Origin of the sequence: Actinoalloteichus fjordicus, from assembly GCF_001941625.1 — a bacterium.
GTDB classification, from domain to species: Bacteria; Actinomycetota; Actinomycetes; order Mycobacteriales; family Pseudonocardiaceae; genus Actinoalloteichus_A; species Actinoalloteichus_A fjordicus.
Genome location: NZ_CP016076.1, coordinates 2132359 through 2363044, shown reverse-complemented (window position 1 = coordinate 2363044; position 230686 = coordinate 2132359). Strand labels below are relative to the sequence as shown.

The following is a 230686-nucleotide window of genomic DNA, read 5'->3' as shown; positions in this document are numbered from 1 at the left end:
CCGGATCAGCGCCTCGTCCTCCGCGACGACCACCCGACGGGGCGCGGGCGGAGTGGCGTTGCTGGGCTGGGCCGTCGGTCGGGCCTCGGCAGCCGGCTCGGTCACCGGGGTCCTCCAGGGGTGTGGCAGCGGATGGGCGGACCATCGTGATGGGCATGGCTCGACGTCCGAGCTTAGCGCCCGGCGCACCCCTCCGGTGTATCACGCTCACCACATGTCGGCGGCGCGCCGCAGTGATCGTCCTGCCTGCTGGGCACAGTGTGGCGAGGAGCAGTCTCGACTCGGTCCGAAAGACGACCGGAGGCCACCCCCCGACCGGAGCAGAGCGGAGGCCTGGGCGAGCCGGAGTCGCGAGTCCCCGACGGCGTCGACCGCACCCTGAGCAGGGACGGGGTTCACCGACGAGCCTGCCCCACCCGGCGGGAGCAGTCCGCGCCCGAGGCGTGTCGTTGCGACGACAGGCCCGACCTGCCGCGTTACCGAGACCGGTTGCGCAGAAGTAGATCGCATTGGCTAGAGTCTCTGACCAGCGCACGCCCCCGTAGCCCAATCGGCAGAGGCAGCGGACTCAAAATCCGTCCAGTGTCAGTTCGAGTCTGACCGGGGGCACCACCGCCGACCGGGAAAAAGCTGCCCCTGACCAGGAGTTTCTCGCCAGGGGTCATCGCTCTCGTGTCCGACGCCGTCCGGACGTCTCCGGCGGTCCGCGCCGAGTGCGCGCCGAGGTCCGTCGCAGATCATTTCACCGTGTGCGCCTCAGCGACCCGCCTGCGGGACCGCTCTCCCTACCCCACGACGACCTCGGCATAGATCGCGAACAGGACGTCGAACGAGTGCCCCGCCCGCTCCGCCACCTGCGTCGGCGACACGCCTGCAGCAAGCCACGTCGAGACGGCGGCATGGCACAGGTCGTACGCACATGAAGCCGACGGCGACGCGAACTCCTCGTCCGTCAGAGTACGTGCGTCAGAAGTGGGGACTACAGCCAAGACGCAGTGATCCTCCTGCCAGCCCGACGACCTTCAGCCGCGCTCGACGACAACGCCTGAAACGTCCCCGAACCCAGCAGGCTGCGTTCCGTGCAAGCTTGGTCGCGCGCTTCAGCGGGGCCCGGATCCCAGCAGGCAGGCTTCTGATGATCTTCTAGCGAGTTCGAAAGATCCCGCGAGAGGCGATATTCAGGCACCCCAGGGCAGCAGACAACGAGGAGACCATGCCTCGACGGGGACGATTTCCCATCGAAGTCGATCATCTCTCAGCGCTGCACCGAGCAGTAGCGAGACACCAGCACCGTATTCAGATGCCCCTGTGCCCGCCATCGTCCTCCTTGTGCCAGCCCGACGCCGCGAAGGAATGTCCTGCGCCTCGTATGTGGTCGAAGGTCTGAATCGTCGGGCAGACGATCGTCCCTCAGGACTGCCCTGGTGTCCCTTCGCCGCCCACGAACACCCTCGTAAGAAGGTGGCAAGAGGACAAGACCTAGGACTGAGTGGGTCACCATGCATGAGAAGAAGGAGCAGCCGGAGAAGTCCGCTGATCACCACCGTCGCGCGCTGAGCCCGTCCCGACGACCCGACACAAGAGCACCGCGCGCAGCCGGATCCGTCTCACCACAGACGATCACGGTCCTCCAGCGGACCATCGGCAACGCGGCCGTGGCTCGGATGATCGAACAGCGGCGGGAGGCTGCCAGCCCGGACGGACAGCCCGTGCCAGGGTCGCTGGTGCCCGAGGTGCTGCACTCAGCAGGCCTGCCGTTGGCGGAACCGGTACGCGCTGAGATGGAGGAGCGGCTCGGTGCGGACTTCTCCGACGTACGGGTGCACGACGACCGCACTGCCCAGCGGTCCGCCACGGAGATCGGAGCACGTGCTTACACATCCGGACACCATGTGGTGCTCAGGGACGGCGTCGGTGACCGGCACACGCTCGCGCACGAGCTGGTGCACGTGATGCAGCAGCGCCTGGGTCCGGTGTCGGGCACGGACAACGGGTCAGGGCTGAGCGTGTCGGACCCGTCGGACCGGTTCGAGCGCGAGGCGGAGCAGACTGCGCGGCGTGTGACGCCGGGGCGGGCACCCGCACCCGCGCCGGCACCGGCTCAGCCCGCGATGACGGGACAGACAGGCTCGGTTCAGCGGGCGCCGGGGACGGCCGTACAGCGGGTGGCGGGCGAGGACGCCGCACCATCGCAGCAAGGAACGGCCCCGGTCGACCCGCTGAGCGCCTACGAAGCCGCCACGTACCGGCCTGGCGATGCCGGGGCCGTCGGAACCGTCACGCCCGGTGTCCGCTCGGCGGCACTCCAGAAGATCGTGTGGGAGCAGCACTGGGCGCCCATCTCGGCGGTGTGCAAGAAATACCACTACACGATTGCCGTACGTGAGACCGGCGAGTATTCCATCAATCGAATCATGGAAGGGGCCAAGCCCAAGCCGCACACCATCTTGGAGAAGTCCATCAAGGACTCCTCCGTCGAGAAGGAGTACGGTCCCGGGACCGGGAGACCGCAGACCGACCCGGCAATGGTGCTGCGCTGGCTCCATGCCGAGGAGCTGGACGGCTTCGTCGGCCATTGGAGTGGGGCGGGGCTGATCGGGGTGCGCATCGACAATCCGTCAGAGGAGGTCCTGAGCTTAGGGATCGTGCAGCGCGGGGCAGGCGATGCGGAGTACGTGCCGATCTCGGTGCTGGAGCCGGGCGGCGGCAGGGCGTTGACCACCCTGAAAAGGGAGGTTCCGGCCTGGAAGCAGCAGTTGTACACCGGGGACTACGACCTGCACGAGGCATATTCCACGCTGGGCGCCATGGGCGGCGGCGGCCAGATTGCCGAGGCCTCGACCGAGAAGGTCAATCTGCTCAACCGGCTCAACGCCGGGATCGCAGGAAATTCGAGCGAGGCGGTGCGGCGCGGGGGCACGGCCGCCCTGGGGACGCACGGGTTGCACATGGAGAACTCCCCGTACGCCATGTTCCAGCACGGCGACCAGGCCACCTACTGGACGAACCAGATCCTGGAGGCACAGGCGCAACCAGAAGCGTTGCGCCCGGTGGTGGCGAGTCTGGTGCGAGCGGTGGCGACGGAGAGCAACGAACCCATGGGATGGTGCCGCTGGGGCGAGTGGTACGTCACCGACAACCGCGATGAACACGCGGCTCTGCGGGAGAGGTGGGGGCTGGTCCCCCCCAACACCTGGAGCCGCGAAGCGGTGCGACGCGTGGACGCGGACCAGTACAGGACGGCCCGGTACACGACCTGACCTGTCTCGGCAGCGGGTCGTCCCAGGACCATCCCGAGCGTGATCGGGCGGCAGAGCTCCTCTCAATCGCAGCGCGGGAGACGGCTCTGACCTGGTCCGCTGCGTGTTGCCCGGTGCAGGCGACGGGCCGGGCCAGCAGGGACCGATGGTCTTCGTCTGTCGGTGTCGAGGCCGCCGGCTTCGCCAGTCGAGGCGACGGCACCCGCCGCCGCCTCCCCGGAAGCTCGGGCGAGCCGGGCCGACCTCCGCGTCCAGCGGACGGTTCCGGACCCGTCGCGGGTCGTGCGTGCTGAACCCCCGCCGGGTTCGGAAACGGCGGGCGTCCGCCTACGTACGGTCGCGAGCAGGTGGACGCCGAGAGGGGCACGGTGGGGCGGTGGCCGCGGGTGCCCGGGCAGGCTGGGCGGTGGGTCGTCCGCTCGTGCGGCGCAGCAGGCGCGCCTGTTGTGTTGATCGATCCGGCGCGCGCCCTCGGGCCGGCCCCGCCGACCCGTCTCGCGCGCCGGAGGCCCCAGACCGTCGGATCAGGTCAACGCGGCGCGGGCGGCCAGGCCGAGGACGGTGAAGATGAGGCCCCAGGCAATGACGGCGATGACCTGCCAGATCAGGACCTTCTTCCGGTTGAGTCCTGCGCCGATCATGATGAAGGTGGACAGGGCGGTGGCCAGTACGAAGGGACCGAGGAGGCTGGCCACGGGGACGCCGAACTGGTTGACCTTGGCCATCACCTTGTCCCGGCCCCTGCTCTTGGCGGGATCGCGCCGGACCGCGACCTTTCGGGCGGCGGCGCTGCCCAGCTTGGCCGCGATGGCGAGGGCGAGGAGGTTTCCGGCGATCGCGGCGAGTACGGCGAGTACGATCGGCACTCCGGTGAACACCCCGATGAACGAGCCGATCTGTGATTCGAGAAAGGGGACGATACCGATGGCGAACACGGCAACGAATTGCACCAGCGGGTGCAGTCCGCTCACGAACTCGGTCAGGAATGTGGTCACGTTGTCCATGTCGGTCCTTTATTCCAGAGGTAAATCAAGGCAGAGCAGAGTGATCGAATAATCACGCAGCGAGCACGCACAGGTGCACCGGAAGACGGGATTCACCAGCGGTGCTCCAGCGATCGGAGCTGATCTGTTCGAGTCGGCGGCGCGAGTTCGCCCGGTGCGGTTGCCTGTAGGCGCCTCGCCGTCGCCGCAGGCGACACAGCTGGCGCGTGCCAACGGCTTGAACTGCGGCTCACCTACCGGGAGGACGGCGTTGTCGCCGTCGCGGCCGTAGTTCGGCCGGTCGGGCTTCGGTGAGCTGACTGTTGCGCCACGACATGACGTGCTCCTCTCGGATTCGGGTGAGCAGGCACGAGCTGCGCTGACAATGGCCATGGAAAACCGTGACGCTGCGGCACGGTCAAGCGCCGCCACCCGCACCCGGACGTGGCGTATGTCATAGTCGCTCCCGTCGACGGCCCCGCCGAACCGCACCGGCCGGTGAAATCGTGGTGCTCGACCATTTCCAGCAGCCCGTTGAACGGATATCGCGCGGGGCGCCTTTCGGGTTCGACGACGGCATTCGACACACGCCGAACGATGCATCACGAACGGCGGCGTCGCGATTCTGGAATGACACGATCTCGGATCCTTCTGCTGCCCGACGTCGCCGGCCGGAGCGTGGGCGGCGGACGAGTCGTCGGGACCGAGCACCGCGCCGGTGACCGGCGCGGACCGGATCAGCCTGCGGTGCGCACCATCCCGCCTGCTCGCGTCCCCGAGGGTGGGCGCCAGTCGGTCCCGCCCGAACCCGCGATCAGTGTGCCGACAACCACACCAGTTGTTTATTAGGCAAGCCTGTCTTTAGTGTGTGGCCGTGTCCGCAACCCCAGCAGCCTCCCCGGTCGGCGTGTCGGCGCGCGACCTCGACGTCGCCTACGGTCGCGACGTCGTCGTGCACGCCGCGTCGATCTCCCTCGACGCGGGCACCGTCACCGCGTTGATCGGGCCGAACGGCAGCGGCAAGTCCACCCTGCTGCGCGCGCTCGCCCGGCTGCACCCGCCGGTCGCAGGCGACGTCACGTTCGCCGACGGAGCCGAGCTGCGTGCGCTGTCGGGCAAGGACCTCGCCCGGCGGATCACCCTGCTCTCGCAGCACCGGACGGCGCCCGGCGGGCTGTGCGTGCGCGAGTTGGTCGACTTCGGGCGCCATCCGCATCGGTCTCGCTGGGGCGGGCGGGACGACGCGGGCCCGGCGGCGGTCGAGCGGGCGATGGCGCTGACCGGGCTCACCTCGATCGCCGACCGCCCGGTGCAGGCGCTGTCCGGCGGGCAGGCCCAGCGGGTGTGGCTGGCCAGCTGCCTCGCCCAGGACACCGCCCTGCTGCTCCTCGACGAGCCGACGACCTTCCTCGACCTGCGTTATCAGGTGGAGATCCTCGACGTGGTCCGCGACCTCGCCGACGAGCACGGCGTCGGAGTCGGCGTCGTGCTGCACGACCTCGATCAGGCGGGCGCCATCGCAGATCGGCTCGTCCTGCTCGAAGAAGGCCGGATCACGGCCGACGGCACCCCTGGCGACGTGCTCACCACCACGAATCTCACCCGCGCATACGGAATCCGGGTCGACGTCGACGTCGACCCGATCGACGGGCGCATTCACACCAGAGCGGTCGGCCGCTTCAACTGCGCGCACGCCCGTGCCGCCTCGGTCTGACCGCGCCTCACAGCAAGTAGGAGAGAGATGCGCACCACCCGTGTGATCATCGGCCTGTCCCTGGCCGCCGCGTTGTTCGCGGCGGGCTGCGGCACCACCGAGGAGGTCGGTGCCGACCCGGCACCCAGCAGCGGCGATCCGGTCACGGTGGTCGACTCGCGTGGCCAGGAGGTGACGCTCGACGGCCCCGCCGAGCGGGTCGCCGCCACCGAGTGGAACGGCGTCGAACACCTCGTGTCGCTCGGCGTCATGCCGGTCGCGGTGTCCGACGTCGAGGGCTACGGCCAGTGGGTGAGCGCGGCGCCGCTGGACGACACCCCGACCGACATCGGCACCCGTGGCGAGCCGAGCATCGACACGCTCGGGACGCTGAATCTGGACCTCGTGGTCGTCACCGACAGCCTCAACGAAGGCGCTATCGCGCAGATCGAGGCGACGACCCCGGTGATCGTGATCGCGGGCAGCACGGCGGCGGACCCCATCGGATCCATGTTCGAGAGCCTGGACATGGTCGCGGCGGCCACCGGCACCGAATACGAGGCCGCGCAGCTGCGGGCCGGCTTCGACGAGAAGATCGCCGAGGGCACGGCCGCGGTGGCGGAGCTGGGCGCCGCAGGTGACCAGTTCGCCTTCTCCGACGCCTACGTGGACTCCGGCACGGTCAGCATCCGCCCGTTCACCGACGGTGCCCTCGTGCCGGAGGTGCTCGAACAGATCGGGCTGGAGAACGCGTGGCCGATGGAGGGCGATCCGGCGTTCGGCCTCGGACAGGCCGACGTCGAGGGCCTGACCGAGCTGCCGGACGTGCACTTCTGGTACATGGCGAACGACACGCTCGGCGACCCGTACGAGGAGCTTGCGGACAACGCGATCTGGCAGAGCCTCCCGTTCGTCACCAGCGGCAAGGTGCAGCGCTTCCCCGACTCGCTGTGGATGTTCGGCGGTCCCCTGTCCATGGCGCAGTACGTCGACGCGGCCGTCGACGCGATCGAGGAATAACGCCCCAGTGAGCACCTCCGCATCCGGCGCCGCGACGCTCGCTCGTCCGCCTGCGCCGCCGAGGGCCCCGAACCGACGGCGCGGCAGGCTCGCGCTGCTGATCGGCGGCCTCGGCGCGATCATCGTGCTGGGTTCGGCGGTGCACCTCACGCAGGGCACGTCGAGCCTGGACACGCTCGACGTGCTGCGATTGATGTTCGGCGGCGGCAGCGACGACGCCGCCGCGGTCATCGTCGAGTCGCGGCTCCCCCGGCTGCTCGCGGCGATCGTCGTGGGCGTCGCCCTGGGTGTGGCGGGGGCGGTGCTCCAGTCGGTGGCGCGCAACATCATGGCGTCGCCGGACACGCTGGCCGTCAACGCGGGCGCGCATCTCGCGCTCGTCGCCGTCTCGGCGTTCGGCCTCTCGGTGCCGCTGCTCGGCGCGGCGGGCATCGCGTTCGCGGGCGGCCTCGCCGCTGCGGCGCTCGTGCTCGCCCTGTCCGGAACCGGCGGCACCGGGATCGTGCGGCTGGTCCTGGCGGGTACCGCCGCCGCACTCGCGATGGCCGCCGTGACCCGCATTCTTCTGCTGTTGTTCGCACAGGAGACGCGCGGCCTGTTCGCCTGGGGGGCGGGATCACTGGGGCAGAACGGGCTCGGCGGCGTCCAGACGCTCGGGCCGGTGGTCGGCGGGACGCTGCTGCTGCTCCTCGCGATGTCCCGACGGCTGGACCTGGTGCACCTCGGCGACGACCACGCGCGCAGCCTGGGCGTGAACGTGGGGCGGATCCGCTTCGCGGCGATCACGCTGGCGGTGGTGCTGTCGGCCTCGGCGGTGACGCTGACGGGCCCGATCGGCTTCGTCGGGCTGGCCGCCCCCGCGCTGGTCCGACTCCTGGTGAACGTGGTGCCCGGCCTGCATCGGCATGCGGCGCTGATCCCGGTCTCCGCCGCGATGGGCGTCGTGCTGCTGTTGGGCGCCGATGTGCTGCTGCGCGCGGTGATCGGTTCCCAGAGCGCGCTCGAGGTGCCGACGGGCGTGGTGACGACGGTGCTCGGCGGGATCTTCCTGGTGATCCTGGCCCGAGGCGTCCGGATCACGGGCAGGGCGACCGAACCGCCTGCGGCCGGTGCCCGAGGAGGGGTGCAGGCAGGTCGCTTCCGGCTGATCCTCGGGGCGTTGGTGGTCGGGGGCATCGGCGTGCTGGCGGGGTCGGTCCTGTTGGGCGACACAAATCTGCTGCTCGGTGACGTGGTCAACTGGGTGACCGGCCAGGCGGGTCCGATCGTCACGAACGTGATGGAGAACCGGGCGCCGAGGGTGGCGGCCGCGTTCCTGGCGGGCGCGTCGCTGGCGCTGGCGGGAGCGGTCATCCAGGCGGTGGCCCGAAATCCGCTGGCGGAGCCCGGCATCATCGGCGTCGCGGGCGGCGCGGGGCTCGGCGCGATCACCATGATCACGCTCGTGCCCGCCGTCGGATTCTGGGCCCAGGCGGGCGCCGCGGGCGCGGGCGCCGCCCTGGCGACGACCGTGGTGTTCGTGATGGCGGCGAAGGGCGGCTTCGCCAGCGAACGTCTCGTGTTGATCGGCTTCGGCGTGCAGGCGGTCACCCAGGCGCTGATCACCCTGCTGATCACCCTGACCGACCCGTGGAACGAGACCAAGGCGCTGACGTGGCTGGCAGGCTCGACCTACGGCCGGTCGTTCGAGCACCTCGTGCCGATGGTGCTGGCCGTGCTGCTGGTGGTCCCGCTGCTGATCCGGGCCCGAGGCGAACTGGACCTGCTGTCTCTCGACGACGAGACCCCTCGGGTGCTGGGCGTGCCCGTCTCCCGCTCCCGGCTGCTGCTGATGGTGGGCGGGGTGCTGCTCACCGGTGCGGCGGTCGCGGGCGTGGGCGTGATCGCCTTCGTCGGACTGGTCGCGCCGCACGCGACCCGCGCCATCGTGGGTCGTCGACATGCCAGAGCGCTCCCGGTGGCGGCACTGCTCGGCGGCATCCTGGTGTGCGCGGCCGACACCATCGGGCGCACCGTCATCGCTCCGGGGCAGCTCCCGGCTGGCCTGATGACGGCGATCATCGGCGCGCCCTATTTCATCTGGCTGCTGTATCGAAGCCGGGTGCGGGCGGGGTAGGCCGGGAATTCGGCTTCCTCTGGCGGCTTCCGCACGGTCGCCTTCGCCGGACCGCGGCGGGAGACAGGGTTGATCACGCTGACTCCTGCCGCTCGCCCGCGTGACTGAAACGGATGAGCACCCGGTGCCGTCGGCGGCGGCGTACACCCGATCACACCTTCTCGACCGTCCGGAACAGTACGAGATCGCCTGCGCGGACACCGACCGCCGATCAACCCGTGTGCGGACGACCGGTCCCGAGCAGTCTCGATGGTCACGTCCGTCCGGACGTCACTCCGGCACCCTCGCCACCAGTTCGCGGAGCCGGGCGAAGCCGGTGGGCTCCGCCGAGGCCGCCCCGTATCGCACGATGCCGGGGCGGGCGAACCGTTGCGCGATCCTGGCGAGCAGCACGGGATCGGCGTCGACCGCGATCTGGTTGAGCACCACGCGGCCGAGGGTGAAGCCGCCCTCGTCGAGCGCGTCGGCGGCCCGCTCCGTCTCCGCGAGCACCATGCGTCGCGGGACCAGTACCAGTCTGACCTCGGCATCGTCGCGCAGTCGGTCGGCGGCCTCCGTCAGGCGACGACGCCGCCGGTGCAGGCGCTCCAGCAACGGGTCCGGCTCGGACTCCGGCCCGCCGACGACGGCCTCCGCGAAGCGATCGGCGGCCACCACCCGCTCTCGTCGGCGCGTCAGGCCGTGAATCCACGGTGCCAGCAGCGACGGCAGGGCGATCATCCGGAGCAGGTGTCCGGTGGGGGCGCTGTCCACGATCAGCCGATCCCACTTCGCGGGCACCTCCGCCAGATACCCGGTCAGCAGGTCGATCAGTGCCGATTCGGTCATCCCCGGCCCCGCCGAGGCATGGTCGAGGTGCCGCCGCACGGCGGGCATGATCGCGCGCGGCAGCGCCGCCGCCGCGTCGTCCTCGACCTGACGCACGCGGCGACGCACCGCCGCGTCCGCGTCGGGTTCGGCGGCCCAGAGGCCCTCGGCGATCCGTCGTGGCCGGTCGGCGAGGCGCGTCTCGAAGGCGTCGCCCAACGAGTGGGCGGGGTCGGTGGACACGACGAGGGTGCGGTGCCCCGCGTCGGCGGCGGCCAGCGCGTGCGCGGCGGCCATCGTCGTCTTGCCCACTCCCCCCTTCCCCGCGAAGAAGGTGATCGGGCGGGTCAACAGCATCCTCCCGGTCCGTCGTACTCGTCCCGTCCCATCCGACGGTGCCACTCATGCAGATCCGCCAGCACGAACGGCACCAGCTCGAGCGTCTCGTAGGCGACCGGGCTGTCCACGCCGAGCGTGTCGAGCAGCATCAGGGCCCGCAGCGTGTCCTGCTGGTCCCGCGCCTCCCGCCGCAACGTCGACCGCCACCGGGCGGTGAACCAGGCCTCGTGGAACTCGGCCGCCGCCCGGAGCCCCGCCCTGATCCGGCCGACCGGCTTGGGCACCGGTCGGCTCGGATCTGGCGACGCGGCATCCGTCACGGTTCGTCGGTCTCCCCTGCGACGCGCCGGGTCGATCCGGTCTCGGTCGCTCCACCGGTGGCAGTGGGCGCGGTCCCGTCTCCGAGTCCCTCGGCAGCATCGGTGTCGGTGTCGGTGTCGGTGTCGGGAAGGTCGCGCTCGGCCCAGGCCGCCCGCAGGGCCAGGGTGGCCTCCACGATCAACCAGAGCGCCAGCACGAAGATGATCGCGTCGAGCGGCGCGAGCAGCCACTCCCCGGCGCGGACGAACTCGATGAGGTTGATGATCAACGCCCAGGACGTCATGACCAGCAGGAACACCAGCGGTATGAGGACGGCCACCGGGTTGCGTCGTCGTTTGGTGACCCAGACGGCGATGACGGCGAGCGCGAGTCCGGCGGTGAGCTGGTTGGTGGTGCCGAACAGCTGCCACAGCGTGCCGAAGGCGAGGTCGCCGGGCGCCAGCGCCAGGGTCAGCGGCACCACGACGGCGATCATCGAGGACCAGGTGAGGCTGCGGGCCAGCGGACGGAACCGGACGACCTCGGCGATCTCCTGCACGATGTAGCGCTGGAGACGGACCCCGGTGTCCATGGTGGTCGCGGCGAAGCTGATCACCACGACGGCAGCGAAGACGACGCCGACCTCCAGCGGGATGCCGAGGTTGGCGGCGAAGTTGGCGACGCCGTTGACGAAGTTGCCGGTGGCACCGCCGGAGGCGGTCGAGAAGTCGGAGAACAGCACGTTCCAGTCCGCCGTCGTGGCGGCGATCCCGGCGGTGCAGGCCAGGATCGAACAGACCGCGAGGCCGCCCTCGCCGAGTGCCGAGGTGTATCCGACGAACCGGGCGTCGGTCTCCTTGTCAATCTGTTTCGCCGTCGTGCCGGACGCGACGAGACTGTGGAATCCGGAGATCGCGCCGCAGGCGATCGTCACGAACAGCAGCGGGAACCACGACGGCGAGTCGGCGGGCACGTCGTTGACCACCGGGGCGACGATGCGGTTCAGGCCGACGCCCATGCCCACCAGGATGACCGCCAGGGCCAGCAGCATCTGGTGCTGGTTGATGTAGTCACGAGGTTGAAGCAGCATCCACACCGGGAGCCGGGACGCGGCGAAGGCGTACAGGAAGATCAGAATGATCCACAGGGTGCGCGGGTCCGTGCCCAGTGCCGAGGCCAGCGGGTCGAGAGAGATCGGAACCAGCAGCCCGAGCGGGATGGTCGCATAGAGCACCACCAACGCGATGATCGAGGGCACGAGCGCGGCGGTCCTGGTCCGGTAGATGTACTGGCCGACCCCGATCGCCAACGGGATCTGCACCAGGACCGGCAGCACCGAGGCAGGGTTGGCGATGAACAGATTCGCCATGACCACGGAGAAGACCGCGTTCACCAGGGTGAGCAGGAAGAAGATGATCAGCAGGAACAGCCCTCTGGCGCGTTTGCTGATCACCTCCCCTGCGAGCGCCCCGATACTGCGGGCGCGGTGTCGCACGGAGATCACCAGCGCGCCGAAGTCGTGCACACCTGCGGCGAAGACGGAACCGACCACGACCCAGATCAGCGCGGGTCCCCAGCCCCAGTAGACGGCGACGGCGGGGCCGACGATCGGGGCGGCGCCTGCCACCGAGATGAAGTGATGACTGAAGACGATGTGCCGGTTGGTGGGGACGAAGTCGATTCCGTCGTTGAAGCGGTGGGCCGGTGTCACGTACAGGGGATCGAGCACGTAGACGCGGCGGGCGAGATACGCCGAGTAATAGCGGTAGGCCACCACGAATATCGCGATGACGGCGAGCATGACCACGATCGCGGGCATCCGCAGCGACCCCCTTCTCCGTACCGTCGCCGGGAGAACTCCGTTGCCCGCCCGACAGGCGTACCAGAAGCTACCTAACGATCGGCCGCTTGATAAGGAGCAAACGGCAGGATCGTTGACACCGGACACGCTCGCCGTGGACGGTGGGACACTGGGAGGCGTGGCATGAAGGATTTCGCTCGGCGATGGGAACGCGCGGCGACCGGCGAACTCTGCTGGCTCGGAGCGGACGGTCCCACGGGTGTCCCGGTGGTGCCGTTGACGCGGGAGGGCCGGCCCTGCGTCGCGTTCCCGCTCTCTCGACTATCCGAAGTGGACGACGTCGAAGGCCGGTTCGCCGCGTTCTGCGTTCCCGGCCGACCCGACCAGGACGGCCGAGCAGGGCCGGGGATGGTCGCGGTCGGGCGAGTGCGCGTCGACCATGATCTGGCAGGCTCCGTCTATCAGGAACAGCTGTTGCACCAGGAGCTGGTCAAATACCCGCCGACGCGGCTGCGGGCGGACAGCATGCTCTCCCGCCGGGAGAACTGGTGGTGGGTGGCGCGGGCGATCGTCGGCCTCGACGGCGACGTCGAGGTGCGCGAGCTGCCGCCCCGGCTCACCCCGGACGACGCCGTGCTGGTGCGCGAGGCCGATGCCGAGGGGCGGGCGCCCAGGGTGGACGTCGTGTCCGCGCGAGACTGGTCGACAAGGGCGGGCGACGGCGTCGCACTGCTGCTGCCCGAGAACTGCCCGCCGGGATCGGGCGAACAGGCGTACGCATTCGGCCACCGGCACAGCCCCGACTACGAACGGTGGGAGCGCTGGCATCGGTCCGGGCCGTTGACCGGCCGCCGGCTGCGGGTGGAGCACGCGGCGGGCGCGCCCGCCGAGACGGTGCGCCCCCACGGCATCCTGGGCCGCTTCCAGAGTCACCGCGCGCTGGCGCGGGACTGCCGGGCGGGCGTGGCGGAATTGGAGAGCAGACTCGGCGTGTCGGGTTGAGGGTCCTCGATGCGGCCGTCCGCCGCCGGCCGGGCTCGGCCCCGCTCGCTCGGAACCGGCCCGCCTCGGCGGTGGCTCAGCGGAACTCGTCGGCGTGCGCTCGGGCCCACTGCATGAAGGTGGTCGCCGAGCCGACGACGTCGATGACGGTGGAGGCGGCCTCCTGCGGTGCGTCGACGCCGTCGGCGAGGATGTCCAGGTACCACTCGGCGGAATCGCCCATCGACGGCGTGAGCTGCTCGACGGCCTCGGCGCGGGTCACGGTGCGGTAGGGGATGTCGCGGCCGAGGGCTGTGGCGAGTCGTGCCGCCGCGTCCGCTCGGGTGAGGGTCTCCGGTCCGGTCAAGCTGAGCGCGGACCCCACGAGGTCGTCCTGGTCAGGGCGGCTGCCGCGACCGGGCCACGTCCGCCATCGCGATCGGCGAACTGGCGGCGGACGGATACGCGTCGCGGATCTCCCCGGTGAGACGGATCTGGTCGACCCACATGGTGAAGTTCTCCATGAAGTCGGCGGGCCACAGGTGCGTCCACTCGACCTGATCCCCGCTCACGACTCCAGGGGGATCACAGACAGGCTCTCCGGCCGTTCACCGAGCGTCCCCGGCCTTCTCGGTCCCCGATAGGATCCCCCGATGGCTTCCCCGGTGACGACCGATCCTGAGGTGAGCGAGGCGCTGCAGGTGCTGCGCCGGGTCTTCGGCTACGACTCCTTCCGAGGCGACCAGGCGGAGATCATCGATCACGTCGTGGGCGGCGGCGACGCCCTCGTGCTGATGCCTACCGGCGGCGGCAAGTCGCTCTGCTATCAGATCCCGGCGCTGGTCCGCGAGGGTGTGGGCATCGTCGTCTCCCCCCTCATCGCGCTGATGCAGGACCAGGTCGACGCGCTGCGGGCGCTCGGGGTGCGCGCGGGCTTCCTCAACTCCAGCCAGGACTTCGACGAGCGACGCGAGGTCGAGTCGGCCTTCCTCGCGGGTGAACTGGACCTGCTGTATCTGGCGCCGGAGCGGCTCACCGTCGAGTCGACGCTGCGGCTGCTCGACCGGGGCACGATCTCGCTGTTCGCCATCGACGAGGCGCACTGCGTCGCGCAGTGGGGGCACGACTTCCGCCCGCACTACCTCGAACTGTCGATGCTGCACGAGCGCTGGCCGGACGTGCCCAGGATCGCGTTGACCGCGACGGCGACGGAGGCCACGCACACCGAGATCGCCGCGCGACTGAACCTCGGCGAGGCCCGGCACTTCGTCGCCAGCTTCGACCGCCCCAACATCCAGTACCGCATCGGGTTGAAGAACCGGGCCCAGCAGCAGCTGCTCGAACTGCTGCGCACCGAACACGCCGATGATGCGGGCATCGTCTACTGCCTGTCGCGCAACTCCGTCGAGAAGACGGCCCAGTTCCTGGTGGACAACGGGTTTTCGGCCGTGCCCTATCACGCGAAGCTCGATCCGGCGGTCCGCGCGGCGAACCAGGCGCGGTTCCTGCGGGAGGACGGGGTGATCGTGGTCGCCACCATCGCCTTCGGCATGGGCATCGACAAGCCGGACGTGCGGTTCGTCGCCCACCTCGATCTGCCGAAGTCCGTCGAGGGCTACTACCAGGAGACCGGCCGGGCCGGGCGGGACGGGCTGCCGTCCACGGCGTGGATGGCCTATGGACTCCAGGACGTCATGCAGCAGCGCAGCATGATCGACTCCTCGGAGGGCGACGCGGCCCATCGCCGCAAGCTCGCCACCCACCTGGACGCGATGCTGGCGCTCTGCGAGACGGTGGCCTGTCGCCGGGTCCAACTGCTCGCCTACTTCGGCCAGCAGAGCGCGCCCTGCGGCAACTGCGACACCTGCCTGACGCCGCCGGAGTCCTGGGACGGCACGATCCCCGCGCAGAAGGTCCTCTCCACGGTGTACCGGCTGGACCGCGAACGTGATCAGCGCTTCGGCGCGGGCCACGTCATCGACATCCTGCTGGGCAGGCGGACGCCCAAGGTCGAACAGCACGGCCACGACTCGCTGAAGGTCTTCGGCGTCGGCACCGAACTGCGGGACACCGAGTGGAGCGGCGTGGTGCGCCAACTCCTGGCCCAGGGACTGCTGACGGTGACCGGCGACTATCACGTGCTGGTGCTCACCGAGGCCAGCGACGCGGTGCTGGCCCGGCAGCGCGAGGTCCGGCTCCGCCGCGAGCCGGAGCGGGCCGCGCGCGCCGCCAAGCCGGCCAGGAGTCGCAAGGGGGCGCCCGCGGCCGACCTCGCCGCCGAGGCGGTCCCGGTCTTCGAGCGGCTGCGGGCCTGGCGGTCGGCCGCTGCGAAGGAACAGGGTGTACCGGCCTATGTGATCTTCCACGACGCGACGCTCCGCGAGATCGCCTCCCGCGAGCCGTCGACCCTGGGCGAGCTGGGCACGGTCAGCGGCGTCGGCGAGAACAAGCTGGCGAAGTACGGCCAGCAGATCCTGGACACGCTCACATCGTGAGCCGCAGGCGGCCGTGCCGCCGAAGTCCGAGCCACGGGTCCGACGTCGCGGCGGTCGCACGCGAGCACGACCGCCGCGACTCGTCCGGCCCGACGGCGGGCCGGGTCACGGCCGACGGTCGGGGAGCACGTGCGCCGGAGTCTCGCCGAGGATGCGCAGGCCGACCCCGGCCAGCACGGCCGCGCGACGATCCTGCTCCGCCTGCGTCGTGGCACGGGAGGCGAACAGCCGGTAACAGCTCTTCTCAATCAACCAGATCAACGACTCGGCCAGTTCGGCCGATGTCTCCTCGGTCGTCACGAGCAGCCCTGCTGAGCGCCGACGATCGATCCACTCCGCGATGAAACCGATGAGTCCGCTCATCGTCTGCTGCCACTGCCGTTGGACGTCGAGATCCTCCGCCGCCTCGAAGCCCCGACGCAGGACGACCGTGTTCTCCTGCCAAGACCGGACCGTCTGGTCCACGATCGATCGCACCTCCGCGGTGATCGCCGAGGCCTCCACGCTCGCGAGAAGCGGGAAGTCGTCCGGACAGTGGTATCGAGTCCGCGCCAACAACGCGCAGAAGATCTGTGCCTTGGAATCGAAGTAGAAATACAGGCTCGGCCGCGAGATCCCCGCACCTTTCGCGATGTCGCCGATGCTGATCGAACGCAGCGAGGCATTGACCAGCAATCCGGTGAGGCTGGCCAGGATCGCACGTTCTCGACGGTCGCCTCGCTCGAATGGAGCAGCGGTCGCCCGGCTCGACCGACGGGATGATCGCTCAAGAGGCATTCGGCCATGGTATCTGCCTGCAGGGCCGTCCGACCAGCACGGTCATCCGCCATGTCAGGGTCCGGGGCGCCGCGTCGGGGGCTCGACGAGACCCGGTCGATTCGGCAGTCCCGCCGATTCTTCCGAGCCGCAGGGCGAATGTTGAGGAAGTAGTCATTCACTTATTCGACATTCACTCCAATCCCACTGGCAATGAATTCGTCGACAGCCTTCACGACCAGGCAGATTCAGCCCGATCACCGCACCTGGTCGTCGACCTGATCGTCTACCGGGCGGACGGGGAGACCCGCGAGGACGTCGGTCCGTGTCGCCTGCACCAGACCCGCCCGCCGATCTGCTTGGGCGGGCGGGCTCGTCAGGTCAGGCATGCCCCCGGCGCAGGGAGTACCAGTGTCGTCTGACGGGTCGCTCCACCGGCATGGCATGCGCCCGTCGCGCACGCCGCGACCGCAATCCGCTGTCGACGCCTGCTCCCGCATCCATTCCGGCGGACTGCCCGGCGGCATGCGGTTCCGCCGGACGTTCTGCGGCCGAGCTCGCCTGCGTCGAGGCCGCTCGTGCGGGCCCCGCCTTCTGCTGTCCGCGTTGCTCGGTCGCCTCCTTCGCCCCTGCGGCCTCGGCTGCCTTCCGCCGGTCCCGGCCCGCGAGCAGAATGCTCTCGCGAATCCGCTGCTCGGCGAGGTACGCCCCCGGGTCGTAGTGCCTGCCCGGCCGGGTCGCCTCCCGACGGGCCTCGAGTGAGGCCCTGAAGTCGTCGAGTTCACTCATGATGTGATCCCCCGTCTGTCGAACCCGCGCCGTGACACGGGGTGGTGATCGCGCTGGATCGGCTCTCGCCAGGCGGCGCGCCGCCGTCCTTGATCAGAGTGCGTCCGATCTCGATCAGCCGGACAGGGCCGAAAGCCCTTGCTCAGGCGCCGGAAGACCCTGATCGTTCCGACGCCGGGCCGGAGATCGCCGATCGTCAGTCCCAGGGCGCTGATCGGCCGGGTACGAAGCCGGGCGGGTCGGCGTCGATCACCGGTTCGCCTCCGCCACGAGCTGCGAGCCGGTCGTGTCCTCCGCCATGCCGGGCGGGATGACGATCACCGGGCAGTGCGCATGCCGGATGCACGCCGCACTCACCGACCCGACGAGCGACGCATAGGCTCGGCCGTGGCCGTGGCTGCCCAGGACCAGCACCGCCGCGTCGCGGGCCGCCTCCAGCAGGACGGTGGCGGGCGGGCCCTCGATGACCTCCTGCCGGATGTCGACGTCGTCGAGTGCGACGGCCGAGCCCGGCGACGGGCCCGCAGCCGAGGAGCCCGAGCCCCCAGCGCTCGTCACGGTCTCCGTCGCCTCGGCCACCACCTGACGCAGTCGCTCGACGTGGTCCTGTCGGACGTCGCCGGGGTCCACCAGCACCGTCGCCGGGCCCGCGGCCATCGGCACGAAGTGCCAGGCGCTGACGGCGTGGATCGGCCGACGGTGCGCCTCGTTCTGGGCCAGCACCCAGGCGAGGGCGGCGACGCTGGTCGGCGAGCCGTCCACGCCGACGACGATCGGCCTGTTCCCTTCGAACCGGTCAGACGCCTGTTCACTCATCGTCGGCTCCTTCCTCGGAGGTCTCGACTCGACGATCGAGACCGCTCCGGCGCCGTCCGCTCCCGTCTCATCGGCTGGTCCGATCCTGCGGACGTGTGCGCTGTCTCCCTCTCCACCCTCGCGCCGCCGAGTGCCCGCGACCACGGGCGCCCGCCCCGTCATCGCCGAGTCTTTCGACCCTGCTCTCCGGTCCGACCCGGCTTCCCGGTCCGACCCGGCTCGACAAGCACGTCCGGCCAGGCGCACGCCGAGGACGATCGACGAAGGACAGGTTCGGCGTGACACGAGCTCCGAGCCACACCCACCACTCCCAGCACACCCGGCACAGGCGTCACGTCGGTCGGCAGGGCGGACCGCAGGCGGCCAAGACCGCAGTCGACGGAGTCACGGAACCGACGCTGCGGGGCAGCTAGGACCGGGCTGGCTCGCCGATGCCACAGCAGGCAGTCCGCCGCCTGGCGGCTCACGACCCGGGGCGTGCTCCTACATCGTGTTCGGCTCCGTCTGCGGGCCTCGCTCGGGCGGCGGGATCACCACCACCGGCGTGTGGGCGTGTCGCACGCAGGCCGCACTGCAGGAGCCCAGCAGCATCTCCCGGAGGAATCCGCCACGGTGGGAGCCGACCACGAGCAGCTCGCCGTCGGCGACCGCGCCGAGCAGAGCCGCGGCGGGCGTGCCGGGCACGACGCGCGGCAGCACCTCGACGTCGTCGCCCTCCCGTGCTCTGGCCTTGGCGATCTGTCTGTCCAGCAGAGCGGTGCTCTCCCTGGCCGCCTCCTCCGGCTCGGTGAACGCGAACTCGGCAAGAGGCTCGTGTCGCCAGGCATGCAGCGCGTGGACTCGACTGCCTCTGATCCGCGCCTCCCGGATCGCCCAGATCACGGCCGCGACGCTCGCCTCGGAGTCGTCGACGCCGACGACGATGTCCGTTCGCATCTCGCTCATGTCGCTGCACTCCCTCCCGTCACGGTGCGTCGCAGCGGGACGCACCCGACGCCCGCCGTGTCCGTCCGCAGGCGGGTGCTCTCGCCTGCGGCTGCGCGCCCGCCGGACCCGGCCGAGGCACCGTCGCCTGCCAGCCTCCCCCGGTACGCGGCGGGCCGCACAGGGGACAAGGACCCCGGGACCGCGCCGACGTCGGAGAGGCAGGCCGGGGCAGAGCGGACAAAGGGGGCACGGACCTGCACTGATGCGCTTCTCGTCGATAGAATCGTGGTCCGATGCACGCCATCGCTCGCCGCCAGCGGAGTCCGTCGATGCCAGCCACACCGCCCACACCGCCCACGGAGTCCGCCGAGACCACGTCGCCCGCACCGGCAGGCCGAGCAGGAGGGCCTGCCGACCGGGCCCTGGTGGAAGCCGTGCTGGCCGTCGCGGCGGGCGCCGACCTCGAATCGACGCTGCGGCGGATTCTGCGCTCGGCCCTGGAGCTGGTCGACGCGGACTGCGGGGCGTTCACGGCGGCGGAGGCGGGCCGACCCGGTGACTCGGTCTACGTCGGGGTCGACGAGCCGAGGTGGCACCGGCTGACCAGCTCCGACCTGCCTGCTGCCGACGGCACCGTGTCACGCCGCTCCGGCGGCGAGGACCACCAGGGCGGCGGAGCGCCGACGGCTGCGGTGCTCGTCGTCCCGGTCGGCGTGCGTGCCGAGGTCTACGGAAGTCTGGGGCTCGCCGGAAAGCGCGGCGGGTTCACCAAGAGCGATGAGGAGGTGCTGACCGGACTGGCCTCGGCGGCCGGGATCGCGGTGGCCGACGCACGGCTGGTGGAGGAGGAACGCGATCAGCGCCGCTGGTCGGCCATCGAGGGAGAGATCACCACCGAACTGATCGCGGGCGCCTGCACCGAGGACGCGTTCGACCTGCTGGCACGGCGCAGTCTCGAATCGGCCGAGGCCGACCTCGCGCTGGTGCTGCTGACGGAACGAGACTCCTCGATGCTGACGGTGGCCGGGGCGGCCGGGGCGGCGGCGGGCACCCCCGCCGAACGCGTCGACCGGACGGCCCTGCTCTCGGCGGACCCGACGTCCGGCGGGGCGACCGTACTGGACGCGGCAGACCTGGCCGCGACGCCCGTCCTGGGCCGGATCGCGGCCGGGCTGCGCCTCGGCTCCGCGGTCGTCGTGCCGCTGGGCGGCGTGGTCGAGCCCACCGGGGCGCTGTTGGTGGCCAGGGCGGCGCATCGGGCGCCGCTGCCCGTCGGCCGGATTCCGGCCATGGCCGCCTTCGCCGACCAGGTGTCGTTGACACTGCAACTTGTCGAGCGGCAACGCACCCGCAGGCAGCTCGATCTGCTGGCCGATCGGGAGCGGATCGCCCGCGAGCTACACGATCAGGTGATCCAACGGCTCTTCGCCATCGGGCTCGCACTACAGCGCACCGTGGCCCGCAACGCCGATCCGCTGGTCGCCGAGCGGATTCACGAGGTACTCGACGCGCTCGACGAGACGGTTCGGGAGATCCGCACCTCCATCTTCGACCTGCACGCCGAAGCGGGCGACGAGGCAGGTCTGCGGCGACGACTCTTCGATGCGGTCTCCGAGTTGACCAGGGACACGGCGGTGTCCTCAGTGGTCCGGATGTCGGGTGCGGTGGACGCCCTGGTGCCCGCCGAGCTGGCCGGGCAGGCCGAGGCGGTCCTGCGCGAGGCCGTCACCAACGTGGTGCGGCACGCGGAGGCCCGACGGGTGACGGTCACCGTCGAGGTCACCGATCACCTGTTGATCGACGTGCTCGACGACGGTGTGGGACTGCCCGACACGGTGGCCCGCAGCGGCCTGCGCAACCTCGCCGAACGCGCGACCGAGACGGGTGGCTCGCTCATCGTCGGCGCCGCACGACCGCACGGCACTCGGCTGTCCTGGCGGGCGCCCCTGCGGACGCGGTCGGCCCGGCGCCACGACTGAGGCACCCGCACCCCGGCGATGTCCTGCCGGGGCGGGCCTGCGGTCACTGCGGCTGATCCGGCTCCTGATCAGGTGGTGACGCGCGATGGAGCCGGGTGGCCAGGACGGCGGCCTGGGTCCGACGTTGCATGCCGAGCTTCGCCAACAGATGCGAGACGTAGTTCTTCGCGGTCTTCTCCGCAAGAAACATGCGCTGGGCGATCTCCCGGTTGGTCAGCCCCTCGCCGATGAGCTCCAGCACCGTGCGCTCCTGGTGGCTCAGCGCATGCAGCGGGTCGGTCTCCTCCCGCTCCCGGCGCAGCCGGTTGAGCAGTGCCGTCGTGGTGTGCGGGTCGAGCAGCGAACCGCCCGCCCCGACCACGCGGACGGCGGTGACCAGGTCACTGCCTCGGACCTCCTTGAGGACGAAGCCTGCCGCACCCGCCATGACCGCGTCGAACAGCGCCTCGTCGTCGGAGTAGGAGGTGAGCATGAGGCAGTTCAGCTCGGGCATCGTCGAACGCAGCTCCCGACACAGCTCGACGCCGTTGCCGTCCCCGAGACGGACGTCCAGGACCGCGACGTCCGGCCTGGCCGCCGGGATGCGGACCAGCGCCTCAGCGACCGAGGAGGCCTCGCCGACCACCTCCAGATCGTCCTGATCCTCCAAGAGGCGAGCCAGGCCGAGCCGGACGACATCGTGGTCGTCGACCAGGAACACGCTCGTTCGCACCGGTGGTCACCGTCCGTTCTCCTCGGTCCCCGTCTCCTGGTGTCCTCTGCCACCGTGCCCCAGGCGGAGCGGTGATGCCACCGCCGAACTCGCGATTCCGGTGCGCCCGCAGCCGCAGGCCCGACCAGACCGGAGAAACCAGAACGAACCGGGCGCGTGCCTGCACAGACTCCGCTCCGCCACCACTCGACACGCTGCGCCTGCTTCTGGTGAACGACCGTCGAGATACTTCTTTTGGGGGTACCCCCGGGCCGCCGAACGAATAACGTCTGCATCACGAGGAATGGGGTTCTTCCGCAATCGAACAGGATGTCTCGCGGCGCATTCCTCGGGTCTTCCCCTGCCCTGAACAGCCCTCTTCGGACCACACTCCGAGGAGAGACAAAGCTGCCCCGTCACCGAACGACCCGATCGACGACACACCGCGTCCCCCTGCATGACGAGAAGGAGTCGACCGATATGAGCTACCGGAATCTCGCGAGAATGAGCGCGGTGGTGCTGCTGGCCGCAGGCACCACCGCAGGCCTGGGCACCGCCGCAGCAGCAGACTCCACCACCGACGACGCGGCCCTGTCTCCCGGACTGGTGACGGCCATGGCCGCCGAGTTCGGCATCGACGAGCAGCAGGCCGAGGTGCGCCTCGCTCAGGAGGCCGCCGCGATGACGGCCGCCCCGGTGGTGGAGGAGGCGGCGGGCGCCGCGTTCGGCGGTTCGTGGTTCGATCCGGCCTCCGGTGATCTGATCGTCGGACTGAGCGATCCGAGTCAGGCCGCCGAGGTCCGGACGGCGGGAGTCCGCACCGTGCCGGTCGAGCACAGCCTGGCGACGCTCGACGCGGCCAAGAACGAGATCGACGCGCTGTCGCGCACCGAGGCCGCGCCGCTGGGAATCGCGGGCTGGCGGGTCGACCTCGAATCCAACCGTGTCGTGGTCGACGTCGTCGCGGGCGCCGAGGGCCCCGAGGTCGACGCGTTCCTCGAGGCCGCGACCGCGACCGGCCCCGTGACGATCGCCGAGGTCGCCGAGGGCCCGGAGACGTTCGCGGCGGGCACCGTCGGCGGCGACCCGTACATCATCAACGGCAACACCCGCTGCTCGATCGGCTTCTCCGTGCAGGGCGGCTTCGTCACCGCAGGCCACTGTGGCACCACCGGCAGCTCGGTCCGGGGCTGGGACGGCACGGCGATGGGCTCCTTCGCGGGCTCGTCGTTCCCCGGCAACGACTACGGCTGGGTGCGGATCGGCAACGGCTGGTGGACCGAACCGGTCGTCCTCGGCTGGGGCACCGTCAGCGACGTGCTCGTCCGAGGCTCCAACGTCGCCCCGGTCGGCTCCTCGATCTGCCGGTCCGGTTCGACCACCGGCTGGCACTGCGGCACCGTCCAGGCGTTCAACGTCACGGTGAACTACAGCCAGGGCGCCGTACACCAGATGACGCAGACCAGCGTCTGCGCCGAGCCGGGCGACTCGGGCGGTTCGTACATCACCGGCGACCAGGCGCAGGGCGTCACCTCCGGCGGTTCCGGCAACTGCTCCACCGGCGGTCGGACCTTCTTCCAGCCGCTGAACGAGATCCTGTCCGTCTACGGGTTACGCCTGGTCACGGCCTGACCTGATCTGTCCCGCACCGAGGCTCGACCGCAGGCGGGAACGAACCAGCACGAGACCGGGGCGTCGCCGAGCACCATGGCGACGCCCCGGTCTCGTCGTGGCGGGACGCCGCCGCCGGGTGCCGGGCGCGGCGGGGCGGTCGTGGCCGATCACGGGTCCCGCACCAAGGCCGGGTCTGTGGCACAGCTGCGGTGGGAGACCTCGCGGCGAACGGCTTGGCGGTGGACCGTGGCGACGACGAGGACCCTCTGCACCGCAGCCCCCGATCGAGTGAAGACCGACAATGATCACGCACGGCGATCGCCTGATCTTCTGACGTGATCATCGGGGTCGGGATGTCTTCACTTCAGCAGGTGGCACAGCAGGTCTTACTCGCCTCGGATCGCACCGCGCAGGCGCGACACGCGCTGTCGGTGGCGGCCGCACACCTCGACGAGGCACTGGCCGTCGCGACCGCCGCACTCGCCGGAGCCCGGGCCGCGAGCGCCGAACACGGACTCGCGCTGCTTCGGCACACGCGCGAGACGATCGCCGAGGAACTGCACCGCATCGAACAGGCTGAACGCATCGTCCTCGGCTTCCACGCCGCGCTCGTCGTGGGCGACTCCGCGATCACGGAGCCACCGGGCGGAGCTCGGGAGGCGGTGGCGCAGGAATCTTCATCGAGGACACCCGCGAACACTCGGCGTAGCCAACCGGGTGGGGACGACGCTTCTCCTCTCGGCCGGTGGCGAGATCGCACTGCCACCGAGCACGTCCTCGATGAGGGCAATGCCATCGGTCGAGCCCCCGCGCGACGAAAGAAGGACCTGATCAGAGAAGTACGCTCGGTCGAAGAGCTCGACGAACTGTTCACCGCGCTGGCGGCCGGCGGCCGAGACGCGCCGATGCCCTCCTACATCGGACGGCTGCTCCGGCGCCCGGACGGCACGACGATCGGCTACCGCACCAAGTCCAAGACCACCGTCGAGCCCACGGTCGATATGAAGATCCCCGGTGGTCGATCACTGAAGATTCAGGTGAACACGCAGAAGTGGAGCACCTGATGCTGGACGAACTGCGCGCCAGACTGCTCGACGCCGCGGAGGACGACTGGGTCTACTTCGCCGAGATCGAGAGCATGATCCTCGAGATCGACGGTGCCTCCGACGACCTGCTCCGGCAGGCAGGAGAAGCCGCCGTCCAGTTCGTCCGCGAAGGCGTGATCATCCCCGGAACCCTCACCGAGGCCGAAGGATTCGTGCCCTGGTTCACCTCCCCCGCCGAATCGGCCGACCGGGTCAGACAAGAGGTCGACGTCCTGCTCCGGGACCGCATCGACCCACGGCCCGGCCAGATCTGCTGGTTCGACGTCCCCACCGAATCCCCGGCCTGATTCACGCAGGCTGCGGTCCCGACCCGGGCGTCTCGGGGTCTGCCACACGGTGGCGGATCAGGAGCCGGTGGACGCGTGGCGAGATCGAGCCGCGCCGGGCGAACGAGGTCCCGGCCCGGTGCACCAGGCAGTCGGCCGCGACCTGCCGAAGTGCGCACGGCCCGACGCACACCGCTTCGATCGGCCTGCGCAGGCGGCTATGGTCGCGCGCATGGAGCAGCGGGTTCTGGGCAGGACGGGTCGGCCGGTGTCGGTCGTGGGGTTGGGCACCTGGCAGTTGGGCGCGGACTGGGGGCAGGTGGAGGACGACGCGGCGCTGGCCGTGCTGGCGGCCGCGGTGGAGTCGGGCGTCACGATGTTCGACACGGCCGACGTCTACGGCGACGGCCGCAGCGAGCGGCTGATCGGCCGCTTCCTCGCCGACAATCCCGGTGTCGACCTGGTCGTGGCCACCAAGGCGGGGCGTCGGGCGCCGCTAGACCCCGCGCAGTACACCGTGGACAATCTGCGTTCCTGGGTGGACCGTTCTCGGTCGAACCTGGGCGTCGACCGGCTCGACCTAGTGCAGTTGCACTGCCCGCCCACGGCCGTCTACCACTCGGACGGCGTCTTCGACGCGCTGGACACCCTGGTGACCGAGGAGCGGATCGCCGCCTACGGCATGAGTGTGGAGACGTGCGCGGAGGCGTTGACCGCCATCGCCAGGCCCGGCGTGGCCAGCGTGCAGATCATTCTCAACGCCTTCCGCCGCAAGCCGTTGGAGGAGGTCCTGCCCGCCGCGCAGGCGGCCGGGGTCGGCATCATCGCGCGCGTTCCGCTGGCCTCCGGACTGCTCTCCGGTCGGTACACCGTGGACACCGCATTCGGGCCGGACGACCATCGCGCCTTCAACCGGGACGGCTCGGCGTTCGACGTCGGCGAGACGTTCTCCGGCGTCGACTTCGCCACGGGGGTGGCGGCGGCACAGGAGTTCGCCGCCCTGCTGCCCGAGGGCCGCACGCCTGCCGAGGCCGCGCTGCGGTGGGTGATCGACCAGCCTGGCGTGACGACCGTGATCCCCGGCGCACGCACCCCGGAACATGCCCGGTCCAACGCCTCGGCGGCCGGGCGACCCCCACTGTCCGCGACGGTGTCGGACGGCATGCGGACGATCTACGACACTCGCATCCGATCGTCGGTGCACACCCGCTGGTGACGCCCTGCTCGACGAGGCTCGCCGACCTGCGGGCTCGCCGAGGAAGCCACGTCAGGCGCAAGCAATGACTTGCACGAGAGTCACCCTTGTGCAAGTCTGCTCTTGCACGTCAATCGGCGTGCGCACTGAGCCGACGAACCGGAGGCCACGAATGACTCCCGACCTGATCCGCCGTGAGATCCACATCGCCGCGTCGCAGGACCGTGTGTGGACGGTGCTGACCGAGGCCGACCAGCTCGCCGCCTGGTTCGCCTTCGACGGCGCCGAGATCGATCTGCGGCCGGGCGGCGCGCTGGTACTGCGATGGAAGGAGCACGGCGCGTTCCACGGGATCGTCGAGGTGGTCGAGCCGCCGCGCAGACTGGCCTTCCGCTGGGCCCTGCTGCCGGACGTGCCCCCCGCCGAGGGCAACGCCACCCTCGTCGAGTTCACCCTCTCCCCTGACGGCGAGGGCACGCTCGTGCAGGTCGCCGAGCGGGGGTTTCGCGAGCTCGCGGGCTCTGACGACGAGCGTTCCCAGCACGTCCGGGACAACGAACAGGGGTGGGAGGGCGGGTTGACGAGCCTGCGCGACCACGTCGACTCGTTGACGGCATGACGGAGGAGGAGACCCTCGCGGCGCTGGCCGACCCGACCCGTCGTCGCATCCTCGACGAACTCGCCGCGCTCGGCGAGGCCAGCGCCACCGCGCTGGCCGCCCCGCTGCCGGTGAGCAGGCAGGCCGTCGTGCAACACCTGGCCGTCCTGGAACGGGCGGGCCTGGTCAGCGGGCGCCGTCAGGGCCGCGAGGTCCGGTTCAGCGTGCGGTCTGAGGCGCTGACCAGCACCGCGAGCTGGCTCACCCGGCTCGCCGAGCGGTGGGACGGCAGGCTTGCCGCGATCAAGCGGCTCGCCGAGGGCGGGGCAGAGGCGTCGGCAGAGGCCGCTGCCCCGACGGCCGACGAGGTGTCAGAGAAGAAGGACGTCGACGACGAGGCAGACGTCGAAAACATGAGCTGATCAAGCAGTCGATCTACCAATCGCCCGGGCAGGGCCGGGCGGACAGACTGTCGGTTCGTTCGGTTCTACCCGACGGAGTCAACAGCCTGCCGCCCGGCAGGGCAGGACCGGTTCGCTCCGGGGACGCGACCTGCGTCTCCGGCAGCAGTGGCCTCGTCCGCCCCCGGTCAGTGGCTTGCGCTGAGCTCGCCCGTGAGTCTGCGGTGGAGGCGGGCGCTGGGCGGGTTGAGCCCGATGATCTCGACGGTCTTGCCGCGCTGCGCGTACTTCGTCTCGATCGCGTCGAGCGCGGCGACAGAGGAGGCGTCCCAGACGTGCGCCGCGGTGAGGTCGATGACGACGTTCGTCGGGTCGCCCCCGTAGTCGAAACGACCGATCAGGTCATTGGAGGAAGCGAAGAACAGCTCGCCGGTGACCCGGTAGACCACGATCGTGCCGTCCGGATCGACCACGGCGGTGACGTCGGCGAGGTGCGCGACGCGCTTCGCGAAGATGACCACCGCGGTGATCGAACCGACGACGACGCCGATCGCGAGATTGTGGGTGATCACCACGCAGGCGATGGTCGTCAGCATGACGGTGATCTCCCCTGGCGGCATCCTGCGCAGAGTCCTCGGGCTGACCGAGCGCCAGTCGAACGTCGCGAACGACACCATGATCATGACGGCGACCAGCGCGGCCATCGGGATATCGGAGACGACGGGTCCGAACACGATGCACAGCACCATGAGGAACGACCCCGCGAGGAACGTCGACAGTCGGGTGCGAGCACCGGACACCTTCACGTTGATCATCGTCTGGCCGATCATCGCGCAGCCGCCCATGCCGCCGAAGAATCCGGTGACGATGTTGGCGATGCCCTGACCGATCGACTCGCGGGTCTTGGAGGAATGACTGTCGGTGATGTCGTCGACCAGCTTGGCGGTCATCAGCGACTCCATCAGCCCGACGAGCGCCATCGCGAAGGCGTAGGGCGCGATGACGGCGAGGGTGTCCAGGGTGAAGGGGATGTCCGGCAGACCCGGTGTCGGCAGAGCAGACGGCAGCTCACCCTTGTCACCGACAGTCGGCACTGCGATGCCCGCCCCGATCGTGACGACGGTGAGCACCACGATCGAGACCAGTGGTGCAGGGACCACAGTGGTGATCTTCGGGAGGAACACCATCAGGGCGAGGCCGCCGAGGAGCAGCGGGTAGACGGCCCAGGGGACGTCACGCAGCTCCGGCACCTGGGCCAGGAAGATGAGGATGGCGAGCGAGTTGACGAAGCCGACCATCACCGACCGAGGGATGAAGCGCATCAGCCTGGCCACGCCGAGCGCGCCCAGCACGATCTGGAACACGCCCGCGAGGATGACCGCGGCGATCAGGTAGCCCAACCCGTAGACGTGGTTCAACGGAGCGATGACGAGGGCGACGGCGCCGGTGGCGGCGGAGATCATGGCCCGACGACCACCGACCACGGAGATCACCACGGCCATGGTGAACGAGGCGAACAGCCCCACTGCGGGGTCGACGCCTGCGATGATCGAGAACGAGATCGCCTCGGGGATCAACGCCAAGGCGACGACGAGACCGGCCAGGATCTCGGTGCGCCAGACGCTGGGATCACGCAGCCAGTCGGGTGCGAGGGCGCGCAGCCGTCCGGACGGGGGCAGGGTGGTATCGGGAGAAGCCACAGAAAGAGACACCTGTCGTGTTCGGGCACGCCTCACGTGGCGTGCAGGCGGGACTTGGCGATGCCCGGCAGGCACCGCGCGGCAACCGGCGAGACGAGGAGAACCGCCTACGGGAAGCCGGGCGGGCAGGCGCGAATGGCGCCGGGGCTCACCACTGCGGGCGAGATGTCACGGCGGACAGGCCGCAGCGCAGGCTGTCGCGGACTCGCTCACACTCGTCTCCTGCCGGGACTCGACTGCTCAACGGAGGCGGCATCGACCCCGACACGACGGCGCGGCGGCGGACGATCTCGCTCGCGCTGACGCAACTCTACCTTGACGTTAGGGTAGTTTCATCGGGGTGATCCGAATATCCCCTCGGCGGATGAGGACACAGGTGGACGACGAGCACATGCAGATCGGTGAGGTCGCCGCGCGCACCGAGTTGTCTCTGCGCACGATCCGGCACTATGACGAGACCGGTCTGGTCGTCCCGTCGGCCCGCTCCCCAGGGGGTTTCCGTCTCTATACCGAGGCGGACGTCGACCGTCTGATGGTGATCCGCCGGATGAAACCGCTGGGCTTCACTCTTGATCAGATGCGCGACCTGCTGGACGCCACCGACCGCCTCGACGCCGACGGCGAGCTGAACGCCGAGGGCCACGAAGCCCTGCTGGAGCGCATCCGGGGATACGAACGCGACGCAGCCGAGCAGATCGACAGACTGCGAGTCCAGTTGGGTCGCGCCGAAGACTTCGCCGCCACTCTGCGCACCCGACTCACCCCCGGCACCACCCGGTCGTGAGCCTGCCCCCACTCTTCGAGTTCGGGGCGTGCTGCCGCTCTCACCGGTACGACGTCCCTGTCTGCTGCCCGCCCTCGCACTCGCAGGCTCAGCCCGTGCTGACACCGCCGATGCGGTACCGCAGCAGTGCGCAGTCGCCGACCATGCGGGTCTCGATCAGGGTCATCCGATGCGCCGCATCCTGGGGGAACGCGGCCGGGCCGACGAAGCGTGGCGCGGCGGGGTCACCGATGAGGAAGGGCGCGACGACCAGGTGCAGCTCGTCGACGAGCCCGGCGGCCAGGAACCGGGTGTGCACGCGGCCACCGCCCTCCACCATCAGCCGCGCCACCCCGCGCCCCGCGAGGTCGGTGAGCAGGACGTCCAGGTCCAGCGGATCGCCCGCGCCGATCACCGAGGCCGCCGCCCCCAACCCGGCGGTGACCGCTTCGACTCCGCTGGTCGGGACGTACACGAGCCGCTGCGCGTCACCGCTGGTGAAGAAACGGGCACTCGGGTCCAGCTCGCCCGAGGCGGTCATGGTCACGCGCAGCGGGCTCGGCGACAACCCACGCCGCACCCGTTCGGCGCGCCGGTGGTCGGAACGCACCAACAGACGGGGATCGTCCCGACGGATCGTGTTGGCCCCCACCAGGATCGCGTCCACCCCGGCCCGCACCTCGTCCACCCGATCGAAGTCGGCCGCGCCGGACAGCAGCAGGCGTTCCTCGCTCGCGTCGTCGAGATAGCCGTCGACCGAGCAGGCCGCCGAGGCCAGCACATAGGGGCGAGATGGCACTGGTCACTCCTTCACCGGGTACGGATGCTGCCTCGAACACTGCACGAGCGCCTGGTGTGATCGGGGGCTCCCGCTGCACGGGCGGCGGGAGCCGCACCGCAGGCGGCGGCGCTGTGCGGGCACGACGGTCCTCGCCTTCGTGCAACAGGCTGCTCCATCGCCGCCTGCGCCGCACGTCCGGGCAGCAGCCGGACAGGGAAAGTCGACGGAAGGCCACGACGCCGCCCGGTAGACTGCCCGACCATGGCATCGCCCGCGAAGAAGGTATCGCTGACCGGCATCAAGCCCACCGGCGAGCCGCATCTCGGCAACTACATCGGTGCGATCCGCCCGGCCCTGGAGCTGGCCGCCGACTACGAGTCGATGTACTTCATCGCCGACTACCACGCCCTCACCACGCTGCGCGATCCGGAACTGCTGCGGCGGTACACGCGGTCGGTGGCGGCCACCTGGATCGCGGCGGGACTCGACCCCGAGCGCACACTGCTCTACCGGCAGTCCGACGTGCCGGAGATCTTCGAGCTGAACTGGGTCATGTCCTGCCTGACGGGCAAGGGCCTGATGAACCGCGCACACGCCTACAAGGCCGTGCGGGATCGCAACGAGGAGGCGGGCCGCAGCGACCTCGATGCCGGGGTCAACATGGGCCTGTTCAACTACCCCGTGCTGATGGCCGTCGACATCCTGATCATGAACGCCGACGTGGTGCCGGTCGGCAAGGATCAGGCGCAGCACGTCGAGATCGCCGCCGACATCGCGGGCTCGTTCAACCACGCCTACGGATCGGGCTATCGGTTCACCGTGCCCCGCGTGCTGATCCCGGAGGCCGACAACGGCCGGACGCTGCCCGGCATCGACGGCCGCAAGATGAGCAAGTCCTACGACAACACCATTCCGCTGTTCCTGCCGGCGGGGAAGCTGAAGAAGCTGGTCCGCCGGATGCCGACCGACAGCACACCGGTCGAGGCGCCGAAGAACGCCGACGAGTCCTCGGTGTTCCAGATCCTTCAGCAGTTCGCGAGCGAGGACGTCGTGAACGACACCCGCGCGCGACTCGCGGCGGGCGGGGTCGGCTGGGGCGAGCTGAAGAACCAGCTCTTCGAGGTGCTCGACGAGCAGCTTGCGCCGATGCGAGAGCGCTATGAGGCGTTGACGGCGCCGGACAGCGAGCTGGACGCGATCCTGGCGGCGGGTGCCGAGAAGGCACGGGCCAAGGCGGTGCCGGTCCTGCGCCAGGTTCGTGCGGCCGTCGGGATCTAAGGCAGGCGACGGCGACCCGACCCGGCCGCACGATGACGGGCCCGCCGCCGTGTCTGATGGGCGGCCCGCCGCCGTGTCTGATGGGCGGCCCGCCGCCGTGTCTGATGGGCGGCCCGCCGCCGTGACCGGATCGCCGAGCCCCCCGCCTGCGGTCCCGCGTCCCTCGACATCGCCGTCGCCGGAGCTGGTCTGGTACGTCAGTTACGGCAGCAACATGTGTGCCGAACGCCTGCGTCTCTATCTGGCGGGCGGCACCCCGCCGGGGACGACGCACGCCTATCCGGGCTGCCGGGACCCCCGCCCACTACACCGCAGCGTGGGTTGTCTGCTGACGGGCGGCGTGTACTTCGCCACCGAGTCCTCGGTGTGGGGCGGCGGGCGGGCGTTCTACGATCCCGAGCTGCCGGGACCCGCCGCCGCATGCGCCCACCTGATCAGTGCGGGCCAGTTCGCCGACCTGACCGCGCAGGAGATGTACCGCGAGCCCGGCGCCGACCTGGATCTGCGCCCCGTGCTGGCCGCCGGGCGACACGAACTCGGGCCCGGCCGCTACGAGACCCTGCTGCACGTCGGCGACCGCGAGGGATCGCCGATGCTGACCTTCACTGCCCCGTGGCAGGCCGCGCAGGTCGACTGGGTGGCGCCCTCGGCAGGCTACCTGCGGGTGCTCCGGGCCGGTCTCGGCGAGGCACACGGCTGGGACGCCGGCCGAGCAGGCCGTTATCTGGCCACGCTGCCCGGCGCGCAGGGCCGCTGGACGGCAGCCGCGATCAGCAGCCTCTGAGGGGCGGGCAAACCGACTCGGCGAACCCGGCACGGGACGCCGCACGCGGTCTGCCGGACCGCACGGCCGCTTCGCCTCGTCCACACCGACCCTGCGGGTACGACACCCTCGTCGAACAGATCGTCAGCAGGCACGTGCCGTCGCTGCGGCGGAGCCGACACCGTCGGTGCAAGAGGCCGCCGAACCGGCACGGGCCTCGACCGCCGACGGGTCACCGCGTCCGCCCGGACGTCGACCCGCCCGCAGTGCCCCACAGGCAGGCTTCGGCAGGGAAGAGCTGCTCAAAAGGTGTCCGTCTGCCTGCCGGCGGCGAACCGGGTGACGTAGCGGCGCTGCCAGGGAGTCTCCACGGCGTGGCGATCGTAGTGGCGCCGCACGAAACCGACGGCCTCGGCGGGCGGCACTCCGTCGAGCACCGCGAGGCAGGCCAGGGCGGTGCCGGTCCGCCCTCGGCCGCCGCCGCAGGCGATCTCCACCCGCTCGGTCGCGGCTCGCCGCCAGGCCTCGTGCAGGACCTCGCGGGCCAGGGTTCGATCGCGGGGCAGGAGGAAGTCGGGCCACGGCAGCAGGCGGCTCTCCCACGGAACGGACGGCGGCGTCCCGCCCAGCAGGTGGACGGCGAAGGTCGGCGTCGGTCCCGGCGGCAGCGGCCTGCGCAGCCCGCGCCCCCGGACGAGCCGTCCGGAAGGCAGCCGAAGCACACCCGGAGCATCCGACGGCCAGCAGTCGACCATGCGAACACTCTAAAAGCCTGTTTTTGATCCCCACTTTCCTGTTGCGCGGGGCAGGCGCGGCGATCTGCGGCGTTGTCGTCAGTCGACATGACTCCGGTTATGTCTCTTTCCTCCGCCTGGCAGCTCAGCCGCGCTGATCCCCGCTCACGGCTCCAGGGGGATCAAAAACAGGCTCTAAGGACGGCACGACTCGACGGCGCACGAAGGCCCGGCAGGACCACGCCCGCCGGGCCGCCCCCGGGGCAGCGGCGGGGCCGTCATCCCTCGGGTCGGCCGCCGCCGGTTCCGATTCCGATATGTCGGAAGCCCGCCTGGGCGAGGATCTCCTGGTCGAGCAGGTTGCGCGTGTCCACGACGACGAGCTGTTCAGCGGCGGCGGCCAGCATTCGCCAGTCCAGGTCCCGGAACTCCGGCCACTCGGTGAGCACGACCAGCGCCATCGCCTTCTCGGCGACCCGGTACGGGTCGTCCACCACCCGCACGCCTGCCCCGATACCGACGCGGTCGTCTGCGCTGACGCCGGGATCGTGCGCGGAGATCAGTGCGCCCTGTCTGGCGAGCGCCTCGACGACGGCGACGGCGGGAGAAGCCCGCAGGTCACCGGTTCCCGCCTTGAAGGCCAGGCCGAGCACCCCGATCCGAACCCCGACGAGCGATCCCGCCGCCGAACCGGTGACCGCGCAGCGCACCTTCCGCACGACCATCGAATGCTGGCGGGTGTTGGTCTTGACCGCGTCCCGCACCAGGGCGAAGTCCACACCGGCCGCCTCCGCCGCCCACAGCAGCGCCCCCGCGTCCTTCGGCAGGCAGGAGCCGCCCCAGCCCGGTCCGGCCGCGAGGAAGTCGGGCCCGATCCGGTCGTCGAAGCCCATGGCTCGGGTGACCTGCGTGACGTCGGCGCCGACCCGCTCGCACAGATCCGCGAGGACGTTGGCGTAGGAGGCCTTCACCGCCAGGAAGGCGTTGCTGGCGTACTTGGTCACTTCGGCGGTCGCGGGATCGGTGTGCAGCACCGGTGCTCCCGTGGCCGCGTAGAGGGCGGCCACTCGATCGGCGGCGGCGCGCTGTCCCGCGTCGGCGCCGATCACGATGCGGTCGGGACGCAGGAAGTCCGCGACGGCGTGGCCCTCGCGCAGGAACTCGGGATTGCCCACCACCGGCAGGTCCGATCGGCCGAGCAGGCCGGGAATCCGCCGCGCCGTGCCCATCGGAACGGTGGACTTCGTGACGACGACGCAGCCGGGCCGCAGCACCCGGCCGAGATCGGCGAGGACCGTCTCGAAGGCGCCGAGATCGGCGACGCCGCCCGGCCCCATCGGGGTCGGCAGGCAGAGCAGGGCCACCTCGACGTCGGCGAGCGCGGCGAGATCGGTGGTGAACCGGAGTCGTCGCCCGGCGATGCCCTCGGCGACCAGCTCCGACAGTCCCGGCTCGACGAGCGTCACCTCGCCGTCGTGCAACCGGTCGATCTTGTGCCGGTCGTTGTCCACACAGGTCACGTGCCGACCGAGCCGGGCGAGGCAGGCCGCGCTGGTCAGCCCGACGTAGCCTGCTCCGACGACACCGACCCGGCTAGCCATGGTCGACCTGTTCGCGCAGCAGCCCGTGGACGGCGGCCAGCACCCGGTCGGGCAGCAGCATCAGCAGTCCGGCGTCGGGATGGTCGGCGTGCGGATCGCCGAGGTCGCCGACCCAGAGGGCGACGTGCTGCGCGGCGCCGGGCGGCGGCCCCCACAGCTTCGGCGGCGTCGGGCCGAACAACAGCACGGACGGGGTGGCGAACGCCGTGGCCAGATGACCGACTCCGGTGTCCCCGCAGATCACCAGCCTCGCCTCGGCGACGACGGCCGCCAGCTCGGCGAGCCCGGTGCTGCCTGCGAGGACCGTCGAGGCGGGCAGTCCTGCCTCCTCGGCGACCCGGGCCGCCAAGTCCCGCTCGGCCGGGGTGCCGGTGACCACGAGGTGATGGCCGTCGGCGCGCAGCGCGCGAGCCACCTCGGCGTAGCGGCCCGGCGGCCACCGTCGGGCCGCTGAAGCGGCGCCGGGATGAACCACGATCGCGTGCGGGTGCGGGCTGGGCACCGGCGGGGCGGGCAGGCCGAGATCGTCCCGCCGCGCGTCGATGCCCGCGAAGTCCAGCAGCCTGCACCAGCGGTCCACCTCGTGCACGTCGTCCCGCCACTCCAGGCCCGGCTGGCCGCCGACGTCGGGGTGGCGGTGGGTGAGCAGGTCGTGCGGCCGCTGGGCACGTAGATCACGGATGCTCTGCGGTCCCCTGCCGTGCAGGTTGACCGCGAGACTCGGCGGTGCACCCGGCCAGCTCAAGGCACCCAGTCCCTCGGTCGGCAACAGCTCGTCGACCGCGTCGACGAGATCGACGACGGCGCGCAGCCCGCCCGGCGCCGCGAGCACGAGACGTGCCTCGGGGCGCGCACGGTGCAGGGACCGCAGCGTCGGGACTCCCGTCAGCAGATCGCCGAGACCCAGCGCACGCAGGACCAGGATCGACTCGGTCAGGGCCACGATCCCTCTTCCGACGAGCAGACGACGAGTTCCCTGATCTCGCAGCCGGGGGGCTGACTCAGCACGAACGCGACCGTCCTGGCCACGTCCTCCGGTTGGTTCAGCCGGGCGTCCGGCGGCGGCTTGTACTGCTCGGCGCGGTCGTCGAAGAAGGCGGTGTGCATCCCGCCGGGGATCAACAGAGTCACACCGACCGACCCGGCGGTCTCGGCGGCCAGCGCCCTGGTGAACCCGACGACGCCGAACTTGGCGGCGCAGTAGGCGGTCGCGTCGCCGACGGCCTTGATGCCGAGAGTGGAGCCGCAGGTCACCACCGTGCCTCGGCTCTCCTTCAAGAAGGGCAGCGCCGCCCGGACGACGGCGACCGTGCCGAGCAGATTGACGTGCACGACGCGCTCCCAGTCCCGCACGGAGACCGCGTCCAGCGCGCCGCAGGCATCGGTCCCGGCGGCGGTGAAGACACCGTCGAGCCTGCCGCCCGCCCGTCCGACGAGTTCCCGCACCGCCGCTTCGGCCGAGGCGGTGTCAGCGAGGTCGGCCTCGACGAACTCGATGCCTGCAGCGGGTCTCGTCCGGTCGATCACGAAGGGGGTGCCGCCGTTCTCCTGGACGACGGCTGCCGTCGCCGCGCCGAGACCGGACGCGCCGCCGGTGATCAGGATGTTGCCGAGGCCTGCCATGGAAGCTCCTCCGCTGTCGGTTTTCAGCTCCTGCCTTGTGCGGCGGCCACCAGCTGCGATGTCGAGTAGCCGTGGACCGTCGGGATCAGCACGGTCTCGCCGCCGTGCCGCTGCACGATCTCGCTCTCCGGCAGCTGGGTCCCGGTGTAGTCGCCGCCCTTGACCCAGACGTCCGGGCAGAGCCGCTCCAGCAGCGCGGCGGGCGACGGCTCGTCGAAGATCGCGACCGCGTCCACCGAGGCCAGCTCGGTGAGCAGCCTGGCCCGGTCGCGGGCCTGGAGGATGGGACGACCGAGACCTTTCAGCCGTCGGACCGAGTCGTCGGAGTTCAGACAGACGATCAAGGCGTCGCCCAGAGCCCGCGACTGCTGCAACAGGCTCAGATGGCCGGGATGCAGCAGGTCGAAGCAGCCGCCGGTGGCGACGAGGCGACCACCTGCGGCTCGGACCCTGGCCGCGACGTCGAACGCCGAGCCGAGGTTCGGGGGCAGCGGCGGCTGTGCCGGGGTCGAGGGTTCGACGCGGACGGACAGTGCGCAGGCCCCGCCCGCTCCGATGAACCGCGCCGCCGCCTCGACCGCGCCCGACACGGCCTCGGCCATGGTGGCTCCGGCGAGCAGGCTCGCCGCGGCGGTGGAGGCGAAGCAGTCGCCCGCGCCGCAGGCGTCGGGTTCCGCCGAGGCCGTGACCCGAGCGTCGGCGGGCACCGGCACCGTGCGGACCCGTCGCCCGTCGGCCAGTGCCGCGCCTGCCGCACCGGTCGTCACGGCGACCGCGTGCGCGGCCCAGTCGTCCCGCAGGATCATTGCCAGTTCGGCGGGTTCGAGCCCGGACTGGTGAAACCGGCGTGCCTCGCTGAGGTTCGGCGAGATCAGCCGGGCGCCCGGTGTCGGCGCCGGCCCACGCGGATGCGGGTCCCACACGATCGGCACGGTCGGCGCGAGTGCGGCGAGCAGCCGTCTGATGTCGGGATGTCCGGCGACCCCGCCGCCGTAGTCGGCGACCAGGATCGCGCCCGCACTCCGCAACGCCCGTTCGATCTCGGCGGCCAAGGGCCCCTGGTCCGCCGTGCCGTCTCCGGTGTCCAGCCGCAGCAGGGACTGGCCCGCGACCCGCACGCGGGCCTTGCGGACCGTCGTGCCGCGCAGCGGAACGGACAGCACCGTGAGTTCCTCGTCGAGCAGCCCGCGCAGCGCCCGCCCCGCCTCGTCGTCGGCCACGGCGGTGATCAGCAGCACCGAGTCGGTGGACCGCGCGGCCAGCAGCGCGGCCAGGCCGGCGCCGCCGGGCCTGCGCAGCTCTCGACACACGTCGACGACGGCGGCCGGAGTGCCGGGGCACAACCGGTCGACGGTGCCCTCGACGTCCACGTCGAGCATCGCGTCACCGAGCACCACCAGCGGCCTCACACCGGCACCCCCAAGGCCTCGTCCAGCGCGAGACACAGGGCGTGCACGAGCACGAGGTGCACCTCCTGCACCGTGGCGACGTCGGGTGCGTCGATGATGATCGCGTCGTCGCACAGCGCGGCCAGCGGATTCGGGGAGGCCCCCGTCATCGCCCAGGTGGTGACGCCGATGTCCTGAGCCGCCTTCGCGGCGGCGACGACGTTCTCGCTGCTTCCGCTGGTGGACAGCAGGATCAGGACGTCACCGGTTCTGCCGTGGGCGCGCACCTGGCGGGCGTACACCTCGGCGGCGCCGTAGTCGTTGACGATCGCGGTGCACGAGGAGGCGTCGGCGTGCAGCGGAATGGCCGCCAGGGGCCGTCGCTCGTTCCGGAAGCGGCCGACCAGCTCCCCGGTCAGATGCTGCGCCTCGGCGGCGCTGCCGCCGTTACCGCACACGAGCAGTCGGCCGCCGTCGACGAGGACTCGAGACAACTCGAGGCCCCACTGTCGTAGGGTCGGCGCGGCAGAACCGATCCGTCCCAGCGCCTGGCTCAAGGCCGTGAAATGTTCTTCGATCACGACACACCTCCGGTCGTTAGGCGGCGCTGCGGCCGATCAGCGGTCACGGCGGCGAGTCGCTCGGTCGCGGCGACGACCTCGTCGGGATCGATCGACTCCAGACAGGGATGCCCGTCGACGGGGCACTTCCGCGCACGACTGCCCCGACACGGCGCGTCCTGATCGCCCAGCACGGCGGTCGGCACCCCGTAGGGGGCCCACCGTGCGGCGGGCACGACCGGGGCGAACAGGGAGACGACCGGCGTTCCCACCGCGGCCGCCAGATGCGCCGGACCGGTGTTGGGCGCCACCACGACGCTCGCGTGTGCGAGCACGGCGGCGAGTTCCGGCAGCGTCGTCCTGCCGCCGAGGTCGAGGCCGCCGAGGTCGGGACCACCGCCCCGCGCCACCGTCGCGGTGAGCGCCCGATCGACGGGTGCTCCCGTGACGACCACCCGGCGTCCGGCGGCGGCGAGCGCCGCGACGACGGCGGCCGAACGGGACGCGGACATCTGACGGGCCGGGGTGGAGGCGCCGGGATGCACCACGACATAGCCCGGCGGTCCCGTCGCCGTGCGCAGGTCGGGCAGCGGTCCTCGGACGGCGAGGGTGCCGTCATCGCCGGGAGGCAGCCGGAACCCGGCCGACTCGGCCAGCGACAGCGCCCGTTCGCTCTCCGGAGGATCGCCGTCGACGCGGTGCCGCAGGTCCAGCAGCGAGCCCGGATAGTCGTCCGAGATCGCCCCGATCCAGGGCACCCCGGCCATCCGCAGCAGCAGGGCGAGCGGCAACGGCGACTGGTGGAATGACGTGAGGACGAGGGCACGGTCGACACCGTGCTCCCGGATCTGCTCGACGAGGGCGAGCACCTCGGCCGAGACCAGCGCGGGCGGTTCCGGGTCGATCCACGGTGCGCACCACGTCAGCACCTCGGCCACGCCGGGCAGCAGCTCGCCTGCGGCGGCGCCTCTCGGCCCGGCCAACAGGGTGACGGAGTCCGCGCAGGCGGCCACGGCCCGGATGCACGGGCCCGCCAACAGGACGTCGCCTGCGCTGTCCATCCGCGCGACGAGTACCCGGCCGGTCACCGCACACCCGCCAGGGCCAGTGCGACGGCCGCCACGATGTCCTCGGCCACCGCCGCCTCCGCGCGCGCCTTGGCGATCTCCGCCCGCCGAGTCCTGGCCGTGGGGACCAGGATTCCGCGTGCGCCCGCCGCAGCCGCAGCGGCGACGTCCGCGCCCGTGTCGCCGATGACCACACAGCTCTCGACGTCCACGCCCAGTGCCGCCGCCGCGCGATACACCATGCCGGGCGCGGGCTTCCGGCAGTCGCAGCCGTCCTGCGGACCGTGGACGCAGACCTGCCAGGTCTGGAACGGCCCGAGCAGGGCCTCGACTCGCGAGTTCACCTCGGCGAGCTGGTCGGCGCTGATCAGTCCGCCCGCGACCCCGGCCTGGTTGCTCACCACCCCGACTCGGATGCCCGCCTCCCGCGACATCCGCAGCGCCTCCACGGCCCCCGGCATCGGGTGCACGCCAGCCGGGTCGGTCAGACCGGGGACATCACCGATGAGCGTGTCGTCCCGGTCGAACAGCAGGGCCTGCGGCGGGCGGGACCTGCCTCGATGTGCCTCGCGGGGTCCGCCGCTGTGGCCATGCGGCGGCCTGCCGCTGTATGCATTGAGCGGCCCGCCGCCGGAGCCATGCAGCGGCCCGCCGCCGGAGCCGTCTAGCGGCCCGCCGCTGTATGCATCGAGCGGCCCGCCGCCGGAGCCATGCAGCGGCCCGCCGCTGTGCCGCCGCCGATGTCGGATCTCCCCACGCAGCCGGTGCAGACAGGCAGCTGGCGGGATCAGCACGCTGGTGACCAGCATCCGACCGACCTCCGCCGCCGTGCGCGGACCCGGCCCGATTCGTCGCGCGGCGAACTCGCCGGTCAGCGCGGCCCAGATCGCCGCGCAGCCCGCCGCCGCCCTTCGTCGCCCGGTCACCGCGAACAGCCCGCCCAGCGCCGCGGCGCCGATGGTCAGCACATGCAGGCGCAGCCTGCCGGGTCCCTCTCCGATCCGCTCCCGCCATCGGGCTCCGTGCGTGCGTCGCATCAGCACGTCGTCGGCGTTGCCGCGCTGGGCGCGGACACTGGCCAGCAGGCTCGCCCGGCGCACCGGATGCGTGGTCGCCCGATCACCTCGGACGATCTCGTAACCGGCCAGGCGGACGCGCATCGCGAGGTCCGCATCCTCCCGATAGGCGCGGGGGAACCGCTCGTCGAAGCCGCCGACGGCCGCCAGCGCAGACCGTCGATAGGCCATGTCGGCGGTGATCCAGCGCGCGCGGGCCAGTCCTGCGGTGCCGCGCTCGTCGTCGGTGGGCCGTCGGTCGGCAGGCAGCGGAACCACGATCTCGGCCTCCGATGCCCCCACCAGATCGTCGAGTCCCGTCAGGTCCCCCGCCAGCCGCGCGGGCCAGTCCGCGTCGGTGATCACGTCGTCGTCCAGGAAGGCGATCCACTCCCCGCCCGCCTGCCGCCAGCCGGTGTTGCGGGCCGCCGCCGGTCCCCGCCCGCCGGAGCGCAGCAGTCGGATCGACGGCGGCAGGCGCAGCTCCTCGCCCCCTGGCCGGTCATCGACGACCAGGATCTCCCTGGGCGGCGGGCCGACGGCGGCGTCCAGGGCGGCCAGCAGCCGCCAGAGACTGTCGCGTCCCGTAGTCGGGATCACCACGCTGTAGTCGATCATGATCGCCGCACCAGGAACGGGCCGATCGCAAGCAGGTCGACCGGTGCGGAACCGAAGCACTCCAGGGCATCCCTCGGCGAGTCGACCATCGGCCGGCCCGCCGTGTTGAGGCTCGTGTTGACCACCACCGGCAGCCCGGTGCGAGCTTCGAACTCCGCCAGCATGCGAGCCGTCAGCGGTGCATGCGCCGGGTCGACCGTCTGCACCCGCGCCGTGCCGTCGACATGGGTCACCGCGCCGAGGCGCTCCCGCCACGATTCGGCGACGTCGTGGACGAACAACATGTACGGGCTGGGCAGCGGACCTCGCCCGAACAACTCGGCCGCGCGGTCGGCGAGGACCATCGGGGCGACCGGCCGGAACTGCTCCCGACCCTTCACCTCGTTGAGCCGTTCCAGGTTGCGCTGCGGTCCCGGATGCGCGAGCAGGGACCGATGCCCGAGCGCCCGAGGGCCGAACTCGGCTCTGCCTTGGAACCAGGCCACCACCTGATCGGCGGCCAGCGCATCGGCCACCGCTGCGGCGACGTCCGCAGGCCGGTCGTACCGGAGGTTCGCCGTGCGCAGCACCGTCGCCAGCTCGTCCTCCGTCCAGTCGCGGCCGAGGTCGGCACCGGTCATCGGCGCGGCCCGCTCGCCCAGCTCGGCGGAGAGCTGCAGGGCCGCCCCCAGCGCGGTCCCCGCGTCACCCGCCGCGGGCTGCACCCAGATCCGGTCGAACGGACCCTCGGCGTACAGGCGTGTGTTGGCCACGCAGTTCAAGGCGATGCCGCCCGCCATCGCCAGGTCGGACTGTCCGGTCTGCGCGTGCAGGCGGCGGACCAGCTCCAACAGCACGTCCTCCACGCGTCGTTGCACACTGGCCGCGAGATCGGCGTGCGTCGAGTCCAGTGCGACCCCGTCCCCGGCCCGAGGAGCGAAGTCGTTCCAGGGCACCGGTTCGGTGCGGAACCCGCCGTCGGCGGTGGTGTGGACGAGTTCCGTCAGTGCGCCCAGGAACCTCGGTTCCCCGTAGGAGGCGAGCGCCATGACCTTGTACTCGTCGCTGGACCGGGCGAAGCCGAGGTGTTCGGTGAGGTCCTCGTACAGCAGGCCGAGCGAGTGCGGCAGCCGTTGGGCGTCGAACTCGATGAACTTGCCGTCGCGGTACTCACCTGCCAGGTAGGAGGTGCTCTCGCCGCGTCCGTCCGCGACCAGCACGGCGCAGTCGTCGAAGGGCGCCGCCAGCGCGGCCGAGGCGGCGTGCGCCACGTGGTGTCGGACGAACCGGACCACCGAGGGGTCCAGGCCCGGCAGTGCGGTGCGCAGGAAGGCAGGCGCCCGTCGTGCGTAGTCGGTGCGCACTTCCTCGCTGCCCGCGTCCAGCCCGCCGAGCGAGTGGTCTACCAGCTCCGGGTCGTAGGAGTAGCCGACGGCGTCGAGCTGATCGGCCCGGATGCCCGCCCGGCGCAGGCACCAGGCGGCGGCCTGTTCCGGCAGTTCCCAGGCGGAGAACGGCACCGGGCGCTTCCCGTGCTTGCGTCGGCTGAACCGCTCCTCCTCGGCGGCGGCGACGATCTCGCCGTCCACGACGAACGCGGCAGCCGGATCGTGGAAGATCGCATTGATGCCGAGAACGCGCATCGAGCCACTCCTCCGCTCGGGGGCATGTGCCGCCCGCCCCGCCGTGTCGGTCCTGTCGTGTCGACTCTTCCGTGTCGCCCTGCTCGCATCGGCCCGCTCGGTAGCGCCGCATCGTGGCCTCGCCGGTGTCGTGTCACCCGACCGGCCGTCGCCCAGCCGGGGCCGGGTCAGCCCTATAGCGATGCCCGACGACGACGGCGGTAAACCGTTCGGGCGCGCCCCGGCACGTCGTGACTCACCAGAACGTCGGCTCACCAGAAGACCGACGACGGCTCCGGCGTCGGCTCCCGGCGGGGCTCGAACCACCGAATCGTCCGAGCCAGTCCCTCGGCCAGGCTCACCCGAGGCCACCAGCCCAGCTCACGCCGAGCCAGGGTGATGTCCGGACAGCGTCGCCTCGGGTCGTCCTCGGCGGCGTCGACGAAGGTCAGGCCCGCGCTGCCGCCTGCGGCCGCGCGGATCTCCTCGGCCAGCTCACGCACCGTGAGCTCCTCGGGGTTGCCCAGATTCACCGGGCCGGGCAGATCCGCCTTGGCCAGGGCGAGCAGGCCGCGCACGGTGTCGTCGACGTAGCAGAGCGACCGGGTCTGCGTGCCGGAACCGGCCACGGTCAACGGTTCCCCGGCCAGCGCCTGCCGAATGAACGTCGGCACCGCCCGACCGTCGTGTGCCCGCATCCGAGGGCCGTAGGTGTTGAAGAGCCGAGCGATGCCGGTGTTCGCGCCGCACTCGCGCCGGTAGGCGGCGGTCAGCGCCTCGGCATACCGCTTCGCCTCGTCGTACACGCTGCGCGGGCCGACCGGGTTCACGCGACCTCGATAGCTCTCCGGCTGCGGATGCACCTCCGGGTCGCCGTAGACCTCGCTGGTCGAGGCCAGTACGAAGCGGGCGTCGGCACGCACGGCCACGTCGAGCGCGTGCGCGGTGCCCAGCGACCCCGCCCGGAGCGTCTCGATCGGCAGTCGCAGGTAGTCCGGCGGTGAGGCGGGTGAGGCCAGGTGGAAGACGACGTCGACGCGGCCGGGCACGGTGATCGGTCGAGTGACGTCGTGTCGGACCAACTCGACTCCGGGACGTTCCCGCAGCTCGGCGACCGTGTCGGCCGCAGCAGTCGAGAAGTCGTCGAGCACGAGGACCTCGCTGCCCTCGGCCAGCAGCAGTTCGGCGAGGTGCGATCCGACGAAACCCGCACCCCCGGTCACCAGCGCACGTTCGATGCGTCGCGTCACGTCTTCGGCTACCCGGCCGTCCGCGCCTCACACGTGCGGTCCGGGCCGCAGGTCCCCGGCGCCCTGTTCTCCCGCGCCGGGTTGGGCCGGGACGCCTGCGGGTATGCGGCCTGCATGCGAGTACTTCGCAGGTGCCTCGGCCCCCGTCGCAGGGGGAACGGGGCAGCCGGGTGAGCACGCCGCAGACCACGGTGGTCATCGCCACGCGCGATCGGGCCGCCGAGCTGCACCGCACCCTGACGAGGCTGCGGGCGCTGCGTCCGGCTCCGCCGATCATCGTGGTGGACAACGCCTCCTCCGACGACACGGCGGCGGGCGCCGCGCGGATCGCGGGGGTGCAGGTGATCCGGCTCCGCCGCAACCTCGGGGCTGCGGCCCGCAATCTGGGCGTGACCAGGGCCGCGACCCCGTTCGTCGCGTTCTCCGACGACGACTCGTGGTGGGCCCACGACGCCCTCCCCTCGGCGGAGCGCATCCTGACCGCCCACCCGAGGGTCGCGCTGCTGGCGGCGCGGACCCTGGTCGGCCCGACGGACTCCGACGACCCCCTCAATCAGCGGATGGCGGCCAGCCCGCTGGGACACCCGACCGGTCTGCCGGGCCCGTCGGTCCTCGGCTTCCTCGCGTGCGCGGCGATCGTCCGGCGGACGGCGTTCCTGGAGGTCGGCGGCTTCTCCCGGCTGCTGCACTTCGGTGCGGAGGAGCGGCTCCTCGCGCTCGACCTCGCGGCGCACGGCTGGGCGCTGTGCTACGCCGACCGGGTCCTGGCCCACCACCATCCCTCCAGCGCCCGACCGCCCGCGTCCTGGCGGCTGCGGGCCGAGCGGCGGAACAACGCCCTCATCACCTGGATGCGACGTCCATGGCACCGATGCGCCGTCGAGACGGCCGACCTGCTGCACGCCGTGCCACGGGACCGCGAGACCCGGCGGGTCGTGGCGGGACTGCTGCGCCGACTGCCTGCCGCGCTCGTCCGACGGAGCCGACTGCCGAGCGAGGTCGAACGGCGCGTCCGGATTCTGGAGCACGCCGACGAGGGGGAGTCGAGCCCATGACGGTGCATCGCATCACCGTGGTGATCATCACCCGCGATCGGCGTGATCAACTCCTGGAGACGCTCGCGAAGATGACCGCGCTGCCCGACGCGGCACCGATCATCCTGGTGGACAACGCCTCCACGGACGGCACGGCGGACGCGGTCGCGGCGGAGTATCCCGAAGTGGAGCTGATCCGGTCGACGCGCAACCTCGGTGCGATCGGACGCAACCTCGCGGTGCGCCGGGCGCGCACCCCGTATGTGGCGTTCTGCGACGACGACACCCGCTGGCAGCCGGGCGTGCTGACCCGTGCTGTCACACTGCTCGACCGGTGGCCGGGTCTGGCCTCGGTCACCGGCAGGTGCCTGGTCGAGCCGGACCTCGCGGAGGACCCGATCACGCCGGAGCTGCGGGACTCCCCCGTGACAGGCCCCGGCTGGCTGCCGGGCCCGGCACTGCTCGGAGTGATGGCAGGCCTGTCCGCCTTCCGCGTCTCGGCGTTCACCCAGGTCGGCGGCTTCTCCTCGCGGATGTGGCTCGGCGGTGAGGAGGAGCTGCTCGCCCTGGACCTCGCCGCGCTGGGCTGGTGGATGTGCTGGGTCGAGGACATGGTGATTCACCATGCCCCGTCCCGGACGCGTGATGCGCGGCGTCGGCGACAGCTCGGCATCCGCAACACCCTGTGGACGCTGTGGCTGCGCCGTCCGCTGCGCAGCGCGCTCCGTCGGAGCGCGGCCGTGCTGCGCTCGGCACCCGCCGATCTGGCGACGGCGGGGGCGGTGGCGGCCGCCCTGCGCGGGCTGCCCTGGGTCCTGCGGGAGAGACGGGTGGTGCCGACGCGCGTCGAGGCGGGGCTGCTGCTGCTCGAGGAGTCGCAGCGACGGTCGACGGCTCGCCGCTACGTCGGTTGACCCGCCGGACACCGGCAGGCTCACAACACCGCCCTGCCCCCGCTCGCGTCCTCGGTGGACAGCTCCGTCGGTGAGCACGCGCGTTGGTAGACCCGCAGCGTGTCCACGGCGATCCGGTCCCAGGAGTAGCGCAGCTGCATCCGCCTTCTGCCCGCCAGGCCGTAGCGCCGCCGAGTCCCCGGCCGCGCCAGCAGGGCGCGCACCGCGGCGGCGAGGGCAGCGGGATCGTTCGGAGCCACCAGTGTTCCGGTCGATCCGTCGACGACCGTGTCGATCAGTCCGCCCACCGCGGCCGACACCACCGGGACTCCGCACGCCATCGCCTCCAGCGGTGTGATGCCGAAGGGCTCGTACCACGGGGTGCACACGACGACGTCGGCCGACCGCAGCAGCGCGGGCATCTCCGCAGTGGGCACCTGTCCGAGCAGGACGAGTCGGTCTCGCACGCCGAGCTGCTCCGCGAGTCGCAGCAGGCGTTGCGCCTCAGGGTCCTCGTCGAGCCTGCCGTCCTCGGGCCCGCCCGCGAGGAGCAGCTCGGTCTCCGGTAGGGCGGTCAGTGCCGTGACGGCGACGTCGAACCCCTTGCGGGGCACCAGCCTGCCGACGCTGAGAATCCGATGTCGCCCCGAGGGCGGCGCGGGCGGGCCAGCAGGTTGGAAGCGCTCCAGGTCTACGCCGCAGGGCACGACCGAGGCCTTCGCCCGCGTCATGCGCATCCTGGCCAGCTCGAACACCTCGTCGGAGCAGGTGGCGATGACCCGGTCGGCCCGTCTGGCGATCTCCTCCTCCAGCCGGATCCGCTCCGGCGGGCTGGTGTCCGCCGCGCCCTGGTGCCGACGCTTGACCGCGCCGAGGGCGTGGAAGGTCTGCACCACCGGGATGCCCGTCCCCTCGACGGCCAGCATGGCGGCGAGACCGGACATCCAGAAGTGCGCGTGCACCACGTCGGGACGCTCTGCGGCCCAGCGTCGGCGCAGGAACGCGCCGAACTCCCCCATGTGCGCCAGGAGCCGGTCCTTCGGCAGCGGGACCGGCGGACCCGCGGGCACGTGCACGACGCGAAGGCCGCCGTCGGTGATGATCGTCTCGGGCACGACGAGACTCTCACGCCGCGTGTACACGGTCACCTGGTGGCCCTGCCGACACAGCGCGGAGGACAGCTCGGCGACGTGGACGTTCTGGCCGCCTGCATCGACACCGCCCAGCGCGGCCAGCGGACTGGCGTGCTCGGACACCATCGCGATTCTCATCGGGCCTCCTCTCGGAGCCGCTGCGCGGCGGTTCACCGAGTGACCTCGGCGAGCAGGGCGGTCCAGTCGCGATGAAAGCGATCGAGTCCGTATCTCGTCACCGCGTAGTCCCGGCCTGCCCGGCCCGCGAGCACCGCGAGATCGGGTTCGTGCAGCAGTTCGCGGAAGGCCCGCACCAGTACCGACACGTCGGTGGAGACCGCGCCCGCCTCCGAGGGGACCGCCATCGTCGTCTCGGTGGCGGCGAGCACGACGACGGGCATCCCGAGCTGCATCGCCTCCAGGAGCGACAGGCCGAGCGAGGTCCAGCGGGCGGTGTGCAGATACACCCGTCGACGGGCCATCTCGGGGTGCAGCGCGGCATGGTCGAGATCGTCGATGCCGCGCACCGGATGGGCGGTCGAGGAGGCCGGGACGAAGTCGGCCGCTCCGATGCCGAAGAGATCGACCGGGCCCGCGTCGGCGAAGACCGCCAGCAGGTCGCTCCCCGTGACGCGGGCTCGGCGGGACGGCTCGTTGATGAGCGCGACGCCGTGCGGCAGCTCGCCGGTGTACTGCTCGCCGGGGTCGACGATGCCGTGCTGGATGACGTGGGTGGGCGCCCGGCCGTTGTCCCACATCAGGTCGTTGAAGTGGGTGACGTGCACGATCGGGATGTCCGTGCGATCCGCCAGCGGATGCCGTGCCGACGCCGGGTCCGATCGCGGCACGTTGTGTTCGAGATAGACGGCGGGGATGTCCCGGCCCGGCCGCCTGCCGAGCCACTGCTCGACGAGGTCGATCTCCTCCGGGCGTTGCAGGATCACCACGTCGACCTCGGCGTCCCGGAGTTCGGCCAGCGGCACCTCCGTCGCCGACTCCCAGGCGCGGCCGCAGCGGCCGCGTCCCCAGGGGCCGCCCTCGGCCAGCGTGGGCAGCACACAGTGGTGCGGGCCCCGGACGAAGGAGTCCGTCCACGACCCGTGCACGTGCCACAGAAGCACGTTCCGCCCGCCGGCCTGCGCCGTCACGCCCTAGCAGTTCCCCGTTCGCCGGGCCCGCGAAACTCCCGGCGGGGCTGCGGCGTGCCACTTCCACTTCCCGAGGCTGCGCCCCCGCGCCAGGTACGGCGTGGGCGGCAGGCCCTCGGCCGCTCGGCGGGCCCGCCGCTTCTCGTCGACGGACCGACCTCATGACACGGTGAGCCCGCCTGCCGTCTCGCGTCTCAGGGGACCCGTTCGCCGCTGCCGAACCTCCTGAACCAGCAGTCGACATCGACCGGGCAAGGCGGGCGTACCCCGGCGCGTCGGGCCGGGCCCGGTGCTGGTCCGGCCCGGTGGGGCCTGGTCCCGCGTTGCGGGCGGTTCCTCGATCCGTCTGCTCGGCCCCGCAGAATCGAGGTCTGATGCACGCAGGCAGCGGTCCCGGGCGGCGATCCACGGCGCAGGCGGACACCGCTGCGCGAACGACGCGACCGTCCACGCACCCGTGCGCCGTGGCACCGCTAGCGCAGCACGCGCCCGAGGAAGCCGCGCAGGTAACCCGCGACGACGTCCAGGTGGCTCTCCAGCAGGAAGTGCCCGCTGTTGATCAAGCGCACCTCCGCGTCCTCGGCGTCGCAAGCGAAGGCCTGTGCGCCTTCCGGGCCGAAGATCTCGTCGTTGCGCCCCCACACGGCGAGCACCGGAACCCCGCTGGTGCGGAGGAATTCGTGCAGCAACGGGTAGAGCGGGCGATTGTTCTGGTAGTCGCGGAACAGCGCCAACTGGACCTCGTCGTTGCCTTCGCGGGAGATGGGCCCGTCGGTCGGGCCGCCGAGCGTCGGGACGCCGAAGGACGGCACGGGCACGCGTCCCGCCCGGCGACGGGCGAATCCGGTCCTCGACGGTCACCGGCGACGCCGGGCGGTCGTCGACGCGGCGGAATGATCAGTATGCCCGCCCGGCGCGGCGGCCGAGCGGCGCGACCCGACCCGCCGGACGCGGACCGAGCGGGCGGGCGGGCAGGACGTCGACCGGCCCGCACCGCACGGACTACGGTCGATCTCGTGCCCGCCGAGACGATCGAGTCCGTGTCGCTGTCGGACGGCGCCGTGCTCTGGACCCGATCCCTCCGACGCACAGGCACGCCCGCCGTCGTCTTCGTGCACGGCGGGCCGGGAATGTGGGACTACCTCGCCGCTCCGGCCGAGGCGGTGGCCGACCGGTTCAGCACCCATCGCTTCGACCAACGCGGCTGCGGCCGTTCGGCACCGAACGGTGATCACCGCCTGGACCGCCTCGTCGCCGACCTCGACGAGTTGCGCACGCACTTCGGCCACGAGCGGTGGTTCGTCGTCGGTCACTCCTTCGGCGCGACGCTCGGGCTGAGATACGCGAGCGTCTTCCGCGACCGCGTGATCGGTCTCGTGTACTGCGACGGGGTCGGCCTCGACTGGCCCCGGCACCGGGCCGCCTACCGTTCCCGCGCGGCGGCGCGGCTCACCACCGCACAGCTCCGCCGCCGAGACGAACTGGCCCGGCAGACTCGTTCCCACGCGGAGGAGGTGGAGTGGCGCACGCTGTGCTGGCAGCCCGACTTCGCCGATCCCACGCGCGCGGCGGCGATGGCCGGAGCCGACGCCGTCACCCCGCTGCCGCTGAACTCGGCCGCCAACACCGCGCTCAACGCCGAGTGCGACCGCTGGGCGGGCGAGGCCGAGCGCGCGGCGTGCGCGCGGGTGAGAGCGCCGGTCCTGGTCGTCCACGGCGCCGAGGATCCCCGTCCCCGCGAGGGCGTCGACGCACTGGTCTCGGCGCTGCCGGACGCCGAGTCCTCGGTGGTCGCGGGTGCCGGACACCAGCCATGGCGCGAGCGGCCCGCCGAGTTCCGGGCGCTGCTGCGGGAGTTCCTGTCCGGCACCTGATCGGTTCGCACACCCCGGTCTCGTGACACCCGCGCACGCCATCCGGCCGAACGGTGAAGCTGTCCGGCACCACTCTGCCTGGTTCCGCCGCTCCGCAGGCCCGGCGTGCATCGGGAAATCCGCTTGCCCGGCGGCCGTCGGAGGAGTCATCCTCGACCGGGCGCGGGCCGAACCCGCCCCGGCTGTCTCACGCGGTGGCCGCCCGTCGCGCCTGCGGCGGCTCGCACGGAATCGGAGGCGTCGTGTCCGAGAAGCCGTGGTGATGCACGACACCCCACGTCTCCCCGGCATCGGCCTCGAACACACTTCACGACCGGGTTCGGCGACCATCACCCGATGTGGTGAGCGCCTGCGCAGGGCAGGCCGCCGTCCGCCGCAGCCGCCGGGCCGAACGGGCGGGAGTCCTCGCGTCGGCCGGGCGACTCCGGCGGGGAACTCCGCACCCGCCTCCGTCCGTTGCCATCAGGCCGGTCCGACTGGTCCGCGCGTTCCGCGTTCCCGGTCCCACCCGCCACGATCAGGCGCGATACCCGCGCTCGATTTGACCTCAAGTATTGTTCAGGTACCAGGATGAGAGCATGACTGCGCCCACCACGCCGCAATTCACCACTCGGCAGCCCACGCCGCCGCCCGATCACGCGGCCCCACGTCCGACGCGCCTGTCCCTCGGCGGTCCAGGCCGACGGTCTCCATCGTGACCGTCCTCCCCGTCGATTCTCGCTCGACAGGTGGTATTGAAGGCTCAGTCCCGTGGCGTCTCACGACACCCGCGCTCGGCGGTCTTCGCCACTCCCCGTCCCACGAGAGCGGAGATCTCCGATGACCTCGACCGACTCGGCCACCTCCGAGGCGGGTCCGCGAGCCGGTCGCCGGACGCCGGGCTCGCTGCGCAGGCTGCTGCGCGTGCACCTGCGTCCGCATCGCCGTTCTGTCGCGCTGGTGATCCTCTTCCAGTTCGGCCAGATGCTCGCGATGCTCTGGCTGCCCGCCCTCAACGCCGACATCATCGACAACGGCGTCATCCGTGGTGACACCGCCTACATCCTGCGCAGCGGCGCCGTGATGCTCGGCGTGACGCTCCTGCAGATCGCCTGCGCCGCGGCGGGGGTGTTCTTCGCCGCCCGCACCGCGATGGCGGTGGGCCGGGACATCCGGGCGGCCGTCTTCAGCCGAGTCCAGGAGTTCTCCGTCCGCGAGGTCGGCCGGTTCGGGGCGCCCTCGCTCATCACCCGCACCACGAACGACGTCGAGCAGGTGCAGATGCTGGTGCTCATGGGGTTCGTCCTCATGGTGCCCGCGCCGATCATGGGCATCGGCGGCGCGCTGATGGCCCTGAACCAGGATGTGCCGCTGTCCGGGCTGCTGCTGTTCATCCTGCCCGCGTTGATCATCGTGATGTTGGCGATCGTGGGGCGGATGGGTCCGCTGGCCCGCCAGATGCAGGAGCGCATCGACGACGTCAACCGGGTGGCTCGCGAGCAGATCACCGGAATCCGCGTCATCCGCGCCTTCGTCCGCGACGAGCATGAACGTCAGCGGTTCGCAGGCGCGAACACCGAGCTGATGAGCGTCTCCCTGCGCTTCGGCAGGCTGATGGCCGTGATGATGCCTGCGGTGATGCTGATCATGGAGTTCTCCAGCGTGGCCGTCATGTGGTTCGGCAGCCACCGCATCGCAGGCGGGTCGATGCAGTTCGGTGCGCTGATCGCCTTCCTCAGCTACCTCATGCAGATCCTGATGGCGGTCATGATGGCGACCTTCGCCTTCATGATGACGCCCAGGGCGCGGGTCTGCGCCGAACGCGTCCAGGAGGTGCTCGACACCACCACCAGCCTCACCCGCCCGCCGAGCCCGAGGACCGCGGACGCCGGTCACGGCCTGCTCGAACTCCGGGGCGTCGACTTCGGCTATCCCGGCGCCGAGGAACAGGTCCTGCGGGACGTGAACCTGATCGCACGTCCAGGCCAGACCACGGCCGTCATCGGCTCCACCGGGAGCGGGAAGACGACGCTGCTGAACCTGATCCCCCGACTGGCCGACACGACCGGCGGAGCCGTCGTCATCAACGGCGTCGACGTCCGGGAGCTGGACCGGGCGACGCTGCCGGGCATCGTCGGGCTGGTGCCGCAGAAGCCCTATCTGTTCTCCGGCACCATCGCGACCAACCTGCGATACGGCAGACCCGACGCCACCGACGCCGACCTGTGGCACGCGTTAGAGGTGGCACAGGCAGCCGAGTTCGTCGCCGCGCTCCCGGAGGGACTCGACGGTCCGATCGGACAGGGCGGCAACAACGTCTCCGGCGGACAGCGGCAACGACTGGCCATCGCCAGGGTCCTGGTGGCGCGGCCGGAGATCTACCTCTTCGACGACTCGTTCTCGGCTCTCGACTACGCCACCGACGCGGCGTTGCGCGCCGCACTCGCCAGAGAGATCCAGGACGCCACCCTCGTGATCGTCGCCCAACGGGTCTCGACCATCCGCGACGCCGATCGCATCGTCGTCCTGGACGAGGGCCGCGTCGTCGGCACCGGCACCCACACCGAGCTGATGGCGGGCAATCAGACCTACCGGGAGATCGTGCTCTCCCAGCTCACCGAGCAGGAGGCGTCATGAGTACGGCTGCCGCGGATCGGAACACGGCGGCGAGCAAGAAGCCGATGGACTTCGCGGGCTCCGCCCGCAGGCTGATCGGCTCGATGCGCCCCGATCTCGTGCTGATCATCGTCATCCTGGTACTCGCCGCCGTCAGCGTCGCACTGTCGGTGGTGGTCCCCGCCCTGCTCGGCCGAGTCACCGATTTGGTCGTGACCGGCCTGGCCGGCTCCGGCGTCGACTTCACCGCGATCGGCCGGGTGCTGCTCGTCGCGATCGCGATCGTCGTGGCCTCGGCGGGCTTCACCCTCATCCGAGGACGGTTGACGGCCCGCATCGCGCTGTCCACCGCGTACCGCATGCGGGAACAGGCCGCCACGAAGCTCACCCGGCTGCCCCTCGGCTACTTCGATCAGCAGCCGCGCGGCGAGGTCCTGTCCCGCATCACCAATGACGTCGACAACATCTCCCAGACGCTCCAGCAGGCGCTCAACCGCATCGTGACCTCGGTGCTCACGCTGATCGGCGTGCTGGTGATGATGTTCTGGATCTCACCGGTGCTCACTCTGGTGGCGCTGATCAGCGTGCCGCTGTCGATCCTGGTCACGATGGCCATCGGCAAGCGGGCCCAGCCGCAGTTCGTCCGGCAGTGGACCGCCACCGGGAAGCTCAACGGCCACATCGAGGAGATGTACACGGGTCACGCCCTCGTCCAGGCGTTCGGCAGGCAGCAGCAGGCGGCGGACACCTTCGAGAAGCACAATCAGGCGCTGTTCGCCTCCAGCTTCCGCGCGCAGTTCGTCTCCGGCGTCATCGAGCCCGCCCTGCGCTTCATCGGGAACCTCGGCTACGTGCTGATCGCGGTCATCGGCGGCCTGCGGATCATCTCCGGCTCGATGACCATCGGCGACGTCCAGGCGTTCATCCAGTACTCCCAGCAGTTCAATCAGCCGATCAGCCAGATCGCGTCGATGGCGAACCTGCTCCAGTCCGGCGTGGCCTCCGCCGAGCGGGTCTTCGCACTGCTCGACGCCGAGGAGCAGGAGCGCGATCCCGCGACGGCGCCTCGGGCCGATCGGGTCACGGGACGGGTGGCGTTCGAGGAGGTCTCCTTCCGCTACCAGGAGGACACGCCGCTGATCGAGGACCTGTCGCTGGCCGTCGAGCCCGGTCAGACGGTCGCGATCGTGGGCCCGACCGGGGCGGGCAAGACCACCCTGATCAACCTGCTGATGCGCTTCTACGAGGTCACCGGCGGCCGGATCACCGTGGACGGCGTGGACATCGCGACGATGTCGCGCGCCGAGCTGCGCCGCCCGATCGGCATGGTCCTACAGGACACCTGGCTGGTCGGCGGGACGATCGCCGAGAACATCGCCTACGGGGTCGACGGCGCGACGCGGGAGAAGGTCGTCGAGGCGGCGATGGCCACCCACGTCGACCGCTTCGTCCGCACCCTGCCCGAGGGCTACGACACGGTGATGGACCACGAGGGCGAGGGCGTCAGCGCGGGCGAGAAGCAGCTCATCACGATCGCGCGGGCCTTCCTCACCGAACCGGCGATCCTCATCCTCGACGAGGCGACCAGCTCGGTGGACACCCGCACCGAGGTGCTCATCCAGCACGCCATGGCCTCGCTGCGGGAGGGCCGCACCAGCTTCGTCATCGCCCATCGGCTGTCGACGATCCGTGACGCCGACGTGATCCTGGTGATGGAGTCCGGCCGGATCGTCGAGCAGGGCGACCACGATGCGCTACTGGCCTCGGGCGGGGCCTACGCCAGGCTGTACGCCGCCCAGTTCACCGACGCGACGGTGGAGACGGCCTGATCCGATCGGCTGACTCCTGCCGGGGCCGCAGGGGAGGTCGCCGCAGGCCGGGTGGGCCGATCCGGGGCGCGGACCGGGCCCCGGCGGCCTCGTCTGCTCGGCTGCTCTCGAGTGGCCGAACGACCGAGAGCAGCCGAGCATCCGAGTCATGAGTGACGATCGAAACGGCGCGACGGCACAGGGCGAGACGAGACGGAGGGCCGTCGAGGGGCTGGGGCGGGCACGGTGGGAAGCGTGGCGGCGACTCGCCCTGCTGCCCACTCCGATCACCCCCGGACTCGCCGCCGCCGTGCTCGCCGCCGAGGTCGACGACGCACGACGGCTGCTCGAGGACCTCGTGGACCGGGCGCTGCTGGTCCGTGAGCAGGAGCGATACGACTACGACGACACGCAGCGGGCGCTGGCCGAGGAACTCGGGGAGGTCGAGGACGTGGAGCGGGCGCTGCTGGCCCGGCGCGCGACTGACTGGTTCGTGCACTCGGCCGTCAACGCGAATGAGGCCGTCACGCACGTGAGCGGCCCCGCAGTGACCCCCGGTGCCCCGGCCGACGGCGTGACACCGGAGGTCTTCGACTCCGCCGAGGCGGGGCGCGCCTGGTGCGAGACCTGGTCTCGCGACCTGGTGTCCTGGGTCCGCTTCGCGACGGCCGCGGGCCTGACCAGGCGGGCCTGGGAACTGCCCGTCGTCTGGTGGGAGTACCTCTCCCTGACCAAGCCGTGGGTGATCTGGCGGACGGCGTCCAAGGCAGCGCTGCGGACGGCGCGGGCAGCGGAGGACCTGCTGGGCCAGGGCTGGATGCTCCATGCGCTCGGCGTCATCGCCATCGAGGAAACCGACTGGGACCGGGCGGCGGCCTATCTCGACGAGGCCTTGCGCATCCGCACCGAGCTGGGCCAGGAGCGCGAGCTGGGCTGGACGCTGACGGCGCTGTCCAGGGCGGCCCTGGATCGCAACAGCATCGAGGATGCGCCGCTCGACGCGAGTCGGGTGCTCGACCGGGTCGCCGAGGCGGAGCGGGCGTTCACCTCGGTGGACTGCATCGACGGCCTGTCCAACGTGTGGTCCTATCGGGCCCAGGCCCTGCATCACCTCGGCCGAGAAGACGACGCGGTGAGCGCCCAACTACGGGCCGCCGAGCTGGCCGACCAGGTCGACTCCCCCGTCCTGTCCGCGTTCACCCTGGCCAGGCTGGCGGAGATGCGCCTCGCCCTCGGCGACTGGGACGACGCGGTCACCATGGCGGACGCCGCAGCCGATCTGGCCCGGCGGATCGGCTGGCTGTGGTGTGTGGTCAACGCCCGCACGACCGAGGGCACCGCCCACCACGCCGCCGGTCGAGATGCCGAGGCTCGTCGTGCGTGGGAGACGGCGCTGACCGTGGCCCTGCGGCTCAGTGACGTGCGTGCCGAGGCACTGGAGCGGCGGCTCGCGGAGTTGTGATCGACAGCGCGTCGTCGCTGGTCGGCGGCGGTGTCCGGCAGGCCAACGAGACCGGTGCGGCGGGAGCGGCGGGGTGGGCAGGCGTTCTCGTCGTCGTTCGGCCGCGCCCGCAGGCGGGGGAGCCGGAATGCGCAGGCCGATTCGGCGCTACGGCGTCAGTCCTCGGCCGGGGCGTCGCCTGCGGCATCGCGGTCCAGTTCGTCGTGGATCCACCTGGCGACCTCGTCGGCGGTGTCCGACGTGGGCACCCCGGTGGTGTCCAGCAGGCGGACCGGCGGCGACATCGAGGCGGCGTTGGCCACCAGCCAGTCGGTGAACTCCAGCGTCTCGGTGATCCTCGGCTCCGACCACTGCCGCCACGCCGGACGGGCGCGAAGCCGCTCGGCGAGCGTCTCGCGGTCGGTGACCAGCCCGAGGTAGCGGATCTCGCTGAACAGGGCGCGTTCCGGCAGGTGTTCGAACTCGATCGGCACCACGGTTCCGCAGAGCACGGCGGGACGACCACTCTGGTGGATCATCGCCGCGAGCCGCAGCCAGGTAGACCGGAAGAGCCGGTGGTCCTCGGCGGGATCGCGCAGTCCGGCGAGCCAGAGGACGTCCTGTTCCAACACGACGGCACGGTCCTGCAGCCGCTCGGCGAGCAGCCTGGCGACCGTCGACTTGCCGGTGCCGCTGGGCCCGACGAGGGCGAACAACGGACGGCGGGCGAATCGTCGCTCATGGCCGCAGGTCGTACAGGTGAGCACCGGCTGGGCGGGCGCGACGACGGGAGTGTCGGTGCGATCGCCGCAGCCGGGGCAGACGAGCAGATTCATCTTCGCGACTAGTCGAACAGGTTCCGAAGAAACCCGCCGGGGCCGCGATCCCGCCGCTGGCCGTAGGGCCGAGGCGAGTCCTCGTAGTGTCCGCCGCCGTGGCCACCCCGGTAGGGGCCGGGCGAGTCGGGACGGTGGCCCTGATACGGACGAGGCGAGTCCGAGTGGCCGCCGTGATGCCGATGGCCGCCGTCAGGCTGGAAGGGGGGTGCCGAGCCGTAGAAGCTCTGCTCCGCGTTGGTCATCTGCTCCAGCTCGCCTCTGTCGAGGAAGATTCCGCGACAGCCTTCGCACTGTTCCAGATGGACGCCGTTGCGCTCATAGGTGCGCATCAAGTTCTGACACTTGGGACAAACCACTATGCAAGCATACGCATACGACGGCACATGTCGATCTTTCTCGAAAAAGGTGTCTTCGCAGCTCACAGGCGCTTCACGGCGCCCTTACCGGAACCTCACGCACCCGGGGCGGGAGCAGATCGCAAGCCGATCCGATCGACGAGGTCAGCGCGGGCGAGGCCCGCATCCGTCGTGGTCCCGTCGTCCGACCGGTCCGGCGGAGAGCGTCGACCGCGCCGCCGATCAGTCGAGGGCGTCGTCAGGCAGGCGGTGGACGGCGCAGCCGCGACGATCGCCCGACGGCGCACGGTCGATGCGGCGGGCGGCCGATGCCGCCGCACGGCAGACGCCGCGAACGCCGGAGCCCGCACCTCCGACGTCATGCAGACTCGGGGTGACGACCCTTGACAGCGCGTCACCGCCCTGCTTTTCTGTAATCGGCATCACACTCGGGTCGAATTTCGCCGCAGTCGATCAGCACCGCCCCGGCGGCGAGCGACGACGGATCGTCCACAGCGGACACCGCGTCATCGAATTCCTCCTCGATATCGTTGATGCTCAAGCCACGGAAGCACCGCTTTCTCCCCACCACGCCAAGCCAGCCGACCGGCCCACCGTCGTTCGTGCCGGGATGCCGTCGTCGAAGCCGACTGATCGCCGACGACCGTATGCGGCACCCGAGGCGGAATGCCGATCGAAGGACAATTCGGACGACGGCGACCGATCGCTGATCGAAGAAATCGGCCGTCGGCGTCGTGACCCGCCCGCCGGAACGAGGCCGTGATCATGAAGAAATGGCAGGAAGAAGGCTACCCCGCCCGGCTGCAGGACGACCTCGGCGACGGCGTGGTCCAATGCAGGCTGAGCCCGAGGAACTGCCGAATAAGGCCAGGTCAACACGGATTCTGCATGGTCAGGGCTAATCGAGGCGGCACGCTGGTGAGCCTCAATTACGGCCGATCGGTGCACGCCACGGAGGAGACGATCGAGACCGAGGCCGTCTTCCATTTCGAACCCGGCGCCCGCATCCTCTCCATGGGGAACATCGGCTGCATGCTGAACTGCGACTACTGCCACAACTGGAAGACGTCACAGGCCCGTTTCGTCGCCGACTCCGACGTCTTCTACTACACGCCGCAGGAAGTCGTCGACATCGCGGTCCGGCACGGAATCAAGGTCATCTCCTGGACGTACAACGATCCGGTCGTCTGGCACGAGTTCGTCACCGAGACGGCGACCCTCGCTCGCCAGAAAGGCATCCTGAACCTCTACAAGTCGGCGTTCTTCATCTCCGAGAAGGCCGTCGAGGAACTGATTCCGGTGATCGACATCTTCTCCGTCTCGATCAAGTCCATGGACCCGAAGTACTACCGGAAGATCACCAAGGGCTGGATCGAGCCGGTCCTGGCCGCGACCGAGCAGGTGTACCGGTCCGGCAGGCACCTGGAGGTCTCCACGCTGATGGTCACCGACCTCAGCGACAGTGAGGACAACGCGCGCGACATGGCGCGCTTCGTCGGGGAGCGGCTCGGGCCGGAGGTGCCGACGCACTTCGTCCGCTTCCACCCCGACTACAAGATGACGAACACCATCCGCACGCCGGTGGACCGGCTGGAACGCGCCAGGCAGGTGGCCCTGGACATGGGGCTGGACCACGTCTACCTGGGCAACGTGTACGACACCGAGGCCGCCAACACCTGGTGCCGCAGCTGCGGGGCGCTCCAGATCACCCGCTACGGGCTGAACGCCCGGCTGCTCGGTCTGACCGCCGAGGGGAACTGCACCCGATGCGGCACCCACGCCCGAATCCGGCGGATTCCCGATCAGGTGCCCGCCCTGCCCACCGTCCCCGATCTGCCCACGAGCGAACCCCACGACGTCGCGGGCTTCGACTGGGAGGGCGACGTCCGCGCCGTGCACATCCGGGTGCGCAACGACGTCGACGAGCCGAGGAGCGTCTACCACCGACGGCTGCGCTCCGGCGGGACGCCCACCGAGTGGACCCGCGTCGACCTGCGGGGCGGCGAGAGCTATCGGTTCATCGCCGCGCAGTCGCTTACGGACGAGACCGGCGTCGTCGTCGCCGTTCCCCCTGGCTGCGTCTCCAGCCTGCATCAGGTCTTCGACCGGGCGCACTTCCCCACCACCGAGGCCGAGGCGGGGACCGTGAACGCCGACGTCACCCCGCTGCCGCTTTACGTCCGTCCGACCAGGTGAAGGCGAGGAACGCCGTGCCGAGCGACTCCCAGCCCGCGAGCCCCGGAACCCGACCGGCGGCGGACGGGACCGACGCGTCCCGACTCGACCGCGACGTCGTCATCGTGCCCGCCGCCACGGTGGACGGTGCCGACGCCTATCCAGGGCTGCTGCGCCGGGTCCTGGCCTACAACGACCGGCTCATGCTCGTCGAGCACGTGATGGAGAAGGGTTCGGTGTTCCCCCGTCACAGCCATCCGCATGAGCAGCTCGCCTATCTCGTCTCCGGTCGGGTGCGGGTCCAGGCCGGGGACGAGACCTTCGAGGCGGGGCCGGGCGACAGCTTCGTGGTACGCGGCGGGATCGAGCACCAGGTGTGGGCATTGGAGCGCTCGGTCGCGCTCGACGTGTTCACCCCGCACCGCGAGGACTACGTCGAGTGGGCCGACGGCCGATGACCACGCGAGGCGGCGACGGCGCCGGGACGACCGAGGAGCGCGCATCCCGGCCCGCGCCGCTGGCGATGGTGGTCGGCCCGACCAGGCTGGCGCCCTCGGTGCGCGGCAGGCTCGCCGACCAGGCGCCACCGATCACCGACCACCGGTTCCTTGCCGAGGTCCGGGAGACGATGCAGCTGCTGCGACCGGTGCTCGGCACGGCCGAGGGCGAGGTGTTCATCGTGCCGGGGTCGGGGACGGCGGGCATGGAGAGCCTCGCGGTGAGCCTGCTCGACCCCGGACGGCCCGCGCTCGTGCTCTCCACCGGGATGTGGGGCGAGCGCTGGCAGGAGCTGTGCTCGAGCCTCGGCCTGTCGAGCCGAGTGCTGCGGGCCGAGCCGGGTCGCGGTCTCGATCTCGACGAGGTGGCGTCGCGGCTGCGAGACGAGTCGTATCAGGCGGTGCTGCTCACCGACGTCGACTCCAGCAGCGGCGTTCGCGCCGACGTCGCGGCCTTGACCGCGCTCGCCCGCAGGCACGGCGCGCTCAGCCTGGTCGACGGCATCGCCGCAGCGGGCGCGGAGGAGGTCCGGCAGGACGACTGGGATGTGGACGCCTACCTCACCTCGCCGCCCAAGGCGCTGAGCGGACCCGGCGGCCTGTTCCTCGTCTCACTCCGGACCAGGGCGTTGCGGGTCCTGATCGAACGAACGTGGTCGCCGCGCGGTTACAGCCTCGATCTGGGGCGCTGGCTGCCGGTGATGCGCGCGCTGGCGGCGGGCGGCTTCGCCTATTTCCAGACTCCGCCGGGCAGTCTGGTGAGTGCGCTGGCCGAGAGCCTGCGACTGATCGTCGCCGAAGGCGGGGAGCGGACCCGCCGCCATACGGCGTTGGCGGCCCGACTGCGGAACGGACTCGCCACGACGGGCCTGCGGCTGTTCACCGCGGCCGCCGACCGCGCCCACGGCGTCACCGTGTTCCGCACCCCGACGGGCATCGGCGCGGCGGAGCTGGTGGCCGCCGTCGAACGACACGGCGTCGTGCTTCAGGCGGGCACCCATCCGACTGCCGCGAAGCACACCGTGCGCATCGGCCATCTCGGCAATCACACGGCTGACGACGTGGACCGGACGCTGGCCGCGCTCGGGGCTGCGTTGGCCGAGTTCGACGTGCCCGACGGCTGAGCCTCGCCCGGCCGCTCCGCCGGGGCCGTCTGGTTCGCGCCGCACGTCCGGTTCGCCGCGCAGCACGGACGTCCGAGACGCCTCCCCGGCGAGCCCCGCCCGGCGGGGCGTCGTGAGAACCCCCGACGTGCCGCCCGACGCCGAGGCGGCTTCGGCTGCCGCGCAGTCCTCGCCGGACCCGCGTTGCCTGCCGGTGCCGTCTCAGGCCAGAATCCGCCAGGCCAGCACCACGGCGAACACCAGCAGACCGCAGGCCGCAACCAGGTCGATCGTTCGGCGCAGCCGGGGCCCGAGGAAGCGGCCCAGCCCGGCCACCAGGACCGAGAGCAGCGCGAACCAGCAGAAGGTCCCGATGCCGACGCCCACCAGCAGGATCGGCGAGCTGCCAGAGCCGTCGGCGGTGCCTGCCGCAGAGACGGCGGCGAAGACCGCCGCCCAGGACAGGATGGTCAGCGGATTGGCCGCCGTGGCCGCGAGCCCGGTCAGGAAGGCGGGCCGCACTCCGGACACGCCGTCCACGGCCGGGTCCGCCGGGCCGTCCCGCAGGGCGGAGCGCAGGGCGCGGATGCCGAGGACGAGCAGCACGGCGACGCCGAGTGCGCCGAAGACGATTCGGACGCCCCCCAACTGGAGGACCGTCGCGACTCCCGCGACGCCCAACGCCGCGTACGCCACGTCCACGATGGCCGCGCCCAGCCCGAGGGCCAGGCCGATCGCCACCCCGCCGTGCAGCACGCCGCGCACGCAGAGCAGCCAGATCGGTCCCACCTGAGCGGCCACCAACAGCCCGAAGCCGAATCCGCTCGCCAACGCCGTCACCATCTCCGCCGTCCCCCTGTGATCCCCCGTTCGGCGGAACATCGCCGCCGAAGGGGGAGTATCGACCGCCGGAATCATCGAATGCAGGTCGAACCCGGCGATCTGGCGAGACCATGGCGGTATGGACGAGATCAACAGGGCAATCCTCCGTGAAATGCAGCGAGATCCTCGGATCTCCTACAGCAGCCTCGGCGCGGCCGTGGGCCTGAGCGCCAATGCGGCGGCCGAGCGGCTGCGCAGACTCACCACCCGGGGAGTCGTCCGGCTCAAGGTCCTCATCGATCCCGTCGCGACCGGGCGCGAGGCCCTCCAGGTGCTCATCGACCTCCGGCTGCGGCCCGGGCAGGACAATGCGGGATTCGAGGCGACGGTGGCCTCGTTCGCCGACATCGTGGAGGTTCATCACGTGACCGGCGAGTTCGACTACGTGGTGCGGGCCGAGCCGCCGGACGTCGCGGCGCTGGACGCCCTGCTGCGCGATCTCAAGGAGCGGGCGGGCGTCGCCGCCACCGCGACTCGGCTGATCCTGCGCCCGATGTCGGTCGTGCCGGGTCCGCGCGGGCGCGGGCTCGACGCAGGCGTGGCGCGGCGTCGAACGGGGACCTAGCAGGCTGCGGCGGGCGGCGGCATCGGCAGGCACACCGATCCCGAGTTCGGCCGACACGCCGTCGTCGAATCGATTCGACGACGGCCGGAGATTGCGATTCAGTGTGATTGCAGAATGCTGGTGGATCCGGCAGGCATGCTGGACTAGTCTGGCGAACTCAGTGTCGCGATCTTCACCCATTCGAGTCGAACGAACGTCGACCGGCGCCGAAATCCCGACGTCGAACTGTCGGGCCGCTGCGGGATGATTATCGCGGTGCGTCGGAGAACGACTCCTCCGATAAGGAGCGGAGGCAGCTGACGGCGACCATTCGCCGGTGCCACGACGCAGAACCGTGGTGATTCGGGGACAGGGGGAATCAACTGTGACGACCACCGATCGAATTCATCCGACCGGGCGGCCGGGCACCGCCATGCCCGCGTTCGAGGGCGCTCCGCAGGTGCTCAAGCTGCTGCGGAAGCTGGTGACCCGGCCGCTGCTCGGCGAAGTGCCGGTCGACCAGCGCGGCAGACGCGGTATTCCGATGCTGTGCCTGTCCCGGGGGGAGGAACAGGCCGAGCTGCTCACCGCGCTCGCTGATCAACTCAAGAACGCCACGCCGCGACGGGTGCCGCATGCCCGACACTCGTTCACCGCCGAAGCAGACGATTCCGCCGACCAGACCGAACTCATTCTCGTGGCACTGCGCGACCTGGCCGTGCAACTGTCCACCGGCGCGAACACCAAGTACGGAAGGATGCGGTTCAGTCGTTTTCATCTGGTCGACTGGCTGCTCCGACAGGAATTCTCCGAGGCCGACGACGTCGATCTTCGCGCCCGGCTCTCGCTGCGCTCTCGGCGACGCGACCGACTCAGCCGCGACGGCGAGCCCGCCGCCGAGGCCTTCGACTCCCGCTGGGCCGTGCTGCTGCGTGCCGTGGGCGCGATCCGGTTCGCCGTCCGGTTACGCGGTCGCATTCCCGGCGTCGGGAACGAGTACCGCTGGCTGCTCCGGCAGCCGTACCTGGCACCGCAGGACCCCGGCACCTTCATCGGGTTCGCCGAACGCCTGACCAGGAACCTCAACGTCTACGAGGATCAGGGCCAGCTCCAACGGCTGATCGTCAACGCCTTCCTGGAGGACGTGCGCGCGGCCCATCGACCGTTTCCCCGCTTCCTACGGGCCTTCCGCCGCACCACCTACACCGTGCTGCTGCTGGACAGGATCACCCCGGCCAACGGGGGCAACCGACTGTTACGGCTGATCAACGACGTCCGCAACGACATCGGCGCCTTCGACCCGCTGGTCGTGGTCAGCGGCAGCACCGTGATTCCGCCCGACCCGGCCGAGCTGGGGGCAGCGGACGACGAAGGACAGACCAGAGCGCTCGAGACCCGGCCCGCCGTCGAGGCCGAGGACGCCTACGAACACTGGCTGACCCTCTTCGCCCACTACAGCCGGACCCGCCACCACACCGCCTGGTACCTGCCGCTGGAGATTCCGCCGCCGCCCGCCGAGCCGCAGCGCCACCGCCGTCAGCTCGACGGGATCAGGCGGTTCGCCTTCCGATCGCCGCCGTGGTGGGCCCGCAGACGCTACACCCGCACCGTCGCGGTTCTGCTCGCCGCCGCCGTCGCCGCGGGCACCGGCCAGTTGACCATCGGCTCCGTACAGACCTATCAGGCGTGCGGAATCCTGCCGTGGGATCGGGACGCGGCCACCATCGCCCTGCGGGATGACGGCGAGTGCGTCGGGGTGAGCGGTGACTCGCACGTGTTCCTGGACGGCGGGTCGCCCGCGATCAGCGCGATCGAGAGGCAGATCCTGACGACGAATCGCGACGTGGAGGCGGCGCACCGGCAGGAGGAGAACGCGAACCGGCCGTACGCGACCATCGTCTACCTGGTCGCGATGGACACCGGCGAGACCACGGAGCTGAACTCGACGCACGAGGGCCTGATGGGCATCGCCGCCGCGCAGCGGAGGCTGCTCGACGGCGGACCCGAGTCGCCACTGATCAGGGTGCACGTCGCCAATGCCGGATCTCGCATGCAGCACGGCGAATGGGTCGCGCAGCAGGTGGGGCGGCTGGCGGACGAGGACGACACGCTCGTCGGCGTGGTCGGACTGGACCAGAGTCGCGAGGCCACCCGTCGCACGATCCGCGCGCTGAGCAACGAGGGGCTGCCGATGGTCGCCGCCACGCTCTCCGCCGCGCAGATGCCCGCCGCATCCCCGCTGTACCGGCAGGTCTCCCCCGACAACGCCAGGGAGGCCGAGGTGGCCGCCGCCTTCGCCTCGAACGTCCTGGCCGCCGCCGATGCGGGGCCCGCCGAGATCACCCGCGAGATCCGGATCCTCTCCCCCGCCGACGAGAACGACCTCTACGCCACCGACCTGACGTCGAAGGTCGGCGACGCCTTCGCGGCCCAGGGCTTCCATGTCGAGGGCGCCGCCGTCGGGGACGACGCCGGGAGCAATCGGTTTCGCTACCTGCCGAGGGAGGACTCCGACACCGCGCCGCCGGACGCGCTGCGCGCCAACGAACTCGGTAGGCAGTCCTGCGACTATCCCGGCCTGATCTTCTTCGCAGGGCGGCCCGACGAGTTCAACTCGTTTCTCAGCGGGGTCAGCGGCCGGTGTCAGGACGATCCGCCGACCATCCTGGGCGGCGACGACATCTCCCGGTTCGCCGCCGACCGCGAGGATCGGGGCCGATGGCCGACGGTGCCGTTCCACTACCTCTCCTTCGCGGTGGGCTCACCGTCCTGCAACTCCCCGAGCAACCTCTACACCACGATGCGGGAGCTCTTCGAGGACGTCTGCAACGCCACGATCGACCCCTCGTTGGACGGTCACGCCGCCCTTGCCTACGACGCATTCGACGTCTTCGCCACGGCGATCACCAACCTGCAGCGCAACAACCTGCAGATCCCGGTCCGGCCCGGCATGGTGCAGCACGAGCTGAGTCGAATCCACGGTGAGGGCTCGCTCAGCGGCGAGACGGGCCGGATCAACTTCGGCGGCAGCGTGGACCAGCAGGTGCCGGAGGACAAGGTGGTCGCGGTGCTGGTGTCCCAGGGCTCGGGTGTGCCGGAGCTCCAGGGACTCTGCGGCGCGCATCAGAACCGGGACCCCGAGGGATGGTGCGAGACGCCGTGAGTCCTCGGCGGAGGTCCGGCAGGTGAAGTGCGGGTCGGTGCTCGGTCGTCGCTCCGTCGCCGAATCGTGCGGCTTCTCGGCGCGCACGGTGATCGGAGGCTGTGGGAGCCGCCGGGCACCGACCTGCCCCCGATGATCGTCGCGGCTGCGCCACGCGGCGGAGGTCGAGGGACCGGTGAGGAACCGTCCACGATGCTCGGTGGACGGTCGGGCCCGACGAGGCGTCAGATCGACGGGGACTTCCGCCCGCGGCGGGCCTGGCCTGCGGTGCGGCTCACCGAGAGGCCGGCCGCCGAAGGGCGACGACCGAGGCTCCGCCGGAGAAGAGAAATCCGTCCGCTATGGACTGTCGAGGCGCTTGCTCGGTCTCCCAGTCGGTCGCACGACCCCTGTCGCCCGCCCCCGCGCACCGGTAGAAGTGAAACATCACGGCAAACCGGGTGCAGTTCAGCCGAAACCGGAGACCGCTACGGTCCGAGGCTCCGGCGAGAGGTGGATGGCGATGCTCGGATCAGACCGACCGTCAACCCGTCGAGGTCGACGGTGGCGGGCTGCGACGGCGATCGCCCTGGCCGTCGGCATGACGGTCCCGGCCGCCGCCCAGGCCGAGACGCATCCGCCCGGGCCGCCGCGGAACCCGGCGCCCGAGGTCGTCGGCGTCGGTGTGCACGAGTTGTCCACGATGCTCGCGGAGCGACAGACCACCTCGGCCGCGCTGGTCGAGGCGTACCTGCGCCGGATCGACGCCTACGAAGAGGCCTACGACGACCAGCCCGGCCTGCACGCGGTGATCACCGTCAATCCGAGGGCGACGGCGCAGGCCCGCAGGCTGGACGCCGAGCGACGCAGCGGCCGGGTTCGCGGTCCCTTGCACGGCATCCCGATTGTGATCAAGGACAACCACGACACGGGCGACCTGCCGACCTCCAACGGCTCGCTCGCGCTGCGCGAGCTGCGACCGCCCGACGACGCCACCCAGGTGCGCCTGCTGCGCGAGGCAGGGGCGATCATCCTGGCCAAGACGAACCTGCACGAGTTCGCCATGAACATCACCACCGTCAGCTCGCTGGGCGGTCAGACCCGCAATCCCTATGACCAGCAACGGCATCCCGGCGGTTCCAGCGGGGGGACCGGCGCGGCGGTGGCGGCGGCGTTCGCCCCGGTGGGCATGGGTTCGGACACCTGCGGGTCGATTCGCATCCCCGCCGCGCACAACGCGCTGGTCGGGCTGCGGCCGACGCTGGGCCTGTCCAGCCGCGCGGGAGTGGCCCCGCTGTCGAGCACCCAGGACACCGTCGGGCCGCTCGGTCTGTCGGTGCGCGACGTCGCACTGGTGCTGGACGCGACGGCAGGCCACGATCCGGACGACCCGGTGACCGAGGCCGCCGTCGGCCGCGTGCCGGACACGTATCTGTCCACCTTGAACGACCGCGCGCTCGCGGGCGCCAGGATCGGCCTGTTCACCGACTACTTCGGCGTCACCCCGGAGGAACAGCCCACGACCGATCTCGTCCGCGCGGCGGCACGGGACATGGCCGCGCGAGGCGCCGAGACGGTGGAACTGGGGCCGCAGCCGGAGATCCTGGCGGCGGCGGGCGCGGCGAACGTGGTCCGCGACGAGTTCGAGCGGGACCTCGACGCCTATCTCGCCGCACCGGGGACACGTGCGCCCCGCAGCCTCGCACGACTCGAGCCGCCGAGGAATCTCGTGACCCTGGCCGACATCGCGACCTCGGGTCTGGTGACGCCCAGTGTCCTGTCGACCCTGCGGAACTGGGTGGACAGCCCGGAACTGCCGCATCCGGAGTACGAGGAGCGGCTGCGGCAGCGCGAGGTGCTGCACGCACGGATCACCGCGTTGATGACGGCGCACGACCTGGACGTGATCCTCTATCCGACGATCACCGCCCCCGCGACCCCGGTGGGCACCAGCCAGTCCTACGCGAACTGTCGGCTGGCCGCGTACAGCGGACTGCCCGCGTTGACCGTCCCGGCGGGTCTGACCGCCGACGGACTGCCGGTGGGCGTGGAGTTGCTGGGGCGGGCCTTCGACGAGCCGACGCTGCTGGGCATCGGGCACGCCTACGAACAGGCGACCCGACACCGGATTCCGCCCGCGAGCACACCGGAGCTGACACCGGCCTGAGTCCTTCGACGCCCAGACGGAGACCGGCTGAAAACGATGTCGCACGGTCTGCGGGGTATTCCGCAGTGCAGACGTCGATGACTCGTCCGCGCCGTCATCGGGTATCGAGATCGACACGTTCGCATACCCGGTCGGGCAGATTACCGGGCGGATCATCGACTCGACAAGACGCGCCGAACAATAACGAGGACGACGGGAATCTTTCACCGAAAGATTCCCCGGACGCATTCCCCTTGATCGGATCGTGTGGTCAGATCAGCTGGTTCGTGCTACCGGCGGCGGGCCGATCGGCCGCCGCTCCAGTGCATGGAGGACAGCGTATGACGTTCACGAGACGATTAGGCGCAGTGACGACGGCCTTCGCCATCTCCCTGCTCGGCCTGGTGGCCGGCCAGGGAACGGCGCTGGCCGCGCCGAACTACCAGGTGCCGTTCGAATGCAATGAGACGGTCAACGCCAACACGCGATCGAATCACAGCCCCGCGCAGGGCGTCGACTTCCAGCGCTCGAACATCAACAATCTTCCGGTCGTCGCCTCTGCCGCGGGTCGGGTCGCCCGCGTCGAGAACACCGGAAGCACCAGCTACGGCCGATGGATCGAGATCGACCACGGCTCCGGCTTCACGACCCGCTACGCGCATCTGTCGAGCCAGGCCGTCACGGTCGGCACGCAGGTGCGGCTGGGGCAGCGGATCGGCAATGTCGGATCGACCGGCGGTTCCACCGGACCGCATCTGCACTACGAGCAGCGTTCTGGGGGTTCGCCGGTGCGAGCCACGCTGGACGGAGTCGCAGTCCCTTACTACGGCAACACGAGCTTCACCAGCAACAACCGCTGCTCCGACAACGGCAATCCCTATTCCCCCGGCCAGGTCTGCGGCAGCGGTTACCAGGTCATCAATCAGCGGGCGCTCGGCAATGCGGGCACCGTGTACCTGACGTACAACTCCGCCAACCGAAACAACTGCGTCGTGACCCTCAAGTCCGCCTCGCTGGGCACCCCGACCGCGACCACGGCGTTTCTCGAGGTGCAGGGACAGACTCGGGTCACCGACTCCGGGTCCTTCTCCTATTACGCGGGTCCGGTGCGCCGGGCGGCGGGAGCCACCTGCGTGAAGTGGGGCGGTTCGGCGGGCGGACAGTCCTATACCAGCCCGTTCGAACACTGCGGTTGATCAGTTGATCCACCATCCGACGCCGCCGGGTCGGGCGGCTCGCGTCGCACGAGTCAAGGGCGCCGGATGCAGAAGGCCTCGCTCCGTTCGGAGCGAGGCCTTCTGGCGCTCGGCGGTCTTCTCCTGCGGACGGGCCAGGGCCGCCGGGACCGCAGCGACGGGCCGTCGCCGGGCCGTGGCGCGGTTCGCGACGAGGGCCGCCGGGGCGCACTACGGTGTGCTGGTGAACATCGATGAGGTCGCCGAGCCGATCGGCGTGATCTCCGCCGAGACCGCGGCCTTCGCGCTCGACCGGTTCGCCGATCGCAACGCGCGGGTTCCCGGTTCGTCCGTCGTGCACGCCATGCGCCCGGCCCGGTTCCTCGGGCGGAGTGTGCCCGGCCTCGGCTGTGGCACCGCCGTGGGCGGCTGGGACTGGTCTCGACTGCTGCCCACCGCCGAACCGATCACCTGCTCCCGCTGTCGCCGTGATCCGGCCTCGCGGCAGGACGAGGACCGGCTCGACCACGCGGCACAACTCGCACTCGACCTCGGCCCGGTGGACTGAGGTCCGATCACGACGCCGCGACCGGTCACCACCCGGGCGGGTAGGCGACCGGGTGTCGCGCTTCCCGGCTGATTCGGCCGCGCAGTGGTCGATGCGATTCCGATGCGAAGTGCTGAGCAGTCCGGGCCGCTGGTGATTGGTTTCGATTCACCCTGAAGTAATAGAGTTTTCAATCAAGAAGGCTACCAGGACGATACCGCGCCGACGCCCGACGCAGTCGCCGTGCTCGGCGACCAGCAGGCGGACATCGCCGAGCCGAGCGTCACGGCCCGGCTGCGAGCGGGTTGGTCGGCGTCACACGACGTCGCCCCGGGCAGGGTGCGCCCCGCAGGCACGGCTGCGCGGTGCCAGACGTGATCTGCGGCCATCGAGCTGCGGTCCCCTGGACACGACACAGGTGTCCCCCAGACCGGCGATCCCCGAACGGCGGATTCACCGAGGGCGCAGGGCCTCCGATGGGAAGGACCAGAGACCGGCCGTCGGAGCAGGATCTTCGCCGAGTCTGCTCACGCCGCCGAGAACACTCTCTCGACCGACGGCATCCGAGGTGGCGATCAACCTGACCAGGGTGCCAGACGTCTGGAGGACAGGCGTCGCAGTGGCCGGAATGTCAGACTCCATACACTCCTGGTTCATGATCGACAAAGCTATGGAGGTGCCGTGTTCCGCTGGCTGACACCGACCGGCCCGTGGCAGGCCGAGGTCGGGGCCGTCGCGCGCTTCCCCGCCGGACGCCCGACCACGGTCGAGGTCGAGGGCATTCCAGGCATGAGCGCGACCTGGTACCGGGACCTCGTCGACTTCGCCCACGGCACCCCCGGCTGGGTGCACTGGTTAGCAGAGATCGGCACCGAGGCGCTGCCGATCCTGCTGGTCGTGGTGCTGGCGGTGAACTGGTGGCGGTCGCGAGGGCTGGACGCCGCGACGACGGCGCAGGCCTTCCTGGCCCCGTTCGCCACGGCGACGTCGTACCTCATCAGCAACGTCGCCAAGTCGATCATCCGCCAGGACCGGCCGTGCCAGGCGATCGAGGTGCTGCCGATCTCGCCATGCCCGCCGATGGGCGACTGGTCGTTCCCGAGCAACCACACGACCTTCGCGGCGGCCGCCGCCGTCGGGCTGGCGATCGCCTGGCGTCGCACCGCGCTCTGGGTACTGGTCGCGGCAGTGCTCACCGCCTTCTCCCGAGTCTTCGTCGGCGCGCACTACCCGCACGACGTCGCCGTCGGGCTGCTCCTCGGTGCGGCCGTCGCCGCCGTGATCCTGATCGCAGGCCTGCGGCCGACGACCAGGCTGGTGGAGTGGGCGGAGGGCGTGCCCGCGCTGCGCTGGGCGGTGGCCGAGGGGCCGCTGATCCCCAGCGGCCGGGACTCCGACGAGGACGAACGCTCCGAGGACCACGCATCGCCGCCGATGCGGCGGGGCCCGGCCGTGGTGACCTCGCCTGCCGACTCGGCGACCGTACGGCTGCCCGTGCCCGCCCGAGGCCCGGCACCGGGCGGCCCCGGTGATCGCAGCCCGGCGATGTCCGGTGCCCGACCCGGGCCTGCCTCGACGGGTGCCGAGGCCCCGACGACCGTGCACCCCAGGGCTGGGACGGCGGCGGTCGGCAGCGATCCGCAGGCGACGGCGGTCCTCGGCGCGACACAGCACCGCAGACGGCCCCCCGGCTCGGCGAGCCGACGGCCGGCATCGCACCGCTCCGGACCTGCCGAGGCCGACGTCGCCGGAGCCGGGGCGGCGCCCAGGGCCGGCGCGGTCCCCGAACCGGCCACGATTCAGGCGGCCGTCGGGCAGGCGCAGACCGGGCGGCCGACGACCGACCGAGGCCCGACCGAGCGGGCGCAGGCTGGTCAGGGAACGACCGAGCTGGGGGCGACCGAGCAGCTGCCCGCGCCCCAGCCGACGGGACGTCTCACGCCGCAGGCCCCCGGCCGAGCGGCTCCCCCAGGCGCGGCGCCGAGGCGACCCGCCTCCCGGCCGCCGTCCGCCCAGCCCCACGCCGCCGGGCAGCCCGCCAAGCGGGGACCCGACGGCCGTCCGCCGACCAGGCCCGAGCCGAGGCCGGAGGCCGAGGGCGGCGAGCACATCACCCCGGTGCGTCGACCCCGCTGAGTCTCCTCGAACCGTCGGACACGTCGATCATTCGAGCCCGGTCGCCGGACCGGCCCGTCGTTCCGGGCCGGTCCGACCTGGTGCGGGGCGCGTCGCGGGCGTCGAGGCCCGCCGCTGGCCCGCGGAACGGGCCGGTGGAGACCGGGTCTGCCGGACGCCGCCGAGGGCCGGCTCGCCCAGCCCGGCGGGCAGGCCGGGAGGACGAGCCCTTCCGGTGAGCGCGGCCTCCTGCCGACTGTCCGGCCAGGACAGCGGCCGATCTGCTCCGCAACACCTGGACGATCGTGGTGCTGCACGCGCTGCGCGACGGGCCGCGCAGGCCCGTCGAGTTGCGGGCGACGATCGGCGGGGTCAGCACCAAGGTGCTCCTGGAGACGCTGCAACGTCTGAACCGGGACGCGCTGCTCCGCCGGGAGGCCCACGACCGGCCACCCGGTGTCGACTATGCACTCACCGAGCTCGGCCGAAGCCTGCTGCCTGCCCTGGACGCCCTCTCCGGGTGGGCGGACGAACACGGCGCCGAGATCGCCACGGCTCAGGAGGCGGCGGACGGGAGGGATCGGCGATCGTGACATGAGGCTGCCGGGGAGGTCCGCACGCCGTGGAGGGCGGGCGTGCTGCGGTCTCGCCACGAGGCTCGCTTCATCGGGCTGTGCCGACACGCCACCGCCGAGTCGCACGAACGACGTCGTTCCCCGAGCATGAGCGCCCCGGCCCGGCCGGGCGGTGTGCCCGCAGCCTCGCTCGCGGGCGGAGCCGTGCACCGCAGGCTCGTCGCGGCGAGCCGCCCGCAGCGCCGTGCTCCGCCGGGCCGCCCGGCAGCCGGGTACCCGATCGCAGGCACCCGCCCCGGGCGGGCCGTCACAGTGTCAGGCCGGTGCCGCTGACGATCAGCATCACCTGGAGCTGGATGCTCGCGGCGTAATACCGCTGCGGGTCGACGTCGGTGGCCAGGATCTTCGCCCACAGGGCGTCCAGCCATTCCTGGCTGTCCGGGTCGCTCAGGGCGGCGACCGCGAAGGGCGCGAAGAACGCGGCATCGGAGCCGGTGCCGTACCGGGTGCCGTCGAGCCGGTAACCGGTGCCGATCTGGTCGGGATCGCCCCCGGTGGACTCCTGGATCCAGTCGTCGAGCCGCTGGGCGGCGGCCACCGAGCGCGGGTCGCCGGAGTTCAGCGCGTCCACGCCGATCCGCCACGGCGTGCGGCAGGCATTCCAGCTGAAGTAGCCGTCGGTCTCGCTCTCCAGGAACTGTCCCTGGGCGGGCCTGGGGTTGGTACCGGTGTCCTGGACGAAGTCGGGCAGCAGCCCGGTGTCGGGCGCGTAGTCGTCCTGCAGCGTCTCGATCAGGTCCTGATGGGCGAGGCGGATCGTGTCCCAGTCCGCGTCACCGGTGGCCGCTCCGAACACCCGAAAATGATCTAACATCCAGTCTGACGTGCGACTTCCCCAGTAGAGCTGCGGAGTCCACTCCGGGTGAGCCCAGTCCCCCAGCTCCATCAGGTTCGTCTCGGGATGCACCTCGCTGCGCTTGATGGCGTTGATCCGCGTCACGGCCAGCGCGTGGTAGTCGACCGCGCCTGCACTGCCCCAGGCCGCGTCGGCGAGCAGCAGCCCGTAGGCGATGTCCATGTCCCCGTCGGTGGCGGAGTCCTGTCCGCCCGTGGTGTTGCAGGACAGATCCTGCGCGCCCGCCATCAGATCGGGGTCCAGCGCGGACGGGTGGTCGAGCACGTAACGCAGGATGCCGTCGAAGATCTCCTGGGCGTCCGGGTCGACGTCGGCCATCTGGGCGGTGATCACCAGGCCGTAACCCTGGCCCTCGGCGACGTAGGGCTCGTACGCGTCCGGCGAGTACACCTGGTACCAGTCGTCCCGACAGTCGTCCCGAACGAAGGCCGCCTTCCACGCCGCGTAGACCTCGGCCACGGCCGCCTCCTGCTCGGCGCGGGCGGCGGACGGGGCGATCACCGCTCCCGGCCGTACCGGCTCCGCCTGCGAGTTCGACGGCGGAGCAGGTGAACCCGCGTCGGCGGCCACAGGCGAGGCGGGCTGGCCCGAATGGGCGATCCCCGTCGTCACGACCAGGGTCAGGACGGCGGCGACGGCCACCGGTAACGCCGTTGCTGCTCGAACACCGCGCATCACGCCGCACCTCGAAGTTCCTCGTCGGGTCCCCAGTGACCGATTGAGACGGTGGCAGGCAGGTCACGACCCGGTCAAGGCCGGCGGCCGTGATTGGTGCGTCCGTGCCAACCGATGCCGTCGGGCGGTGGAATCGGGGACGTCGATTCGGCCTGCTGCCGCCGAGCCGCCTGCCTCACCTCCGGGACCGGCAGACGCGTTGCCGAGGGCCGGTCCGGCGGGTCCGGCGGCGGCAGTCGCCTTCGGCTGCGCCCGCGCGGGCCGGTTCGAGCGCCTGACACCGGCACCACCAGGATGGTCGGATCGCCGTCTCCCGACCTGAGCGGGCGCGGCACACTCTCTGCTCCGCCAGTCAGAACCAGCCCGCAGGAGGCACCTTTCATGTCCTCTCCCTCCCCCCTGCTCGACGCCCGAGTGCACCGGCTGCGGGAGGTCGCCCACGCCGATCCCCGACTGGACGGTGTCGTGCTGTACGGGTCGTGGACGCTCGGCGAGGCCGACGCCCACTCCGACATCGAGGCCTACGTCTTCGTCCTGGACGAGCATCTCGACGAGTTCGACGGCGCGGAGTTCGTCTCCCGCCTGGCCCCGCTCCTGCTCGCCTACACCAACATGTTCGGCATCCTCGCCGTGGTCTTCGACGACCTGATGCGGGGCGAGTTCCATGTCGAGCCTGCAAGCGGCAGCGCCGAACAGCTCGCTGGCTGGCGGGGCCTGGTGCGGCTGCCGAAACCGGACCGCGCCGTCCTGCTGGATCGCCGTGGGCTGCTCGGTCCGGTCGCGAAAGAGCTGGCCGACGTCCCCGCGCCGGACGAGGCCGCCACGGCGCGTCAGCTCGTCGACGAGCTGACGAACTGGACGCTGATGGTGACGCAGGTGCTCGCCAGGGGCGAGACGGCCCGCGCGCACGCCGGGCTGGCCTCGATGGTCGCGCCCCACCAGCTCAAGCTGTGCAGGCTGCTGCGCGGCTCTACCGAGCACTGGCTCACGCCGAGCCGGGCGCTGGAGGCGGACCTGCCCGCCGAGGACGTCGCCCGCTATGCCGCGACGACCTCGACGCTGGACCCGGCCTCGGTACGGGCGGCGGTCCGGGAGAGCTGGCGGTGGAGCCGGGAGCTGGCGGACGAGGCGGCGGCGCGATGGGGACTCGCGCCCGCCGAGCGGCTGCACCAGGACATCACCGAGCTGCTCCGGGAGGGCTGAACCGCCGGGTACGTGCCCCGGAACGGCAGGCGCGAACCAGATCCCGCTGGTGGCCCCGCCGCCCGCCATGCCGAGTCGATGCCGCACCATCGGTGCCGTCCCCGCCGTCCCGCCGAGGAGCGCGCCCATGACCACCGTCCTGCTGACCGGCTTCGAGCCCTTCGACGGGGCGTCGGTGAACCCGTCGTGGCGGGCGGTGTCGCAGGCACGACGGGACTGGGACGGCACCGCCGAGCTGCACGTGGCGGAGCTTCCCGTGGAGTTCGCCCGCTGCGGACCCGCGCTGGCGGCGGCGCTGGACCGCAGCAGACCGGACCTCGTCGTCGCGGTCGGGCAGGCGGGCGGCAGGCCGGGAATCGCCCTGGAGCGGATCGCGATCAACATCGACGACGCCCGGATTCCCGACAACGCAGGCGATCAGCCGGTGGACGTCCCCGTCGTGGTGGACGGTCCGGCCGCGTACTTCAGCACCCTGCCGGTCAAGTCCTGCGTGGCGGAGCTGCGCAGGACGGGCGTGCCCGCCTCGGTGTCGCAGACGGCGGGAACCTTCACCTGCAATCACGTGTTCTACCGACTCATGCACGAGCTGGCAGGCGCCCGAGGCGTTGGTGACGACGGCCCCGGCGCCCGAGGCGGCTTCGTCCACGTCCCGTTCGCCCCGGAGCAGGTCACCGACGGCACACAGCCCAGCATGCCGGTGCCGGTCATCGCGGCGGCGCTGCTCACGATCGTCCGAACGAGCCTGGCCGTGCGGGTCGACACGCGCCTTCCCGGCGGTGCCACGCATTAGCCGGTCGTCTGGGGCGGGCAGGGCCGAGGCGATCGGAGTCTCGGAGCAGCGGCACGCCTTGGGGCAGCCGGGACGCGGTGCCGCGAGAGCCTGAAACCCTGGGAGCGGCGGAACGACGAGCGGGTCTGGTCTACGCCCGCCGGGCAGAGTGCCGCCGGGGCTGTTTCGGCGGCGACGGGGTGTGCAGCAGGGTGGCCCGTCGGCCAGTGGCGTGGTGCGGCCGCCGCAGACGTCGACCGGGGCTGATCAGCGACGGCGTGGCTCGAGCAACGCGCCGGGAGATCCGGTCCTGGCGTCGGAGCCCAAGGACGCCACGCGGTCGCCGCCGAGAGCCTCGGGTGGGGTGGTCGCTGCTCGAGGAACGACGATGTCGTCGAGCGCCTCCCGGCCCGGCCTAGCTCGCGTCGATCGTGGCCGGTGCGAAGCGACTGCGGACGTCACCGCCCTCCTCGGCATCGCGCTCGCCGTCCCCGGCGGGCCCGCACTCGGCCGCGCGATCCAGCAACAGACGACGTTCCTGTGCGTTGCCGGTGAGTGCGGCGGCCCGCTCGAACTCCGTACGGGCCTCGGCGAACCGGCCCAGCCGATACAGCAGATCGCCGCGCACACTCGGCAGCAGGTGATAACCGGCCAGCGCCTTCTCCCCCACCAGCGTGTCGGCGAGTTCCAGCCCGACCGCCGGGCCGAAGGCCATCGACAACGCCACCGCGCGGTTCAGCTCCACCACCGGAGAGGGCGTGAGCAGGGCGAGCCCCTGATAGAGCGCCGCGATGCGCACCCAGTCGGTCTCCTCCGACGTCCTGGCTCTGGCGTGACAGGCGGCGATGGCGGCCTGCATGGTGTAGGGCCCGCGCGGCTGAGCCAGCGCCTCGGCCTCATCCAGCGCCGCCAGGCCGCGCCGGATGAGGAGCTGATCCCAGTGCGCCCGATTCTGGTCGAGCAGCAGGACGGGCTCTCCCGAGCGGGAGATGCGCGCCCGCAGCCGCGAGGCCTGGATCTCCATCAGGGCGATCAGGCCGTGCACCTCGGCGTCCCTGGGCGCGAGGCCTGCGAGCATCCGGCCGAGGCGTAGTGCGTCCTCACACAGCGCAGGCCGCGTCCAGTGCTCCCCGGACGTGGCGGAATAGCCCTCGTTGAACACCAGGTAGATCACCCCGAGCACCGAGGACAACCGCTCGGCGCGGTCCGCCTCGGCCGGGATGGCGAACGGGACGCCCGCCGTGGTGAGGGTCCGCTTCGCCCGCACGATCCGCTGGGCGATCGTCGATTCCGGTACGAGGAAGGCCCGCGCGATCTCCTCGGTGGTCAGACCGCCGAGCAGCCGAAGGGTGAGCGCCACCCTGGCGTCGGCGGACAGCACCGGGTGACACGCGACGAACAGCAGTCGCAGGATGTCGTCCTGGATGTCCTCGCCGTCCAGGCCTGCGGCGGCGTCCGGCGCGATCGCACCGCCCCCGGAGTCGAGATCGCGGCCCAGCTCCTCGAGGTTGCGGGCGTTGCGCTCCCTGCGACGCAGATGGTCGATGGCACGCCGCTTCGCCGTGGTCATCAGCCAAGCGCCCGGATTGCGGGGAATTCCTTCCGCAGGCCACTGTTCCAACGCGGCGACCAACGCGTCCTGCGCGAACTCCTCGGCGAGCCCCACATCATGCAGGAACCGGGCGAGACCCGCGATGAGCCGCGCCGACTCGATACGCCAGACCGCGTCGATCGCGCGCCGGGTGTCAGAAGCCGTCATGGCGCCGACTGAAGCACATGTCCCCGACGCGCGGGCGGGAGACTGCCGATCTGTTCCAGTCGGCAGGCTGTTCCGGTGAGCGCTGCCTGCGGCAGGCGAGGCGCCCCGGCCTGGGCAGGCCCCGGTTGCGCTCGGCCGCGTCGATCATCGCCCGGCCGGTGCCGGGGGCTGGTTGCCGACCGCTTGCCGACCACTCCGGGCCGCGGCCCGTCGGCAGGCGCAGGCCGTCGCGCATCTGGCGGCTCAGGACCGGTCGGCGCAGGCAGCTCGCCGAGCACGCCGGCCCGGCGCAGCTGCCGTGGGCGGGGCGGCGAGGTCAGCTCTGCTGCGACGCCACCTCGGCACGCAACCGCTCCTCGGCGTCGCGCAGCTCGGGCGTGAACTCCGCACCGAAGTCCTCAGCCTCGAACACCTGCCGGATCTCGACCTCCTGCATGCTGTCCGGGGTGGCGGGAATGCGCTTGACCCACTCGATCGCCTCGTCCTTCGACTTCACCTGGATCAGCCAGAATCCGGCGACCAACTCCTCGGCCTCGGTGAAGGGCCCGTCGATCACGGTGGTCCCGCCGTCGGCGAAGCGCACCCGCGCACCCTTGGCGCTCGGCTGGAGGCCCTCGCCCGCGAGCATCACGCCCGCCTTGGCCAGCTCCTCGTTGTAACGCCCCATCGCCGCGAGCATCTCCTCGCTCGGCAGGACGCCTGCCTCGGTCTCGGCGTTCGCCTTGATCAGAATCATGAATCGCATCGTCAGTTCTCCCTCATCGCCCTCGAGTCGTCAGTGGCAGGCTGCCCCCACCGTGCGGGGAGGCAAACCCGGCTCTCAGCTGGGCGTCGAACGGGTGGGGCGGGATCGACGCGCGGGAGAACTTTCCTCGGGGTCTTTCTCGGAGATCGTCTTCATGGCCGCGCCGTGATCGCGTCCGTGACCACAGAATCTGACCAGTTCAGAGCCGGGTCGTGGTCCGAGAACCCGCCATGACGGTCGTGGTAAAGAACCGGGCAGGGGCGAAGAGGAGGACGAGCCAGTACGAACCGGGTCCAAGGCCGCGCCGCCGCAGCCTGTTGATGGCGGCGGCCGAGTGTCCGACCGCCGCTCCCTCGGTGATCGTCGCGAGCGTGGGCCAGTCGTCGATCTAGGCAGGCTCACTCGCTTCCCTACGCCCATGCGTCAGCGGCCTCGGCACAGTGCAGAGCGCAAGAAGGGGCGTGGCAGTCGGCACATCATCGCAGCGACACGACGATCTCTAGACTTCCTCCGCCGCCTCGATGTCGCTGAGCACCCGCCAGGCCAGATCGGCGAGACTTTCGCCCGAGCTCAGCACCCACCGCGCGGTGCCCTGATTCGCCACCGGTCGTTCCTTCCACTCGGCGAGTTCCCAGATGTGCGAGATCAAGCCGGAGGGCGAGTACTGTCGGCCGTCGGCCGCCCAGAGGATCGGTTTGGTGCGGTGCGGAATCCAGGTCGCGCGAGCACGCTGCGGGTCCTCGGTGAGCCAGTCCCGCAATGCCGCCGCTTCCAGGGGGTATCCGGCGCTGAGGGTGAGTGCGTCTCCCTCGTGGAGGACACCCTTGTCGATCAACACCGAGACGGCGTTGGGCCTACGACGTTTCCGCTGGGTCGAGGCACGGCGGTACTTGTCCGTCCGCGCCTGATTCGCCGGCTCCTCGGACGAGGAGAGCAGCCTGCCGACGACCTCACGGCACCGCGCGACGTCCGAGCAGACCGCACTGATCTGGGAGCGCTCGTTGAAGAGCTCATCGATCGCGGTCAGCACCTCTGGTATCAGTTCCTTCACCAGAGTCGAGGTGCGCTGGACAGCGTGCTCGGCCCATTCCAGCTTTTCGTCCGGCTCGTCGATGGCTTCGGTGTCCAGTCGCCGGAAGACGAGGTGCGCGATCAGGAAGGTTCCGTGATCGATCAACGCGACCCCGCGTCGTTCGTATCGGCCACGCACCGCGTGCAGACTGCGGCGCACCTCGCGAAGGACTCGTACGGCGTTCCAGATCAGATAGGCGCCCGGCCGTGGCCGGAAGAGGGTGTCATAGATGCCCTGCGATCCCCTCTCCCACAGTCCGTCGAGGGTGGTCGCGATCCGCGCCGCGTACTGGCTGTCGGGGTGAGCGCAGGCCAGCGCACACGCGGCTTCGACGACCGAGCATCCCGTGTCGGGTTGCGGTTCCAGTTCGCTGCGCCGGACGCTGTACTCCAATTCCAGCTCGGCACGCATCTCCTGAAGGATCTCTGCCTGCACCGGATCGAGCGCGATGAAATCGCGGGCCTCGACACGATTCTGCCGGTTGGTCGCCTGGGTGGTCTGCTTGGCGAACTCCTCGGCCTGACCCGTCACGATGATGCGCACACCGACCTGCGCCGAGGCCGCTGCCTCGTCGGCGGCGACGGCCTCGGCCACGGACCGAACCGTCTGAGCTCCGTTGACGACGCTGGCATTGCGCAGTGTGAGCCCGAGTGGACGCGCGTGCGGTGTACGGAGCGAGGTTCGAGGCTTGTCCACCGACTCGCAGAGAATCGTGATCCCGTTGTTGAAGTACCAGAAGTGACCGGGCTCCTGAGTGAGTGTGTTCACCAGTTCGTTGTTGATCGGGGTTCTGCCGAGCGGGTTGCGAATATTGAGGTTGAAGAGGTTCGATCCATGGCTGACCCACTCGGCGACCTGCTCGGCCAGGACCACACCCTGATAAGACTCGTAGGGTTCGCCGACCATGAACCAGGGGAACAGCTCGGCACTCAGCATGATCGGCTCGGGCGTGAGGTCCTTGCGCACCGAATCCCAGACCTCCGCAGCCAGGATGATGCGGTGACTGAGGACGTCCCCGTCACGATTGAACTCCTTCTCCCCCATGGCAAGCGCGTGCAGAAACCCTTCGGTCACGTCGTCGGCCCGCATCAGAACGATGACCTGGGTGATCGGAACCGCATCCCCGACCATGACGGCCTTGGCTGCCTCGGCGAGAAGTCGACCACGGGGGTTGAACTCGGCGAAGTCCTCGTCATCGATGAGTCGCAGCCCGGCAAGCAACTCCTGGACGGCAGATCGATCGCTACTAGCCCGACCCTTCCTGCTCCACTTTGCCTGCACCAGGTAGACGTGCGGATCGGGGCCTTCGACGACCGCGATCGCGTCGATTCCCTGGTCACCTGCGCCGTCGATGACCGTCTGTGCGGCGTCCTGCGGGCTGAAGCCGGTGACGAGGCGAACGGCCTGCGCGGTCAATGCCCTCGACAGCAGGCGCGGGCTGCGCTCTTCCTCTGCCTTACCGTCGAGATCGCTGACGTCGAGCAGACCCGAGTCCAGGTACACCCGGCGCAGCGCCTTCTCGATCTGACGGACTTGCAGGGTCACATCGCCGTGGCTGCCGCGAACGCTGCTCATGCTCAACTCCTACGCCGGCTGAATCCGGGCACGCACCAGGCCCCGTGATCGTCCACAAGTCATATCATTCCCCGCCGAATCAACGCCCAGCGCCGGCTGACTCGACGCAAGATTCAGAGCAGGCGAGTCGTCCGGCCGTCCATCGCAGCCGCCGAAATCACTTTTCGAGCGGCAGGCGCCCGTCCGGCTCAGCTTCCGGCAGTCCCAGTCGTTGTCGCTGTCGGGCGAGGTTGCGTACCTGAGCCGAGTCGGAGCCGAACGCGTCGATGAGCATCGGGCGGATGCCATCCAGCTCCGTCAGTGCCTCATCGACGTACCCCGCGACGGCAAGCATCTGGGCGATGACGAATCGTGACTCGAAGATCCTGGCCGACTCGTCACTGTCATCGCTGTTGACCGCGTTCTGCACGTAGAATCGCAGTTGGGGCAAGGCCTTGTCCGGCTTGCCGATCTCCGCGTACGCATGGCCGGCCTGATAGGCAGCGTTCAGCGCCCGAGCATCGTCCGCCTGCCGGAACTCGAGGTAATCATCTACGACGACCTCGAGGACTCTGGCGGCACGCGTGTACTCCCCCGCGTTGAACAGGGCGGCGCCGTGGAGTTCCCGCAGCAACAGCGACAGTGCCCGGTCGTCGCCTGCGCGCTCGATGGCGTCCTCGATCAGTCTGACCGCCTGCGACGGCCTGTCGTCATCCAATAACACCTGCACGTTGGCATTCAGTCGATCGAACTCGGCGTCGGTGAAGCTCCCCCGGTCACCGCCGGATGAACGCGGACGAGGCGCAGCCAGCAGCGGTCGCCGAAAGGGGTCGGTCGGATCGCGGTGGCCATCCACCGGGGTAGACCGTGCGTCAGATATCAACGGCACGAGTGCCGCGTAGACCTCAGTCGCGGACGGCCGGGCCGACGGTTCCTTGGCGAGCATCGACTTCACCAGCTCATCGACCTCCCCCGACAAGGCGGCCCGACGCGCTCGCACGGACGGCGGAGCGGACGACAGATGCTGGTCACGCAGCGAGGAGCCGACCGTCTCGTGAAACGGCACATCCCCGGTGAGCAGCTCACAGAGCAGACAGCCCAGTGAATAGATGTCGGACGCGGAGGTGACGATCCTGCCCCGATACTGCTCCGGGGACATGTACACGGGCGTGCCCACGGTCTTGTCGACCTGGGTGAGCCTCGGCAGTGCCCCGGCGCCGCGCAGGATGGCGATGCCGAAGTCGAGCACCTTGACCAGTCCACCGTCCACCAACATGACATTGGCAGGCTTGATGTCGCGGTGGACGACGTCGACCCGGTGAACATCGGCCAGTACTGCGGCGATCTGGGCTCCGATCGCCGCCGACCAGGCCACGTCCGGTGACGACGAGGCGTAGTCCGTATGGTCGAGCACGGCCTCCAAGGTCGAACCGCGGAGGAGCTGCATGACGAGCCACAGTTGCGAACTGCCGTCAGCCATGGTCTCGATGCCGGTGTCGTAGACGGCAGGCGTGCCGGGGTGTTCGAGCTGAGCGGTGGTGCGGATCTCCCGAAGGAATCGTCTGCGGTCCCGCTCCAGCGCGTCGAGGATCTCCACCGCTGCGGGGCTGTCCGGCGCGGCAGGCACCGACCCGGCCGACGACGGACGCAGCACTTTGATCGCGACCTGTCGATCCAGACGTTCGTCGTAGCCGTGGAAGACCTCGCTCATGCCGCCCCTGCCGAGCAGCCCGTCTATCCGATAACGCCCCGCGAGTAACCGTCTTTCCGACGGCCCGCCCGTCTCCCCCGCCACGCTCCCACCTCCACGCCGGACCCCGATCCAAGCCTGCCATGAAGACAGCGCGCACGGGGTGTCATTCTTCGGCTGCGTGTCCGCCGGTCTCCCGGGCCATCTCGGCTCGCAATCGCGCCAGTGCCTCATCGCGGGCAGGTTCGGTGATGATTCGATACGCGCGCCTGCGTGCCGCCTCCTTGACCGCAGTGCGGAATTCGTTGTTGTCAAAGTACAGCTTCATGAAGTCGGTATTGCGTTCGGAGTTCTCGGCGACGATGTCGTCGAGCCGATCATCGGCGACCTGTCCGAACCGAGATTCGTCGTTCATCAGCGCGATCTGCTGCATTCCCGTGTCCTCCACCAGACCGACCACCTGCTGGTAGACCAGGATCTGATCGGCGGTGCCCAGGTCGAGGCCGAACCGGTTGTTGAGTTCGTCGATGACCTCCGACAGCGGCTGGAGATCCGGTTCCCGATACCCGCCGCCGCCGTCGGCGGCGTGGCCGCGTACATCCCGGTCGCCGACGGCGGAGAGGGACACGTTGTGCCGCCCGGTGAACTCCAGCCGGAAGTGGCTCAGGTCGGCGTCACCGATGTCGACCGAGGTCGCAGGTCTGCCCGGCAGCCGGATCAGCAGGACCCGGCCGTACTGGTAGAGGCGCTCCAGGTCTCGATCTCCCCAGTCGACGATCTGCGCGAGGAGGCTGTAGGCACGCACGTAGTCCTGTAGCGCGCTGCGGAAGCCCTCTCGTTCGTCATCGGTCTCCAGCGCGTCGAACCGGTCAAGCGCGGGTTTGAGGTACTCGTGCAGCTCGGCGTGCAGCCTGCGCTCGGCGGCGTCGGGCAGTCTGCCCGGCCCGGCCGAGGCGAGCACCCGGATGAAGGCCTCCATCTCGGACGCCACCAGCAGGGCGTACTCCATCACCTCGCGTTGCCTGGTGTAGAGCAGGTGCGGATCGCTCGGCTCGGTGATCGTCGTCTCGAACCAGTCCTCGAACGCGGTCTGGATGTCGGCAGCGGCGTTGACGAAGTCCAGGATGTGCACGTCGTCCTGTGACTTCAGCGGGTGGATGCGATTGAGCCGGGAGAGGGTCTGCACGGCCGTGACCCCGGTCAGCGGCTTGTCGACGTACATCCCGCACAGCAGCGGCTGATCGAAGCCGGTCTGGTACTTCTCGGCCACGACCAACAGCCGGTACTCGTCCTGGTCGCGCGCGGCGGCTTGCGGGTCGTCGGCCTTGGTGTAGGCGAATCGTTCCGGCAGCCTGCTCTCGGGGAAGCCGTTGAGCTGCGCCTCGGTGAAGTCCAGTTCGGTCTTCTCGTCGGTCAACCGGCCGGAGAACGCCACCAGCGTCCCGCAGTCGGTGTACCCACGTAGTTCGATGTGGGCACGCATCGCCTGGTACAGGTCCACGGCGTGCTGTCTGCTGCCGGTGACCACCATGGCCTTGGCTCGCCCGCCCAGTCGCCCGGCGATGTTCTCCCGAAAATCGTCGACGATCAGCTTGGCCTTCTGTGCCAGGGACTTCGGATGCTGTTCGGCGAAGCGGACCAGCTTGGCCCTCGTCTTGGCCGCGTCGACCTCAGGATTGGCGATCCGCGATTCGGCCTGCTCGACAGCGGCCTCCCGCAGTCGCCACTTGGTGTCGTAGGTGATGTAGTTGGCCAACACGTCGAGGATGTAGCCCTCTTCGATCGCCTGGCGCATCGAGTACACGTGAAAGGGCACGTGCATGCCCTGTTCACCGGTGCGCGGATTGACACGATCCGGATTGAAGGTGCCGAACAACTTGAGTGTGGAGGACTTGGGGGTGGCGGTGAAGCCGAAGTACGACAGGTTGGGGTGCCTGCCGCGCACGCGCGTCATGTACTCGGCGTCGTCCTCACCCTCCAGACGCACCGCATTCGATCCGAGCGCCTGCTTGAGCCGTGTCGCCGCATCGCCGCCCTGAGAGGAGTGCACCTCGTCGATGATCACCGCGTAGCGCTTGCCTGCCAGCCCCATCGCGACGATCTTCTTCAACACATAGGGATACATCTGCAGGGTGCTGATGACGATCTTCGAGGTGGCGTCGTCGAGCGCACCCGCAAGCTGTGTCGAGTCGACGTCGATTCTCTTGACGACACCCGCCGTGTGGTCGAACTGGTAGATGGTCTTCTGGAGCTGCCGGTCGAGCACGACCCGGTCGGTGATCACGATGGTCTTGTGGAAGACCGGCTGGTTGTCGGCGTCGAACAGGTTCGACAGCCGGTGTGCCAGCCACGCGATCGTGTTCGACTTGCCCGAGCCTGCCGAATGCTGGATCAGATAGTGGCTCCCCGCCCCGGCCTGCTGAGCATGGGACACCATCTTCCGCACCGCGTCCCACTGGTGATAGCGCGGAAAGATCCGAGGCGCGGTGTGCGGACTGGTCTTCACCCCCTTCTTGTCCGGCGCCGTGACATGGATGAAACGTTGGAGGATCTCCAGCCAGTTGTCCCGCTGCCAGATCTCTTCCCACAGGTAGCCCACACTGTAGGAGCCGGGTGCAGCAGCCGGATTACCTGCCCCGCCGGACACCCCGGGGCCATGGGTGCCCGTGTTGAAGGGCAGGAACTGGGTGTCCCGGCCGCGCAGCCGGGTGGCGATGAAGGCTCGATCGGGATCGACGGCGAAGTGCACCAAGGCCCGCTTGGCGAAGAAGATCTCATTCGGGTCGCGACGCCGGTACTGCGCGATGGCGTGGTCGGCATTCTGCCCGGTGTTCGGGTTCTTCAGCTCGACGGTCGCCACCGGCAGCCCGTTGAGGAAGAACGCCATGTCAACCGACTTTGCCGGGTCTCGCACGCTGTAGTGCAGCTGACGCGAGAACGTCAGCGCGTTCTGGCGATACTCGGCGAGGGCGTCGGCGGCCAGGGTGTGACCGGGCCGGAAGTAGGCCAGATCGATCTGCACGCCACGATCCCGGATGCCCTGCCGCAACACGTCGAGCACCCCTCGTGCGTCGATCTCGGCGGCGACGCGCTGCGCGAACCGGCGTTCCGCGACGGCGTGATCGCCACCGTAGAGCTCGACGAGTCGTTCCCAGTTCTTCCGCTGGGTGGCACCGACGAACCGGTAGACCTCGGCGACGTCGATGCCCAGTTCGGCCTGGTAGGTGCCTTCCGAGGGCACCCAGCCTTGCACGATCAGCTCGGCCTCGACACGGCTCTCGAAGGCGTGCTCGGTGTGGGCTCCCGGGCTCATCCGGCGAGGCCCCCTGACGCGGAGAACCCGCGTGCGGTGGTGACGTCGATCTGGCCGGTGACGGCGGCGGTGATCAGGGCTTGGCGGCGTTCGGCGAGGCGTCCTGCCTGCCGATCGATGGCGTTAAGCAGTTTCGTTGCACGGCTACGCATCTCAGACATTTCTGCAATCACATCCAATTGAACAGAAATGGGCACACTAGGTATAGGCCAGGACTTAACATCGCCCGCCTTTAGATTCGCCATCGAGTGCGAGGTGCCATGCGATACCTCGGCACAAAATGTGCGAATCTTGGTAGAAGTCGAAACTACCACAAGGAATTCCGACAGCAGGTCCGGCGTAGTTGCTATACGAAATATCTTATCGCACAGCATGAGCTTCCGACGAGGGAAGTTGGCGACCGCAGCAGCACCGACGAGTCTTGGCGTATTCGCACGGGTGATCAGCAGATCACCATGCCTTATCTCATAACGCCTGACCGGATTAAATTCACCAGGCAGACTCTTGTTCTCATCCTCAAAGAATGAACCATCCTTAACCGCACTCACCTTTAGCACGCCCCACGCCCCAGAATCAGCCGCATAGTTAAAGCCTTGCGGACTGACTCCCTGCTCAATAGAACGAATTGATCGACGAAACGGATGCTCGCCGAAACGGTGAACGAGTTCGCCAATCCTGGCATCAAGGGCCGCCGTAATTCGCGCAATCACGGATTCACGAACAGCACCTTGCAAGGCGGCCAATTGATCAATCCGCGCCAATTCGACGTCAAGGAAATCGGCGATGCGACGCTGCTCGCCAATGGGCGGCAGTGGCGCCGCCAAGCCCTTGATCCTGTCCGCACTTAGATGGTAGATGTTTGCACCGGACGCAATCGACGCGAAATCCCCACTCAAGTAGGCCCCTCGAGCCCACCAGCCGAGGTACCGGGCATCGGTGATCTCCGGCCTCGGGCGGAGCCGCACCAGGGTGTTCTGAAAGCAGATCGTTCCCGGAATCTCTTCGTTCCACACCGCAGAGGCCCCAACGGCGCCGAGACTTCCACTACCTTCGGTAACCAGAACGTCACCTGCCCGCAGCTTGAAGATCGCCTGCTCAGCCGGGCTGAAATTCATCATCTTGACATCGGACAAGACAAGTTGTCCGTCTTTGACGTTCGCTGCTCGCAGGTACGGGACCATGTTGGGCCCCGACTCGTGCTGCGGGCTCCGTTGACGACCGAGGCGGACTTCGGCTGCGCCGAAGAGACGAGGAGTCGAATCAGCACTGGTCACGACCCCGTCACCTCACCAAGCAGCTTCTGGATCTGAGCCTCAAGCTCCCGCAGTTCCGCATCGATCTCCGCCAGCGGCCGAGGCGGGGTGTAGACGTAGAAGTGACGGGTGAAGGGGATCTCGTAGCCCACCTTGGTCTTGTCGTGGTCGATCCAGGCGTCCGGGACGTGCGGGACGACCTCGCGGGCGAAGTAGGCCTCGATGTCCTCGTCCAGCGGGATGTTCTCGTTGTCCCGGAGGTCGGGGTCCGGCAGGATCGCGCCGTCCTTGTCGCGCTGCACCTCCCCCTCGGGGTCCGCGACCGAGACCGCGCCCCAGAAGGCCTTGAGCAGCGAGGCGGTCTTCGGCCACAGGGCACCGGCCTCGGCGACGGCCTTGTTCATGGCGTCGGCCGCGTCCTGCTTCGTCCACCACACCGAGCCGATCAGCCCGCGCAGGGCCGGGGCCAGCGCCTCCCGGCCATCCCACCTGGCCAGTCCCTTGGCCGTCGCCAGCGCCGCGAGGGTGTCCTCGGTGATCTCGAAGCGCAGCTTCAGCGGGCGTTCGACGGTGATGCGATGATAACCGAAGTCGCGGGTGCCGAAGATCTTCACCTTCGCGTGGTCCGGGTGTTCGCTGTCGGCGGCGACGGCGACGGCGTCGCCGTAGAGCTCGGTGATGTGCTTGATCTGCGCCTCGCTGATCTGCTTGCGCTTGTCGCCCAGCGACTTGCGCATCTTCTCCCACTGGTCGCGGGCGTCCAGCAGGATCACCTTCTCCCGCAGCCGGGCGTCCTTGCGGTTGGAGAGAATCCAGAAGTACGTGGAGATGCCGGTGTTGTAGAACAACTGGTCTGGCAGCGCCACGATGCCCTCCAGCAGGTCGTTCTCCAGGATCCACTGCCGAATTCTGGACTCGCCGGACTCCGCCGCGCCGGTGAACAGCGGGGACCCGTTGAAGACGATCGCCACCCGCGAGCCCTTGCCCTCGACCGGCTCCATCTTCGAGATCATGTGTTGGAGAAACAGGAAGGAGCCGTCGTTGATCCTCGGCAGTCCCGCACCGAAGCGCCCAGCGAACCCGAGTTCGGCCTCGGCCTCGACCTCGTCCTTGACCTTCTTCCACTCCACGCCGAACGGCGGATTGGCCAGCATGTAGTCGAACTTCCGACCGCTGTGGCCGTCCTCGCTGAAGGAGTTGCCGAAGCGGATGTTCTCCCCGCGCTGGCGCCGCATGAGCATGTCGGACTCGCAGATGGCCCAGGACTCGGCATTGATCTCCTGGCCGAACAGGTACACGCGAGCATCCGGATTGATCGACTTGAGGTGATCCTCGGCTGCGGTCAGCATGCCGCCGGTACCGCAGGCCGGGTCGAGGATGTTGATCACCTGACCGTCGCCCGCCACCGTGTCGGCGTCCGGGGCGATCAGCAGGTTGACCATCAGCTTGATGACCTCGCGCGGGGTGAAGTGCTCACCGGCGGTCTCGTTGGAGTCTTCGGCGAACTTGCGGATCAAGTGCTCGAAGACATATCCCATGTCGTGATTCGAGAGCTTGTCGAGATCCCGCATCTCGGCGAACCTGCCGACCACCCGGTACAGGAGTTTCGCCCCTGCGAGCCTGGTGATCTCGTTGTCCAGGTCGAAGCGCGCCAGGATCTTCCGGACGTTCAGCGAGAAGCCGTTGATGTAGTCGCGCAGATTCTTCGCCACGCTCTGTGCGTCGGCGGCGATCGTCGTGAAGTCCTGCCCGGAGGTGTTGTAGAACGGCAGCTTCGCTGCGCGTTCGAGCAGGAGTTCCTTGTTCTGCATGTCGAGGGCCGCGTCCCGCTCGCGGACGGCGTCGCGGGTGGGTGCCATCACCGCGTCGAGACGCCGCAGCAGGGTAAGCGGCAGGATCACCTGTCCGTATTCGTGGCGCTTGTAGTCGCCTCGGAGCAGGTCGGCCACCGACCAGATGTTGCTCGCCATCGCGGAATGGGTGGGGGGTGAGGTCACGGGTCTCTCGTCTCGCCTTCGGTCGGCGTCAGTCGGTTTCTTCATCGTGTGCGGCTCCCGGCGACAGGACACCCGAGATCAGGCCGTGCACGGTCTTCTCGATCACGTTCTCGCTCACGGTCGCCAACGTCTGAAGCGCATCGGCCAGTTCTCGCAGCCGACGGAACTCCTCACCGTAACGACGCTGTTCGGCCCGAGACATCCGTGGGAGGCGGCAGCGGCGCAGGTCCTCCCGGCTCGGCGCCCCGAGGGTGTTGGCCACCGGCAGTGCGGCGAGCTCGGCTCGCAGGAACATCGCGACGACGTCCCCGTCCAGCAGACTCGCATCCAGCTCGACGACCTGGGCGACACCGGAATCGTCGGCGGCCGTGCCGGTCGCGACGACGGGTGGGCGTCCCATGGTCCGCAGGAGCAGATCACCCGCGCGGGGTGTCGCGTCCCGCGAAAGGATGGTCAGCGCTCCGGACCGTTCCAGCTCGGCGACGGTCACATAGTCGTGTCTGGCGGACCCGGCGGGTGAGACGAAGCTCGGCAGGCCCCGGCCTATCCGGGCGTACACGGCCTGCAGGCGAGCGGTGACACCGGAGAGGTCTTCGGCGCGAACCTCGACCGGTGTGACATGTCGGGACGGCAACAGCTCGGTGTCGCCGTCGAGCAGATCCTCCCGCAGCACGGATCGGGAGAAACTCCCGTCGGCGTTGGCGAACAGCTGCTGCCATGCGGCGAAATCCTGCGGGACTTCGGCGCCGGTCTCCACGCCGGACACATCGATCATCCGCACGGCCGGCGGCGCGACGGTGCCGCCGCTGCGGCGCAGCACCCAGAGGCACAGCTGTGCATCCGACAGCGAGCCGAAGCCCCTCGGCAGCGCGATCACCTCACGAAGGACCCCGGACTGAACCAAGGCCGCCCGGACATGTCGGCCGGATGGTTGGACACACATCCGCAGCGACATCGCGACCACGGCCACGCCTCCCGGGCGCAGGAAGGCGTAGCAGTGCTGGACCCAGGCAAGTTCTCCGTCACGGCGTTCCGGCGTTCCGAATCTCCACCGTGGATCGGCGGCAAGCCCGGCCGAGGGCCACCGCGAGTGATCGGATGGCAGGTCGCAGACGACGGCCGCCGCAGTGCCGAGATATCTACTCAGCCTGTTGTCGAGCAGGGAATCACCGACGTGGATTTCATACGACACGTCATGTGCAGCGCTGCGGAGGTTGAGGGCGGCAGTAGCAGCGGTCGGCTCGTCGGCCTCCTGGCCGACAAGTCGAAGGTGATCGCCGAACCGGTCGGCGACGGCCATGAGTCGCGTCGCATCGGCGCAGGCCGGATCGAGCACGACGGGAGCGTCGGCGTCCTCGGCTGACGCCGATGTCGATCTCGGCAGCAGTGACACCATGGCCCTGGCCATCATCTGCCCGGCGGTCAGGTCCGCCACGCCTCGCTCGGCCGTCGTCTCCGAGGATCGCCACGACGATTCGCAGTGCTCGTCGTCTGAGCTCGAGGCGCCGTCGAGAGACTGGGTACCTGTCTCGGTGCGCCCGGCAGTCGCCAACTGATGGGCCTTGCCCGTCGCCGCCAGCCAGGCCTCGACCGCAATCCGCGAGAAGGTCGGGCTCGATCGAGTGCCCCCGACGGGCTGAGGGAACTGCGGATAGCGGCGACGCCAGTTCGACACGGCCGCACGCCCGACACCGGCCAGCCGCGCGATGGCGGCAGCCGTGATCTCGCCGGTTTCGTCAGGGCTCACGAGCGGTGAGGTTACAAGGTCGCGTCCGAGCCGACGAACCCGGGTGAACATCCATGCCTAGGTTCACAACTTGTGTACAGAGTTGCCCGTGTTCACGGAATTGAACTATGGTCTCGTCGCCCCGATCGACTTCGTACCGCCGCTCTCCAGCCGGCTGGCCTCCCAATCTGCCGACGAACCGGTGCTGACGCCAAGCCGCAGTCGACGGGCATCTCGCCTTGCCAGACACGCCCGCAACCCCGAAGAAGGGCACGGACCATGACCGCGTCGAACGTCTCCCCCGTCATCGCCGACGAACCCAAGAAAGCGCCGCCTGACACCCGCAAGACGTCCCTCTACCGCCTGCGCACCCACGGCCCGGTGGCCGACGAGCCGCTCCGGTCATTCGTCCTGCCGCGCTACCTGGACCGCGACGGCTTCGCCGCCGTCCCGGTGAATCACGAAGGGGTTCGCGGCCTCCTCGTCTCGGGCACAGTCGCCCCGGGACGAGCTGACTGGTGTCACCCCCTGAGCGCCCTGGCAGGCCGCCTCGTCTCGGAAGAGAACCGGACCGCCTTCGGGCTGCTCCTGGTACGCACCGACAGCGCTGTCTACGGCCTCACCTACGGCATGGGGCATCTCATGATCGATCCGGCTCGCATCGACCCGGGATTCGGGATCGCGTTCGCCGTACGGTGTCTGAACGAGGACCGGATCACCAAGGTCCGCCGCCAGCTCATGGACGCCCGAGGTCGTACGGATGAGAACTCGGCCACGCGAGGTGAGCACATCCGCGAGTACGGCATCGAGCAGTACGGCGAGATCGTCAGCCAGATCTCCGGCCAGATCAGCGGCGTCGGGCTCACCTTCACCCGGGACCGTAAGCGGGCTGCACATGTCACCGGCAACGACCGGTCGATCAAGCTGCACATCGGCAGCTCGCCTGCGGCCCTGCTCCACGACCTCCACCAGATCGAAGAGGTGTGCGCCCGTCCCTCGCCGCTACCCGAGTTCGAGTTCATCGCTCAGGTGCGTCCACTCGGCCCGAAGTCCGAACAGGCACAGCGCCTCGATGCGCATCTCGACGCGATGCTCGGCGTGGCCGGGGAGACCCGAATCGGGCTGGCGGTGCCCAGCGAGTGCCGGACACGATTCGAGTTCGCCGAATCCTTCAGGCTGACCATGCCTGGCCGTACCAGGCAGCACTTCGACCTGGATGTCGACGATCTCGTCTCCCCGGTACGACACCTGCCCTCGGGCAGCAGGCTGAAGACGCTGCGCCGAGGGCGCGTCGAAGTGTTCGCCGACACCGACGGCGCCGACCGCATCAGTGGGCGGAGCCGGGCAGACCACTGGCTGACCGCCGAGGTGTCTGACAGCATTGCCCACTACTTCTACTGGCAGGGCTGCTGGTACGAGATCGGCGCCGACTATCACACCGCCATCGAACGGAGGATCACCGAGCTCCTGGCCCGCCCGGTCAGTGTCACGCTGCCGCCGTGGAGCCGAGGCGAGAGCCACGATGAGGGCTGGTACAACAGGCAGATCGCCGCTCAGCGCGGTTATGTCCTTCTCGACAAGGACACGGTGCACACGAAGCGCTTCCGCGGCGGCGGCCTTGAAATTGCCGACGCCCTCGGCCCGCGTGGTGAGCTCGTCTACATCAAGAAGGCGGACAGGACGGCAGCGCTGAACCACCTCTTCGCACAGGGTCGGGCGGCCATCGAGACCCTCCGCTACGACACGGAAGTCCGAACCAAGTTCGTTGCGAAGCTCGATACGCTTGCGCCCGGGCATCCGGTGGACCGGTCATTTCGCTCCCCGACCCTCGTCTACGGCATCCTGCTCAAAGACGGCGTGGCCCTGACCTCGGAGTCCCTGTTCTCCTTCGCCAAGGTCGCTCTACTACAGACCGCAACGGCGCTTCAAGGCATGGGAGTGAATCTCCAGGTGGTCTCCATCTCTCGCACGAACGCGACCGGTTCTGAGGAATAGTCGAAGGACACCGCATCACGAACCCCGTCACAGCGGCGGGGAGATTCCTCACGGTTGGTCATAGGCTGGCTGGTGGCGCACGTCCCCTGGTCCTTCAAGACCCTGCGCCATTGATGTCCCAGACATCTGATCTGATTTCCCACCATGTCAACTTGCCTCGCGCTAGTTCGCCCCCAGCCTCGGCTACGGCAGGGCGCGGCGCGCCCCGCGCGAGCGGGAAGCGCGACGATATCCACCTGATGACGAAGTGCGGCGTCCCAGCAGCCCGAATAGTGAGACGGCCGGGACGCCGAGATCGGCGAGGCGAGCAATTCGTCTTTTTCAGGCGACGGGACAATTGTCGTTCGTCCCGTGACGGGCCCGGGGCGGCAGGTGAGCCGACCGATGCAGGTGCAGCTACCTGTGCCGAGCGCGGCGAAGCGCCTCAGCCCCGGGACCGTCGCGCAGCGCGCTCCGGCCGCCTGCGCTCGGCGCGGCGTACCACGGCGACCGCCACGGCGATCGCGACGCAGAAGACGGCGAAGCCGACCCAGACCATCCAGGGCAGCACCACCGGCTCGGCGCCCATCGCCTCGTCACGGATGCGGCCGCCGTCGCGGCCGCTGACCGCGACCGCGATGATCACCGCGATCGTCGCCACGACGGCGAGCAGCGAGATGATCTTGCGGGCGATCGCCAGTGGGCTCCTGTCCCCGCCGAGGCGTTCGCCTCGGCGGGCCGGGGCGATCAGCCGCAATACCAGCAGCACCGCAACCGGGATCTGCAACAGCCACAGCGTCGTCCTCGGCCAGCCCTCGAACCAGACGTTGGTGCCGTACAGCAGGGTGTGCCACACGCTGAGCACGTAGACCACGATGACGAAGCGGTGCAGCGCCCGCCACAGCCGGGCTCCGGTGCGGTTGCGCAGGTAGTAGACGAGGCCGAGCGGAATGGCGAGATAGAGGGCGAGCAGCCCCAGCAGGATCGCCACCCGGCCGGTGCCGGACGGATAGCCGCCGGGCACGAAGCCCTCCACGAAGGCGCTGAGCACCCGGCCGAGGGCGCCGAGTTCGTTGTCGTTGGTCCGCACCAGTTCGAGGAAGAACAGGAAGGCGTGCGCGAACATCAGGGCGATCGTGGTGAGGCTGGTGGTGCGATGCCAACGCTCGACGCGCACCGGGGAGATCCGCAGCCAGCCGGGCCGGTCGCTGGAGCGGATCAGGCCGAGCATGGTCGTGAGCCAGGCCCACAACAACGCGGACCAGCCGAAGGCCTGGCACAGCCAATACATCCAGTAGGCGTGCGGGTCGAGGTAGGGCATCACCTCGAGCGTCGGCGAGCTGCCCGCCAGCACCCGGTCGAACAGGAACCAGAAGATCAGGCCGGTGATCACCAACGCTGCGGTGGCATCGGGGATCGCCGCGCGCAGGTCGGCACGCAACCCCGCAGGCCGTCGTCTCTCCTCGGTCTTCGCCTCCGTGGCGACCATCGCAGCACCGCCTTAGTGGCCTGGACCAGTGGACTTCTTTCTTAGCCAAGGCCACTGCGCTGCGTCAACGACGAGGACATCGGGTTCGGTGGCCGAGATGCGCCACGATCGTCGGGAACTGAAACGCGGTCCCGGACGACGGCGGGCCCGATTCGAGGCGGGAGCCGAGGCGCCCGCGATCGGCGTCGGGCCGGTCGATCCGACGCCGGATGCCGTCGACGCCGGCAGGTCGGACGACGCGCTTCCGAACCGACGAGAACGGGGCGAAGGCAGGCATATCGAGTGGACCGGCGCGAGGACGGCGAGGGGCCGGGGCGCAGGCAAGCCCGGCGATCACGGGTCGGCGGACCGCGCCGCCGCGCCGAGGTCGGGCTGCTCGTCCCCGCCTGCGTTGGCCGCGGCGCGCAGGTGGCCCGCGAGGGCCGTCACCGCAGCCGGCGACGCACTGGCGCCCGCTCCCCAGCACAGCAGATGGCGGCGTCGCGCCCAGGAGTCCCGGAGCGCGCACATCTCGACCGGCGTGCCTGCTGCGACGGCCCGGCTCGGCACGACGGCGAGTCCGACTCCCGCCATGGCCAGGGCGATCACGGTGCCGAGGTCGGCGACGAGGGTGCGGTAGCGCGGGGCGGGCGCGGGCGGGCCGACGTGCTGCGCTATCCAGCGGTGCAGCGAGGAGTCCGTGCCCAGCCCGACGAGCGGATGCTCGGCGACCTCGCGGTAGGCGAGGGTGCCGCGCCCGGCGAGGACGCCGCCTGCCCGGCCGATCACCACCAGCGAGTCGTCGCCGAGCGGTTCGGTCCGCAGGCCTCGATCGCGGGCCTCGTCGTCCAGGACGATGCCCAGGTTCGCCGCACCGTCGGCGAGCCGCTGCACGGTCTGCGGTGTCGGGCACTCCGAGACCGTGACGTCGACGTCCGGATGCGCACGCAGGAAGGAGACCAGTGCCTGCGGCACGAAGCGGTGCATCGCGGAGCCGCCCGCCAGCAGCACCAGCGGCGCGGCCGAGGTCCGGGCGTAGCCCGCGACGGCACCTTCCAACAGCGCGGTCTGGGCGAGCACGTCGCGGGCATGTCGGAGCAGCGTCGCCCCGGCGGGCGTCGGACGCACGCCCCGGCGCTCCCGGATCAGCAGCTCGACCCCGGCGTGCCGTTCCAGGGAACGCACCCTCGCGCTGGCCGAGGGCAGGCTCATCAACATCCGCCGGGCGCCTGCGGTGATCGAGCCCTCCGTCACGACGTGGACGAAGAGCCGGAGGTCGCCCAGGTCGTAGCGCACCAGCCCAGCCTATGGCACAGCCTTACCCTGACTGCGGAGATGACGCATTGTGGGCCCCGCTCGGCGGTGTGATGCTCGGCGCGTGGCCGAGATCGTCTTCCTCCTGCTCGCGGGCATTGCGGCGGGTGCGCTGAACGCCGCAGGCGGCGGCGGGACCTTCCTCGCACTGCCCGCCCTCGTCGCCGCCGGGCTGCCGCCCGTCACGGCGAACGCCGCGTCCACCGTCGCGCTCGTGCCGGGTGCCGTCGTCGGTGCCTGGGTCTATCGCCGGGAGGTCGTGCCCGTCGGTGTCACCTCCACGACCGCGCTCACCGTGACGAGCATGGTCGGCGGTGCGATCGGCGCCGGGCTGCTGCTCGCGCTGCCGTCGGAGTCGTTCGACGTCGCGGTGCCGTGGCTGCTGGCGTTCGCGACCGTCGTCTTGACGTTCGGCCGTCGGCTGTCGACCCTGCTGCGGAACGCGGCGGGACGGACGCTGCGCCTGGGTCCGCGCCCGATCCTGATCGGTCAGTTCGTCCTCGCGATGTACGGCGGATACTTCGGCGGAGCCGTAGGCATCCTGATGATGGCCCTGTGGGGTGTCGGGCTGGGGCTGGACGTCGCGAAGAGCAATCCGATGCGGGTCCGCCAGCTCTCCGCCGTCTACGCCACCGCGACGGTGCTCTTCCTCGTCGCCTCCGACGTCCTCGCCCATCCGCTCCCGCTGCTCGCGATGCTCGTGGGCGGCGTCGCGGGCGGCTACGGCGGCGCGCACCTCGTCCGCAGGCTGCCGCCCGGCATCCTGCGCGGCACCATCCTGGTCACCGCCGTGACCATGACGATCCTGTACTTCCTGCGCGGCTGAGCGGAGCACGCCGAAACGTCCAGCACGCCGAGACTCCGGCAACGCCGCGACGCCGAGCACGCTGTTCCCGGCCCGTCGCCGGACCGGCGGGCTACCTCGCGTCGGACTGCGCAGAGGACACGGCCTCGGCCGCGATGCGCTCGATGTCGGCGGGGGTGCCCGTCATGATCGTGCGAGCGTGCTCGGTCACCAGTTCGACCGGCCAGTCCCACCAGGCGGCCGCCGTCAGCCGGGCCACGTCGGCCTCGTCATAGCGCAGGCGGATGACGCGGGCCGGGTTCCCGCCGACGATCGCATAGGGCGGCACGTCGGAGGTGACGACGGCTCCGGTGGCGATGATCGCGCCGTCACCGATGCGGACGCCGGGCATCACCGTGGACTGGTAGCCGAACCACACGTCGTTGCCGACGACGGTGTCGCCTTTGCGCGGCATCGCCAGGATCACGTCCAAGGTCCGTTCCAGCCACTCGCCGCCGAACATCGTGAACGGGAAGGTCGACACCCCCGAGGCCGGGTGGGCCGAACCCGCCATGATGAATCGCGTGTCGGCGCCGATCGCGCAGTATCGGCCGATGATCAGCCGCTCGGCGCCGTGGCTGTAGAGCACGTTGCGCTCCACGAAGTCCAGCGCGCGCTCCGGATGGTGGTAGTAAGTGAACTCGCCGACGTCGATCCGATAGCTCGGGCCGATCAGCGGCTTCAGCAGCACCACGCTCGGCCGATCCGGCATCGGATGCAGCACGGTCGGGTCGGGAATTGCGGGCATGGCGACTCTCTTCTCTGCGGGCACGGCCCCCGGCGACACGGCTCTTCCGCCGCTGATGCGCAGCGTCGCAGGGCGTCTCGGTTAAATGCAACTCAATTCGCGTTTAGCGTCAGTGATCGCCACCCGCCGAGGGACCCGGCGAGACCGGCTGCCGCACCTCGCAAGGCCCGCAAGAACAGGCAGTCGGCGCGGCGAGACGACGCGGGACGTCCGCACTTCCCGTGACGACCACGCTGCGTGAGCGCGAGGAGATCATCCGATCGCTGCGCACACCGGAGAAACGACCCTCGTACGGAGGGCAGTCCCGACGACATCGCGGCCTATCATGGTACGTATCGGGTTCATGATCGGACACCGAGCGTTACATTAGGACGGTGGGTGGGTGGGAGTACGCGGTCTGGGGGCTCTTCGGCGGCTTCGCGGTCGAAGGGCTGGAGTTCTCGGGCGCGATCCGGCGGACGGGGAACTGGCCGTGGCGGATTCCCGGCGAGCCGGGCCCGCTGCCGCTGCTGGTCTCGGTGCTGATCCGGCTGGGCGTCGGCTCAGGGCTGGCCGCCGCCGCCGGGATCACCGGTCAGGTCAGCGGCCCGTTCGGCGCCCTGGCCATCGGGGTGGCGGCTCCACTGCTGGTGGAGCAGATCACCAGAGCACTGCCCGCCGCCGCGCCGCCGTCCGTCCCGGCAGGGCCTGCCGCCGAGGAAGCGGCGACATCATCCGAGCAGCAGACCGCCGACCTGAGCGGGGTCCGAGCCGAGGCGCACCGCGAACTGACCGTTCACCGAGGCACTGGAGGCGACGATGACTGAAGGTTTCCTAGGCGCCCTGGTGCGCGCGCTGGCCAGGAACACCCCCGCGTTCGATCCGCCGCGCGCGCAGCACTCCGACGGCAGGCCGGGCCTGCGCGCGGCGCTGGCCAGGAACTCGGCCGGACCTGGATCGTCCACTTCGGACGGCGGGCCGACGGATCTCGCGGGCCGCACCGACCGGAGTCGGATGCGAACCCGGCGGGAACGCGATTCCGCCGCCTCGGTCAGCGGCCTCCCGCGCGCGGCCGCGACCCGCGCGGGTCATGTCCCGGCGACGACGCGACCGAAGCCCGCCTGAGGCAGGCGAAGCTCAGCCCTCCCGCGCTCCAGCGGCGAGTCGAGCCGTCGCGTGATCGCCTGACAGCGCCACGCGCGATTCGCCATCCGAATGCCCGCCGGTGCGCGACATATGACCTGCCGACCACGGCCGGAGCGACTCCGGCCGACGCCCAGGCACGGCGACCCCAGGTGCCCTCAGGAGGCCTCACCCCATGATCACAAAACAATAACGCCCTCCTAGAGGAGCAGGTCGGTAAGGGTCCGCCCCGCGCAAGCGGGGGTGAGCCCCGGTGTGGTGACGACCCAGGCGTGGTCGGTGGGTCCGCCCCGCGCAAGCGGGGGTGAGCCCCCGGTGCAGGTGGTCCAGGAGGTAGAGCAGGTGTCCGCCCCGCGCAAGCGGGGGTGAGCCGACCCGCCCGACGAAGCTGCGCGCGCGTCGCGAGTCCGCCCCGCGCAAGCGGGGGTGAGCCGGGCATACTCCTGCGCGGGTCCGGGCGTCGGGTGTCCGCCCCGCGCAAGCGGGGGTGAGCCGTCGCGGATGCCGAGTCTGTCGCACGCGGTGATGTCCGCCCCGCGCAAGCGGGGGTGAGCCGGGGATCGGCGGCGCGGCGAACAGCGCCCGAGTGTCCGCCCCGCGCAAGCGGGGGTGAGCCGGCCAGGCCGGGTGCGCCTTCGGTGTGTCTGTGGTCCGCCCCGCGCAAGCCGGGGTACGCCGTTACCGCTGCCCGTCCCGACTCGTCCGAATCCCGCCCGATCCGCAGGACGATCCTCGTCGGGCTCCGATTCGGACTCCAGGCCGTGCGCCGAGGGCGGGACTCCCACCAGGCTCCGAGTTCGACCGAAGGAGGCCGGCGGTCGGCGAATCCTATAGGATTTCGGGCCGCCTCAGCCTAGGGTGCAGGACGAAGGGTTGCCGTCGAGGCGGCTCTGGCGCACGGACGCGGGAGGCACGATGGCCGTCGGCACGGCAGAAACCGACCCCGGTCCCGCGACGACGACCGCGCCGCAGGGTCGCCGCAGGAACGTCCTGGTCGACGACGTCTACGAGACGATCAAGAACCTCATCATGGATCACGCGATCGCCCCCGGCGCCAGGGTCTCGATTGACGGGCTCGCCCGCACGCTTGCCGTCTCCCCCACCCCGGTCCGCGAGGCGCTGGCCCGGCTGGAGTCGGCCGAACTGGTCGTCAAGGAGCCGCTGCGCGGCTATCGGACGACGTCGCTGCTCACCCTCGACCAGTTGGACGACCTCTACCGCTTCCGGCTGCTCATCGAACCGTGGGCGGCCTCGGAGGCGGCTCGCTCCGCCGGGACGGGGCCGAAGTCCCGGCTGCGTGCCGAGATGGACTCCTGCGCGACGCCGGATTCCCCGCGTTATCAGGAACTCGCCCTGCACGACACCCGCTTTCACCTGCTCGTCGCCGAGCTGGCAGGCAGCGGCCAGATCCGACGGGCCTTCGAACGGACCCACTGCCACCTGCACATCTTCCGGCTGTACTACGACCACCGGGCGGGCACGATGACGGTGGCGGAGCACCGCAGGGTGACCGAGGCGATCCTGCGCGGCGACCCGACCGAGGCCGAGACGGCCATGCGCGCCCACCTGGAGGCGGCCTACTACGACCGGCTGCGGCCGCTGGTCGAGAGTCGGGACACGCCGTGACGCGCCTCGGGCGCCCGCGCGCCGGATCGGAGCGGGCGGGTGAGCACCGACAGCCCGTCCGAAGTCGTGCCGCCGCGCCCGCCTCCGATCGCCCGCCGTCCCACGAACCCGCGTCCCGGCGCGTCTCGCCGAGCCCCGGCCCCCGCCGAGGAGCGCGGGTCCGTCGGCCGCTGGGCGGAGATCGCCCGGCACCAGGCCGAGAGACACACCGTCCACATCGTTCAGACCGCCTGCCACGGCGGTAGGAGAGGAGTACCCGTGCGGCTGCTTCGACTCGGTCCTGTGGGGGCCGAACGTCCCGCCCTGCGAGCCGACGACGGCTCGGTCTTCGACCTGACCCCGGTCACCGACGACATCGACGGCGCCTTTCTCGCGGGCGACGGCATCGCCCGCGCCAGGCAGGCGCTCGCCGCCGGGACGCTGCCCGCGCTCGACGCGACGGGCCTGCGGGTCGGCGCGCCCGTGGCGCGGCCGACGGCGGTGCTGTGCATCGGCCAGAACTACGCAGCCCACGCGCGGGAGTCCGGCGCCGAACCGCCAGCCCAGCCCATCCTGTTCTTCAAGCATCCCAACACGATCGTCGGACCGGACGACGCGGTGGAGATCCCGCCGAACAGCTCGCGCACCGACTGGGAGGTGGAGCTGGCGGTCGTGATCGGCAGGCGTGCCAGCAGGCTGGCCAGCGAGAAGGACGCCCTCGCGCACATCGCCGGCTACACGGTGTCCAACGACATCTCCGAGCGCGAGTGGCAGCTGGAGCGGTCCGGCGGCCAGTGGTCGCTGGGCAAGTGCGGTCCCGGCTTCAACCCGCTCGGCCCGTGGCTGGCACCCGCCGACGAGATCGCCGACCCGCAGGATCTGCGCCTGCGGTCCTGGGTCGGCGGCGAGGCCCGGCAGGACTCCTCCACCTCGGACATGGTGTTCAGCGTCGCCCACCTGGTCTGGCACCTGAGCCACTTCCTGACCCTGGAGCCCGGCGACGTCATCAACACCGGAACCCCGGAGGGGGTCGCCATGTCCGGTCGCTTCCCGTATCTCGCCGCCGGGGACGTCGTGGAGATCGAGATCGACGGGCTGGGCCGACAGCGCCAGGTCATGGTCACATCGGGAACCGCCGAATGAGCCGAGTCCTCGCGCTCGACGTCTCTGACGTGCGCTTCCCCACCTCGCGGGAACTCGACGGCTCGGACGCGATGAATCCCGATCCGGACTACTCGGCCGCCTATGCGGTGCTGCGCACCGACGACGGGCCCGACGGACACGGCTTCGTCTTCACCATCGGCCGGGGCAACGACGTCCAGTGCGCGGCGATCGCGCTGCTCGCGCCGTATGTCGTCGGCCGGGACGTCGAGGAGTTGTGCGCCGATCTCGGCGGGCTGTCTCGCGAACTCGTCTCGGACTCGCAGCTGCGCTGGCTCGGGCCGGAGAAGGGCGTCATGCACATGGCGGTCGGCGCGGTGGTCAACGCCGCGTGGGACCTGGCCGCCAAGCGCGCCGGGCTGCCGGTGTGGCGGCTGCTCGCCTCGCTCACCCCGGAACAGCTCGTCGACCTCGTCGACTTCCGCTACCTCACCGACGCGCTCACCCGCGAGGAGGCCTTGGCGATCCTGCGGGCGGCCGAGCCCGGTCGCGGGCAGCGGCTGGCCGAACTCGAGGCGGCAGGCTATCCGGGCTACACGACCTCTCCCGGCTGGCTCGGCTACGACGACGAGAAGCTCGCGCGGCTCTCGGCCGAGGCGGTGGCCGACGGCTTCGACCTGATCAAGCTGAAGGTCGGAGCCTCGGTGACGGACGACGTCCGTCGGATGCGGGTGGCGCGGGAGGCGGTGGGGCCCGACGTGCGGATCGCCATCGACGCGAATCAGCGGTGGAGCGTCGACGAGGCGGTGCCGTGGCTGCGTCGGCTCCGCGAGTTCAGTCCATGGTGGATCGAGGAGCCGACCTCGCCCGACGACATCCTCGGTCACGCGGCGATCCGCTCCGGCGCGGCGCCGATCCGGGTCGCCACCGGGGAGCACGTGCAGAACAGGGTGGTCTTCAAACAGCTTCTTCAAGCCGGGGCCGTCGACATCCTCCAGATCGACGCCACCAGGGTGGGCGGGATCAACGAGAACGTGGCGATCCTGCTGCTGGCGGCCAAGTTCGGCGTCCCGGTGTGTCCGCACGCGGGCGGCGTCGGGCTGTGTGAACTGGTGCAGCATCTGTCGATGTTCGACTTCGTGGCGGTGTCCGGCTCGATGGAGGGGCGGGCGATCGAGTACGTCGATCACCTGCACGAGCACTTCGTCACCCCGGTTCGGGTGGAGCGCGGACGCTACCGGGTGCCCGTCGATCCCGGTTCCGGTGCGGAGATGCACGCCGACTCGCGCCGACGATTCGCGCACCCCGACGGCGAGGTCTGGCGCACCGAGGGCTGAGTCGAGGCCGCGTGGTCACCGTGCGGCACCGCACATCCGGCGGGCCCGGTGACCACGCGCTCTCGATCCGACGGCGCGGCGCAGACTCACGCCTCCGGGCGGACGGACGCTCCGGCCTGCTCGGTGTGCAGCACGCGAGGTGCGCTGCGCTGCTCCCAACGGCGGAACAGCAGGATCAACAGCGCCAGCACCGCCGCGCACACCGGGAACACGGCGATCCGGCCCGCCAGCCACGCCGCGTCGACGGGCACCCCGTCGAGGGCGGGCAGGCGCAGGCCCAGCGCGTGGGTGCCGAGCTGGGTCGTCAGCAGGGCCGTCTGGTGCCAGAGGTAGACGGTCATCGCCACCAGATTCAGCAGGACCACCGACGCCCAGAGCATCGGCCGCCGCAGCAGTCGGGCAAGCCGCTCATACAGCAGCAGGGCCACACCCAGCTGCGCCACGGCCATGGCGGGCACCAGCAGCGACGGCGGCCCCATGTTGGACCGATCAGCGCCCGTCACGCCCGTCATGCTCGCCGGATAGTCCGCGAGCAGGATCAGCACCGCGCAGGCCAGCACGCCCGCGATCAGCATCCGCAGTCCGGCCGCCGTCGACAGCCTGCCCTGAGCGAACGCGATCCCGAGCAGATAGGGCACCAGCCACGCCGCGATCAGGTTCGGGGTCCCCACCGAGGCGGGGACCTCCCACCACGGCCCGTACCGCAGGACGTCCAGCACCAGGACCACGACGGCGGGGCCCAGCGCCGCCCAGGCGCCCCAGCGGCGGACCGCCGTCGCCGCGAGCGGGGTGAGCGCGGTCAACCCCAGATAGACCGGCAGGAACCACAAGGGGCTCACCACGAACAGGCCGACCGTGTACAGGTCCGTGCCCGACCAGCCCGCCGCCGCCAGCCCGCCGAGGCCACCGGCCACCAGCACCGCCAACAGCACCACGGGTCGAAGCATCCGATGCAGGCGGCCGAGCAGCCAGCCCGGATAAGCGCTCCGGAGCGGCGATCCCGGCTCGACTCGATCCCATCCGCCGAGGCAGGCCCGTCCCCGAGTCCTCGCGGCGCGGTGGCGCGGCGCGGCGCGGCCCGCCGCTGTAGCCACTGAGCGGCCCGCCGCTGTACCCACCGAGCGGCCCGCCGCTGTACCCACCGAGCGGCCCGCCGCTCGGTGCAGACTGCGCGCGTTCGCCCAGCCGCCCGCGAAGAAGAACAGGCCGAGCAGCTGGAACACCCAGGTCAGCGGGGCGAGCGCGGGCATGTGCTGCAACGGGCTGGCGATGTGCGGGCCGTTCTCGTCGAACACGACCACGCTGACCAGCCAGTGCCCGAGCACGACACCGACGATGGCCAGCGCGCGCAGGGCGTCGATCACGCGGTCCCGTTCCGGCGGTGTCGCGGCGTCGATCGCCTCGGCCCTCCTGCACAGCATCGGCCCGCGCGGCCGTCCCCGGCCGGGGTGCGAGCCGGACGGCTGCCGCGCCGCCGGATGCAGCAGGGCGATCGGCGGCGCGGCCGAGTAGGCGAGACGATCGGAACGCAAAGGCCGCAACGAAGCGGCGGTCTGATCAGATCTGGGCATCGGTCCACGTCCTGTTCGACGGCGAGTACGGCTCGGCGGCGAGGCCGAGCGAGATGCGGGTGAACCAGCGGGCGGCGTCGCTGTCGCCCCGGAGGTAGCCGTCGTGGCCCGCGACGCGCGCGGCCGGGACTCGCCGGGCGCCGAAGGCCGCCGACGACGGGTCGCGACCGTGTCCGAAGCCGAGCAGGCGGACGTTGGGGACATGTCGAATCCAGTCCTGCGGCCCGCGCGCGGCCCAGACGCGAGCGTCGGTGTTCAACTCGTCCGCCGAGTCCACGCCGACGCCGGGGCTGCCGAAGAAGACGACGTCCTGCACCGGGAGGCCTGCGGCGGCCCGGCCGCACACCACCGATCCGTAGCTGTGGCAGAACAGTGCGAGCCGCAGGGGCGGTGCGGCCGCCCCCGACGTGTTCGCCGAGTCTGCTGCGAGGCGAACGGCAGAAGGGCGAGCAGACGCTGTCGGGGCGGCCGGTCGGCCGGGCGTCGACGCGCTGTCCTCGCCGCCCTCCGCCGTCCCGTCCAGCGCCGCCCGCGCGGCGTGCAGACCCTCGACGAGCCTGTTCAGCAGCACCGCCCCGGCCTCGGCATGAGTCGCGGTCGCGGCGCCGACGCCCAGGGCCTGCGGGGTGTCGTAGCCCGCCCAGGCGATCACCGCCGTCGCCGGTTCCGTCGTCAGCGCACGCTGCGCCGCGTACAGGGCGGCGCCCATCTCCCCCGGCGTGCCGACGTGGTCGGAACGGGGATCGAAGGAGCGCAGGGTGATGCCCGTGCCGGGGACCATGACGGCGACGTGCTCGGCGCGTTCCAGGTCACCGTGCACCTCGGCATAGCGACCCCGACCGCGCGGGTCGAACACGAGGATCGGTCTGCCGTCCCTGGCGAGACGCCCGTAGACGGCCGCCAGGTGCCGCGCCGAGTCCCTGGCAGGCCCGTACTCCTCGACATCGGCCGCGACCGCACGCAGCCTGCTTCGCTCCTGCGCGAGCGCCCGCCGATTCGCCGCGTACCGCAGTGTGGCGGGCGCGCCGTCGAGATTGCCGACGACGAAGGGAAATCTCTCGGCGAGCTCCTCGGCCTGCTGCGGGCGCAGACTCGCGAAGAACTCGGCGACGACCCTCGGGTCGGCCGACTCGGGATCCGGTGTCGCCACTCCGTCGACGACCTGTCGCGACCATTCCGCTGCCCCCGTCAGCGGCTGCAGCGGTGCCGGCCCCGTCGCCGAGCCCGCGCACCACGGCAGCAGCAGGGCGAGGACCAGCGTCACCACACCAGCGCGTGCGTTTCTCATGATCTTCCCCGTGCCGATCGTCCGTGCCGCATTCGCAACCTTCTGACAAGGGAAAATCTAGGAATCTCGCGGTGCGATGACCATGGCGACAGCCAGTCGGAAGCCCTGGTGGCCTGCCCCCGTGCCGGGGTGGGGCCAGGTGTAGTAACGGGGTGGTGTCGCCGGCCGGATCAGCGGTGCGGACACGTGGCGGGGCTCGCTCCGAACGCGGTCCACCACGGGTCGGGGCTGGTGGGCGGCGGGGACTTGTGGGCGGCTCCGGACATCCAGGACGGGCGGGCCGAGTACCGGCAGGATCGTCAGGCGGGCGCGGGCGCCTGAGCCCGTCTTCGGCGGACGCAGCTCGCGCGGGCTCGGCACAGGCCTCGACAGGCGACGGCCCAGCCCACCCGGACCGTCGGCGACGCCCGCGCAGAACGCGGAGTGGTCAGGCCCGCCGTGCTCCCGGCAGCGGCGTCTCCGATCGCTCGGTTCCCGGCGTCCGGCGCAGGCGATCTGCTGCCTTGGACCGCATCCGCCTGCCGAGGCTGTGCAGGACCGCCGGTGCGACCACGGCGAGTCGTCTGCTGCGGGGGACGACGGCGCGATGCAGGAGGACGTCGACGTCGGAGTCCTCGATCTCGTCGAGGATGCCCTGGTAGAGGACGGCGGCGGTGGCGACACAGGGCCGTGCGTCCGGCGCGAGCATCGGGATGCCCGGCAGCGCCCGCCGATACACCGCTCGATTGCGGGCGATGAAGTGCGCCAGCGCCCGCCGCACTCGCGGGTCCGGTCGCCCGAGTCGCCTACACCAGAGGAGCCGGTCTCGGTCGACGCCGAAGGCGGCCAGCTCGTCCAGCGGCAGGTAGAGCCTGCCCCGGTCGAGGTCCTCGCCGACGTCGCGGAGGAAGTTGGTCAGTTGGAACGCCTCGCCGAGTGCGGCGGCATGGCGGGCCGCCGCGCCGCGCGCCCCGACGGTGCCGAACACCGGGAGCAGTTGGAGGCCGATCACCTCGGCGGAGCCCCGGACGTACACGGCCAGGTCGGCGGCGCTGGCGTACTCGGTGACCGTCAGGTCCATGCGCATCGAGACGAGGAAGTCGGTGATCAGGTGGTGCTCGATGCCGTAACGGGTGACGGTGTCGACCACCGCGGCCAGGATCGGATGGCCGCTGCGTCCGGCGGCCAGCTCGGCGGCGGTCTGGTCGGCCACCAGGTGCAGCCGGGCCGTGGGATCGACCGTTCCTGGTTCGTCGACGATGTCGTCCACCCAGCGGGCGAAGCCGTAGAGGGCGTGCACGGCGGGCCGCTGGTCGGGACGCAGCAGCCGGGTGGCAAGGAAGTAGGTGCGACCGTGGCGGGCGTTGAGCGCCCGGCACCGTGCATAGGAGTTCCGCAGCACGGCGCCCCGGATTCCCGCCGCGTCCAGTTCGGCCCGGCTCATCGCCCGTGCGTCCGTCCTTGCCTGCTGCGGCCGGGACCCGCCGGGATGCCCGTGACGCGCGCGGCGGCGAGCTTGCCCGAGATCAGCGCGGTCGGCACGCCGACGCCGGGGGTCGTCCCGGAGCCCGCCAGCGCCACGTTGACCGTGCCCGCCACCCGATTGCCCGGCCGAAACGGACCGGTCTGGCTCAGCGTGTGCGCGAGAGAGAACGGCGTGCCCGCGCCGTGCCCGCCCTCGGCCCAGTCGCGCGGGGTGACCAGATGGTTCAGGTCGATGTCCGGCTCGCCGATGAGCAGGCCGCGCCGGGTCGCCACCGCGATCAGCTCGTCACGGTAGGCCGGGCCGATCCTGGCCCAGTCCTGGCGGCCGACGGCCAGGTTCGGGGCGGGCGCCAACAGGTACAACAGCTCACGGCCGTCCGGGGCCAGCGTCGGATCGGTCACCGTGGGCCGGGTGACCAGCAACGACGGGTCCGACATCAGCCGCCCCTCGTCGATGATCTCGCGGAAGGTTCGGCGCCAGGCCCCGCCGAAGGAGATGACGTGGTGGGCGGGGTCCGCCTGCGCCCCGCTCGCGACCCCTAGGTGCAGGACGACGGCGGAGGGCGACCAACGCAACGGCACGAGCCGACGCGGTGTCCGGCCGAGCAGGCGGTAGGCGACGGGCAGGTCGGGGGTGAGCACGACCGCATCACACTCGATCCGCTCCTGATCGGTGTGCACGGCACGCACCCGGTCGCCGACCCGCTCGAGTCGACGCACCGGACTGTCGTAGCGGAACTCGGCGCCGTGTGCGGCGGCGGCGTCGGCGAGGGCACGGGGCAGGGCCCGCATGCCGCCCTTCGGGAACCACACGCCGCCGACGGTGTCCAGATAGGCGATCACGCCGTAGGCGGCCATGGCGCGCTGCGGCGACAGACCCGCGTACAGCGCCTGGAAGGAGAACACCCGCCGCAGCCGCTCATCCCGCAGGTGCCTGCCCACCGCAGGTCCGAGCCTGCCGAGGCCGCCGAGCGCGACGAGCCGGGCCGCCGCCGGGTGCATCAGGTCCAGCGGCGAGCCCAGGTTCGCGGCGATGAACCGGTCGAACTGCGCCTCGTAGAGTTCGGTCAGCCACCGTCGCAGTCGCCGGTAGCCCGCCGCCTCCCGAGGCCCGGCGAACCGGCGGACCTCTGCCTCCATCGCCGCCGCGTCGGAGTGCACGGCCAGTGCGCTGCCGTCGGCGAAGCGTGCCTGGTAGGCCGGGTGCAGTGGCACCAGGTCGAGTCGGTCGGCCAGTGACTCGCCCACGGCGCCGAGTGCGTCGGCGACGACCTCGGGCATGGTCAGCACGGTGGGTCCGGTGTCCACCCGATAGCCCGCCGCGTCCAGCAGGCCCGCCCTGCCTCCCGGGTGACTCGCGGACTCGACGACGGTGACCCGGCGGCCCGCGCCGAGCAGGTGCAGCGCGGCGGACAGCCCGGCGAGCCCGGCGCCGACGACCACGACATGGTCGGTCCGCCCGCTCATCCCACGCTCCGGACGCAGGGTGCCTGCCCAGCCTCGGCGGCGACGGTGGGCAGGCTCAGACATCACGACGGATCATCGCGTCGGCCAGGGTGCGCAGCCGGGCGGCGGCCGGTTCCGGCAGGTCGACGGTCGACAGCCGCTCCACCGCCGAGGCGGCGAGCGACTCGATGCGTCGCTCCACGAGGTCCACCGCGCCCGACTCGACGAGCAGGCTCCTGACCTCGACAAGTCGTTGCGGCGAGAGGTCGGCGTCGCCGAGCGCGGCACGCAGCGTCGCACCGGAGCCGGGACGGCCCTCGGCATCGGCGAGCCGCAGCGCCTCGTTGACCAGCACGGTGTGCTTGCCCTCGCGGATGTCGTCGCCTGCGGGCTTTCCGGTGGTCTCGGGCTCGCCGAAGACGCCGAGCAGGTCGTCTCGGAGCTGGAACGCGATGCCGAGATCGGCGCCGTACTCATGGAGCGCGGTCGTCACGTCGTGGCCCGCGCCGCCCAGCAGCGCACCGAGGCGCAGCGGCTGCTGCACGGTGTAGCCCGCCGTCTTGAGCAGGTTCACCCGCAGCGCGGCCTCGATCGACTCGCTGCCCGCCGCCTGAGTACGCAGGTCGAGGAACTGTCCCGCCATCATCTCGGTGCGCATGGCCCGCCACGCGGCGCCCGCGCGGTGCAGCAGTTCGTGCGGCACCCCGGACTGGTGCAGCATGTCGTCGGCCCAGCACAGCGCCAGGTCGCCGACCAGGACGGCCACCGACCGGCCGAAGTTCGCACCGTCGCCGCGCATCCCGGCGTCCCGGTGCATCGACTCCATGGCCACGTGCACGGCGGGCCGCCCACGGCGGACGTCGGAGCCGTCCATCACGTCGTCGTGCACCAGCGCGCAGGCGTGCACCAGCTCCACCGCGCTGACGGCGCGCAGCACCGCGTCGGCCTCGGCCCCGGTCGCGGCGCCGCCTGCCGCCCGCCAGCCCCACCACGCGAACAGCGGGCGGATTCGCTTGCCGCCGTCGCGGACGAAGGAGACGAGCGGGTCGACCAGCTCCACGGTGAAGTCGTCGTCGAGGGCGAGCGACTCGGCTCGACGGGCGGCCAGGTAGCGAGCCAGATGGCCGTCGACGGCACGGACCACCTCGGCGTCGCCTGCCCGGAACACCGGCTCGGGTGTCGTCGAGCCCTCGGGTCCGCCCAGCTCGGCGCTCGTGGCCGCGTGGTCACCGGTTCGAGTCATGCCACGTCTCCTCGTGACCTGGGGGTGGTGTCGGCACGGGCCGTGCGGCACGGACCGACGCCGTCGCACGCCTGCCTCCGTGACACGGCCACGCAGCGTGCCCCCGCTCTCGGGGTGCGCGCCGCCGCCCGAGAGGCTGGCGAGCCGGACCATCACAGGGTAGTTCCGGGAAATCACCGGCTCGGACCGCCCGCGTCCTAGGGACTCTCGGCTGGATCACCGAGCGGATCGGGTGGAGGCGAGGCGACGGGGAGCCCGGCGGGACGGCTGGTTCCGGTCTTCGCGTAGCAGGTGTCGATGCCGCGCCACTGCTCGCGACGGTTCATGCACCGCTTGATGATGTGGCGCTGCCCGCTGGCCTGACGGGCGAAGGCCTCCGGCCGCCGGCTGGGCTGACTGCGTCGCGGCCGGTGTCCATGCTGATCCGCCTGGACCGACGTCCGGCTGCGGCGCTTGCGCACGTGGTCGCGGATCATGCGGGACGAATTCGCTTCGTCGGCCGGGACACCTCCGGTCTGGTGCGCGGACGGCCACGCCGCCGGGCACGCGCGGGCGGGCCGGGACGGCACGTGCGGCGGGTGCGGCGGGTGCGTCAGCGGCAGAGCGGCAGCCGGGCGGCTGTGGGGGGCGCAACGGCTGCCAGCACGACGAGCAGGGCCCATCGCCTGCATCGTCGTCTAGGTCCGCCCCGGTGATCTTGGCGAGAAGCCCGGGGTCGGCACGATTCGGCCCGAGGCGGTGCACCCGGAGCCCGCCGCGTCGCATCGGCCCGGTCGGATCGGGTCGAGGCGGAGGCAGGTCGAGCCGGAGGCAGGTCGAGCCGCTGTCCTAGGCTGGGCGCGACGCCGTCGGCCCGGTTCGTCGTCGGCCGCCTGAAGTGGGAGTGCCCGGTGTCCTACCGTTTCGCCGTCGAGCGGACCGATCACGCCGACCTGGCGAGCGGATCGGTGCTGCGCTCGGCGCCCGGTTTTCCCGCCTTCCCGGTCCGGCCGGCCGTCGAGCTGTTCGCCAGGGCACGGGCGTGGCTCCCGGATCGGCGCGAGCTGACCCTGTGGGACCCGTTGTGCGGCAGCGGATACCTGCTCACCGTCCTCGGGCTGTTGTACCGCCGCGAACTGGGCACGGTGCTCGCCTCCGATATCGATCCCCGAGCCTGCGAACTGGCGACCGAGAACCTGGCCATGCTGAGCACGGCGGGGCTGCGGGCCCGCGCGACGCGGCTGCGGGAGCTGGCCGGGCAGTTCGACAAGCCCTCCTATGCCGAGGCCGCCGAGGCCGCAGGCAGGCTGGACGGCCTGCTCCGGGTGGGCGGCGGCGACCTGCCCGCCCTCATCCGCCGCACCGACGCGACGGACCCGGCCGAGACGCAGGCGGCAGTGGCGGGACTTCCCCCGGTCGACCTGGTGATCACGGACCTGCCCTACGGCGAGCAGACCGACTGGCAGGGGCGAGCCGAAGCGACGGACCCGACGGCTGCGGGGCCTGCCTCCGAGGACTCGGCCGCCCATGGTCTGCACAGCCCCGGCTCGCGCAGCCCCGGCCCGCACCGCGCCGGCGGCACCGCCGAGAATCCGGCCGCTGCGGAGGCGACCAGGGCGGCTCGAGTCACGACGCTGCTGCGCGCGCTGCGCCCTGCGCTGCCCCCGGCGGCCGTGATCGTCCTCGTCGACCGTTCCCGCCGGGTGGCACTGCCCGCCGGGCTGCGGCCGCTGGAGCGCGTTCGGATCGGCGCCCGCTCCTCGGTGTTGCTCCGAGCGGGCGATCTCCCCGACTGATCGCCGACGCCCGTTCCGACGCCCGTTCCGACGCCCGTTCCGACGCCCGTTCCGACGCCCGTTCCGACGCCCGTTCCGACGCCCGTTCCGACGCCCGTTCCGACGCCCGTTCCGACGCCCGTTCCGACGCCCGTTCCGACGCCCGTTCCGCGCCGCCGCGCGTCACGCGACCGGCGGCGCGGCCGTCGCCTCTTCGGCGCGGTCGGGGTCGGCGGGCGGTTCGGGCCGGCGGGGGTGAATCAGCAGGGCGGCCGTCTTGTCCGGCAGGGTGATCTCGCCGTGGTCGACGAAGCCCGCCGCGAGGAAGGCACGAACGGAGGCCGGGTTGGCGACGTCGGGTTCGGCGACCACTCGGTCACAGGCCGGGTCGGCCCGCAGCAGTCCGCGCGCGACCGCGCCGAGCAGCGCCCGGCCCAGTCCGCGCCCGGTGGCGAGCCGGTCGCCGATCGCGACGTGCACCCCGAGGTCGTGGGGCTGTACCGGATAACACGCGGCCAGCCGATCTCGGCTCGCCCGGTAGACCTCCAGGTAGGCCAGCGGACTTCCCTCGTACAGCAGGAACACCGGGCGGGAGTGGTCACCCGCAGACTGCGCGGCCAACTCCTCGCGCCAGCGTTCCCTCGGCCAGTCCTGGTGCCAGAACGCCGCCACGTGGTCGCGGTTCATCCAGTCGTGGACCAGGTCCAGGTCGGGTCCCTCGGCTCGTGCCCAGCGGGCCTCCCATGGCGCGTCGAGCTGCGGCAGCGGCGGCGGTCCGACCTCGATCCGGCTCATCCGGCTCCTTCTGACGAGGACGGCACGACGGCCGTCACGACGGGGTCAGGCCATGATCCCCACATCCCGGTCCCGCCGGGGGGTGCGGTGCGTCACGCCGATCCGGCAGGCGGCAGCAGCGGACCGCCGGACCACTGTTGAAAGATCAGGGTGGTCTGCACGCGGGAGACCTCGTCACGGGAGGCGAACTCGTCGAGCACCAGGCGTTGCAGGTCGGCGGCGCCTGCCGTGGAGACGTGGACGAGATAGTCGTCGGGACCCGCCAGGTTGTAGAGCGCCCTGGTCTCGGGCAGGCCGAGCACGTGTGAGACGAAGGGCTCGACCAGCTCACGTCGATGCGGCTGGATGCGCAGGGAGATCAGCGCGTCCAGGGGCCTGCCCAGCCGCTCCGGGTCCACGCGGATCGTCTGGCCGAGGATGACGCCGATCGAGCGCAGCCGCGCGACGCGATCCAGGCAGGTCGACGGCGCGACGCGCACGGCGGCGGCCAGTTCCTTGTTCGCCATCCGTGCGTCGTTCTGCAACAGACGGAGAATCTCAAGATCAATCGAATCCAATTCGGCAGCATCTGACATTCGGCGAATAGTAGACGGACTTCGATCCATTCTCCCGAATATCAGTCAGGATCTCCCCGGCGCATCGAATCCGCGACGCCAGCATCGACCGGGGAGCGTCCGTCGTGCCGGAAGGCATCTCGCTGTTCATCATGATCACCGCGATCACCATCGTCGTACCGGGACCGGACTTCGTGCTGGTCACCCGCAACACGCTGCTGCTCGGCCGCCGGGCAGGTTATCTCACCGCCGCAGGCATCGCGGCGGGCCTGACCCTGTACTCGCTGCTCGCGGTGGTCGGCCTGACGACGTTGATCGCCGCGCACGAGGGGATGCTCACGGCGCTGCGCCTCGCAGGCGGCGGCTATCTCGCGTTCCTCGGCTGGCAGGCACTGCGGTCGTGGTGGCGTGGCCGGGCGAACCGGGGGACGCTCGACGAGCCCGGTGCCGTTCCGGCCGAGACTCTGCCCGCCCACGGCACCAGGCGCACGGCAGCGCGTTCCGGCATCCGACTCCCCGCACCGCTGGTACAGGGCGTACTGAACAACCTGTTGAATCCCAAGGCCCTCGTCTTCTACCTGACCCTGCTGCCGCAGTTCATCCAGCCTGCGGGGTCGGTGGTCGGGCAGACGCTGCTGCTGAGCGGGATCGCGACGCTGCTGGCCACCCTGTGGTGGCTGGCCTATGTCACGGCCGTCGGACGACTCGCCCCCGTGCTGCGCAGGCGTTCCGTGCGCGACGGACTCGATCTCGGCACCGGCATGCTGCTCGGCGGATTCGGCGTGGTCCTCGCCGTCGGAGCCCTGTGAGTCAGGGGCCCCACCGGGTCGGCTCCGGCGTGATCGGAGCCGAGGTCACGATGGCGCAGCGCATCGTCGATCCGCGCATCGTCGACCGGTCGTCCGCCTCGCGGGCGGGCACCACCACCGCGATCACGGTCCCCGCCTGCCAGGCTTGCCAAGGAGCCGTAGGGAGCCGCGACGGGACCTCGCGCGGCGCCATCCTTCGCGACGCCGCTACTGCAATTACCGAGCCCTGGTGACGAAGCCCGCTCCGCAGACGAGGGGCCGATGGGTAAAGTCCCTCGGGTGACCACCGCCGCATCCGCCCCCGCCGCCGAGACGGTGGTCCGGCCCGCCCGTGTCCGTCTGGTGATCGCTGCGATCGCGGCGACGCTGGCCGCGATCGACCTCTTCGTCAAGCACCTCGTCGAGCAAGCCCACCCGGCCGGTCCCGATCTCGGCATCCTCAGCATGCGGCTGGCCTACAACCCCGGCATCTCCTTCAGCATGGGCGCCTCGCTGCCTGCGTGGGTGGTCATCGCCGTCACCGGCGCGGTGACGCTGGGCATCGCCGTCTATGCGTGGCGCACGGCTCCCGAGGTGCCGAACTCGGCGCGGCTGGCCTTAGCCATGATCCTCGCAGGCGCAACGGGGAACCTCATCGACCGCATCGACGACGGGGCGGTCACCGACTACCTGCACACCGGCTGGTTCCCGACGTTCAACATCGCCGACGCGCTGCTGACCTGTGGCGTCGTCCTGCTGATTTTGGTCACGCTGCTGACCGAGTACCGCCCCGCCACCAGGCCGGAACCTCAGGACGAGCCCGCGAGCTGACGTCGGCCCGGCCCGTCTCGGGGCGCGAACGGAGACGCTGCGTGGCTGCGGACGGATGCGGGACGCGCACCCGGTCTCGGCCGAGCGATCGGCGGTGATGCGGACCACGGCGCGAACATCCACCGCGCGATCAACCTCGCACCGGCCGACGCGACCCCGACCTCGCCGATAGCCGAGGGCGCAGTCGTCGACGGCGCCTGACTTCGAGGGTGCCGCACAGGGGATGTCGAGCCGGCCCGCGCGACGCCGACCGGGCGCACCACCGGCACGATCGTCGATCCCGGCAACACCAGGCGGGCGTGATCGCGCCGCCTGACCAGGGCGGCGAGCACCGTGAGAACGGCGAGAACGGCGAGTGCGGTGAACGTGTGAATGACCATGACACGACTATCGAACACAAGTTCGATTCGAGCAAGATATCGATCGAGTGGAGTGTGGTTCGCACGGCCCTGACCCCGGACTCACCCCGACTCCCGAGGGACTCAGTCGGCGTCCGCGCTCTGCCGGATCAACCGCGCCACCCGCTCCTCGATGTCCACGAAATGCGCGCCGAGGGCGTCGCGGGCGGCGACCGGATCGCCCGCCCGCACGGCCTCGACGATCGTCCGATGCTCGTGGCAGATCTCGGCGCGGCCGGGCCTCGGCGGGTCGAGTTCGGCCTCCACGCGGTGGTAGACCGTCCAGAACAGACCGATCAGCTCCAGGGCGATCTCGTTGTCCAGCGGCCGGAACAGCGTCTCGTGGAACCGCTGATCGGTCTCGACGAGATCGCCGGACTCCATCGCCGCCACCAGCGCATCCAGTTCGCCGACCAGGTCCTCGTCGGCGCGGGCCACCACGGCCTCGACCAGCGACATCTCCAGGACCCGCCGGACCTCCATCAGATCCCGCAGCACCGAGGCGTCGTGCCGCATCGACTGGCGGGCGCGGAACAGCAGGCCGGGAGTGAAGGCGGTGATCGGCGCCGCGCCCACGAAGGTGCCGTAACCGTGCCTGATGTCGACGATGCCCAGGGTGCTCAGTGCCCGCAGTGACTCCCGCACCGAGTTGCGCCCCACGCCGAGTTCGTCGACGAGCTGGTTCTCGGTGGGCAGCGGGGAGCCCGGTGTCAGTCCACTGTCGATGATGAGATCGATGATCCGGTCTTGCAGCCGCCGGCCGTTCGCAGTCACGCGCCATCCCTCTTGCCACGGGTGTGGGCACCACAGTACCTTGCCCAGACATCCCACCTCCCAGGTGGGATGTCTGCCAGCGGAGCAAGGAGGCTCTGATGGATCCGCAGCACACTCGCGGCCGTCCCCGGTGGTATCACCAGCTCACGAGGAAAGACTGGAAGGCGTTCTTCGCCGCATGGCTCGGCTATGCGATGGACGGCTTCGACTTCGTCCTCATCGCACTGGTACTCACCGAGGTCGCGGCCGAGTTCGAACTGTCCACCGTCGAGGCGGCGAGCCTGATCTCGGCGGCGTTCATCTCCCGGTGGTTCGGCGGGCTGGCCCTCGGTGCGATCGGCGACCGCTACGGACGACGGCCCGCGATGGTGTTGAGCATCGTGCTCTACTCCGTCGGCACCTTCGCCTGCGGACTCGCCTGGGGCTACTGGCCGCTGTTCGTGGCGCGGCTCGTCGTCGGCATGGGCATGGCGGGCGAGTACAGCGCCAGCGCCACCTACGTGATCGAGAGCTGGCCGCGCGCCCTGCGCAACCGCGCCAGCGGCTTCCTCATCTCGGGCTTCTCGCTCGGCGGGGTGCTCGCGGCGCAGGCCTACCGCTTCATCGTGCCCGAGTTCGGCTGGCGCGCGCTGTTCCTGCTCGGCCTGCTGCCGATCCTGCTGGCACTCTGGCTGCGCCGGAGTCTTCCGGAGACGCCGGACTGGCAGCATCAGGCCGAGAGACGCGACGGAACCGGCGAACGCGACTTCGTCAGCGTCCTGTACGGCGGCCGGAACAGGCTGATCAACATCGTGCTGACGATCGCGGTGTCGCTCGCGCTGTTCTTCCTGTTCACCGGCGGCGCGACGGGCGTGCTCACGTGGGTGTCGATCGCCGTGACCGTCGCGGGTCTGGGCGCCTTCACCATCCAGTTCGCGGGCTCACGCAGCCCGATGATGCTGACGCTGATCGTCGTGGTCTTCTGCGCGTTCCTGTACTCGTGGCCGATCCAGGCCCTGTTGCCGACCTATCTCAAGACCGACCTCGGCTATGACCCCGCCCAGGTCAGCGAGGTCCTGTTCTTCGCGGGCTTCGGCACGGCGGTGGGCTGCTGTCTCGCGGGCTTCGTCGGCGACTGGCTGGGCACCCGTCGCGCCTACAGCCTGACGCTGCTCGCCTCGCTGCTGTTCATCCTCCCGGTGTTCGCCATCGGCGGGGATCAACTACTGCTGCTCGGGGTGCTGCTGTTCTGTCAGCAGGCGCTGGGCCAGGGCATCTCCGGAATCCTGCCGAAGCTGGTCAGCGGCTACTTCGACACCAGCACCCGTGCGGGCGGGCTGGGCTTCACCTACAACGTCGGGGCGCTGGGCGGCGCCGTGGCGCCGATCCTCGGTGCGCAGATCGCCGAGCGGACCAGCCTGGCGACCGCCCTCGGCGGCCTGGCGTTCAGCCTGACGCTCGTGGTGATCGTGCTCATCGCGGTGGACGCCCCCGCCCGAGTGCAGCGGCTCTTCGGCGACGACTCCGCGGCCGTCGACCTCACCGTCGCCGAGGACCAGATCGCGCCGGAACTCCGAACTCCCGCAGGCCGGAGCGCCGACTCGGCGGCGGACGACGCCGAAGGGGCCGACGGCCCCGACGACGCAGGCGCGGCCGGACCCGCCGCGCCGCAGGACACGACCGAACCAGACTCGCCGACCGGAGGCCGAACCTCATGAGCAAGCCGACCACCGCAGCCCGACCGCTCGTCGACGGGGGCGTGGTGCCCCCGCTGTGCACGCCGCTGACGCCGGATCAGGAACTCGACGTCGATTCGCTCGAACGGCTGGTCGCCCATCTGCTGGACGCGGGCGTCCTCGGCCTGTTCGTCGGCGGCTCCACGGGGGAGGCCGCCTACCTGCCGGACGAGCTGCGCAGACGCACCCTGGAGGTGGTGGTCGGCGCGGCCGCCGGGCAGGTGCCGGTGCTCGCGGGCGTCGTCGACATGTCCACCCCTCGGGTCCTCGACCACGCCCGCGCGGCGGCGGCGCTGGGCGCCGACGGCCTGGTGGCGACGGTGCCCTTCTACTCCCCCACTCATCCGGTGGAGATCCGCAGGCACTTCCGGACGATTCGGGCCGAGGTCGACCTGCCGCTGATCGGCTATGACATCCCCAGCGCCGTGCACACCAAACTCGACGCGGCGACGGTAGGCGAGCTGGCGGCGGAGGGCACTCTCGACGGGTTGAAGGACTCCAGCGGGGACCTCGACGGTCTGCGCGCCGTGCTCGACCTCGTCGGCGACATCCCCGGCTTCCGGGTCTTCAGCGGCTCCGAGACCGTGGCCGATCTGGGGCTGCGCTGCGGCGCGGCGGGTCTGGTGCCAGGACTGGGCAATGTGGACCCGCACGGCTACGTCCGGCTGCACCGGGCGGCGGCGGCAGGCGACTGGGACGAGGCGCTGCGCGAGCAGCAGCGGCTGCGTGCGCTGTTCGGTCTGATCGGGGTCGCGCCTGCCGATCGGATGGGCCGCTACTCCTCGGCGATCGGCGCGTTCAAGGCCGCGCTCGTCCTGCGCGGGGTGATCCGGCACGGCACCACCAGCCTGCCCATGGTTCCGCTGGACTCTGCCGAGATCGCCGCGGTCGGCGAACACCTCTCCCGAGCGGGCCTCTCCCTCGCTGGGAGCTGACGCCGGGGACCTCTCTCGGCGAGTGCAGGCCCGGCGCCCTCGCTACCGAACGCTGATCGCCGAGCCCCCGATCGCCGAGAGCGACGGGCCGCAGAGCGCACCGTACGGCAGGCGGTCCGCGGCCCTGTCGTCCACAGTGGTCGGCGGGCGGCGGTGGATTCATCGCCGCCGCCCGCACTGCGTTCACCTTGGCGACTCCTCGTCTCGACTGCCTTCCGGCGCGCGCTTCCCCCGATGAGCGGAGTCGCTGGCGGCGGCCGTTCGACCAGAGTGAAAGGCGAGATCGTCCACTGTTCCCGCCCTGGTCACGTCCGAGACAGGCCCCGGTCGCCTCGGTCGACTGTGCTCGGCGGTCGCAGCACCGGTTCGGCGTGAAGGGGAGGACATGCGGCGACGAGTCGACGCAAGGGGCAGCACGGACACGGCGGAGTCGGACGGAGCCGACGGAGCCAGACCCTCGGACGGGTCCGGCAGCCCGCGAAGACCGGACGGCAGCGATTCGGCAGGAGTACGCCGCACCTCGGACGCCATCGGGGCGGCCCTACGCAGCAGGCAGGCGCCCGAGGCCCCGATGCCCCGGTCGGCAGGTCGCGCGCGCCGAGGCGTCGGGATCACCGCCGTCTCCGCGCTGCTGCTGCTCGCGGCGAGCACCGGAGCGGGTGCGGTGGACGGCACGGCCGTCGCGCCGCCCGTGGAGGACGCACCCGCCGCGTCCTCGTCCGGTGAGTCCGCGCTGCGGACGTCGATCGACCCGACCGCCACCCCGCAATCGGGCTTCACCACCGACAGCGTGACCACCCAGGTCGCCCCCGGCATCGAACTCACCGAGTTCGACCGCTTCGACCCGGCCGGGTGGATTCGCGGCGACGTGCTGACCGCCGAGCTGTCCGAGACGAGCCTGGAGCCCGTCTACCTGCACCCCGGCACCGTGGCGGACCGGACTCCGCTGTCCGAGCAGCTCGCCGAGGCGGGCGCGGTGGCCGGGGTCAACGGAGACTTCTTCGACATCAACGCGACCGGTGCGCCGTTGGGCGTCGGCATCGACGACGGCGAGCTGCGCCATGCCCCGGCGGCGGGCCACAACCTCACGGCGGCATTCACCGAGGACCGCAGGGCCGCCCTCACCGAGGTGTTCCTCGCGGCTCGCCTCACGCTGCCCGACGGCACGGTGCTGACGGGCAGCAACCTGAACTCGCCTGTGATCGCCCGGGACGGCATCGGCGTGTTCACCCCGGCATGGGGCTCGACCAGCCGCGTCACGGCGACGTCGGGAGCGGCCGAGGTGCGCGAGGTGGAACTGGTCGACGGCCGGGTGTCCGCGATCCGCACGGCGCCCGGCGACGGGCCGATCGCCGAGGGCACCCAGATCCTGCTCGCCAGGGACGCGGGTGCCACGGCGCTCGACGCGCTGGTCGAGGGCGATGCGGTGGAGGTCGGCCTGGCGCCCCGCGCCGACGCGGCCGAGATCGCCGTCGCGGTGGGCGGCAACCGGGTCCTGGTCCGCGACGGAGAGGTGCAGCCGGTCGACAACGTCGCAGCGCACCCTCGGACCGCCGTGGGCTTCTCCGAGGACGGCTCCCGCTTCTGGCTCGTCAGCATCGACGGTCGGCAGTCGACCAGCCGAGGCATGACCGAGCTGGAGCTGGCGCACCACCTGCACTCCCTCGGCGCGCACGAGGCGCTGAACCTCGACGGCGGCGGCTCCTCCACGCTGCTGGCCAGGAAGGTCGGCGACGCCGAGGCGGCGGTGCACAACTCGCCCTCCGACGGCGGTGAGCGGCTGGTGCCCAACGGACTGGGCCTGCGCACTGCCGAGGGCAGCGGACGGCTGACCGGCTACCGCGTCGAACCCGCCGTGGCCGGGCCGGACTCCCATCGGGTGCTGGCGGGCCTGAGCAGGCGGCTCGACGCCCTCGGGCACGACGAGAGCGGCGCCCCGGTGGAGGCGACGCCCCGCTGGCGGGTGCACCGGCCGGGCAACGGCCGGGTGACCGACGGGGTGTTCGTCGCGCGCGACCGCGCCGACCGGATCGGCGAGACGACGACCGTGACCGCCGCGACGGGCAGGCTCCAGGGCACCACCGAGCTGGACGTGCTGGGCAGGCCGGTGCGGCTGCGGGGCGACGTCGGCCAGGTGGCGCTGTCCGGGGCCGAGGTCACCAGCCAGGTTCGCGTGCTCGGCAGCGACGCCGACGGGTTCAGCACCTGGGTGGAACCGGATGACCTGCGACTCGACTTCGATGCGGACGTGGTGCGGGTCGAGCCTGCCGACGACGGATTCGCCGTCACCGCGCTGGTCGACTCCGGCTCGACGGTGATCACCGCGACCGCAGGCGACCTCACGGCCCGGATCGGCGTCACGGTCGGCACCGAACAGCAGGTGCTCGACCCGCTGGACTCGCTCGACGGCTGGCAGGCCTCGGCCTTCCCCGCCGTCGTCGGCTCGGCCGTCTCACTCGCCGACGGCCGCGACGACACGCAGGGCGTGGCCCTGGACTACCGGCTGACCGGCACCACCGCGACCCGCGCCGCCTACGTCAACGCGGTACCGCAGACGCCGCTGCCCGAGGGCACGCAGCGCATCGGCCTCTGGGTCAACGGCGACGGCAACGGCGCGTGGCTGCGGCTGGAACTGCGCGACGGCGCGGACTCCCCCGCCGTGCTGGGCCTGGCCGCTTCGGTGGACTGGACGGGCTGGCGGTATGTCGAGACCGAGCTGCCCGCCGGGCTGGCGGCCCCCGTGCGACTCCAGCGTTTCTATCTGGTGGAGACCGACCGCGATCGGCAGTACGAGGGCCGGGTCGTGTTCGACGACCTGACCGCCGCCGTCTCCCCGGTGGCCGACGTGCCGCCCGAGCCGGTCTCCCCGGACGCCGCCGTCGTGGTCGACGACGTGCTGGCCCCCGAGCGGGGAGCCCTGCGGGTCGCCGTGGTCAGCGACGCCCAGTTCACCGCCGACGACCCGGCGGGCCCGCTGGTCGCCCAGGCTCGCCGGACGCTGCAAGAGGCCCTCGCGGCGGAGCCCGATCTCGTCCTGATCAACGGCGACCTGGTCGACCGGGGCACGGCGCCCGACTTCGAGCTGGCCCGTGCGGTGCTGGACGAGGAGCTGGGCGAGCAGGTCCCCTGGTACTACCTGCCCGGCAATCACGAGGTGTCCGGCCCCGGTGACACCTCCGAGTTCGAGGCCGTGTTCGGGGAGACTTCTCAGCGAGTGGACCACGACGGGATCCGGCTGATCCTGCTGGACAGCTCGCGCGGCACCCTGCGCGGCGGCGGGTTCGATCAGATCGAGATGCTGCGCGCCGAACTGGACGCGGCCGAGGAGGACAGGTCCGTCAAGGGCGTGCTCGTCGCGCTGCACCATCCGACCGACGACCCCGGCACGGCCGGAAACTCCCAGCTCGGCGACCAACGCGAGGCCGAGCTGCTCCTGGACTGGCTGAGCGAGTTCGAGGACGCCGCAGGCAAGCCGACGGCGCTGGTGGCCTCCCACGCGGGCCGGTTCCACGCCGATCGAGTGGACGGAGTGCCGAGGCTGGTTAACGGCAACGCCGGCAAGTCGCCGTCGGGTCCCGTCGATCAGGGCGGGTTCACCGGCTGGAGCCTGGTGCAGATGCGGCCTGCCGATCGCGACGAGGCGGTCCGCTTCGAGCTGCGCCCACATGTCGACGAGCTGGTGCTGACCGCGCCGGAACGCATCGGCAGGGACGACAGCGAGACCGTGACGACGCTGGTCCGGCAGGAGGATCGCGAGGTGCCGGTGGCCTATCCGGTCAGCGCGGACTGGTCGGGCTCGCGGAGCCTGCACATCGTCGAGTCGGACCGACCGAAGGACCGGCCTCGGCCGTGGCACGTCGCGTCCTTCGACCCGGCGACCGGCACGCTGGCGGGCCTCCGACGCGGTGAGGTCGAGCTGTCGGTGACGGTCAACGGCGTCACGGAGACGGTGGACGTCAGCGTCCGCTGACGGTTTTCAGAGCCGGGAGGCGGCGGGCGAGCGCCGCCGCCTCCCGGGCGCGGTCCGTGTCCGGGAAAGCTGAATCACCTCTGCACCGTCATGACTCGTCCCCGCGTCACCGCGTTTAGAACACGCACGTGCCATCCTGAAAATAGCCGTCGGCCTGATAATCCACGCTCGTAACGACGGGGGATTCCCGCTTGATGCGGGCAGCGAGTTCCTTGCCCTTCTCGATCCAGGCATGTCGATGCTGCGGGGAAGGGAACCCGGAGTCCTGCGGGACGGCGAGATTGAAGGTGCCCTGCAGTTCCTCATCCCACTCATGAAGCTCACGAGTCAGATCATCACTAAATCCGAAGTACTCGGCTGCCTCGTCTATCGTGTGATTGTGGAAGTCGCCGTCCTGCGCGTCGAAGTACATGGGGTCTTGGTCGTACCCGGCCAGTATCGCAAGTTCCACCGCCGTCGAGGTCATGAGAGCTTTCTCTTCCTGCTGATCGGGTGCGCTGTCACGATGAAGCCGTTGTCGCCTATCGTGATGGCGATGCGGATGCTCCCGCCGTGAATCTCGATCTCGTACACCTCCGCAGCCTTATGCTTTCCCACGAACCGGCCGCGGCGGAGGCAGCGGAACACGACGTCGATGATCTCATGTTCCGGTATCGCCGCGTCGGCGAACTCCTTTCGGCGCTTCGGTCGAAGGATGTGTGCTTGTCCGGCGTGGTCAGGATCTCCGGTTTCCAACCACACCAGATGGCCGCATCGGTGACGGATCATCCTGACGATCCTCGCGGGACTGATCTTGGTTCCGCCGCGTTTCAGCTCGGTGATCCACTCCGCATAACGCACTTCTGGATCACTCGAGGACACGTCTGCCGACGGGTTCGGGTCAACGGGCCAGGAGGCTGAGGGGCCCGCCGGTCCGGCAGGCGAAACGCCTGGGGGCGACGTCTCGGCGTCGCCGATCCCGTGCCCGGCGATATGTCTGCAGTAGCCGTCGATGATCTCCTGCGCCCCGCCGCGCAGGGCGCGGGCGGCGCGGACGTCCTCGGTGGACCGGACGGCGAGCTGGTTGATCTGTGCGACTTCGGGTTGTGTCGAGCCGTGGGTGGCGGCGGAGAAGACGACCGCGCCGTCGGCAATGGCGGCATCGGCCTGGATGGTGGCCTGGCGTGCCTGGGTGAGCAGGGCGTGGGCCCGGTGGAGCCGGCCACGATATCGGTGACCGACACTGCGCGAATCCTTACCTTCCGTGTTCACCCATGGTGTCGGAACAGCGTTCCGTAGTCGAGCGAATACTCACCGAGGAAGGTGGTCAGGCGGGCAGGCCCGCCGGCCAGAATTCGACGTGATCACCCCGAGCCGGGCGAGACCTGGTTCGCGTCTGCCCAGCCCGGGTCGTCACCGGCAGGCTGTCGTCAGGGCTTGCGCTGGCCCCGCTTCTCCCTGACCCGGATCGAGAAGCGGATCGGGCTGCCAGCGAAGCCGAAGGTCTCCCGGAATCGACGCTCCAGGAAGCGTCGGTAGCCCGCCTCCAGGAAGCCGGTGGTGAACAGCACCACCGTCGGCGGCCGGGTCTGCGCCTGCGTGGCGAAGAGGACCCTGGGCTGCTTGCCGCCCCGAACCGGCGGCGGGGTGGCCTGGATCAGCTCGTTCAGCCAGGCGTTGAGCTGCCCGGTGGGCACCCTGGTGTCCCAGGAGTCCAGGGCCTTGCGCAGCGCGGGCGCCAGTTTCGCCACCGCGCGGCCGGTCCTGGCCGAGACGTTGACGTGTTCGGCCCAGGGCACCCGGACCAGGCCTCGGTCGAGTTCCCTGGTGAGCTGAGTGCGGCGGTCCTCGTCCACGAGGTCCCACTTGTTGAAGGCCAGTACCAGCGCCCGGCCCGCCTCCACGATGTCGGTGATGACCCGGAGGTCCTGCTCGGTGATCGGCTCGCTGGCGTCCAGCAGCACCGCGACCACCTCGGCGGCCTCGATGGCCGCCTTGGTCCGCAGCGAGGCGTAGTACTCGGTGCCGCTCGCGGTGTTGACCCGCTTGCGCAGGCCCGCCGTGTCGACGAACTTCCAGATCTCGCCGTCCAGCTCGATCAGCTCGTCGACCGGATCGACCGTCGTGCCCGCGACCGAGTCGACGACCACCCGCTGCTCGCCCGCCAGCTTGTTGAGCAGGCTCGACTTGCCGACGTTGGGCTTGCCGACCAGCGCGACCCGCCGGGGCCCGCCGCCGCCGTGGCCGACGAGGTCTCGCGGCGACTCCGGCAGCGCCGCCAGCACGGCGTCGAGCAGGTCACCGGAGCCCCGGCCGTGCAGACCGCTGACGGGCAGCGGCTCGCCGAGTCCGAGCGACCAGAGCTGATGCACCTCGGCCATGGCCCGCTCGCTGTCGACCTTGTTGGCGGCGACCAGCACGGGCCGATCCGAGCGGCGCAGCACCCTGGCCACGGCGTCGTCGGTGGCCGTCGCGCCGACGGTGGCGTCGACCACCAGCAGCACGGCGTCGGAAGCGCTCATCGCCAGCTCCGCCTGGGCGGCGACCGCCCCCTGAAGGCCGGTGGCGTCGGGTTCCCAGCCGCCGGTGTCCACGACCGTGAACTTCCGGCCGTTCCACAGCGCGTCATAGGCGACGCGGTCCCTGGTCACGCCGGGGATGTCCTGCACCACCGCCTCTCGGCGGCCCAGGATGCGGTTCACCAGCGTCGACTTGCCGACGTTCGGCCGCCCCACCACCGCGAGCACGGGTTGCGGCAGCGCCGCCTCCTCCGAGCCCTCCACCATTTCACCGTCGGCCGACAGCTCCCACTCGGCCTCATCGGTCCAGCTCCCGTTCAGGCCGGTCACGTGTTCTCTCCCTTGTCTCCGCCGGGCGAGCCCGATTCGGCGAGCAGTCGCCGATCGAGTTCGCGCACCAGCTCCGCGAGTTCGCCCTGCACCCGCGCTGTCGCCTCGTGAAGGGCCGCGCGCCCCCGTCCCGAGGGCACGGTGAAGGCTTCCCCGAACAATACGTCCACCCTGGGCCGGAACCTGCGGCCGGACTCCGCTGGGCGGCGGGTGCCACGGCAGGCCACCGGCAGAACGAGTGCGTCGGAGGACCTGGCCAACCAGGCGGCGCCGTTGTGCGCCCCCGACACGTCGCCGCTGCCCCTGGTCCCCTCGGGGAACACCGCGACCAGCCCGCCTGCACGCAGGGCCCGGACCGAGGCCAGCAGCGGCACCCGATCGGCCTCGCCTCGGCGGACGGGAAGCTGCCCCATCCGCCGCAGCGCCCAGCCCATCGGCCCCCGGAACATCTCGTGCTTGATCAGGAACACGCACTGCCGCCGGACCAGGCCGAACAGCAGCGGCCCGTCGATCAGCGAACTGTGGTTGGCGACCAGGACCACCGGGCCTCGGCGCGGCAGCTGGTCGCGTCCGTGGACCCGGACGCGGAAGAAGACCCGGCCGATCGTCGTGCCGATCCAGCGGCCCACCCGGTTCATCGCCCGCCAGGAACCCTCCGGCAGCGCCGAGACCGCCGGGCTCGACGACTCGGAGTCGGCCGTCGAGGAGCGGGCGGTCATCGGGGGCTCCGTGGTCTCGTGACGGCGAGGCCGCTCTCGACGACGAGGCGGGACAGCTCCGCCAGCACCCCGGCCACGTCCAGGTGGGTCGTGTCCACTTCGACGGCGTCGGTGCCGCGCCGCAGCGGCGAGACGGCCCGGCTCGAGTCGAACTCGTCCCGTCTGCGCACGTCGGCGTGGGTCTCGTCGATCGACACCCGTCTGCCCTGGGCGCTGTCCTGGGCGCTGCGACGCCGGGCCCTGACCTCGGCGTCGGCGGTCAGGTAGACCTTGAGGCCCGCCTCGGGGGCCACGACCTCGCCGATGTCCCGCCCCTCGACGACGATGCCGACGTCGACACCGCGTGCCTCGGCGATGACCGCCTGCTGCTGGGCCACCAGGAGCCCGCGCACCTCGGGCACGGCCGCGACCGCCGAGACCGCCTGCGTCACCGGCTCGCCCCTGATCTCGGCGGCGACGTCCTCGCCGTCGAGCCGGATCTCGGGCCGCTCCGGATCGGTGCCCACACTCAGCCGTGCCTCGGCGGCGACCCTGGCGACCGAAGGGGCGTCCGCCGGATCGGTCCCCGACCGCAGCACCGCCAGCGTCACGGCCCGATACATCGCGCCGGTGTCCAGGTAGCGCGCCCGCAGGCCGAAGGCCAGCCGACGCGAGACGGTGGACTTCCCCGTCCCCGACGGCCCGTCCATCGCGACGATCCCGCGCAACTCAGCGCCCTCCACCGTGCCTCCGTTCGGCCGTGCCTCTGCCTCGCCGCGCCCCGATCGGGGGACACCGCATGTCCGGCGTCCATTCTGCCCGCTCGGGTCGGATGCTCCGAGGGCGGTCGCGCGAGGAATGTGGGCGAGATCCCGGCGGGCCTCGGGCGCCTGCTGGCCGCCCTGGGCGGTCGGCTCTGCTCGGGGGGACGGTGATCAGGGTCGTTCTACCCTGAGCTGCTCCCGGTGAGTGACGTGGCGTCTCGGGGCACGCAGGTCCCGTTATCCGGCTCGCGCGTACGGCAACCCCTGCTTGGGCGGGGAGGGCTGGATGTTCTGCGCGGTAGGCGGTAGGCCCGCCGGCTCACCCCCGCCTACGCGGGGAGGACCCGCCGCCGAAGTACCGCGCCCAGGCCCACATCGGCTCACCCCCGCCTACGCGGGGAGGACTCCGCGCCGTCGCCTGGCTGCTCCGCGAGGGTCGGCTCACCCCCGCCTACGCGGGGAGGACTGAACCTCGGAGACCCGGGCTCGACGGCGATGCGGCTCACCCCCGCCTACGCGGGGAGGACCTCGGCCGCCTGCCGCATCCGCGTCGCGCGCTCCGGCTCACCCCCGCCTACGCGGGGAGGACACGACCGATCGGAGTTGCGCCCGCGACAACCACGGCTCACCCCCGCCTACGCGGGGAGGACCTCCTCGGCGGCGGACTCAGCGGCACGGCGGGCGGCTCACCCCCGCCTACGCGGGGAGGACGGACAACGACATCCCCCCGACGTGTAACCGGAAGGCTCACCCCCGCCTACGCGGGGAGGACGGGCATCACGAATTCGAGATCGACCTTGACGGGGGATCACCCCCGCCTACGCGGGGAGGACCGGGCGGCACGGTGGTACTCCTGGGATGCCTGCGGCTCACCCCCGCCTACGCGGGGAGGACCCTTCGCGACCTGGGGCTTCAGAAGGGCGTTATCCTTTTGTGATTTATTCTTGCAGCCTTGACTGGGCACACGGCGTCACCATACCTCAGCGCCGAGTAGCGCTCGTCTGAGTGCCGCCGCATGGGGTCGCCCTCGGCAGCGGGCGTCGGCGGCCCGCCAGAGACCTCGGCTCCGCAGCCGCCCGGAAGCGGACCGCTCCAAACGCCGCGAATCCCCCGATGAACAAGACTGCCCGCCGCACAAGAGCGCGGCGGGCAGTCCCCAAGTCAGTCAGCCGACCGGTTCAGTCACCGCCGCCACCGCCGCCGTCCGACCCGGAACCCGAGTCCGACGAGGGCGAAGACGAGGACGAAGACGACGAAGAGCCGGAAGAGACCCCGGCATCGGCGGTCGAGGAGACGCTCACCTCGGCACGGCTCCCCGAGGACCCCGAGGAGTCCGAAGCATCCGGCCCCGAGGCACCCCGTTCAGAGGACGCACCGCCGGCGTCTCGCCGGTCGCCCGCCCCGGCGTCGGTCGCAGCCGCACCACCGGCGACCGCCGTGCCGCCGCCACCGTCGGAGTCACCGCCCGTGGCCCCCGTGGAGCCGTCGCGATCGGGGTTCGTGCCCCGCGCCAGTGCCGGGTCCTCCCGGCCGCGCCGCGCGAGGATCAGATAGGCCACCGCGCCGAGGAAGACCAGGCCCGAGGTGAACACGTTGATGCGTTGACCGAAGATCATCGTCGCCTGATCGGTTCGCATCAGCTCGATCCAGAACCGGCCGAGGGTGTAACCGGCGACGTAGAGCGCGAAGACCCGGCCGTGGCCCAGCCGGAATCGGCGGTCCGCCCAGATGAGCAGCAGCACGACGCCGAGGTTCCACAGCAGCTCGTACAGAAAGGTCGGGTGGACCACCGCGATGGGCGTGTGATCAACGGCGATGCCGTTGACCTGGTCCTCCAACCCGGTCGCCGGATCGATCCGCTGGTACAGCTCCAGGCCCCAGGGCAGATCGGTCGGCCCGCCGTAGAGCTCCTGGTTGAACCAGTTCCCGAGCCTGCCGATGGCCTGCGCCAGGATGATGCCCGGTGCCAGCGCGTCGGCCATCATCGGCAGCGGGATGCCCCTGCGTCGACAGGCGATCCAGGCGCCGACCCCGCCCAGGGCGATGGCGCCCCAGATGCCGAGACCGCCGTTCCAGATGGCGAAGATGTCCAGCGGGTTGCGGCCCTCGCCGAAGTACAGGTGGTAATCGGTGGCGACGTGGTACAGCCTGCCGCCGATGAGCCCGAACGGAACCGCGAAGACGGCGACGTCCAAGACGGTGCCCTGCTCCCCGCCTCGGGCCGCCCACCGCCGCTCACCCCACCAGATCGCCGCGACGATCCCGATCAGGATGCAGATCGCGTAGGCCCGAAGGGACAGCGGTCCGATGCGCCAGACACCCTGATCTGGACTCGGAATGCTCGCCAGGAACATGGTTACGGTACCGGTCACGCCGTCACACTATCCGGCACTCTCGGGAATGCCCACGCATGGTCGCCCGGCGACGGGACTCAATTGAGGTCGAGCCGCACCGGAAAGGGTCGCTCGAGGTCCAGGTGGCCGTCTCTACTGCGCGCCGTCTCCTGGAACTCGCCGCCGATCAATTCGAAGACGGTCATCGTCACCGACTGCGCCATCGGCGTCACCAGCAGTAGGAACGGGATGCCCGCGTGCGCGTAGAGCTGCTTCTTCAGCGCCCGGTCGAACATCTTCGACGCGGGCGAGGACACCTCGACGACCAGCACCAGGTCCGCCGCGTCGAGATAGAGACCGTCGCGATCCGGCACGCTGGTGATGGCGAGGTCGGGAATGAGCAGCCGTCCGCTGTCCAGCAGCACGCTGATCCGGGGCAGCGACTCGTACTCCGGCGGAACGGCGGCGAGGAAGGACATCTGAAGCCGTTGCAGAATCCGCTGATGGGTTCGGCCTGCCACCGGGCTCACGACCAACGCGCCGTCGACGAGCTCGATGCGCTGCCCGTGATCCTCGGGAAGCTGGAGCACCGCCGCCGCAGTCCAGGGACCGGCGTGGGCGAAGATGTTGGTGCTGGGTTCTGCTGGTGCCACCATGACCGGGGGCCTCCTCCAGGGTCGGCGGCACCACCCTGGCACGGGTTCCGACTGATCCTCTTCTGCACACGCGGAGCGTACCGTCAAACACACAGAGTAGTGAATTCCGCGATCCGGCCCGGCGAAGTCGACCCGAGTCAGGCAGGCTGCGTGCTCCGCCTGCGCACCCCGGCCGCCAGCTCGACGGCCAGCTCCCGCACCTCGGCCTCGGCGCCGGACAGCTCACGGTCCACGCCGCCGATCCGCGAGACGAAGGCCGAGCCGACGATCACCGCGTCGGAGAAGCCCGCGATCTCGGCGGCCTGATCCCCGGAGCGCACCCCGAGACCGACGCCGATGGGCAGAGTGGTGTGCGCGCGAGCTCGCCGGACCGTGCTCCAGGCCTCGGAGCCCACCGCGTCGCGGGCGCCGGTGACGCCCATCACGGCGGTGGCGTAGACGAAGCCGCTGGAGGCCTCGGCGGTCAGCGAGATCCGCTCCTCGCTGGAGGACGGCGCGATCAGGAAGATGCGGTCCAGCCGGTGCGTGTCGGCGGCCGAGATCCAGTCGTCGGCCTCGTCGGGGATGAGGTCCGGCGTGATCATGCCGAGCCCGCCCGCCGAGGCGAGGTCCCTGGCGAAGGCGTCCACCCCGTAGCGGTGCACGGGGTTCCAGTAGGTCATCACCACGGCCCGCCCGCCCGCCGAGGCCACCGACTCCACGACCTCGAAGACGTTGCGAAGCCGGAAGCCACCGTGCAGGGCCGACTCGGCCGCCCGCTGGATCACGGGACCGTCCATGACCGGATCGGAGTAGGGCACGCCGATCTCGACCAGGTCGACGCCGGAGTCCAGCATCGTCCGGAACAACGCCGAGGAGCCCGCCACCGTCGGATAACCGGCGGGCAGGTAGCCGATCAGCGCGGCCCGCCCTTCGGCGCGGCACTGGGCGAACATCGGCGCGAGACGACTCATCAGGCTTCCTTCTCCCCGAGCAGGCCGAACCACGAGGCCGCCGTGTCCACGTCCTTGTCGCCGCGACCGGAGAGGCTCACCAGCAGCACGGCGTTCTCGCCCCGTTCGCGCCCGACCTTCAGGGCGCCCGCCAGGGCATGGGCGGACTCGATGGCCGGGATGATGCCCTCGGTGCGACACAGCAGCTCGAAGGCGTCCATCGCCTCCGCATCGGTCACCGCCCGATACTCCGCCCGGCCGGTGTCCTTGAGCCAGGAGTGCTCCGGGCCGACGCCGGGATAGTCCAGGCCCGCCGAGATCGAGTGCGTCTCGACGGTCTGCCCGTCCTCGTCCTGAAGCAGGTAGGAGCGCGCGCCGTGCAGCATCCCCGGCAGCCCGGCGGTGAGGGTGGCGCCGTGCCGTCCGGTGTCGAGCCCCTCGCCTGCGGGCTCGAAGCCGATCAGCGCGACGTCCTTGTCGCCGAGGAAGGGGTGGAAGATGCCGATGGCGTTCGATCCGCCGCCGACGCAGGCGATCACCGCGTCGGGCAGCGTGCCCGCCTGGTCGAGCATCTGGGCCCGCGCCTCGATGCCGATCACCCGATGGAAGTCGCGGACCATCACCGGGAACGGGTGCGGACCCGCGACGGTGCCCAGCAGGTAGTGCGTGTCGTCGACGTTGGCGACCCAGTCGCGCAGCGCCTCGTTGATGGCGTCCTTGAGGGTGCGGGAGCCGGTCGTCACCGGGATGACCTCGGCGCCGAGCAGCCGCATCCTGGCGACGTTGAGCGCCTGCCTTCTGGTGTCGACCTCGCCCATGTAGACGACGCAGTCGAGCCCGAGCAGGGCGCAGGCGGTGGCCGTGGCCACCCCGTGCTGCCCCGCTCCGGTCTCGGCGATCACCCTGGACTTGCCCATCCGCTTGGTGAGCAGCGCCTGACCCAGGACGTTGTTGATCTTGTGTGAGCCGGTGTGGTTGAGGTCCTCACGCTTGAGGAACACCCGGCCGCCGCCCGCGTGCTCGGCGAAGCGGGTCACCTCGGTCAGCGGCGACGGCCTGCCCGTGTAGTCCCGCAGCAGCCGGGCCAGCTCGTCGGTGAACTCCGGGTCGACCCTGGCCTTGTCGTAGGCCGTGGCCAGTTCCTCCAACGCCGACATCAGCGCCTCGGGCACGAACCGGCCGCCGTAGGGGCCGAAGTGGCCGCTCTCGTCCGGTTCGTGCTCGATGGACCGCTCTTCCGACGTGGGCTTCGTGCCCTCACCGGCACCGCTCATCGGCTCGGCCTCGGACAGGCCGGGTGCGAGCCCGCGGTGACGAGCTGCGTCACCGCCGCCTTCGGGTCGCCGCTGGCCACCAGGCCCTCGCCGACCAGGACGGCGTCCGCCCCGGCGCCGGCATAGGCCATCAGGTCACTCGGCCCTCTGACCCCGGACTCCGCGATCTTGAGGACCTCGGCGGGCAGGCCGGGCGCGATCCGCCCGAAGACCTCGCGGTGCACCTCCAGGGTGTGCAGATCACGAGCGTTGATGCCGATCAGGCTGGCACCCGCCTGCAGGGCGCGGTCGGCGTCCTCGGCGGTGTGCACCTCCACCAGGGCCGTCATCCCGAGAGACTCCACCCGGTCCAACAAGGACTCCAGGGCGTTCTGCTCCAGGGCGGCGACGATCAGCAGCACGATGTCGGCGCCGTGCGCTCGCGCCTCGTGCACCTGATAGGTGCCGACGATGAAGTCCTTGCGCAGCAACGGAACGTCGACGGCGGCGCGAACCGCGTCGAAGTCCGCCAGCGACCCGCCGAAGCGTCGCTGTTCGGTGAGCACGCTGATCGCCCGCGCACCCGCCGCCGCATAGGAGGCCGCCAGTTCAGCCGGATCGGCGATGTCGGCCAGATGCCCCTTGGACGGGCTGCGCCGCTTCACCTCCGCGATGACGCCGATGCCCGGCGCCAACAGCGCCGTTCTGACGTCCTTCGGTGGCTTGGCCTGATCGGCCAGCCGCTTGATCTCATCGAACGGCACTGCCGCCTCGCGATCCGCGAGGTCGGCACGCACTCCGTCGAGGATTGACTCCAGGACACTGTTCACGAGATCACCTCGTTGACGTGCCCGTCCGTGCGCTCGATCACGCCCACTCCCCTCGCGCGCCGCCGGGTTCCCAGGATGCTAACCCCATTCGCCCTTCGCTCGGGCCACCGGGTCCGACAATTCCGCAGCGCAGGAAGGCCGTCAGGCGCTCCGACCTGCATGGTCGTTTGCAGGATCAACGATCCTCCTCGGTCGGGTCGGTCCCCTCGTTCAGCGTGTCCCACATCCGACGGTCCGGCTCGACCGGGGTCCGCTCGGTTCTTCTCGCGGTGTACCGGCTGCCCAGGGTCGGCAGCACGCCGCCCCGCAGCGCGGTCCACAGGCCCGCGACGGCCAGCGTCAGACCGCCCGCGCCCGCCGCCACTCGACCCAGCAGGATCGCGGGCGGCTCGTCGACGGTCTGGTCGACGAGCGGCCCGAGGAAGATCGACATCTCGTCGGCGGGCCCGGCGTCACCGCCGACCACCGCCGCCCACACCACCGCCGCGCCCGCGACGACCAGCAGCCCGCCGACGATCCGACGCGGCAGCCCGCCGAGCGCGACCAGCGCCGCCACGGCGGCCAGGGCCAGCAGGGCCGTCGGGGTGAGCCAGCCCGCCGCGTCGGCACCGGTCAGGACGACCGTCGAGGTCAGGTTCTCCTCGCCGGGAAGGATCACCAGCCACGGCAGCAGCGTCGCCGACCAGAGCAGTCCGGCCGAGACCGCCAGGAGAAGCGCCAACCCCGTGAGCAGCCGCCTGCCCGCCGCAGCGGGGCTGCCCGGCACCGCGTCCGCCGCGGTCGGGTCGGACTCGTCCCGGGCCGCCTCAGGCTGCGTGACGGGAGCCTGGCGGTCGGGGGCCGGGGAGGCGGTGTCCGGGGAGTCGTCCGGCGGCCCCGAGGAGTCCGGGACTTCTCGGGGGTCCGGACCGTGCTCAGGCACCGGAACTCCGCACCGCGAGGCTCGCGACGTCGCCGGGCAGCCCCGCAGACCGCGCCCCGTCGCCCGCCGGGGCGGGCGCCGCCAGCGTCTCGGCCGTCGCGATCGCCGCCAGCACCGCGCCTGCCTTGTTCAGCGTCTCCTGGTCCTCGGCGACCGGGTCGGAGTCGGCCACGATCCCGCCGCCCGCCTGCACGTAGGCGGTCCCCTCGCGCATCAGCGCGGTGCGGATCGCGATCGCGGTGTCGGCGTCGCCCGCGAAGTCCAGGTAGCCGACCACGCCGCCGTAGACCCCGCGTCGGGTCGGCTCCAGCTCCTCGATCAGCTCCATCGCCCTCGGCTTCGGCGCCCCGGAGAGGGTGCCCGCAGGGAAGCAGGCCGCAATCGCGTCGAAGGCCGTGCGGCCCTCGGCGAGGCGCCCGGTGACCGTCGAGACGATGTGCATGACGTGGCTGTAGCGCTCCACGGTGAAGAACTCGACCACCGACACCGAGCCCGGCGCGCAGACCCGGCCCAGGTCGTTGCGGCCGAGGTCGACGAGCATCAGGTGCTCGGCCCGCTCCTTCTCGTCGGCCAGCAGGTCCTTCTCCAGCAGCGCGTCCTCCTCCGGGTCGGCGCCACGCCACCGCGTGCCCGCGATGGGGTGCGTGGTCGCCACGCCATCACGCACAGTCACCAGGGATTCGGGGCTGGAGCCGACGATGTCGAAGGGCACCGCTCGGCCGTCCGCCCCCGGCGACTCCAGGCGCAGCAGGTACATGTACGGACTCGGATTGGTCGCCCGAAGTACCCGGTAGACGTCGAGCGCATCGGCGTCGGTGGTCATCTCGAACCGCTGAGACACCACCACCTGGAACGCCTCACCTGCGCGGATGGCCTCCTGGGCCGCCCGCACAGCGGCGTGGTGCTCCGCCTCGCTGCGCCTGCGGACGAAGTCCGGCTTCGGCCGGTCGTAGACGGCGACGCTGGCCGGGGCGGGTGCGCCGAGCCGGACCGTCATCTCGTCGAGCCTGGCCAGCGCGTCCCGATAGGCGGCGTCGAGCCGTTCCGGGCTGTCGTCCCAGTTCACCGCGTTGGCGATCAGGGTGATGGTGCCTTCGTGGTGGTCCAGCGCGGCGAGGTCGGTGGCGAGCAGCATCACCAGTTCGGGGAGGTGCAGATCGTCCTCGGCCAGCTCCGGCAGGCGTTCCAGTCTGCGGACGGTGTCGTAGCCGAGGTAGCCCACCATCCCGCCGTGCAGCGGCGGCAGGCCGGGCAACGGGTCGGTGTGCAGCACCCGCAGCGTGTCCCGCAGCGCGGTGAGGGGGTCGCCGCCGGTGGGCAGCCCGACCGGTGGAGTGCCGGTCCAGACGGCCTCGCCGTCACGCACGGTCAGGGCGGCCGGACTGTGCACACCGATGAACGACCAGCGCGACCAGGAACGTCCGTTCTGCGCCGACTCGAAGAGGAAGGTGCCCGGTCGGTCGTCGGCGAGTTTGCGATACACGCCCAGCGGGGTCTCGTCGTCGGCGAGGAGCTTGCGCACGACCGGGATCACCCGCCGCTCGGCCGCCAGGGCACGGAACTCCTCCAGCGTCGGGCTGACCGCGCCGATTCCGCCACCAGTTGCGTCCACCATGACGTCATTGTGCCGGTGGGCGTTCTCCCGCCGTCAGGGGACATGATGAGGCGGTGAACGGCCCGACTGACCCACTGGACGAACCGGGCGGCACCCGCCGCCGAGGACGGCGAACCGGCGGCGACACCCGTGCGGTCCTGCTGCGCTCCGCGAAGGAGGTCTTCGCCGAACGCGGCTACGAGCAGGCGACCGTCCGGGCCATCGCGGAGCGCGCGGGCGTCGACGCCGCGATGGTCAACCACTGGTTCGGCGGCAAGGAGAAGCTGTTCACGGCGGCCGTCGAGCTGCCGTTCGACCCGTCGATACTGGTCGACATCGTGCTGGACGGGGAGCGCGAGTCGGCACCGGAACGGCTCCTCACCGCCTTCGTCTCGATCTGGGACGACCACGCCGACGGCTTCGCCGCGCTGGTCCGCAGCTTCAGCTCGACGGCGAGTGCCGCCGAGATGCTGCGCACGGCGCTGAGCCGCTTCGTCATCGGCGAGGCACTCGGCAGGCTCGGCGTTGACCAGCCCCGGGTGCGCGGCGCGCTGGTCGCCAGCCAGATCGTCGGCCTGGGCATCACCCGGTACATGCTGCGTCTCGAACCGATGAGCACGGCCGATCCGGCGTGGGTGGTGGCCGCGCTGGCCCCGACGCTGCGGCGTTATCTCTTCGAGGACCTGGCGCTGCCGCCTGCGGAGAGCTGACGGCGGGTCAGCGGCGGAGTCGGTTGAGCAGGCTGATCAGGACGGCCCGGTCGCCAGGCGCCAACGAGGTCCCCGCCAGCGAATCGGCGGTGGCCGAACGCAGGGTCTCCACCACCGCCTCCAGAAACTCGATACCGAGATCCGTCAGCGCCAACCGCTTCCCGCTGCCCCGACCCGTGACCGTCAGATAGCCCCGATCCGCCAGCCGGACCACGCTGTGATCCAGGCTCCGGGGCGGCAGATCCAACGCCGTGTTCGCAATGGCCTTCCGCATCGGCTGCGGCGCCCGCGCCAACAACCGCAACAGCCGATAGTCATACACCGAGATCCCATGACAATTCCGCAAGGCATCCGCAGGCTGCACCGTCCACCGTTGGACTGCGGCGATCAACGTCTCCCACATCACCCACGGCTCCGCCGACACTGCCCGCGCCCCCACCGCCACATCAAGAGGCACCGGACCGACAGTCACCGGCCGACCACTCACATCGACCGGGGATGAAGAGACTCCCACCGGCGGAGCCGCCGGAGAGGGCGGCTCGCCCGGCCGGGGACGCGGCGATGCCGGGGCGGAGGTGGTGACATGCGGGCTGGTGTCGGACATTCGTCGTCCTCTCCTAGGGAAGGCCGGCTGAGGGATGGCCGTCTCGGGGCAGGTGAGAAGCCAGGTAAGGATCGGCAGGTGCGGATCTGGCGGAGCGTCTCGTCCTCGGCCCGCTCGACGGGGTGCACCGTCGGATCGGGCAGGCGGCGGAGACCGGTGTCGAGGTGAGCGGCGTCGAGGTGAGTGATGTCGAGGTGAGCGGCGTCGGGCAGGCTGCCGAGTCGGGAAGACCCGGAGTTCAGGAAGACACCGCTGTCAGCAGGGTCGGGGGCGTCGGCCGGGCGGCAGTGTGTCCCAGGCACAGCGGGCAACGCTGCTCGTCGTAGAAGCACACCCGCAACGGACGTCGATTCATCGGACGGAACTCCACCTCCGGCGCACAGACCGGCCGGATCAGGTCGGAGCCGTTCCACCCGGCATCAGCGAGGTGGGAATCACCGGTACGCACCGTCCGCACAAACCAGGCCAACGTCATCACGAACCCACCACCGTCGGATCGACGCCGTCGGACGGCGGCACGGCTTCCACCGGAAAACAGACCGAGCAGCGCAACAACCGCACCCACTCCTGCACCGACACCAACACCGCCCCACACTCCGCCAAGTACACCGACCGGTATGTCTCATCCCGACGGTGCTCCAACCGACGAAACCGACCCGCCCACCGCTGCGGAGAAGCCGGCACCGGCAACCGACCCCAACTCCCCGAGAACGGATCACCATCACCAGGCCCGCACTCACGCAGCAACACGACCGCACCGTTCGTCCCGGCGGCGATGCTCACGCGTCCACCGCCCGGAGTCGACCGATGAGGACGAACGGCCGGACCCGCGCGGCGGCCCCCACACGAGGAGCCCGCTCGCGAGCCGGTTCGCGGCAGACCAGCAGATCGAGCGCGGGCACCCGGGGCACGGGCACAGCGGGTGCAGACACCTGGGGCACAGGCGCAGGGGGCATGAGCGGTCGACCGCCTCGCGGCCCCACGGCGACGAGCAGACGGCGGGTCCGCCACCACCGCAGAAGTCGATCGAGCAACGGCCCCGCCCCGGACTGCCCGGCGAATCCGGGGTCGGCAGGCGCGGCAGGCGGCATCTTCGCCATCGGAGCCCCTGTCATCGGAGCCCCCGTCGTCGGAGCCTTCGTCGTCGGAGCCTTCGTCATCGCGGCCTTCGTCATCGCACCTCGTCTCGGTCGTCGTCGGTTTCCGAGGCAGCGGGCCTGCGCCCCTGCTCGGGCCTGCGGGCACAGTTCATCTCGTGGGCATCGGATGCGGGGAAGTCCTCGTCCTGGCGGCCGCACCAACAGCAGGTGCGCGTCAGCCGCCTGCTCCACTCCCGCTCGGTCTCGTCGGGGCCCTTGCGCATCCACGGCTTCACCGGAGGTCTCCGTGGCACGCGGGGCAGGGCTGGAGCCGCTCGCCGTCGTCGGCGGGCCGAAGCACGGCACCGCAGCGCGCGACGTCGACCGACGTGTAGTCGGGGTCGTGAACGTGCGCGTATCCCGGCTGGAGAAGACCGGCCCAGATCGGCGCGGCGGTGACGTTCGTTGCGAGGACGGTCACCGCGACACCGCCCAATAGATATGCAACACGGCGTACCAGGCGCCGAACATGGACAAGATCAGCAGGACGACGGACATTCGCTCACCCCCGTGATGAGTCCACCCGAATGAGTGGTACTGCACCATGCTTGACCTGCCGAAACATTCATGTCAAGCCGAGTGAGGGCAATTATGTTGCACTAGACCTAATTTCAATCGGTACTCTCTGGTGCATGTCTGGCACAAATCGCTCACCCTTGGCCCGAGCCCTCGGCGATGCATTGAGGCAGGCCCGCCTCGAAAAGGGCCTGACAGTCCGGGAAGTGGCCCGTCGTCTCGACGTCAACCACGCACCGATCAGCCGCAACGAGAGTGGTGCACGAATCCCGAAACCCGACGAGGTCGCCACTCTCCTCGGCGCGATCGGGGCGGACTCAGGTTCACGCGAACGGATTATGACGATGGCCCGCGACGTCGACCGGGAAAACTGGGCCGCCGTCGGCAGTAGCGTCGCCCCGACGCAACTCGACACGCTCGTGAAATACGAGAACGAGGCTCAGACCATCACCGACGTGAACCCGCTGCTGGTTCCCGGCCTGCTCCAGACCCGCGACTATGCGTACGCGATCATGCGGTTCGGCGACACTCCCGAGACCGTCGCCACCAAGGCCGTGCTGCACCGACTCGGACGCCAGTCCGCCCTTTCTGGACCCACCGCGCCCAAGTTCACCGCGATCCTCGCCGAGTCGGCCCTGATCCAGCGCATCGGGAGCCGAATGATCATGGCTGATCAACTCGACCACGTAGTCGATCGGGCCAAGTCCTCGAACATCTCGGTCCGGGTACTCCCGATCGCTGCGGGATACCACGCGGCACTGATGGGCGGCTGGTTCCTGCTGGAGTTCGACGATGCCCCGCCTGTCGTCCACTTGGAACACGTCGACTCCGGGACCTTCGCCCACACGCGACGGACGACACGATCGTTCCTAGAGGCCAAGGATAGCCTGCTGTCCGTCGCGATGAGTGCGGAGGACTCGGTCCGGCTCATCGCGACGCACGCTGCTCACCACCGCCAAGGAGATGACCTCTATGACCGAACCTCTCGAACTTCGACGGTGGCGTAAGTCGAGCCGGTCCGCCCATAAGACCAACTGCGTCGAGATCGGCCAGGCCCCCGGCTTCATCGGCATCCGCGACACCAAGAACCGCGACGGCGGCACCCTCATCGTCGACCACACGACCTTCACCACGTTCCTCAACGCCCTACGCGCCGACCGACTCGGCTGACCAGGCCACCAGACGACGAACGGCCCTGTCACCAGACAATCGGCGGCAGGGCCGCACTGTCGATCCGCTCGCCACATCAGCCGGGAACAAGCAGGCGCACAACGCCCGCCACCTGGCCGAGGCCGGGGCTGCCGTCGCGTCATGCGGAGCACGCTGACCGGCGACGTCTGCTCACCGCGCTCCGGATGGAGGCAAGGATGCTCGACCCGCACTGGGTGTTCGCAGGAGCGGTGCTCGGTCTGGTCGGCAGCGTTCGCTATGCGTTCGCGATCACGCGAGGACGGGTACGCCCCAACCTCGTCACCTGGTCCTTATGGGCCGCCGCTCCCTTGATCGGGTTCTTCGCCCAGTTGGACTCCGATGTCGGTCTTCCCGCCGTGATGACGCTCGCCGCAGGGGTGGGACCGTTGATCGTGATTCTGACGAGCGTGATCGCCAGACGCCACTACACCCGCCTGGGAGTCCTCGATCTCGCCTGCGCGGGGACCGCCGCGCTCGCACTGTGCATCTGGCTGGGGCTCGGCGCGGCACCACTGGCCGTGCTCTTCGCCGTGGCCGCCGATGCCGTCGCCGCACCGCCGACGATCGTCAAGGCGTGGCGCCACCCCGACTCCGAGAACGTCTTCTTCTACGTCTTTGTCGGTGTCGGCGCGACGATCACCCTCATGACGATCTCCTCGTGGGAGCCGCAGGCCTGGGCCTTCGCTCTGTACCAGGTCGCCCTCTGCGTACTGCTCATCGGCATCATCGCGACCCGGCGGCGCGCCCACGCGGGAAGGCTGCGCCCTCGAACGTGACGGCGGGGTGGCGATGCGAACCCGGGCACGGGAGCTCGGTCTTGGTCGTCGCCGACGATGCGGCCGGGTCGTCATCCTCGCCGAACTGCGGCGTCATCGGGGTCGGGGACGACGTGCAGTTCCGCGTCCGCGACGAGAGTGATGACGGGGCGGGTGGAATACTCGTCATGGGATGGCGTCTCCGGGGACCTCGGCAGGTGTGTTCGCTCCGGGCTCCCCGACGGCGAGCCTATGGCCGTGGGGCAGGATCGCTCGGACTGCTCGCCTCGGCCAGCAGCACGCGGGCGTCGAAACAGGTGCGATCCCCGGTGTGACAGGCGGCGCCGACCTGGTCGACGATCAGCAGCACGGTGTCGCCGTCACAGTCCAGCCGGACCTCCCGGACGTGCTGGGCATGTCCCGAGGTCTCGCCCTTGACCCAGTACTCCTGCCTGCTGCGGGAGAAGTAGGTGGCCCGGCGGGTCGCCAGCGTGCGGCGCAGCGCCTCGTCGTCCATCCAGCCGACCATCAGCACCTCGCCGCTGCCGTGCTGCTGGGCGACCGCGCACACCAGGCCGTCGGCGTTGCGCTTGAGCAGGGCGGCGATCGTGGGATCGAGCGTCTCGTCAGTCATCAGCGGCCGGGGCCTTCCAGTCCGAAGAAGCTCCGGGCGGGCCCGGTGTTGAGCAGCACCACCGCGTAGACGGTGCCTGCGGCGGCGATTCCCCCGAGGACGCGCACCCACCAGAATCCGTCGTTCAGCACGAACTGGAGGTACAACAGCGCGACCAGCACGGCGATGACCATGGCGAACATCCGGAGTCCCGGCCTGCCGGTGAACAGGCCCGCACCCGCCGAGCCCACCGCGAGGAAGATCACCAGCGGCAGGCCGACGACGTCGAAGCCGCCCTCGGTCAGCCAGCGGACGATCCCGACCAGCAGGAACGCCAGGGCACCGCCCGCCAGCGCCAGCGCGGCGACCCGTACTTCGACGGGCGTGCGGGAGGAGCTGGTGGAGGTGTCGCTCATCGGACGACCACCCCGGCCTCGCGCAGCCCGTCCTTGACCTGACTGATGCGCAGCTCACCGAAGTGGAAGACGCTCGCGGCCAGCACCGCGTCGGCGCCCGCGTCCACCGCCGGGGGGAAGTGCTCGACGGCGCCCGCGCCGCCGCTGGCGATCAGCGGCACGCCGACGACCCGCCGGATCGCCCGGATCATGTCCAGGTCGAAGCCCGCCTTCGTCCCGTCGGCGTCCATCGAGTTGAGCAGGATCTCGCCGACCCCCAGCTCCTGGCCGCGCTCGGCCCACTCGACGGCGTCCAGGCCGGTGCCCCGGCGACCGCCGTGCGTGGTCACCTCGAAGCCCGAGGGCGTCGGCGGCTGCCCCGGCGGGACTCGCCGGGTGTCCATCGACAGCACGATGCACTGGGCCCCGTAGCGGCGGGACGCCTCGCGGAGCAGCTCGGGCCTGGCGACGGCGGCGGTGTTGAGGCTCACCTTGTCGGCGCCCGCCCGCAAGAGCTTGTCGACGTCGTCGACGGCGCGCACGCCGCCGCCCACGGTGAGCGGGATGAACACCTGCTCTGCGGTGCGTCGGACCACGTCGAAGGTGGTCTCGCGGTCGGCGGAGGAGGCCGTGACGTCGAGGAACGTCAGCTCGTCCGCGCCCTCGGCGTCGTAGGCGGCGGCCAGCTCGACGGGATCGCCCGCGTCGACGAGGTCGGTGAAGTTGACGCCCTTGACCACCCGGCCCCGATCCACGTCGAGGCAGGGGATCACCCGGAGTGATACGGACATGGCGACCAGCCTACGGCGGCGGCGAGGTCTCCTTCTCCGTGCGGTGGCGCATCCAGTACCGACCGAAGAGCGCGATCACCGGCAGAGTGAACAGCAGGGGCCCGATCACCGCGATCGGCCGTTCCAGCCACCAGCCGACGTCCGGCACGGTGGTGTCGTTCATCGGGCTGCCCTGGATCAGCCAGGTCACCACCTGCGACAGGGCCATCCCGGTGGTGTGGAAGAGGAACAGCGGCAGCGCGAACCGGTTGATCACGTCGTTGAACCGCTGCCAGCTCGCCCGTTGCAGCAGGACCTGCATCCGCGGTCGGAGCACCTCGACGGCACCCATCTGGAAGGCCAGCAGGGCGACGATGACGAAGGTGGGCGGCGCCATGTTGGAGAGCCGGTCGCCGGGCACGCCGACCATCGAGCCCGGATAGAGCCCGGAGAACACGAGCCCGGCCAGCGCGAAGAGACCGACCCACAGCACCACGGGCCCGAAGCGGCGACCGACCCTGGCCAGTCGCTGGTAGAAGAAGCCCGCCTGATGCGCCAGGCCCCACACCAGGAGCATGTTCAGCCAGCCGAGCAGCTCCAGGCCGTAGCGGAAGCGCAGGACGTCCACCAGCATCGCGGCGCCGCCCATCCAGATCAGGGCGAGCAGGTCGAACCGTCGGTGCAGCCACAGACTGAACGGCAGCAGCGCGATCAACACCAGGTACACCGCGAGGAACCACAGCGGGCTGATCACCAGCAGCACCACCTGGCCCATCCAGCGCAGGTTGAAGATGGTGCTCAGCACACCGCCGAGCACCACCCAGGTGAGCAGGAGCGCGCCGCCGGGCACGGCGAGCTGACTCAGCCGGGAGCCGACGAACGCGGCGAGGCTGGTACCCCTGGCGTGGGCGCGCTGCCAGGAGACCATGTGCACGTAGCCGCCGATGTAGAAGAACACCGGCAGCACCTGAAGCAGCCAGGTGGCGATCCACAGGCCCGAGGTGAAGCCGAGCGGGCTGGTGGCCTCCGGCCCCTCCGGGCTCCACACCAGGATCGTGAACGCCCAGTGCCACAGGACCACCACCAGCAGACTCATCGCCCGCAGCAGGTCGACGTAGCGGTCACGGCGGCGGTCGGGCTCCGGCGTGGGGGCTGGTTTCGTACGGGCCTGGGTCGTGGGGGCCTGCGTCGTGAGGGCCTGGGTCGTCGGGGCCTGGGTCGTGGGGGCCTGCTCCAGGCGAGCCTGCTCCGGTGACGCCGAGTCCCCGAGGGCCTGTTCCGTGGGGCCCGAGTCCGCAAGGGCCGGGCCTTCGAGGGCGGCGGGCTGCGCCGTCGAGGTGACCTCGGGCGGATCGGGCTGCTCCGAGGGGGTCGATCTCGACACGGTGATTCCCTTCTCGGCCCACCATGCGGCACCATGGCGGCGGGATGCCTCGACGACGATCCGGCCTGACACGAACCCGGTGGCCCGAGGGAGCCGGGTTCGCCGCCATGGCCGCGCTGCTCGCTGCGGGAACCGTGAGCACCAATGTGATCCTGCCACCGAAGGCCTACCCCGTCGGAGGCCTGTCGATCACAGTAGCCGCACTCTGCGTCGCGAGGCGTTGCGGACTGTCACGAGATGACATCGGCTTGGGGTCCGCGTCGGTGCCCTCGGGGCTGCGAGTCGGCGGAGCGGCCACCGCCGTGGTGAGCGGTCTCGGGCTCGCCGCCCTGGCCGTGCCTGCGCTGCGTCGGGCGTTCGAGGACGACCGGGCGGCTGAGGCGGGCGTCGGCGAGCTGCTGTGGACCGTGTTGATCCGGATTCCGGTGGGCACCGTCCTCGCGGAGGAGGTCGCCTTCCGGGGCGTGCTGCCCGCGCTGACCGGCTCCGGCACGGGGAGCCCCGGCCGAGCCATGATCGTCTCGGCGGGGATGTTCGGTCTCTGGCACGTGCTGCCCGCCATGAGCCTGGCGGGCGACAACCGGGCCGTGGAGGCCACCGTCGGGCGCGGCAGGCTGCCGACCGTCCTGCTAGGCGTGTCGAGCACATTCCTCGTCGGGCTCGCCCTGCACGCCTTGCGGGTCCGGGGCCGTGGCGTCCTGGCGCCCGCACTGGTGCACCTGGCGACGAACTCGGGCGGCTATCTCGTCTCCTGGCTCGTCCAGCGGGCCGCGCGGCGGCGGGCTCGGGGCTGAGGAGGCCTGGGGCTCGCGGCAGCGGTTCCGGCGAGGCGGCACGGCGGCGCTGTCCCAGAAAACGCCCACGACGACGCGCCCGAGCTCGGTGACCGGGCCGCGCAGGTCACCTAGCCCTCGGCAGACACGTTGTGGTGGGCCGATGACGAGATCGGGCCGAGACAGGCACGTCGGCGGCCCTGATTCGGTCTCCAGGACGCTCGGTGTCCTGCCAGCCGAGACCCCGCAGACCGAACCGCATCGGGTGACGTCCTGCACCATCCAATTCATCCACGGCCGCGAACTGACCGTGGTGGGCCTCGACGCGGTCTCCGGCGTCAGCGCACGGCGGCCAGTGCGTCGGGCAGGGTGAAGGCGCCCGCGTACAGCGCCTTGCCGACGATGGAGCCTTCCAGCCCGGCGGGGGCCAGCTCGGCGAGCGCCTGGAGGTCGGCGATGCTCGACACGCCGCCGGAGGCGATGACCGGTGCCTCGGTGCGGGCACAGACCGCGCGCAGCAGATCGAGATTCGGCCCGCGCAGCGTGCCGTCCTTGCCGACGTCGGTCACGACATAACGCGCGCAGCCGTCCGCGTCCAGGCGGGTGAGGACCTCCCAGAGATCGCCGCCGTCGCTGGTCCAGCCCCGCGCGGCGAGGCGATGCCCCTGCTCGGTGATGCGGACGTCGAGCCCGACGGCGACCGCGTCCCCGTGCTCCGCGACGACCTTCGCGCACCAGACGGGGTCCTCCAGCGCCGCCGTGCCCAGGTTCACCCGGCTGCATCCGGTGGCCAGGGCCGCCGCCAACGACTCGTCGTCGCGGATGCCCCCCGACAGCTCGACCTTCACATCCAGGCGGCCGACGACCTCCGCGAGCAGCTCCCGATTGGTGCCCCGACCGAACGCGGCGTCGAGGTCGACCAGATGGACCCACTCGGCACCGTCGCGCTGCCAGGCAAGGGCCGCGTCCAGCGGCGAGCCGTACATGGTCTCGGTGCCCGCCTCGCCCTGGACCAGGCGGACTGCCTGACCGGCTGCGACGTCGACGGCGGGAAGCAGGGTGAAAGTCACGGGGTGCACTGTATCGGGGCACGTCCGCCGGGCGGCGGGCTGCCGAGGGGTGTGGGATGGGGCGGGTGAGATCACCGGCTCACCCCCGCTTGCGCAGGGAGGACGTCCACGTCGTCGAAACCGACGACGGCGCACTGGCTCACCCCGCTTGCGCAGGGCGGACCCTGGGGAAACGGCACGTCCCCCGGCACGTCCGGCTCACCCCCGCCTGCGCGGGGAGGACGGAATCAATTCGCTGACAGGTAGGTCAGTCAGCGGCTCACCCCCGCCTGCGCGGGGAGGACTCGCGCTCAGCCGGCAGCGCACGCTGGACAAACGGCTCACCCCCGCCTGCGCGGGGAGGACCCTTCGCGAACTGGGCCTTTAGAAGCGCGTTATCCCTTTGTGATGCACTTCTGCGGCAGGGGACGAGCACATGGGGTCACCATACTTCAGCGTTGCGTAGCCCTCCGCCGAGGCAGCCGTGTGGCCGACATCGGATGGGATCTGGGCCGCGAGTATTCGGCCGCGCACGACGTCTGAGCTGGCCTGCCGGGCAGCCCTGCCCGGCGCGATGGCGTGCCGGGTTCGGCGGCCCACGGACCACCCGGCGACGGGACAGCGGCAGCCGGTCTCCTGCGGTGCGACGCGCGGGCGGCGACGAGCGTGCGGCGGTGGCGCGGAAGCGGTCAGTCAGCGAACCTCACAGCGCACGGGCGCAGAGAGAGACGCCGGCCGCCCCTCAGCGCTCCCCCTGATCCCCGCGCAGGATCACCACGGCGGGGATGCCGAGCACGGCGACCAGCACTGCCAGCGCCGTCCAGCCGGAGAGTCCGAAGCCGACGAGCACCGACTGTCCGGCCCCGCCCACGAGCGCGATGATCACCAGCACCGCGATCAGCCGGGTGCCGCCGCCGCGTCGCACCATGCCGTACCGCCGAGGCCTGCTCACCGCAACGTCTCCAACCAGTTCGACAGCAGCGCGGCGCCCGCGTCGCCCGACTTCTCCGGGTGGAACTGCGTCGCCCACAACGGGCCGTTCTCCACGGCCGCCACGAACTCCTTGCCGTGCACGGCCCAGGTCACCTGAGGCGGCAGGAACGGCGGGGTCGGCTCCAGCGTCCAGGACCTCGCTGCGTAGGAGTGCACGAAGTAGAAGCGGGCGTCGGCGTCCAGGCCGGCGAACAGTCTGCTCTGCGCGGGCGGCCGGACGGTGTTCCAGCCCATGTGCGGGAGCACGTCGGCCTCCAGGCGGTCGACCGTGCCCGGCCACTGCCCACAGCCCTGCGCCTCCTCGCCGTGCTCCACGCCACGCTCGAAGAGCACCTGCATCCCGACGCAGATTCCCAGCACCGGGCGTCCGCCTGCCAGCCGATCGTCGATGATCTTGTCGCCGCGCACCGCACGCAGGCCCGCCATGCAGGCCGCGAACGCGCCGACACCGGGCACCACCAGCCCGTCGGCCGCCAGGGCCGCGTCCGGGTCCGAGGTCACCTCGACGGTGGCGCCGACCCGTTGCAAGGCCCGCTCAGCGGACCGCAGGTTTCCCGACCCGTAGTCGAGCACGACGACGTCTGCCACGAAACCCAGGCTACCGAGGGCGTCCACCTCGGTTCCGCGCTCCCCCGCGTCCTCTGGTCCACAGCACTCCGGAGTGCGGCCGGGGCCGAGCAACGCCCGGCCGGGCGAGGGTGGCTCGAGCGGATCACGACAGCCGCACCAGAGCGACGACCGACCCTCGGAGAGGAACGGCACCCGGCAGCCCGGCGGCCATCGACCCCCGACGAGTGGGGCGGCCCGCGGGGCGGCAGACCGAGGACACGACGCGCAGTGATCGTCGATACTTCGACGTAGGTAGAGCTTTGGCTATGCTTGGCTCATGTCCCGACTCCGCGATCAGTTGACCATCGGCGAGGTCGCGACGCGAAGCGGGGTTCCCCACACGGCGCTGCGGTTCTACGAGCAGCGCGGGCTGATCTCCTCGGAGCGGACCGGCGGCAACCAGCGACGTTATCCTCGCACCGTCCTCCGACGACTGGCCTTCATTCGCGCGGCGCAGCGCGTCGGCATGAGCCTGGACCGCATCGCCGACGCCCTGGCCACGCTCCCGGCCGACACCAGCCCGACGAAGGCGCACTGGGCCCGGTTGTCCTCGTCCTGGCAGGAGGAGCTGGAGGCCAGGATCGACGGGATGCAACGGCTTCGGGACCGACTGGCCTCCTGCATCGGCTGCGGCTGTCTGTCGCTGAGGTCCTGTTCGCTGCACAACACCGACGACCAGCTGGCCGATCTCGGCTCGGGCGCCACCGGCCTGCAGCCGACGTCGGAGGGCGGTCGCTGACGACGCGCGCCGAGCACCTCGGCAGGTCGGGATCGTCCGCCGGGAGCGCTGAGCCCGCGATCGGGTCGGCCACTGCGCCGAGAAGGCCGTCGTTCGCAGGCGGACGTCCGGCCGCGTGACTCAACAGTCGACGGCCCGAGCGAAACGAGCACCTCCCGAGCAGCCGACACCGAGATCAGTCGCCCGCCGCCGAGACCGTGACGGCCTCGGGCGGCAGCGGGTCGCCGCCGGGCGCGGTGCGGATCAGATCAGCCAGAGGACCGTCGCCGTGCCCGCGAGGAGCGCGGCGACCAGCAGCAGGATCGCGAACGTCTTCGCGGTCTTCCAGAGCGAGATCACCCCGCCCAGCAGGAAGCCGGTCACTCCGAGCAGGAGCAGCCACACCCAGTCACCGTCCACCGGACACCTCTCGTCGTGCGGCCTCGCCGCCGTCCTCACCTGGCCGGACGAGGCTACCCAGAGCACATCGCCTGGTCAGAGGGTGCCCTTCGTGGACGGCACGCCGGTGACCCTCGGGTCCGGCTCGGCGGCGGCCCGCAGCGCCCTGGCGACCGCCTTGAACTGGGCCTCGGTGATGTGGTGCGGGTCGCGGCCGTGGATCACCCGCACGTGCAGGGCGATCTGGGCGTGGAAGGCCAGGGAGTCGAAGACGTGCCGATTGAGCACGAAGGGGTAGTTGCCGCCGATCGTGAAGGTGTTGAACGCCTCCGGCTCGCCGACGTGCACGCAGTAGGGCCGCCCCGACAGGTCGACGGCGGCGTGGGCCAGCGTCTCGTCCATCGGAATCCAGGAGTCCCCGAAGCGGCGGATGCCTGCCTTGTCGCCCAGGGCCTGTCGCAGCGTCTGCCCGAGGACGATCGCGACGTCCTCCACCGTGTGGTGGGCGTCGATCTCCACGTCGCCGCGCGCCGCCACGCTCAGGTCGAAGGACCCGTGGCTGCCCAACGCCGTGAGCATGTGGTCGTAGAACGGGACCCCGGTGTCGATCTCGACCTGCCCGGTTCCGTCGAGATCGATCTCGACGGTCACCGAGGACTCCCTGGTGATGCGTTCCACCCTTGCCGACCGGCTCATCGGCCGTCTCCTCGCTGCTCGTCTCACCAGGACGGCCAGGCCGCCCGTTCACACCTCCCACCAGCGTAAACGAACGACGATCCCGGCAGGTCGGCGGTCGTGGACGATCGACGACGCACCGGGTGCGACTGCCGGGCGCCGCGGGCCCGTGAGCAGCGAACGGCCCACGAATCACCTCGTCCCGAGCCGGGTTCCGGACCGTATGATCGTCGGTGTGCCGGTCACCTCCGAGGAGCTGCACGAGTTCGAGACGCACCGCACTCGGCTGTTCGGCATCGCCTATCGGATGCTCGGCTCGGCGGGCGAGGCCGAGGACGCCGTGCAGGACGCGTTCCTCCGCTGGAACGACGCCGAGCGCGGCGCCGTCCGCGAACCGGCCGCCTGGCTGACGACGGTGCTGACCAACCTCTGTCTCAATCGCCTCACCTCGGCCCGCGCCCGCCGCGAGAGCTACGTCGGGCCGTGGCTCCCGGAACCCGTGATCACCGAGGACTCCGCGCTGGGACCGCTGGACACCGTGGAGCAGCGCGAGTCGGTGTCGATGGCCTTCCTCGTGCTGCTGGAACGGCTCACCCCGCCGGAACGGGCGGTGTTCGTGCTCCGAGAGGCCTTCCAGTACGGCCACCGCGAGATCGCAGGCGTCCTCGGCGTCACCGAGGCGAACTGTCAGCAGCTCTACCACCGGGCCCGCGAACGGGTGGCGCGCGATCGACCTCGGTTCGAGGCCGCGCCCGAGGAGGGACGTCGGATCGCCCAGCGCTTCCTCGAGGCCGCGCAAGGCCAGGACGTCGCCGGGCTGGCGAGCATGCTGGCCGCCGACGTCGTGTCCTGGTCCGACGGCGGCGGCAAGGCCAATGCGGCCCGCAGGCCCGTTCTCGGGTCCGACCGCGTTGCCCGGCTGCTCGTGGGCTGGATGCGCAAGGGCGGCCCGGGCACCAGGACCGTCGTGGCCGAGATCAACGGGCAGCCCGCCATCCTCGGCTCCATCGCCGAGCAGCTCGTCATGGCCGTCGTGCTGCACGTCGTGGACGGTCGCGTCGAGGCCCTCCACACGGTCGTCAACCCCGACAAGCTGGCCTTTCTCTCCGCCCAGCTGGCGTGACCACCGTCACGGCCCCGAGCTGTCAGCAATGACCCGACCGCCTGGTTCAGGAGTCGACGGACCACGGTGGAAGGGGACGACGATGACTCAGCGAATCGTGATCATCGGTGCGGGCTATGCGGGGCTCACGGCGGCGGCGCGGGTGGCGCGGCAGGTGCGCGACGTCGAGGTGGTGCTGGTCAACGCGAGGCCGAACTTCGTGGAACGCGTGCGACTGCACCAGGTGGCCTCCGGGGCGGCGGTCGGCGAGCACGCGCTGGCGGACCTGATGCGCGGCAGCGGCATCGACCTCAAGATCGGGCGGGTGGAGTCGATCGACCCGCAGCGCCGCGAGCTTCGGATCGATGACGAGACACTCGGCTACGACACCCTGGTGTACGCCCTGGGCAGCGTCGCCGACTCCGGCGCCGGCGTTCCCGGCGTCGCCGAACACGCCGAGAGCGTCGCGGCGCTGACCGAGGCACGCGGGCTGCACTCGAGGGTGCTCGACCTCGCCGACCGACGCGGCACGGTCACGGTGGTCGGCGGCGGTCTGACCGGGATCGAGGCGGCGACCGAGCTGGCCGAGACTCATCCGGGTCTCCGGGTGCGGCTGCTCGTCGGGACGATGGTGGGCCCGAGGCTGTCCGACAAGGGTCGGGCGCATCTGCGACGGGTGTTCGACCGGCTCGGCATCGAGGTGCGGACCGGTGCCAGGGTCGCCGAGGTGCGGGCGTCCTCGCTCGTGCTGGCCGACGGCGAGACCGTCGACACCGACAGCACGGTGTGGGCCACGGGATTCGGCGTCCCGGACCTCGCCGCGCGGGCCGGGCTGGCCGTCGACGCGACGGGGCGGGTCCTCGTCGACGACACGATGCGCTCGACCTCGCACCCGGAGGTCTACGCCGTCGGCGACGCCGCGACGGTCCGCCTCCCCGGCGGTCGGGAACTGCGGATGGCCTGCGCGACCGCCAAGCCGATCGGCCAGCACGCGGCGGACTCCATCGCCGCCCGGCTGGCGGGCCGCACGCCCCGGCCGTTCCGGTTCCGGTACCTCATCCAGTGCATCAGCCTGGGCCGCGCCGACGGACTGGTCCAGTTCGTCGACGCCGTGGACGGCCCGAAGGAACGGGTGCTCACCGGGCGCACCGCCGCCCGGTTCAAGGAGTTCGTCGTCCGCTACGCGCTGCGAAGCTCCTACCAGGCGGGCCCGTATCTGCCTCGGCGGCGGGTGAGCGGTCGGGAGACGGCAGGCAGCACGCGGGGCTGAACGGCAGCGCGGCGGGGCCGTTCACCGACGGCTCCGCCGTTGGCCGGGCAGGCACGATCAGAAATCTCCTTGGTACAGCGGCGAGAACTGCCACGGGACGAAATCCTCATCGGAGAACAGCGCGTGATAGACGCGGACGTTCTCGGGGTCGGTGATCCACAGGGTCATGTCCAGGTGGTGTTCCAGGGTCTCCCGGCTCGGAAACGTGATGCCGTGCTTGCCGAGGATGTCGAATATCTGCCGCTCGACGGGCTGAAGATCGTCCTCATCCGGGTAGAGCAGCCGTTCCCATCGACGGTTTCCCGTCCGCGCGAATACGGCGAGGGGGCCCAGCATCGAGAGCTCCAGAGCCCAGGACCGCTCCTCGACAGTGATCCTGCATCCGAAGGAGACCTGATAGTTGGGGTCAGTCCATGATTCCTTGACCAGTACGGAATCGAGCTCCCGGATCTGCTGAAAGACCGCATCGTAGGGCCGCCGTTCCAGCTGCCGATCGACGAAGACGTAATCGGGATCAGCGAGGTCGCCGCCATAGGCCTCGGTGATGAAGGCGACGATGTCGGGCTCGGTCATGTCAGGTCCTCAGGTCGTCGACTAGTTCCGGGGCCACAGGGATGTCCGTGCAGCCGCCCCTTGTGGTCAAGGTGGGAGCGCACTCGGTTCTGAAAGCGCCCATACCCGTCCACGCCCACGGGGTGACCGAAGTCGTGCTCACGCACATAAGTCCGGTCCTTATCGATCGGATGACCCCTGTCCCAGGCTTCTCGGCTGAGTCGATGAGCGGAATCGACGTCGAAGAACGCCGACTCGCCCTTCGGTCCGTTCTTCCGCGACGCATACTCCCGGGTCCCCAGCACGTGCCGGGCCTGCTTCTGCGTGCTGACCCTGGTCGGCTCGTCGGGCCAGCCCGGCGGTGTGGCCCGGTCCACGGTGGTCGGATCGACCGGGGGCCCGGCAGGAGCCGCCGAGCCGAGCGGGACCAGCCCGAGGACGTCGATCACGTACTCATCGAGGTGGCTGCCTGCCGCGCCCCAATGGCCCGCCGTGCGGCGCAGCGTGTCGCGGGCGTGTCGGAGTCGATCGCGAGCCTCGGTCACCAGGGGATTACGGGACTCGCCCGCCAGCACGGCGACCTCGCGAAGGATCTCGTCCAACCGGTCGGCCTCCGCCAGGGCCTCGGCCACCGGCAACTCGGCCTGCACGGCGGCCAACGCGGCCGCCAGCTCGGACATCTACACCATTCCCCGATAAGCGGTCAGGGCATGGGCGGTCTCCCGAACACCTGCCGCGCACTCCTCCACGCCGATCCCCGCCAGTCGCAGCCGCCGCAGCGCGTCGGCTGCCGCGCTCGCGTCGCTGTTCGCGAGAACACGAGCCAGCGCCCCCACGGCCCGCGTGCCGGCCTCGGTCAGCGGCCCGGACGGGAACATCGCCAGGCGCCGGGTCAATCCGAGTAGCTCTCCCTGCAACGCAGGCACCGACATGACGCCCTCCGTCATCGCGTGAACTCGAAGAGTGACGATACCGGCAGGAGGGTCACGCTCGAAAGCGAAAAACCAGGCAGGTGCCAGGGGTAGAACCGGTTTGTGATCGGCGTCGAGGGCTTCCCGTCCCGTCTCGTCGGCCGAGGCGTCGAAAATCCGTTGCCGTCGCCCCGCGCTGTGCCGAGGATGGCGGCCATGACCGCGACCCGACGCGCCGACATGTTCACCGCCGACGGCAGGCCGTCTGACGACGACCCTCGGGAGCACCGTCCGAGGCTGGGCGATGAGCGCACCACGCTGGTCGAGTCCCTGCGCGCTCAGCGACTCACGCTGGAGATGAAATGCGCTGGTCTCGATGCCGAGGCCATGGCACGCCGCGCCGTCGAACCGTCGACGATGTCGCTCCTCGGGCTGGTGCGACATCTGGCGGAGATCGAGCGGGCGACGTTCCGGAAGATGCTGGCCGGGCAGGACGCTCCCCGGCTGTTCTGCACCGAGACCGATCGCGACGGTGATTTCAACGGCGCCGTGGCCGATCCGCAGGTCGTCGCGGAGGCGTGGGACGCCTGGCGGAGCGAAGTGGACTTCGCCGTGCGGCTGGTCGCCGAGGCGCCGAGTCTCGACGTCACCGGCGACGACCCCTTGAATCAGCACGGCAGCGGCGGCGGGGCGATGTCGCTGCGGGAGGTGCTGGTCGGGATGATCGAGGAGTACGCCCGGCACATGGGTCACGTCGACCTGTTGCGCGAGCGCATCGACGGACGGCTGGGTCAGTGATCGGCGTGCGGCAGGCGGGACGGGCCGGAGCCGTCCGCCGCCCCGCTTGGCCGCGCAGGCCGTGAACCCATCCCGCCGCAGATCACCGCACCCGAGATCGCCGAGCCTCGGCGGTCTGGAGCGGTGATCCGGGTGCGGCGGCCGCTCAGCCGATGCCGAAGCGGGCCGCGACGGCCTTGCTCGCCGCAAGGAAGGCGTCGTTCTCGGCCGGGTTGCCCACCGTCATCCGCAGATGGCCGGGGATGCCCGGATCGCGGATGAGCACGTCCTCGTCCAGATAGGCCCGCCAGGCCGTGTCGGGATCGTCGAAGCCGCCGAACAGCAGGAAGTTCGCATCCGAGTGCACCACCGGGAAGCCGATCCCGCGTAGGGCGACGATCACGCGCTCCCGCTCGGCGACCAGCGCGGCCACCGATCCGAGGGTCGCCTCGGCATGCCGTAGGGCCGCCCGCGCGGCGGCCTGCGTCAGCACCGACAGGTGGTAGGGCAGTCGGACGAGCTGGAGCGCGTCGACGACGGCGGGCGCCGCCGCCAGGTAGCCGAGCCTGCCGCCCGCGAAGGCGAAGGCCTTGCTCATGGTGCGGCTGACGATCAGCTTCGTCGGGAACTCGGCCAGCAGGCGCACCCCGCTCGGGGCAGGCGAGAACTCGCCGTAGGCCTCGTCGAGCACCAGGATGCCCGGCGCGGCCGCCGCCAGCAGCCGCAGATCATCCAAGGGCACGGCCTGCCCGGTGGGGTTGTTGGGGCTGGTCACGAACACGATGTCGGGGCGGTGCTCCTCGATCGCCCGCACGGCGGCCGTCGCGTCCAGCGAGAAGTCCTCGCGTCGGGGCGCGGCCACCCACTCGGTTCGAGTGCCCGCGGCGATGATCGGGTGCATGGAGTAGGAGGGCGCGAATCCCAGCGCGGTGCGACCGGGCCCGCCGAAGGTTTGCATGATCTGCTGGAGGACCTCGTTGGACCCGTTGGCCGCCCAGAGGTTCGCCTCGGACAGCCCGACGCCGGTCGCACCGCCGAGGTATCCGGCCAGGTCGGCACGCAGGGCGAGCGCGTCCCGGTCCGGATAGCGATGCAGGTTCTCGGCGACCAGCCGGATCGACTCGGTGACGTCGGCGACCAGCCCCGGCGGCGGCGGGAAGGGGTTCTCGTTGGTGTTCAGCCGGACGGCGACGTCGAGCTGCGGGGCGCCGTACGGGCTTCTGCCGCGCAGGTCCTCCCGCAGCGGCAGCGCGGCGAGGTCGACCTCGGCGCCGGGAATCGAGGACGGCGTGGTCATCCGCGCCCCTCAATCCGCACCGCGACGGCCTGACCGTGGGCGGGCAGCCCCTCGGCCTCGGCCAGCGCGATCACCTGGTCCGCGACCTCCCGCAGCGCTGTCTCGTCGTATTCGACGACGTGGATGCCGCGCAGGAAGTTCTGCACGGACAGCCCGCCGGAGTGCCGGGCGCAGCCGCCGGTGGGCAGCACGTGGTTGGAGCCCGCGCAGTAGTCGCCCAGCGAGACCGGCGAGTAGGCGCCGACGAACACGGCGCCCGCGTTGCGCACCCTGGCCGCCACCGCCGAGGCCTGCGCGGTCTGCACCTCCAGGTGCTCGGCGGCGTAGGCGTCCACCACCCGGAGACCGGCGTCGAGGTCGTCGACGAGGACGCAGCCGGACTGCCTGCCCGCCAGCGCCTCGCGGACGCGCTCGACGTGACGGGTCGCGGGCACCTGCACGGCCAGTTCGGCGTCCACCGCGTCGGCCAGCGTGGTCGAGTCGGTGACCAGGACGCTCGCGGCCAGCGTGTCGTGCTCGGCCTGGCTGATCAGGTCGGCCGCGACGTGCACGGGGTCGGCGGTGTCGTCGGCGAGGATCGCGATCTCGGTGGGGCCCGCCTCGGCGTCGATGCCCACCAGACCGCGCAGCAGCCGCTTGGCGCCGGTGACGTAGATGTTGCCGGGGCCGGTGACGAGGTCGACCGGGTCCAGCTCCCGACCGTCGGTGTCCCGGCCGCCGTAGGCCAGCAGCGCGACGGCCTGAGCGCCGCCGACGGCCCACACCTCGTCGACGCCGAGCAGCGCGCAGGCCGCCAGGATCGTCGGGTGCGGAAGGCCGCCGTGCTCGGACTGCGCCGGGGAGCAGACCACCAGCGAGTCGACGCCCGCCTCCTGAGCGGGCACCACGTTCATCACCACGCTGGAGGGATAGACGGCCAGGCCGCCGGGCACGTACAGCCCGACCCGGCCCACCGGCACCCAGCGTTCGGTGACGGTGCCGCCCGGCGCCAGCGTGGTGGTCACGTCGGTGCGCCGCTGATCGGCGTGCACCAGTCGCGACCGACGGATGGTCTCCTCCAATGCCGACCGCACGCGCGGGTCCAGCTCCGCCAGGGCCTTCTCGAGCCGCTCGGCGGGCACGGTGATCTTCTCCGGCCGAACGCCGTCGAACCGCTCGGTGAACTCCAGTGCGGCATCGACGCCCCGGGTTCTGACCGCCTCGACGATCGGCCGCACCCGATGCAGCACCGCGTCCACGTCCACCTCGGCACGCGGCAGGACCGCGCGCAGTTCGGCGGGACTCGGGACTCGACCACGCAGGTCGGTACGGGACAGCATCAGGCTCCTCTGATTCCTCGACGAGGCACGAATCGGCCGGACCCAGCGTAGCCGGCGGGCAGCCTGCGCGACGCCAGACCCGCCGTGAGCCGCGGCGAACCGGCGGGAGGGCTGATCACCGCGCCGGATCACCAGACCTGGCAGCACGACGGGACCACCCCGTACCCGCCTGGTCCTCCACCCGCGCGGCACTCGCTCGCACCCGGACGACGCCGCGTCACCACGATCGACCGCGGCAGCCGGGGGTCGCGCAGGATCGGTGATCGACGTCGTGGCCCGATTCCACCGAGCCAACGCCCTGCTCACCCAAGCACGCGGGCCCACCATCCAGGCCGACGCCGCCATCGCGGACGGCGCAGGCGTCTTCACCGCCGACGCCCACGGCCCGACGCAGCCGGAGGTTCATCGGATCAACCAGCAGGCCGCCCGGGTCCGCTGAGGAAGTCCGCGCCTCCCACGCACTGCTCGGCAACGCAGAGGTGATCTGACTTCCTCCGGTCACGAACGCACCGGCCAGGTGTGCTCGCTGTCGGGCTGGTCGAGCCAGAGGGTCTGCCGGTCAGGGGTGACGGTGAGTCCGAATCGTCCCCAGCCGGGTTCACCGAGGTCAAGCCATTGCCGGTGGCTGTCTTCGAGGATGGACCACAGCCTGCGGGGGCCGCCTTCGGCGACGGCGTGCCCGTGGTCGGTGGCGGTGAGGGTGATCTCGGCCCAGGAGCCGTCCGAGGTGGCGATCCAGACCGCAGTGGGCGGCCGGGTGGTGTCCGGGCCGGTGTAACCATGGGCGATGCCGGGGCCGAGGACGAACGAGGCGAGGAACCACACGACCAGGTTGTTCCACGGGACGCGGGGATCGAGCCGGGCGGCGCGCTGTCGGGCATCGGAGTGGTCCCGGCGCACGCGTACCTGGTCGGGGGCGGCACCTGCCTGGTGGCGCAGGTCCATGAACGCCGCGTAGACAGGATCGAAGCGCCCTTCAGCGCGCTCCGAAGCGATGCGGGTGAGCCGGACGAGGCTGCCCGCGCCGACAGCGGTCTTCAGGTCGATGAGGATCACGCCGCCGACGCGGGTCTGCTCCACCCAGGCCCAGGGCACAGCAGAGACCGCGCAGGTGGCGATGATCGCGTCGAACGGGGCGTGCTCGGGCAGCCCTGCCGTGCCGTCGCCTGCGACCAGCGTCGGGTGGCAGCCCAGTTCGGCCAGACGATCGCGAGCCAGTTCGACGAGATCGGGCTCGACGTCGACGGAGAACACGCGGTCGTCGCCGAGCCGGTGCGACATCAGGGCGGCGTTGTAACCCGTGCCGGTGCCGATCTCCAGGACTCGCTGTCCATCGCGCAGATTCAGCGATTCCAGCATGCGGACCATCAGGCCCGGCTGGGTGGCCGAGGAGCGGATCACGGTGCCTGCGCCGATGTTCTCGACCGCTGTCAACAGCACGGTGTTGGAGTAGACAGCGGCCAGCCCGGTCTCGCAGGCAGTGTCGATGCGCACCCACCCGTCGGGAGTGTGCTGGTAATAGGCGGGCACGAGGTGGTGGCGGGGCACGGCGGCGACCGCAGCTCGCCACTCGGGCGCGGTGAGTTTGCCTGCGGCCTTCAGTTCGTCGGCAAGCCGCGCCGCATGCGGCTGCCAGTCCACGACTTCGGAGCTGACGCGGCTGGTCACCAGGACGTTCCCTCGGTGAGCAGGTCGGCCAGGGCGGCACTGATCGGCGCCCCGGTTCGCGATTCCAGCCAGCCATACTGCCCGGAGCCGTTGGATTCCAGGAACCAGGCGCGGCCGTCGGTGTCGAACGCGAAATCGACTGCCGCGTAGGCCAGTCCGAGGATGTCCATGTAGGCGCGCAAGCCCCGCTCGATGTCCAACGGGGTGTCCACCAGTTCGTAGGTGAGCGCGCCGTAATCGGCCCGCCAGTCCACCCGTGCCGCGGCGGAGTGGGCGTGGATCAGGATGGTGAACATCCGTCGGCCGATCACGATCACGCGAGCCTCGTGGCTCTTGTCCACCCAACGTTGGACCTGTGTCGCCGTAGAGGCGACCGATCGCAGGTCGGCCAAGTCAGCGTCCGTGAGACGGTGGGTGTAGGCGACCTTGAGTCGGCCGCCCTCGGTCACCGCGTTGGACCCGAACGACTTACACACCACTCCGGACTTACTGCTTTCTGCGCCGTCGTCAGTGTTGGCGGCGGCAAAGGCGGTCACGGCGGCCGGGTCGTTGGTGACCAGGGTCGCAGGCACGCGCAGTCCACCCGCGGCGGCGGTGGCGAGTTGCACCGGCTTGAACATCGCATCCACCGCCCGGTTCGGGTTGTTCACCCACAGCACGCCGGGCAGGGCTGCAAGCACTCCGCCGAACCCGAGGCGGGCCTCGCGATGGGCATAGGCGCGTTCGACGTCGGTGAGTGAGTCGGGAAACCGGAACGCAGCCGGGTCGCGGTACCAGACCGCGGTGATCGCTTCCAGATCGACGCGGCGGTGTTCGGTGACCAGCGCACCAGTCCACCGTCCGGTGGCGTCAAGACCGGCGTCGAGCACAAGCCTGTTGGGAAACCAGCTCGTGTCAGCACGGAACACCGCCACACCCCGTTCGGTCAACTCACAGACGACCGCGTCGACCGGGGCGTCGGTCTCTTGGGCAAACACCACCACTGTCGGGGCGGTTGTCTGGGAGGTCACTCCTCCTCCCAGTCGTAATGCTCCTCCGGTCCTTCGTCTCCGTCGCTGGACGCCTTGGTCTTCCAGTCCTTGCCCATCGTCTCGATCAACGGCCTGCCGTGCAGGTCGACGGCGATTTGCAAGTCGGCGCTGTAGCGCGAATCCGGCTGCACCGGGGGCGGCACCGGGCGGAGATGGCGCAACCCAGCGGGCGGGTGTCGACCGGTCCCGGTCGGTCGGCCGTCGCCGGGCGGCGCACCAGATATCGCAGACCAGCCGACGACAACGGCGTGTCCTCGGCCGCCAGCACCGCGTCGGTGACGGAAATGGTGTTGGAGGGGCCAATGAGCATCAGCAGGCTCCTTGCTCAGTGCAGGAATCACTGGACCAGCGCGACAGGAGCGGTCGGGGGCGGAACCGTCACGCCGTGCACTTCCCGACGTGATGACGAGAACTCCGGCACAGCACACCGGACCGCACCTCTGCGGACGCCTGAACCGAGAGTAGTCAGAAGATCACAAACAGTCGAGACCGTTCCACTGCCCGAACATGATCGGCACAGCACGCCCGCATCCCGCACGGCTGTCTGGCAGCCGACTAGCAGGGCGCCAGGCTGCGACACGGGTGCGAACCCGGCCCCTCACCGACCCTGCGGCAAGCATCTGGGGTACCGGTTCACGGCTCTTCGGCCGGCTTCCAGTCCCGGACCTCGTCACGCAGTCTGTCCAGTCGACGCCAGTACTCGGTGACGGCGTCGAGGCCGGTCTCGGTCAGCCGCGCGCTGGTATGGGCCTTCTTGCCGAGGAACCGCTTGTCGATCTCGACGACCCCCGCCGCCTCCAGCTTCGCCAGATGCGCGGAGAGGTTGCCCTTGGACAGCCCCGTAAGCCGCTGAAGATAGCGGAAGTCCGCAGCCGCACAGGCCGACAGCGCAGTGGCGATGGCGAGCCGCGCGGGTTCGTGCAACAGCCGATCCAGGCCGGCGATCTCCTCGAACGGCTCGGTCACGTCGCATCCGATCCGCCAGGCCCGGCCGCCTGCCTGCGCGCGACTGTGGACGCGGGCGGTCCGACGAGAGAGCGATGCAGTGTCCGATGCGTGGCGATGCCGATGACGATCAGCAGTGCGGTGAGCACTCCCACTCCGGCGCCGTCGACGGAGAACGGATGACGGCCGTCGCCGCCGACGAGCAGACCGAACGGGAGCAGACTCAGCACCACCACCGCGACGCCGAACCACACGAGAAAGCGGGACAACGCGCGGATACGCCTGCCCGTGATCACCGTCGCGACGCCCAGGATCACCCCGAACCAGGACACCACGTGAGCGCCGGAGTCGAGCGGCCAGTTTCCGGTCACCGACAGGATCGCGATCAACCCGTAGACGCCGAGCAGCCCAAGCCCGAACACTGCTGCTGAACGGGCGAAACGAGCGAATTGTCCGCTATGACGCAGGGTCCCGTATGTCCGGCCGTACCAGCGTCCGATCCACCACGTCCCGACCGTCGCCGCCACGACCGACGCCGACCACATCCACCGGTTCACCCCCGCCACGCCTGCCTCCCACGCCCACCACACCAGCAGCGGCGCGACCCAGGGCAACATCCGATAGCCCTGTAAGCCCTGGAACTCCCTCGTCACCAGCCGCGCTCGTTCCGCGATTCCGGCGCGATCCGCCTGACTCGACATTCCCGCATACCTTCCAGATCATCAACTGGTTTGTATCGTAAACCAGATTGCGACACAGCCGCAAGGAGCGGCCCGCGCCTGCGCGCACGCAGCCCGATCAGCAGCGCCTGCGGCGCCTTCGCCCTCGGCGCGAGACGCTCCGCTCTGCTGCACCCGTCACCTATGCGGTTCAGGACGTCGGGACTCCGTATCGCGACGCAGGCGGGCAGTGAGCGCCGGCAGGCCGCCATCGTGGGCCGCATCCCGTGAGAACGTGCCGCCCCGGACGCCGAGGACTCCCTCCGGACGGCTCCGACAGGCACGGACCCGCCGAGCCACGGCGTGCTCCGGGGGCCGACACGGCCCGGTCACCCGGCGACGATGCGGGCCGGACTCGAGAAACGCCCACATCGGACACCGGAGTCGGGCAGACCGGTTGTCACGGCTACGTGTTGTGTCCATCGACCTTGTCAGGAATCTCCGCGCGGAACACGATCGAGAAGCCGTCTCCCACCGTGCTCTCTCGAACACCGTCCGTGCCCGTGGTGACTCGTCGCCGTACCCATTGGCGACTCCGTCGCCGTGACCATCGACCCGACTCCGTCGCGCCGTGACGCCTGCGACCGCCATCGCCGCGATCCGCTCCCGACCAGCCGACGAGGCCCCCTCGTCCGAGCCTGCCACCACCGCGAACAGCCGCCCCGCGCCCACCCGCCGCGCGGGGTTCTCCGCTGACGACACCCCCTGTGAACCGGAGGCCCCATGTCCCGCTTCAGACGCGTGCCCACGGCCCTCGCCGTCGGCATCTGCCTCGCCGTCTCGCTCGCCTCACCGGCGGCGGGCACTGATCAGCGCAGCACGAATCACGTCGAGCAGGCCACCCCGGCAGGCGTGTATCTCGTCGAGGACACCGACACCCGTGCACTGCGGACCCAGGTCGCCAACCTCGGCGTGGACGTCCTGACCGCCGACGACACGAGTATGACCGTCGTCGCCGCCGCCGAGCAGCTCACGGGCCTGCGGGCCACCGGGCGTCCGCTGACCTTCCTCGCGGAGCGCGAGGCGTACTTCGGCGGCGCCCCCGAGGAGGCCCCCGACGGCCCGTCGATCAACGCCTTCCCCAACGGCTACCAGGACTATCACGACTTCGCCGAGCTGACGTCGGCCCTGCAGCGGGCGGCGGACGACCATCCCGGACTGGCCGCGCTCAGCACCATCGGCACCTCCGTAGAGGGCCGGAACCTCTGGCTGATGAGCATCACCCGAGCACCTGCCGGATCGCCCGAGGTGCTGTTCACCTGTCAGCAGCACGCCCGGGAACACCTCACCCGCGAGATGTGCCTGCGCATCGTGAACCGCTTCACCGATGGTTACGGCAGCGACCCCGCAGTGACCCGGCTGGTGGACTCCCGGATCATCCGGGTGATCCCGTCGGTGAATCCCGACGGCGCCGAGTACGACCACGCGACAGGCAGCTTCCGGGGCTGGCGGAAGAACCGGCAGGGACAGGGCACCGACCTCAACCGCAACTGGGGACACCAGTGGGGCTGCTGCGGCGGCTCCAGCAGTTCGCCGAGCAGCGACACCTACCGGGGAACCGGCGCCTTCTCGGCGATCGAGACCCAGCGCGTCCGGAACTACGTGGCCTCCCGCGTCGTCGGGGGCGAGCAGCGGATCACCGCCCACATCGACTTTCACACCTACTCGGAGCTGATCCTCTGGCCGTACGGCTACACCTACTCCGACACCGGGCCCGGCCTGAGCGCCCAGGACGCGGCGGCGTTCCGCGCACTGGGCACGCAGATGGCCCAGACCAACGGGTACACGCCGCAGCAGTCCAGTGATCTCTACATCACCGACGGGAGCATCAACGACTGGATGTGGGCCGCGCACGGGATCTACAGCTACACCTTCGAGATGTATCCCCGCAGCGGCGGCCTGAACGGCTTCTACCCGATCGACGACGTCATCGGCCGGGAGACGGCCCGCAACGACGCGGCGGTCGATCTACTGCTGTCCTATGCCGACTGCGTGCCTCGCGTGATCGGCGCAAGCTGCGGGGTCTAAGACCGTCGTCGTGGCGTAGCGACCGCGACGAATCGGCACCGATCGGATACGTGACCGACTGCGGCGTCCCCGTTGCTCCCTGGCGGGGACGCCGCAGTCCGTGCCCGGCCCTGGTGCCGACGGTGCGACACACCCCGGCAGCCCTGTGCACGGCGCACCCGACGCACCGCGCGGGACGACTGCGGGCGGCCCGCCTGCCGACGACACCCGATGTCGAGGTCACAGACCAGCACCATCCGGCAGCGGTGCCCCGCGCCTCAGTCCACCGTCCAGCGGTGCAGGTTCCACCAGGGTCCCCAGGTGAGCCCGTGCTCCTCGGGCTCGATGACGGCCTCGTATCCCTCCCAGCCCGCGCGCTGGAGATAGGCGTGGTCCAGGAACGCCAGGTAGACCAGGCCGGGGTCGTCCAGATAGGCGCGCTGAGCCTCCCAGTAGTAGACGGTCCGACGCGCCGGGTCGGCGACCTCGCGCGCCGCGTCGAGCACCGTGTCGACCCTCGGGTTGTGGTAGCGGCCGGGGTTGGCCGTCATCTCGGCGGACGCCGTGGAGTGCAGGGCGTCGTAGAAGTGGAGGTCGGGGTCCAGCTGGCGACCACCGCTGATCACGACGGCGTGTTCGGCGGCCTGGTCGGCGAGGTCGGCCTCGGCGAGCCCGAGCGTCTCGACCTCGATGCCCACCTCGGCCGCGTCGGCGGCGAAGACCTCGGCAAGCCTGGCGTCCAGGGTGTTCTGCTCGGCGTAGAGCAGCGTGAATCGCGCGGGCTGGTCGTCGCGCTCCCGGACGCCGTCCTCACCGGGCGCCCAGCCGCCGGTGGTGAGTAGTCGCCCGGCCTGGAGCCGGTCGACGGTGAACTCGGCCGCTGGCTCGCGAAGACCCGGCAGCGCGGGGCTCGCCGGGGTCGAGGCCGGGGCGCCGAGACCGCCGAGCACGTCCTCGACCAGCTGTTCCCGGTCCACCGCGAGGTTGAGTGCCATGCGGATCGAGGGGTCGCCGGTGACCGGGCCGTCGGACGGCAGGCTCACCGCTCGATGGTCGACGCTCTCGTGTCGCAGGAGGTCGTAGTCCTCGGCTGCCGGGGTGACCGCCGGGTCGCGCAGTCGTTCGGGATCACCTGCGGGGAGCACCACGCCGTCTGGTCCGCCCGAGGCGAGGAACTCGGCCTGTTCGGCGGCGTCGGCGGCGAAGACGACGCGGACCTGCTCGACCTCCGGCGTGCCCCGCCAGTGGTCTTCGTCGGCCGTCCAGGTCATCTCCTCGCCCCGCGTCCAGTCGGTCAGCCGGTAGGGCCCGGTCCCGATCGGCTCGGTGGCCAGCGGTGAGTCCCCGACCGGCTGCGGGTCCGCCAGCGACTCGCTCGGCAGGACGCCGAGAGTGAGCAGCGCGGCGAACGGGGTGTAGGGCTGGTCCAGCTCGAAGCGGACGGTCTCCTCGTCGACGGCGGTCACCGCGTCGATCACCGAGTACTCCTCCGCGATCGGCGATTCGACCGCCGGGTCGAGCACCGCCTGATAGGTCGCGACGACGTCCTCCGGGCCGAAGTCGCTGCCGTCGTGGAAGGTCACCCCCGGCCGGAGCCGCACCGTCCAGGCGAGCCCGTCCTCGTCGGGCTCGGGCATCTCGGTCGCCAGCGCGGGCCGCAGCTCCAGCCGTGCGTCGGGGGCGAGGAGTCCGTCATAGAACTTGGCGGCGCCGCCGCTGCCGAATCCTGCCAACGGATGCAGGGTCTCGGGCTCGTCCACAGTGGACAGAACCAGCGGGGCGGTCGCGTCGGCGGAGTTCCGATTCGGCGACAGCGGGCTGGTACAGGCGGCGGAGAACAACGCGACGGTCAGCACGCAGACCGACAGCCGATGGCGGGGAGTGGGCACAGATCACCCTAGAAAGCACGGTGATCGTCGGGCAACCGGGCCTGGTTCCGTGCTTGCCCCGTCGCCCCGGCCGGGGCACGAACGGTGCCGGCGCGGACGCCGCGACTGCCCGAGACCACGTCGGCCCCGGTCGGCGCCCCGGCACGGCGAGAACCGCGTTGAGCCGCCCGATCGGCGCACCGCCGGTGACCGAGGGACCGGCGACGACGCCCCGCCCGCACAGGCCCCGCGCACCGACGAACGTCCTGGCGCCGGACGACGCCGGTCACGACGGCGTCCGGCACCCGTCGCCAGGCGCTGGACGCCCGACGCCGTGTCGATCAGATCAGATCCAGCCCGAGGTCCAGCGCGGGCGCCGAGTGGGTGAGCCCGCCCACCGCCAGGTAGTCCACCCCGGTGACGGCGTACTCCCTGGCGACGTCCAGGGTGAGCCCGCCGGAGGCCTCCAGCCGGGTGCCGGTGCCTGCCGCGTCCCGGCGCCGGACGGCCTCGGCGCACTGCTGCGGGCTGAAGTTGTCCAGCAGCACCAGTTCCGCGCGGTCGGCCAGGACGGCGTCGAGTTCCGTCAGCGTGGTCACCTCGACCTCGTAGGGCAGGTCCGGGGCGTGGGCACGGACGGCGGCCAGGGCCGAGGTGACCGAGCCCGCCGCGACCACGTGGTTGTCCTTGATCAGGGCGGCGTCTCCGAGACCCATCCGATGGTTGGCCCCGTCTCCGCAGCGCACCGCGTACTTCTCCAGGTGCCGCAGCCCCGGCGTGGTCTTGCGGCTGTCCCGGATGACGCAGTTGGTGCCTGCGACCTCGGCCACCCAGGCCGAGGTGAGGGTGGCGACGCCGGAGAGATGGCAGAGAAGGTTCAACGCCGTGCGCTCGGCGGTCAACAGTCCGCGCACCGACGCCTTGACCCGCAGCGCGGCCTGGCCGGGCACCACCCGGTCTCCGTCGGAGAGTTCCGTCTGCACCTCGACGCGATCGGGTCCCAGCACGGTGTCCAGCACAGCGAGGAAGACCGGAATGCCCGCGACGGTGCCCGCCCGCCGCGCCGCCACGTCGGCGACCGCGACCGCGTCGGCGGGGACAGTGGCCGAGGTGGTCACGTCCGGCCCGTATCTGAGGTCCTCCTCCAAGGCGGTGAGCACCACCCGCCGCACCTCTGCCGGGTCGAGCGAGGCGGCCTCCAGTTCCCCGAGCACGGTCGAGGAGAACTCGGCCGGGACGAACTCTGCGAAACGCGAACTCATGCGACACCCTTCAGGCTGATCGGATCGACGAGGATCGGCAGGCCTGCCACGTCCAGGCGGGCGGGCAGGCTCCGCAGCCAGCGCCGATCGTCGCGTTCGGGATGATCATGGCGCACGTGGCAGCCTCGCGACTCCGTGCGGCGGGTCGCGGCGAGCAGCAGCAGCCGAGCCACCAGGGCGAGCGCCGCATCGGCCACCAGCTCCGGCGTCCGCAACGGGCGCACGACGGAACAGGCGTCCAGCGTGGCCGCCGCCTCGACCAGCCCGGCGTCGTCGCGGCCGATGGCGGCATGTCTGCTCATGGCCCGCTGGAGCACCGGCCGGTCGGCCACCGCCTCGGCGGGCAGCACGGCGTCGACCGAGCCGGTAGGGCCGCCCAGCAGGCAGGCCGCCAGATCAGCGGCCACCGCCTCGGCCACCGTCCGCCCGGTCACCAGGCCTTCCAACAGGCTGTTCGACGCCAGTCGATTCGCCCCGTGCAGGCCGGTCCTGGCCACCTCGCCGACCGCGTAGAGGCCGACGACTCCGGTACGGCCTGCCGTCGAGGCCACGATGCCGCCACAGGCGAAGTGCGCGGCGGGCGCGACCGGTATCGGGTCGACCGCCGGATCGACGCCCGCCGCCTGAGCGGCCGCGAACACCGTGGGGAATCGTCGTCGGAAGGCCGGACCGGCCAGGTGGGTCGCGTCGAGGAAGACGTGGTCGTCGACGCCGCCGGGGGCCTCGGCGAGCCTGCGGGTGATCGCGGCCGACACGACGTCGCGGGGTGCGAGGTCGGCCATCGGATGCACTCCGGTCATCACCCGGCTGCCCGAGGCGTCGATCAGCACGGCGCCCTCGCCCCGGACGGCCTCGGTGATCAGCGGTCGCCGTCCTCGGGCGGCCGGGCCGGTGTAGAGGACGGTGGGGTGGAACTGGACGAACTCCAGATCCGACACCACCGCGCCCGCCCGCAGGGCCAGTGCCAGGCCGTCGCCGGTGGCGCCGTCGGGGTTGGAGGTGGCCTGGTACAGCTGGCCCACTCCGCCGGTCGCGAGCACCACCGCCGGGGCCCGCAGCAGACCGATCGCCCCGTCGGGGTCGAGCACGAGCAGGCCCGCCACCGCCCCGGTCGGGGTGCGCAGCGTCTCCACTGCGACGTGGTGTTCCAGGATGGCGAGCCCGCCGTCGCGGCCTGCGGCGAGCAGCGCGCGGGAGACCTCGGCGCCGGTCGCGTCACCGCCCGCGTGGATCACCCGGAAGGCGCTGTGCCCGCCTTCCCTGGTCCTGGCGAGCCCGCTGCCGTCCGCCGCCGCGTCGAAGCGCGCCCCCAGCGCGATCAGATCGGTCACGGCAGCGGGGCCCGCGCCGATGACGCCGCGCACCGCGGACTCGTCACAGAGGCCTGCCCCCGCCGCCGTGGTGTCGGTGACGTGCCGGTCCACCGAGTCGACGGCCGCCGCCTCCGACGTCCGGTCGTCGAGCACGACGGCCACGCCGCCCTGCGCCCACCGGGTGTTGCCGTCCTCGGCCGCCCCCTTGGTGACCACCAGGACCCGCAGGCCCAGCCGCTGGGCGTGCAGCGCGGCGGTCAGCCCGGCCACCCCGGTGCCGACCACGAGCACATCCGCGTCGGCTTCCCATCGGATGGTCATTCGCCGCCGCCCGGCCTGCCGATCTCGATCATCCGACGCACGGCGCTGCGTGCCTGACTCGCGGTGTCGGGATCGACATGGACTTCGTCGAGCCCTTCCCGCAGGCACCGCAGCAACGCGGCGGGCGTGATCATCTTCATGTAGCGGCAGGACGCCCGGTCGTTGACGGCTCGGAAGTCGACGTCCGGTGCGGCCTGCCGTAACTGGTGCAGCATCCCGACCTCGGTGGCCACCAGGACCGAGGCGGCCGAGGTCGCCCGCGCGGCGTCGAGCATGCCGCCGGTGGAGAGGATTCTGACCTTCTCGGCGGGCACCGCGCCCTCGCCCGCCAGGTAGAGCGCGGAGGTCGCGCAGCCGCACTCCGGGTGGATGAACAACTCGGCCTCGGGGGCGGCAGCGGCCCGTTCGGCCAGCTCGGCACCGTTGATGCCCGCGTGGACGTGGCATTCGCCCGCCCAGATGTGCAGGTTCTTCCGGCCGGTCTCGCGCTGCACGTGGGCGCCGAGGAACTGGTCCGGCAGGAACAGGACCTCCCGGTCGGCCGGGATGGAGCGGACCACGTCGACGGCGTTGGACGACGTGCAGCAGATGTCGGTCTCGGCCTTCACCGCGGCGGTGGTGTTGACGTAGGAGACGACGACCGCGCCGGGGTGCTCGGCCTTCCACTCGCGAAGCTGCTCGGCGGTGATCGAGTCCGCCAGCGAGCAGCCCGCGCGCGCGTCGGGGATCAGGACCCGCTTCTCCGGGCTGAGGATCTTGGCGGTCTCGGCCATGAAGTGGACGCCGCAGAAGATGATGGTGGCGGCGGTGCTCTCGGCGGCGATCCTGCTCAGCGCCAGCGAGTCGCCGGTGTGGTGGGCGACGTCCTGGATCTCGGGAAGCTGGTAGTTGTGCGCCAGCACCACGGCGTCCTGCTCGGCTGCCAGTCGCAGGACCTCCTCCCGCCAGGCCTGATCGGCCGCGACCCCGTCGAAGGGCGTGAGGTCGATGCCGGGTTCTGCCGCCACGTCCTGTCGGGCGGCCGTGCTGCTCGCAGTCATCCTGATCCTCCTGACCCGACCACGGATCGGGGTCGGTTTGACTACCCAGAGTTTTCGCCCAGCGAGCGAAAACCACCCGGATAGTATCAGCCGGGTGAGCACTACCGGGCACGAGGTATTGGCGGCAGTACTCGGAGTGCGAGGTCTCGGGCCGGACAGATCACTTCAGGTGCTGCTGTGGCAGCGCGGCATGGCACCCCAGGCGGGCCGCTGGTCCCTGCCCGGCGGGCGGCTCGGCCCCGACGAGGACGTCGAGGCCTCGATCCGCCGTCAGCTCGCCGAGAAGGTCGACGTCCGCAGGCTCTCCCACGTCGAACAGCTCGCGGTCTTCAGCGCGCCGGACCGTGTCCCCGGCCCTCGGACGGTGGCCACCGCCTTCCTCGGGCTCGCGCCCTGTGACGTCGACCCCGAGGTCCCCGAGGACACCCGCTGGTATCCCGTCGACCAGCTCCCCGACACCGCCTTCGACCACGAGGCGATCGTGCTGCGGGCCCGCAACCGGCTGCGGGCGAAGCTGTCCTACACCAACCTCGGGTTCGCCCTCGCCCCGCCGGAGTTCAGCATCTCGACACTGTGCGGGATCTACTCCGTGGCGCTCGGCTATCGGGTCTCGCCCACCAACCTCCAGCGGGTCCTCACCCGGCGCGGCCTGTTGGAGCCCACCGGGCACACCTCGCCCTCCGGACCCGCAGGCGGCAGGCCCGCAGCGCTCTTCCGGTTCACCGGCCACGGCATCCAAGTCACGGACCCGTTCGCGGTGCTCCGGCCGCCGCCGCCGGGCACGGCACCGCGCAGGTGATCAGAGCCACAGTCCCCCGGGCGGAAGGGACCGCTTAGGCCGGGCTAACCTCTACCTAACGACAGGGTGCACCCCCTGGACGTGGACGTATCGCCAATCCAAGCGTGATGACCACTGAGGAGAGTCCATGAGTCGCCCGCTGCGGGTAGCGGTGATCGGCGCGGGTCCGGCCGGAATCTACGCGGCCGACATCCTGACCAAGTCCGAGCAGCCGGTGAGCATCGACATCTTCGAGCGTCTGCCCGCCCCCTACGGCCTGGTCCGCTACGGCGTCGCCCCGGATCACCCCCGGATCAAGCAGATCATCCACGCACTGCGCCGCGTGCTGGAGAAGCCCGAAGTGCGGTTCATCGGCAACGTCGACTACGGCGTGGACGTCAAGCTCGACGAACTGCGGGAGCACTACGACGCGGTGATCTTCTCCACGGGTGCCACGGCGGACCGCGCCCTGGACATCCCCGGCGTCGAGAAGACCGGCTGCCACGGCGCCGCCGACTTCGTCTCCTGGTACGACGGGCACCCCGACGTCCCGCGCGAGTGGCCCCTGACGGCGCGCAGCGTCGCCGTGATCGGCGCAGGCAACGTCGCGCTGGACGTGGCACGGGTGCTCGCCAAGACCGCGGACGAGCTGCTCACCACCGAGATCCCGGACAACGTCTATCAGGGCCTGGCCGCCAGCCCGGTCACCGACGTCCACGTCTTCGGCAGGCGCGGCCCCGCCCAGGCCAAGTTCACCCCGCTCGAACTACGCGAGCTGGACCACTCCCCGAACGTCGAGGTCATCGTCTACCCCGAGGACATCGAGTTCGACGAGGGCAGCATGGCGGCGATCCGGGAGAGCAACCAGGTCAAGACGATCGTCAAGGTCCTCCAGGACTGGGCGATGCGTGAGCCCGGCAGCAGGCCGCGCCGACTGCACCTGCACTTCCTGCACCGCCCCGTCGAGGTCACCGGCACGACGGAGGTCGAGGGCCTGCGCACCGAGCGGATGGAGCTCGACGGCACCGGCAACGTCACGGGCACCGGCGAGTTCCACGACTGGGACGTGCAGGCGGTGTACCGGGCGGTCGGCTACCTCAGCTCGCCGCTGCCCGAGGTGCCCTTCGATCACGCCACCGGCACCGTGCCGCACCAGGCCGGTCGGGTGCTCGACCTCGACGAGGAGCACATCCCCGGCGTCTACGTCACCGGCTGGATCAAGCGCGGCCCGGTCGGCCTGATCGGCCACACCAAGGGCGACGCGCTGGAGACGATCAACAGCCTGCTCGCCGACGTCGACGGCGCGGAGCTGGGCGATCGCCCCGAGCCCGAGGCGATCCTGCGGTTCCTGGCCGATCGCGGCGTGCCCTTCACCGACTGGACCGGCTGGACCAGGCTGGACGAGCATGAGATCGGCCTCGGTGTCGCGGGCGGCCGGGAACGGATCAAGGTCGTCGATCGCACCGAGATGCTGTCGGTCAGCCGCAGCGACTGACTCGGACGAGAACGAACGAAGGCCGGGCCCCCGATCGGGGGCCCGGCCTTCCTCGTCTGTCCAGTCTCGCAGGCGGCGCCCCGATCGATCCTTCGCTCAGGAGAGCCTGCGGCCCAGATCGTCCTCGCCGTTCCAGGCCGTGGCCAGCCCATAGGCCAGCGCCGCGCCGAGCGGCTGGGCGACCATCGCCCACGGCGAGTCGAGACCGGGCGCGCGGACCAGCGTCATCCCGGCGCTGATCTGATCACCGAGCGGATGAGCCGAGGCCGCGAAGGACAGTCCGGTGCGCATCGCGAGCCAGGCGGCCAGCACCGAGCCGCCCACGACGGCGAGTGCGGTCAGGGGCCCGCGTCGCTGCCGAAGCAGCCAGCACGCCATGCCGGTCAGGACGCCCAGTGCCGCGCCGAGCAGCACGAACACCGCGATGGCGTCGAACCGGTGGTAGCTCTCCATCGAGAGCGGGATCAGTGCGCCGTCGGAGAGCACCCGCACCTGCATCGGCGGCGCCAGCACCGACCACAGCCAGCCGAGCGGCAGTCCGAGAAGCCCGATGACGGACAGTGTGCTCAACGCGGGCAGCACGTCGGCGGCGGCGAAGGCGGGCGGGACTCGACGACCGACCGCCGGGGCGCCGAACTCTCCCGCCGAGTGCTCGTCGGCCCCATCGGAGCCGAACTCGCCCGTGTCGAACCCGCCGGTGTCGAAGCCCCCTGCACCGGACTCGTCGGTCCGGAACCCGTCGGCCCTGGTCGCCGCCGCCACGCCGGAGCCGTCCCTCGTCGGGACGGCACCCGGCGGTTGCGAGGCGGGCACTCCCCCGGTGGGGATGCTCCCGGCGGGCATCCCCGCCGCGCCCATCGGCTCCTGCCCCACATCGGCCTCCATGCCACTCATGTCCGCGCCGAACGCCGTCTCAGCCGACGCCGGCGTCCCGGCTCGGGGCGTGCAGCTCGCCGTGCACACTGCACCGGGCGCTCCACCCCGCCGGGGTCACCTGCACAACCATACGGCGGGCGCAGTGTGCGCAGAATCGCGGTGGATCAACGATCCGACGCCGGGCGCAGCCGTTCGCGTGCGGAGTCGATCGAGCCGCCCCGCACCAGCCGCAGAAGTCGTCTTCAGCCATCACCCGCTCCGCTCACAACGTCCGGTTCAGTGCCTTGACCGGCATGCGCAGCTCGTCGAGCATCTCCAGATCCTGCTCGGCGGGCCTGCCGAGATTGGTCAGGTAGTTGCCGACGATGATCGCGTTGATCCCGCCGAGCATCCCCTGCTTGGCGCCGAGATCGCCGAAGGTCAGCTCCCGCCCGCCCGCGAAACGCAGGATCGTGCGCGGCAGGGCCAGCCGGAAGGCCGCCACCGTGCGCAGCGCCTCGGCGCCCTCGACCACCGGGTAGTCCTCGAAGGGGGTGCCGGGGTTGGGGATGAGGAAGTTCAGCGGCACCTCGTCGGGGTCCAGCTCGCCGAGCTGGGCGGCGAACTCGGCCCGCTGCGCCACGGTCTCGCCCATGCCGATGATCCCGCCGCAGCAGACCTCCATCCCGGCCGCACCGACCATCCGCAGCGTCTCCCACCGCTCCTCCCAGGTGTGCGTGGTGACGACCTCGGGGAAGTGGGACCGGGCGGTCTCCAGGTTGTGGTTGTACCGGTGCACACCCATCTCGACCAGCCGGTCCACCTGTTCCTGGGTGAGCATGCCCAGCGAACAGGCGATGTTGATCTCGGCCGTGTCGGGCTCCGCGCGGATGGCCTCGATGCCCGCCTGCACCTGGGCGAGCAGCCGGTCGTCCGGCCCGCGCACGGCGGCGACGATGCAGAACTCGGTCGCTCCGGTGACCACCGTCTGGCGGGCGGCCGCCACCAGACCCGGAATGTCGAGCTGCACGGCACGGACCGGCGAGAGGAAACGACCCGACTGCGAGCAGAAGTGACAGTCCTCCGGGCAGCCGCCGGTCTTGAGGCTGACGATGCCCTCGACCTCCACCTCGGGACCGCACCACTTCATCCGCACCTCGTGGGCGAGTTCGAGCAGCTTCTCGATCCGGTCGTCCGGCAGCCGCAGCACGGCCTCGATCTGGGCCTGGTCCAGCCCTCGGCCCTGCACGAGGACCTGCTCCCTGGCCATGGTGAGGATGTCGGTCTGATCGGACGTCACTGTCACAGTGGACTCCCTTGATTCAGGTATGCCGAGCCACGATGCCGGCAGGCGGGCGATCGACGCATTGTCACGGTGCGCCCGAATCCGCAGCGCGACACTGTCGACGACCGCCAGAAGATCGTCACAGGTCCGTTCGTCCTCCGCGAGATCAGTGCGCCGGACGGTCGCCGTCCGGTTGATCGCGGGGTGCCGGGCCGTCAGAAGGCGGCGACGGACGCGGCATCGCCGGTCCGCCGGGGCTCGCCGGATCTCCGTCGACGATCATCGCACCCGCGCCGCCGTCCGTCCCAGGACGTGCCGGTGCCTGCGCCGCCGACCCGGCGGGAGAGTCGGGCGAGTTCTCGTCCAGCCCGCCGCGCACCGAGGCGACGAAGCGGTGCGCCTTGCCGAGTCCGAAGGCGATGATCGTCACCAACAGCCAGCTCAGCACAAGCAGCCAGCCGACGACCTCCACCAGCACGCGGATCACCCCGGTTCCCTCGCCCGCATAGGCACCGCCGAGGAGCAGCAGGCCCGGCGCCAGGAGCAGCAGAGCGGCGGTGAGGGCACAGCCCGCCTTCGTCCGGCCGGACCCGAGATTCAGCGAGGTGCCCGCCGTGGCGAAGGCGGCGACAAACAGCAGCGCGGCGCCGCAGGCGGACACGAGGCGTCCGAATCCCTCGGCGGTGACGGCCTGCCAGAGCAGCAGCGAGGCGACCGTGACGAAGACGGCGGTGAGCCACAGCCCGCAGCCGGTCTGATTCCCTCGGCCTGCGGGCCCGGCTCGGCCCGCTCCGCGCTGCCCTCGCGAGTTCCCCGCGCTCATCGCGTGGCTCCCACACTGTCAGTGCGGATCGTCACCGCCGGATCGTCGGCCAGCCCGCCCAGTTCGGGACTCAGCCAGCCGGGTGCTCTGGCGCGGAACTCCTCCGACGAGAGACGACCGATGCCCGCGGGCAGCACACCCAGCAGCGGAGCGCCTGCGACCTCGGGAAGATCGAGGAGATTGTGCTCGGCCGCCAGATCCGGGAGGTCCGGCCACTCGCCGATCACCACGCCGAGACAGGTGAGGCCTCTGGCGCGCAGGGCCTCGACGGTCAGGGCCGTGTCGTTGAGGGTCCCCAGTCCCGCCCGGACGACGACCAGGACCGGAGCGTCCAACGCCGTGGCCGCGCAGGCGAGAGTGCTGCCCGCCGCGTCGAACCGGACCAGGAGCCCGCCCGCGCCCTCGACCAGGACCCGGTCGTGATCACGACTCAGCTCCCGCGCCGCAGCGGCGATCTCCGCCGAGCCGACGCCGGACCGCCCCACCCGCGCCGCCGCCGTCGCCGGGGCGAGCGGATCGGGATAGCGGGCCAGTTCTCTCGTCGTCACGGGGCCTGCGAGTCTGCGGACGTCGTCGACATCGCCCGACTCTCCTCGTCGCACGCCGGTCTGGGCGGGTTTGAGGACGGCCGTGGTGCGACCCGCGCCGAGGGCGCAGGCGGCCACTGCGGCAGTGACGACGGTCTTGCCCACACCGGTTCCGGTTCCGGTGATCACGAGGACACCCATCTGCCGAGCCTAGAGGCAGCGGAGTGCGCCTCTCGACGAGGCGGTTCGCCCGCGTCGCGATCGACGGCGCAGCAGGCACCCTAGGAGGCTGCCGGCAGGGTCTGCCTGCCGTCCGCGCCGGTCAGAGCGTGGCGGCGATCTCGGTCATCGCGGCGGTGACGGCGGCGAGGTCGTCGTCACCGATGACGTAGGGCGGCATCGTGTAGACCAGCTCGCCGAAGGGGCGCAGCCAGACACCGTGCCGGGCGGCGACCGTCCGCGCGGCGACCATGTCCACCTGATGGTCGAGCTGGATCGCGCCGATCGCGCCCAGGACCCGCACGCCGCGCACCGAGGGCAGGTCGCGGGCCGGGGCCAGGCCGCAGGCGAGTCCGCTCTCGATACGTCGGACCGCTCGTCGCCAGTCGTCGCCCGCCAGCAGGTCGAGAGACGCCCCCGCCGCCGCGCAGGCCAGCGGATTGCCCATGAACGTCGGCCCGTGGGCGAGTACCGGCTGCTCCCCCCTGGAGATGCCGTCGGCCACCCGCTCGGTGCACAGGGTCGCGGCCAGGGACAGGTATCCGCCGGTCAGGGCCTTGCCGACGCACATGACGTCGGGGCTGATCCCCGCATGGTCCGCAGCGAACAGCTCCCCGGTGCGGCCGAAGCCGGTGGCGATCTCGTCGAAGATCAGCAGCACGTCGTTGGCCAGGGTCAGCTCCCGCAGGACGTGCAGATACCGGGGGTCGTGGAATCGCATCCCGCCCGCGTTCTGCACGACCGGCTCGACGATCACCGCGGCGAGTTCGTCGGCGTGCTCCTCGATCTCGCGGGCCAGCAGCGCGACGTAGTCGTGGTCGACGCCGACGTCGAAGCCCGGCGGCGGCGCCGGGACGAAGACCTGTTCCGGCAGCACCCCTCGCCACAGCGAATGCATGCCGCCGTCGGGGTCGCAGACGCTCATCGGGTGGAAGGTGTCACCGTGATAGCCGCCTCGCCAGGTGAGCAGGCGACGCTTCGCCGGCCTGCCGACCGAACGCCAGTACTGGAGGCACATCTTGATCGCCACCTCCACCGACACCGACCCGGAGTCGGAGAGGAAGACGTGGCGCAGCGGAGCCGGGGTGATCTCCACGAGGCGGGCGCACAGCGCGACGGCCGGCTCATGGGTGAGGCCGCCGAACATGACGTGGCTCATCCGGCCGAGCTGGTCGGTGATCGCCGCGTCGAGCACGGGATTGCGGTAGCCGTGGATCGCCGACCACCAGGAGGACATGCCGTCGATCAGCTCGTCCCGGCCCTCGATCGGCTCCGCGGTCCGCAGTCGGACCCCGGACGCCGACTCCACGACGAGCGGATCGACCACACCGGGCATCGGGCCGTAGGGGTGCCAGACGTGGGCACGGTCCAGTTCGATCAGCCGGGCGGAATCCACGTCCGGGAGCTTAAGGCCCGTTCGGCCGGTGCAGGCGAAGACCCGAGCGGGCGTACGGGATGCGGCCGCCTCGGGCGCTCGCGACGGTCCGGAGCCCGCGACCGAGGCGGATCTGCGGGCCGAGTCCGGCGCCTGCCCGGCGGTCGAGGCGTCGCCGGGGTCGGGACCCGACAGCGGCGGTGCTGCGCACCTCGGAGCGGCCGAGGTCCGCCGCCGCCGGGCGGCGGCCCGCCCCTCGGCGGCCGGGGCTCGTCCGGTCGCCGAGGAGGACGCGAAGGCCGCCGGGGACGGCCAGAGGCCAGGCACCACCGGATCAGGCCGCGAGCCGCACCGGCAGCCGCTCCACGCCTCGGATGAGCGTGCTGTGGCGCCACTGCAGCGCCTCGGGCTCGCCTGCCAGGCTCAGGTCCGGGAATCGAGCGAGCAGCCTGCCGAAGGCGATCTCGCCTTCCAGCCTCGCCAACGCCGCACCGAGGCAGTAGTGGATTCCGTGTCCGAATGCGAGGTGACTCTCGGGCTTCCTGGTGATGTCGAACCGATCGGGGTCGTCGAAACGGCTCGCGTCGCGGTTCGCCGACAGCAGTGAGACGAGCACCGGCTCCCCGGCCGCCACCGAGGCACCGTGCAGAGTCAGGTCCGTGGTGGCCCAGCGCAGCGTCGCGAGATGGATGGGCCCGTCGAAACGCAGGAACTCCTCGACCGCACCCGGGAGCAGGCCGGGGTCGGCCGTCAGGGCGGCGAGCTGCTCGGGATGCCGTAGCAGGGCGAGCACGCCGTTGCTGATCAGGCTCACGGTCGTCTCGTGTCCCGCCAACAGCAGGACGAAGACCATGCTCACCAGTTCCTGCTCGGAGAGTCGGTCGTCGTCGTCCCTGGCCTGGATCAGCGCGGTGAGCAGGTCGTCGCCGGGATCGTCTCGCTTGGTCGCGATGAGTCGCATCAGGTACGCGGCCATGCTCGCCGACACGGGACCGGCCTCGGCGGAGTCGACGTCGAGCAGGTACTTGGACCACTGGCGGAAGTCGTCACGATCCTCGTCGGGAACCCCGAGGAACTCGCAGATGACCGTCATCGGCAGCGGAAAGGCGAACGCGTCGAGCAGGTCCACCTCGGTGTGGTTCGCCATCTCGTCCAGCAGCTCGTCGGCGATCTGCTCGATACGCGGACGCAGCGCCTCGACCCGACGGGAGGTGAAGGCCTTGGTCACGAGCTTGCGCAGTCTGGTGTGCTCAGGGGGGTCCACCGTGATCAGGTTGGCCGCCAGGTCGTCGGAGAAGTCGTCGTCGAGCTGCTGGAGTCCCTGCTCGGCCATCCCGCCGGCGGGCGGTGCCTTCTGGAGCGCCGGGTCGGCCAGCGCGGCACGAGCCTCGTCATAACGGGTGATGACCCAGGCCTTCATCCCATCGGGCATCTGCATCTTCCGTACCGGACCGTCGGCACGGAGTACGCGGTAAGCCTGATGCGGGTCGCTCAGCACCACCTTCTCGAAATCATCGATCTGCTCAGTAGACGACGGCGACAGGGACATGAACACTCCACGGCGGGGGAATCGGCGCAATTCCGGACGACTCCAGTGAACATGCGTAACAGAGTGCCGAGAAACAAGCCTTGAGCCGAACGGGCGGCGACGTACCTGGTGAGCGAGGCCGGACATTCCTCGGCATCCACCGGATCGAAGTCATTCAGGTCGGCATTCGCTGCCCGATCACACCGGGGATTCGGGTGACGATCAGGCAGCCTCCGCTCCCTCGCAACGGGTGGCCCGGCGAGCCGACGGGATGACGCCGCTACGCCGAGACCCATCCAGACCGGCCGAACGAGCGACGAGCAGGCGGACCTCCGGCGAACGACGTGCCCCGAGCACGAGAGCCGCAGCGCGACCGCGCTCGGACTCGCGCTCGGAGAAGGTTCCGCCTGATCGACCAGCCCGGCGCCACCGCCGAACCGCTCCACGACGCCCGAACACCGCCGCCCGGGCGAGGGCTGCCCTCGCCGCAGCCCGTGGCGTCGCGGATCAGGCGGGTGCTCGGGATCGGCGACGAGACCTCCGACGGCTCCTTCCGACCGGGCTGCGCTTCACGCACACCGCCTCGGGCTCGGGCCGCCGATCCCGGCGAACGCCGAGCAGGCGGCCCGCCCACAGCGGCGGCACTCGCACGCCGCGCAGCGGCCCGGGCCGCACCTCGGTCGAGCAGGTCGTCCCCGACTCCCGCACCGACGGGCCGGGTGCCCGCCGGTTCAGGCGGTGAGCCGCACCGGCAGCGTCTCCAGCCCGCGGATCAGCGTGCTGTAGCGCCAACTCAGCGTCTCCGGCTCACCCGCAAGGCTCAGCTCGGGGAAGCGGGCGAGCAGCCTGCCGAAGGCGATCTCGCCCTCCATCCTGGCGAGCGGTGCGCCGAGGCAGAAGTGGATTCCGTGTCCGAACGCGAGGTGGCCCCCCGGAGTCCTGGTGACGTCGAGCCGGTCGGGCTCCTCGAAGCGACTCGGGTCCCGGTTGGCCGACAGCAGCGACACCAGCACCGGGTCCCCTGCCGACACCTGCGCCCCGTACAAGGTCATGTCGGCGGAGGCCCAACGCATCGTCGCGAGATGGACGGGTCCGTCGAAACGCAGAAACTCCTCGACCGCACCAGGGAGCAGGCCGGGGTCGGCCTTCAGAGCGGCCAGCTGGTCGGGGTGGCGCAGCAGCGCGTGCACGCCGTTGCCGATCAGGTTGACGGTCGTCTCGTGCCCCGCGACCAGCAGGACGAAGACCATGCCCACCAGCTCGCGCTCGGAGAGCCGGTCCTCGTCGTCCTTGGCCTGGATCAACGCGGTCAACAGGTCGTCGGCGGGTGCCTCCCGCTTGGCCGCGATGAGCCTCATCAGGTAGGCCGCCATGCTCGCGGACGCGGGAGCGGTCTCCGGCGAGTCGACGTCGAGTAGCAGGTTCGACCACTGGCGGAAGTCGTCGCGGTCCTCGTCGGGAACCCCGAGGAACTCGCAGATGACCGTCATCGGCAGCGGAAAGGCGAAGGCATCGAGCAGGTCCAGCTCGGTGTGGCCCTCCATCTCGTCGAGCAGATCGTCGGCGATCTGCTCGATACGCGGGCGCAGCGCCGCGACCCGACGAGAGGTGAACGCCTTGGTGACCAGCTTGCGCAGCCTGGTGTGCTCGGGCTGATCCGCCTGCAGCAGGTTGGCGCTGAGTTCCTGACTGAAGTACTCGTCCTCGGTGAACCGTCCGCTCGCGATGGCGGGCGGCGACTTCTGCAATGCGGGGTCGGCCAACGCGGCACGAGCCTCGTCATAGCGGGTCACGATCCAGGCCGCCTCCCGTTCCGGGATCACCATCCGCCGAACCGGGCCCTCGATGCGTAATTCCCGGTAAGCGGGGTGCGGATCCCCCAGCACCACCTTCTCGAAATCCTCGGTCTGCTCAGCGGACGAAGGCACTCCGGTCATGGACTCTCCACAGGATGAGAACTGGCGCAATACCTGACAACTCCAGTAAACACACGTAACGGAGTGACCCAGGGCACACCAGACGGTGCGATGATCGCGATGTGCCTGCTGAACCCGACTGCACACCATTCGACCTACCGTCGACATTCACCTGATCGGACTAACGCGGCCTGCCATTCGCGGCCCGATCACCCCCGATCCCCACGACGATCGGGCAATCAGCGCGCACTCGCCACTCCGGTGGGTGAACCTGCCGAGACGCCCCGGTGACCGCTGCACCGCCGCCACGCCGCCGAGACCGGCCGAACGAGCAAAAACAAGAACAAACTTCCCCGGTTGATCGGCTTGGCCCGCCGCCGGGCATGAGAGCATCGGCGCTGCCGCGACTTCGGGCTCGCTCTCCGGGAGGTCTCGACGTGATCGACCAGCCCAGCACCACCGCCCAGCCGCTCGACGACTGGGGATCGCTCTTCCCCGAGGGGAGGGCGGGCCGCACCCTGTCGATGCCGCTGCCCCCCGGGCGGCTGATCCTGCCGGACGAGAGCTTCGCGCGGACCGTGGCGTCGCGGACCAGGCCCGCACTCTGGCTCGGCGATGACGCCGCCGACGGCGCACTCTGGGCCCGGCTGCGCACCGAACACGCCGTCTCGGGACTGTGGCCGCTGATCCTGGAGACCGCCGAGCACGGCGGCCTGCCCTGGGAGACCGGGGAACTGGCCCCCGAGACGGTCGCCGACGTCGACCGTCACGACGCGGCACGGGTCATGGCCGACATCTGGGCCGATTGGCTGGAGCCCTCCGGCAGCACCGACACCGGACATCTCACGCCCTTCGACTCGACCTTCCCCGGCCTGGCGACGGCGGGGACGTCCCCGCGCACCGCAGAAGAGGTCGCCGACTGGTACGCCGACCTGACGGCGTCGGACTCCGGACGGCTCGGGCTGGTCGCCGCGCCGCGCAGCGCCGACGCCCTGGCGGTCATCGGCTGGATGGGCCCCACCAACCACTCGGATCGCACCGCGCCGATGGCCGCGATCGTCCGCAGCTGGGAGGACCGGTTCGGCGCCCGCGTCGTCCGCATCGGATTCGACACCCTCGACCTGAGCATCGCGGCCCCGCCCACCACGCAGGAGCACGCCGAGCACGTCGCCGCCGAGCACTGGACCTTCTGCCCGGACAACATCGACCAGGGCCCCGGCACCCTCCGCGACTACGCGGAGGACATTCTCGGAAAAAACTCTTGGTCCTTCTGGTGGGATTGAGCCGTGTCACCGAAGACGCCGGTGATCCGGTGAGTTGCCTCGGGGCGACGGCGGCCTGCGTGGTGGTCGCCGGCGAACTCGGCTGAGCGCCGCACGATCCCACGCCACGGCTGTGGCAGCGCGGGGAAGGCGGCACGGGGAAGTGCGGCACCGTGCCGATGCACCCGCATCGTGGAATAGCTCGACGCGACCCCGTCCGATCCCTCGACGAGGACGACCAGGACCGTCCTCGTCGGCGCGTCGGCGGTGTCCGGCCCTGCTGCCGGAAGCGGGTCACCAGGGGATGTGCTCACCCTCCCAACGGGTGAAGGTCCCGGTCGGGCCCGTCGGGCCGAGACGGGCGACGCGCATCACCTCGCGGGAGGCGTCCTCGACCGACTCCGTCCCCTCGAAGTTGACCAACGCAGTGTTCGCGAACCCCGGCGAGACGAGGTTGACCTTGATGTCGGTCGATGCCAACTCGACCATCATGGACAGCGTCACGGCGTTGAGCGCCGTCTTCGACGCGGCGTAGATCGGCTCGAAGCCCGCGTGGAACGCGAAGATCGGGTCTGCAACGGTCGTCATCGAGCCCAGCGCGCTCGTCACGTTCACGATGCGCGCGTCCGACGACCGGCGAAGCAGCGGCAGCATGGCCTGGTACACCGCCAGCGGGCCGAAGACGTTCACCTCCCAGACAGCCCGCACCTCGTCGAGCGGGGCGATGCTCGCCTTCGCCATGGCACGGAACTCGGCCAGGTCGACGGCGGTGCGGGTGGCGATGGCGGCGTTGTTGACGAGGAGGTCGAGCCGACCGGCCTCCGCGCGAATCCGCTCGGCGGCCGAGGCGATCGACGCCGCGTCGGTCACGTCGAGCGCGAGCGCGGTGGCGCCGTCGCCGATCTCGGCGGCCGCCGCCTCGCCTCGGACGAGATCACGGGACCCGACGAACACGGCGACCCCGTCCGAGACCAGCTCTTTCGCGACCTGCTTTCCCATGCCCTGGTTGGCTCCGGTGACGAGCGCGATGCGGTTCGTGGGCACGAGGGGCACTCCCTTGTCTTGATGTCTTCAGGTGGATGCTGCCGATGACTGCGGTGGACGAGCGCTCGTGCCGCCCGGCACGGGTCGCGCTCTACGACGACTGTGCTGGACCGCCCGCAGGCCGGGAAGACTCCCGCACGCCTGGTACTGGGAGGGCCAGTCCACCGGGCGGCCGGCGGCAGAATGGTGTCCATGTCGACGGGGAACAGGGCGGACTTCGGGAAGTACCTGCGTGGTCGGCGGGCCATGATGGCGCCGCCAGCCCAGCGGGCCGTCGGGCGGGCGTCGCGCAGGCAGGTACCGGGGCTGCGACGGCAGGAGCTGGCCGAGGCCGCCGGGATCTCCGTCGAGTACTACACCCGCCTCGAGCAGGGGCGAGCGCAGCGTCCCTCACGGGAGATCCTCACCGCGCTGGCACGGGCCCTCGGCCTCACGGCCGCCGAGCGGGATCACCTGTTCCGGCTCGCGGGCGAGCTGCCGCCCGAGCCGCTCGCCCCGGACAGCGAGATCCGACCGGGGCTCCGCCGACTGCTGCGCGGCCTGGACGACACCGTCCCCGTCACCGTCCACGACGGGCGCCTGAACGTGCTGGCGCGCAATGCCGCCGCCACCGAACTCCTCGGCCCGATCCCCAGCGTGGGTCGGTACCGGCGCAACATCATCCACCAGGGCTTCACCGCCGAGGCTCGCCACGTCCTCGGCGACAAGGGAGCCCACCAGTACGGCCGGTGGGCTGCGGCGGAGCTTCGCTCGGCGCTGGGCCGGTACCCGGACGACGAGCACCTCCGATCCCTGCTCGCGGAACTCTCCGCGACGAGTGCCACCTTCCGAAACCACTGGGCGCAAGGCGAGGTCGGGGCCCGGCGGTCCGCCGTGAAACAGGTGCGCCACCCGACCCGAGGATGGCTCACCTTCCAGAGCGAGATGCTGCACGACGCCGAGCGGGACCATTGGATCGTGATCTACGCGCCCGCCGGGTGAGGCGGGAATCCGGTCCGTCCGATCGGATGAGCAACGATCGGACCCGGCCGCCGAGCCGGTCCGGTCCACAGCGGAATCCCGCCGAGCAGCCGACGGATCAACAACCCTGCGTCATCGGCCCCGGCCGACCGGGTAGCGTGCGCAACCGTGGTAGCGCCGGACCCCGTGGACCTTCGCCTGCTCGCCGTGGTCGCGGAGGCGGGCCGTACCTCCGTGACCGATCTGGCGAACCACCTCGGCATGGACGTCAGAGAGGTGGCCGCGCGACTGGCGGCGTTGTCGGTCAGCGGCCTGCCCCTGATCGTCGGCGTGGAATGCGATCCACAGGGCATTCGCGGCGCGTTGGCCGCGATCGGCTACTGGGGAGGATCGCCCCAGCAGCAGGCCCCGCCGATGCCCGGCACCCCGAGCGGTGCCTATCCGATGCACGGCGGCCCGAGCGGCCCGTATCCCCCGGCCGCGGTGAGCGGACCGTACCCGCAGGGCACCCCCAGCGGGGTCTACCCGCAGGCCGCCCAGAGCGGGCCCTATCCGATGCAGCAGGCGACACCCAGCGGCGCCTACCCGATGCACGGCGCCCAGTCCGGACCACACCACGGGCAGCAGTTCGCTCCGCAGCAACCAGCGGCACACCCGCACGCCGCCCCGCAGCAGCCCAGCCCGCCGAGTACGCCCTTCCCGCTGCCCGGTCAGGTCGCGGGCCCGCCCAGCACGCCGTTCCCCGCCCAGGGCGGGCAGGACCCGATGAGCACCTGGGGACCGCCGCAGTCTGCCTCGTGGGCCAGGGGCGATCAGCCCACCAACGTGCTCGCCCAGCCCGGCCCCGCGACCAGCGTCCGCCGTACCGGCGAGGTGGGCAGTGCCCTGGACATCCAGGGGTTGGAGGGCGAGCAGCTCCGCATCCAGCTCCTGGAAGTGGTGGACCCGGCGAACTTCCTCTTCGAGGCGGCGGGATACCGGCTCCAGGAGGGTGAGCGGGCGGTGGTCGTGCACACCGAGTTGACCAACCGAGGGCAGATCCCGTTCGCCTCCCTGCCGGACCTCTACCTGATGCTGGTCAGTGAGGACGGCCAGGAGATCGGCAAGGCGCCGGTGTCCCTGTCCTCTCGGCCGCCGTATCGGATCGGCGTGCAGCCCGGCGAGACGGCGGGCGGGCACACCGTCTACGTGCTGCCAGAGTCGACCCGGCTTGCCTCGGTGCGCTGGACGCCCCAGCAGGGCGAGGACCGGCTCAGTCTGACGTGGACGGTCGAGGACTGACCTCGGCGCTCGACCGGGTGCCCTCCTGGTGCAGCGGCAGGACGCGGGGCGGTGCCTCGGCATCGTCTCGGCGGGTGCACCTCGCGGCAGACGGGGTCGATCTCCTCGCGGCTCCGCCCCGGTCCGGGCAGGCCCGGCGCTGCCAGACACTCCCCGTGCGGGCCCGCCGCCGCCAGGCCGGTCGCCGTCAGGCCGTCTGCTGCCAGGCCGGTCGCCGATGGGCCCGCCGCGTGCCGACCGCCGCGCGACGTCCCGCGCCGGGACGTCGGGGCATACGTCCCGGCGACGACCGAGTGCGCAGGGGGCCCGCGTCCGTCACCGCTGCACGGCCCCCGCGTCGACGGCGGCTCCCGCTCCGGCGGTAGCGCCGTGCGTCCCGCCGCCGTCCGCCGCGCTGCCGCCATCCGCAGGCCCGCCGTCCCGCGTCACCCCGCCGTCCTGCGTCGCAGTACCGCCCAGACACGGCCGGAGCAGCTCGGGAGTCGCCGAGCGGGCGAACCGCAGCGCCTCCGGCGAGCCGAGATCGACGGCGGCGTAAAGCCCGTACCCGGCGGCCGTGGTGGCGCCGACGGTCATCAGACCGAGCCGACGTTGCAAGACCGACTGCCGGATGGTCCAGCCGATCACGGCCTCCCGACGCAGGACGGCCGTCGTGCGAGTCAGCCCGCTCCTGGTGACGAGATGGTCGCCGACCAGTGCGTGACCGAGTGATCGATAGGTCACGACGGCACACAGCAGCCCGATCGGCAGTACGCCGAGCCCCGCCTGCCAGGCCCAGTCGGGAATCACGGGCACGGTCGCGCCGAGCCAGGCGAGGAGCCCGGCCACCAGCGCCGTCACGACCACGGCCCAGCCTGCCCGGCGACGCAGCGCGGCCCTCGGATGCCGGATCGGCCGCGTCGCGAAGGGACGGTCGTCGCCCAGCACGGCGCCTGCCACCCGGCGGGCCTCGGCCACCGGGACTCGCGGCAGGATGGCCGCGGCGGCGTTCTCCGAGGTGCTGCCCTCGGACAGCCCGGTGGAGATCACGGTCGTGTCCGCAGTGCGCAACCACCGCAGGAACAACGGCTCTGAGATCTCGACACCGCGAAGGCGCCGATCGTCCCGGTTGATCTCGCGAGTCTTGAACAGGCCCTGCGAGGTGTGCAGCACCGTGCTCTGCGCCCCGGGGACCCGGCTGAGTCGGAACCGCCAGTTCTCGGCGAAGAAGTTGACCGTCAACGCGATCGAGCCGAGGACGCCCGCCGCCACGATGCCGAGCAGGACAAGAGTGACGACCGGCAGGTTCAGGCCGTCGACGAAGGTCACCACGTCGCCGGTCAGGTCGAGCCCGAAAGACACCGACAGCCAGTGCGCCCCCCAGAGCAGGCCCGCCGCCGCGACGAAGCCCCAGACACTGAACACGTTGTGGACGAGCCACTGCGGCCGGAATGACGACAGCAGCGTCTCGGGGCCTGCGGAGTCGGCGGCCTGCGCGCCGAGCGGCACGCCGTCACCGGGCTCCGCATCGAGCCTCGGCGGCGATGTCGCCGGGACGGCGTCCGCCGGGCCGGGCCCCGTCTCCCCGGCAGCGTCCGCAGCCCGCTCGCGGGTGCCCACGCCCGTCAGCTCGCGCCGGAGCGCCTCGGCCTCCGCCCGCGAGACCGCGTCGAGCACCAGTTCGGCCTCCCCGGCTGCGGCCTGGGCACCGGCCCGGACGTCGACCACGCGCAGGCCGAAGACTCGATGTCGCAGCTTCGCGGTCGTGTCGATGCTGCGAATCCGGTCGCGGCGCACCGAACGGTAGGTGCGCACCAGGAGACCGGAGCGGTACTCGACCCGCTCGTCGGTGATCCGGTAGCGGGTCTTCACCCAGCGCAGCAGGTCGGCGAGGGCGGAGCCGACGCCGACGACGCCGAGGATCGCGGTCGGCCAGATCGCCGACTCGTCGATCACGACGTCGAACACCACCGTCGCCAGCACGAACGGGACGAGGGAGAGCACCATCATCAGCAGGTCGATCCAGACCATGCGGAGGTCGAGTCTGCGCCAGGGAACGTCGTCGCCCGGCACGGCGGCCGCCGCCCGGGACTCGGCCGCCGGGTCGCCTGCGAGTTCGTCGGCCTGAGTCGGCGTGGTCACGTCGCGTCTCCCGGAGTCGCCTGGGTGATCCTGGTCAGGTCGGTGGTCAGGTCGGCCGCGATCCGATGATCGAGCCCGACGAGGTAGATCGCGCCGTGGGCGGACGCGGTGGTCACCGTGACGGTGGCCAGGCCGAACACCTGTTGCAGCGGGCCCCGCACCGTGTCGACGGTCTGGATTCGCGAGATCGGCGCCACCCGCCATTCGCGGACGAACCAGCCCGTCCGCACGTAGACCGCCTCCTCGGTCGCCTCCCAGCGATGGACCGCGTACCGCCAGGCGGGGACGACGGCCAGGTAGGCGACGCCGAGCACCGAGGCCCCGATCAGGACCGGGCCCACCCAGGGCCGGGCGGGCTCGGCCAGCAGGTAGGCGGCGACGAGCGCGCCGACGATCACCGCCACGGCCAGGACGCCGCGCATCAGCCACCAGCCGACGGCCCGGCGTTCGATTCGGTGGCGAGGCGGTTGAAGCCAGAGCTCGTCCCGGTTGGACGGCGGTACGGGGGTCGCACCGAGTCCGTTCGGCACGGACAGGTCGGTCACGTCGTCTCCTCAGGCTGCGGACGTCGGACGGCGAGCACGAAGATCGTGGCCAGCTCGTCGGCGTAGGCGTCCACGTCGGTGTCGGGTCGGGAGTACAGCTCTTGTGGGACGGCCTCCAGGGCGGCGCCCAGCGTCAGTGCCAGCACGCGAACCGAGAAGTCGCGGAACTCGCCGTCCCGTTGCCCCTCGCTGAGCAGCTCGGCGACGCCCGAGGCAAGGTCCTCACGATCGGACGAGGACGGCCCCCGACTCTGCTCGCTCCGCGCCGCCACGGCGATCTCGCGCAGCGCATACATCGGGGCGCGGTTGTCCGCGCAGAAGCGGACGAACCCGGTGATCAGGCCTCGGAGCGCGCCCTGGTAGTCCTCGGCCGCCTCCATCCGCTCGGTGAGCACGCGACCCATTCCGTCGTTCACGCTGCGGACGACGTGCGCGATCAGATCGTCTCGACCGGCGAAGTGATACGAGATGAGTCCGGTGCTGATCCCGGCGTGTGCGGCGATGCGGGCGAGAGAGGCCTTGGCCAAGCCGAGCTCGGCGATGGTCTCGATCGCCGCGCGGAGGATCTGCTCCCGCCGCGCTCGTTCGATGAAGGAGCGGGATTCCTGATCGTCCCCCTCAATTCCTGACTGCATGACCAAAAATCTAGCATCGTGTTCAGTTTTTAACCGAATCTCCTGGTCAGGGCGATGCTGCGGCTGTCAGGTTCCCTCGGACTGTCGAAGCACCCGCTGATGATGATGGTGGTGTGCTGTCGCTCCGGACGTCCTGGGCAGGCTCGTGACGCCGGGTCCGCCGTCCCCCGCCTCGCCCGCTCGCTCGCGTCGCCGTCTCCGCTGCCGGGCGCCCCGGCAGCGGAGGTCCTCAGACACGCGAGCGCGATCATGCGCCCAGGGCACGATCCATCCGCCCACGGCGCAGATCCGTCGGCGGCGCTCGGCGCGGCGACGCGGCGGACCCGCTCGATGTCGCGCGAGTCGGCGGCGGTCGCGAGCCCGTCGCAGGGCGTCTGCGGCATCCAGACTCACCGGGCACGACGGGGCTGGTGTCGGGGCAGGACGCCATGCGGCTCCGATCGGCCGCTGACGAGTCGCCGCCCGAGGTCGCCGACCCGAGGCGGCGTGCGAGGTCGCGAGGTCCCCCGGTCAGCCGCGTATCGGTCCGCCCATCCGTACGGCAGGCGGCTCGGCGCAGGCATCAGCGATCGAATGGGCTCCGGACGAACAAGCCGGGAGGCGCGGCGCCGCCACGACGATCGGTCGGGGTCGGGGCGGGCAGTCGGCACGGCCGCGCCGCGAGCCACCCGACCAGCCCCGGCGACTGGCAGATCGAGAAGCGACCGTCACGGTGGCACGCAGCCGGTCATGGGCGCCCGGTCCGCCGTCACCTCCCGACCGGCCCCGCCTGCGAGGGCGGCGCCGAGCAGCGGCACGGCCGCCGACGGTGTTCGGCTACCGATCCGCTCCGGGGTGGCGACACGGTGGTCACGTGCTCATGAGCACGCCGCCGTGATGGGCGGTCCGTAGAGACTCCGCCGTCGCCTGCGAGCCGCGAACCGACGGCGCGGACCGGCTCCGCACCAGACACGGGGTCGATCAGCGCGGATCACGGAGTCGAGCATCGATCAGGAGGCGGCCGGGCAGCAGGCTCGCTCTGGTGATCTCGCGCAGGCCGGGCCGGTCACCACACGACCGGAGCGGCGGGCGGGCGGACTGCCACCCACGGACCGAGCCCCGCCGCCGTCGAAGCACGAGACGACCCCGCCGAGACCGCGTGCTGCCGCCCTGCTCCCGTGGAGTCGCGAACGGGCTCAGTCCTCGCGCCGGTTGCCGAACATCCGGCCGACCCACGAGCCGCCCGCGCCGTCCGGAACCTGCTCCTCAGGCGGCTCGTTCCGGTTGCGCGCCAGCGTGGGCCAGTCCCGCTCCACCCGCCCGTCGTCGAACGGGTCCGCCCCGCCGATGACCGCCGGTGCGGCGTGTCCGACGTCGTCGATCAGCCCTGACGCACCCGCATCGTCGAGAACGGGACCGCCGAGCGCCGCGCCGTTGCCCGCACCGCCGAGCGGAAGCGGCGTTCCCATCGGCGGCGTGACCGGCTCGGCCCGCGCGGCCCCACGATCGGACGCCTGCCCCGAGGCGTCCCAGCCCGCGCCGTACTGCTGCGCGCCGTGTCGCAGATCCTCGGGGTGCGCTGCGGCGGAGGGCGCCGCCTGTTGCTGCGCACCGGGCCCGCCTGCGGGCAGCCGGATGCCCATCGGCGGGGTCACGGGTTCGACCCGCCCCCGGTCCGCCCTGCCGAACTCGTCTCTGTCCTGCACGAGGCCTCCCAGCGCTCCCAGACCATGCATCACGATGTTATTACGCGCCGATGACCTCTGTTCGCGAAACGCGAGATCCCACGGCGGCGCAATGGGCGCGGCGTCAGCTCTGCTCTCGCAAGCGATCCAGGGCAGCGGCCAGGTCCGCCGGGTACTCGCTCTCGAACTCGACGTACCGCCCGTCGGCCGGATGCTCGAAGCCGAGACGCCGGGCATGCAGCCACTGCCGGGTCAGGTTCAGTTCCTTGGCCAGGCTCGGATCGGCGCCGTAGGTCAGGTCGCCGACACACGGGTGTCGCAGGGCGGAGAAGTGCACCCGGATCTGGTGGGTACGCCCCGTCTCCAACCGCACCTCGGCCAGCGAGGCATGGCGGAAGGCCTCCACCACCTCGTAATGGGTCACGCTGGGCCTGCCCTCGGCGATGACGGCGAACTTGTAGTCGTGCCGAGGATGCCGATCGATGGGCGCGTCGATGGTCCCCCGGATCGGGTCCGGATGTCCCTGGACGACGGCATGGTAGATCTTGTCCACCGTGCGTTCCTTGAACGCCCGCTTGAGCGAGGAGTAGGCGGTCTCGCTCTTGGCGACCACCATCACCCCCGTGGTGCCCACGTCGAGCCGGTGGACGACGCCCTGCCGCTCGGCGGCACCCGAGGTCGCGACCCGCAGCCCCATGGCGGCGAGCCCGGCCACCACCGTCGGCCCCGTCCAGCCGGGGCTGGGATGCACCGCGACGCCGACGGGCTTGTCCACCACCGCGATGTCGTCGTCCTGGTAGATCACCCGGAGGCCGTCGACCTCCTTGGGCTCGATGACCTGCGGGTGCGCCGGGCCGGGAAGCACGACCTCCAGTCGACTCCCCGCGATCAGCCGATCGCTCTTGCCCGCCGGGCTGCCGTCCACGAGCACGTCGCCCGCCTCGGCCATCGCCACGATCGCCGTCCGGGAGAGGCCGAGCAGCTTGGCCAGCCCGGCGTCCACCCGAAGGCCGTCCAGGCCGTCCGGCACCGGAAGGGTGCGCTGCTCGCTCATGCGGAATCCTCCTGTCGGGTCCGATCGGACCCGGTCGCCACCGAGTGATCGGTGGAGTCGGCGCCCGCGTCACGCGGGGTCGCCTGCGCCGCGTCCTTCGCGGACTTCTTCTCGTTCTTGATCGTCGTGCCGTCGTAGTCCTTGCCGAGGAAGGCGAGCAGCACCAGCAGCACACCCCCGCTGACCAGCGAGGAGTCCGCGACGTTGAACACCGGCCACACACTGCCGTCCGGCGCGAACAGCGACAGGAAGTCCACCACGTGTCCCTCCAGCGGCCCCGGCGCGCGGAAGAGACGGTCGACGAGGTTGCCGAGCGCGCCGCCGAGCACCAGGCCGAGCCCGATGCCCCAGCCGACCGAGCGCAGCCGAGGGGCGATCCACAGGATGCCGATCACGACGCCGATCGCAATGAGGGTCAGCAGCCAGGTCATCCCGGTGGCCATCGAGAAGGCCGCACCGGGATTGCGGAAGAGGACCAGGTAGAGGCCTCCACCGAAGAGCTCGACCGGCGGACGGTGCTCCAGGGTGGCGACGGCGACGACCTTGGTGACGATGTCGAGCGCGAGGACGAGCAGGGCGGCGAGTGCGAGCAGCCCCACCCGTCTACGCGGCAGCGACGCCTCGGCCTGCCCCGGCGAGCCTGCGGCCTCGGCGGGCGCGGAGTCCTCGACGCCCTCGGAGCCTGTCGGGCTGGCTGCTGCGGCCCGGCGCACGTCGGCACCCCGCGCGGACGGCTCGGCGCGGGACGGGTCACGCGCCCCGTCGACGGGGTCGGAGTCGGGATGCTCGGTGTTCACTCGGCCATTGTCCCGCACGAAGACAGGGCGACCGACCCGACGCACAGCGACGGACCTCACCCACGGCGTTCGGCCCGGCTGCACCGTCGAGGCGGGTCGCCGTCCCGCGAGAAGCCCGGACGACTCGCGGGCAGCCCCGGACCCGACACGCGGACGTCGGGCGTGCCGAGCCCTTGCACCCGGAACACCGCGGGCGAGGCCATGTCCCGGGAGAACGGCCAGTCGACCGCCACGCCGAGGCCGACCAGTGCCCTGGCCAGGAAGGTGCCGTGCGTGCCGACGACGATCCTCGACTCGGGATGCCGTGCGACGAGGTCGACCAGCGCGGCCGAGGCCCGAGCGGTCAGCTCGACGAGGCTCTCGCCGCCGGGCCTTCGGTGCTTCGGATCGGCCCAGCTCGCCGCGTAGTGCCGGGCGTAATCCGGCGTCGGAGCGAGTCCGGAATCCCACTCACGCAGGTCGGTGCGGGTCAGGACGGGCAGGCCAAGTTCGGCCGCCGACGGTGCCACCGTCTGGACGGCACGCCGATAAGGGCTGGCGTAGACGACGTCGGGCGGCGGCAAGCACAGCTCGGCCACCAACCCGGCCGCCTGGGCCAGTCCCCCGTCGCTCAGGGGCCGCACCGACTCGGCCGGACCGCCCGGCCGGGGCGGGATCGACTCCGCATGGCGCACGAGCACCACTTCAGCGCCCATCCGCGTCCCCTCGGCTCGACGTGATCAGCGAATCCGTGCGGACCGGCCCGCCCGGCACCCCGAAGAACCCGCCGGCCGCTCCGCCCGGCGGCGGATCACACCGCCGGGCGGAGCGGCCGTCAGTTCGACTCGGCCGCCATCGCAGCCGGGCGCCGCCCGGCAGTGCCTCTCAGGCCCTGGTGACGGCGACGGCGATCTCCGCGCCCTCGCCGACCGTGCCCGCGAAGCCGCCGTCGACCGGGCCGAAGACGACCCGCACGGCGAGCGTCTCCTGGGCGAGGAAGCCCTCCCTCGGCCGCAGCGAGTCGACGACCTCGGCCCCGGCCTGAACCGTCAGCTCGATGCGGTCGGACACGTCGAAGTCCGCGTCCCGGCGGGCCTGCTGCACCACCCGGACCACGTCCTTGGCCAGTCCCTCGGCCGCCAGCTCCTCGGTCACCTCGGTGTCGAGCACCACCACGCCCGTACCGCCGGGCAGCGCCGAGGTCGCCGACGGGTCGGCGGCCACCAGCCGCTCCTCGAACTCGCCGGGCAGCAGCCGGACGCCCGCCGCCGAGACGGTGCCGTCGGACTCCTGAGTCCATTCGCCCGCCTTGACCGCGCGGATCACCTGCTGCACGGCCTTGCCGAGCCTCGGTCCGGCGGCCCTGGCGTTGACCACGACCTCGAACCGACCGTAGGCGGACACCTCCGTGGTCAGCTCGACGTTCTTGACGTTGACCTCGTCCCGGATCAGTCCGGTGAAGGGTTCCAGGGCCGCCGCGTCCGGCGCCGCCACCACGAGCGTGCGCAGCGGCAGCCGGACCCGCAGCCTGGCGGCCTTGCGCAGCGCGGAGGTGGTGGAGCAGACCTGCCGCACCCGGTCCATCGCGATGACCAGGGCCGGGTCGGCGGGCAGCTCGTCCACCAGCGGCCAGTCGGCCAGGTGCACCGACCTGCCCCCGGTCAGGCCGCGCCACACCGCCTCCGTGGTCAGCGGCAGCAGCGGGGCCGCGACCCGGCAGACGACCTCCAACACGGTGTGCAGAGTGTCCACCGCCGCCTGTTCGCCCGCCCAGAACCGCTCACGGGAGCGTCGGACGTACCAGTTGGTCAGCACCTCCAGGAAGTCCTCGATCAGCGAGCAGGCGCCCGGCAGGTCGTGCACGTCGAACGCGGCGCCCACGTCGACGACCAGCTCATGCGTCTTGGCCAGCACGTACCGGTCCAGGACATGGGTGGAGACGGTCCGTCCCGTCCGCTCGGTGAAGTCGGGATCGGTCTGCGAGGCCCCCTCGAGCGACTCCGCATTGGCGTAGAGCGCGAGGAAGTACCACGAGTTCCACAGCGGCAGAACCGACTGTCGGACCGCGTCGCGCACCCCGCGCTCGGTGACGATGAGGTTGCCGCCGCGCAGGATCGGGCTGGCCATCAGGAACCAGCGCATCGCGTCCGAGCCGTCCCGCTGGAACACCTCGTCGACGGCCGGATAGTTGCGCAGCGACTTCGACATCTTCTGGCCGTCGTCGCCGAGCACGATGCCGTGTGCGGCGACGTTGCGGAACGCAGGCCGGTCGAACAGGGCGGTGGCCAGCACGTGCAGCGTGTAGAACCACCCCCTGGTCTGGCCGTTGTACTCCACGATGAAGTCACCGGGGTAGTGGTGCTCGAACCACTCCCGGTTCTCGAAGGGATAGTGCACCTGGGCGAAGGGCATCGAGCCCGACTCGAACCAGCAGTCCAGCACCTCGGGGACCCGGCGCATGGTGGAGCGCCCGGACGGGTCGTCCGGGTTAGGCCTGGTCAGCCGGTCGATGTACGGCCGGTGCAGGTCCTCCGGGCGCACGCCGAAGTCCCGCTCCAGCTCGTCGAGAGAGCCGTACACGTCGACCCTCGGGTAGGCCGGATCGTCGGAGGTCCACACCGGGATCGGCGAACCCCAGTAGCGGTTCCGCGAGATCGACCAGTCCCTGGCGCCCTCCAACCACTTGCCGAACTGCCCGTCCCTGATCTGGCTCGGCACCCAGTCGATCTGCTGGTTCAGCTCGACCATCCGCTCCCGGAACCGGGTCACGGCGACGAACCAGGAGGAGACCGCACGCTGGATCAGCGGGTTACGGCACCGCCAGCAGTGCGGGTAGGGGTGGTCATAGGTCTCGTGGCGCACCAGGAGCCCGGCCGCCTTGAGGTCGCGGATGATCTCCTTGTTCGCCTCGAAGACCTGCTGCCCCTCGTACGGCGGGACCTCGCTGGTGAACCGCCCCCGCGAGTCGACCGGCACGACCGGGTCGATGCCCGCCGCGTCGGTCACCGCCTTGTCCTCCTCACCGAAGGCCGGGGCGATGTGCACGATCCCGGTGCCGTCCTCGGTGGTGACGTAGTCGGCGGCCAGGATGCGGTGCGCGTTCTCCCAGCCCGCGAAGAAGTCGAAGGGCGGCGAGTACCGACGACCGAGCAGGTCGGCGCCCGTACAGCGCGCCACGATCCGCTCGGCGGCGTCCTCGCCCAGCTCCCTGGCGTAGTGCGCCAGCCGGGCCTCGGCGAGGAGATAACGCTCGCCCTCGTGCTCGACGGTCACGTACTCGACGTCCGGGTGGACGGCCATGGCGAGGTTGCTGGGCAGGGTCCACGGCGTCGTCGTCCAGATCAGGGCCCGCTCCCCGGTCTCCAGCCGCATCGCGACGGTGACCGCCGGGTCCTGCCGGTCCCGGTAGACGTCGTCCATCTTCGTCTCGGTATTGGACAGCGGCGTCTCGCAGCGCCAGCAGTACCAGAGGACCCGGAAGCCCTCGTAGACCAGGCCCTTGTCCCAGAGCGACTTGAAGGCCCACATGACGCTTTCCATGTAGTCCAGGTCGAGGGTCTTGTAGTCGTCGTCGAAGTCCACCCAGCGGGCCTGGCGCGTGACGTAGTCGCGCCACTGGTCGGTATAGCGCAGGACCGAGGTGCGGCAGGCGTCGTTGAAGACGTCGACGCCCATGGCCTCGATCTGGGACTTGTGGTCGATCCCGAGCTGTCGTTCGGCCTCCACCTCGGCGGGCAGGCCGTGGCAGTCCCAGCCGAAGCGGCGTTCGACACGCCTGCCTCGCATGGTCTGGTACCGGGGGACGACGTCCTTGACGTAGCCGGTGAGCAGGTGCCCGTAGTGCGGAAGACCGTTGGCGAAGGGGGGGCCGTCGTAGAAGACGAACTCGTTGGAGCCGTTCTCTCCGGAGGGGCGGGCTTGCACGCTCGCCGCGAAGGTGTCGTCGGCCGACCAGTAGGACAGCACCGCGTTCTCCAGCTCGGGGAAGAACGGCTGCGCGGGCACGCCTGCGGTGTCCGGACCGGTGAGACGGACCTTGGGGTAGGCCATCGGAGATACTCCTCGCAGGGTGGTGGCGGTCGTCGCGGAGGCCCGCCGTTCGCGGACTCCCTCCGGGGACGACGTGTCGCCTTCGACACCCCGCGGTACCACCCCGCTTGCCGACGCACCCCGCAGCAGCGCGGACGTCGACCTCTCATTCAGGGCTGTGACGGGCCCGCCCGGCCGGCTCTACTGCGGGCCGTCTCGGCCCGGTTCTTCCGGCGGCTCCCCGGTGATGGCCGGATCAAAGCCTGTTACGCACAGATTAGCGCCGAGGTCGAATCCTTTTCGCCCGACCCGGCGCCCGGAGGGGCGCTCCGACGCCCGGCCGCCGCCGGGCCGGTCGGGCCGCCTTCGCTGCACCGCTGCAGGGCCCGTCGAAGCGGCCCGGTCGACCGGGCCGAGACAGACGGCACCGCCCCAGCGGAGTCCGCTGGGGCGGTCGACGGTTCTCGACGCCGATCCCGACCGACGTCGCCGGTCGGCCTCGGTGCTCAGCCCGCCTCGGCGGTGCGACCGCCGAAGCTGTATCCCGTCTGGTGACTCGATCGGGTGGACTCGGCGGACGGGACGGCGCTGCCCCGGTCCTCCAGCTCACGGAGCTGCGAGTCCAACATCGTCTTGAGCCTGGTGCGGTACTCGCGTTCGAAGGTGCGCAGCACCTCGATCTCCTTCTCCAGGCTGTTCTTCTCCTGGGTGATCCCCGCGAGGATCTCGGAGTGCTTGCGCTGCGCGTCGCGTTCGAGGGTGGCGGCCTTCTCCCTGGACTGGCGCTCCACGGTCTCGGAGCGGGTCCTGGCGTCGCCCAGCATGGTCTCGGCTCGCGTACGAGCCTCGTTCACCATGCCGTCGGACTTGGTCCGCGCGTCGGAGAGCAGCTGCTCGGACTTCGTCCTCGCCTCCGACAGCATCCCGTCGGCCTCGGCCTTCGCCTCCCCGGTGAGGCGGTCGGCCATCTCCTGCGCCAGTCCGAGGACCTTGGCGGCCTGGACGTGGTGGTCGCCCCCCGGCGCGGTCTGCTCCACCAGCGACGGCGGCGGCACCGGCGAGAGCCTGCGCGGCTCCTCCACCGGCCTGCTCGCCGCGACGGGTGCGGCCGCGGCTCCTGCTCGGGCGTCCTCCAGGTCAGCGCGCGCGTTGTCGAGCTGCTGATCCAGCTGCTCGATCTGGTTGCGCAGTTCGTTGTTCTCCTCGATCAGTCTTGCGAGTTCGCCTTCAACCAGGTCGAGGAATGCGTCCACCTCGTCCTCGTTGTAGCCCCGCTTGCCAATCGGTGGCTTGCTGAACGCGACGTTGTGCACGTCGGCGGGCGTCAACGGCATGGCTAGATCACCTCACGCACTCCTCGACAGCGGAACCCCGGAGCTCCCCGCTGCCCGGTCTGCCCGTGTCGTCTTGTTCAAGTCGGGATCACCAGTCGCATCAGGATGAAGACGACCAGCAGTAGAACCATAATCGACAGGTCTAGTCCGACCCCGCCGATCCGAACTGTCGGGATCACGCGTCGCAGCGCGCGAACCGGCGGGTCGGTCACTGTGTAGATGGTCTCAAGCGCGACCGCAACCCCCCCGGCCGGACGCCAGTCCCTGGCGAACGACCGAACCAGCTCCACCACGATACGCGCCATCAAGAGCAGCCAGAAGAAGAAGAGCGCGTAGTACGCGATGATCCGGAAGAGTTCCACACCCCAACTCTGCCATCATCTGCCGTCAGCCGAACAGACCGCCCTCGGCGATCCGCCGCCGCTGCTCCGCCGTGACGTCCACATCGGCGGGTGAGAGCAGGAAGACCTTGCTCGTCACCTTGTCGATGTCCCCCCGAAGAGCGAACGCCAGCCCAGCGGCGAAGTCGACGAGACGACGGGCGTCGGCGTCGGTCATCTCGGTCAGGTTGATGATCACCGGGGTGCCCTCGCGGTAGTGCTCCCCGATGGTCCTGGCCTCGATGTAAGTCTTGGGGTGCAGCGTCGTGATCCGACCCGCGGCCGCCCCTGCCGCGCCGGAGACGACGGACTCCGCCGCAGGTCGCAGTCGGGTGACCGAGTCACGCTGCGAGTCGACCGCCAGTGCTCCGCGCGTGGCGGGCTGGGGCGACCAGGAGCTCCGGGTCCTCGACCTGCTCTGAACAGCCTCGACGGCGTCATCGTCCTCGTCGAAGTCGACCGGCCGGTATCCACCGCGCAGCGCGGTGGCACGCCGCGACCGAGCCCCCACCCGGTCGGGGTAGGACTCGTACTCGTCGGCCTCGTAACCTGCCTCGTCGTAGTCGTCCATGTCCTCGGCGGGGACCATGCCGAAGTAGGCCTTCAGCTTCTGTAGTGCGCTCATCGACAGCCCTTCCCCGCATCCGGACTGGCTGACCTGGCCAACGTCCCGACGCCTGTCCCGACGACGGTGTCACCCGCCGTCTGCCTCCCCACAACGCCCGTACTCACGCTATCGGCCTGGTACCCAGAAGCGCCGTTCCGACACGCACACTCGTGGAGCCCGCCGCAATCGCCCGTTCGAGGTCATTACTCATCCCCGCCGAGATCTCCACCGCATGCGGATGATCACGTCGCAGCAGGTCGGATACCGTGTGCAAGGTCTCGAAGGAGCGCTCAGAGTCTCCTCCCAGCGGGGCGACAGCCATCACCCCAATGAGTCGTAATTCACCTGAATGGTCGATCATTTCTGCGATCTGCGCCACCTCTTTCGGGGGACAACCGCCTCTCCCCGGCGCCCCGTCGAGGCTGACCTGCACCAACGCATCGAGACGAGACTCACGTTCGCCCGCCTCGCGCGCCGCCGCCGAGGCCCGCGCCAACGCCTCGACGAGTCGGGGGCTGTCGACCGACTCGACGACGTCGGCCCATCTGGCCACCGACCTCGCCTTGTTCCGCTGCACCTGCCCCACCATGTGCCAGCGAATCGGCAGTTCCGGCCGCAGCCCGGCGACCTCGGCGGCCTTGGGCGCCGCGTCCTGATCACGGTTCTCCCCGAACTCGGTGAGTCCGAGATCACCGAGCAGGGCGGCATCCGAAGCCGGAAAAGTCTTGGTGACGGCGAGCAGCCGGACCGCGTCGAGCGGTCGGCCTGCGGTCAGGCAGGCCGCGGCGATGCGCTCACGCACCGCTGCCAGCCGCCCGGACAGGAACTCGCGGCGCTCGCTTTCGCCGGTAAAGTCCTGTTCACTCACGAGGCAGGCTCCAGCCAGATCGCCGCGCCGAATCGCCCAGTGGTCGATTCCCTGCGGTGACTGAACAGTTCCGGCGACTCCACGGTGCACCGAGGATCGACACCGAGCCGCGCGATCCCGGCGTCGGTGAGCTGCCTGCGAAGCCCTGCCCGCAGATCCAGCCCCGGCCTGCCCTGCCGGGTCCGCGATGCCGAACCGGGCAGGTGAGCCTCGACGTCGGCACGCATCGCGGCGGGCACCTCGTAGCACTTCCCGCAGATCGACGGGCCCAACAACGCCTCCACCCGATCGACGCTGGCGCCCACCTCGGTCATCGCCCGCAGCGCGGCGGTCACGACACCGACCCGGCTGCCGACCCGCCCGGCGTGCACCGCCGAGACGACGCCCGCCACCGGATCCGCGAGCAGCACCGGCACGCAGTCGGCGACCAGTGCGACCAGTGCCAGTCCCGGTCTCGTGGTGACCAGTGCGTCGGTCGCCTCCACCGGCGCGGGGGTCGCACCGTCCACGATCGCCGTGCTCCGGCCGTGGACCTGCTCCATCCAGGCCAGGCCGTTCGGCGTCGCCGGGAGTTCGGCGGCGAGCCGCCGTCGATTGGCCTCGACCGAGGCCGGGTCGTCGCCGACGTGGTCACCGAGGTTGAACGAGTCGTACGGGGCCGAGGACACGCCACCATCCCGCGTGGTGATCACTCGCCGAACGCGCACCCGTAACCCCTCCTCCGCCGAAGAGTCTGCCGTGCCCCGCGCCGCTCCCCGCCGACGCGACGGAGGGACTGCGAAGCCAGGTGCCTTCTCGAGCACCGGGCATCCCCACCAAGGGCGATCCTAGAGCCGGGTGGGCCGCGCCTCCGAAGCCGGGCACGCCCCGCGACCGAGTCGTGACGCGATCGAGCCCGCGACACGATCAGTTCGTGTCACGGGCTCGGCGGACGACCGTGCGGTTCAGCGTCGCATGAAGGGCGGGATGTCGACCTCGTCGTCCTCGCCGTCGTCGGACACCGGCAGGGACCGACCGGGCAGGCCGCCCGGCCGAGGCGTCCCCGGCAGCGTCGAGCGGGAGCCGTCATAGCCGCCCAGATCACGACCGGGCTGCTGCCCAGCGGAGTCCAGCCCGCCGAAACGGCCGCCATGCATCGGCGGCGGCATCGTCGGCCGGGGCCCCATCGGGTCGGACTGCCGTGACACCGCAGGCGTGACGGGGTTGGAGTTCATCGAAGGCTGGTGATGGTGCACGGGCGCCGCGCGTTCTGGAACGTGTTCCTGCTCCGTCGGCGGCGGTTCTCCCGATCCCGGCGGGCGACCCGAGGTCGCCGACGCCAGGGGAGCCCGCGAGCTGACCGGTGCCGGTTCCAGCTTCTTGTGCGTCGGCCCGCCGCTGTCGAAGCCCGCCGCGATCACCGTCACCCTGACCTCGTCGCCGAGTGAGTCGTCGATCACCGTACCGAAGATGATGTTCGCCTCGGGGTGCGCGGACTCCTGGACGAGCGAGGCCGACTCGTTGATCTCGAACAGGCCCAGGTCGGAGCCGCCCGCGATGGAGAGCAGCACGCCGTGCGCACCGTCCATCGACGCCTCGAGCAATGGCGAGTTGATCGCCTTCTGCGCGGCCTGCACGGCTCTGCCCTCGCCTCTGGCCGAGCCGATGCCCATCAAGGCACTGCCCGCCCCGGACATGACGCTCTTCACGTCGGCGAAGTCGAGGTTGATCAGACCCGGCGTGGTGATCAGGTCGGTGATGCCCTGCACACCGGAGAGCAGGACCTCGTCGGCCGAGCGGAAGGCGTCCATGAGGCTGACGCCGATGTCACCGAGCTGGAGGAGTCGGTCGTTGGGGATGACGATCAGGGTGTCGCACTCGTTGCGCAGCTCCTGAATGCCGTCCTCGGCCTGCTTCCCCCGCCGCTTGCCCTCGAAGGAGAACGGTCGGGTGACCACGCCGATGGTCAGTGCGCCGAGCTTGCGAGCGATCGAGGCGACGACCGGCGCGCCGCCGGTTCCGGTGCCACCGCCCTCTCCCGCCGTGACGAACACCATGTCGGCGCCCTTGAGGACCTCCTCGATCTCCTCCCGGTGGTCCTCGGCGGCCCGGTGTCCGACCTCGGGATTGGCTCCCGCCCCGAGACCGCGCGTGAGTTCGCGGCCGATGTCGAGCTTGACGTCCGCATCGGACATCAACAGCGCCTGGGCATCGGTGTTGACCGCGATGAACTCAACACCCTTGAGCCCGACCTCGATCATGCGGTTGACTGCGTTGACTCCGCCGCCACCGATGCCGACGACCTTTATCACCGCGAGATAGTTGTGCGGGGGCGTCATCGGATCCGCCTTCCTGATCGTGGCTCGTGCTCGGGCTGTCGTGCCTGCGCCTGCACGTCCAGGCCGCCTGCCCTGGACCGACAGAGGTCGACCTCCGCGATGAGGCCGGAGGCCCGTCGACCCCGGTACTTCCGCTGCGGACGTTAGGCACCGTAGCGCCCCCGGTCCAGCAGCCACGCCGGGCGCCGGTGATGTGAGACATCACCCGCGCGGGATCGGTCCCCTGCGGATGATCACCAGAACATCCAAGCGGTCGCCCGAGTCTGATGCAAGCCTGCCAGACGAACGGCCCCGATGCGCGCCACACCGTCGTTCTGATCGGAGAACGGGCGTCGCCGACGAGACCGAGGGCAGGCGCAGCCGACGGCGAGTCCGCCGCGCACCAGCGGACCGGTGGGTGTGCGACCTGATCGAGTCGGACGCACCACTGTGGAGGACTACTCGGTGGGGGATCACCCGCCGGAGGATCACTCGGCGGAGCATCACCCTGTGGCGGATCGCGGGTCGGTTCAGTGGTGCCCGTGCCCGAACTCGTCCTCCGCGGGCGGCTCCACCAGGTCTCGATAACGGTCGAAGGCCGCGCTGTGATCCCGGCCGCTCGGCCGGACCGGGCTGCCGTCGGCGCGACCGGCGGGCGGGACGGGAAGCCCGGCCCCGGCCGCGGCGAGTATCGCCGCACCCACCGCGGAGGCGCTGCGCAGTTCCACAGGAGACAGCTCCACGTCCAGCACATCGGCCACCAGCGCACGAAACCGGTCGTCCCGGATGCCGCCACCGGCGAGGCGGATCACGTCCGGCAGCGGCTCAGGGAGGGCGCTCGCGGCATCGCGGATGGCGAAGGCGACGCCCTCGACGGCGGCCCGCAGGATCGTCCGCCGGTCGTGGCCGAGCCGCAGACCGGTGAACGTCGAGGCCAGCGTCGGGTCCATCCTCGGGGTGCGCTCGCCGGTGAGGTACGGCACGAAGGTCACCCCGTCGGCGCCGGGTTCGCCCTCGGCCGCCGCCGCGTACACCTCGGACCAGTCGGCGCCGAGCAGGGACCGGACCCAGTCCAGTGCCAGTCCGGCGTTCTGCACCGCCGCCATCCGATACCAGCCCTGCGGCCGCGCCGTCCGGTAGAGATGGACGAGCGGCTGCGGTGCGGCGCTCGGATCGTCGGTGAGCGAGACGAGTTGGGCACCGCTGCCGATGGTGAGCTGGACCTCACCGGGTCTGAGACCGGTGGCCAGCAGCGCGGCCGGGGTGTCGGCCGCGCCGAACACCACCGGAATGCCCGCAGGCAGCCCCAGTTCGGCAGCCTCGGCGGGCCGCAGCGCCCCGGCGGTCGCCTCGGAGTGCCCTACCGGCGGCAGCAGCCGAGACGGCAGGCCCATGGCCTCGACGGCGCGCTCCGACCAGGTGTCCGCCGCGACGTCCCACAGCAGCGTCGCCGATGCATCGCTCGGATCGGTGCCGACCGCGCCGGTCAGCCGCAGCCGCAGCCAGTCCTTGGGCAGCAGCAGCCGATCGGCCGTCGCGCAGTGCTCGGGTTCGTGCTCGGCCACCCAGCTCAGCAGCGGACCGGTCATGCCGGGGGTGATCGGGTTGGCCAGTCTGCCGCGCAGCACCGTCGGCAACTCGCCCCACTCCTCGGACTGGGCCAGGGCCCGCCGGTCCGGCCAGAGCAGCGCGGGCCGGACCGGATCGCCGTGTCGATCCACCAGGACGAGCCCGTGCATCTGCCCGGTCACGCCCACTCCCCGGACGGCGACCGCAGAGCGCGTGCCGCAGCGGGCCACCGCCTGTCCGACGGCGTGCACGACGGCGATCCACCAGTCCCTCGGATCAGCCTCGGCCCAGCCTGCCCGTGCGCTGTGCAGGGGGCAGTCGGCGGAGCCCTCGCTGAGGATCTCGCCCGATGCCGCCAGGAGCACGGTCTTGACCCCGCTCGTCCCCAGGTCGATGCCCAACAGCGCCTCGGTCGTCACCGGGACAGCCTCTCATCAACCCCCAGGCCGGGGCACGAACGCCGACCCGTGTCCCCGGCCCTCGGCCGCGCCCCGGACCGGCGTCCGGCAGGGTCCCGCGTAAGGCCGGGTTCGATGTGCCGCCGGGTTCGACTGGACATGCGGAGTCCGCGCGGGCGGCGCGCCTGGTACGAGTCCGCGCGCGTCGATCCCGGACCGGACGGGCCCCACCGCCTGCCGCAGCTCCTGCTCGGACAGCCGATCGTCGGCGGAGGCCCCGTCCTGCCCGGTGTCGGCCACCACCCAGGCACCCGGTGGCGGGACTGTGCTCGACCTTTCACACCCCATGACCAGAAACGGCAGACCATCGCGGCGGTATGGGTCTACCGGGGCGGCGACGCGGATCGGGAACTGCTGCCGATGGCCGAGGCGTTCGGGCCGAACGGGCAGACGTCCCGATCGGCGCCCGACCGACGGGCACCGCACACACCCCGGCGTCGGACCGCGCTCCGCACGGCCCGTCGATGCACGGCGTCTGCCGGACACCGGCCCTGCTCGGCGACGGCGGACATCGCCGCCGGACGTTCTCCGACGACCGTGACGGCGGGTCCGCCGGGGGGTGCGGGCCGCTAGCCGGCAGGCTCGACGACCATGGAGATGCCGGGCAGGCTGCCCGGCATGAACGCGGAGGGCGACCGGCGATGGACACGAGCAGCGGTCCCGAGGGAACGGCAGGCAGGACCGGCACCGATCCGAGCGAGGCAGGGACGGGTACGCGGTCACGGCCGACCACGTCCACGGTGGACCTCAACTGCGATCTCGGCGAGGGCTTCGGGATCTGGACACTCGGCGACGACGACGCGCTGCTGGACGTGGTGACCAGTGCCAACATCGCCTGCGGCTTCCATGCCGGCGATCCGAGCATCCTGCGCAAGGTCACCGATCGGGCCGTGGCCGCAGGCGTGGTGATCGGCGCCCAGGTCTCCTACCGCGACCTGGCAGGCTTCGGTCGTCGCTTCATCGACGTCGAACCGGCGGCGCTGGCCGACGACATCGTCTACCAGCTCGGCGCGCTCGACGGATTCGCCAGAATCGCGGGCGACCGGGTCCGCTACGTCAAACCGCATGGCGCGCTGTACAACGCGATCGTGACCCACACCGAGCAGGCGGCCGCCGTCGTCGCGGCGGTGCGGGACTACGACCCGACGCTGGCGGTGCTGGGGCTGCCCGGCTCGCAGTGGCTGGCCCACGCCGAGGCAGCCGGGCTGTCCACGGTCCACGAGGCCTTCGCCGATCGTGCCTACACGGCCCGAGGCACACTCGTATCGCGCCGCGAGGCGAACGCGGTGCTGCACGACGCCTCGGAGATCGCCGACCGGTGCGTCCGGATGGTGCGTGACGGCGTGGTGCGGGCGACGACGGGCGAGGACGTCGAGGTCCGGCCGCATTCACTGTGCGTCCACGGCGACACACCGGGCGCGGTGGCCATCGCCCGGCTGGTGCGGGATCGGCTCACGGCGGCGGGCATCACTCTCGAGGCCTTCCGGTGAGCGTCATGCGGAATCCCGACGCCGAGCCGGACGCCGACGCCTCTCCCCCCACCGAGGCGGGCAGGCACGCGACGGCCCCGCCCGAGTCGAGCGACCCGGCGAGCACCCCCGCCTCGCCCGCCGACGCGAGCGTCCCCACTACTGCGCCGAGGCCTGCCGTCCACCGCGTCGGACGCGGTGCGCTGCTCGTGGAACTCGACGACCTCACCCAGGTACAGGCCCTGCACCATTCGCTGACCGCCGACCGGCCCGAGGCGGTCGACGAGATCGTGCCTGCGGCACGCACCGTGCTGATCTCCTTCGATGCCGACCGGCTGGCGGCGGACCGGCTGATCACCGAGCTGAGATCGCGAGACCTCTCCCCCGTTCCGAACCGGGAGGGCACCCTGGTGGAGATCCCGGTGTCCTATTCCGGACCCGACCTCGGGGAGGTCGCCGAGCTGACCGGACTGTCCGAACAGGACGTGGTGCGACGCCACTGCGGCCGGGAGTACCGGGTCGCGTTCTGCGGATTCGCCCCCGGCTTCGGTTACCTGGTCGGCGGCGACCCGCTGCTCACGGTGCCGCGCCGGGAGACCCCGAGGGTTCGGGTGCCCGGCGGGTCGGTGGCCGTCGCCGACGAGTTCAGCGCGGTCTACCCCCGGGACTCCCCCGGCGGCTGGCGACTGCTGGGCCGGACCGAGCTGGCGTTGTGGCAGACCGATCGGCCTGAGCCTGCCCTGTTGACGCCGGGGGACCGCGTCCGCTTCCGCGAGGTGCGCTGATGTCCGTCGAACGACGCGCCTCGATGACGGTGCACGCGCCCGGATCACTGGCCACGGTGCAGGACCTCGGCCGCCCCGGCTACGCGGCGCTGGGGGTGACCCGTTCCGGCGCGGCCGACCGGCCCGCGCTGCGCCTCGCCAACCGGCTGGTGGGCAATGCCGAGTCCTGCGCGGCGATCGAGGCCACGTTCGGCGGCCTGCGGGTCGAGTTCGACGCGCCCACCCTGCTGGCGCTCACCGGAGCGCCGCTGCCCGCCGCCCTGAACGGGCGGGCGATCGGCATGCACGGCCCGGTCTGGGCCGAGGCGGGCGAGGAGTTGAGTCTGGGCCTGCCCGCCCTCGGTCTCCGCACCTATCTCGCGGTGCGTGGCGGCATCGCCGTTCCGCCGATACTCGGATCTCGCTCCACCGACCTGCTCTCCGGGCTGGGTCCCGCGCCGCTGGTCGAGGGCACCCGACTGCCGTTGGGACCCCGGCCCGAGGACTGGCCGGTGGTGAGTCAGGCGCCGGTGGCCCCGCTGCCCGAGATCCCGGTGCTGCGGCTGCACCCCGGCCCCCGAGACGACTGGTTCGACCCGGAGGCCCTCCGGCTGCTGTGCACGAGCGACTACGAGGTGACGGAGCAGAGCAATCGCGTCGGCCTACGGCTGGCAGGCCCGCCGCTGCGCCGCCGGGTGTCGCGCGAGCTGCCCTCCGAAGGCATGGTCCGGGGCGCGATCCAGGTGCCCGCGAGCGGCCTGCCCGTGCTGTTCCACGTCGACCATCCAGTCACCGGCGGCTACCCGGTCATCGCCGTGGTGGACGAGGACGACCTGCCTGCCGCCGCCCAGGTCCGGCCCGGCGGGCTGCTCCGCTTCCGGCTCGCGACCGGGCCAGGCTGAGGCTCGACTCGGCGGCCCTGCCGCTCGGCAGATCCTCGCCCGGCCGGACTGACGGGCCCACCCCCGGACTGACTCGACAGGCCCGTCGCCCCGCCTGTGGTGAACCCTCGGCAACCGATGGCACCAGTCCTCGGGCGGCCTGCCGGGCGGGCCTGGACCGCCGTCCCGCCGCCGCGAGTACCGCCGGGGCTTGCCGGGCGACGCTGGTGACCAGGGATCGACGCGACGCCGGTCCCCCGCGACCGAGCGGAGAGCAGTACGGCTTCCCGTCCGGCGGGCGTTCGGTTGCCTGCACTGTCGAGCAGCCAGGAGTACGTCTCGACCACGAGCAGGACCGTGAGCCTCCTGCCGAGCGGTCCTCGGCAGGGAGCCCGATGGCCGCGATTCGTGCTCGTCCTTCTTCCGAACCTCGTCGAGACCAGTTCACCAGGGCGACAGGCGCCAGGACCGTTTCCCAGCCTGGCATCACCGGGCTGTCCCTCGACGCCGCCGCCGAGGAGTCGGACTGACCATGGACGGCCATGGACGGCCATGAGACCGAGCACGAGGACCGCGATCCCTCGATGCCGCGATCCGCGTCACCGGGCGCGGTTCTACGCGTGACGTCCGTCGAATACGGCTCCCGCCTGGAGGGCCCGGACGGGCCGCGCCCCGTCAGAACCCCGATCACCTCGGCCGACCGCGGTGGACGGGACGTCAGCGCAGCCCTGCGGCGATGGAGTCGATCAGCCGGGCGGAGTCCGCCTCGGAGAGCGCGCTCCAGGACAGCAGGTCGAACGTCGCCGCGTAGTGCTCGACGTCCTCCGGGTGCTCCACTACCTGCGCGACGCGGTCGCTCTCCAACCAGACCGCCGACCGGCCGGGCACGTCGTCGAACCCCAGCAGGGTGAAGGCCGACTCCATCGCCGGGTGCGCTCCACTGTGGAAGGGCAGGACGCGGATCGAGAACTCGGGCTGCTGACCGGCGACCAACAGCCAGTCGAGCTGATCACGCATCTCACGAGCCCCGCCCACCAGACGCCGCAGGGCGCCCTCCCCTACCACCGAGATGAGGCGAGTGCCGTTGTCCGAGAGGGCCTCCCGCCGGGTCCGCCCGAGCCGGACCGCCTCGTCGAGTTCCTCGGCGGACAGCTCTGGCAGCGCCGCCGTCCGCACCGCTCGCAGATACCCGTCGGTCTGAGCGAGCGGCGGCAGCAGCTCGGGATGCCAGCTCCGCAGCTCCGTCGCGGTGCTCTCCATCTCCAGCTGATAGGCCCCGGCCTGGCTGACCGTGGGATGCGCCCGCTCCCACCAGCCGGGGCGGTCGGCCTCCTCGGCGAGCTCGAGGTAGCGGCCCGCCTCGGCGAGGTCGACGCCGTAGGCCGCCAGCAGCACGCGCACGTCCACCGGGCGCACCCGGCGCACGCCGTTCTCGATGCGGCTGACCGTCGGCGTCGAGAGGCTGGTCTGTCGAGCGGCCTCCAGCACGGAGATACCCCGCGCCATGCGCAGCTCACGCAGCGCGGCGCCGAGCTGCCGCCTTCTCAGGCTGGGACCGGACATGGTGGACCTCCCGCTCGGTGTGTCCTTGATCCCCACTCTGATCAACACCGGGCCCGACGCCAAGGAGGTTCACCCGACCGTGAAATCCATCGGGTGATCCTCCCGGCAGGTCGAACGTCGCGGTCGCGGTGCGGGCGCGCCCGTGGTCCGGTCCCTGGCGGCGGGCGCGTCGGCCGGGGCAGGCCTGCCTGCCCCGTCGGCTCAGCCGAGCCGAGCCGGGCTCAGCTCACGCAGGCGCGGCAGGACCTGCTCCGCGTAGAGCTGGAGGAACCGGGGCTGGTCCTCGCCGGGCGCATGGAACACCAGGTGATCGAAGCCGAGATCGAGGTACGCCTTGATCCGCTCGACGTGTTCCTCGGCGTCGTCGGAGACGATCCATCGGCTCGCGGCCTGCTCGGCGGTCAGCTCGGCGGCCAGCCGCTCCATCTCACGCGGGTCCTCCACCCCGACCTTGGACTCCGGCGGCAGCGCCAGCGCGGCCCAGTTACGGGTGTCCTCCATCGCCCTCGCGCGGTCGAGGTCGAAGGAGACCTTCACCTCGATCATGCGTTCCAGCTTCTCGGGATCGCGACCCGCCTTGGTCGCCCCCTCGACCAGGCCGGGCAGCAGCGCGTCGCGGTACAGCTCGACGCCCTTGCCGCTGGTGCAGATCATCCCGTCACCGGACCGGCCCGCGAACCGGGCCATCCTGGGTCCGCCCGCCGCGATGAAGATCGGGATCTGCTCGTCGGGCCGGTCGTAGACCGTCGCGTTCTCCGTGCGGTAGTAGGTGCCCTCATGGCTGACGTGGTCGCGCTGCCACAGCTCTCTGATCAGCCCGACCGACTCGCCGAGCCGCTCGAAGCGCTCCTTGTACGCAGGCCACTCGATCCCGGTGGCTGGCACCTCGTTGAGGGACTCCCCGGTGCCCACGCCCAGGATGACCCGGCCGGGGAAGAGCACGCCCAGCGTCGCGGTGGCCTGCGCGACCAGCGAGGGGTGGTGTCGAAACGTCGGGGTGAGCACGCTTGTGCCGATCTGCACCCTGGTGGTCCGCTCGCCGAGTGCACCGAGCCAGGCGAAGGCGTACGGCGCGTGTCCGTCGGTGTGCTTCCACGGCTGGAAGTGATCGCTGATCATCACCGAGTCGAAGCCGGCCTCCTCGGCGAGCACGCCGAACTTCAGCAGCGTGCGCGGCTCGAACTGCTCCGCCGACGCCTTGTAGCCAATCTTAAGCATCTCATCGCCTTCCTGTCCGTCCGGACATCGCCCGCCGGTCCGCCCGGTCGCGACGATCCGCTGATCATCACAAGTCGATTCGACGAGTGAGGATTCCCCGATCCGGCGCAGATCACCTTCCCGATCGGCCGCCGGATTCCGCCGCAGGACGGGCTCAGGGCGTCAGATCGAGGACCGGACCCATCGCGCCGGACTCACCGCGATCCTGGCGACGTGCTGCCGACCTCGCCAGGCGACGACCCGCCGATCGGGTGTGCCGGACCGACGCGGGTGTTCAGGACCGATGCGCAGGCCCGATCCGGGCGGCCGCAGGCGACCGGCTCAGCTGATCGTCGGCAGGTCGGGTGCGGCGACGTCGTACACCGAGCCCTCCTGCGTGAGGAGCGCGGCCAGCACCCGCCCCTTGCGCTCGGAGTCGAGGGCCTCGCCCCAGCGGACCTCGCGACCAAGGCTCAGCGCAAGCCGGATGTCCCGCGTCGAGTCCGCGCTCACCGAGAGCACCTCCGACCGGACCTCGGCAGGCAGCGAGTCCACGACCTGCACGGCCGCCAGCGTGACCGGGTCGTGCGGTCCGGGGCTGTCCACCTGCAACTCGGGCAGCCCGGCAGGAGGTTCGTCCACCGTCGCGTAGGCGAGTCCGGTCCGATCGGTGAGCCAGAGCCCGTCGGAATCGCGCAGCAGCACCACGGGCTCCCGTTCGACGACGGTCAGCACCGCCGTCGACGGCCACGAGCGTCCGACGGTGACCTCGGCAACCCTGGGCAGCCCGGCGATCCTCTCGTGCACCGTTCCGGTGTCCAGCCGCAGCATGGGCGTGCCCAGGGTGACGCCCGCCGCGTCGAGGACGTCCCCCTCCGCGAGTTCCTGGACGCCCGCGACCTCGACGGTGCGCACCGACAGCAGCGGGGTGTACCAGAGCACCGCCGCGACGGTGAGGATCGCCAGCAGCAGGATCGACAGTCCTCTGGGGCGCAACAGATCGCGCAGCACGGACCGAGGAGTCCGCCGCACCCGACGCGGTCTGCCTCGGCGCGATCGGGCCCGCACCGAGCGGCCGCGGATCGAGCGGACCGGGCCCGACCTGGTCGCGGTGTCTCCGGCGCCTCGGGCCGCCCGGCCGCCCCCGGCATTCGCACCGCCGGAGCGCCGCTCGGTCCGGGCGGACCGCGAACCGGGCCCGGCAGGTGCCGACCCGCGCGCCCCGGCCTGCCCGGCACGCCGCACGCGCCGGGCTCCCCGAACCGTGGCGGCGGCCATCTACCGCTCCTGCACCGAGGCGAGCCTGCTGAGGATCTCCGGCCCCAGCATGGTGACGTCCCCCGCGCCCATGGTGATCACCACGTCGCCGGGCCGGGTCAGCTCCGCGACGACCTCGGGCACCTGCTCGAACGACGGCTCGAACCGCACCCGCTCGGCGGGCAGCGGGACGTGCGAGGCGACCAGACTGCCGGTGACACCCGGCTCCGGCTCCTCCCTGGCGCCGTAGACGTCGAGGACCACCACCTCGTCGGCCAGCGCAAGCGCCGTCCCGAACTCGGCGGCGAAGGTCTTGGTCCGCGAGTACAGGTGGGGCTGGAAGACCACGATCAGCCGATGATCCCCCGCGACCGGTCGCGCCGCCCGCAGCTGGGCCGACACCTCCGTCGGATGGTGCGCGTAATCGTCGTAGACCCGGACCCCGCCCGCCTCGCCCTTGCGCTCGAACCGTCGGCGGACCCCGCGAAAGCCCGCCAGCCCGGCGAGCAGCTCGGCACGATCGGCGCCCAGTTCCAGGCCTGCCAGCAGCGCGGCGACCGCATTGCCCGCCATGTGCTCGCCAGGGACGGCGACCTTGATCTCCAGCCGCTCCTGGTCGGCGCCGGGGTCGCCGAGCAGGTCGACCGTGACATTGCCGAGGAGCTCGGCAGGCGCGTAACCGACGATGCGGGCGTCACCCGGCGCCTCGACGTCTCGGCCGTACCGACGGACCCGGACGCCCGCCGCCTCGGCGTGCAGGGCCAGCGCGGCCGAGCCCGGGTCGTCGACGCCGATGATCATCACGCCGCCGGGACGGACTCGGGACACGAAGGACTCGAACACCTGGGTGTAGGCCTCGGCCGTGCCGTGGTGATCCAGGTGATCCGGCTCGACGTTGGTGACCACCGCGACGTCGGGGGTGAAGAACAGGAACGAGCCGTCGCTCTCGTCTGCCTCGGCGACGAACACGTCGCCCGTGCCGTGGTGGGCGTTGGAGCCGGACTCGTTGAGATCACCGCCGATGGCGAACGACGGATCGAGCCTGCACCGCTGGAGTGCCACGGTGAGCATCGAGGTGGTCGACGTCTTGCCGTGGGTTCCGGCGACGCACACCACGCGGCGGCCGGTCGTCAGCTCCGCCAGTGCCTCGGCCCGCCGCAGCACCGTGATGCCCCGCTCCTGCGCAGCGGCGAGTTCCGGATTGACCGCCCGGATCGCGGTGGACACCACCACCGCCGTCGGCGGCTCGTCGAGCTGGTCGAGATGGTTCGCCTCGTGCCCGAGTGCCACCTTCGCGCCCTGGGCGCGCAGTGCCAGCACCGTTCGGGAGTCCTTGGCGTCGGAGCCGCTGACCTCGGCGCCCCTGGCCAGTAGAATGCGGGCGATGCCGCTCATCCCGGCGCCGCCGATGCCCACCAGGTGCACCCGCCGCAACACCGGCGGCAGCACGCCGTCGGCCTTCTGCAGTTCCATCGTTCCCCCCGTGACGCCCCGGTCCTGTCGGTCCGGTGCGATCCGCTGCGCCTCAGCCTCAGTCATCCCCGCCATCGGTCCATCCTGCCCTCACACCCGTCTGCTCCGCGTCGCGCCTCGCCAGGAAGCGCGATCATCGACCCGCCGCCCGCAGCACCATCGTGGCCAGGACGTCGGCCGCCTCGCGGTGTCCGCTGCCTGCCGTCGCCCCGGCCATCGCGGCGAGCCTCCCCTGATCCAGCACCAGCGGAAGCACGGTGTCGATCACCCGCTGCGCCGTCAGCTCCCCATCGGGGATCAGCAGACCGCCGCCTGCGTCGACCACCGGAACCGCGTTGAGGGCCTGTTCGCCGTTGCCGTGCGGCAGCGGCACGAACACGGCGGGGAGTCCCACCGCCGAGACCTCCGCGACCGTCATCGCACCGGAGCGACAGAGAATCAGATCGGCCGCCGCCAAGGCGAGATCCATCCGCTCCAGATAGGGCACCGCCACGTAGGGCGGGGTGCCCGGGACGGACTGGACCGCCACGGTGTTCTTGGGGCCGTAGGCGTGCAGGACGCCGATGCCCGCCCTGGACAGTGCACCCGCCGCGCCGGAGACGGCCGTGTTGAGCGTCCTGGCTCCCTGCGATCCGCCGGAGATCAGCAGCGTCGGTGCGTCCGGGTGCAGCCCGAAGTGGGCCCGGGCCTCCGCCCGCAGCGCCCGCCGGTCCAGGGAGGTGATGGAGTGCCGAAGCGGGATGCCGATCACCTTCGCGTCGGGCAGTCCGCTGTCAGGCACGGCGGCCGCGACCGCTGCGGCGAACCGGGCGCCGACCTTGTTGGCCAGCCCCGCCCGGGCGTTCGCCTCGTGGACCACGATCGGCACCCGTCCCCTGGCGGCGAGGTAGGCGGGCAGTGACACGTAGCCGCCGAAACCGACGACGACGTCCGCGCCGACCCTGGCGAGCACCGCGCGGGTGTCGCGCACGGCGGACCGTACCCGCAGCGGCAGCTTCAGCAGGTCGGGGCTCGGTTTCCTCGGCATCGGGACCGGCGGGATCAGTTCGAGCGGATATCCCCTGGCCGGGACGAGCCTGCTCTCCAGGCCCCGCTCGGTGCCCAGGGCGACGACCCTGGCCTCGGGCATCAGTCTGCGGACCGCGTCGGCCAGGGCCAGCGCGGGTTCGATGTGCCCTGCGGTGCCGCCGCCTGCGACGACGACGCACAGCCCTCGTCCCGCGGGCTGCGCCGAACCGCGCGCGGCGGAGGCGGCGGGGCCGTTCGCAGGGGTGAAGCGCACCGTCTCGTCGGCGCCGTGCTGATCGCTGCGGCCGGTAGGACCGGCTGCGGGTCCGACCATCGTCGAAGACCTCCTGATAAGTGGGACGCCGGAGTCGACGCGACCCGGCGATCGGGGATGTTCACGGCGCCCGGCGCGGTCGACGCCGTCGGCCGGTCCGTGCGGAGGGCGCCCGACCGGCACGACCGCGTCCGGCGGACTGTGCGGTCGTCCGAAGCGTGCCCGTCGGCCGTCCCGGGCGTCGCGGCGGAGTCGCAGGCCGCACGGACCTGCGGCGGGGCCGAGGCCGGTAGGCATCGGGCAGGGGGAGATGGAACCAGCGTCGCCGTCGGTTCACACCCTGCGACCGCAGCGCCGCCACGGCCTCCGGCTCGTGCCGGGCGAAGTTGGCGAGCATACCGAAGACGATCATTCCGGCGATGAGGCTGGTTCCGCCGGAGGACATCAGCGGGAGCTGGAGGCCGGTGACCGGCAGCAGGCCGACCACGTAGCCGATGTTGACCGCGGCCTGCGCGACCAGCCACGTCGTCAGCGTCGCGGCCACCAGTCGGTTCCACGGATCGGTGTTGCGGGCGGCGATGCGCAGACCGACGTAGGCCAGCGTCGCGAACAGCCCGATCACCAGGGCACAGCCGACCAGGCCCAGCTCCTCGCCGACGACGGCGAAGATGAAGTCGTTGTGCACGTTGGGCAGATAGCTGAACTTCGCACTGCCCTGCCCGAGTCCCTTGCCGAGCATCCCGCCGTCGGCCAGGGCGAACAGCGCCTGGCGCGCGTGGTAGCCGGTGTTGAGCGGGTCGCCCCCTGGGTCGAAGAAGGACAGCATCCTGTCCAGCCGGTAGGGGGCGGAGAGCGCGAGCACCAGCGCGCCGGTGACGCCCGCGAGCACGATCACGGCGAAGAGTCGCAGCGGCGCTCCGGCGAACCACAGCAGCGCCAGCAGCACGATGCCGACGGTGATCGTGCTGCCGAGGTCCGGCTGCATCATGATCAATGTGAAGATCAGCAGGGCGACCGGGACCACCGGAACCAGCAGGTGCCGCCACTGTCGCAGCAGCGCCCGCTTCACCACCAGGACGTGCGCGCCCCAGAGGGCGAAGGCGACCTTGGCGACCTCGACGGGTTGGAAGGAGGGCAGCGGCCCCAGCCGGAACCAGCTGCGTGCCCCGCCTGCCTCATGGCCGATGACCAGTACCAGGGCCAGCAGCAGGAGGCAGACCGCCAGCATCAGCGGGCTGAGTCTGCGGAACGTCTTGGGCGGGATGCGCAGCACCACGAGGAAGAGCACCAGGCCCACCCCGCAGTAGAGGAGCTGTCGGTAGAAGATCGCGTACGACGAGCCGTACTGGTCCATCGAGTCCACCGCGGAGGCCGACAGCACCATCACCAGGCCGAACACGGTGAGCAGGCCGAAGACGGCGAGCACCAGGTGGAACGAGGTGAGGGGTCGCGCCAGCCAGGCGGTCAGGACTCCGCGCAGCAGTGCGAAACCGCTGAGCCGATCGGATTTGGCCCTCGGTGTCGCTCTGGTGCGGGAAGTCGCCTTCGTCGCCGCGTCTCGTGTCAGACCGGGCCACCCCGTTCGGCAACATCGTCGGGACCGGCGCCGGAGCGCTGGTCGCCGTCGGTGATCGACGCGAGCCGATCCAGTACCGCCGCAGTGAAGGAATCGCCCCGATGGGCGTAGTCGGTGAACATGTCCATCGACGCTGCGGCGGGAGCCAGGAGCACGGCCTCACCCGGACGAGCCACTCGGCTCGCGATGTCCACCACCTCCAGCATGGCCTTATCGTCACCTGCGGCGACCTCATAGACCGGGACATCCGGTGCGTGTCGCGCCAGCGCGGCGGCGATGAGGGCTCGGTCGGCGCCGAAGAGCACGGCGGCGGCGAGGCGATCACCGGTCTCGGCCACCAGCTCGTCGACCGACGCGCCCTTGAGCAGGCCGCCCGCCAGCCAGACCACCCTGGCGTGGCCGCGCAGCGACGCGGCGGCGGCGTGCGGGTTGGTGGCCTTCGAGTCGTCGACGAAGACCACTCCGCCGTGCTCGGCGACGACCACCGCCCGGTGTGCGCCTGGCCGGAAGGCGAGCAGTCCCGCCTCGATCGCCGAGGGCTCGACACCGTAGGACCTGGTCAGCGCAGCCGCCGCCAGGGCATCGACGATCCCGGTCGGGCCTGCGGGCCGGACCCGGTCGGCGTCGATCAGCGGCACCGAGGTGTCCGCCTGCCCGAAGACCCGATCCACCAGCACACCGGCCGAGACGCCGAACTGACCCGCAGCGGGCTCGCCTGCCGTCACGCCGATGCGGCGGTCGGCGGGCGCCGCGGCCAGCAGTAGGGCGGCCTGCTCGTCGTCGATCCCGGCGACGGCGACCGCTCCGGTGAGCGCGCGTGCCTTGGCCGCCGCGTAGGCGGCGGCCGAACCGTGCCAGTCCAGGTGGTCCTCCGCGACGTTGAGCACCAGCCCTGCGGCGGGCCGCACGGAGGAGGACCAGTGGAGCTGGAAACTCGACAGCTCCACGGCGAGCACCCGGTGACCGGCCAGGACCGCGTCGACGACGGGAAGTCCGACGTTTCCGCAGGCGACCGCGTCGAGTCCGGCGGCGAGCAGGATCGACTCGACCATGCTCACCGTGGTGGTCTTGCCGTTGGTCCCGGTGACCGCAAGCCAGTCGGCTGGTCCGCCCGGCCGCAGCTGATCGAGTCGCCAGGCGAGCTCCACCTCGCCGATCACCTCGACCCCCGCCTCGGCGGCGGCGACCAGCAGCGGCGCGGAGGGCCGCCATCCCGGACTGGTGACCACGAGATCGGTGCCCGGCGGCACGGCGTCCACGCCGACCAGCCCGGTGACTCCCGGCAGGTTCATCGACTCGATCCGAGCCGCCGAGCCGTCCACGACGGACACCGCCGCGCCCTGCGCGAGCAGCGCTCTGGCGGCCGAGACGCCCGAGACGCCTGCCCCGGCCACGACCACCGAGAGCCCGGCGAAGGGTGAGCCGTCCACCGTCACCTCCTCCTGCTGATCACGTCTGACTCCGTCATCTGGTGCGGCGTCCCGCCGTCGCGGTCAGCCGCTCCGCGTCGCCGACGAGACTGCCGAGGGCCGCCCCCGCGCCCACGCGCCCGTCAGGACAGACGCGCGGGCGCGGTGTCGCGTTGCGCTCGGACGGGCTCGGCGACGACCCGCTGTACTCGATCGTCCCTGCCGGGCCTCGGCGAACCGCCGAGGCCCGGCGGGTCTCGCCGTCTTTCGGACTCCGATGTTCGCTGGACCGCCGTGTCCTCGGACTCCGGTGTCGGTGGAACTTCGGTGGCCTTGAACTTCGGTGGCCTTGAACTTCGGTGGCCTTGAACTTCGGGGTCCCGATGCCGCCCTGAACTGGAACTCCGCAGTTTCCCGAGGCCGCCGGTGTTCTCAACGTTCGACGTCGTGCCGCGCAAGGAGTGACCGAGCACGGCGGTTGTTCGGCGCCGAGCTACGGCGTGAGACCGGACGCGCCCGCCCAGTCGCTGTAGAAGATCCCGAGACCCAGCAGACAGGTCACACCGGACAACAGCCAGAACCGGATGATGACCGTGGTCTCCGCCCAGCCGCCTAGTTCGAAGTGATGATGGAAGGGTGCCATGCGGAACATTCGTCTGCGTGTCGTCCGGAAGACCACGACCTGAAGGCTCACCGACAGCGCCTCGACGACGAACAGACCGCCGAGGATCACCATGAGCAGCTCGGTGCGGCTCGTGATCGACAGGCCGGCCAGCAGACCGCCGAGCGCGAGGGAGCCGGTGTCGCCCATGAAGATCTTCGCGGGTGCCGCGTTCCACCACAGGAAGCCGATACAGCCTGCCATCGCGGCGGCGGCGATGATCGCCAGGTCCAGCGGGTCTCGGACGTCGTAACAGCCGGGCGTGGGCCGCAGGCCGCAGTCGTAGCGGAACTGCCAGAAGGTGATCAGCACGTAGCTGGCCAGCACCATGGCGGCGCTGCCGCCCGCGAGGCCGTCCAGGCCGTCGGTCAGGTTCACCGCGTTGGACCAGGCCATGATCGCGATGTTGCAGAACACCACGAAGCCGACGACGCCGAAGGAGACCACCGCGATGTCCCGCATGAAGGACAGGTGCACGGAGGCGGGCGTGAGTCCCCGGTCGTTGGCGAAGCGCAGCGCGAGAACGGCGAAGATCACGGCGGCCAGGAACTGCCCGATGAGCTTCGCCGTCTTGTTCAGACCGAGGTTGCGCTGCTTGCGGATCTTGAGGAAGTCGTCGAGGAATCCGACGATGCCCAGCACCGTGGTGAGCATCAGCACCAGGAGACCAGAGGCCGTGGGGCCGTCGCCCACCGTGAGGTGCGTGACGAGGTAGCCGGCCCAGATCGCCACCAGGATCGCCACGCCGCCCATGGTCGGCGTGCCACGCTTGCCCTGATGGCTCTGCGGTCCCTCCTCCCGGATCTCCTGGCCGAAGCCCTGCCGAGAGAACACTCGGATCAGGTATGGGGTGAGCAGGATCGATACCGCAAGCGCGACCATGGCCGCGATGAGGATCGGTCTCACGAAGTGCCTCCGTTCGATGCCCGTGACTCGTCGAGGATCGCGTCGGCCACTCGCCAGAGTTCGGCGACCTTCGACGCCTTGACCAGCACGACGTCACCGGGCTGCAGCTGATCGCCCAACAGATCGACGGCGCCTGCCACGTCAGGCACCAGTACCGCTTCGTTCCCCCAAGAGCCTTCCAGGCACGCGCCCTGATACATCGGGCGGGCCTGCTCCCCCACGACCACGAGCCTGCTGATGTTCAGCCGGACCGCGAGCCTGCCGATCTCGTCGTGTGCGACGGCGCCGTCCGGCCCCAGCTCGCCCATCACCCCGAGCACCGCCCAGCTTCGGCGCGGCTCCCCCTCGGTGTCCCGTGCCATCGACGCGAGGGTCCGCAGCGCGGCCCGCACCGATTCGGGATTGGCGTTGTAGGAGTCGTTGACCACGACGACGCCGTCGGACCGCTCGGTGACCTCCATCCGTCGCGCCGATCGCCGCCGGGCGGCCGACAGCCGCTCGGCGACCTCCGCGACGGAGGCCCCCAGTTCCAGGGCGACCGCCGCGGCGGCCAGTGCGTTGTCCACCTGGTGCGCGCCGTGCAGCGCCATGCTGACCGGTGCCTCGCCCTGCGGAGTGACCAGGCGGAAGCTCGGCCGCGCCGCACCGTCGAGGACCACGTCGACCGCCCGCACGTCGGCGTCCCGATGCTGCCCGAAGTAGATGATCTTGCCCGAGGTGCGTTCGGCCATCGCCGCCACCCTCGGATCGTCCCGGTTGAGGATCGCCACCCCGCCGTCGGCCTCGGCGGGCACCGCCGCCGCCAGCTCGCCCTTGGTCTGGGCCACCGCCTCCTGCGAGCCGAACTCCCCGAGGTGCGCGGTCCCGACGTTGAGCACCGCGCCGATGCGCGGCGGCGCGATGGCGCACAGCTGGGCGATGTGGCCGGGACCTCGGGCCGACAGCTCCAGCACGAGATGTCGGGTGTGCTCGTCGGCCCGCAGCACGGTCCAGGGATGCCCCAGCTCGTTGTTGAACGAGCCGGGCGGCGCCACCGTCTCGCCCATCGGCTCCAGCAGCTGCGCGATCAGATCCTTGGTCGAGGTCTTCCCGGACGATCCCGTGACCCCGACGACGGTCAGCCCGGCACGACTCAGCCTCGACGCGACCTCTCTCGCGACAGCGGCCAGCCCGGCCAGCACCGACGCGCCCGCGCCGGTGCTGTCGCCCAGCAGCGCCACCGGGGTGCCCGGCCGGTCCAGGTCGGCGACGGGCGGGACGATCACCGAAGGAGCGTCCACCTCGCGGGCGGCCAGCACTCCGGCGGCACCCGCCGCGACCGCCGCAGCGGCGAAGTCGTGACCGTCGACGCGCTCACCCGGCAGTGCGACGAACAGCCCGCCCTCGGTGAGTTCGCGGGTGTCGAACTCCACCGTGGAGGTGATCGTCTCCGACCCGTCGGCCCGGTGCAGCCTGCCGCCGACGGCGGCGGCGATCTCGCCCAGCGTGAGTCTGATCAACGGTTCTCCTCCGTCTCACGGGCCCGGACGGCCTCGGCGAGCACGTCGCGGTCGGAGAAGGGCAGCACGACCTGGCCCACCTGCTGACCGGTCTCGTGCCCCTTGCCCGCGACCACCAGGATGTCGCCGGGCCTGGCCCTGGCCACCGCCTCGGTGATCGCCGCCCGGCGGTCGCCGATCTCCACGATCTCGCCGCGCTGGGCACGCGGGACGGCCAGTGCGCCCGCCAGCATCGCGGAGCGGATCGACGTGGGGTCCTCCCCACGAGGATTGTCGTCCGTGACGACGAGGAGGTCGGCACGGCGAGCCGCCTCCTCGCCCATCGCGGGTCGCTTGCCCGTGTCGCGTTCGCCACCACAGCCCAGCACCACCAGGACGCGCCCCTCCGCCTGGGCGCGCGCGGCGTCCAGCACGGCGGCGACGGCACCCGGCTTGTGCGAGTAGTCGACCATCGCGACGAACGGCTGGCCCTCCACGACGCGCTCCATCCGGCCGGGAACGTCCACGGAGGACAGTCCGGCGGCGATGGCGTCGGCCGGGATGCCGTCGGCGTGCAGACACGCGGCGGCCAGCAGCGCGTTGGCGATGTTGAACGGTCCGGGCAGCCGGATCTGCAGATCGAGACGAACCCCGTCGGGTCCGAGCGCCACGAACGTCTGCTCCCCGGTCGGCAGGGCGCGCGCGTCGCGGACGGTCCAGGAGGCCGCCGCGTCCGCTCCGGTGGCCACGGTGATCGTGTCCGGGGTGACCAGCCGGGTGCCCCAGCCGCCGTCGACGCAGACCACCTCGTGTCGGGCCCGGCCGTCGAACAGGCGTGCCTTGGCCGCGAAGTAGTCCTCGAGGTCAAGGTGGAAGTCGAGATGATCCTGGGAGAGGTTGGTGAACCCGCCGACGGCGAACTCGGTGCCCGCCACCCGACCGAGGGACAGCGCGTGGCTGGACACCTCCATCGAGACGTGTTCGACGCCTCGCTCGACCATCAGCGCGAACAGCGCCTGGAGGTCGGGGGCCTCCGGGGTGGTGAAGGCGCTCTTCAGGCGTTCGCCCGCCACCCGCGTCTCGACGGTGCCGACGAGCCCGGTCGACACGCCTGCCGCGCGCAGGCCGCCGTCGAGCAGATAGCAGGTGGTCGTCTTCCCGGAGGTGCCGGTGATGCCGAGCACGCGCAGCCGCGTGGAGGGATCGCCGTAGACCCGAGCGGCCGCCGGGCCGATGGCGGCTCGGGGATCGGGGTGCACCAGGGTCGGCAGGGCGACGCCCGCCGCGACGGCGCGTCGGTGTCCCTCCTCGTCGGTCAGCAGGGCGACGGCACCCGCCGCCGCCGCCTGATCGGCGAAGTCCGCGCCGTGCGCGCGGGCACCCGGCAACGCGGCGAACAGATCGCCGGGACGGACGTCCTGAGCACGAAGGGTGGCACCGGTGACCACTCGCGCGTCCGGCGCCAGACTGGTCTGCTCGACCTGAAGTCCGGCAGCCACGACGCTCGCGAGTTCGGCCACCGAACGGGGCGTCACGTGGGCCGGTCTCGGCGCCTTCATGACGGCTTTCGGGGAGGCGAGGGCTGACACGCGCGAAAGGCTACCGACGCGGCTCGCGACACCTGACACATGGGACCGTCCCAGCAGTCGATTCCGATGGCGTAACAGGCGATGATCCGCCCTGGTGCCGAACACCGCCGGTGGCGGGCCGCCGACGAGTCCACACGCGATCGGAGTTCCCCGCCGAGCCGAGGTCCACACCCGATCACGACGACCGCGAGCAGGTCGCTCGTCGAGATCGGGTGTCGCCCGGCAGGTCGTCGGCCCTCAGCGCTCGGTCAGGGTCACGATCGGGCTCGGCTCCGGGGACAGCGGGATCTCATGACGCTGCGTCAGATAAGAGGCCGTCTCCCGGAACAGCGGCGCGGCGGACGTGCCGGGGTCGGGTGCGTCCAACATCACTGCGATGACGAACCGAGGATCGTCGGCGGGCAGGATTCCGGCGAAGGTGATCCACTCGTCGACGCTGCTGTAGGCGCCGGTCTCGGGGTCCGGCTGCTGAGCCGTGCCCGTCTTGCCCGCGATCTGGTAGCCGGGCAGGGCGCCGCCGGTTCCGGTGCCGCGCTGCCCCGGCTCGTCCTGCACCACGGCCCGGAGCATGTCCCGCACGGTCTGCGCCGTCTCCGGGCTCACGACCTTCACCCCGGAGGGCGTGGGCTCCTCGGTGCGGAGGCCCTCCGGGTCGATCCGCGCGTCGATGATCCTCGGCGGGATGCGCACGCCGTCGTTGGCCAGCGCCTGATACATGCCCGCCATCTGCAACGCCGTCATGCTCAGCCCCTGTCCGATGGGCAGGTTGCCGAAGGTGCTGCCCGACCAGTTCTCCCTGGCGGGCACCTGGCCGGGGCTCTCGCCGGGCAGGCCGACGTCGGTGCGACGGCCGACGCCGAACCGCTCGAGCATCTCGACGAACCGGTCCTCGCCCACCTCGTCGGAGATCATCAGGGTGCCCACGTTCGAGGAGCGGGCCAGCACGCCGGTCGCCGTCATCGCCTCGACCCCATGCTGCCAGGAGTCCCGGATGGTCCGGTCCGCGACCTGAACGGTGCCGGGGACCTGGAGCACGTCGTCGGGGGCCAGCAGGCCGTCCTCGACGGCGGCGGCCACCGCGACGATCTTGTTCACCGAGCCCGGCTCGAAGGGATGCGAGACGGCCGGGTTGGCCAGCTGCTCGGGACTCACCCCGGTGGTGTTGTTCGGATCGTAAGTCCGGTCGTTGACCATCGCGTGCACCTCGGCGGTCTTCGCGTCGAGGACGACCAAGCTGCCGCCCTCGGCACCGCTCTCCTCGACGTAGCGCGTGAGCTGCTCCTGCGCGACGAACTGAAGATCGGAGTCGAGGGTCAGCATCAGATCGGAGCCGGGCACCGCGGGCTCGACCACGTGCGACGAGCCGGGGATGACGACGCGTGATCCCTCCGCGGTGTCCGCGACGAGCAGGCCGTCCTCCCCCGAGAGCAGGTCGTTGCGCGAGCTCTCCAGGCCGACCATGCCCCGAACCAGCTTCTCGTCCGGCCGCCAGTTCGCGAAGCCGAGCACGTTGGAGGCCAACGGCCCCGCAGGATAGCTTCGGCGGGCGCGGTACTCGCTGCCGATCTCCGGATACGTCTGCCGGATCAGCTCGGCCTGGCTCGGCTGAACGCCGTCGACGAGGTAGACGAAGGTCCGATCGCTGAAGAGATCGTCGAGGAGCTCACGTTCGTCGACGGCGTCGCCGAGCACCTCGACGAGGTGGGCGGCCATCTCACGCTTGTAGGCCGCCGGGTCCTCGCCCTCCTCGCGCTGCACCCGCTCGATCACGCTCGGCTGCGCGAAGAGCACCCTGGTCTCGATGCTGATCGCCAGCGGGCTGCCGTTGCGATCGAGGATGGCGCCGCGCTCGGCATTGACCACGGTGTCGTTGCGACGCTGCCGCTCGGAGCCCTCCGAGATCGCCCCGGCCTGCACCACCTGCACCTCGACGAGCTTCACCGAGGTCGCCAGCAGGCACAGCACCAGGAACAGTCTGCCGACGCGCAGCCGTCGATGGTTGTTCTGCACGTCCGACCGGACGCGGTTACGCGCCCGGACCTGCACCGGGCGGCGCATGCCCCTGCTTCTCGCCTCCGGCATCAGGGTGCCTCGGAGTTCTCAGTGGTCTCGGAGTCCTGGGAGTTCTGGGAGTTCTGGGAGTTCTCAGCGTTCTCGGAGGTCCCGGCATCCGAGGCATCCTCGGGATTCTCCGTGTCCTCCTCGTCGGCCGGAGCGTCCTCGGCCCGGCTCTCGTCGCCGGTCGCCTCGTCGGTCTCCCCGTCCACCGGGGGCACCAGACCCGCCTGCTGCTCGGGGTCCCCATCGCCCCCTGCCTCCGGCGCTGCTCCCGACGCCGCCTCCTCCGGAGAGTCGGCCTCGGCGGGCCACGGCTCGCCGACGAGCTCGACCGACCCGTCCGGCGACACCAGCAGCCGGGCCGGGTCCTCCACCGGGATCATGCCCAGCTCGGCCGCCTTCTCGGCCAGCGTTCCCGGCGCCTCCAGCTCCGCCACCTGTTGCCGCAGCAGCTCGGTGTCCTCGGTGAGCGAGGCGACCTCGGCATGCAGGTCGCTGAGTTCGTAGGAGTCCGAGGCCGCCGAGGTGGACAGCCACAGCGTGCCGATCAGCCCCGCGCTGAGCAGCGCCATCACCAGCAGCACGAAGGGCGCTCTCGGTGCGGAGCCCGGCCGTCTCCTGGGCAGCACGGCCGAGAGGCGTCGACGACGGCCCCGGCGGGCCGTCTGGATGCTGGTCGCCGTCCTGCTGCGACCCGCTCGGCCGGGGGTCCGCATTCCCGTGCTCATCCCGACGCCTCCTTGATCCGCTCGGCGGCCCGCAGCCGCACCGAGGCGGCTCTCGGGTTGGCCGCCACCTCGTCCTCGCTCGCCTGTTCTCCTCGCCGGACCAGCAGCCTCAACTCCGGTCCGTGGCCGGGAAGTTCGACGGGCAGCCCCTCGGGGCTGGTGGACCGGGATCGTCCGACCAGCGCCTGCTTGACGATGCGGTCCTCCAGGGAGTGGTACGAGAGCACCACCACCCGCCCGCCCGTCCGCAGCGCGTCGACGGCGGCGGGGACGGCCCTGCCCAGCACGTCCAGTTCGGTGTTGACCTCGATCCGCAGCGCCTGGAAGGTGCGCTTCGCGGGGTGGCCGCCGGTGCGGCGCGTCGCGGCGGGCACCGAGTCGTAGATCAGCTCCACCAGCCTGCCGCTGGTGACGAACGGTGCCTTGGCCCGCTCGCGGACGACGGCGGCGGCGATCCGGGAGGCGAAGCGCTCCTCGCCGTAGACGCGCAGCACCCTGGCCAGATCTCGGGTGGCGTACTCGTTGAGCACGTCGGCGGCGGTCGGCCCGGTCTCCGGGTTCATCCGCATGTCCAGCGGCGAGTCCTGCGCGTAGGCGAAGCCTCGTTCTGTCTCGTCGAGCTGCATCGAGGAGACGCCGAGATCGAACAGCACGCCGTCGACTCTCGGGATGCCCAGGCCCGCCAGTGCCTCGGGAAGCTCGTCGTAGACCGCCTGCACCAGCCTGGCTCGGTCACCGAAGCCTGCGAGCCGTTCGCCCGCCAGGCGAAGAGCGTGCGGGTCCCGATCGAGACCGACGACGGTGAGGCTCGGATACGCGGTCAGGAATGCCTCGGTGTGCCCACCGAGCCCCAGCGTGGCGTCGACGAGGACCGGTTGATCGCCGGACAGCGCGGGCCCGAGCAGTTCCAATGTCCGATCGAGCAGGACCGGCACGTGTCGGGCCCGGCCGTCCGCTCTCGACGGCGTGTTCTTCTCTGTCATGGTGGCCCCCTCCCACGGTGGCGCGACTGCGAACTGAGATGAATTGTCGCGTGATCACCAGGGCGGATACCGTCAGGTCCCCGCCCGCCCGCCTGCCCTGACACCGGGGAAGGTGTGCCAGGACCGTGGACCGAGCGGACCGAGGCCTCACAGCATCCGAACCGCGCTCACCGCTGTGCCGTGCGGAGGACGCCGCACCGCGGAGGACTTCCTCCGGCTCAGAAGACTCCCGGAAGCACCTCCTCCCGAGCCTGCGCGTAGCCGTCCTCGTGATCGTCCAGGTATCGCTCCCACGCCGAGGCGTCCCAGATCTCCAGCCTGCTGATCGCGCCGATGACGACACAGTCCTTGGTCAGGCCCGCATAACGCCGCAGGTCCGGGGTGATCGAGATCCGCCCCTGCCCGTCCGGCCGCTGCTCGTCGGTTCCCGCGAACAGGTACCGCTGGTACGCGCGGACCGACTCGTTGGTGAAGGGTGCCTGCGCGACCTTGTGCGCCATCTCCTCGAAGACCGCGCGCGGGAAGACGAAGAGGCAGTGATCCTGTCCCTTGGTAATCATCAGCCCCCCTGCCAGCGCGTCGCGAAACCGGGCAGGAAGCGTCAACCTGCCTTTGTCGTCGAGTCGGGGAGTGTGTGTGCCGAGGAACATCGCGCGCCACCTCCCCCACCGATCCGACGAGATCGGCGACAGGGCCCCCGTCTGCCCCACCGGCGGCCACATTACCCCACCATGCACCACAGTCAACGCGAAACGAGCGCGCCCCGGCTCGATCGTGTCGACGTTTTGCCTGTTGAGAGGGGTGCGCCCTGAGGTGGGGCGTGGTGGGGCGCCCCGGAGCACCGTGACGGGCCTCCCCCGCAACCACCCGATCGCGCGAGGCGTTTCTGCGGGCGTCGAGGCGAGATCGGACACCGCCCGGCCGGGCTCGCCCGGCGATCGGGAGCGAAGTGGGTGACGGTGGAACGACCGCCGGCGAGCAACGCGGCCAGTGCCCAGGGCGTCACTCCTGCCGCAAAGGATCTTCAACCGCCATGGGGGATCGCACCGAGGTTTGACAGACTGAGTGCGACGCTGCTCGCCGCTCGGTGCACGACCGACAGACTGACGTCGGCACACACCGTCGACCGACGTGACGCACTCCGGTCATCGCCCTCCGTGCCTCGCCAGAACCCCAGAGGTCCACCGGCTGCGGCGGCACCGAACAGCACAGGAGGTCGTGTGACGTCGAGTATTCATCCCACCGCGCCACCCGCGGCGCAGCATGGTGAGCCGCCCGAGGCCCGGCCGACCGCAGGTCTCGGCGAGGTGCAGCAGGTCGCGGGCGCCATCTCGGCCAATGTGGAACGGGTGCTGGTCGGCAAGCCGGAGGTGGTGCGCACGGCGATGGTGACGCTGCTCGCCGAGGGACACCTCCTCGTCGAAGACGTGCCGGGAGTGGGAAAGACCTCCCTCGCCAAGGCGCTGGGCAAGTCGATCGACTGCACGGTCAGCCGCATCCAGTTCACCCCGGACCTCCTGCCGAGCGACATCACCGGCGTCTCCATCTACAACCGGCAGAACTCCGAGTTCGAGTTCCGCCCCGGACCGGTCTTCGCCAACATCGTCGTGGGCGACGAGATCAATCGAGCCTCGCCCAAGACCCAGTCGGCGCTGCTGGAGTGCATGGCCGAGCATCAGGTGACCGTCGACGGCAAGACCTATCCGCTCGGCGCGCCCTTCATGGTGGTGGCGACCCAGAACCCGGTCGAGATGGAGGGCACCTACGCCCTTCCCGAGGCACAGCGAGACCGCTTCACCGCTCGGGTCTCCATCGGCTACCCCGACCCGCAGGCCGAGCTGGCGATGGTCGACGAGCACTCCGGCCACGACCCGATGGCCGACCTGCGGCCGGTCTCCACCGCCGCCCACGTCCTCGAACTCGTCAAGGCGGTCCGAGGAGTCCACCTGGCCACCGAGGTCCGGCGCTATGCCGTCGAGCTCGTGTCCGCCAGCAGACGACTTCCCGAGCTACGGCTGGGTGCCTCGCCGAGGGCGACCCTGCATCTGGTCAAGGCGGCTCGGGCACAGGCCGCCCTACTGGGCAGGGACTTCGTCGTCCCGGACGACGTGCAGGCGGTGGCGATCCCCGTCCTCGCTCATCGACTGGTGCTCACCGCCGAGGCCCATGCCGCGCGGCGGACGTCGTCCGAGCTGGTGCGAGCGCTGTTGCACCGCGTCCCCGTTCCGCAGGGCGGCGGTCCCGTGCCACCGGGCGGCGGTCCGCCGCGCGGCGCACAACCCGGCGAGTGGCCCACACCCGGGCAGCACGTCTGATTCCTGCCGGGAGTGATCCCGACGGGCCACCGATGTCACGATGTCGAGTTCGAGGCGGACGATGCGCAGGGCACTGGCAGGACTGACCACCCGAGGGCGCTGCCTGCTGGCGGCGGGGATCGCGGCGGCGTTGTGCGCGCTGGTGCTCAACGAGCGCGACCTTGCCAGGGTCGCGCTCTTCACCATCGCGCTGCCGTTGATCGCCGCCGGGGTGGCGAGCCGGTCGAGCAGCGGGGTGGCGGTGGAGCGGCTGATCGTCCCCACCCGCGTGCAGGCAGGCCACTCGGCCGAGGTCCGGCTGCGAGTATGGGGTCGGGGCAGGCTGCGCGCCGGATCGCTGCTGTTGGAGGACTCGGTCCCCTATGCCGTCGGTGAGCGGCCCCGTTTTCTCACTCCTCGGCCGCATCAGCGCAGACCGCTGTTGCTGAGCTATCGGATCAGGCCGTCGACACGCGGCTTCCACCGCGTGGGACCGCTGCTGCTGAAGGTCACCGACAGCTTCGGCCTCGCCGAGTTCGACCGAGAGACCGCAGGCACGTCCTCGGTGATCGTGGTCCCGACGGTGCAGACGCTGCACGGCGTGCCGGGCGGTTCCGGGCTGGGCGCAGGCGAGGACGGCTCGATCCGGCTGCGCTCCGGGCAGGGCGAGGACGACGCCATCGTCCGGCCGTATCGCCAGGGCGATGATCTGCGGAAGGTACACTGGAAGTCGACGGCACGACGCGACGAGCTGATGGTGCGGGTCGAGGACCGCCCGTGGCGGGGCGGGACGACCGTCCTGCTCGACACGAGATCGGCGGCGCATCGGGGAATGGGCCCGACGTCCAGTCTGGAATGGGCGATCTCGTTCGCGGCCAGCGTGTGCGTGCACCTGCACCGCTTCAGCCACCAGGTCCGGCTGTGCACCGATGACGGACAGGTGTTGGCGGGCGGGTCCGGCGACGGCGGGCACGGGGACTCACGGGTGCTCGACGCGCTCGCCATGCTCGCCCCGTCCCACCGCCGTGACCTGCGATGGACGAGCGATCCTGGTGCGGGCCAGGAGACCTTCGCCGTGCTCGGCGCGGTCACGCCCGGCGCCGCGGAGGAGCTGGCTCGGCATCGACCGAGGGGACTGCGCAGCGCGGCGGTGCTGGTGGACGTGCGCGCGTGGGCCGGTTCGGATCAGCCTGCCGCACCCGATCCGGCACCCGCTGCGGCGTTACTGCGGGCGGCGGGCTGGTCGGTCGTCGTCGCCCGACCCGACCAGGTGATGAGCGCGATCTGGGCGGAGCTGTGTCGGGCGGACCTGCAACGCGGTGCGGCCGTCTACGCAGGCGATCACGGGAGGAACGCATGAGCGTGTCGTGGACGGCACGGGAGCAGGACTCCGCGACCGCGGCCGTCGCGGGTGGAGCGGTGATCTGCGCCGCCACGGCCATCGCAGGCGTGGTCGCGCCGATGAGCTGGCTGCTGTTCGCCGTCGTGGCCGTCGTGGCGATCGTCAGCGCGGGCATCCTGCTGCGCACGCTTCAGGTTCCCGCGCCGCTGGTGGTGGCGTGTCAGTTCATCGTGCTGGTCTTCCTCATCACCGCCGTCTTCAGCAGGCAGGGCGTCCTCATGGTCCTGCCTGGGCCGGAGGCGGTGGACGACCTTCAGTCGCTGCTCATGCAGGCCACCTCCGAGGTGCGGATCGGCATTCCGCCGATCGAGACCACGGCCGCGATCACCGCCGTGCTGGTGGCGGCGCTCGGTCTGGTGGCGATCCTGGTGGACCTGCTCGCGGTGTCGGTCAAGGCTCCCGCCGCCGCAGGGCTCGTGCTGCTCACCGTGTTCGCGGTGCCCGCGTCACTGGCACCGGAGATGCTGCCGTGGTGGACCTTCGTCCTCGGCGCCGTCGGATTCGCGACCCTGCTCGCGGTGGACGGCAGGCTCAAGGCCCTGGGCTGGCGGCGGGCGGGCGGGTCGGGCTCCGGACGGACCGAGCCGGGGCGGTCTCCCATGGTGGCGATCACCGCCGCAGCGGCCGTGCTGGCGCTGGGCATGGGCTCGACGCTGACGTTCATCGGCACCGACGGCAGGCTGCCCGGCACCGGCGGCGGGACCCAGGGCATCGGGTTCCAGCCCTTCACCTCGCTGCGCGGCCAGTTGAACCAGAGCGACGTGGAGCTGTTCCGGGTGCGGGGCCTGGAGGATCCCCGGTATCTACGGCTGTTCACGCTCGACCAGTACGTCGCGGGCGAGGGCTGGGAGATGGGGCCGCTGCAGGACGGCGGGCCTGCGGAGGGCGCGCTGCCGCTGCCGGTCGGCACGCCGATCCCGTCCGACATCACCAGTGTGCAGATCGAACCGACGAACTTCGAGGACCCGTGGCTGCCGGTCTACGGGACGCCGACCGCGCTGCGCGGCGTGGACGACAGCTGGCGGTACGACGAGCGCAGCGGCACCGTCTACGGCGATCGTCAGATCGCCGAGCCCTACACCGTGGAGACCTCCCTCGCCACGCCTAGCTTCGCCGAGCTCCAGGCCGCACCCGACCCGGTCGACGTCGATCCGGTGTATCTGAACATCGAGGGCATTCCCGACGAGGTGATCGCCCTGGCAGGCGAGATCACCGCAGGCGCGCCCACCGCCGCGGACCGGGCCAAGGCGCTCAACGACTTCTTCACCGAGCCGGAGAACGGCTTCACCTACAGCCTCGAGACCGAGCAGGGCAGCCATTCCGACGCGTTGAGCGACTTCCTGCTCGATTCCAGGACCGGCTACTGCGAGCAGTTCTCCTCGGCGATGGCCGCCCTGCTGCGGACCGTCGGAGTGCCCTCCCGGGTGGCCCTCGGTTTCACCGGCGGTTACAACGCGGGCGAGTACCGGGTCATCGGCACCCGAGAGGCCCACGCGTGGGTGGAGGCCTACTTCCAGGACATCGGCTGGGTGACCTTCGAACCGACGCCCTCCGACGGCCGGATGATCACTCCGAACTACCTGAACGAGGACCTGCCCGACCAGGTCGACACGCCGACGCCGACTGAGGACACGGCGCCCGCGGAGACGACCACGACGAGCACCTCCACCACCGACGACGCCACCTCGCAGGACCTGAGCCTGGGCGGCGGCGCCACGCCGAGCAAGGGCGCCCCGCCCGGCGCCCTGTGGATCTGGACGGCGGCGGCGCTGCTCGCGATGCTGGGAGCGGCGGTGCTGTCGTGGCTCGGTGGACGATCCGTCCCGTCGGGCCGGACGGGTCGAGCCGGTCCGCCGGACGCCGACGGCACACTCCGCCTGCGGATGCTGTTGCTCGCCGTTGCGCTCGCCGCCGCGCTGCCGTGGCTGTGGTGGCTGCTGCTCCCCGCCGGACCGGCCGGGTGGTGGTGGCTGCCACTGGTGCCGCTGGCGGCGGTCTGCGGCCTGCTGGGCCCCTCCTTCCTGCGGTCTCGACAGCGCACCGCCCGGTTCCGCACGATCTCGGCGCTCGGCCCGGGTGCGGCGAGCGCCGCCTGGCGCGAACTGCTGGCCGAGGCGGGCGATCGGGGCACCGACGTCAGCCCGAGCGAGACGGTGCGAACCACGGCGGGCAGGCTGATCCGGCAGTTCTCGCTCGATCCTCGCGGAGCCCACGCCCTCGGCACGCTGGTCTCCGAGGTCGAACGTGACTGGTACGGGCAGGCTGGACAGGTCGATCCCACACTGCCTGCGGCCATGCACACCGTCGCGCAGAGCCTGCGACAGACCGCACCGATGTCGTGGACGGCGCGACTGCTGCCCCGCTCGGTGCTGCGTCCCAGAACCGGGCGGGCCTGAGCCTGCGAGGCACGCACGGGCACACCGGGCGCGGTCCGACCGGCGGACTCGCGGGGGTCGGGCGGCCTGCCTGGATCGCCGGAAGAGACGTCGATCCGGGCGGGCCGCCGTCGAGTCCGGCCGAACGGGGGCTCAAGGCCGAGTGACTGCGTCCGACGTCGGCAGGATCGAGGCCGGACAGATCGGCGGGCTGCGGGCCTCGGCCGCCGACGGCGATCAGAGTGGCGGGCGCGCAGGGTGTGACACGTCGGCCGGGACACAACGCGGGTGGAACGGAATCCCGTACCACCATGAGGACTCGGCGCCTGCGCCGAGGGGCCCTTTGATCCCGCGGGCATCCGCCGAACCGAGCCGAGGGCAGCCGACCGGATCACCACGAGAACGGCGAGTCGACCGGCTCCGACGGCACGGACGCTGTCACGGAGACGAGACGGGGGTCCTGCCACAGGCCGGAGCAGCCGGACGCCACGAGCCGCCCCGCAGGAGACCTGAGGGCGTCGACGGCGAGCTAGGGGGTCACGGGCATCGCGGGGAACTCGACGACACCACGAGCACCGAGGGCCGAACACCGGCGCAGGGCGCGAGAGACGCGGTCCGCGCCTTCGGCCTGCGGTCAGGCCGAAGCCGCCGACCAGGCGGGAGCGAGGCCGCCCCCAGCCTGACGAGACCCGGAACGTCGGTATCGCGGTCGACCGCGAGCGACGTCTCGGATCGCGGTCCCGATCACCGCCCTCACCGGGAGGGACGGTGATCGGAACGCGTGATCAGCGATCACCGTCCATGCGCCTGCGGAATCGCTCCTCCATACGTTGCGAGAAGGAGCTCCTCGGACGGCGCGACGGCGGTGCCGCACTCTCTTCCGCAGTCTCGCCCTGAGACTCCTCGCCCTCCGCCGGTGTGGAACGGAGAGCCATCAGCATCAGGGCGACACCACCGAACATGAGCAGAAAGCCGAGCACGCTGATGATCGGGATGTCCGCCACACGCACCGGCAGGACCACCCCCAGCACCAGCATGACGAGACCGACCACCAGCAGCGCGATGCCTTGCAGGCGGCGACGCCTGGCGGGCTTGCGCAGTCGTGCTCCACGCACGCTGGAGGCGAACTTCGGGTCCTCGGCATAGAGCGCGCGCTCGATCTGGTCGAGCAGTCGCTGCTCGTGCTCGGAGAGTGGCATTGCTCCTCCTCCGGCACTGGGGTCGCGGGCACCGGATGGTCTCGTGGCCTTAGACCCCGGTGGACACCTCACGTGGGGTGTCATCCCTAAGGATACGAGGCACAGCACGCCTCGACTACCCGGTCTGGGCACCCGAGCGTTTTCATATGCCACGAACTCGGCCCGGATCGAGCGAAGTTCGAGGTTTGAACCGGGGTGAGCAGGCATTTCCCGTTCTCAGGGTGTGATCGACTCGACTCTGGATTCGACGGTGCCCTCGTCTCGTCGGCCGAGCGCGTGCAGCCTGGTCGCCGTCGCGAGCAGTGCGGGGTGTCCGACGGCCGCCCGCTCCAGCTCGGTCAGCGTCTCCCCCGTCGCGAGGGAGGTCTGCAGGACGGTGCCCGGAACCAGGTCGGACAGCACCCCGTCGCCCTGCACCGTCTCGACGGCCAGCCCCGCCTCGCTCAGCAGGGCCGACAGTCCTGCGGCGTCGAAACGCCGCAGCAGCGGGTCCCGGTTGTGGGTCCCGTCCCGAGAGCCCAGCCGCCCCGCCGGGTCGGTCAACAACTCCCGCGCCTCGTCCAGCCTGCCCGCGAGCGTGCGATGGATCACGGCCGCATAGCGGTTGGACACCAGGACCGAGACCGCTCCACCGGGCACGAGCACGGCCGCGAGCGACCGAAGGGCCGCGGCCGGGTCTTCGACGAACTCCAGCACGTCGTGGCCGAGCACGAGGTCGACGTCGGCCGACGGGACGAGGTCGCCGAGCGTCTCGATGTCGCCCTGCACGCCGAGCACGCGCTCGGCGACGCCCGCGTCGGCGGCTCGGCGGCGCAGCGTCGCCAAGGCGTCCGGGCTGGAGTCGATCACCGTGACGGCGCAGCCGGACGCCGCGATGGGCACCGCCCACACTCCGGTGCCGCCGCCGACGTCCAGGACACGAGGGGCGCGCGGAGCACGGCCCGCCTGCCGGGCTCGCGCGGCGGCGAGTTCGGCGATCAGAACGCGGTGGACGGCCTCGGAACGCATGGCGCAGAGCCTAACGGCCCTGCGTGCGCACCTCGGCGTGGACGCGACCCCGCGCGGCAGCGGCCGTCCGGAGATCGAAGAGCACCCGCGCACTGGCCGGCCCACTGGCCACTGCCCGTAGGCTGCACCCGTGCATACCGTGGCAGTCCTCAGCCTGAAAGGTGGTGTGGGCAAGACGACCGTCGCGCTGGGACTGGCTTCGGCAGCCATGCGACGCGGCTTGCGCACCCTGGTCGTCGACCTCGACCCGCAGTGCAATGCGACGTCGGCGCTGGAACCCGAGGACGCCGAGGCGGACCTCGCCGACGTCCTGGCCGAACCGAGTCCCTCCGTGCTGGCCTCGGCCGTCGTGCCCAGCGGCTGGGGTGAGGACGTCCATGTGCTCGTCGGCTCCGAGGACGCCGAGCTGCACAACACGCCCGACCCCAGCCTGAAACGACTGTCGACCCTGTCGCGGGTCCTCGGTGCCGTCAACGAGCTGAACATCGCCCAGGAA

At 71.0% G+C, this 230686-nt stretch carries 201 protein-coding genes, 1 tRNA gene, 1 pseudogene and 2 CRISPR repeat arrays (2 of these 205 running past the window's edge); of the genes and pseudogenes, 74 read left to right on the top strand and 129 right to left on the bottom strand.

What is annotated here, in order from left to right; genetic code table 11:
• Positions 1-105, bottom strand: partial view of an ANTAR domain-containing response regulator gene (locus tag UA74_RS10670; RefSeq protein ID WP_075740116.1) — the beginning only. Its footprint begins 525 nt before the window's first position; the window shows 105 of its 630 coding nt (coding positions 1-105); its start codon is at positions 103-105; the stop codon falls past the left edge of the window.
• Positions 106-535: 430 nt separating this feature from the next.
• Here UA74_RS10670 and UA74_RS10665 point away from each other — a divergent pair.
• A tRNA-Leu gene (locus tag UA74_RS10665) sits at positions 536-612 on the top strand.
• A gap of 887 nt (positions 613-1499) precedes the next feature.
• Positions 1500-3260: an eCIS core domain-containing protein gene (locus tag UA74_RS10660; RefSeq protein ID WP_083683099.1), complete on the top strand. Its 1761-nt coding sequence runs from the start codon at positions 1500-1502 to the stop codon at positions 3258-3260.
• A 524-nt stretch (positions 3261-3784) separates the two neighbouring features.
• Here the strand turns inward: UA74_RS10660 and UA74_RS10655 are convergent.
• Complete coding sequence (locus UA74_RS10655; protein WP_075740096.1) at positions 3785-4264, bottom strand: hypothetical protein; 480 nt, start codon at positions 4262-4264, stop codon at positions 3785-3787.
• An 853-nt stretch (positions 4265-5117) separates the two neighbouring features.
• Between UA74_RS10655 and UA74_RS10650 the strand changes: the two genes are divergently transcribed.
• Genes UA74_RS10650 through UA74_RS10640 form a run of 3 tightly spaced genes read left to right on the top strand, consistent with a single transcriptional unit; the run spans position 5118 to position 9072 of the window.
• A complete protein-coding gene (locus UA74_RS10650) occupies positions 5118-5957 on the top strand; it encodes an ABC transporter ATP-binding protein (RefSeq protein ID WP_075743653.1) in 840 nt (279 codons plus the stop codon).
• Between the two features lie 27 nt (positions 5958-5984).
• Positions 5985-6956, top strand: coding sequence for an ABC transporter substrate-binding protein (locus tag UA74_RS10645; RefSeq protein ID WP_075740095.1), 972 nt, complete (start codon positions 5985-5987; stop codon positions 6954-6956).
• 7 nt (positions 6957-6963) lie between these two features.
• On the top strand, positions 6964-9072 hold the full coding sequence (locus tag UA74_RS10640) for an iron ABC transporter permease (RefSeq protein WP_075740094.1): 2109 nt from the start codon (positions 6964-6966) through the stop codon (positions 9070-9072).
• 270 nt (positions 9073-9342) lie between these two features.
• Here UA74_RS10640 and UA74_RS10635 read toward each other — a convergent pair whose 3' ends face one another.
• The 3 genes from UA74_RS10635 to UA74_RS10625 are packed head-to-tail and all read right to left on the bottom strand — an operon-like array spanning position 9343 to position 12337.
• Complete coding sequence (locus UA74_RS10635; protein WP_075740093.1) at positions 9343-10236, bottom strand: ArsA family ATPase; 894 nt, start codon at positions 10234-10236, stop codon at positions 9343-9345.
• Positions 10227-10538: a cory-CC-star protein gene (locus tag UA74_RS10630; RefSeq protein WP_232237714.1), complete on the bottom strand. Its 312-nt coding sequence runs from the start codon at positions 10536-10538 to the stop codon at positions 10227-10229. Before UA74_RS10630 ends, UA74_RS10635 begins: the two co-directional genes overlap by 10 nt.
• Positions 10535-12337: a carbon starvation CstA family protein gene (locus UA74_RS10625; RefSeq protein WP_075740092.1), complete on the bottom strand. Its 1803-nt coding sequence runs from the start codon at positions 12335-12337 to the stop codon at positions 10535-10537. Before UA74_RS10625 ends, UA74_RS10630 begins: the two co-directional genes overlap by 4 nt.
• Before the next feature lie 165 nt (positions 12338-12502).
• Between UA74_RS10625 and UA74_RS10620 the strand changes: the two genes are divergently transcribed.
• Complete coding sequence (locus tag UA74_RS10620) at positions 12503-13321, top strand: hypothetical protein (RefSeq protein WP_075740091.1); 819 nt, start codon at positions 12503-12505, stop codon at positions 13319-13321.
• Between the two features lie 76 nt (positions 13322-13397).
• Here UA74_RS10620 and UA74_RS10615 read toward each other — a convergent pair whose 3' ends face one another.
• Both UA74_RS10615 and UA74_RS31690 read right to left on the bottom strand, forming a co-directional pair.
• Positions 13398-13685 carry a hypothetical protein gene (locus UA74_RS10615; RefSeq protein ID WP_075740090.1) on the bottom strand — a complete coding sequence of 96 codons (288 nt, stop codon included), beginning with the start codon at positions 13683-13685 and terminating at the stop codon, positions 13398-13400.
• A 13-nt stretch (positions 13686-13698) separates the two neighbouring features.
• Positions 13699-13872: a Rossmann-fold NAD(P)-binding domain-containing protein gene (locus UA74_RS31690; RefSeq protein WP_157434102.1), complete on the bottom strand. Its 174-nt coding sequence runs from the start codon at positions 13870-13872 to the stop codon at positions 13699-13701.
• Between the two features lie 81 nt (positions 13873-13953).
• Here UA74_RS31690 and recQ point away from each other — a divergent pair, with 81 nt between their 5' ends.
• Positions 13954-15795 (top strand): DNA helicase RecQ, encoded by a 1842-nt coding sequence (gene recQ, locus UA74_RS10610; protein ID WP_075740089.1) that lies wholly within the window; start codon positions 13954-13956, stop codon positions 15793-15795.
• Positions 15796-15900: 105 nt separating this feature from the next.
• On the opposite strand, the gene UA74_RS10605 is transcribed toward recQ, so the two are convergent.
• From UA74_RS10605 to UA74_RS10590, 4 genes are all read right to left on the bottom strand, one after another.
• On the bottom strand, positions 15901-16470 hold the full coding sequence (locus UA74_RS10605) for a TetR/AcrR family transcriptional regulator (protein WP_075740088.1): 570 nt from the start codon (positions 16468-16470) through the stop codon (positions 15901-15903).
• 462 nt (positions 16471-16932) lie between these two features.
• Complete coding sequence (locus tag UA74_RS10600; RefSeq protein ID WP_075740087.1) at positions 16933-17340, bottom strand: hypothetical protein; 408 nt, start codon at positions 17338-17340, stop codon at positions 16933-16935.
• 249 nt (positions 17341-17589) lie between these two features.
• Positions 17590-18156, bottom strand: a complete 567-nt coding sequence (locus UA74_RS10595) for a universal stress protein (RefSeq protein WP_198042986.1) — start codon at positions 18154-18156, stop codon at positions 17590-17592.
• A 483-nt stretch (positions 18157-18639) separates the two neighbouring features.
• Positions 18640-19101, bottom strand: coding sequence for a universal stress protein (locus tag UA74_RS10590; RefSeq protein WP_075740085.1), 462 nt, complete (start codon positions 19099-19101; stop codon positions 18640-18642).
• Between the two features lie 311 nt (positions 19102-19412).
• On the opposite strand from UA74_RS10590, the gene UA74_RS10585 reads away from it, so the two are divergent.
• A complete protein-coding gene (locus tag UA74_RS10585; protein ID WP_075743651.1) occupies positions 19413-21062 on the top strand; it encodes a sensor histidine kinase in 1650 nt (549 codons plus the stop codon).
• 43 nt (positions 21063-21105) lie between these two features.
• Here UA74_RS10585 and UA74_RS10580 read toward each other — a convergent pair whose 3' ends face one another.
• A complete protein-coding gene (locus tag UA74_RS10580; RefSeq protein ID WP_075740084.1) occupies positions 21106-21774 on the bottom strand; it encodes a response regulator transcription factor in 669 nt (222 codons plus the stop codon).
• A gap of 483 nt (positions 21775-22257) precedes the next feature.
• Here UA74_RS10580 and UA74_RS10575 point away from each other — a divergent pair, with 483 nt between their 5' ends.
• From UA74_RS10575 to UA74_RS10550, 6 genes are all read left to right on the top strand, one after another.
• Positions 22258-23385, top strand: coding sequence for a S1 family peptidase (locus UA74_RS10575; RefSeq protein ID WP_075740083.1), 1128 nt, complete (start codon positions 22258-22260; stop codon positions 23383-23385).
• Positions 23386-23738: 353 nt separating this feature from the next.
• Positions 23739-24431 (top strand): hypothetical protein, encoded by a 693-nt coding sequence (locus UA74_RS10570; RefSeq protein ID WP_157434101.1) that lies wholly within the window; start codon positions 23739-23741, stop codon positions 24429-24431.
• Complete coding sequence (locus UA74_RS10565; protein ID WP_075743650.1) at positions 24431-24760, top strand: hypothetical protein; 330 nt, start codon at positions 24431-24433, stop codon at positions 24758-24760. The genes UA74_RS10570 and UA74_RS10565 overlap by 1 nt, the downstream gene beginning before the upstream one ends.
• A 211-nt stretch (positions 24761-24971) precedes the next feature.
• Positions 24972-25955 (top strand): aldo/keto reductase, encoded by a 984-nt coding sequence (locus tag UA74_RS10560; protein WP_075743649.1) that lies wholly within the window; start codon positions 24972-24974, stop codon positions 25953-25955.
• Between the two features lie 151 nt (positions 25956-26106).
• On the top strand, positions 26107-26553 hold the full coding sequence (locus tag UA74_RS10555; protein WP_075740081.1) for an SRPBCC domain-containing protein: 447 nt from the start codon (positions 26107-26109) through the stop codon (positions 26551-26553).
• Positions 26550-26954, top strand: coding sequence for an ArsR/SmtB family transcription factor (locus UA74_RS10550; RefSeq protein WP_075740080.1), 405 nt, complete (start codon positions 26550-26552; stop codon positions 26952-26954). Before UA74_RS10555 ends, UA74_RS10550 begins: the two co-directional genes overlap by 4 nt.
• 167 nt (positions 26955-27121) lie before the next feature.
• On the opposite strand, the gene UA74_RS10545 is transcribed toward UA74_RS10550, so the two are convergent.
• Entirely contained in the window at positions 27122-28633 is a 1512-nt protein-coding gene (locus UA74_RS10545; RefSeq protein WP_075740079.1) for a SulP family inorganic anion transporter, read from the bottom strand.
• Between the two features lie 364 nt (positions 28634-28997).
• Here UA74_RS10545 and UA74_RS10540 point away from each other — a divergent pair, with 364 nt between their 5' ends.
• Positions 28998-29417, top strand: a complete 420-nt coding sequence (locus UA74_RS10540) for a MerR family transcriptional regulator (protein ID WP_075740078.1) — start codon at positions 28998-29000, stop codon at positions 29415-29417.
• Between the two features lie 88 nt (positions 29418-29505).
• On the opposite strand, the gene UA74_RS10535 is transcribed toward UA74_RS10540, so the two are convergent.
• Complete coding sequence (locus tag UA74_RS10535; protein ID WP_075740077.1) at positions 29506-30195, bottom strand: RibD family protein; 690 nt, start codon at positions 30193-30195, stop codon at positions 29506-29508.
• 243 nt (positions 30196-30438) lie between these two features.
• Here UA74_RS10535 and UA74_RS10530 point away from each other — a divergent pair, with 243 nt between their 5' ends.
• Both UA74_RS10530 and UA74_RS10525 read left to right on the top strand, forming a co-directional pair.
• Complete coding sequence (locus tag UA74_RS10530) at positions 30439-31455, top strand: tryptophan--tRNA ligase (RefSeq protein ID WP_075740076.1); 1017 nt, start codon at positions 30439-30441, stop codon at positions 31453-31455.
• A gap of 214 nt (positions 31456-31669) precedes the next feature.
• Complete coding sequence (locus UA74_RS10525; protein ID WP_198042985.1) at positions 31670-32239, top strand: histone deacetylase; 570 nt, start codon at positions 31670-31672, stop codon at positions 32237-32239.
• A gap of 281 nt (positions 32240-32520) precedes the next feature.
• On the opposite strand, the gene UA74_RS10520 is transcribed toward UA74_RS10525, so the two are convergent.
• The 10 genes from UA74_RS10520 to UA74_RS10475 all read right to left on the bottom strand — a co-directional run bounded on the left by UA74_RS10520 (position 32521) and on the right by UA74_RS10475 (position 43715).
• Entirely contained in the window at positions 32521-32973 is a 453-nt protein-coding gene (locus tag UA74_RS10520) for a protein-tyrosine phosphatase family protein (RefSeq protein ID WP_075740075.1), read from the bottom strand.
• A 257-nt stretch (positions 32974-33230) separates the two neighbouring features.
• Complete coding sequence (locus tag UA74_RS10515) at positions 33231-34553, bottom strand: UDP-glucose dehydrogenase family protein (protein WP_075740074.1); 1323 nt, start codon at positions 34551-34553, stop codon at positions 33231-33233.
• Entirely contained in the window at positions 34546-35496 is a 951-nt protein-coding gene (locus UA74_RS10510) for a glycosyltransferase family 9 protein (RefSeq protein ID WP_083683094.1), read from the bottom strand. The genes UA74_RS10515 and UA74_RS10510 overlap by 8 nt, the downstream gene beginning before the upstream one ends.
• Positions 35487-36176: an SDR family oxidoreductase gene (locus UA74_RS10505; RefSeq protein WP_075740073.1), complete on the bottom strand. Its 690-nt coding sequence runs from the start codon at positions 36174-36176 to the stop codon at positions 35487-35489. Before UA74_RS10505 ends, UA74_RS10510 begins: the two co-directional genes overlap by 10 nt.
• A gap of 23 nt (positions 36177-36199) precedes the next feature.
• Entirely contained in the window at positions 36200-37585 is a 1386-nt protein-coding gene (locus UA74_RS10500) for a PfkB family carbohydrate kinase (RefSeq protein WP_075764306.1), read from the bottom strand.
• On the bottom strand, positions 37582-38145 hold the full coding sequence (locus UA74_RS10495) for a D-sedoheptulose-7-phosphate isomerase (protein ID WP_075764304.1): 564 nt from the start codon (positions 38143-38145) through the stop codon (positions 37582-37584). The genes UA74_RS10500 and UA74_RS10495 overlap by 4 nt, the downstream gene beginning before the upstream one ends.
• The gene (locus UA74_RS10490; RefSeq protein WP_075764302.1) at positions 38142-39212 is read right to left on the bottom strand and encodes a glycosyltransferase family 9 protein; all 1071 of its coding nucleotides are present in this window, start codon (positions 39210-39212) and stop codon (positions 38142-38144) included. Before UA74_RS10490 ends, UA74_RS10495 begins: the two co-directional genes overlap by 4 nt.
• Positions 39209-40864, bottom strand: coding sequence for an HAD-IIIA family hydrolase (locus UA74_RS33455; protein ID WP_075764300.1), 1656 nt, complete (start codon positions 40862-40864; stop codon positions 39209-39211). The genes UA74_RS10490 and UA74_RS33455 overlap by 4 nt, the downstream gene beginning before the upstream one ends.
• Positions 40861-42486, bottom strand: coding sequence for a carbamoyltransferase family protein (locus UA74_RS10480; protein ID WP_075764298.1), 1626 nt, complete (start codon positions 42484-42486; stop codon positions 40861-40863). Before UA74_RS10480 ends, UA74_RS33455 begins: the two co-directional genes overlap by 4 nt.
• A gap of 251 nt (positions 42487-42737) precedes the next feature.
• A complete protein-coding gene (locus UA74_RS10475; RefSeq protein ID WP_075764296.1) occupies positions 42738-43715 on the bottom strand; it encodes a UDP-glucuronic acid decarboxylase family protein in 978 nt (325 codons plus the stop codon).
• A gap of 170 nt (positions 43716-43885) precedes the next feature.
• On the opposite strand from UA74_RS10475, the gene UA74_RS10470 reads away from it, so the two are divergent.
• Both UA74_RS10470 and UA74_RS10465 read left to right on the top strand, forming a co-directional pair.
• Positions 43886-44770 (top strand): glycosyltransferase family 2 protein, encoded by an 885-nt coding sequence (locus UA74_RS10470; RefSeq protein WP_075740066.1) that lies wholly within the window; start codon positions 43886-43888, stop codon positions 44768-44770.
• Between the two features lie 2 nt (positions 44771-44772).
• On the top strand, positions 44773-45663 hold the full coding sequence (locus UA74_RS10465) for a glycosyltransferase family 2 protein (RefSeq protein WP_075766071.1): 891 nt from the start codon (positions 44773-44775) through the stop codon (positions 45661-45663).
• 20 nt (positions 45664-45683) lie between these two features.
• Here UA74_RS10465 and UA74_RS10460 read toward each other — a convergent pair whose 3' ends face one another.
• The 3 genes from UA74_RS10460 to UA74_RS10450 all read right to left on the bottom strand — a co-directional run bounded on the left by UA74_RS10460 (position 45684) and on the right by UA74_RS10450 (position 48741).
• Complete coding sequence (locus UA74_RS10460; protein WP_075740064.1) at positions 45684-46913, bottom strand: glycosyltransferase; 1230 nt, start codon at positions 46911-46913, stop codon at positions 45684-45686.
• A gap of 32 nt (positions 46914-46945) precedes the next feature.
• Positions 46946-47923 (bottom strand): glycosyltransferase, encoded by a 978-nt coding sequence (locus UA74_RS10455; RefSeq protein ID WP_232237712.1) that lies wholly within the window; start codon positions 47921-47923, stop codon positions 46946-46948.
• 473 nt (positions 47924-48396) lie between these two features.
• Complete coding sequence (locus tag UA74_RS10450; protein WP_404799972.1) at positions 48397-48741, bottom strand: alpha/beta fold hydrolase; 345 nt, start codon at positions 48739-48741, stop codon at positions 48397-48399.
• A 198-nt stretch (positions 48742-48939) separates the two neighbouring features.
• On the opposite strand from UA74_RS10450, the gene UA74_RS10445 reads away from it, so the two are divergent.
• The 4 genes from UA74_RS10445 (at position 48940) to UA74_RS10430 (ending at position 55662) form a co-directional block, all read left to right on the top strand.
• On the top strand, positions 48940-49797 hold the full coding sequence (locus UA74_RS10445) for an alpha/beta fold hydrolase (RefSeq protein ID WP_198042984.1): 858 nt from the start codon (positions 48940-48942) through the stop codon (positions 49795-49797).
• Positions 49798-50616: 819 nt separating this feature from the next.
• A complete protein-coding gene (locus UA74_RS10440) occupies positions 50617-52413 on the top strand; it encodes an ABC transporter ATP-binding protein (protein ID WP_083683092.1) in 1797 nt (598 codons plus the stop codon).
• Positions 52410-54221: an ABC transporter ATP-binding protein gene (locus tag UA74_RS10435; RefSeq protein WP_075764294.1), complete on the top strand. Its 1812-nt coding sequence runs from the start codon at positions 52410-52412 to the stop codon at positions 54219-54221. The genes UA74_RS10440 and UA74_RS10435 overlap by 4 nt, the downstream gene beginning before the upstream one ends.
• Before the next feature lie 148 nt (positions 54222-54369).
• Positions 54370-55662: a hypothetical protein gene (locus UA74_RS10430; RefSeq protein ID WP_075740062.1), complete on the top strand. Its 1293-nt coding sequence runs from the start codon at positions 54370-54372 to the stop codon at positions 55660-55662.
• Between the two features lie 155 nt (positions 55663-55817).
• Here the strand turns inward: UA74_RS10430 and UA74_RS10425 are convergent, their stop codons facing one another.
• The 3 genes from UA74_RS10425 to UA74_RS31685 all read right to left on the bottom strand — a co-directional run bounded on the left by UA74_RS10425 (position 55818) and on the right by UA74_RS31685 (position 57377).
• Entirely contained in the window at positions 55818-56477 is a 660-nt protein-coding gene (locus UA74_RS10425; protein ID WP_075740061.1) for an AAA family ATPase, read from the bottom strand.
• Between the two features lie 8 nt (positions 56478-56485).
• The gene (locus tag UA74_RS10420) at positions 56486-56836 is read right to left on the bottom strand and encodes a TFIIB-type zinc ribbon-containing protein (RefSeq protein WP_075764292.1); all 351 of its coding nucleotides are present in this window, start codon (positions 56834-56836) and stop codon (positions 56486-56488) included.
• Positions 56837-57230: 394 nt separating this feature from the next.
• Positions 57231-57377 carry a hypothetical protein gene (locus tag UA74_RS31685; RefSeq protein ID WP_157442201.1) on the bottom strand — a complete coding sequence of 49 codons (147 nt, stop codon included), beginning with the start codon at positions 57375-57377 and terminating at the stop codon, positions 57231-57233.
• A gap of 224 nt (positions 57378-57601) precedes the next feature.
• Between UA74_RS31685 and amrS the strand changes: the two genes are divergently transcribed.
• Genes amrS through UA74_RS10400 form a run of 3 tightly spaced genes read left to right on the top strand, consistent with a single transcriptional unit; the run spans position 57602 to position 60632 of the window.
• The gene (gene amrS, locus UA74_RS10410) at positions 57602-59032 is read left to right on the top strand and encodes an AmmeMemoRadiSam system radical SAM enzyme (protein WP_075766069.1); all 1431 of its coding nucleotides are present in this window, start codon (positions 57602-57604) and stop codon (positions 59030-59032) included.
• A gap of 14 nt (positions 59033-59046) precedes the next feature.
• The gene (locus tag UA74_RS32755; RefSeq protein WP_198042983.1) at positions 59047-59469 is read left to right on the top strand and encodes a cupin domain-containing protein; all 423 of its coding nucleotides are present in this window, start codon (positions 59047-59049) and stop codon (positions 59467-59469) included.
• Positions 59466-60632 (top strand): pyridoxal-phosphate-dependent aminotransferase family protein, encoded by a 1167-nt coding sequence (locus UA74_RS10400; protein ID WP_157442200.1) that lies wholly within the window; start codon positions 59466-59468, stop codon positions 60630-60632. The genes UA74_RS32755 and UA74_RS10400 overlap by 4 nt, the downstream gene beginning before the upstream one ends.
• Positions 60633-60833: 201 nt before the next feature.
• Here UA74_RS10400 and UA74_RS10395 read toward each other — a convergent pair whose 3' ends face one another.
• Positions 60834-61454, bottom strand: coding sequence for a LysE family transporter (locus UA74_RS10395; protein WP_198042982.1), 621 nt, complete (start codon positions 61452-61454; stop codon positions 60834-60836).
• 118 nt (positions 61455-61572) lie between these two features.
• On the opposite strand from UA74_RS10395, the gene UA74_RS10390 reads away from it, so the two are divergent.
• The 7 genes from UA74_RS10390 to UA74_RS10360 all read left to right on the top strand — a co-directional run bounded on the left by UA74_RS10390 (position 61573) and on the right by UA74_RS10360 (position 71755).
• Positions 61573-62058, top strand: coding sequence for an Lrp/AsnC family transcriptional regulator (locus UA74_RS10390; protein ID WP_075740054.1), 486 nt, complete (start codon positions 61573-61575; stop codon positions 62056-62058).
• Positions 62059-62422: 364 nt separating this feature from the next.
• Positions 62423-65200 (top strand): hypothetical protein, encoded by a 2778-nt coding sequence (locus tag UA74_RS10385; protein WP_075764286.1) that lies wholly within the window; start codon positions 62423-62425, stop codon positions 65198-65200.
• Between the two features lie 502 nt (positions 65201-65702).
• Complete coding sequence (locus UA74_RS10380) at positions 65703-67346, top strand: amidase (protein ID WP_075766067.1); 1644 nt, start codon at positions 65703-65705, stop codon at positions 67344-67346.
• A 320-nt stretch (positions 67347-67666) separates the two neighbouring features.
• A complete protein-coding gene (locus UA74_RS10375; protein ID WP_075740052.1) occupies positions 67667-68521 on the top strand; it encodes a M23 family metallopeptidase in 855 nt (284 codons plus the stop codon).
• A 223-nt stretch (positions 68522-68744) separates the two neighbouring features.
• On the top strand, positions 68745-69068 hold the full coding sequence (locus tag UA74_RS10370; protein ID WP_157434098.1) for a hypothetical protein: 324 nt from the start codon (positions 68745-68747) through the stop codon (positions 69066-69068).
• Between the two features lie 660 nt (positions 69069-69728).
• Positions 69729-71183 (top strand): phosphatase PAP2 family protein, encoded by a 1455-nt coding sequence (locus UA74_RS10365; protein WP_075764284.1) that lies wholly within the window; start codon positions 69729-69731, stop codon positions 71181-71183.
• A gap of 260 nt (positions 71184-71443) precedes the next feature.
• Positions 71444-71755 (top strand): winged helix-turn-helix transcriptional regulator, encoded by a 312-nt coding sequence (locus tag UA74_RS10360; RefSeq protein ID WP_075740049.1) that lies wholly within the window; start codon positions 71444-71446, stop codon positions 71753-71755.
• A gap of 289 nt (positions 71756-72044) precedes the next feature.
• Here UA74_RS10360 and UA74_RS10355 read toward each other — a convergent pair whose 3' ends face one another.
• Positions 72045-73328 (bottom strand): glycosyl hydrolase family 8, encoded by a 1284-nt coding sequence (locus UA74_RS10355; protein ID WP_083683090.1) that lies wholly within the window; start codon positions 73326-73328, stop codon positions 72045-72047.
• 381 nt (positions 73329-73709) lie between these two features.
• On the opposite strand from UA74_RS10355, the gene UA74_RS10350 reads away from it, so the two are divergent.
• Both UA74_RS10350 and pcp read left to right on the top strand, forming a co-directional pair.
• Complete coding sequence (locus UA74_RS10350) at positions 73710-74531, top strand: DNA polymerase subunit beta (RefSeq protein WP_075764280.1); 822 nt, start codon at positions 73710-73712, stop codon at positions 74529-74531.
• A 127-nt stretch (positions 74532-74658) separates the two neighbouring features.
• Positions 74659-75321, top strand: coding sequence for a pyroglutamyl-peptidase I (pcp, locus tag UA74_RS10345; RefSeq protein WP_075764278.1), 663 nt, complete (start codon positions 74659-74661; stop codon positions 75319-75321).
• A 394-nt stretch (positions 75322-75715) separates the two neighbouring features.
• Here the strand turns inward: pcp and UA74_RS10340 are convergent, their stop codons facing one another.
• The 8 genes from UA74_RS10340 to UA74_RS10305 form a co-directional block, all read right to left on the bottom strand.
• Positions 75716-77059 (bottom strand): RNA polymerase sigma factor, encoded by a 1344-nt coding sequence (locus tag UA74_RS10340; protein ID WP_083683089.1) that lies wholly within the window; start codon positions 77057-77059, stop codon positions 75716-75718.
• A 316-nt stretch (positions 77060-77375) separates the two neighbouring features.
• Positions 77376-77804 carry a YciI family protein gene (locus tag UA74_RS10335; RefSeq protein WP_075764276.1) on the bottom strand — a complete coding sequence of 143 codons (429 nt, stop codon included), beginning with the start codon at positions 77802-77804 and terminating at the stop codon, positions 77376-77378.
• A 499-nt stretch (positions 77805-78303) separates the two neighbouring features.
• Positions 78304-80451, bottom strand: coding sequence for an AIPR family protein (locus UA74_RS10330; protein WP_075740044.1), 2148 nt, complete (start codon positions 80449-80451; stop codon positions 78304-78306).
• A gap of 157 nt (positions 80452-80608) precedes the next feature.
• Positions 80609-82225: a serine/threonine-protein kinase gene (locus UA74_RS10325; RefSeq protein ID WP_232237710.1), complete on the bottom strand. Its 1617-nt coding sequence runs from the start codon at positions 82223-82225 to the stop codon at positions 80609-80611.
• A 61-nt stretch (positions 82226-82286) separates the two neighbouring features.
• Positions 82287-85433, bottom strand: coding sequence for a type I restriction endonuclease subunit R (locus tag UA74_RS10320; protein ID WP_075764274.1), 3147 nt, complete (start codon positions 85431-85433; stop codon positions 82287-82289).
• Positions 85430-86614 (bottom strand): restriction endonuclease subunit S, encoded by a 1185-nt coding sequence (locus UA74_RS10315; protein ID WP_075740042.1) that lies wholly within the window; start codon positions 86612-86614, stop codon positions 85430-85432. Before UA74_RS10315 ends, UA74_RS10320 begins: the two co-directional genes overlap by 4 nt.
• Positions 86615-86703: 89 nt before the next feature.
• A complete protein-coding gene (locus UA74_RS10310; protein ID WP_404799971.1) occupies positions 86704-88683 on the bottom strand; it encodes a type I restriction-modification system subunit M in 1980 nt (659 codons plus the stop codon).
• A gap of 28 nt (positions 88684-88711) precedes the next feature.
• On the bottom strand, positions 88712-90430 hold the full coding sequence (locus UA74_RS10305; RefSeq protein WP_157434096.1) for an N-6 DNA methylase: 1719 nt from the start codon (positions 90428-90430) through the stop codon (positions 88712-88714).
• 258 nt (positions 90431-90688) lie between these two features.
• On the opposite strand from UA74_RS10305, the gene UA74_RS10300 reads away from it, so the two are divergent.
• Positions 90689-92404: a DUF6119 family protein gene (locus UA74_RS10300; protein WP_083683087.1), complete on the top strand. Its 1716-nt coding sequence runs from the start codon at positions 90689-90691 to the stop codon at positions 92402-92404.
• A 424-nt stretch (positions 92405-92828) separates the two neighbouring features.
• On the opposite strand, the gene UA74_RS10295 is transcribed toward UA74_RS10300, so the two are convergent.
• A complete protein-coding gene (locus UA74_RS10295; RefSeq protein ID WP_075764272.1) occupies positions 92829-93872 on the bottom strand; it encodes a ferric reductase-like transmembrane domain-containing protein in 1044 nt (347 codons plus the stop codon).
• 333 nt (positions 93873-94205) lie between these two features.
• The gene (locus UA74_RS10285) at positions 94206-95147 is read right to left on the bottom strand and encodes a LysR family transcriptional regulator (protein WP_075764270.1); all 942 of its coding nucleotides are present in this window, start codon (positions 95145-95147) and stop codon (positions 94206-94208) included.
• Positions 95148-95229: 82 nt separating this feature from the next.
• Between UA74_RS10285 and UA74_RS10280 the strand changes: the two genes are divergently transcribed.
• Positions 95230-95991 carry a sulfite exporter TauE/SafE family protein gene (locus UA74_RS10280; RefSeq protein WP_075764268.1) on the top strand — a complete coding sequence of 254 codons (762 nt, stop codon included), beginning with the start codon at positions 95230-95232 and terminating at the stop codon, positions 95989-95991.
• A gap of 91 nt (positions 95992-96082) precedes the next feature.
• Here UA74_RS10280 and UA74_RS10275 read toward each other — a convergent pair whose 3' ends face one another.
• Entirely contained in the window at positions 96083-96757 is a 675-nt protein-coding gene (locus UA74_RS10275) for a CatB-related O-acetyltransferase (RefSeq protein WP_075740035.1), read from the bottom strand.
• 374 nt (positions 96758-97131) lie between these two features.
• Here UA74_RS10275 and UA74_RS10270 point away from each other — a divergent pair, with 374 nt between their 5' ends.
• The 5 genes from UA74_RS10270 (at position 97132) to UA74_RS10250 (ending at position 101922) form a co-directional block, all read left to right on the top strand.
• Positions 97132-97563: a hypothetical protein gene (locus UA74_RS10270; RefSeq protein WP_075740034.1), complete on the top strand. Its 432-nt coding sequence runs from the start codon at positions 97132-97134 to the stop codon at positions 97561-97563.
• Positions 97556-97861, top strand: coding sequence for a hypothetical protein (locus UA74_RS10265; protein ID WP_157434095.1), 306 nt, complete (start codon positions 97556-97558; stop codon positions 97859-97861). Before UA74_RS10270 ends, UA74_RS10265 begins: the two co-directional genes overlap by 8 nt.
• A gap of 240 nt (positions 97862-98101) precedes the next feature.
• Positions 98102-98557: direct repeats of the CRISPR family, unit length 29 nt; unit sequence GTCCGCCCCGCGCAAGCGGGGGTGAGCCG.
• Between the two features lie 237 nt (positions 98558-98794).
• Entirely contained in the window at positions 98795-99505 is a 711-nt protein-coding gene (locus tag UA74_RS10260; protein ID WP_075764266.1) for a GntR family transcriptional regulator, read from the top strand.
• Positions 99506-99763: 258 nt separating this feature from the next.
• A complete protein-coding gene (locus tag UA74_RS10255) occupies positions 99764-100627 on the top strand; it encodes a fumarylacetoacetate hydrolase family protein (RefSeq protein ID WP_075740031.1) in 864 nt (287 codons plus the stop codon).
• The gene (locus tag UA74_RS10250; protein ID WP_075740030.1) at positions 100624-101922 is read left to right on the top strand and encodes an L-fuconate dehydratase; all 1299 of its coding nucleotides are present in this window, start codon (positions 100624-100626) and stop codon (positions 101920-101922) included. The genes UA74_RS10255 and UA74_RS10250 overlap by 4 nt, the downstream gene beginning before the upstream one ends.
• An 86-nt stretch (positions 101923-102008) precedes the next feature.
• Here UA74_RS10250 and UA74_RS10245 read toward each other — a convergent pair whose 3' ends face one another.
• Positions 102009-103493, bottom strand: coding sequence for an acyltransferase family protein (locus tag UA74_RS10245; RefSeq protein ID WP_083683086.1), 1485 nt, complete (start codon positions 103491-103493; stop codon positions 102009-102011).
• Positions 103480-104781, bottom strand: coding sequence for an alpha/beta hydrolase (locus tag UA74_RS10240; protein ID WP_075740028.1), 1302 nt, complete (start codon positions 104779-104781; stop codon positions 103480-103482). The genes UA74_RS10245 and UA74_RS10240 overlap by 14 nt, the downstream gene beginning before the upstream one ends.
• 186 nt (positions 104782-104967) lie before the next feature.
• Between UA74_RS10240 and UA74_RS33990 the strand changes: the two genes are divergently transcribed.
• Positions 104968-105102 carry a hypothetical protein gene (locus UA74_RS33990; RefSeq protein WP_257787505.1) on the top strand — a complete coding sequence of 45 codons (135 nt, stop codon included), beginning with the start codon at positions 104968-104970 and terminating at the stop codon, positions 105100-105102.
• 106 nt (positions 105103-105208) lie between these two features.
• Here the strand turns inward: UA74_RS33990 and UA74_RS10235 are convergent, their stop codons facing one another.
• Genes UA74_RS10235 through UA74_RS10225 form a run of 3 tightly spaced genes read right to left on the bottom strand, consistent with a single transcriptional unit; the run spans position 105209 to position 108934 of the window.
• Complete coding sequence (locus UA74_RS10235; protein WP_075740027.1) at positions 105209-106204, bottom strand: phytoene/squalene synthase family protein; 996 nt, start codon at positions 106202-106204, stop codon at positions 105209-105211.
• A complete protein-coding gene (gene crtI / locus UA74_RS10230) occupies positions 106201-107775 on the bottom strand; it encodes a phytoene desaturase family protein (protein WP_083683085.1) in 1575 nt (524 codons plus the stop codon). Before crtI ends, UA74_RS10235 begins: the two co-directional genes overlap by 4 nt.
• Entirely contained in the window at positions 107768-108934 is a 1167-nt protein-coding gene (locus UA74_RS10225) for a polyprenyl synthetase family protein (RefSeq protein WP_083683084.1), read from the bottom strand. Before UA74_RS10225 ends, crtI begins: the two co-directional genes overlap by 8 nt.
• A gap of 890 nt (positions 108935-109824) precedes the next feature.
• On the opposite strand from UA74_RS10225, the gene UA74_RS10215 reads away from it, so the two are divergent.
• Positions 109825-110709 carry a hypothetical protein gene (locus tag UA74_RS10215; protein ID WP_075740025.1) on the top strand — a complete coding sequence of 295 codons (885 nt, stop codon included), beginning with the start codon at positions 109825-109827 and terminating at the stop codon, positions 110707-110709.
• A gap of 162 nt (positions 110710-110871) precedes the next feature.
• Here the strand turns inward: UA74_RS10215 and UA74_RS10210 are convergent, their stop codons facing one another.
• Positions 110872-111483, bottom strand: coding sequence for a GNAT family N-acetyltransferase (locus tag UA74_RS10210; RefSeq protein ID WP_075740024.1), 612 nt, complete (start codon positions 111481-111483; stop codon positions 110872-110874).
• A 92-nt stretch (positions 111484-111575) separates the two neighbouring features.
• A complete protein-coding gene (locus UA74_RS10205) occupies positions 111576-112058 on the bottom strand; it encodes an Lrp/AsnC family transcriptional regulator (RefSeq protein ID WP_075740023.1) in 483 nt (160 codons plus the stop codon).
• A 104-nt stretch (positions 112059-112162) separates the two neighbouring features.
• Here UA74_RS10205 and UA74_RS10200 point away from each other — a divergent pair, with 104 nt between their 5' ends.
• Positions 112163-112846 carry a LysE family translocator gene (locus UA74_RS10200; RefSeq protein WP_198042981.1) on the top strand — a complete coding sequence of 228 codons (684 nt, stop codon included), beginning with the start codon at positions 112163-112165 and terminating at the stop codon, positions 112844-112846.
• Between the two features lie 279 nt (positions 112847-113125).
• Positions 113126-113656, top strand: coding sequence for a signal peptidase II (lspA, locus tag UA74_RS10195; protein WP_232237709.1), 531 nt, complete (start codon positions 113126-113128; stop codon positions 113654-113656).
• Positions 113657-114138: 482 nt separating this feature from the next.
• Here lspA (UA74_RS10195) and UA74_RS10185 read toward each other — a convergent pair whose 3' ends face one another.
• Positions 114139-114828, bottom strand: coding sequence for a FadR/GntR family transcriptional regulator (locus UA74_RS10185; RefSeq protein WP_075740021.1), 690 nt, complete (start codon positions 114826-114828; stop codon positions 114139-114141).
• A 98-nt stretch (positions 114829-114926) separates the two neighbouring features.
• On the opposite strand from UA74_RS10185, the gene UA74_RS10180 reads away from it, so the two are divergent.
• The 3 genes from UA74_RS10180 to UA74_RS10170 all read left to right on the top strand — a co-directional run bounded on the left by UA74_RS10180 (position 114927) and on the right by UA74_RS10170 (position 121448).
• Entirely contained in the window at positions 114927-116525 is a 1599-nt protein-coding gene (locus UA74_RS10180) for an MFS transporter (RefSeq protein ID WP_083683080.1), read from the top strand.
• Positions 116522-117478, top strand: a complete 957-nt coding sequence (locus tag UA74_RS10175; protein ID WP_075740020.1) for a dihydrodipicolinate synthase family protein — start codon at positions 116522-116524, stop codon at positions 117476-117478. Before UA74_RS10180 ends, UA74_RS10175 begins: the two co-directional genes overlap by 4 nt.
• A gap of 571 nt (positions 117479-118049) precedes the next feature.
• On the top strand, positions 118050-121448 hold the full coding sequence (locus tag UA74_RS10170) for a phosphodiester glycosidase family protein (RefSeq protein WP_075764262.1): 3399 nt from the start codon (positions 118050-118052) through the stop codon (positions 121446-121448).
• 115 nt (positions 121449-121563) lie between these two features.
• Here UA74_RS10170 and UA74_RS10165 read toward each other — a convergent pair whose 3' ends face one another.
• From UA74_RS10165 to UA74_RS10110, 12 genes are all read right to left on the bottom strand, one after another.
• Positions 121564-121914 (bottom strand): hypothetical protein, encoded by a 351-nt coding sequence (locus UA74_RS10165; protein ID WP_075740019.1) that lies wholly within the window; start codon positions 121912-121914, stop codon positions 121564-121566.
• A complete protein-coding gene (locus UA74_RS30685) occupies positions 121911-122699 on the bottom strand; it encodes a hypothetical protein (protein WP_083683079.1) in 789 nt (262 codons plus the stop codon). The genes UA74_RS10165 and UA74_RS30685 overlap by 4 nt, the downstream gene beginning before the upstream one ends.
• Positions 122700-122857: 158 nt before the next feature.
• A complete protein-coding gene (gene der, locus UA74_RS10155) occupies positions 122858-124276 on the bottom strand; it encodes a ribosome biogenesis GTPase Der (RefSeq protein WP_083683078.1) in 1419 nt (472 codons plus the stop codon).
• Positions 124273-124995: a lysophospholipid acyltransferase family protein gene (locus UA74_RS10150; protein ID WP_075743634.1), complete on the bottom strand. Its 723-nt coding sequence runs from the start codon at positions 124993-124995 to the stop codon at positions 124273-124275. Before UA74_RS10150 ends, der begins: the two co-directional genes overlap by 4 nt.
• The gene (gene cmk / locus UA74_RS10145; protein WP_075740018.1) at positions 124992-125717 is read right to left on the bottom strand and encodes a (d)CMP kinase; all 726 of its coding nucleotides are present in this window, start codon (positions 125715-125717) and stop codon (positions 124992-124994) included. The genes UA74_RS10150 and cmk overlap by 4 nt, the downstream gene beginning before the upstream one ends.
• A 336-nt stretch (positions 125718-126053) precedes the next feature.
• A CRISPR array of direct repeats spans positions 126054-126632; the repeat unit is 29 nt; unit sequence CGGCTCACCCCCGCCTACGCGGGGAGGAC.
• Positions 126633-126916: 284 nt separating this feature from the next.
• The gene (lgt, locus tag UA74_RS10140) at positions 126917-128092 is read right to left on the bottom strand and encodes a prolipoprotein diacylglyceryl transferase (protein ID WP_083683077.1); all 1176 of its coding nucleotides are present in this window, start codon (positions 128090-128092) and stop codon (positions 126917-126919) included.
• 77 nt (positions 128093-128169) lie between these two features.
• Positions 128170-128727 (bottom strand): Uma2 family endonuclease, encoded by a 558-nt coding sequence (locus UA74_RS10135; RefSeq protein WP_075740017.1) that lies wholly within the window; start codon positions 128725-128727, stop codon positions 128170-128172.
• 137 nt (positions 128728-128864) lie between these two features.
• Positions 128865-129680, bottom strand: coding sequence for a tryptophan synthase subunit alpha (trpA, locus tag UA74_RS10130; protein ID WP_075740016.1), 816 nt, complete (start codon positions 129678-129680; stop codon positions 128865-128867).
• Positions 129680-130933, bottom strand: a complete 1254-nt coding sequence (trpB, locus tag UA74_RS10125; RefSeq protein ID WP_075740015.1) for a tryptophan synthase subunit beta — start codon at positions 130931-130933, stop codon at positions 129680-129682. Before trpB ends, trpA begins: the two co-directional genes overlap by 1 nt.
• On the bottom strand, positions 130930-131742 hold the full coding sequence (gene trpC, locus UA74_RS10120; protein ID WP_075740014.1) for an indole-3-glycerol phosphate synthase TrpC: 813 nt from the start codon (positions 131740-131742) through the stop codon (positions 130930-130932). Before trpC ends, trpB begins: the two co-directional genes overlap by 4 nt.
• A 175-nt stretch (positions 131743-131917) precedes the next feature.
• Entirely contained in the window at positions 131918-132664 is a 747-nt protein-coding gene (locus UA74_RS10115) for a Trp biosynthesis-associated membrane protein (RefSeq protein ID WP_075764260.1), read from the bottom strand.
• Positions 132657-134279 (bottom strand): anthranilate synthase component I, encoded by a 1623-nt coding sequence (locus UA74_RS10110; protein ID WP_075764258.1) that lies wholly within the window; start codon positions 134277-134279, stop codon positions 132657-132659. Before UA74_RS10110 ends, UA74_RS10115 begins: the two co-directional genes overlap by 8 nt.
• A 53-nt stretch (positions 134280-134332) precedes the next feature.
• Here UA74_RS10110 and UA74_RS10105 point away from each other — a divergent pair, with 53 nt between their 5' ends.
• On the top strand, positions 134333-134968 hold the full coding sequence (locus UA74_RS10105) for a TetR/AcrR family transcriptional regulator (protein ID WP_232237707.1): 636 nt from the start codon (positions 134333-134335) through the stop codon (positions 134966-134968).
• A gap of 7 nt (positions 134969-134975) precedes the next feature.
• Here UA74_RS10105 and UA74_RS10100 read toward each other — a convergent pair whose 3' ends face one another.
• The 3 genes from UA74_RS10100 to UA74_RS10080 form a co-directional block, all read right to left on the bottom strand.
• Positions 134976-135425 carry a MarR family winged helix-turn-helix transcriptional regulator gene (locus UA74_RS10100; RefSeq protein ID WP_157434093.1) on the bottom strand — a complete coding sequence of 150 codons (450 nt, stop codon included), beginning with the start codon at positions 135423-135425 and terminating at the stop codon, positions 134976-134978.
• Positions 135426-136743: 1318 nt separating this feature from the next.
• Positions 136744-136947, bottom strand: a complete 204-nt coding sequence (locus UA74_RS10085; RefSeq protein ID WP_075764256.1) for a hypothetical protein — start codon at positions 136945-136947, stop codon at positions 136744-136746.
• Positions 136944-137132, bottom strand: coding sequence for a hypothetical protein (locus UA74_RS10080; protein WP_075740007.1), 189 nt, complete (start codon positions 137130-137132; stop codon positions 136944-136946). Before UA74_RS10080 ends, UA74_RS10085 begins: the two co-directional genes overlap by 4 nt.
• A gap of 106 nt (positions 137133-137238) precedes the next feature.
• Between UA74_RS10080 and UA74_RS34245 the strand changes: the two are divergent.
• The 4 genes and pseudogenes from UA74_RS34245 to UA74_RS10065 form a co-directional block, all read left to right on the top strand.
• Positions 137239-137544 (top strand): annotated as a pseudogene (locus UA74_RS34245) (helix-turn-helix domain-containing protein); the annotation flags it as partial.
• A gap of 27 nt (positions 137545-137571) precedes the next feature.
• Complete coding sequence (locus UA74_RS10075) at positions 137572-138234, top strand: DUF5753 domain-containing protein (protein WP_232237706.1); 663 nt, start codon at positions 137572-137574, stop codon at positions 138232-138234.
• A complete protein-coding gene (locus UA74_RS10070) occupies positions 138200-138397 on the top strand; it encodes a DUF397 domain-containing protein (RefSeq protein ID WP_075764254.1) in 198 nt (65 codons plus the stop codon). Before UA74_RS10075 ends, UA74_RS10070 begins: the two co-directional genes overlap by 35 nt.
• 197 nt (positions 138398-138594) lie before the next feature.
• Positions 138595-139194 (top strand): hypothetical protein, encoded by a 600-nt coding sequence (locus UA74_RS10065; RefSeq protein ID WP_075764252.1) that lies wholly within the window; start codon positions 138595-138597, stop codon positions 139192-139194.
• Between the two features lie 229 nt (positions 139195-139423).
• On the opposite strand, the gene hisI is transcribed toward UA74_RS10065, so the two are convergent.
• The 4 genes from hisI to UA74_RS10045 are packed head-to-tail and all read right to left on the bottom strand — an operon-like array spanning position 139424 to position 142335.
• Entirely contained in the window at positions 139424-139807 is a 384-nt protein-coding gene (gene hisI, locus UA74_RS10060) for a phosphoribosyl-AMP cyclohydrolase (RefSeq protein ID WP_075764250.1), read from the bottom strand.
• Positions 139807-140202, bottom strand: a complete 396-nt coding sequence (locus UA74_RS10055) for a hypothetical protein (protein WP_075740003.1) — start codon at positions 140200-140202, stop codon at positions 139807-139809. Before UA74_RS10055 ends, hisI begins: the two co-directional genes overlap by 1 nt.
• Positions 140199-140972 carry an imidazole glycerol phosphate synthase subunit HisF gene (gene hisF, locus UA74_RS10050; RefSeq protein WP_075740002.1) on the bottom strand — a complete coding sequence of 258 codons (774 nt, stop codon included), beginning with the start codon at positions 140970-140972 and terminating at the stop codon, positions 140199-140201. The genes UA74_RS10055 and hisF overlap by 4 nt, the downstream gene beginning before the upstream one ends.
• Positions 140973-140982: 10 nt before the next feature.
• Entirely contained in the window at positions 140983-142335 is a 1353-nt protein-coding gene (locus UA74_RS10045) for an acyltransferase family protein (protein ID WP_232237705.1), read from the bottom strand.
• Positions 142336-142583: 248 nt separating this feature from the next.
• On the opposite strand from UA74_RS10045, the gene UA74_RS10040 reads away from it, so the two are divergent.
• Positions 142584-143129, top strand: a complete 546-nt coding sequence (locus tag UA74_RS10040; protein WP_198042980.1) for a CPBP family intramembrane glutamic endopeptidase — start codon at positions 142584-142586, stop codon at positions 143127-143129.
• Positions 143130-143446: 317 nt separating this feature from the next.
• Here UA74_RS10040 and priA read toward each other — a convergent pair whose 3' ends face one another.
• The 3 genes from priA to hisH all read right to left on the bottom strand — a co-directional run bounded on the left by priA (position 143447) and on the right by hisH (position 145738).
• The gene (priA, locus tag UA74_RS10030; RefSeq protein WP_075739999.1) at positions 143447-144178 is read right to left on the bottom strand and encodes a bifunctional 1-(5-phosphoribosyl)-5-((5-phosphoribosylamino)methylideneamino)imidazole-4-carboxamide isomerase/phosphoribosylanthranilate isomerase PriA; all 732 of its coding nucleotides are present in this window, start codon (positions 144176-144178) and stop codon (positions 143447-143449) included.
• Positions 144179-144899: 721 nt separating this feature from the next.
• Positions 144900-145109 carry a hypothetical protein gene (locus tag UA74_RS10025; protein WP_157434092.1) on the bottom strand — a complete coding sequence of 70 codons (210 nt, stop codon included), beginning with the start codon at positions 145107-145109 and terminating at the stop codon, positions 144900-144902.
• Positions 145106-145738: an imidazole glycerol phosphate synthase subunit HisH gene (gene hisH / locus UA74_RS10020; protein ID WP_157434091.1), complete on the bottom strand. Its 633-nt coding sequence runs from the start codon at positions 145736-145738 to the stop codon at positions 145106-145108. Before hisH ends, UA74_RS10025 begins: the two co-directional genes overlap by 4 nt.
• Positions 145739-146036: 298 nt before the next feature.
• On the opposite strand from hisH, the gene soxR reads away from it, so the two are divergent.
• Positions 146037-146498, top strand: coding sequence for a redox-sensitive transcriptional activator SoxR (gene soxR, locus UA74_RS10015; RefSeq protein WP_075739997.1), 462 nt, complete (start codon positions 146037-146039; stop codon positions 146496-146498).
• Between the two features lie 243 nt (positions 146499-146741).
• Here soxR and UA74_RS32750 read toward each other — a convergent pair whose 3' ends face one another.
• Both UA74_RS32750 and hisB read right to left on the bottom strand, forming a co-directional pair.
• Positions 146742-146897 (bottom strand): hypothetical protein, encoded by a 156-nt coding sequence (locus UA74_RS32750; protein ID WP_198042979.1) that lies wholly within the window; start codon positions 146895-146897, stop codon positions 146742-146744.
• A gap of 75 nt (positions 146898-146972) precedes the next feature.
• Positions 146973-147572, bottom strand: a complete 600-nt coding sequence (hisB, locus tag UA74_RS10010; protein ID WP_075739996.1) for an imidazoleglycerol-phosphate dehydratase HisB — start codon at positions 147570-147572, stop codon at positions 146973-146975.
• 202 nt (positions 147573-147774) lie between these two features.
• On the opposite strand from hisB, the gene UA74_RS10005 reads away from it, so the two are divergent.
• Together UA74_RS10005 and UA74_RS10000 are read left to right on the top strand one after the other, a co-directional pair.
• The gene (locus UA74_RS10005) at positions 147775-148674 is read left to right on the top strand and encodes an RNA polymerase sigma-70 factor (RefSeq protein ID WP_075739995.1); all 900 of its coding nucleotides are present in this window, start codon (positions 147775-147777) and stop codon (positions 148672-148674) included.
• A gap of 82 nt (positions 148675-148756) precedes the next feature.
• Positions 148757-149923, top strand: coding sequence for an NAD(P)/FAD-dependent oxidoreductase (locus UA74_RS10000; protein ID WP_157434090.1), 1167 nt, complete (start codon positions 148757-148759; stop codon positions 149921-149923).
• 57 nt (positions 149924-149980) lie between these two features.
• Here the strand turns inward: UA74_RS10000 and UA74_RS09995 are convergent, their stop codons facing one another.
• The 3 genes from UA74_RS09995 to UA74_RS09985 are packed head-to-tail and all read right to left on the bottom strand — an operon-like array spanning position 149981 to position 151422.
• The gene (locus tag UA74_RS09995) at positions 149981-150496 is read right to left on the bottom strand and encodes a hypothetical protein (RefSeq protein ID WP_075739994.1); all 516 of its coding nucleotides are present in this window, start codon (positions 150494-150496) and stop codon (positions 149981-149983) included.
• On the bottom strand, positions 150493-151155 hold the full coding sequence (locus UA74_RS09990) for a hypothetical protein (protein ID WP_075739993.1): 663 nt from the start codon (positions 151153-151155) through the stop codon (positions 150493-150495). The genes UA74_RS09995 and UA74_RS09990 overlap by 4 nt, the downstream gene beginning before the upstream one ends.
• Entirely contained in the window at positions 151156-151422 is a 267-nt protein-coding gene (locus tag UA74_RS09985; protein ID WP_075739992.1) for a hypothetical protein, read from the bottom strand.
• Between the two features lie 180 nt (positions 151423-151602).
• Here UA74_RS09985 and UA74_RS09980 point away from each other — a divergent pair, with 180 nt between their 5' ends.
• Positions 151603-152184, top strand: a complete 582-nt coding sequence (locus UA74_RS09980) for a DinB family protein (protein WP_075743628.1) — start codon at positions 151603-151605, stop codon at positions 152182-152184.
• A 145-nt stretch (positions 152185-152329) separates the two neighbouring features.
• Here UA74_RS09980 and UA74_RS09975 read toward each other — a convergent pair whose 3' ends face one another.
• Together UA74_RS09975 and hisD are read right to left on the bottom strand one after the other, a co-directional pair.
• Positions 152330-153460, bottom strand: coding sequence for a histidinol-phosphate transaminase (locus UA74_RS09975; RefSeq protein ID WP_075739991.1), 1131 nt, complete (start codon positions 153458-153460; stop codon positions 152330-152332).
• Entirely contained in the window at positions 153457-154779 is a 1323-nt protein-coding gene (hisD, locus tag UA74_RS09970) for a histidinol dehydrogenase (RefSeq protein ID WP_075739990.1), read from the bottom strand. The genes UA74_RS09975 and hisD overlap by 4 nt, the downstream gene beginning before the upstream one ends.
• 259 nt (positions 154780-155038) lie before the next feature.
• On the opposite strand from hisD, the gene UA74_RS09965 reads away from it, so the two are divergent.
• Positions 155039-155218 (top strand): hypothetical protein, encoded by a 180-nt coding sequence (locus tag UA74_RS09965; protein WP_075739989.1) that lies wholly within the window; start codon positions 155039-155041, stop codon positions 155216-155218.
• A 59-nt stretch (positions 155219-155277) separates the two neighbouring features.
• Here UA74_RS09965 and UA74_RS09960 read toward each other — a convergent pair whose 3' ends face one another.
• The 5 genes from UA74_RS09960 to UA74_RS30680 form a co-directional block, all read right to left on the bottom strand.
• Positions 155278-156447, bottom strand: coding sequence for a methyltransferase domain-containing protein (locus UA74_RS09960; protein ID WP_075739988.1), 1170 nt, complete (start codon positions 156445-156447; stop codon positions 155278-155280).
• Positions 156444-157457 (bottom strand): ATP-grasp ribosomal peptide maturase, encoded by a 1014-nt coding sequence (gene tgmB / locus UA74_RS09955; RefSeq protein WP_075739987.1) that lies wholly within the window; start codon positions 157455-157457, stop codon positions 156444-156446. Before tgmB ends, UA74_RS09960 begins: the two co-directional genes overlap by 4 nt.
• Complete coding sequence (locus UA74_RS33450) at positions 157454-157609, bottom strand: hypothetical protein (RefSeq protein ID WP_232237704.1); 156 nt, start codon at positions 157607-157609, stop codon at positions 157454-157456. The genes tgmB and UA74_RS33450 overlap by 4 nt, the downstream gene beginning before the upstream one ends.
• 502 nt (positions 157610-158111) lie before the next feature.
• Positions 158112-158444 (bottom strand): transcriptional regulator, encoded by a 333-nt coding sequence (locus UA74_RS09945; protein ID WP_157434089.1) that lies wholly within the window; start codon positions 158442-158444, stop codon positions 158112-158114.
• Positions 158441-159124: a hypothetical protein gene (locus UA74_RS30680; RefSeq protein ID WP_083683073.1), complete on the bottom strand. Its 684-nt coding sequence runs from the start codon at positions 159122-159124 to the stop codon at positions 158441-158443. Before UA74_RS30680 ends, UA74_RS09945 begins: the two co-directional genes overlap by 4 nt.
• A 741-nt stretch (positions 159125-159865) precedes the next feature.
• Here UA74_RS30680 and UA74_RS09940 point away from each other — a divergent pair.
• A complete protein-coding gene (locus UA74_RS09940; RefSeq protein WP_075764248.1) occupies positions 159866-161170 on the top strand; it encodes a M14 family metallopeptidase in 1305 nt (434 codons plus the stop codon).
• Between the two features lie 257 nt (positions 161171-161427).
• Here the strand turns inward: UA74_RS09940 and UA74_RS09935 are convergent, their stop codons facing one another.
• The 4 genes from UA74_RS09935 to nadA all read right to left on the bottom strand — a co-directional run bounded on the left by UA74_RS09935 (position 161428) and on the right by nadA (position 166953).
• Complete coding sequence (locus tag UA74_RS09935; protein WP_198042978.1) at positions 161428-163038, bottom strand: ABC transporter substrate-binding protein; 1611 nt, start codon at positions 163036-163038, stop codon at positions 161428-161430.
• A gap of 320 nt (positions 163039-163358) precedes the next feature.
• Entirely contained in the window at positions 163359-164279 is a 921-nt protein-coding gene (gene nadC / locus UA74_RS09930) for a carboxylating nicotinate-nucleotide diphosphorylase (RefSeq protein ID WP_083683072.1), read from the bottom strand.
• Positions 164276-165913 (bottom strand): L-aspartate oxidase, encoded by a 1638-nt coding sequence (locus UA74_RS09925; RefSeq protein WP_075764246.1) that lies wholly within the window; start codon positions 165911-165913, stop codon positions 164276-164278. The genes nadC and UA74_RS09925 overlap by 4 nt, the downstream gene beginning before the upstream one ends.
• Complete coding sequence (gene nadA, locus UA74_RS09920) at positions 165910-166953, bottom strand: quinolinate synthase NadA (RefSeq protein WP_075739984.1); 1044 nt, start codon at positions 166951-166953, stop codon at positions 165910-165912. The genes UA74_RS09925 and nadA overlap by 4 nt, the downstream gene beginning before the upstream one ends.
• Positions 166954-167089: 136 nt before the next feature.
• Here nadA and UA74_RS09915 point away from each other — a divergent pair, with 136 nt between their 5' ends.
• Positions 167090-167752: an NUDIX hydrolase gene (locus UA74_RS09915; RefSeq protein WP_269466413.1), complete on the top strand. Its 663-nt coding sequence runs from the start codon at positions 167090-167092 to the stop codon at positions 167750-167752.
• A 154-nt stretch (positions 167753-167906) separates the two neighbouring features.
• On the top strand, positions 167907-169226 hold the full coding sequence (locus UA74_RS09910) for an FAD-dependent oxidoreductase (RefSeq protein ID WP_075743624.1): 1320 nt from the start codon (positions 167907-167909) through the stop codon (positions 169224-169226).
• A 96-nt stretch (positions 169227-169322) separates the two neighbouring features.
• Here the strand turns inward: UA74_RS09910 and UA74_RS09905 are convergent, their stop codons facing one another.
• The 8 genes from UA74_RS09905 to UA74_RS09870 form a co-directional block, all read right to left on the bottom strand.
• Complete coding sequence (locus tag UA74_RS09905; protein WP_232237703.1) at positions 169323-170120, bottom strand: DUF2567 domain-containing protein; 798 nt, start codon at positions 170118-170120, stop codon at positions 169323-169325.
• Positions 170121-170139: 19 nt separating this feature from the next.
• A complete protein-coding gene (gene bsaP, locus UA74_RS33445) occupies positions 170140-170352 on the bottom strand; it encodes a biotin synthase auxiliary protein BsaP (RefSeq protein ID WP_075743622.1) in 213 nt (70 codons plus the stop codon).
• A 12-nt stretch (positions 170353-170364) separates the two neighbouring features.
• Positions 170365-171351, bottom strand: coding sequence for a biotin synthase BioB (gene bioB, locus UA74_RS09895; protein ID WP_232237825.1), 987 nt, complete (start codon positions 171349-171351; stop codon positions 170365-170367).
• Between the two features lie 181 nt (positions 171352-171532).
• Entirely contained in the window at positions 171533-172189 is a 657-nt protein-coding gene (locus UA74_RS09890) for a hypothetical protein (RefSeq protein ID WP_075739981.1), read from the bottom strand.
• Complete coding sequence (gene bioD / locus UA74_RS09885; protein ID WP_075739980.1) at positions 172186-172917, bottom strand: dethiobiotin synthase; 732 nt, start codon at positions 172915-172917, stop codon at positions 172186-172188. The genes UA74_RS09890 and bioD overlap by 4 nt, the downstream gene beginning before the upstream one ends.
• A gap of 121 nt (positions 172918-173038) precedes the next feature.
• Positions 173039-174331 carry an adenosylmethionine--8-amino-7-oxononanoate transaminase gene (locus UA74_RS09880; protein ID WP_075743621.1) on the bottom strand — a complete coding sequence of 431 codons (1293 nt, stop codon included), beginning with the start codon at positions 174329-174331 and terminating at the stop codon, positions 173039-173041.
• Positions 174332-174644: 313 nt separating this feature from the next.
• Entirely contained in the window at positions 174645-175859 is a 1215-nt protein-coding gene (locus UA74_RS09875) for a cytochrome P450 family protein (RefSeq protein ID WP_075743620.1), read from the bottom strand.
• 710 nt (positions 175860-176569) lie between these two features.
• Entirely contained in the window at positions 176570-177775 is a 1206-nt protein-coding gene (locus tag UA74_RS09870; RefSeq protein ID WP_075739979.1) for a cytochrome P450 family protein, read from the bottom strand.
• A 416-nt stretch (positions 177776-178191) separates the two neighbouring features.
• On the opposite strand from UA74_RS09870, the gene UA74_RS09865 reads away from it, so the two are divergent.
• A complete protein-coding gene (locus UA74_RS09865) occupies positions 178192-179037 on the top strand; it encodes a DUF4253 domain-containing protein (protein ID WP_232237702.1) in 846 nt (281 codons plus the stop codon).
• A 273-nt stretch (positions 179038-179310) separates the two neighbouring features.
• Here the strand turns inward: UA74_RS09865 and UA74_RS09860 are convergent, their stop codons facing one another.
• Entirely contained in the window at positions 179311-180060 is a 750-nt protein-coding gene (locus tag UA74_RS09860; protein WP_075743618.1) for an SDR family NAD(P)-dependent oxidoreductase, read from the bottom strand.
• Between the two features lie 192 nt (positions 180061-180252).
• Between UA74_RS09860 and UA74_RS09855 the strand changes: the two genes are divergently transcribed.
• Together UA74_RS09855 and UA74_RS09850 are read left to right on the top strand one after the other, a co-directional pair.
• The gene (locus UA74_RS09855) at positions 180253-181041 is read left to right on the top strand and encodes a helix-turn-helix domain-containing protein (protein WP_083683996.1); all 789 of its coding nucleotides are present in this window, start codon (positions 180253-180255) and stop codon (positions 181039-181041) included.
• Between the two features lie 147 nt (positions 181042-181188).
• A complete protein-coding gene (locus UA74_RS09850) occupies positions 181189-182301 on the top strand; it encodes an AsnC family transcriptional regulator (protein WP_157434087.1) in 1113 nt (370 codons plus the stop codon).
• Between the two features lie 315 nt (positions 182302-182616).
• On the opposite strand, the gene UA74_RS09845 is transcribed toward UA74_RS09850, so the two are convergent.
• From UA74_RS09845 to xylB, 15 genes are all read right to left on the bottom strand, one after another.
• On the bottom strand, positions 182617-184422 hold the full coding sequence (locus UA74_RS09845; protein WP_075764244.1) for a PH domain-containing protein: 1806 nt from the start codon (positions 184420-184422) through the stop codon (positions 182617-182619).
• Complete coding sequence (locus UA74_RS09840) at positions 184419-184844, bottom strand: PH domain-containing protein (protein WP_083683992.1); 426 nt, start codon at positions 184842-184844, stop codon at positions 184419-184421. The genes UA74_RS09845 and UA74_RS09840 overlap by 4 nt, the downstream gene beginning before the upstream one ends.
• A gap of 119 nt (positions 184845-184963) precedes the next feature.
• The gene (locus tag UA74_RS09835; RefSeq protein ID WP_075739977.1) at positions 184964-185602 is read right to left on the bottom strand and encodes a TetR/AcrR family transcriptional regulator; all 639 of its coding nucleotides are present in this window, start codon (positions 185600-185602) and stop codon (positions 184964-184966) included.
• Positions 185603-186777: 1175 nt separating this feature from the next.
• Positions 186778-187287, bottom strand: coding sequence for a hypothetical protein (locus UA74_RS09825; protein ID WP_157434086.1), 510 nt, complete (start codon positions 187285-187287; stop codon positions 186778-186780).
• Positions 187288-187390: 103 nt separating this feature from the next.
• On the bottom strand, positions 187391-188320 hold the full coding sequence (locus UA74_RS09820) for an RluA family pseudouridine synthase (protein ID WP_075739974.1): 930 nt from the start codon (positions 188318-188320) through the stop codon (positions 187391-187393).
• Positions 188317-189117, bottom strand: a complete 801-nt coding sequence (gene lspA, locus UA74_RS09815) for a signal peptidase II (protein WP_404799970.1) — start codon at positions 189115-189117, stop codon at positions 188317-188319. The genes UA74_RS09820 and lspA (UA74_RS09815) overlap by 4 nt, the downstream gene beginning before the upstream one ends.
• A 56-nt stretch (positions 189118-189173) precedes the next feature.
• A complete protein-coding gene (locus UA74_RS09810) occupies positions 189174-189812 on the bottom strand; it encodes a histidine phosphatase family protein (protein ID WP_075739973.1) in 639 nt (212 codons plus the stop codon).
• A 169-nt stretch (positions 189813-189981) separates the two neighbouring features.
• Positions 189982-193146: an isoleucine--tRNA ligase gene (ileS, locus tag UA74_RS09805; RefSeq protein ID WP_075739972.1), complete on the bottom strand. Its 3165-nt coding sequence runs from the start codon at positions 193144-193146 to the stop codon at positions 189982-189984.
• Positions 193147-193631: 485 nt separating this feature from the next.
• Positions 193632-194459 carry a DivIVA-like cell division protein Wag31 gene (gene wag31, locus UA74_RS09800; RefSeq protein ID WP_075739971.1) on the bottom strand — a complete coding sequence of 276 codons (828 nt, stop codon included), beginning with the start codon at positions 194457-194459 and terminating at the stop codon, positions 193632-193634.
• A gap of 77 nt (positions 194460-194536) precedes the next feature.
• On the bottom strand, positions 194537-194821 hold the full coding sequence (locus UA74_RS09795; protein ID WP_075739970.1) for a YggT family protein: 285 nt from the start codon (positions 194819-194821) through the stop codon (positions 194537-194539).
• A gap of 25 nt (positions 194822-194846) precedes the next feature.
• Entirely contained in the window at positions 194847-195464 is a 618-nt protein-coding gene (locus UA74_RS09790; protein WP_075739969.1) for a cell division protein SepF, read from the bottom strand.
• A gap of 103 nt (positions 195465-195567) precedes the next feature.
• Positions 195568-196314 (bottom strand): YggS family pyridoxal phosphate-dependent enzyme, encoded by a 747-nt coding sequence (locus UA74_RS09785; protein ID WP_075739968.1) that lies wholly within the window; start codon positions 196312-196314, stop codon positions 195568-195570.
• A complete protein-coding gene (gene pgeF, locus UA74_RS09780) occupies positions 196311-197021 on the bottom strand; it encodes a peptidoglycan editing factor PgeF (protein WP_075739967.1) in 711 nt (236 codons plus the stop codon). The genes UA74_RS09785 and pgeF overlap by 4 nt, the downstream gene beginning before the upstream one ends.
• Positions 197022-197258: 237 nt before the next feature.
• Positions 197259-198632, bottom strand: coding sequence for a cell division protein FtsZ (gene ftsZ, locus UA74_RS09775; RefSeq protein ID WP_075739966.1), 1374 nt, complete (start codon positions 198630-198632; stop codon positions 197259-197261).
• Positions 198633-199141: 509 nt separating this feature from the next.
• Positions 199142-200599 (bottom strand): xylulokinase, encoded by a 1458-nt coding sequence (gene xylB, locus UA74_RS09770; protein WP_083683069.1) that lies wholly within the window; start codon positions 200597-200599, stop codon positions 199142-199144.
• Positions 200600-201279: 680 nt separating this feature from the next.
• On the opposite strand from xylB, the gene UA74_RS09760 reads away from it, so the two are divergent.
• The 4 genes from UA74_RS09760 to UA74_RS33985 all read left to right on the top strand — a co-directional run bounded on the left by UA74_RS09760 (position 201280) and on the right by UA74_RS33985 (position 204282).
• Positions 201280-202128, top strand: coding sequence for a LamB/YcsF family protein (locus UA74_RS09760; RefSeq protein ID WP_083683068.1), 849 nt, complete (start codon positions 201280-201282; stop codon positions 202126-202128).
• Positions 202129-202133: 5 nt separating this feature from the next.
• The gene (locus UA74_RS09755; protein ID WP_083683067.1) at positions 202134-202892 is read left to right on the top strand and encodes a 5-oxoprolinase subunit B family protein; all 759 of its coding nucleotides are present in this window, start codon (positions 202134-202136) and stop codon (positions 202890-202892) included.
• Positions 202892-203773: a 5-oxoprolinase subunit C family protein gene (locus UA74_RS09750; RefSeq protein WP_083683066.1), complete on the top strand. Its 882-nt coding sequence runs from the start codon at positions 202892-202894 to the stop codon at positions 203771-203773. The genes UA74_RS09755 and UA74_RS09750 overlap by 1 nt, the downstream gene beginning before the upstream one ends.
• A 374-nt stretch (positions 203774-204147) precedes the next feature.
• Positions 204148-204282: a hypothetical protein gene (locus UA74_RS33985; protein WP_257787504.1), complete on the top strand. Its 135-nt coding sequence runs from the start codon at positions 204148-204150 to the stop codon at positions 204280-204282.
• A 187-nt stretch (positions 204283-204469) separates the two neighbouring features.
• Here the strand turns inward: UA74_RS33985 and UA74_RS09745 are convergent, their stop codons facing one another.
• The 14 genes from UA74_RS09745 to mraZ form a co-directional block, all read right to left on the bottom strand.
• Entirely contained in the window at positions 204470-205315 is an 846-nt protein-coding gene (locus UA74_RS09745) for a helix-turn-helix domain-containing protein (RefSeq protein ID WP_075739964.1), read from the bottom strand.
• A 201-nt stretch (positions 205316-205516) separates the two neighbouring features.
• Positions 205517-206533 (bottom strand): glucose-6-phosphate dehydrogenase (coenzyme-F420), encoded by a 1017-nt coding sequence (fgd, locus tag UA74_RS09740; RefSeq protein WP_075739963.1) that lies wholly within the window; start codon positions 206531-206533, stop codon positions 205517-205519.
• A 321-nt stretch (positions 206534-206854) separates the two neighbouring features.
• Positions 206855-207790 carry a cell division protein FtsQ/DivIB gene (locus tag UA74_RS09735; protein ID WP_083683065.1) on the bottom strand — a complete coding sequence of 312 codons (936 nt, stop codon included), beginning with the start codon at positions 207788-207790 and terminating at the stop codon, positions 206855-206857.
• Positions 207791-209242 (bottom strand): UDP-N-acetylmuramate--L-alanine ligase, encoded by a 1452-nt coding sequence (gene murC / locus UA74_RS09730; protein ID WP_075743609.1) that lies wholly within the window; start codon positions 209240-209242, stop codon positions 207791-207793.
• A 133-nt stretch (positions 209243-209375) separates the two neighbouring features.
• On the bottom strand, positions 209376-210584 hold the full coding sequence (gene murG / locus UA74_RS09725) for an undecaprenyldiphospho-muramoylpentapeptide beta-N-acetylglucosaminyltransferase (protein WP_083683989.1): 1209 nt from the start codon (positions 210582-210584) through the stop codon (positions 209376-209378).
• 61 nt (positions 210585-210645) lie between these two features.
• Entirely contained in the window at positions 210646-211950 is a 1305-nt protein-coding gene (gene ftsW, locus UA74_RS09720) for a putative lipid II flippase FtsW (protein ID WP_404799969.1), read from the bottom strand.
• 137 nt (positions 211951-212087) lie between these two features.
• Positions 212088-213530, bottom strand: coding sequence for a UDP-N-acetylmuramoyl-L-alanine--D-glutamate ligase (gene murD, locus UA74_RS09715; RefSeq protein ID WP_083683987.1), 1443 nt, complete (start codon positions 213528-213530; stop codon positions 212088-212090).
• A gap of 472 nt (positions 213531-214002) precedes the next feature.
• Positions 214003-215052 (bottom strand): phospho-N-acetylmuramoyl-pentapeptide-transferase, encoded by a 1050-nt coding sequence (gene mraY, locus UA74_RS09710; RefSeq protein ID WP_404799987.1) that lies wholly within the window; start codon positions 215050-215052, stop codon positions 214003-214005.
• Between the two features lie 20 nt (positions 215053-215072).
• A complete protein-coding gene (locus tag UA74_RS09705; RefSeq protein ID WP_075739960.1) occupies positions 215073-216575 on the bottom strand; it encodes a UDP-N-acetylmuramoyl-tripeptide--D-alanyl-D-alanine ligase in 1503 nt (500 codons plus the stop codon).
• The gene (locus tag UA74_RS09700; protein ID WP_075739959.1) at positions 216572-218113 is read right to left on the bottom strand and encodes a UDP-N-acetylmuramoyl-L-alanyl-D-glutamate--2,6-diaminopimelate ligase; all 1542 of its coding nucleotides are present in this window, start codon (positions 218111-218113) and stop codon (positions 216572-216574) included. Before UA74_RS09700 ends, UA74_RS09705 begins: the two co-directional genes overlap by 4 nt.
• Before the next feature lie 267 nt (positions 218114-218380).
• Entirely contained in the window at positions 218381-220201 is a 1821-nt protein-coding gene (locus UA74_RS09695; RefSeq protein WP_075764242.1) for a peptidoglycan D,D-transpeptidase FtsI family protein, read from the bottom strand.
• A gap of 23 nt (positions 220202-220224) precedes the next feature.
• On the bottom strand, positions 220225-220929 hold the full coding sequence (locus tag UA74_RS31680; RefSeq protein ID WP_157434082.1) for an ICP22 family protein: 705 nt from the start codon (positions 220927-220929) through the stop codon (positions 220225-220227).
• Positions 220926-221912, bottom strand: a complete 987-nt coding sequence (gene rsmH / locus UA74_RS09680) for a 16S rRNA (cytosine(1402)-N(4))-methyltransferase RsmH (protein ID WP_075739956.1) — start codon at positions 221910-221912, stop codon at positions 220926-220928. Before rsmH ends, UA74_RS31680 begins: the two co-directional genes overlap by 4 nt.
• 218 nt (positions 221913-222130) lie before the next feature.
• Positions 222131-222562 (bottom strand): division/cell wall cluster transcriptional repressor MraZ, encoded by a 432-nt coding sequence (mraZ, locus tag UA74_RS09675; protein ID WP_075739955.1) that lies wholly within the window; start codon positions 222560-222562, stop codon positions 222131-222133.
• Between the two features lie 570 nt (positions 222563-223132).
• Here mraZ and UA74_RS09665 point away from each other — a divergent pair.
• The 3 genes from UA74_RS09665 (at position 223133) to UA74_RS09655 (ending at position 228004) form a co-directional block, all read left to right on the top strand.
• Entirely contained in the window at positions 223133-224227 is a 1095-nt protein-coding gene (locus tag UA74_RS09665) for an AAA family ATPase (protein WP_075739953.1), read from the top strand.
• A 61-nt stretch (positions 224228-224288) separates the two neighbouring features.
• On the top strand, positions 224289-225566 hold the full coding sequence (locus tag UA74_RS09660) for a DUF58 domain-containing protein (protein WP_075739952.1): 1278 nt from the start codon (positions 224289-224291) through the stop codon (positions 225564-225566).
• Positions 225563-228004, top strand: coding sequence for a transglutaminase family protein (locus tag UA74_RS09655; protein ID WP_075739951.1), 2442 nt, complete (start codon positions 225563-225565; stop codon positions 228002-228004). The genes UA74_RS09660 and UA74_RS09655 overlap by 4 nt, the downstream gene beginning before the upstream one ends.
• A gap of 764 nt (positions 228005-228768) precedes the next feature.
• Here the strand turns inward: UA74_RS09655 and UA74_RS09650 are convergent.
• A complete protein-coding gene (locus UA74_RS09650) occupies positions 228769-229182 on the bottom strand; it encodes a DUF3040 domain-containing protein (protein ID WP_075739950.1) in 414 nt (137 codons plus the stop codon).
• Positions 229183-229398: 216 nt separating this feature from the next.
• Positions 229399-230190 carry a class I SAM-dependent methyltransferase gene (locus UA74_RS09645; protein WP_075739949.1) on the bottom strand — a complete coding sequence of 264 codons (792 nt, stop codon included), beginning with the start codon at positions 230188-230190 and terminating at the stop codon, positions 229399-229401.
• Positions 230191-230320: 130 nt separating this feature from the next.
• On the opposite strand from UA74_RS09645, the gene UA74_RS09640 reads away from it, so the two are divergent.
• Positions 230321-230686, top strand: the 5' portion of a protein-coding gene (locus UA74_RS09640; protein ID WP_075739948.1) for a ParA family protein. 468 nt of this gene lie beyond the right edge of the window; 366 of the gene's 834 nt are visible here — the first part of the coding sequence; its start codon is at positions 230321-230323; the stop codon falls past the right edge of the window.

Bases quoted from the DNA above. Each gene is read 5' to 3' on its own strand.
- UA74_RS09840 (WP_083683992.1), bottom strand. From the start codon at position 184,844: ATGCGCGGCGTCCTGGCCGTGGCGGTGATCGTCGGCGCGCTCGTCGCC.
- UA74_RS33455 (WP_075764300.1), bottom strand. From the start codon at position 40,864: ATGATCGACTACAGCGTGGTGATCCCGACTACGGGACGCGACAGTCTC.
- bsaP (WP_075743622.1), bottom strand. From the start codon at position 170,352: ATGGCTGAAGACGACTTCTGCGGCTGGTGCGGGGCGGCTCGATCGACT.
- UA74_RS09760 (WP_083683068.1), top strand. From the start codon at position 201,280: ATGGACACGAGCAGCGGTCCCGAGGGAACGGCAGGCAGGACCGGCACC.
- soxR (WP_075739997.1), top strand. From the start codon at position 146,037: ATGTCCCGACTCCGCGATCAGTTGACCATCGGCGAGGTCGCGACGCGA.
- hisD (WP_075739990.1), bottom strand. From the start codon at position 154,779: ATGCTGTCCCGTACCGACCTGCGTGGTCGAGTCCCGAGTCCCGCCGAA.
- UA74_RS10575 (WP_075740083.1), top strand. From the start codon at position 22,258: ATGAGCGCGGTGGTGCTGCTGGCCGCAGGCACCACCGCAGGCCTGGGC.
- UA74_RS09975 (WP_075739991.1), bottom strand. From the start codon at position 153,460: ATGACCACGCCGTCCTCGATTCCCGGCGCCGAGGTCGACCTCGCCGCG.
- trpA (WP_075740016.1), bottom strand. From the start codon at position 129,680: ATGAGTCGTCTCGCGCCGATGTTCGCCCAGTGCCGCGCCGAAGGGCGG.
- UA74_RS10550 (WP_075740080.1), top strand. From the start codon at position 26,550: ATGACGGAGGAGGAGACCCTCGCGGCGCTGGCCGACCCGACCCGTCGT.
- UA74_RS10600 (WP_075740087.1), bottom strand. From the start codon at position 17,340: ATGAGTGAACTCGACGACTTCAGGGCCTCACTCGAGGCCCGTCGGGAG.
- fgd (WP_075739963.1), bottom strand. From the start codon at position 206,533: ATGCTTAAGATTGGCTACAAGGCGTCGGCGGAGCAGTTCGAGCCGCGC.
- UA74_RS10150 (WP_075743634.1), bottom strand. From the start codon at position 124,995: ATGACCGCCCGCTCCTCGACGGCCGACTCCGAGTCGTCGAGCCCGGCG.
- lgt (WP_083683077.1), bottom strand. From the start codon at position 128,092: ATGTTCCTGGCGAGCATTCCGAGTCCAGATCAGGGTGTCTGGCGCATC.
- recQ (WP_075740089.1), top strand. From the start codon at position 13,954: ATGGCTTCCCCGGTGACGACCGATCCTGAGGTGAGCGAGGCGCTGCAG.
- murC (WP_075743609.1), bottom strand. From the start codon at position 209,242: ATGGAACTGCAGAAGGCCGACGGCGTGCTGCCGCCGGTGTTGCGGCGG.
- murG (WP_083683989.1), bottom strand. From the start codon at position 210,584: ATGGTCGGACCCGCAGCCGGTCCTACCGGCCGCAGCGATCAGCACGGC.
- UA74_RS10000 (WP_157434090.1), top strand. From the start codon at position 148,757: ATGACTCAGCGAATCGTGATCATCGGTGCGGGCTATGCGGGGCTCACG.
- UA74_RS10380 (WP_075766067.1), top strand. From the start codon at position 65,703: ATGCTCGGATCAGACCGACCGTCAACCCGTCGAGGTCGACGGTGGCGG.
- bioD (WP_075739980.1), bottom strand. From the start codon at position 172,917: ATGGGTGTCCTCGTGATCACCGGAACCGGAACCGGTGTGGGCAAGACC.
- pcp (WP_075764278.1), top strand. From the start codon at position 74,659: ATGACCACCGTCCTGCTGACCGGCTTCGAGCCCTTCGACGGGGCGTCG.
- nadA (WP_075739984.1), bottom strand. From the start codon at position 166,953: ATGACTGCGAGCAGCACGGCCGCCCGACAGGACGTGGCGGCAGAACCC.
- UA74_RS09645 (WP_075739949.1), bottom strand. From the start codon at position 230,190: ATGCGTTCCGAGGCCGTCCACCGCGTTCTGATCGCCGAACTCGCCGCC.
- mraZ (WP_075739955.1), bottom strand. From the start codon at position 222,562: ATGTTCCTCGGCACACACACTCCCCGACTCGACGACAAAGGCAGGTTG.
- UA74_RS10065 (WP_075764252.1), top strand. From the start codon at position 138,595: ATGCTCGACCCGCACTGGGTGTTCGCAGGAGCGGTGCTCGGTCTGGTC.
- UA74_RS10390 (WP_075740054.1), top strand. From the start codon at position 61,573: ATGGACGAGATCAACAGGGCAATCCTCCGTGAAATGCAGCGAGATCCT.
- UA74_RS10315 (WP_075740042.1), bottom strand. From the start codon at position 86,614: ATGGTCCCGTACCTGCGAGCAGCGAACGTCAAAGACGGACAACTTGTC.
- trpB (WP_075740015.1), bottom strand. From the start codon at position 130,933: ATGAGCGGTGCCGGTGAGGGCACGAAGCCCACGTCGGAAGAGCGGTCC.
- UA74_RS09655 (WP_075739951.1), top strand. From the start codon at position 225,563: ATGAGCGTGTCGTGGACGGCACGGGAGCAGGACTCCGCGACCGCGGCC.
- UA74_RS10210 (WP_075740024.1), bottom strand. From the start codon at position 111,483: ATGAGCCGGATCGAGGTCGGACCGCCGCCGCTGCCGCAGCTCGACGCG.
- UA74_RS09990 (WP_075739993.1), bottom strand. From the start codon at position 151,155: ATGTCCGAGCTGGCGGCCGCGTTGGCCGCCGTGCAGGCCGAGTTGCCG.
- UA74_RS10170 (WP_075764262.1), top strand. From the start codon at position 118,050: ATGCCCCGGTCGGCAGGTCGCGCGCGCCGAGGCGTCGGGATCACCGCC.
- UA74_RS09660 (WP_075739952.1), top strand. From the start codon at position 224,289: ATGCGCAGGGCACTGGCAGGACTGACCACCCGAGGGCGCTGCCTGCTG.
- UA74_RS10265 (WP_157434095.1), top strand. From the start codon at position 97,556: ATGACTGAAGGTTTCCTAGGCGCCCTGGTGCGCGCGCTGGCCAGGAAC.
- UA74_RS10555 (WP_075740081.1), top strand. From the start codon at position 26,107: ATGACTCCCGACCTGATCCGCCGTGAGATCCACATCGCCGCGTCGCAG.
- UA74_RS10590 (WP_075740085.1), bottom strand. From the start codon at position 19,101: ATGAGCGAGATGCGAACGGACATCGTCGTCGGCGTCGACGACTCCGAG.
- UA74_RS10505 (WP_075740073.1), bottom strand. From the start codon at position 36,176: ATGGCAGGCCTCGGCAACATCCTGATCACCGGCGGCGCGTCCGGTCTC.
- crtI (WP_083683085.1), bottom strand. From the start codon at position 107,775: ATGTCTGAGCCTGCCCACCGTCGCCGCCGAGGCTGGGCAGGCACCCTG.
- nadC (WP_083683072.1), bottom strand. From the start codon at position 164,279: ATGAGTTCGCGTTTCGCAGAGTTCGTCCCGGCCGAGTTCTCCTCGACC.
- UA74_RS10335 (WP_075764276.1), bottom strand. From the start codon at position 77,804: ATGCGATTCATGATTCTGATCAAGGCGAACGCCGAGACCGAGGCAGGC.
- UA74_RS10560 (WP_075743649.1), top strand. From the start codon at position 24,972: ATGGAGCAGCGGGTTCTGGGCAGGACGGGTCGGCCGGTGTCGGTCGTG.
- mraY (WP_404799987.1), bottom strand. From the start codon at position 215,052: ATGGTCGCGCTTGCGGTATCGATCCTGCTCACCCCATACCTGATCCGA.
- UA74_RS10175 (WP_075740020.1), top strand. From the start codon at position 116,522: ATGAGCAAGCCGACCACCGCAGCCCGACCGCTCGTCGACGGGGGCGTG.
- amrS (WP_075766069.1), top strand. From the start codon at position 57,602: ATGAAGAAATGGCAGGAAGAAGGCTACCCCGCCCGGCTGCAGGACGAC.
- hisB (WP_075739996.1), bottom strand. From the start codon at position 147,572: ATGAGCCGGTCGGCAAGGGTGGAACGCATCACCAGGGAGTCCTCGGTG.
- UA74_RS10320 (WP_075764274.1), bottom strand. From the start codon at position 85,433: ATGAGCCCGGGAGCCCACACCGAGCACGCCTTCGAGAGCCGTGTCGAG.
- UA74_RS10180 (WP_083683080.1), top strand. From the start codon at position 114,927: ATGGATCCGCAGCACACTCGCGGCCGTCCCCGGTGGTATCACCAGCTC.
- UA74_RS09985 (WP_075739992.1), bottom strand. From the start codon at position 151,422: ATGACGGAGGGCGTCATGTCGGTGCCTGCGTTGCAGGGAGAGCTACTC.
- hisF (WP_075740002.1), bottom strand. From the start codon at position 140,972: ATGTCCGTATCACTCCGGGTGATCCCCTGCCTCGACGTGGATCGGGGC.
- UA74_RS09745 (WP_075739964.1), bottom strand. From the start codon at position 205,315: ATGTCCGGTCCCAGCCTGAGAAGGCGGCAGCTCGGCGCCGCGCTGCGT.
- UA74_RS10400 (WP_157442200.1), top strand. From the start codon at position 59,466: ATGACCACGCGAGGCGGCGACGGCGCCGGGACGACCGAGGAGCGCGCA.
- UA74_RS10395 (WP_198042982.1), bottom strand. From the start codon at position 61,454: ATGGTGACGGCGTTGGCGAGCGGATTCGGCTTCGGGCTGTTGGTGGCC.
- UA74_RS10435 (WP_075764294.1), top strand. From the start codon at position 52,410: ATGAGTACGGCTGCCGCGGATCGGAACACGGCGGCGAGCAAGAAGCCG.
- UA74_RS10350 (WP_075764280.1), top strand. From the start codon at position 73,710: ATGTCCTCTCCCTCCCCCCTGCTCGACGCCCGAGTGCACCGGCTGCGG.
- UA74_RS33985 (WP_257787504.1), top strand. From the start codon at position 204,148: ATGGCCGCGATTCGTGCTCGTCCTTCTTCCGAACCTCGTCGAGACCAG.
- UA74_RS10240 (WP_075740028.1), bottom strand. From the start codon at position 104,781: ATGAGAAACGCACGCGCTGGTGTGGTGACGCTGGTCCTCGCCCTGCTG.
- UA74_RS09875 (WP_075743620.1), bottom strand. From the start codon at position 175,859: ATGTCCCTGTCGCCGTCGTCTACTGAGCAGATCGATGATTTCGAGAAG.
- UA74_RS10235 (WP_075740027.1), bottom strand. From the start codon at position 106,204: ATGAGCCGGGCCGAACTGGACGCGGCGGGAATCCGGGGCGCCGTGCTG.
- UA74_RS10645 (WP_075740095.1), top strand. From the start codon at position 5,985: ATGCGCACCACCCGTGTGATCATCGGCCTGTCCCTGGCCGCCGCGTTG.
- UA74_RS09855 (WP_083683996.1), top strand. From the start codon at position 180,253: ATGTCGACGGGGAACAGGGCGGACTTCGGGAAGTACCTGCGTGGTCGG.
- UA74_RS10275 (WP_075740035.1), bottom strand. From the start codon at position 96,757: ATGCCCGCAATTCCCGACCCGACCGTGCTGCATCCGATGCCGGATCGG.
- UA74_RS09890 (WP_075739981.1), bottom strand. From the start codon at position 172,189: ATGAGCGCGGGGAACTCGCGAGGGCAGCGCGGAGCGGGCCGAGCCGGG.
- UA74_RS10515 (WP_075740074.1), bottom strand. From the start codon at position 34,553: ATGGCTAGCCGGGTCGGTGTCGTCGGAGCAGGCTACGTCGGGCTGACC.
- UA74_RS10440 (WP_083683092.1), top strand. From the start codon at position 50,617: ATGACCTCGACCGACTCGGCCACCTCCGAGGCGGGTCCGCGAGCCGGT.
- UA74_RS09810 (WP_075739973.1), bottom strand. From the start codon at position 189,812: ATGGGCGCTGAAGTGGTGCTCGTGCGCCATGCGGAGTCGATCCCGCCC.
- UA74_RS09995 (WP_075739994.1), bottom strand. From the start codon at position 150,496: ATGACCGAGCCCGACATCGTCGCCTTCATCACCGAGGCCTATGGCGGC.
- UA74_RS10295 (WP_075764272.1), bottom strand. From the start codon at position 93,872: ATGGTCGCCACGGAGGCGAAGACCGAGGAGAGACGACGGCCTGCGGGG.
- UA74_RS09905 (WP_232237703.1), bottom strand. From the start codon at position 170,120: ATGAGTGGCATGGAGGCCGATGTGGGGCAGGAGCCGATGGGCGCGGCG.
- UA74_RS10595 (WP_198042986.1), bottom strand. From the start codon at position 18,156: ATGAGTGAACAGGCGTCTGACCGGTTCGAAGGGAACAGGCCGATCGTC.
- UA74_RS10620 (WP_075740091.1), top strand. From the start codon at position 12,503: ATGAAGGATTTCGCTCGGCGATGGGAACGCGCGGCGACCGGCGAACTC.
- UA74_RS10530 (WP_075740076.1), top strand. From the start codon at position 30,439: ATGGCATCGCCCGCGAAGAAGGTATCGCTGACCGGCATCAAGCCCACC.
- UA74_RS10480 (WP_075764298.1), bottom strand. From the start codon at position 42,486: ATGCGCGTTCTCGGCATCAATGCGATCTTCCACGATCCGGCTGCCGCG.
- UA74_RS10110 (WP_075764258.1), bottom strand. From the start codon at position 134,279: ATGGTGGACGCAACTGGTGGCGGAATCGGCGCGGTCAGCCCGACGCTG.
- UA74_RS09870 (WP_075739979.1), bottom strand. From the start codon at position 177,775: ATGACCGGAGTGCCTTCGTCCGCTGAGCAGACCGAGGATTTCGAGAAG.
- UA74_RS10055 (WP_075740003.1), bottom strand. From the start codon at position 140,202: ATGAGCGACACCTCCACCAGCTCCTCCCGCACGCCCGTCGAAGTACGG.
- UA74_RS10520 (WP_075740075.1), bottom strand. From the start codon at position 32,973: ATGGTCGACTGCTGGCCGTCGGATGCTCCGGGTGTGCTTCGGCTGCCT.
- UA74_RS10005 (WP_075739995.1), top strand. From the start codon at position 147,775: ATGATCGTCGGTGTGCCGGTCACCTCCGAGGAGCTGCACGAGTTCGAG.
- UA74_RS09980 (WP_075743628.1), top strand. From the start codon at position 151,603: ATGACCGCGACCCGACGCGCCGACATGTTCACCGCCGACGGCAGGCCG.
- UA74_RS09650 (WP_075739950.1), bottom strand. From the start codon at position 229,182: ATGCCACTCTCCGAGCACGAGCAGCGACTGCTCGACCAGATCGAGCGC.
- UA74_RS10625 (WP_075740092.1), bottom strand. From the start codon at position 12,337: ATGCCCGCGATCGTGGTCATGCTCGCCGTCATCGCGATATTCGTGGTG.
- UA74_RS09790 (WP_075739969.1), bottom strand. From the start codon at position 195,464: ATGAGCGCACTACAGAAGCTGAAGGCCTACTTCGGCATGGTCCCCGCC.
- UA74_RS10300 (WP_083683087.1), top strand. From the start codon at position 90,689: ATGACCGCGTCGAACGTCTCCCCCGTCATCGCCGACGAACCCAAGAAA.
- UA74_RS10565 (WP_075743650.1), top strand. From the start codon at position 24,431: ATGCTGGACGAACTGCGCGCCAGACTGCTCGACGCCGCGGAGGACGAC.
- wag31 (WP_075739971.1), bottom strand. From the start codon at position 194,459: ATGCCGTTGACGCCCGCCGACGTGCACAACGTCGCGTTCAGCAAGCCA.
- UA74_RS10330 (WP_075740044.1), bottom strand. From the start codon at position 80,451: ATGAGCAGCGTTCGCGGCAGCCACGGCGATGTGACCCTGCAAGTCCGT.
- UA74_RS10355 (WP_083683090.1), bottom strand. From the start codon at position 73,328: ATGCGCGGTGTTCGAGCAGCAACGGCGTTACCGGTGGCCGTCGCCGCC.
- UA74_RS10075 (WP_232237706.1), top strand. From the start codon at position 137,572: ATGGCCCGCGACGTCGACCGGGAAAACTGGGCCGCCGTCGGCAGTAGC.
- UA74_RS09755 (WP_083683067.1), top strand. From the start codon at position 202,134: ATGCGGAATCCCGACGCCGAGCCGGACGCCGACGCCTCTCCCCCCACC.
- ftsZ (WP_075739966.1), bottom strand. From the start codon at position 198,632: ATGACGCCCCCGCACAACTATCTCGCGGTGATAAAGGTCGTCGGCATC.
- UA74_RS10540 (WP_075740078.1), top strand. From the start codon at position 28,998: ATGAGGACACAGGTGGACGACGAGCACATGCAGATCGGTGAGGTCGCC.
- UA74_RS10205 (WP_075740023.1), bottom strand. From the start codon at position 112,058: ATGTCAGATGCTGCCGAATTGGATTCGATTGATCTTGAGATTCTCCGT.
- UA74_RS10245 (WP_083683086.1), bottom strand. From the start codon at position 103,493: ATGCCCAGATCTGATCAGACCGCCGCTTCGTTGCGGCCTTTGCGTTCC.
- UA74_RS10585 (WP_075743651.1), top strand. From the start codon at position 19,413: ATGCCAGCCACACCGCCCACACCGCCCACGGAGTCCGCCGAGACCACG.
- UA74_RS10135 (WP_075740017.1), bottom strand. From the start codon at position 128,727: ATGGTGGCACCAGCAGAACCCAGCACCAACATCTTCGCCCACGCCGGT.
- UA74_RS10635 (WP_075740093.1), bottom strand. From the start codon at position 10,236: ATGCTGTTGACCCGCCCGATCACCTTCTTCGCGGGGAAGGGGGGAGTG.
- UA74_RS09695 (WP_075764242.1), bottom strand. From the start codon at position 220,201: ATGCGCCGCCCGGTGCAGGTCCGGGCGCGTAACCGCGTCCGGTCGGAC.
- UA74_RS31680 (WP_157434082.1), bottom strand. From the start codon at position 220,929: ATGAGCACGGGAATGCGGACCCCCGGCCGAGCGGGTCGCAGCAGGACG.
- UA74_RS09925 (WP_075764246.1), bottom strand. From the start codon at position 165,913: ATGACCATCCGATGGGAAGCCGACGCGGATGTGCTCGTGGTCGGCACC.
- UA74_RS10375 (WP_075740052.1), top strand. From the start codon at position 67,667: ATGACGTTCACGAGACGATTAGGCGCAGTGACGACGGCCTTCGCCATC.
- UA74_RS30680 (WP_083683073.1), bottom strand. From the start codon at position 159,124: ATGTCGAGTCAGGCGGATCGCGCCGGAATCGCGGAACGAGCGCGGCTG.
- bioB (WP_232237825.1), bottom strand. From the start codon at position 171,351: ATGGCCAGGGAGCAGGTCCTCGTGCAGGGCCGAGGGCTGGACCAGGCC.
- UA74_RS10525 (WP_198042985.1), top strand. From the start codon at position 31,670: ATGTGTGCCGAACGCCTGCGTCTCTATCTGGCGGGCGGCACCCCGCCG.
- UA74_RS10425 (WP_075740061.1), bottom strand. From the start codon at position 56,477: ATGAATCTGCTCGTCTGCCCCGGCTGCGGCGATCGCACCGACACTCCC.
- UA74_RS09750 (WP_083683066.1), top strand. From the start codon at position 202,892: ATGTCCGTCGAACGACGCGCCTCGATGACGGTGCACGCGCCCGGATCA.
- UA74_RS09940 (WP_075764248.1), top strand. From the start codon at position 159,866: ATGTCCCGCTTCAGACGCGTGCCCACGGCCCTCGCCGTCGGCATCTGC.
- UA74_RS09700 (WP_075739959.1), bottom strand. From the start codon at position 218,113: ATGAAGGCGCCGAGACCGGCCCACGTGACGCCCCGTTCGGTGGCCGAA.
- UA74_RS10260 (WP_075764266.1), top strand. From the start codon at position 98,795: ATGGCCGTCGGCACGGCAGAAACCGACCCCGGTCCCGCGACGACGACC.
- rsmH (WP_075739956.1), bottom strand. From the start codon at position 221,912: ATGACAGAGAAGAACACGCCGTCGAGAGCGGACGGCCGGGCCCGACAC.
- ileS (WP_075739972.1), bottom strand. From the start codon at position 193,146: ATGGCCTACCCCAAGGTCCGTCTCACCGGTCCGGACACCGCAGGCGTG.
- UA74_RS10660 (WP_083683099.1), top strand. From the start codon at position 1,500: ATGCATGAGAAGAAGGAGCAGCCGGAGAAGTCCGCTGATCACCACCGT.
- UA74_RS10655 (WP_075740096.1), bottom strand. From the start codon at position 4,264: ATGGACAACGTGACCACATTCCTGACCGAGTTCGTGAGCGGACTGCAC.
- UA74_RS10340 (WP_083683089.1), bottom strand. From the start codon at position 77,059: ATGACGGCTTCTGACACCCGGCGCGCGATCGACGCGGTCTGGCGTATC.
- hisI (WP_075764250.1), bottom strand. From the start codon at position 139,807: ATGACTGACGAGACGCTCGATCCCACGATCGCCGCCCTGCTCAAGCGC.
- UA74_RS10225 (WP_083683084.1), bottom strand. From the start codon at position 108,934: ATGACTCGAACCGGTGACCACGCGGCCACGAGCGCCGAGCTGGGCGGA.
- UA74_RS10165 (WP_075740019.1), bottom strand. From the start codon at position 121,914: ATGACCTCGACGGCGGTGGAACTTGCGATACTGGCCGGGTACGACCAA.
- UA74_RS10070 (WP_075764254.1), top strand. From the start codon at position 138,200: ATGACCGAACCTCTCGAACTTCGACGGTGGCGTAAGTCGAGCCGGTCC.
- UA74_RS09820 (WP_075739974.1), bottom strand. From the start codon at position 188,320: ATGAGCGAGCAGCGCACCCTTCCGGTGCCGGACGGCCTGGACGGCCTT.
- UA74_RS10250 (WP_075740030.1), top strand. From the start codon at position 100,624: ATGAGCCGAGTCCTCGCGCTCGACGTCTCTGACGTGCGCTTCCCCACC.
- UA74_RS09735 (WP_083683065.1), bottom strand. From the start codon at position 207,790: ATGGCCGCCGCCACGGTTCGGGGAGCCCGGCGCGTGCGGCGTGCCGGG.
- UA74_RS10430 (WP_075740062.1), top strand. From the start codon at position 54,370: ATGAGTGACGATCGAAACGGCGCGACGGCACAGGGCGAGACGAGACGG.
- UA74_RS09835 (WP_075739977.1), bottom strand. From the start codon at position 185,602: ATGCAGTCAGGAATTGAGGGGGACGATCAGGAATCCCGCTCCTTCATC.
- UA74_RS10460 (WP_075740064.1), bottom strand. From the start codon at position 46,913: ATGAGAATCGCGATGGTGTCCGAGCACGCCAGTCCGCTGGCCGCGCTG.